The following is a 225,770-nucleotide window of genomic DNA, read 5'->3' on the forward strand; positions in this document are numbered from 1 at the left end:
ATTTTCCCCTAAAAATTGGGGCCCCGGTGTTACCCCCCCAACCCCCGCTTTTTCGGTTATATTTAAAACCACCAAACTGGTCCCTTAACCAACAAAACCCCCCCCCCCGGGCGGCCCCCGCCCCACGTCTCATGCTGCCGAAGGATTCGAACGTGCTAGCGCCTTAGAGCGTAGACATTGTCCATCGAAACGCCACCCAGAGGCAGCGCCATCTCGTCGTCGAGAATCCGAGTGATGCGGGCAAAGCCGACAAAAGCCTTTCTCGCCTCCTCAGCCGACATCTTGCCAGCCATAGCTGCCGAGCAGCAATTCACGGCGCATTGATAAACGGGGCCGCGCCTCCCCGTTGGCCACTTCCGCAGGAACACCATCGCTTCGGAGACGCTGTCGACTTCCTCCAAGGGGTATCCCTGCCCACGCGCGATCCGCACTGGGGTAAAGAAATGCAAGCGATCCATCACTATCCTCCCGGTCGACCGCAAAGCGGCCGAACCCGCATAAACGCATGTCCAGGGGTTTGGTTCCACACAATTTTGGTTGCTGGTCGAAAAAGTTCGGAACCGGACAGGGCGCGATTGGCAAGCCGACTCAAGTAAAGGGGATTCCTGTTTTGGCGCGACGAGAAGCGCGATTCTCATTGAATGACTTTAAGGCCAAAGCCGGCAAATGGATTGCTTGTAGGTTCCCCAGCGTCAGGCTTACCCTCACCAGTTAACGCGGGGACGCCGCGTTTTGCAAAAGGGGACAGTTGCAATGACTATACAAGGCGCTTCGCCGGACCTCTACAACGAGGATCTGGCTCCGGCAACAGTCAGGAACTGGGGGCCGTTTTCAATCTTCAACGTCTGGACTTCCGACGTCCACAGCCTCTGGGGCTATTATCTCGCCGCGAGCCTTTTTCTGTTCTGCGGCGGCTTCGTCAACTTCATCATCGCCATCGGCATCGGCTCGCTGATCATCTACTTCCTGATGAACCTTGTCGGCTATGCCGGCGTGAAGACCGGCGTTCCCTACCCCGTGCTTGCGCGCGCCTCCTTCGGCATCTGGGGTGCCAACATTCCGGCGCTGGTGCGCGCCGTCGTCGCCTGCTTCTGGTATGGCGCCCAGACGGCCGCCGCGTCGGGCGCAATCGTCGCGCTGCTGACGCGGCTGCAGTGGTTCGACGAATTCAACCGGACCTCGCATCTGCTCGGCCATTCCACCCTGGAGGTGATCTGCTTCGTCGTCATATGGGCGCTGCAGCTTTTGATCATCCAGAAGGGTATGGAAACGGTGCGGCGCTTCCAGGACTGGGCCGGACCCGCCGTTTGGGTGATGATGCTGATCCTGGCGATCTATCTCTGCGTCAAGTCGGGCACCTTCGCCTTCACCAGCGATATTCCGATGGACGTGCTGCTCGACAAGACCAAGGATGCCGGCGTGCCAGGCGAGCCGGGTTCGTGGACCGCGCTGTTCGCGGTGGCGGCAATCTGGGTAACCTACTTTTCGGCGCTCTACCTCAACTTCTGCGACTTCGCCCGCTACGCGCCCAACAACGCGGCGCTGCGCAAGGGCAACATCTGGGGCCTGCCGGTCAACCTGATCCTGTTCTCGCTGGTCGCCGGCGTCACCACGATCGCCGCCTACGACGTCTATCACGAGGTGCTGCTCCACCCCGACCAGATCTCGGCCAAATTCGACAGCTGGTTCCTGGCGGCGCTTGCCGCGCTGACCTTCGCGGTGGCGACCCTGGGCATCAACGTCGTGGCGAACTTCGTCTCGCCGGCCTTCGACTTCTCCAACGTCTTCCCGCGTCAGATCGACTTCAAGAAGGGCGGCTATATCGCGGCGCTGATCGCGCTGGTGCTCTATCCGTTTGCGCCGTGGGAAGGCAGCGCTGCCTCCTTCGTCAACATCATCGGCGCGACGATGGGGCCGATCTTCGGCGTGATGATGGTCGACTATTATCTGATCCGTAAGGGCGAGGTCGACGTCAACGCGCTCTACCGCGAAGATGGCGAGTTTCGCTTCCAGGGCGGCTGGCACGTCAACGCCTTCATCGCCGCCGGCATCGGCGCGATCTTCTCCTCGATCCTGCCCAACTTCACCAACTGGCTGCCGTCCTGGTGGGGCGTCTATGGCTGGTTCTTCGGGGTCGCGATCGCGGGCGCCGTCTACTATGTGCTGCGCACAATGGCGCTCGGCGCCGGCGCACGCATGGCCAAGGCTTAACACAGTCGGGGCGGCGAAAGCCGCCCCATTTGCTTCGTCTCACTTGCCTACCATCTCGGGCCAGCCAATGCGGGGTCCTTGCGCTCGAAAAAGTTGCGTCAGGGCAGTTCGACCTCGGGCTCAATGATGTAATGGTAGGATCCATTTCTTCAGGAGAGACAGCGACCACGTCCTTGCCTGTTGAGTCTATATAGCTGTCCGTAACAGCAAAGCCCGCCAGAAGCTGGTCGTCCGTGATATCAGGAACCGAATTCGTGGGAGTAAGACGCGATAGCCAACCTTGCCAAATCCGCGTTGTCATATAGACCGACCTCGTAGTCCCCAGTGCGGGCCAAACAGTCCATCAACATCGGAAGAGTAAAACCCTTTGTCCTCGAGCACGCATTGAAGGAGCGCGACCCTGCGATCAGGAACTTAGCTTTTGGTCAGTTGAAACACCGGATCCTGCGATCCGCCCGCTGCCCGCCGAACACCGGCAAAGGCGACGAGAAACGGCAGGGTTGAGCTTGCGAGCACGTGCCTTCGTGTCACCGGAACGGTGGAAGTCTCCGATACTTTCGGAAGATTCCCGCTTTTCGCTTCGGACCAATATTTTCGAAGTCGAACATCGCCATTCTCCAAGCCGCGGAGCACCATTTTGCTGGCACTAACGCCGGCCAGGCGAGTTCTGCCAAAGCGCTCCACGCCCAGCGACAAACCTTGGCTCCGGACCTTATCTTATCGTATCTTTGCCTCGGAACGGAGCTTACGCGGAGGGCGCAGGTTGGAGAGGCGAGTTCCCGTCCGGGTTGAAAATGTTCGTTTATACGAACTTGCGCTCGCAAATCAACGCCGGCGGTGTGCACTCCCCAAGAGCTCCAAAACGCCCTGCGCTCGACTTTTCGATCCTTGACTGCTCACCATGATGTTCGTTCGACCTTTTTCTAAATGTGGAGAATGGCAATGGAAGAGAATGGGTTTCGTCTGATCGTCCGCTGCATCGGTTCCGTCGCCCTGTTTGCTTTTTCCTCCCAATATGCATTCGCAGCCGATAGCGCGCGATGCGTTGCGAACATCGAAAAAGTGATTGCCGATGGGTCGGTTCCGGCCAAGGCAACGCCGCTGCCCTCGAAGCTCAGCGCGAAGCTTGACGCTGCGGTTCGATCCGCGCTGCCCAAGACGGCGGCACCGGGTGTCATCGTCGGCGTGGTGACACCTTCCGGAATATGGAAGGCGGCGTATGGCAAGGCCGACCCTTCCGCCGGCACACCCATGGCTGTGGGGATGCACACGCGCATCGGTTCAGTTACCAAGACATTCACCGGCACAGCGATCATGCAGCTGGCCGAAGCTGGGAAGCTGTCGCTTGACGACAAGATCCAGAAATACGTACCCGGCATCCCCAATGGCGATCGGATCACGCTCCGCCAGCTCGCCGATATGACCAGCGGCATTGCGAGCTATACCCAAAGTGCAAAATTCCAAGATGTCTTGTTCTCCAAGCCTCAAACGATCTTCACGCCCAAGGAGCTGGTGGCCATCGGCGTGGCTGAATCGCCTCTCTTCGAGCCCGGAGCCTCGTTCAACTATTCGAACACCAACACTATCCTGCTCGGCATGGTCATGGAGCAGGTTACTGGAAAGACCGTCGGCGAGGTTTTCAAGGAGCAGATCTTTGATCCGCTGAAGCTCAAGAACACGTCCTGGCCGGGTGACTCGGTGGATATGCCGGTGCCCTATGCTCAGGGCTTTACCCTGCAGGGGGATTTTGCCAAGCCGGATGCACCAAGCAACGCGACGAACTGGAACCCATCCTGGGGATGGACTGCAGGGGAACTGATTTCCAATATCGACGATTTGCTGGTTTATGCTCGGGCACTGGGCACCGGGAACGGCTTGCTGGGGGCAGCTGCGCAGAAGGAGCGGCTGACCTTCCCGGGCGCGGCCGGCTACGGGATCGGCGTCGGTTGCATCGGCGGCTGGGTGGGCCATACGGGCGAACTGCCAGGCTACAACACGACCTTGTTTTACAAGGCAGGTGCGGACATAGCCGCCGTGGTCCAGACCAACAGCGACATTGCTTCCGGCGATTGCAAGGCGGAGCCGACGCTGACCGACGATCCACGCGACACGGTCTGCTCTTCGCCTGCAACGCGTGTATTTGTTGCGGTTTCAGAGGCTCTTGGCCAGCCGTATACGCCGCCCAACCCCCACTGAATGCCCGATAAGAGACGGCTCGACAATTTTGCAGCGGCTCACCCGTTGTGAGCCGCTCCGTCTCCTCGTTTGAAGCACGGCGGAACTCTGTGTCGGGCTTTCCCGGCATCGCTCTAATATGAACCGATGAGTTGCAACAGGAATCGCGTGCCGGTATGGCCAGCTCTTGGCTGTCTTGGAACGGTATTGCGACTATCGCCCCCGCATTGAGGTGCTGTCCGAAAGAAGCTTGCCATCCCTACCCCGGCCGAGCCCAGTTCTTCTTCGGTGTAATCCACGCCCGTGTCGTGCTAGGCACTTGTAAGCGTGGCTGAGATTTACTTACAAACTCACGATGCCCCCTGACATGTAGACTTGAGCAAACCTTATCAAATCTCCCGTTTTGCGCCAGCTTCTCGAAACGAGAATCATCTCCAGATTGCGTGCAGGTGTTTCTCAGCGGCCTTTCATCGGAACGGTCGCCTGCCTCAGATTTCGGTGAACGATCGAGGAAACGGATTCGCCCTGCTCCGGCGCGGAGGGTTGAGACTTGAGTAGTCGGGGCGGCGAAAGCCACCCTTATTTCAACCTATTTGGCGACCATCTCGGACAGTCTGCGCACCGTGTTCCAGTTGCGCGATGTGCCGATCCCCATGCGCTTGTGGTTTGCTGCGGCGAGCAGCCGCGAGCTTGGCCGCTCGCGCGAAAAGACGACCCAAATATCGCCGTCGACCGTCAGCACCTTCTCGTCCGCGGCGGCATAGGCTGTAAGAGCCGCTGCGGCTTCTTCCGGCGCCGGCCGGCGCATCACCCGCACCGCGACCTGATCGCCGGCTTTTGCCGATTCGTCCGGGAACGGATTGGCGGCAGCAAGCTTCAGCCAGTCTTCTGCGCCGCGCACGATGATGTCAACATGGCGGCCGAAAGTCTCTTCGAAGGCCTTTTCCAGCCGCCGTTCGAGACCGGAAACGCTGGCCGTCCGCGCCTCGAAGACCAGATTACCCGTGGCGACCAGCGTGCGGACGTTTTTCAGCCCGATGGCTTCGGCCATCGCCTTGAGCTCGGACATGACAACGCGCCGCCCCTCGCCCAGGATGATGCTGTAGAGCAGCGCGACGTAAGTTCGCATGGTCGCCGGCCGATCGTTCAGACCAGCCGCGACTGCTCCACCGCCGCTTCGATGAAGCTTGCAAACAGCGGGTGCGGCTCGAGCGGGCGGCTCTTCAGTTCAGGGTGGTACTGCACGCCGATGAACCAGGGATGGTCGGGATATTCCACCGTCTCCGGCAGCACCCCGTCTGGCGACATGCCGGCAAAGACCAGGCCACAATCCTCAAGCCGCTGCTTGTAGTCGATGTTCACCTCGTAGCGGTGCCGGTGGCGCTCGGAGATCTGCGTGTCGCCGTAGATCTCGGCGATCTTCGACCCCTTGGCGAGGTCGGCTTGATAAGCGCCGAGGCGCATGGTGCCGCCGAGATCGCCGGTAGCCCTGCGCTTCTCCAGCATGTTGCCCTTCAGCCATTCCGTCATCAGGCCGACCACCGGCTCCTCGGTCGGGCCGAATTCGGTAGAAGAGGCATGCTCGACGCCGGCGAGCGACCGCGCAGCCTCGATGCAGGCCATCTGCATGCCGAAGCAGATGCCGAAGTAAGGCACCTTGCGCTCGCGCGCGAACTTCGCGGCCAGGATCTTGCCCTCGGAGCCGCGCTCGCCGAAACCGCCGGGAACGAGGATGCCGTGCACCTTCTCCAACCACGGCGTCGGGTCTTCCTTCTCGAAGATCTCGCTCTCGATCCAGTCGAGCTTGACCTTGACGCGGTTGGCAAGCCCGCCATGCGACAGCGCCTCGATCAGCGATTTGTAGGCGTCCTTGAGGCCGGTGTATTTGCCGACGACGGCAATCGTCACCTCGCCTTCCGGATTGTGGATGCGGCTGGAGAGCGCCTGCCAGGGCTCCATCCGCGGCTTCGGCGCCGGATCGATGCCGAAGGCGGCGAGCACTTCGGAATCCAGCCCTTCCTTGTGATACGCCATCGGCACGTCGTAGATGTGCGGCACGTCGAGCGCCTGGATGACGGCGCTCTCGCGCACATTGCAGAACAGCGAAAGCTTGCGGCGCTCTTCCTTGGGGATCGGCCGGTCGGCGCGTACCAGAAGGATGTCGGGCGCGATGCCGATGCCGCGCAATTCCTTGACAGAATGCTGCGTCGGCTTGGTCTTCAATTCGCCGGCGGTAGGGATGTACGGCATCAGGGTGAGATGCACATAGACCGCGTTGTTGCGCGGCAGGTCGTTGCCGAGCTGGCGAATCGCCTCCAGGAACGGCATCGCCTCGATGTCGCCGACAGTGCCGCCGATCTCGCACAGCACAAAATCGTAATCGTCATTGCCTTCAAGGACGAAATGCTTGATCTCGTCGGTGACGTGCGGGATCACCTGCACGGTCGCGCCGAGATAGTCGCCGCGCCGCTCGCGCTCGATGATGTTCTTGTAGATGCGGCCGGTGGTGATGTTGTCCTGCTGGTTGGCCGAGCGGCCGGTAAAACGCTCATAATGGCCGAGATCGAGATCGGTCTCGGCGCCGTCGTCGGTCACGAACACTTCGCCATGCTGATACGGCGACATCGTTCCGGGGTCGACATTGAGGTATGGATCGAGCTTCTTGATCCGCGCCCGATAGCCACGCGCCTGCAGAAGAGCCCCAAGAGCCGCTGCAGCGATGCCTTTTCCGAGTGAGGAAACCACGCCGCCTGTGATGAATACATATCGCGCCATGGGAGTCATCGCTTAACGCGGCCTGATTGATTCCGCCAGAGAAAAAACCGCCGCGAAGGCTTTTTCCCAGATGGCGCTGGTGTCCGGATGGGCATTTCTCTGAAGCATGCCGCCCAAAACTGTGCAGTGGTTTTGGGAGAACGGCAGGCATCAGAACAGAAACTCGAAAGCGCGGCACCAGCGTCTTTTAACGCGACGCGCTTTGATCAAAGAAAAAGGGCCGGTGGTGCCGGCCCTTTCGGCAGTTTGCTTCAACGCGTTAGATAATAACGACCTTGGTGCCGATCTTGACGCGGCTGTAGAGATCCATGACGTGCTCGTTGATCATGCGGAAGCAGCCGTTGGAAGCGCTGGTTCCGATCGACTGCGGTGCAATGGTGCCGTGGATGCGCAGATGCGTGTCCTTCTTGCCGTCATAGAGGTAGATGGCGCGCGCGCCGAGCGGGTTTTCGCCGCCACCGGGCATGCCGTCCTTGTACTGGCCATAGTGCTTCGGCTCGCGCTTCTGCATGTCGAGCGTCGGGATCCAGCGTGGCCATTCCTGCTTGTCGCCGACGGCCACCGTCCCCTTGAACTGCAGGCCTTCACGGCCGACTGCGATGGCGTAGCGGCGCGCGGTGGAAAACGATTCGACGAGGTAGAGGCGGCGAGCAGTCGTGTCGATGACGATCGTCCCGGGCTCATAGCCGGTGAAGGCGACGTCCTGCGGCACGAACTCCGGCTTCACCTTGAACGGCCTCTTGGCATCCTTCTTGGCGAGCGCCGAATCAAGCGCGCGGGTCTCCGGCAGATAGTTGATCGAGGTCACCGAGGAACCGCCGAACAGGCCCGCGAACAGCCCGCCGCTGCTCGCCCGCTTCTGGCCGGGTTGTTCGCTTCGCAACTCACCGTTGTTGCCGGTGGCCGTGATGTTCATCGCCTCGGCCGGGATTGGCTCCTCGGCCTGGAGCGAGGCGATCGGCGCCACGGGCGTGAGCGGTTCGATGATCTTGACGGTCTTCTTCCCGGGCTTCGCATAAGCCACTTCGGCCGGCGCGGCCGAACCCTTTTTGGAGAGCCATTCCTGACGCGCCGCATCCGCCTTGGCCTTGGCCGCCTCACGCATTGCCAGCTTGCGGGCTTCGAGCGCCTTTTGCTTGGCCGCTTCCTTGTCGGCAGCGATCTTGGCCTCGAGCTTTTCGATCTGCGCGAGGTCGTCCGGAGTCGGGTTTTTCTTCTTCTTGAGAAGCCTCAGCTGCGATGCGTCGCTCTTGGCGGCGACGGGAATTGCGTCGGTCTTCTCTACCGACGGCGAAGCGGCCAGGTTTGCCGGTGAGGCAAAGGCCGCGGAGCCCATGCCGAATACGGCACAGAATCCCAAAAGGATGAAGCTGCGAAGCTGCATGGCGAAGATCCGATTTTCTATGCTAGTTGCCCAACGGCGTCGCCCGGCGCCCCCCAAGGACGCCGAAAAGTGCCGCGCGCAATCTATAATCGATTAGCCAGCGCGCCCTCAAGCTGAGCGACGCGTTACATTTGGTTGAATCTTCGTGATCGAGCGGCATTTGCCGCGACTGTGTTCAAAGAACAACAGATCGCGGCAGCAATGCTTGTCCGGCTACTGGTTCGGAACCTGCGGGGTGACCGGCAAGGTAACGCCGTTCGCGGCCGGCGGCGTGGTCGGATTCGCGGGCGCCGGTGTTGCGGGAGCAGTGGCCGGGGCCGTGGTGGTGCCGCCATTCGACAGCGGCGTCGTGGTTGTCGTTCCGCCCGACGGGGCGGCCGGCGCGGTGCCGCCAGCCGGCGCCGCCGGCTGCGAGCTGCCCACCGGACCGGTGGCGCCCGGCAACTGGTTGAGCACGCCCTTGCCGGCATTGCCCGAGGTCGAAGCCGGTGCCCTGTCGAGGATGTCGATCGGCTTCTCACCGTAGCGGGCAAGGATGGAGAGCGCGAGCGAGGTCACGAAGAAAGCCGCGGCCAGGATCGCAGTCGCGCGGGTAAGCGCGTTGGCTGCGCCCCGCGCCGTCATGAAACCGGAACCGCCACCAATGCCGAGACCGCCGCCTTCGGAGCGCTGCAGCAGCACCACGCCGACAAGGGCGAGCACGACCATAAGATGAACGACGATCAGTACCGTTTCCATAATTTATCCTGGCGAGGCCTTGCGCGGCCGCGCATACGACCGGTGATTTGGAGGCGGCTCCTTACAATGCTTTGGCGGCATTTCCAAGCCCGTGGCCGGGAATATGGGGAGCAATGCGGCCATTGCAACGATTTGGGCCGCGCCCCTGCCGCCGTCTGCGGCTATGACATGTGCATATAGGCTTCGGCAATGGCGAGGAAGTCGGCCGCCTTCAGGCTTGCGCCGCCGACCAGCGCGCCATCGACATTCTCGACGCCGAGCAGCTCCACAGCATTGGACGGCTTGACCGAACCGCCATAGAGAATGCGCATTCTGGCCGCGGCATCGCCGAGCAGCGCCGTCAGCTTGCCACGGATATGGGCATGCGCCTCGGCGACGTCGGCCGCGGTCGGCGTCAGGCCGGTGCCGATGGCCCAGACGGGCTCGTAAGCGATGATGGTGTTGGCGGCGGTGGCGCTCGCCGGCACGGAACCGTCGAGCTGCCGCGACAGGACATCGAGCGTCGCGGCGGCTTCACGCTCGGCGCGCGTCTCGCCGATGCAGATGATGGCCACCAGCCCTGCCCGCCAGGCGGCCGAAGCCTTGGCATTGACGATCGCATCGTCATCGCCGCATTGCTCGCGCCGCTCGGAGTGGCCGACGATGACATGGCTTGCGCCGGCATCCTTCAGCATCTCGGCCGAAATCTCACCCGTATAGGCGCCGCTCTCCTTGGGGTGGCAATCCTCGCCGCCGGCGCGAACCGGTGTCCGCGAAAGGATCTCTGCGGCCTGGTGAAGCAAGGTGGCCGGAACGCAGACCAGGGCTTCCGTCTCCGCATCGAGGCCGCTCATGAAGCCGTTGCCGATCATCCTCAACTCGTTGAGCGAGGCGCTGGTGCCGTTCATTTTCCAGTTGCCGGCAACGAGCGGACGGATTCCAGGGGTCATGGCGTCGAGTTCTCCAGGCAACATAAGGCAGCGCCCTCACTACCAAAATCGGGCCACAAAGCAATCGACAGTGGGCCGGAAGGACGCTATTGCGCTTGTTTCAGAGTCGGCGCATGCGAAAATGCGCAAAGATCGGAAGTGGGCATGCTTGGTATTTTGAGAAGCGCGGCGGGCACCTGGGTCGCGAAAGCTTTGCTGTCCTTGCTGGTGGTGAGCTTTGCCGTCTGGGGTATTTCCGGGCGCCTGTCGGGAAGCTTGGCTGGCCATCATTCGGTGATTACCGCCGGCGGCACCACGGTTTCGATCAACGAATACCGCCTCGCCTACGATCGCCAGATCAACCTGCTGTCGCAGCAATATGGCCAGCGCATCACGCATGAACAGGCTAAGCTGCTCGGCCTCGACAACCAGGTCCTGGCGCAGCTCGTCTCCGGCGCCGTTCTCGACGAGCAGGCTCGCAAGCTCGGGCTTGGCCTTTCCAAGGACCGGCTGGCCGAGCTGACGCGCGAGGATCCGGCCTTCAAGGGTCCAGGCGGCCAGTTCGACCGCAGGACCTTCGAATATCTGCTGAGCCAGATCGGCATGCGACCCGAGGACTATCTGAAGAACCGCTCGCAGGTGGCGGTCCGCCAACAGATCGTCGAGGCGATTTCCGACGGCCTCAAGGCGCCGCAGACCTTCCTGAAGGCGGTCGCGCTCTATCGCGGAGAGGACCGCACGATCGACTATCTCGTCCTGCCGAAGACACTCGTCCAGCCGATCGAGGCGCCGTCCGACAGCGCGCTGAAAACCTATTTCGAAGGCAACAAGAAGAACTACGCCGCGCCGGAATACCGCAAATTCTCCTATATCCGGCTTGAGCCGCAGGACATCATGGACCCGACGGCGGTCACCGATCAGCAGGTCGCTGACGACTACAACAAGAACAAGGCGCGCTATACGACGCCCGAAATGCGCACCATCGAACAGCTGGTGTTCAAGACGCCGGACGCGGCCAAGGCGGCATTTGACTCCCTGAAGGCCGGCGCCACCTTCGACAAGATCGTCACCGCAGAGGGCAAGACGCAGGCCGACACCGTGCTCGGCACGCTGGCAAAGGACAAGATCGCCGACAAGGCGGTGGCCGACGCAGCCTTCTCGCTCAACGTCAACGAGGTCAGCCCGGTGGTTCAGGGCGCCTTCGGCCCGGTGCTCTTGCGCGTCACCGAGATCAAGCCGCAGGTGGTGAAGCCGCTTTCGGAAGTGTCCGACCAGATCCGCAAGGATCTTGCGCTCGGCGAGGCAAGCCGCGTCCTGCTCGACGTCCACGACAGCTACGAGGACACCCGCGCTTCCGGTGCCTCGCTTGCCCAGGCGGCCGACAAGCTAAAGCTCAAGGTCGTCACCATCGACGCCATCGACCGCACCGGCCAGCGGCCGGACGGCACGATCGTCAACGACCTGCCGCAATCGGCGGACCTCATCAAGGCCGTCTTCGAGGCCGAGCCGAACACCGAGAATGAAGGCCTGACCACTGCCGCCAACGGCTTCGTTTTCTATGAAGTCCAGTCGATCACGCCGGCGCGCGACCGCACGCTGGACGAGGTTCGCCAGAAGGTGGTGGCCGACTGGACCGCGGCCGAGACCGACAAGCGGCTCACCGCCAAGGCCGGGGAGTTGGAAAAGCGCCTCAAGGCCGGTGCGACGCTCGACGTGATCGCGGGCGAGCTTAAGCTCGAGAAGCAGACCAAGCGCGGCCTGAAGCGCGAAGCCGACGATGCCGATTTCGGCAAGGAGGGCGCGGCGGCCATGTTCGGCGTCGGCGAAGGCAGCACGGGCCTGATCCCCTCGCCCACCGGCGACGGTCAGATCCTGTTCAAGGTTGCCGAAGTCTTCGAACCTGCCGGTGCCGATGGCAGCTCTGTCCCGGAAGACGCGCAGAAATCTTTCAGCGCCGGCATATCCGACGACCTGCTCGATCAGCTGGTGGCGCAGCTGCAGTTGCAATATGACGTTCGTATCGATCCGGCCGCCGTTTCCCAAGCACAGACACGATGAGCGCGCTTAAGACATATATCGCCAAGGTCGCGACCGGCACCGCGCTCTCCTTCGAGGAAGCGCGCGAGGCCTTCGACATCATCATGTCGGGCGACGCGACGCCGGGGCAGATCGGTGGCTTCCTGATGGCGTTGCGCGTGCGCGGCGAAGCCGTGAGCGAGATCTCCGGCGCGGTCGCCACGATGCGCGCCAAGATGCTCCGCGTCGAAGCCCCGCGCGGCGCCATCGACATCGTCGGCACCGGCGGCGACAATTCGCACTCGGTGAACATTTCGACCGGATCGGCATTCGTCATCGCCGCCGCGGGTGTTCCGGTGGCCAAGCACGGCAATCGCGGCCTGTCCTCGCTGACCGGCGCGGCGGATGTGCTGATGGCCCTCGGCGTCAAGGTCGACATCGCACCGGAGACGATCGGCCGCTGCATCCAGGAGGCCGGCGTCGGCTTCATGTTCGCGCCAGCGCATCATCCGGCGATGAAGCATGTCGGTCCTGTCCGGGGCGAGCTCGGCACGCGCACCATCTTCAATCTGCTCGGGCCGCTGTCGAATCCAGCCGGCGTCGGCCGGCAGATGGTTGGCGTCTTCCTGCCCGAATGGATCATGCCGGTGGCTGAGACGCTGAAGGCGCTGGGTACCGATCATGCCTGGATCGTGCACGGCGACGGTTATGACGAGATCACCACCACGGGCGAGACGCAGGTCGCAGAGCTCGCCGGCGGCGAGATCCGCACCTTTACCCTCACTCCGGAAGCGGTCGGACTGAAGCGGCATAACAAAGAGGATCTGCGCGGCGGCGAAGCGGCCTACAATGCCAAGGCATTGCGCGATATGCTGGGCGGCGCTGCCGGCGCTTATCGCGACACCGTGCTGATGAATGCCGGCGCCGGGCTGGTGGTGGCCGGCAAGGCGACGACGCTCGGCGATGGCATCGAGGCAGCAGCGCAGGCCATCGACAGCGGCCGGGCGCTCGCGGTGCTCGACAAGCTCATCGAGATTTCGAACGGTTAGAATTTTGTCCGATATCCTGCGCAAGATAGAAGCCTACAAGCGCGATGAGATCGCCGCCGCAAAGCTCAGCGCGCCGCTTGCCGAGGTCAAGGCGAAGGCCAAGGATGCGGAACCCCCGCGCAGCTTCCTTGCGGCGCTTGAGGCCAAGCGGAAGGCCGGCGGCTTCGCGCTGATTGCGGAGATCAAGAAGGCCAGCCCTTCCAGGGGCTTGATCCGCGCCGACTTCGACCCGCCGGCGCTCGCCAGGGCCTATCAGCAAGGCGGTGCTGCCTGTCTTTCGGTGCTGACCGACGCACCGTCCTTCCAGGGCGCGCCCGGCTTTCTGACCGCAGCGCGCGCCGCCGTTGGCCTGCCCGCCCTGCGCAAGGATTTCCTCTTCGACCCGTATCAGGTTCATGAAGCCCGCGCCTGGGGCGCGGACGCGATCCTCATCATCATGGCGAGCGTCGACGACGCCTTGGCCAGTGAATTGGAAGTCACGGCCTTCGATCTCGGCATGGACGCGCTGGTCGAGGTGCATGACGAACAGGAGATGGAACGCGCGCTTCGCCTCTCGTCGCGGCTGATCGGCATCAACAACCGCGATTTGAGAACCTTCGAAACCAGCCTCGACGTTTCCGAGAGGCTTGCCGCCATGGTCCCGGACGACCGGCTGCTGGTCAGCGAGAGCGGCATCTTCACCCATCAGGACTGCCGCCGGCTGGAAAAGAGCAAGATCGGCACCTTCCTCGTTGGCGAAAGCCTGATGCGGCAGGCCGACGTGGCCGCCGCGACCGCCCTTCTGCTGACGGGCAAGGCGCCGGCCGAGGCCGTTTGAGGATGCCCGCGCTTACGCATCTCGGCGCCAAGGGCGAAGCCAACATGGTCGATGTCGGCGGCAAGGCCGAGACGACGCGCACGGCCATCGCCGAAGGGTATGTCACCATGCAGCCGGAAACGCTGGAGATGATCCTGGCCGGCGACGCCAAGAAAGGCGACGTGCTTGGCACGGCGCGCCTCGCCGGCATCATGGCGGCCAAGAAGACGCATGAGCTCATCCCGCTTTGCCATCCCCTCCTTCTCACCAAGGTTGCCGTCGAGATCGAGCCCGATCGCGCGCTTCCCGGCCTGAGGGTCACCGCGCTTGCCAGGGTTACCGGCAAGACCGGGGTCGAAATGGAGGCGCTGACCGCGGCGTCGGTTGCCTGCCTCACCATCTACGACATGGCCAAGGCAGCGGACCGCGCCATGGCGATTTCCGGCATCAGGCTGGTCGAGAAAACCGGCGGCAAGTCGGGCGACTACAAGGTAGGTCCTTAGCATGGCTTTGCTTCCGGTCGCCGAGGCGCTCCAACGCCTGTTGGACGGCGCGACCGCGCTGCCAGGCGAAAGCGTGCCGCTGGCCGACGCGTCCGGCCGGGTGCTGGCCGACCCCGTGGTGGCTCTGCGCACCCAGCCGCCCTTCAATGCGTCGGCGATGGACGGCTATGCCGTGCGGGCCGCCGACGTAGCCTCGGCGCCGGCGCGGCTCTCCGTGATCGGCATGGCGCCCGCCGGGCGTGGCTTCACCGGCTCTGTCGGCAAGGGCGAGGCCGTGCGCATCTTCACCGGCGCGCCGCTCCCCGAAGGCGCCGATACCATCGTTATCCAGGAGAATGTCCGCGATCTCGGCGGCGGCGGCATCGAAGTGACCGAGCCGACCGTGGAGGGACGAAACGTCCGTCGCCGCGGCCTCGACTTCTGCGAGGGCGACCTGCTCCTCGAAAAAGGCCGCCAGCTCGATCCGGCGGCGCTTTCGCTGGCGGCATCGGCCAACCATCCGAGTCTCAACGTGGTGCGGCAGCCGCTGCTCGCCATCATCGCCACCGGCGATGAATTGCTGCCGCCGGGCAGCGCGCTCGGCCCCGACCAGATCATCTCGTCGAATACCTGTGGCGTCACAGCTACGGCCCAGTCGGTCGGCGCGCGCGCGCTCGACCTCGGCATTGCCGCCGACCGCAAGGACGCGATCGCGGCCCTGGTCAAGAAGGCGGTCAAGGCCGGCGCCGACGTCATCGTCACGCTTGGCGGCGCCTCCGTCGGCGACCACGACTTGATCCATGACGTGCTGACCGGCGAAGGCATGCAGCTCGACTTCTGGAAGATCGCCATGCGTCCCGGCAAGCCGCTGATGTTTGGCCGGCTCGGCGACATTCGCTGCATCGGCCTGCCCGGCAATCCGGTCGCAAGCCTGGTCTGCTCGCAGCTGTTCCTGAAGCCGCTTCTGGCGCGGCTGGGCGGCCGGTCCTGCCGTCAGGAAATCCGCACGGCCCGGTTAGGCGTCGCAATGCACGCCAACGATCTCAGGCAGGACTATGTCCGCGCCGTGGTCCGCGAAGATGCGGGGGGGTTGATCGCAACACCGTTCGGCATCCAGGATTCCTCGATGTTGAGGATGCTCGCCGATGCCAATGGCCTGATCGTGCGCCAACCCTTCGCACCGGCGGCTGAAGCCGGCGAGGAATGCACCGTTCTGATGTTACGCTGAACAAAACGTCAACACATTCACTAAACTTTAAACGGTTGCGGAACACAACTGGAACAGATAGTGTTTGTTCTGGGTTTGTTTTTCTGATTCTGGTTTCAGAACCCATGGGGGCCGCCATGCTGACGCGCAAACAACATGAACTGCTGATGTTCATCCATGAACGGCTCAAGGAAAGCGGCATTCCGCCGTCTTTCGATGAGATGAAGGAAGCGCTCGACCTTGCCTCGAAATCGGGCATCCACCGCCTGATCACGGCGCTGGAGGAGCGCGGTTTCATTCGCCGGCTTCCGAACCGGGCGCGTGCTCTTGAAGTGCTGCGCCTACCTGACTCGATCGCGCCCGGCCTCAATGCGGCGAAGAAATTCTCGCCGAGCGTCATCCAGGGCGGCCAAGGCAATCTCGGCCGCCAGATCAAACCCGCGGCGCCCGCCCGCACGCCGACGCCCAGCAATGACGACGACGCCGTTTCAGCCGTCTCCATCCCGGTGATGGGTCGCATTGCCGCCGGCGTGCCGATCGACGCCATCCAGCACCAGACGCATTCGATCACAGTGCCGCCGGACATGATCGCGGGCGGCGAGCACTACGCGCTCGAGGTCAAAGGCGATTCGATGATCGAGGCCGGCATCTTCGACGGCGACACGGTCATCATCCGCAACGCCAGCACTGCGAGCCCCGGGGAGATCGTCGTGGCGCTGGTCGATGACGAGGAGGCGACGCTGAAGCGCTTCCGCCGCAAGGGCGCCTCCATCGCGCTCGAGGCTGCCAATCCGGCCTATGAGACGCGCATCTTCGGTCCCGATCGCGTCAAGGTTCAGGGCAAGCTCGTCGGGCTCATCCGCCGCTACTGAGGGGCTGCGGCTTGGCTTTCGGCTTCTCGGGCTTCTTGTAAGGCGCCAACCCCCTCGCCTCACGCGAGTAGCGCCGCTGTTCGTGCCAAGGGCGGTACGGTTTTTCGACGGCGTATTGAATGGTTGCTCGCGCCGTCGCCGATTGCGGATCGAAGAAGACGGCGGCACTGCCGTCGCGCGCGAGCTGCCGCTTGGTGACAACGAGGACACGCGGATCGCGGCAGGGATTGTAGGCCGTGGCGTCGTTGATGACGATGAGGTCTGCGAAGTCGCAGGCAGGCCGGGCAGCTTCGCGTTTTTCGGCGAGCGCGACGATCGCGCCTGATGGATGCCGGCCAATGCAGAGATCGCCCGTGCAGTAAAAGGGCGATCCAGGCGGCAGGTCGACGGGATCGGCTATGTCCAGCGTGCCCTTGGCGAATGTCTCCGGCGGCACGATCGTTTCGGCCTTGAGCGCGCGTTTCCAGTTATCGGTGGTGAACTCGTTCGAGCGGGCACGATTGATGGCGAGTTCGCCGCCGCCGATCGGCATCGCCACCAGATGCGCGTCCTCCGAGATCAGCAGGTCGGGCGTGCGCACCTGCGGGATCATCATGACGGCCGCGGCAGCGAAAGGAATCGCGGCCAGCCTGAGCCACGTAGTCGCCATCGTGGCGATGACGAGCGCGATCGTCGCCAGCAGCACCGAATGGATCGAGATCAGGCCCACGGCATCGACCGGCGACCACTCCGAAATCCACGCCGAGATCGCGATCATCGCCGCCAGGCCCTTGCCCATCAAATAGAGGAAGGGCCCGTCGAAGCCGAACGGCATCATGACCGCGCTGGCGACGGCGAGAAACATCACGATCGTGACGATCGGCATGATCGCGAGATTGGCCAGCAGGCTAAGCGGCGAGACGCGCTGGAAATGCCAGATGGCAAACAGCGCCGTGGCACTTCCGGCAATGATCGACGTCATCGCGGCGCCACCTGCTCCGACTGCCAGTTTGTGCGACATGAACCGCAGGAACGAACGCTTTGCCGGCGGCGCTCTCACCTTGCCGGCGCGGTAGTCGGACCAGCCGGCATAGGCGCCGACAAGGGCGGCGGTTGCCGCGAACGACATCTGAAAGCTCGGGCCAACCACTTCATGCGGCGACACCAGGATGACGGCGATGGCCGAGATCGCCAAGTTGCGCATCGTCAGCGCGGCGCGGTCGAAAAGCACGGCGATCAGCATGACGGCCAGCATGATGAAGCTTCGCTCGGCGGCGACCACCACGCCGGAGATGACGAGGTAGGCGGCGATCGACATAAGCGCGATTGCCGCGGCATATTTCTTCACCGGCCGGCGTGACGAAAAATCCGGGAACAGCGCAAAGGCGCCGCGCAGCAGAAGCATGACCGTGCCGGCGACCAGCGCCATGTGCAGGCCCGAAATCGAGATGATGTGATAGATGCCGGTCCGCCGCATCGCCTCGTTGATGTCCTCGGGAATGCCGGCGCGCACGCCGACGATCAGTGCGGCGGCAATCTCGCCTTCGGGTCCGCCGACGGTGCTTCTGATGTGGTCGGCAATATTTTCGCGCGCGTTCTCGATGGCCGAGGCGATGCTCGTCTGGCCGATCGGGTCGGTTGGCGGAATGAGTTTCGGGTCGCCGAGGAAAAATCCGCTGCCGCCGATGCCGGAAAAATAGCTGTCGAAGGAAAAATCATAACTTTCCGGACGGACCGGCCCTGTCGGCGGCAGGAGCCGCGCGTAACCCGTCACCAGCGATCCGGCCTTCATGCCGGCCGGGATCCTGCGTGCCGAGACCCTGACGCGATCCGGTGCGTAGCGCAGCTTTGGATGCGCGGTCGAGACGAGATCGATGGTCAGCCTGACGCGGCCATTGGCCATTTCCTCGGCGATGACGACGCGGCCTGTCAGCCGCGTCTGGATTTCGGAGCCGAGCATCGGTGTAGCGGCGCGCCAGGTCTCGACCTTCGCGGCGACGAAGCCCAGCGCGCAAAACAGCGCCGCCATAAAGACCAGGTGTGTCTTCAGCCAGGGGCGCGAAACCGCCGCGCATAGAGCCATCAGCGCCACCGCCGCCAGCGGTCTGTAAAGATCCGGCTCGGCGCTCAAGGAATAATAGAGTATCACGCCGGCGGCCAGGAACACCGGCACCAGCAGGAAGCCGATGCCGCGGTCGAGCTCGGTTGAGGCTGCCTCGGCCACACCCCGGCGAAACACGGAAAACGAGGCACGGCGGAACCGCCTGCGGATTAAGTCGATGGCCGCCGGCGGAGGAGCTTGTAGCGAAGCATCGCCGTCCGGCGGCAAAATCTCGGTGGCCGGACGCGGTACGGGAACCAAAACCGGTACTGCCTCTGCAGGTATTGTGTCGGCAAACAGCAGGCGCTCGCTCACGCCAGCCGCCGTCTCCTCGCCCTCCTCCGCACCCCGGCCACGTCCAGCCATCGGGTCTGCCCCTTGCGCCCCAGACCTCCTATGCTACATGAACGCCCACCGCGCGAAAGTCCGCGCAATCATGCCCGCTTCAGAGCTTCTTCCGAGAGTTCCATGTCCGACAAGGTCGTCACCCGCTTTGCCCCCTCGCCCACCGGCTATTTGCACATCGGCGGGGCGCGCACGGCGCTGTTCAACTGGCTCTACGCCAGGCACACCGGCGGCACGATGCTGCTGCGCATCGAGGACACCGACCGCGAGCGCTCCACCGAAGCGGCGACGGCCGCTATCCTGGACGGGCTGACCTGGCTCGGCCTCTCATGGGACGGCGAGGCCGTGTCGCAGTTCGAGCGCGCGCCGCGCCACCGTGAGGTGGCAGAGGGGCTCGTACGGCTGGGCAAGGCTTATTACAGCTATGAAACGCCTGCCGAGCTGGAGGCGATGCGCGAGGCGGCGCGGGCCAAGGGGCTGCCGCCGCGCTACAATGGCCAGTGGCGCGACCGCGGGCCCTCCGAGGCGCCTCCCGGCGTCAAGGGCGCCATCCGCATCAAGGCGCCGACCGAAGGAGAGACCGTCGTGCACGACCGCGTGCAGGGCGAGGTGCGATTCCCGAACAAGGACCTCGACGACTTCATCATCCTGCGCTCGGACGGCAACCCGACCTACATGCATGCCGTCGTCGTCGACGATCACGATATGGGCGTCACCCACATCATCCGCGGCGACGATCACCTGACCAACGCCGCGCGCCAGACCGTAATCTACAACGCCATGGGCTGGACCGCGCCGTCGATGTCGCACATCCCGCTGATCCATGGTGCCGACGGCGCCAAGCTGTCGAAGCGCCACGGCGCGCTCGGCGTCGAGGCTTATCGCGCCATGGGCTATCTGCCGGAGGCCCTGCTCAACTATCTGGCCAGGCTCGGCTGGAGCCACGGCGACGACGAGGTGATGTCGATCAAGGATATGATCTCTTGGTTCGACATCGCCGACGTCAACAAGGGCGCCGCCCGGTTCGACTTCGCCAAGCTCGAGGCGCTGAACGGCGTCCATATGCGCAAGATGGACGACAAGGCGCTATTTGATATTCTCGTAGCCACCCTGCCCTATCTCGAGGGTGGCCCGGCGCTTGCGGCCAAGCTCGACGACAGGCGCCAGGCACAGCTGCTTGCTGCCATGCCGGGCCTCAAGGAGCGGGCAAAGACGTTGGTCGAGCTCGTCGATGGAGCCGGCTTCCTGTTCGCCGAGCGGCCCCTGCAGCTCGACGAAAGGGCTGCGGGGTTGCTTGGCAGCGACGCCCGCGCCATTTTGCGCGGTACCCATGCCGCGCTCGCCGCGATCTCCAGCGAATGGAGCGCCGCAACCGCGGAAGCCGCTATTCGCGACTTTGCGCAGGCCGGCGGCCATAAGCTCGGCGCCGTGGCCCAACCGCTGAGAGCCGCGCTCACCGGCCGCAGCACCTCGCCCGGCGTGTTCGATGTACTCGCCGTGCTCGGCCGTGAGGAGAGCCTGGCGCGGGTTGCGGATCAAATCGATTAGGAGCGAACTGGCCCAAGAAGATTGGCATTGAAAGGTGTGTTTCGCAGTGCAACATTAGGCCTTGGCCCAATCTGGCACGCACCTCCTAAAATGCGGTGGCAAGTTCGCGCATTCCGGTGATTTCGACGTGTCGTTTGCAGGAATTGCCTTGCCGGCATGAGAAAACATAAAGGAGTTTGCAATGAGCGAAGCTGCGACAAAACTGGAATCGGGCGGCAAGGCGCGTGAGTCGACCGCAAGGCTCGAGTTCGCCGGCAAGACGCATGAATTCAAGGTGCGAAGCGGCTCGACCGGGCCCGACGTGATCGACATCGGCGCGCTGTACAGCACCACCGGGGCCTTCACCTACGATCCCGGTTTCACCTCGACGGCAAGCTGCGAGTCGGCGATCACCTTCATCGACGGCGACGCCGGCATCCTGCTGCATCGCGGCTACCCGATCGACCAGCTCGCCGAGCACGGCGACTTCCTCGAGGTCTGCTATCTACTGCTCTACGGCGAATTGCCGACCAAGGCGCAGAAGGACGACTTCGACTATCGCGTTACGCGCCACACCATGGTGCATGAGCAGATGTCGCGCTTCTTCACCGGCTTCCGCCGCGACGCCCATCCGATGGCCGTCATGTGCGGCGTGGTCGGCGCGCTGTCGGCCTTCTACCACGACTCTACCGACATCTCGGACCCATACCAGCGCATGGTCGCCTCCATGCGGCTGATCGCCAAGATGCCGACGATCGCGGCGATGGCCTATAAATACCACATCGGCCAGCCCTTCATTTACCCGAAGAACGATCTCGGCTTCGCGGCGAACTTCCTGCATATGTGCTTTGCCGTGCCGTGCGAGGAGTACAAGATCAACCCGGTGCTGGCGCGCGCCATGGAGCGCATTTTCATCCTGCACGCCGATCACGAGCAGAACGCGTCGACCTCGACGGTTCGTCTCGCTGGCTCTTCGGGCGCCAATCCGTTCGCCTGCATCGCGGCCGGCATTGCCTGCCTCTGGGGCCCCGCGCATGGCGGCGCCAACGAGGCGGCTCTCAACATGCTGGGCGAGATCGGCCATGTCGACCACATCCCGGAATTCATCGCCCGCGCCAAGGACAAGAACGATCCGTTCCGCCTGATGGGCTTCGGCCATCGCGTCTACAAGAACTACGATCCGCGCGCCAAGATCATGCAGAAGACAGCGCATGAGGTGCTGGGCGAGCTCGGCATCAAGGATGATCCGCTGCTCGACATCGCCATGGAGCTGGAGAAGATCGCGCTGACCGACGAGTATTTCATCGAGAAGAAGCTCTATCCGAACGTCGACTTCTATTCGGGCATCACGCTGAAGGCGCTGGGCTTCCCCACCACCATGTTCACCGTGCTGTTCGCGGTCGCCCGCACCGTCGGCTGGATCGCGCAGTGGAAGGAAATGATCGAAGACCCGCACCAGAAGATCGGCCGCCCGCGCCAGCTCTACACCGGCGCTACGGAGCGCGATTACGTGCCGATTGCGAAGCGGTGATTGAGCGAATAGCGAAATAGCGAGTAGCGAATAGGGAAAGAACTGGCGGCACTGAGTGGCGCCAGCGTACTCGCTATTCGCTATTCGCTACTCCCTATTCGCTTTCTTGATGCACCCCAGCACCACCTCGGCAGCAATCTCGCCCGACGGTCTGTCGGTCGCCATGCGCCTGGCGATTTCCGCGAAACCTGCCCGCTGCCACGCGCGCATGCCGGTGTCGGCAAACAGGGCTTCCAGCTGACGCGCCAGGTTCTCCGGCCTGACATACTGATCGTAGAACTCCGGCACCAGCGCGCGATCGGCGATCAAATTGGGCAGCAGCGCCGACCAGGTCGTCACCAGATGCTGCAGCAGCTGCCTCGCGATCGAATCGAGCTTGTAGCTGGAGACCATTGGAACACCGCAAAGCGCAAGCTCGAGCGAAACTGTTCCGGAGGCGATCAGAGCCGCGTCGGCCTTGCCGAAAGCCAACCATTTGCGCTCCGGATCGGTGATGATCTCTGGCTTCTCGTCCCACCGCGTGACGGACGCCTTCACCAGGTCGGCGACATGCGGCACCGTCGGCAGCATCAGCCGCAAGCGGTGACCGCGCTGATGCAAGACCGATATCGCCTTGCCGAACGGCTCGATCAGCCGGCGCACCTCGCCGCGGCGCGAGCCGGGCAGCACGAGCAGCGTCTTCACGCGATCCTCCGACAGGTCCCGCGGCAAGCTCTGCGCCTTGGCGGCGCCAAGCACGCCGGGATCCTGGGTCAGCCGGTGGCCGACATAGGTGCCGGGCGGCCCACCAAGTCGGGTGAGCGCCTTCACTTCGAAGGGCAGGATGCAGAGGATGTGATCGACATAGGGCTTCATCGCCGCCGCCCTGTCCGGCCGCCATGCCCACACGCTCGGGCAGACATAATGGACGATCGGGATGGCGGGCGCGGCGGCGCGGACCCTTTTGGCGACCCGCAGCGAAAAATCAGGGCTGTCGATGGTGATCAGGCAATCCGGCCGCTCCGCCGCGATGGTGCCGGCTGTTTGGCTGATCCGGCGCATCAGCCGCGGCAGGTCGCGCAAGACGGCGCTGAAGCCCATCAGCGCGATCTCGCTGCCGTCGAAGAGCGGTGTCAGCCCCAGTTCCTGCAGATGCCGGCCGCCGATGCCGACGAGCCGGATCTTACGGCCGGTGGTCTTCTCGAGCGCACGCACGATGTCGGCGCCGAGCAAGTCGCCCGATTCCTCGCCCGCGACGATGGCGATCTTGAGCGGCCTCTCACTGGCCATCGGTCGGCTCCGTCGCGGTAAATCCGACGATGAACAAGCCAAGCGCATCGGCCCGCGCGAGAGTCACCGGGCTTTCGAGAATGAGCGAGCGGCCGGCTTCGACGGCGATGCCGGCAAGGCCGGCCGCGTGTGCGGCCTCGACCGTCTGCGGGCCTATCGAGGGCAGGTCGGCGCGCAGCTCCTGCCCTGGCTTGGCGCATTTGACGAGTACGCCGCGCGTCTTGCCGGCGAGCCTGCCGTGCCCGCGCAATTCGCGCGTCCTCTCGAGCAGGCCCTTAGTGCCTTCGATGCCTTCCAACGCGATAACCCGCCCCCCAATTGCAATCGCCGCCTGGCCGATGTCGAGCTCGCCGATTGCCTTGGCCGCCGCGCGGCCCGCCTCGATATCGCGCCAGTCCGATTGCTTTGGTCCCGCCTTGGTCAGCATGCCCTCGCCGGCAGCGAGATCTGGAACGATCTCATGCGCTCCGACCACGGTGATACCGCGCCTTTCCAGCCCGCGCGTCAGAACCTTCAGAAGCCCGTCGTCGCCGCGGGCCAGCGCCATTGCCACGGAGGGGATTATCGTCAGCAGACTGAGCGTTGGACGTATCTTCGCAAGCCGCGGCCTGCGCTTGATCTCGCCGGCAAGAACCAGGTGGCTAATGCCTTCGCGCTTCAGCAAGGGAAGCAGGAAGCCGATGTCTTCGAGCGCAAGCGTCGCCTGCTCGTAGGCGGCAAAGTCCGCTTCGCGATCCACCTCGCCCTCGGCTAGGATGATGAAAGGCGAATGTCCCTGTCTGACCAGACCTTCCGCCACTTCGACCGGCAGGCTGCCGCCACCGGCGATGATGCCGACCCTGGAGCCCGGCGCGAGTGCAAGCCCTGACCCGGCGGGCTCAGCCCTCGTCATCGCCATCGTCATCGCCGCCACCGCCCTTCAGCGGCGGGACGGCATAATGCCGCTTGCCGCGACTGGTGATGAAGTCGATCATCTTCATGGCCGTCGGTGACGAGGCGAACTCCGCCTTGGCGATCTCGACATTCTCCCCGACCGTGCGGGAGTGGTCGAAAATCGCCCTGTAAGCCCTTCGCAGCATGTAGATTTCGGCGCGCGGCAGGCCGGAGCGCTTCAGGCCGATGACGTTGAGACCGCGCAGCTTGGCGCGATTGCCGACGGCGATCGCATAGGGAATGACGTCGCCGACGACCGCCGAGCAGCCGCCGATAAAGGCGTTGTCGCCGACGCGGACAAACTGATGCACGGCGGTCAGGCCGCCGATATAGACATTGTCGCCGATCTCGCAATGCCCGCCGAGCGTCGCCCCATTGGCGAAGGTGGCATTCTTGCCGACGACGCAGTCATGGGCAATGTGGGCATAGGCCAGGAAATTGCCATTGTCGCCGATCGCCGTCTCGCCGCGGCTGGAATCGGTGCCGACATGCATGGTGACGCCTTCGCGGATGGTGCAATTTCCGCCGATGACCAGCGTCGTGCGCCCGCCCTTGTGCTTGGTGTTCTGCGGCGGCGCCCCGAGCGTCGACATTGGATAGACCTTGGTCGAGCCGCCGACGGTGGTCGCGCCCATCACCGAGACATGGCTGACCAGCTCGACGCGATCGCCGATGACGGCATCGGCGCCGACATGGCAGAAGGGTCCGATACGCACACCTTCGCCGAGCTGGGCGCCTTCTTCGACGACCGAGGAAGGGTGGATTGATGTCTGAACTTTCATGAGCATTAGAAACCGTCAGCCGGTGACCATCATAGCCGAAACTTCGGCTTCGGCGGCCTTTGCGCCATCCACCATCGCCTCGCAGGCAAATTTCAGCAGGTTGCCGCGCTTCTTGATCTTCTTGACGTGGATCCTGAGCTGATCGCCGGGGACGACCGGCTTGCGGAACTTCGCGTTGTCGATGGTCATGAAATAAACCAGCGACGGCTTTTCCGCATTGAGGCTGCGAATGCAGATCGCGCCGGCGGTCTGGGCCATGGCCTCGATGATGAGCACGCCCGGCATGACCGGCTGCTGCGGGAAATGGCCCTGGAAATGCGGTTCGTTGATAGTCACGTTCTTGATGCCGACCGCGGAGTCGTCGCCGTCGATTTCGACGATGCGGTCGATCAGCAGAAACGGATAACGGTGCGGCAGGAGCTTCATCAGCCCCATTATGTCGACCGCCTCAAGTGTCGTCGCAATCGTGTCAGCCATTTCCGTCGCCCTGCTTGCGCGTCCTGGCCAGCCTGCGCAGCATCGCGATCTCACGCATGGCTTCCGCCATTGGCTGCGCCGGATAGCCTCCCCAGACCTCGCCCGCCGGCACGTTGCTCATGAATCCACTTCTCGCAGCAAGCTTGGCCCCGGGACCGATGGTCAAATGATCGGCGAGGCCGACGCCGCCACCCATGGTGACGTTGTCGCCGACGACGACGGAACCGGAAATACCCGAAAGCCCGGCTATAATGCAATTGCGGCCGATACGAACATTGTGGGCGATCTGCACCAGATTGTCGATCTTGGTACCTTGTCCGATGATCGTGTCGGACATCGCACCGCGATCGACGGTCGAGTTGGAGCCGATCTCGACGTCGTCCTGGATGATGACGCGGCCGATCTGCGGCACGCGCTCAGGTCCCTTGGCGCCGGCCACGAAGCCGAACCCGTCCTGACCGATCCTTGCACCGCCATGAATGATGACGCGGTTGCCGATCAGCGCATACTGGATGCTGGCGCCCGGACCGACATAGCCATCACGACCTATCTTGCATGAGCGGCCAATGACGGCATGGGGCGCAATGACCGTGCCGCTCCCGATGGCAGCGCCGGGACCGATCACGGCACCTGCCTCCACGATCGCACCGGCTTCGACATGCGCGGACGGGTCGATATGCGCTTGCGGCGAAATGCCGGTTTCGCCGGTCATCGGCCCGGGCGTGGCGGCCTGCGGAAAGAGCAGCCGCCCCACCATGGCGAAGGCCTGCTGCGGGCGCGGATGCGCCAGCACCGCAATCCCCTGCGGCGCCCTGTTGGCGAAGTCGGCAGGACAGAGAACGGCAGCCGCCTTGAGCGAATGCATCAAGGCGAAATTGCGCTTGCCGTCGACAAAGACGAGCGCACCGTCGCCACCCTCATTGGCGGGCGCCAGCGCGTCGATGGCGATGTCGGCCTGCGAGGAATCAATAAGATTGGCGCCGGTCAGATTCGCGACCTCGCCAGCCGTATACCGGCGTGAAGGCGCGAAGAACACCGGATCGGTCATTCCACAAACATTATCCAGCTAGGTCGGATCAGTCGATTCCGGGCCATCACACGACCCGGAAACATCGTAACCCGCGGATTAGAAACGGGTCGCTATGCCGAAGTTGAATTCCTGCACGTCGTCGCCCGGCTGCTTCTCGACCGGAATCGCATAATCGATGCGGATCGGGCCGAACGGCGAAGCCCACATCAGGCCGACACCGACCGAAGCGCGCAGATGCATGTCAGCCGATCCCGGCTTGATCAAAGCAGGATCGAGCTTGCTGCCGTAAAGCGTTGCCGCATCGGCAAAGACAGCGCCGCGCAGACCGAAGCTTTCCGGAACAGCCGGCAGCGGGAACTGGGCTTCCGCCGACGCATTGAAATAGGTCGTGCCGCCGAGATGGTCGCCGCTGGTATCGCTGGCAATCGGGCCAATACCGCCATACGCGAAACCGCGGATCATGCGATCGTTGCTCTGGAAGTGGTCGAAGATGCGCAGATCGCCATTGCCGTAGCCCGCGATATAGCCAGCGCCGCCCGACACCAAGCCGACCAGGTCCAACTGCTCGGACAAGGTCTGATAGACGCTTGCTCGCCCGGTCAACTTCACCCATTTGGCGTCACCGCCGAGACCGGCGACTTCGGTTGTGCCTGTGACGTAAAGACCCTCGTGCGGGTTCTTCATGTCGTCGATGGTATTGTAAACCAGACCGAGGCTAACCGACGACTTGGTCCATGGGCTCTCGGCGACGCCGTCGCGGATGGCCTGGGAGATCGTGCACTTGGACGGATCGTAGACGCCGCTGGTCAAGCAGCCATCGGCGATCGAATACTTCTCCTGCGAGATATTATACGCCAGCTGCGTCGAGATGCTGTCGGTGATCGGCAGGCCGAAGCGAATGGTCGCGCCCGTGACGTCCGTATCGTAGTGGTTGTACTCGCGGGTCGACTTGTAGATGTCGAAGCCCGCCGCGATGCGCCGGCCGAGAAAATAAGGCTCGGTGAAGGAGATCGCATAGTCGCGCGAGTTCTTGCCGCCGCCGGCCGACAGCTTGATGTACTGGCCGCGGCCGAGGAAGTTGCGCTCGGTGATCGAGCCTTCGACGGACGGACCCGGCGTGTCGCCGCCGGTCGAATAGCCGGCGCCGACCGAGAACTCACCGGTCGACTTCTCGACCACATCGACCACCAGGACGACTTGGTCCGGAGCGGACCCGGGGACGGTCGAGATGTCGACTTTTTGAAAATAATCGAGAGCTTCCAGGCGCTTCTTCGCGCGCTGGATAAGCACCTGGTTGAAGGCGTCGCCTTCGCTGACATCGAATTCGCGCCGGATGACGTAGTCGCGCGTGCGGTCGTTGCCGCGGATTTCGATACGCTCGATATAAGCCTTGGTGCCTTGGTCGATGGTGTAGACGACCGAGATCGTATGATTCTCGAAATTGCGGTCGCCGCGCGGCGTCACCTGGGCAAACGCATAGCCTGAGCCGGCGACCTTTTCGGTGAGCGCAACAATCGTGTCCTCGACGTCCTTGGCGTTGTAGACATCGCCCTTGTGCGTCTGGACCACCGATTCCAGCGACTTTGAGTCGACCTCGGGAATCGTGCTCTCGACGCTGATGTCGCCGAAGTTGTAGCGCTCGCCCTCCTGCACGGTGATCGTGACCGTGTATTTGTTGGTGGCTTCATCCAACTCGCCGACGGCCGAAACGACCTGGAAGTCGGCGTAGCCGTGATTGTAGTAGAAGCGGCGCAGCAACTCCTGGTCGGCGCGCAGCTTGTCCTCGTCATAGACGTCGTCGCGCAGCACGAATGAAAGCCAGGACGAACGCTTGGTGTTGATGACGTCCGACAGGCGACGGCTGGAAAAAGCGCTGTTGCCGACGAAATTGACCGCCGCGATCTGCGTGCGCGCGCCTTCGTTAATGTTGAAGACCACGTTCACGCGATTGTCGCCGAGGTCCATGATCTGAGTGGTCACGGCGGCGTCGTCGCGGCCGATACGCCGATAGGCAGCCTTGACCGCCTCGACGTCGGCGTCGAGCGCCTGCTGCGAGAAGGTCGCGCGCGGCTTCAGCTGGACAGCGGCCTGGAGCGCGTTGTCCTTGAGCTTCTTGTTGCCCTGGAACAGGACCTGGTTGACGACCTTGTATTCGGAAACCTTGACGACCAGGGTCGAGCCGACCTGATTGATCTGGACGTCCGAGAACAGCCCGGTGCCGAACAGCGCCTTCACGGCGCTATCGATATCGGCACTTGAAAACGCCTTGCCGGGCTTGATCGCGATGTAATTGCGGATGGTTTCGGCATCGACACGCTGGTTGCCGCTGACCTCGACCCTGCTGACCACTGCTGCTTCGGCTACCGATGTGGCAACGAACTGCACTGCGAGCGCGCCTGGCAAAACCAGGGCGGCGGACAAAGCCGCCGCGGACGCGGCGCTCAGAAACTTGGATGCTGCCTTCATCGGGCTTTTGTACCTTTTTCTCGTAGTCCCCACGGCGAGAAAACCGGACGTGCGGTATTTTCCCTTACCGTATTAACCGGATTTCCCCTACACGCAAGGCTCCCGGTTAATTTGTATTTACTTAACCCTGTTGCGTGGCTTTCGTGTCACGCATATCCCCACGCATGGTAAACGGCGTCTCAATATGGATGGGGCCGAAGCCAAATTCCTTCATGATTTCAGCACCCAAACAGATCATTCCAAAAAACGAAGCCCATAAATCCGAGCACCAGAAGGAGACCGGTCCGGTAGGCCATCTCCATCATCCGCTCCGACACGGGCCGCCTTATGACGGCCTCCACGCCGTAGAACAAGAGGTGGCCGCCGTCGAGAGGGGGAATCGGTAGCAGATTGAGAATCCCTATCCCGACTGACAGGAATGCAACAAGCTGCACCAGCCATTCGAAACCGAGTTTGGCCGCCTGACCCGACATTTTCGCGATCTTGATCGGGCCGCCGAGTTGGCATTTGTCCTCGCGCCCGACGACGAAACGTTGCAGAAATTGCCCGGTGCGCTCGATCACATGCCCGGTTTCCTCGACAGCCGCCGCCAGCGCGCCCGCGGGCGTGTAGGAGACCAGTCGCGGCTGCCCGAGCTCCGCATTGTTGGCCACGCCGATGATCGCGACCTTGACCTTGTTGCCCAGCGCATCCTGCTGCTCCATCGGTTCCGGTGTCGCGGTGACGGTGATTTCCTTGCCGTCGCGCAACATGGTGAAGGTGATGGCGTCGCCGGCGCGGCCCGAAACCAGGCGTTGAACGTCGGCGAAGGTCTCCACCTTGTTGCCGTCGACTCTGACGAATCGATCGCCGGGCTGAATGCCCGCCCGCGCCGCCGGGCTGCCGGCGCTGACTTCGGCCACCATCGGCTCCATCACCGGGCGGCCATAGAGCGAAAACAGCACCGCGAACACGGCGATCGTCAGCAGGAAATTGAACAACGGCCCGGCGACGACGGTCGCCGCGCGTTTCCAGATCGGCTGGGTGTGGAAGGCGACCTCGCGCTCGGCCTCGCTCAGCGATTCGAGGTCCTCGGTGCTCGGCTGGCTCGATGTCGCGTTCATGTCGCCGACGAATTTCACGTAGCCGCCAAGCGGAATGGCGCAAAGCTTCCAGCGGGTTCCGTGGCGGTCGTTGAAACCGAAGAGCTCCGGGCCGAAGCCGATGGCAAAAGCCTTGACGCCGATGCCGCACCAGCGGCCGATGAGGTAGTGGCCCATCTCATGCACGAACACCACGACGGTGAGCACGAACAGGAACGGCACAAGGGTGCCGAGGACAAAGCCTTGCGTGCTGAAGAGCGCGTGAAGAATCTCGTTCAAGTCATGCCCTCAAAATTCGCCCAGCGCGACAGTCCGCCGCGACTGTGGCATCAATCCGGGCGAATCCGTGGCACGCGTCGTTTTCGCCCATTGGCGACGCCAGTCAGTTCGGAAACAGCCCCATTGCCGGATGGTCGGCGCCCGCCGCAATCCAACCGATGACGTACAGGGCGAACGCAGCCGCGACAAGCCCGTCCACCCTGTCCATGACGCCGCCATGGCCGGGAATGAGATTGCTCGAATCCTTGCAGCCGTGCCGGCGCTTGACCCAGGATTCGAACAGATCGCCGATCTGCGAGACGATCGAGAGCGCCAAGGCGACGAGGCCAAGCATAGTGAGATTGCCGGCCCCGGCCGCGATTGCCAGCACCAATCCGGCAGCGATGCCGCCGACAGCGCCGCCAAGCGCGCCGCTCTGCGTTTTGCCGGGCGAGATTGATGGCGCAAGCTTCGGGCCGCCGACCCTGCGGCCGACGAAATAGGCCGCTATGTCGGTCGCCCAGACGACCGCGAACAGGAAGAGGATGGCGATCAATCCTGAGTGGCTGTCCCCGCGCAGATAGGCGAGCGACAAGCCGGACAACGACGCGTATGCCAGCCCCGAGGCCTCCCACTGCGCTGCTCCCCGCAGTCGCGCGGCGACAGCGACGACAGCAGTGACGGATGCGACCAGAAGCAGCAGCCACAGTGCCGGCAGACCGGCGATCAGCGCACCAATGAAGACGAGAATCAGCACTTCCGGCAGAAAGCCGAGCGTCGCACCGTTCTCAGCGCGCGACATGCGCGTCCATTCGTAGAAGATCAACGCCGCGATCGCCGCACAGAACAGGCGGAACGGCAGCCCGCCGAGCCAGGTGAGCGCAAGTGTGGCGGCTGCCATCACGATGGCCGAGATGACACGCTGCTGGAGATTGCTCATCGATGCCGCGCTACAAGGCGACGTCGCGGGCGGCGAGCCCGCCGAAACGGCGTTCGCGGCCGGCAAAGTCGCGCAGGGCGTCGGCCAGGTGCTCCCGGCTGAAGTCCGGCCAGTAGCAAGGCAGGAAGACGAGCTCGCTGTAGGCGGCCTGCCACAAGAGGAAGTTCGACAGCCTGAGCTCGCCGCTGGTGCGGATCACGAGGTCTGGATCGGGAATGCCCTCGGTGTCGAGCGAGCCGGCAAAGCTCTCCATCGTGATGGCATCGCCTGTCATTTCGCCGCGAGCCACGGCATCGGCGAGCTTGCGCGCGGCGCGCACGATCTCGTCGCGCCCGCCATAGTTGAAGGCGATGACCAGGGTCAGCGCCTCATTGCCCGCGGTCAGCGATTCGGCCTCCTGCAGCAGGCCTCTGATGTCCGGCTGCAGCCCTTCCCTGTCGCCGATCACCCTCACCCGCACGCCGTTTTGGTGCAGCTCGGCGAGATCCCGGCGGATGAAGAGCTTCAGGAGGCCCATCAGGTCGCTGACCTCGGACTTCGGCCGCGACCAGTTTTCAGAGGAGAAGGCGTAGACCGTCAGATAGGAGATGCCGAGCTCTGGCGCGGCGCGCACCGTCTTGCGCAAGGCTTCGACGCCGGCGCGGTGGCCGGCGAGCCTCGGCATGCCGCGCGCCTTGGCCCAGCGTCCGTTTCCGTCCATGATGATCGCGACATGCGCGGGGGTTGTCATGGTCTCGCTTTCGAGCCGGTGAGAAACCGACCCTAAACCTGCATGATTTCAGCTTCCTTATCGGAAAGCAGGTGATCGATGGTGCTGATCATCTCATCGGTCAGCTTCTGAACCTGGTCGGAGCGCTTGCGATGATCGTCTTCGCTGATCGTGCCGTCCTTTTCCGCCTTTTTGAGGAAATCCATGCCGTCGCGACGGACATGGCGAACCGCGACGCGGGCGTTCTCCGCATAGCCGTGCGAGATCTTGACCAGTTCCTTGCGGCGCTGCTCGTTGAGTTCGGGCAAAGGAATCCTCAGATTGGTGCCGTCGACGATCGGATTGAAGCCAAGATTGGCCTCGCGGATAGCGCGGTCGACGGCGCTCACCATCGATTTGTCCCAAACCGATACCGAAATCATCCGCGGCTCCGGAACCGTGACGTTGGCCACCTGATTGATGGGCATCGTCGTGCCATAGGCATGGACCTGCACGGCGTCGAGCAGGTTGCTGGAAGCGCGGCCGGTGCGCAGCGAAGCGAGATCGTGCTTGAAGGCCGCGATCGCCCCGTCCATGCGCCGCTTGAGATCGTCGTACTCGCCACTCATGATCATCTCCTCGACCCGTTCGCCGGGTTCAATGCTTGTCTTCTAATCTCGACCGGACCGGCGATCATTCAGCCGTCTTCGGCCCCAGTCAATTGTCCGCGACGATCGTGCAACGGCCGCCGCCTCTTAGAATTTCGCCGAAACCACCTTTTTCGTGGATCGAATAGACGATTATCGGAATGTTGTTTTCACGCGCAAGTGCAATCGCGGCCGTATCCATGATCGTAAGCCCGCGTTTGATGACTTCGGCATGACTTATGCGGTCGAAGCGCACCGCATCCGGATCCTTCTTCGGGTCGGCCGAATAGACGCCGTCGACCTGCGTGCCCTTGAACAGCGCGTCGGCGCCGATCTCGGCGGCGCGCAGCGCTGCGGCCGAATCGGTGGTGAAGAACGGATTGCCGGTGCCGCCGGCAAAGATCACCACCTTGCCTTGATTCATATAGGCGGTCGCCTGGCGCTGTGAAAAACTTTCGCAGAGTTCCGGCATGGCAATGGCCGAAAGCACCACGGCGTCGACGCCGATTTTGTTCAGCGAGGTGCGCAGCGCCAGCGAGTTGATGACGGTGGCGAGCATGCCCATGTGATCGCCGGTGACGCGGTCGCCGCCCTTGGAGGCGACGGCCACGCCGCGGAAGATGTTGCCGCCGCCGATCACGACTCCGACTTCGACGCCAAGCGCCCGCGCCTCGGCAATGTCGGCTGCGATACGGTCGACGACCGAGACGTCGATGCCGAAATGCTGTTCCCCCATCAAGGCTTCGCCCGAAGCTTTCAGCAAGACACGTCGATAGAGGGGCTTCACCGTCATCTGGTTCCTCGAAAAATCTCGGCGCGGGCAAATCTGGAGGCGAAGGCGCCCCGCTTCGCCTGGCGGCGCTGGCACGATGGTTCGACCCGATACACGAAGGGCGCGGCGATGTCACGCCGCGCCCTCGCTCAAAATTCCAGGCTTTTCCGATCAGTTGCTGCTGATGCTGACCGCCTCGCCTTCGATCAGGACCGGCAGCGAATAGCCGGACGGCTTGTCGCCGGTCACGACACCGCCGGCCACTCTGACCTGAATCTCGGGTCCAAAAAAGGAATGCGGGAACGGCGCGGGCGCAAGGCTCACCGAATCGAGCCGCTTGCGAAGTTCGGCAGGGATTGAAAAGTCGAGCGCCCGCAGATTGTCCTGCAACTGGGCAAGTTTCGTCGCGCCGAGGATGACGGTGGCCACACCCGGCTGCGCCGCAACCCAGTTCAGCGCCACCTGCGCCATGCTTCGGTCGAGTTCGGAAGCCACCTTCTCGAGTTCCGTAGCGATCGCCCAATTGCGTTCGCTGAATTTCTGGAAACCCGGATGCGTGGTGTTGCGGAACCCGTCGAGCCGGCCGGCATTGCCGGCTTGCGCCGGGCGGTATTTGCCGCTTAGCAGGCCGCTGGCCAGCGGGCTCCACGCCATGATGCCGGCGCCGTGACGCGAGGCGAAAGGCGCGAATTCATGTTCGATCGAGCGCTCGACGAGCGAATATTCGAGCTGCAGGGCCGAGACCGGGTCATAGCCGCGCAGTTCGGCGATCGCCTGCGCCCGCCCGGCATACCAGGCCGGCACGTCAGAAAGACCGATATGGCGTACTTTGCCGGCACGCACCAAATCGTCCAGCGTGCGCAACACCTCCTCGGCCGGCGTGAGCCTGTCCCAGACATGCATGAGGTAAAGATCGATATAGTCGGTTCCGAGCCGCTTCAGCGAAGCGTCCACCGCGCGCATGATGTTCTTTCGGCCATTGCCGCCGGCATTCGGATTGCCGGGTTCCTTGTTCATCGTGAATTTGGTGGCGATCACCGCCTTGTCGCGCAAGCCGCGCTCGGCGACGAATTCGCCGAGCCAGGTCTCTGCCGTCCCGCCGGTGTAGAGGTCGGCCGTGTCGAAGAAATTGCCGCCAGCCTCGACATAGGCGTCGAACATGGCGCGGGAGGTTTCCCTGTCAGCACCCCAGCCCCATTCGGTGCCGAAGGTCATGGTGCCCAGCGCCAGCCGGCTGACGCGCAGGCCGCTATTGCCGAGCGTGTAATAGTTCATGCTCATGACGTGTTCCGATCGTGTTTGGTATGGGCTTATTGGCCAGGGGTCGCTTTCACCCAGGGATTGCCGCGCTCATGCGTCATGCGGAACGTGAAGCCGTCCACCTTCCAGCCTTGACCCGATCGGCTCAGGCGATGCTCATAGGTGCCCCAGACCTCCCAGAGCGGATCGCCGTTGCCTTCCATCCTGTTCCAGGCATAGCCGTTGGAACGGACGGTCGCCGTATCGGCCTCTATTTCGACCTGGTGGTTGGTCCGCAGGTGCAGGCTCGTCTTGCTGCCTTTGAGATTGGCAGCCCAGGCGCCGATCAGATCGTCGGAGGCGACCCTGGCCGCGGGCTGTCCGGAAAGGCTGCTGAAGTCCGCGGTAACCCGGTCAGCGAAGTAGCTGCGGGCGAGCTTCCAATCCTGCGCATCGACGGCGCGGTCAATGGCATCCGCGATGCGGATGACGGCGCGCTCGTCGACGAGCGTTTGCCAGCCCATTGGTTCGGCTCCGCCGGCATCGACGGGCGCCAGTGCCAGTCCTGCCGCGAAGGTCACATGTCTCAAAGCATTCATGTTTTTTCTCCTTGCGCATCGGCCCCACCGCCCGTGTGTTGGCGCCAATGTGGACCAGCTTGGCGGCATCGATAAGATTGCATTGTTCGCAAGGACTATGCGATATTATTCATGAATGGATCGAGATCTGCTGACGCATCTGCCGGTGATCGTCGCCGTGGCTCGGCGCGGCGGCTTCGCGCTTGCCGCGGCCGAACTCGGCATGAGTCCGTCGGCGGTCAGTCATGCGGTGCGGCTGGTGGAAGAGCGCATCGGCCAGCCGCTGTTTGCGCGCACCACGCGCAGCGTTTCGCTGACCGAAGCCGGCAAGGCGCTGGTGGAGACCGCGGCCCCTGCCCTGCAGGACATCTCCGAGCGCATCGACCGCATCCGCGGCGTCAAGGGCAGGCCCTCCGGCCTGCTCAGGATCAATGCGTCCAATATCGCGATCCCCCTGGCGGTCACGCCGGTGATCGCGGCCATGGCCGAACGCTATCCGGAGGTGACGGTCGAGGTCTTCGCCGACCAGGCCCTGGTCGATATCGTCGGCGAGGGTTTCGATGCCGGCATCAGGTTGGGCGAGATGATCGCACAGGATATGATCACCGTGCGGCTTACGCCTCCCGTCAAGGCAGTGGTTGTCGCCTCGCCCGGCTATATCGGAAAGCACGGCCGGCCGCGCGACGTAGCCGACCTGGCGAGGCACAATTGCATCGGCTACCGGCTTGTCCGCTCCGGCGGGCTCTATCGTTGGGATCTGAACGAGAACGGCAAGGATGTCGTGGTCGAGACGCGCGGCACGGCCATCGTCACAGATTCGCTTGCGGCGATCGATCTTGCGCTTGCTGGCGTTGGGCTCGCCTACGTATTCGAGCCGCTGGTGCGCGCCGATCTCGCCGCGGGTCGTCTGGTTCAGATCCTGCCGAAGACGGCGATCGAGGAGCCGGGCCTGTTCCTCTATTTCCCGCGCAGGGCATCGATGGCGCCGAAGCTCAGAGCCTTTATCGATACCGCTCAAGAGATCGGCCGGGCATCCATGCGGACACCCGGCCGAGTTGCCTGAGCTCTGTAGCCTTACTTTTGCTTCGGGCTATTTCTTGACCGCGGCCGCGACTTCCGCCGCGAAATCGGTCGCTTCCTTCTCGATGCCCTCGCCCAGCGCGTAACGCAGATAGGCGGTGATCTTCGCCGGAGCGCCGATCTCCTTCTCGGCATCCTTCAGCGCCTTCTCGACGGTGATGTCGGGATTGAGCACGAAGGCCTGCTTCAGGAGCACGACCTCTTCATAGAACTTACGCAGCCGGCCCTCGACCATCTTCTCGATGATCGCTTCCGGCTTGCCGGACTGGCGGGCCTGGTCGGAGAAGATCGCCTTCTCGCGCTCGATCAGGGCCGGGTCGACTTCCTCGGCAGTCAGCGCAACCGGGTTGGTCGCGGCGACATGCATGGCGACCTGGCGGCCGAAGGCGTTCGCCGCATGCTCATTGCCGGTGGTCTCGATCGCGACCAGCACGCCGAGCTTGCCGAGGCCATCCGCGACGGCATTGTGGACATAGGTCGCCACCGCGCCATGCGGGACAGTGAGCTTGGCCGAGCGGCGGAAGCCCATGTTCTCGCCGATGGTGCCGACCGCGTCCTTGATGGTGTCGGTGACTGACTTGTCGGAGCCCGGATACTTGGCCGCGGCAACTGCTTCGGTCGTGCCATAGGCGAGCGCCACCTTGGCGACGTTGGCGACGATTTCCTGGAAGGCGGAGTTGCGCGCGACGAAGTCGGTCTCGGAGTTCACCTCGACGACCGCGGCTTCGCGAACACCGGAATCGACGCCGATCAGGCCTTCCGCCGCGGTGCGGCCGGCCTTCTTGTCGGCCTTGGAGATGCCCTTCTTGCGCAGCCAGTCGACGGCCGCTTCCATGTCACCGTTGGTTTCGTTCAACGCCGCCTTGCAGTCCATCATGCCCGCGCCGGTCAAGTCGCGGAGTTCTTTGACCTGTGCAGCCGAAATGCTCATTGTCGCCTCTTTGTTTCAAATGCGCCGACGCACCATCGAATCCCGATGATGCGCCCGGCAAAAGCGCTTTAACGCGCCAACTTATTGGAAAGATGAAGGCCGAAGCCGGCCTTCGTTTTTCAAGCTTCCGGAGCTTCAGTGGCCGGCGTGTCGAGCGCCGGCTCGACCGGAGCCTCGGCCGACGCGCCGATGTCCATGCCGAGCGCGCCCTGCTGCCGGGCGATGCCGTCGATGGCAGCCTTGGCGATCAGGTCGCAATAAAGCTGGATGGCGCGGGCCGCGTCGTCATTGCCGGGGATCGGGAAGTCGATCTTGTCCGGGTCGCAGTTGGAATCGATGATGGCAACGACCGGGATGCCGAGGCGCTTGGCCTCGAGGATGGCGATCGCCTCCTTGTTGGTGTCGATGACGAACATCAGGTCCGGCGTCGAACCCATGTCCTTGATGCCGCCCAGCGCCTTGTTGAGCTTCTCGCGCTCACGGTCGAGGTTGAGGCGCTCCTTCTTGGTGAGGCCCTGGGCCTCGCCGGCCAGCGTCTCGTCGAGCTTGCGCAGGCGTTGGATCGAATTCGAGATCGTCTTCCAGTTGGTCAGCATGCCGCCCAGCCAACGCGAGTTGACATAATACTGGGCCGAACGCTGCGCGGCGTCGGCGACGATGTCCGAAGCCTGGCGCTTGGTGCCGACGAACAGCACACGGCCGCCCTTGGCGACGGTGTCGGAAACCTGCTTCAGGGCCTGGTGCAGCAGCGGCACCGTCTGCGACAGGTCGATGATGTGGATGTTGTTGCGGGCGCCATAGATGTAGGGCGCCATCTTCGGGTTCCAGCGGTGGGTCTGGTGGCCGAAGTGAACACCAGCTTCCAGAAGCTGGCGCATGCTGAAATCAGGCAGAGCCATTCCTTAGTTCCTTTCCGGTTGGCCTCCACGGACACAGGCATTTCGGACTTATGTCCTGATGCCACCGGAGGTTTCAGCCGGATTTCTCCCGGGCAGACACCAAAGTCCGTGTGTGGAATGAGCGCGCATATAGAGGGGAAGTCTCGTAAACGCAAGCGAGCTACCGGAAAACGCCCTCACCTGCGGCGATCCGCGCACTTATGCATGTCGCCCAGAAGTGTTCGGCGGTTCTGGGACAACGACATGCATCAAAACTCCGTCAGCGTCGGGTCTTGCCGTTCGGCACTCTGACGCGGCGGAAGACGGCGACAATCTCCTCGCGACTGCATTCGACCGCGCCAAGCCGCACGGCGCGGTCGCGCTCAAAGCCGGTGATATCGTAATGCGGCGCCGAAGTCTTCGGCGGCCCCTGATAGGACGAGCGCTTGAGGCCGAGCTCGGCGGCAAAGCGGTGGAGCTCGTCGGTGTCGTCGGCGAGCAGATGGCACCAGCGATGGCCGGCCCATTTCCAGATCGCCGCATCGACATAGACAGCCATCGAGCTTGCCGCACTCCAACCGACATCGGCGGCCCGCTCACAATCACCCCGGGCCGACGCGAAGTCAGCGATGATAGAAGGGATTCGGATAGGAAATGAAGCCGCCGGCGGCTTCAAGTTCGGTCACGATCCTCGACACCGCTTCCTGCATCCTTGAGCGCAGCACGGCGAGCGCCTCTTCGACCGACCCATCATATGCATGAAGCGCCAACGGCTCGGGCACGCGGATGTGAGCGCAGCGCGGCCCGGCGGGCTGCGGAATGAAGCGGTTGATCGAATCGCGCAAAGCGCCTTTGCAATAGTCGTTGCGGATGCGCTTCAGATGCTCGGCGATCTCCTCCTGGGTTATCGTCTGATTGGCGAAGGCCCAGGAGCCGACGCGCTGGACGCGCTGGATCGTTTCCGCCAGTTTTCGCACGCGTTTTTGCTCATCCGCATCAGCCTTGCCCTCGCGCAGCCAGCGGCGTGAACGCCGCAGCAACTCGGCCAAATCGAGGTCGGGTTCGGCCGCAACGGCATCGGCGAGCCGCAGGCCAAGCTCGGCCAGCACCCTTTGCTGGCGGCTGGCAAAGGAAGCGCCCGCCTCTGCGGTCAGGCCGCAGGCCTGCTCGTCGAGGGAGAGCAGGCCTGAATAGATGCTGTAGACGCGCTCCGGCAGGGAGCCGGCTGCAACACTTTCCATTTTCAGCTTTTTCTCGACATAGGCGCATTCCCTGGCGAGCGGCCGCTCGACATTGCCGATGAAGGCGAGCTTCCAGACAACAGGAGCCACCCAGACCTTGAAATCCTTGTTGGTTTCGCGCCCGCGCTTCAGCGCCGCCAGCCCCATCTCCACCGCGCCGGGAAGCAGCGGCGCGACATGGTTGCCGTGCCAGCCGACGCTGCCTTCCGGATGAAGCAGCACGCCATGGCCTTTCAGCGCCCAATCGACCGAATGCGCCTTGGCGGCTTCGCTGTTGCCGGGAATCTGCGCGATCAGATTGTTGGCCAGCCAGAATTTCTGCATCAGCCGACCGAGCCCGTTCACCACCCCATGTGTTGCCCATGAGGCGGCAAGCGGGCTGACGCGCGAGACGATCTCCTTGTCGATCATCCAGTCGGTGAAGAATTCCGGATGGTTGGGCGTGATGAACGTCGCTTGGCCTTCGCCGCAGCAGGCGTGCAGCTTCTGCTGGTCGGCGACGGGAAAGTCGATGTGACGGATATTGGCGACGCCGCGCAGGCCGGCGAGCCGATTGAACGGCAACAGGTCGCGGAAGCCGGGAACCCCTCGCAACATGACGATGCGGTTGACGATCGTCATCACCTTGATCAGCGCCGGATTGGGTCGCGGCGCCACGAACACGTCGATCCTGCCCAAGCTTTTCCCCCGAAATGCCTACGGGATGCTGGAACGGGATTGCGGCGTCTTCAAGTCAGGCTCGGCGACGGATCGCCGTAGCGGTTAACCCGCCGCTATTTCGAGGCCGGACAGGGCTTGGCCTGATCGAACAGCGACAGGTTCACCAATTTGCCGGTCATTGAGAAGTCGCCATAATCCATGACGAGGTCGCGCGTGATGCCGTTCTCATGCAGTTTGAAGCTGATCCGGTACTCCGGCACCTCTTCGCCGCTCTTGTCGGTGTCGTCGAAATAGGCGATGTCGACCGGCCAGTATTTGTCGGTGGCAAGCTTGGCGAGCGCCGGCGCTTCCGGGTCCGCCTTGTCGGCGTCGGCTCTTTTGCCGACGACGACGGTGGTCGTCATCACCTTATTGGCATCCTCGGAGCCGTCGAACAGATTGGTCTGATAGAAGTTCTCTCCCTTCTCGGCCTTGCCGATCAGCTCCACGAGGTGCTGGGTGGGGAACTGCGTGGCGGCGAGCTCGAGCGTGTTCTTCTCGGGCTTGTCGATGTTGACTTTGAGGCCTTTCGGCTCCCTGGTCGCCATACCCTTGACTTCCTTGTCGAGGTTCTGGTCGACGAAGGATTTCGTCACGAAGGAGAAGGTCTTGCCTTCTGCGTCCTCGAACGTCGTCGTCTGCTGGTCGGTCAGCCTGGTGTTCTCGCTGGTGACGATCTGGGTGACGAAACGGAACTTCACCGTATAGCCCTCGCAGGGAGAGCCATTGAACTCATAGACCATGCGGCCGGAGATGCCCGTGATGCCGGAGCGGTCGGACGCCTTGTTGAGGGTGAGATCATAGACGGCGCGGTGCGCCTGCAGCGCGGGCACGGCAAGGGCCGGAGCCATCGGGATGGCCGCCGACACGAGAGCGGTGGAAAGGAAAAGGCGCGTCAAGCGCATGCAGTGCTCCGATCGTCGCGGCCGATGGCAGGCCGCAGGGAAAGATGGTCCAGCTTAAAAAAAGTCGTGGCGGAAGCGAGGCAAAAATAGCAATTTCGGCCCCGCCAACGCGGCGCCTTCCAGCAATAGGGAAAACCAATGAGCGAAACAATCGAAAAGCGGCTAAGCGATCTCGGCGTTGCCATTCCGGCCGCCGCAGCGCCGGCCGCCAACTACGTGCCCTACTGCCGGACCGGCAACACCCTCTTCACCGCCGGGCAGCTGCCGCTGAAGGACGGCAAGCTGCAGGCAAGCGGGCTGCTTGGCCGCGACATCGATACCGCCGCCGGCAAGGAGGGCGCAAAATTCTGCGCCATCAACATCCTGGCGCAGGCCAAGGCAGCACTTGGCGATCTCGAAAAAATCCGCCGGCTGGTCAAGATCACGGTCTTCGTCGCCTCGGCGCCGGACTTCGTCGAGCAGCATCTGGTCGCCAACGGCGCCTCCGACTTCCTCGTCGCGGTCCTCGGCGAACGTGGCAAGCACGCTCGCTCCGCCGTCGGCACTGCGTCGCTCCCGCTCAATGCCGCGGTCGAGATCGAAGCGATCTTCGAAGTCGAGTGAAACGAGCCTGACATGACCGACCTTTCCTGGTTGATTGCCCGCCCCGTCGCGCATCGCGGCTTCCATGACATGAACAAGACACGCTGGGAGAACACGCTGTCGGCCTTCGCCGCGGCAGCCGACCGCGGTTACGCGATCGAATGCGACGTGCATGTCTCGTCCGACGGCGTTCCCGTCATCATCCACGACTGCGACCTGAAACGCCTGACAGGCGAGAATGGCTTCGTCTGGCAACGCACCGCGGCCGAGCTCACCGCGCTCAAGGTGGGCTGCACGAAAGATCATGTGCCGACGTTGCAGGAGGCGCTCGACCTGATCGACGGACGCGTGCCGCTGGTGGTCGAGCTGAAAGGTGTTCCCGGCCACGACAGCGGATTGGTCGCGAGCGTCGGCAGGCTGCTCAAGCGCTACACTGGCAAGGTGGCGATCATGTCGTTTGACCATTGGCTGATCCGCGACTTCGCCAAGGAGGCGCCGGGCATTCCCGGCGGGCTCACCGCCTACGGCAAGGACGACCAGCTGATCGAGGCGCATTTTGCCATGCTGGCGCACAACCTCGCCTTCACCTCTTACGCCGCCGGCGATCTGCCGAACCCGTTCGTCAGCTTCGTGCGCGAAAAGCTCAAGATGCCGGTCATCACCTGGACCGTGCACGACCAGCCGGCGGTCGACCTCACCTTCAAATATGCCGACCAGATGACCTTCGAGGGCTTTGAGCCGGACCTGGTCAAGGTCGCCTAGAGCTGGATGATTTCAGGTCGAACGACCTGGATCAGATCCGAGCATGATGCCGTCCGAAAACCGCTTCGCACTTTCGGCATCATGCTGTGAGGCAGTGCCTGAAACGTGACTTGTAGCTGCCCTGAGGACGCTTAAATAAGCCGGATGGATCAGGGTGACGACGACGATGGACCGACAGCGAATGCGGACTATTCGGTCCGCGTCGCGGCGACCATCGGCGCATTCACCTGCGATGAATGGAACGGCTTCGCCGCAACCGCGCGCGGCGACAAAGCAAACGGCTACAACCCCCTCGTTTCATTCGGTTTTCTGAGCGCGCTTGAGGATTCTGGCTGTGCCGTGCGGCGCACCGGCTGGCAGGGTCATCACCTCAGGCTCGAGACGGCGCAAGGCAAGCTGCTGGGCGCCGTGCCTTGCTATCTCAAATCGCACAGTCAGGGCGAATATGTCTTCGACCACGGCTGGTCGGACGCGTTCGAGCGCGCAGGTGGGCGCTATTATCCGAAGCTGCAATGCTCGGTGCCGTTCACGCCCGTCACCGGCCCTCGCCTGCTCGTAAGCAGGGGCGAGGACGAAGGCGCGGTGAGGGCCGGCCTCGCCGCCGGCCTGAAATTGGTGACCGACAAGCTCGGCGTGTCTTCCGCGCATGTCACTTTCGCCGCCGAGCCCGACATTGCGACGCTCGAAGCAGCGGGTTTCCTGCACCGGACCGACCAGCAGTTCCATTTCTTCAACGAAGGCTTTTCGAGCTATGATGACTTCCTCGCCACGCTCGCTTCACGCAAGCGTAAGGCGATGAAAAAGGAGCGTCGCGAGGCGCTGGCCGACGGCATCAGCATCGATTGGCTGACCGGCAGGGACATCACCGAACGCGTCTGGGACGATTTCTTCGCTTTCTACATGGATACCGGCGGCAGGAAATGGGGCCGCCCTTATCTCAACCGCCAGTTCTTCTCGCTGATCGGCGAGCGCATGGCCGAGGACATTCTCCTGGTCATGGCCAAGCGAAACGGCCGCTACATTGCGGGCGCCATCAACTTCATCGGGTCCGACGCGCTTTACGGCCGCAACTGGGGCTGCATCGAGGATCACCCCTTCCTGCATTTCGAGGTCTGCTACCATCAGGCGATCGACTTCGCGATCGAGCGCAAGTTGAAGGTGGTGGAGGCCGGCGCGCAAGGCGAGCACAAGTTGGCGCGCGGCTACCAGCCGGTGACCATGCATTCGGCGCACTACATCGCCCATCCTGGCCTGCGCAACGCGGTCGCCGACTACCTTCGCCGCGAGAGGCGCGAGGTGGAGCGGATGGGGGAGTATCTCGAAGAGCACACCCCGTTCCGCAAGGATCTCAAGGAATAGCTCGGGCCTTGCCATCCACAGTCATTGCGGCTTTCGGGCCGCGATCGGAACGAGGAACGAAAAGCAGGCAACCAGGAAGAAAATGCCGCCGCCAAGCGCCAGCAGATCGCCTGCGCGCCACGCGGCGGCGATGAAGAACAGCGCCGACACAATGAACAACAGCCATCCGGCGACGATCCACTTCACAGTCGCTCCATCAGCGATGGCCGACCGCGCTGCCGACAGATCGGCTCAATCGTCTTGCCGCTCGGAAGCGGCTTCGCTACACCGGACGACGACACCTAATCCGGAGTGCCCGCCATGGCCGAAGCCTACGATCCCGGCAACATCTTTGCGAAAATCCTGTGCGGCGAAATCCCCTCGCACCGCATCTATGAGGACGATGCGGTCGTAGCCTTCATGGATGTGATGCCGCAAGGAGTCGGCCACACGCTGGTGGTGCCGAAGGCGCCGTCGCGCAATATCCTCGACGCCGATCCGGCAACATTCGGTCCGCTGTTTGCCGTGGTGCAGAAGGTGGCGGTTGCCGTGAAAAAGGCCTTCAATGCCGACGGCGTCACCTTGATGCAATTCAACGAGCCGGCCTCCGGGCAGACCGTCTACCATCTCCATGTCCACGTCATTCCGCGCTTCGACGGCGTGCCGCTGAAGCCCCATTCCGGGCAGATGGAAAAGCCGGAAGTGCTGGCCGAGAACGCCGGCAAGATCCGCGCGGCACTGGGAAACTAAAGCGCGCGGTCCCGTCGCCGTTGAAGGCCGGCTGACAGCCTCGCACTGACGATCCTATTTCGGTTTGCCGCGACAACCCCGGCGCGTTTTCCCCGGCCGGCCGCGTGCGGCGCCCGGATGCGACCGTTTGCACTCGAATCGTTTGGTTAGGAAATATCGAACCATCTCGCTGTAGAACGCTGGGGCGTGGCGAGCTATTGGGTTTCAAACCATGGACAATTCGGTTGCGGCGTCGACCCCCCTTGCCAGGATGGCTGGCGGACGGGCTTTTCTGATCGCCCTGGCACACGCCTTTCGACGACACAGATTGCTTCACGCCTTGGCCGTCGGCGCTCTGCTTCTGGCAATAGCGATCGGCATGCGCACCGGAAACATGCCGGATTTCGGCATATTGAAAGAATACATTGAGTACCTTTTGATCGCTTTCTGGATCTGCGGTTGCGTCTTTGCACTTGGGGTCTTTCTCCACCTTGCGCTGGTCAAACGGGATCCCGAACCGCTCGGCACCTTCCTGAAATCGCTGGGCAGCTTTTTCGGCGACGCCGAACGCACGGCCAACAGCCTCAACGGCCTGACCGCCAGCATCGCCTTCGTATCCGCCGTCGGCGTTCTGAAAGGAGCCATCGCAATCCTCTCCCCTTTTGCATGGGACAAGGCGCTGGCCCACGCCGATCGGATCCTGCATTTCGGTAGAGCCCCGGACGAATGGCTGTGGTTTGTCGTCCAGTCGCCCTTTGCATTGATGATGCTCAATCTCGCCTACAATTTCTGGTTCATCGTGCTCATCGCCACGGTTTTCACCGCCTGCATCACGCGCACAGATACGAAGCTGCGTCATCAGTTCCTGATGAGCTTCATGCTGATATGGACGCTTGGCGGCTTCTTCCTGGCGATGGGGCTGTCGTCGGCAGGGCCGTGCTTTTACGAGCGACTGGGACTCGGCGGTGACTTCCGTCCCCTCATGCAGGCACTCGCCGCCGCCGATCGCGTTTATCCGATCTGGGCGCTTAGCACGCAGGACATGCTATGGAGCGGCTATACCGGCGCGACCGTCGGCAGCATCGGCATATCCGCTTTCCCGTCCATGCACGTGGCGATGGCGGTGCTTTTCTCCTTGTATGCAACGCAGCGCTCCCGGCCGGCCGGTGTCCTGATGTGGGCATTCGCTGCTGTGATAATGGTCGGCTCAGTCGCGCTTGGCTGGCACTATGCCATCGACGGCTACGCGGGTGCCCTCTTGTCCATCATGATCTGGAAGGCGTGCGGATATTTCCTGACACGCTTCGCGCCGGACGGCGTTGCTTGACTCTGCAGCCAGCAAACATTTCACGGGGCGGCAATGCTCGACTTCCGGAGGGCCGCGCGCCATTCCGTATGGGTGATCTGGCCAGCCGTCACGTGCCGGTTCCTCCCAAGTCAAAAAGCCCCGTTGCCGGGGCTTTTTGACTTCAATGCATGTCGCCCAAAGGCGGGCGGCCGTTTTGGTAACAAGCACCTAGCGCGCGCCGCCTGAATCCGTTTCAGCGGGACGCGCTTCAGGTCGATCAGCCCTTGCGGGGCAGCTGCGGCACCAGGCTTCGCTTGCCGCCGTCCTTGCCCTTCGGCTCCGGCTTCTGCGCCACGGCCTTCTTGGCGGCAGGCTTCTTCGCCGCCGCCTTCCTCGGCTTCGGCGCGTCCTCCGGCTCTTCCTTCTTCGGCTTCACCGGAGCTTCATCGGCCAACGATTCGAGCTTCAGGCCGGTCTCGCCGGTTTCCTTCTTCTCGACGGTGACGCGCACCGTGCCACCCTTCTTCAGCTTGCCGAACAGCACCTCGTCGGCCAGCGGCTTCTTGATGTGCTCCTGAATGACGCGGCCGAGCGGACGCGCGCCCATGCGCTCGTCATAGCCCTTGTCGGCCAGCCAGGCGATCGCGTCCGGCGACAGGTCGAAGGTGACGCCCCGCTCGGAAAGTTGGGCCTCGAGCTGCATGACGAATTTCTGCACCACCTGATGGATCACCGGGATCGGCAGCGAGCCGAACGGAATGATCGCGTCGAGACGGTTGCGGAATTCGGGCGTGAACAGCCGGTTGATAGCCTCGACGTCGTCGCCCTCGCGCTTGGTCGAGCCGAAGCCGATCGCCGCGCGCTGAGCGTCCGATGCGCCCGCATTGGTCGTCATGATCAGGATGACGTTGCGGAAGTCGATCTGCTTGCCGTTGTGGTCGGTCAGCTTGCCATGGTCCATCACCTGCAACAGGATGTTGAACAGATCCGGATGCGCCTTCTCCACCTCGTCGAGCAACAGCACGCAATGGGGATGCTGGTCGACACCGTCGGTCAACAGTCCACCCTGGTCGAAGCCGACATAGCCGGGAGGTGCGCCGATCAGCCGCGAGACGGTGTGGCGTTCCATATATTCCGACATGTCGAAGCGGATCAGCTCGACGCCGAGCGAGGCCGCGAGTTGCTTGGCCACTTCCGTCTTGCCGACGCCGGTCGGCCCCGAGAACAGGTAGGAGCCGATCGGCTTCTCCGGCTCGCGCAGGCCCGCCCGCGCCAGCTTGATCGCCGACGTCAGCGCTGTGATTGCGGTATCCTGACCGTAGACGACGCGCTTCAGCTCGACATCGAGACCCTGCAGCACCTTCTCGTCGTCCGCCGAAACCGTCTTCGGCGGGATGCGCGCCATGGTGGCGATCGTCGCCTCGATTTCCTTGATGCCGATCGTCTTCTTGCGCTTGGCCTCAGGCACCAGCATCTGCGAGGCGCCGGTCTCGTCGATCACGTCGATCGCCTTGTCCGGCAGCTTGCGGTCGCTGATGTAGCGGGCCGACAACTCCACCGAAGCCTTGATCGCTTCGCTCGTGTAGCGGACCTTGTGGAACTCCTCGAAATAGGGCTTCAGGCCCTTCATGATCTCGATGGCGTCCTCGATGGTCGGCTCGTTGACGTCGATCTTCTGGAAGCGCCGCACCAGCGCGCGGTCCTTCTCGAAGAACTGGCGGAACTCCTTGTACGTTGTCGAGCCGATGCAGCGGATCGCGCCGGACGACAGCGCCGGCTTCAACAGGTTCGAGGCATCCATGGCGCCGCCGGACGTGGCCCCTGCCCCGATCACGGTGTGGATCTCGTCGATGAACAGCACCGCGCCCGGATAGTCCTCGAGCTCCTTGACGACCTGCTTCAGCCGCTCCTCGAAGTCGCCGCGATAGCGCGTGCCGGCCAACAGCGTGCCCATGTCGAGCGCGAAGATGGTGGCGTCCTGCAGCACCTCGGGCACGTCGCCTTCGACGATGCGCTTGGCAAGGCCCTCGGCGATCGCCGTCTTGCCGACGCCGGGGTCGCCGACATAGAGCGGATTGTTCTTGGAGCGCCGGCACAGCACCTGGATGGTGCGATTGATCTCGCTTTCGCGACCGATCAGCGGATCGATCTTGCCGGCCTTGGCCTTGTTGTTGAGGTTGATGCAGTAGGCCGTCAGCGCGTCCTGCGGCTTCTTCTTGCCGCCGTCCTCCTGCGGCTCGGCGCCGTTCTGGCCGCCCTGCTCATCGTCGGCGCCGCGCGGCGTGCGCGACTCCGAAGCGCCGGGGCGCTTGGCGATGCCGTGCGAGATGTAGTTGACCGCGTCGTAGCGGGTCATCTGCTGTTCCTGCAGGAAGTAGGCCGCATGGCTTTCGCGCTCGGCAAAGATTGCGACGAGCACATTGGCCCCGGACACCTCCTCGCGGCCGGACGACTGCACATGGATGACGGCGCGCTGGATCACGCGCTGGAACCCGGCGGTCGGTTTCGAATCCTCGTCGTAACCGGTGACGAGATTGTCAAGCTCGGTGTCGATATAGGTCAGAACGGTGTGCTTGAGCTCGTCGAGATCGACATTGCAGGCGCGCATCACCGCGGCCGCCTCGGTGTCGTCGATGAGCGCCAGCAGCAGGTGTTCGAGCGTTGCATATTCATGATGCCGCTCGTTGGCGAATGTCAGCGCCTGATGTAGCGCCTTTTCCAGGCCTTGGGAGAAAGCCGGCATGTTACCTCACTTCTTCTCCATCACGCATTGCAGCGGATGCTGATTCTGTCGGGCGAAATCCATGACCTGAGACACTTTGGTCTCGGCCACCTCGAATGTGTAGACCCCGCACTCGCCCACTCCATGATTATGAACATGCAGCATGATGCGTGTGGCGGCCTCGCGGTCCTTCTGGAAAAAACGCTCCAGGACGTGGACCACGAACTCCATGGGAGTGTAGTCGTCGTTAAGGATGAGGACCCTGTAGAGGCTGGGCTTTTTTGTCTTGGTTTTGGTGCGCGTGATGACCGCCGTGCCGCGACCGGGATCGTTGCGGTCGCCGTCACCTTGCATTCGCACCACGCCTGCCGTGGCAGTCAAACCGATCGTCACGTAGTCCTGCCTTTTCGAATCCTCATGCGAGTTCAACATGTAGGTCTTCGATGGCCGATTTTAAGCCCTTCTGTTTAGCTGACAATATGGCTAGGTACGCAAACTTCAGCGAATTTCTCAATCGTGAATGCGGCAAGGCGCGGGTGGTTGCGGCGGCGCATGAAAAAACCCGGCCGCGCTTCCGCGACCGGGTTGTTTTTGCGGGCCGGCTAGCCTGCCCGATGTGATCAGACGAAATTACTTCGCCTTGGCGACGACCGATTCGAACGGCTTGTAGGTTTCCTTGGCGAGCTCGGCATAGAGATTGCCGATCTTGCTGGCCTCGGCCACGAAGCTCTCGTAGCTCTGCTTGGCGTAGTCGGTCTGGATCTCGATGGCCTTCTCGATCGACTTGGCCGAGAACAGCTTCTCGAAGGCGGCGCTGCCGGCCTCGAAGCTCTTCTTGGTGTATTCGCCGGCTTCGGTCGCGATCGCCTGCGCACCCTTGGTGAGCGAGGCAAAGCTCTTCAGCCCGGTGTCGGCAAACTCCTTGCCGTATTTCGCGAAGTCCTCATAGGTCTGGGTCATTTCATGCCTTCCCTTGGTTGAAACGCCCATTTAGTCCCGGGCGCCCTTGTGCAATGCACCGGAATATATTGTGCGCTGCACAAAAGTCAAGATTGCCTTGGGCCGCAAGGGCTCCGCGCGACAGGCGACCGCTAAAGTTCGAATAAACAGAGGCTCAAATCGCCAGAAAATGGTGAACGCGGCGGTTACCATAAACGGATTGGTAACGCTGACCGCGATAGCTTGGCCGGAAGTGAGGCAGGCACCCCTCTGCCGCCTCCGGGGCAACGAAAATTCAGGGTAAGTAACGGTGCGTCAGGCGTTGTCGGGCTTCGTCTCCAAATCTTCATTCTCCTTCAAGGCGATCATGATTGCCGCGCTCGCGGTGACGATTGTCGCCGCCGATGTCGCCTCCGCGATGGCGGCAAAGTCTGCCGCGATTGTCGTCGACGCCAAGACCGGAAGGGTGCTTTATTCGGCCGACGCCAACGGCCGGCGCTATCCGGCTTCGCTCACCAAGATGATGACGCTCTACCTCACCTTCGAGGCATTGGCGAAGGGCAGGATCGGCAAGAACACGCCGGTGCCGTTCTCGGCCCATGCCGCGTCCGAGCCGCCGACCAAGCTCGGCGTGCGCGCCGGCGGGTCGGTGCCGGTCGAGACCGCGATCCTGTCGATGGTGACGAAGTCGGCGAACGACTCGGCGACCGCGCTGGGCGAGTTGCTCGGCGGCAGCGAAGACAATTTTGCCCGCATGATGACGGCCAAGGCACGCCAGCTTGGCATGAACGGCACTGTCTTCCGCAACGCCAATGGCCTGCCCGACCCGGGCCAGTTCACCACGGCGCACGACATGGCGATGCTCGGCATCGCGCTCCGCGAGCACTTCCCGCAATATTACGGCTATTTCTCGCAGCGCTCGTTCCTCTATGGCCGCCAGCGCATCAACGGCCATAATCGCCTGCTCGGCCGCATCAAGGGTGTCGACGGCATCAAAACCGGCTACACGCGCGCCTCCGGCTACAACCTGGTCTCCTCAGTCGCCGATGGCGATCGCCGCCTCGTCGCAGTGGTGATGGGCGGCGCTTCCGGCCGCAGCCGCGACAACCAGATGGCTTCACTGATCAACACCTATCTGCCGCGCGCCTCGACCCGCGGCGGCGGCAACCTGATCGCCAAGGCGGGCGGCGGCAATCCGATCAAGGCTCTGGCCAAGGTCCTCCTGCCCAAGCATGACGCGCCGACTCCGGACGAAAAACCGGCTGTCGACGACACCGAAGTCGCGTCAGCCGATGACAGCGCGCCGGTCGCTGAGGAAACCAAGCCGGTGATCCAGGTCAGGAAGGTGAAGACGGTTGCGGTGGCCGCCATGGCTCCGGCACCCGCGCCCCAAGAAACCACCTCAGAGACCGAAACCGCATCACAGCCCGAAGCCACGTCGCAGGCGGTTGCCGCTTACGCCGAGCCGGCCGCAGCCGCCGCCCCGGCCATCGATCCGGTCAAGACGGCCTCGCTGCCGTCGGGATGGGTGGTGCAGGTCGCGTCCTCGCCGACGCAATCGGGGGCTCAGGCGCTTCTCGACAAGACGACCAAGCAGGCGCCGAAGGTGCTGGCCGACGCATCGGGCTTCACGGTCGCGTTCGACAAGGGCGGCGTCACCTACTACCGCGCCCGCTTCGGCGGTTTCGGCTCGAAGGACGCAGCCTGGAAAGCTTGCGACGCCCTGAAGCGAAAGAAGATCGAGTGCTACGCCGTCCAGCAATAGGCGGCTTTTGAACCTCCCGGGAAGTTCCGCGTCGAAGGAGACTAGTCGTGATTGGAGAGCAAGACGTACTTGGCTTCATTGATCCGCGCCGCCAGGACAGACGTGCCGCCGACATCGGCGTTCAGGCGCTGCATCAGGCGGCGGTGCGCCTTGCGGATATCCGCCGCGGCAGCCCCCGCTTCAAGACCAAGGATCTTGTAGGCCTCCTCCTTAGTCATGGCGCCCGCACCTGGCGCAACACCCAGCCCTTCGCCACTGTCCGGCTGCGCGTCCTTGCGCCAGACGGGAAAACGGCCGTCAAGATACGTCTCTAGCAGCTGGCGGCTCTCCGGGTCCGGCCGCAGCTCGACATGGAGTTGCTGCAGCTCGGCGATCCCCATGGCGCTCAGCATTCTCCCCTCATAATGGCCGGCGAGAACAAGGCCTTCGAGCTTGCCGCTGTCGTGGTCGAGCTCCATTTCGAGAGCCGCGGTGCGCACGGTTGAGCGTTTGGCCGCGACAAGTTTCGGTGGCGGTCGCCTCGCCCGCATCCAGGCATACCAGCCTGCAGCCGCAATCATCAGCAGGCCGCCAAAGCTGCTGCGGCCGACCACGAGCATCGTCGCGCCGATCAGGCCCAACAGCGCGGGCCCAAGCGTTCTGAGACTGTCCGCCATCCTCGCTGCGTCGGCACGCACAAAGATTGTCGCGGCGCCGAAAAGCACCAGGAGCACGGCTGCCAATGCGATGATCACGCCCATCAGTTTGCACCGCCATCCAAATGATTGTGCATCGAAATCAAGATGTGGCGCAGGGGCGGTGCTTGCAAGCCCCACACCGGGCCGGTCGAAGGGCCAGCAAGCGGAAGATGAGGACCTGCAGTCTTACAGCAGGCCGAGATCCGCAAGCTCCAGGCGCAGTTTCGGCGGCATCTCGGCCAATGCGGCCCTGCCCTTGCCGAGATCGGCCGGCGCATCGGAGGGCTTAAGATAACGCCAGCCCTGGAAGGCGCGGCGCGGCTGCCAGTCGGTGCGCACCACTTCGGGATCAAGCACGAGATGGCAGCGGCCGATGCCTTCGCCGTCGACGAAAGGCCGGATCTCCGTGATCAGCTGCCGGCATTGGACGTTGCCCTTGATCACCCAGTAGAGCGAGCCGCCATCGGTGATCTCCCCACCGCGCGTCGGCACCATGCGCGTGGTGTGCCAGTGCTCGGCCGGCTCGCCGGCGCGGCACCGCTCGTCGAGACGGAAGGCGATCCACTCTTCCAGGTCCTCGACGCTGTCGCAGCCGACGCAGAGTTTGACGAGATTGAGAGACATGCCCGCAATCTAGCGACAGCGCCGGAGCCATTCAACGCCAAGCGGGATTATGCACAGGCCGACTGCAGCCAAATCATGAGGCCAGCGTGGCCGTTTCGATCGCTTCGGCAAACCAAGCCCGCCGGTGGAAAGGGCAAGGTCAGCACTCGACCACGTTGACAGCCAGTCCGCCGAGGCTGGTTTCCTTGTATTTCTCGTTCATGTCGAGACCGGTCTGGCGCATGGTCTCGATCGCAGCATCCAGCGGCACGAAATGCGTCCCGTCGCCCTTGATGGCGAGCGAGGCGGCTGTCACCGCCTTGACCGCGCCCAGCGCATTGCGCTCGATGCAGGGCACCTGCACCAGGCCGCCGACCGGATCGCAGGTCATGCCGAGGTGGTGCTCGAGCGCGATTTCGGCGGCGTTCTCGACCTGCTCCGGAGTGCCTCCCATGACCGCGCAAAGCCCGGCCGCCGCCATTGCCGAAGCGGATCCCACTTCGCCCTGGCAGCCGACCTCGGCGCCCGAGATCGAAGCGTTTGACTTGATGATGCCGCCGACGGCGGCGGCCGTCAGCAGGAAGTCGCGGATGCTCGGCTGGTCGGCTTCGGGATGGAAATGCAGCCAGTAGCGCAGCACCGCCGGCAGCGTGCCGGCGGCACCGTTGGTCGGCGCGGTCACCACGCGCCCGCCGGCGGCGTTCTCCTCGTTCACCGCCATGGCATAGATCGACAGCCAGTCATTGGCGAGCAAGGGGTTGGGCCGGTTCTGCTGCCACTGCTCCTGCAGCTTGTCATGCAATTGGCGTGCGCGGCGCCGCACCTTCAGTCCGCCCGGCATGATGCCGTCCTGCGACAGCCCGCGGTCGATGCAGCCTTTCATGGCGCTCCAGATCGCGTCGAGGCCGGCGTCCAGCTCCTCGCGCGACATATGCGTTTCCTCGTTGGACCGCTTCATCTCGGCGATCGAAAGCCCGCTCTTGGCCGCCATCGCCAACATCTCGACGGCGTTCTTGAACGGATAAGGCACCTTCTTGCCTTCCGTCGTCACCGAGCCCTTGGCCTTCATGCGCTGCAACTCTTCCTCGGAGACGACGAAGCCGCCGCCGATTGAATAATAGATGCGCTTGAGCAGCAGCCGGTCGGACGCATCGTAGGCATAGAAGGCCATGCCGTTGGCGTGGCCGGTCAGCGGCGTCTTGCGGTCGAGCACCAGATCCTTGGCCGGGTCGAAGCGGTAGGCCGGATGCCCAGGCGGTGAAATCCGTTTCTCCGTTCCGATGCGGGCAACGATGCTATCCGCCTCATCCGGATCGACCGTCTGCGGCGTCTCGCCGGCCAAGCCGAGGATGACGGCGCGGTCCGAGCCATGGCCGATCCCGGTATAAGCGAGCGAGCCGTGCAGGCTGGCCCCGATGCGATCGACCTTGACGCCGGCCGGGCGCGGCCAGTCGTCGGCGAGGATTTCGTCGAGGAAACGGCGGGCAGCCGTCATCGGCCCCATCGTATGCGAACTCGATGGACCGATACCGATCTTGAACAGGTCGAAAACCGAAAGGAACACGCGCCGCTGTCTCCTTGAGGCCGCTCAAAACTTACATATAGGAATTCTCGCGATGTTTCCGCTGTTTTGCATGTCGCGGCGCGGCGTCAGCCGACCTTGTTTGCTCCGGCAGCGACATGTATCCGCTTGCTTCCGCGGTCGAAGCGCCCGCCGGGCCTGTGGTAAAAGAACGTATGGGCGATTCCCTTCATCTTTCGGCGGCAGACTTGGCCGCTCTAGGCTTCTTCTTAGCCGTCTGGGTGCTGCATACGCTGGCCTCCGACGGCAAGCTCGTTAGCCGCGTGTCGCTGACCACGGCCATGAACGCTCAGCGCGAAGCCTGGATGCGCAACATGGCCGAGCGCGAGGTGCGCATAGTCGACACCGCCATCATGTCCGGGCTGCAGCAAGGCACCGCCTTCTTTGCCTCGAGCTCGCTGATCGCGCTCGGCGGCTGCTTTGCCCTTCTCGGGGCTTCCGACCGGGTTCTAACCATAATGGCTGACTTGCCGTTGGCCTCCGCATCCTCCCGCGAGGCCTTCCAGACCAAGATGTTCGGCCTGGTGCTGATCCTCGCATTCGCCTTCTTCAAATTCGGCTGGGCCTACCGGCTGTTCAACTACTGCTCGATCCTGGTCGGTGCCGTGCCGGTCCCGCATGGCGAGGCCTCGCGCAATCCGGTCAGCGGGACGGCGGTGTGGCGGGCCACCCGCATGAACGTGCTAGCCGGCAAGCATTTCAATTCCGGCCTGCGCGCCGTCTTCTTCTCGATCGGCTATCTCGGCTCGTTCGTGGGCCCGGCGGTGTTCGTGCTGTCGACGCTCGTGCTGCTTGCCGTGCTTGTGCGGCGCCAGTTCTTCTCGGCCGCGCGCCAGGCAGTGCTCGGTCAGCCGCCCGGCGCCGGGAAAGGTTGATCGATGCGGCCCGACAGCCAATAGGCGGAGAGCCCGATCCATTCGCGGATCGCCATGGTGGTCGCCTGCAGCGAATCGGCCGGATTGTCGCGGAACAGGCCGATGCCTTCCTTGCCTGAGGTGCGGTAATCGACCGGCCAGGGGACGGTTGGAAAACCGGCCTTGTCGAACAGCGCCTTGGCGCGCGGCATATGGAAGGCAGACGTCACCAGCAGCCATGTCTCGCCCGGTTTCGGCTCGACCAGCCTGCGGGTGAAGACTGCATTTTCGTACGTGTTGCGGGACTTGTTCTCAAGAATCAGGCGATCGGGCGCGACCCCCAGCGCGCCGAGCAGGCGCGGCGCGGTGTCGGCATCGCCCTCGCCGTCGAGGAAAAGCTCGCCATTGCCGCCGGAGACGACCACTTTCGCTTGCGGAAAACGCCTGGCGAGGATCGCGGTCTCGACCATGCGATCGCCGCCGCTGTTCAGCTCATAGCCGCCGCGCGCCAGATTGATCGCGCCCTCGAAACCGCCGCCGAGCACGACGATGCCGTCGACCTTGTCCGGCAGCGGCGGCTTGGGAAAGCGTTCCTCCAGCGGATTGAGCATCATTGCGCCAAGCGAGGTCCAGGCCGAAAGCGCGAGGATCAGGAAGGCGAGCACGCTGCCGGTGCCGGCCAGCCGAGGGCGGCGGAAGAGCGCCGCCAGCAGACCGGCGAGCAGCAGGAAGATCGCCAGATTGAGCGGCTGGACGAGAAACCAGAGGATCTTGGAAAGATAATAGAACATCCCTCACCCCATTACGGCGCCGCGCGTCCGTTTGGACGCACAAAGGACGCCACAACGCTAATGGACTAGATGAGGGACAACGCTACCACCACTTGTCCGGCTGGAACCTGCCCGCGGCCTGTTCGATGACGTGGGCGGTCTGGAACAGCGTTTCCTCGTCGAACGGCCTGCCGATGAGCTGCAGGCCGAGCGGCAGGCCTTTGCGGTCAAGGCCGGCGGGCACCGATATCCCCGGCAACCCGGCCATGTTCACCGTCACGGTGAAGATGTCGTTGAGATACATTTTCACCGGATCGGCGTTCATGTCCTCGTCGGCGACGCCGAAGGCAGCCGACGGTGTGGCCGGGGTCAGGATGACGTCGACACCGGCAGCAAAGACGGTCTCGAAATCGCGCTTGATCAGCGTGCGCACTTTCTGCGCCTGCAGGTAGTAGGCGTCGTAGTAACCCGCGGAAAGCACATAGGTGCCGATCATGATGCGGCGCTTAACCTCGCGGCCGAAGCCGGCGGCGCGCGTCTTCTCATACATGTCGACGATGTCCTTGCCGGGCACGCGCAACCCGTAGCGCACGCCGTCATAGCGGGCGAGGTTGGACGAGGCCTCGGCCGGCGCCACGATGTAGTAGGCCGGCAGCGCGTATTTGGTGTGCGGCAGCGAGATATCGACGATCTCCGCCCCGGCATCCTTCAGCCAGGCAATTCCTTTCTGCCAGAGCGCCTCGATATCCTCGGGCATGCCGTCGACGCGGTACTCCTTCGGAATGCCGACCTTCATGCCCTTGATCGGCTTGCCGATCACCGCCTCGTAGTCCGGCACCGGCCGGTCGACCGACGTCGTGTCCTTCGGGTCGGAGGAGGCCATCGACTTCAACAGGATCGCGGCGTCGCGCACATCGCGCCCGATCGGACCGGCCTGGTCGAGCGAGGACGCGAAAGCGACCACGCCCCAGCGCGAGCAGCGGCCATAGGTCGGCTTGATGCCGACGGTGCCGGTGAAGGCTGCCGGCTGGCGGATCGAGCCGCCGGTATCGGTCGCAGTGGCGCCGGCGCAGAGGAAGGCGGCGACCGCGGAAGCCGATCCGCCGGAGGAGCCGCCCGGCACCAGCTGGGCGTTATCCAGCGTCCGCGCGGTCTTCGCGCCGCCGGCCGAGACAAACCCGCCGTCGCCCTGATGCGTCGTCGGCGTCACCACCGTGTCGAGGCGCGAGCGCCGCCAAGGATTGATGACCGGGCCGTAATAGGAGGTCTCGTTGGAGGAGCCCATGGCGAACTCGTCCATGTTGAGCTTGCCGAGCATAACGGCGCCGTCGGCCCACAGATTGGATGTGACGGTCGATTCGTAGCGCGGTTGGAAACCGTCGAGCACATGGCTGCAGGCCTGGGTGTGGACGCCTTCGGTGGCGAACAGATCCTTGATGCCGAGCGGAATTCCTTCGAGCGCCCCGCCCTCGCCCTTGCCGAGCTTCGCGTCGGAAACCTTGGCCATCTCGCGCGCCTTGTCGCCGGTCACCGCGACATAGGCATTGAGCACCGGATTGGCGCGCTCGATCGCCGAGAGATAGGCTTCGGTGATCTCGGCAGCCGAAATCTCCTTGCCGCGCAGCTTGGCGCGGGCCTCGGAAATGGTGAGATGTGTGAGGTCGCTCATCAGGTAAGGCTCTTTTCGTAAAACACCGACCATTCCGAGTCGGGATAATCCAGCACCGGGCCGCAACGCGAAAACCCGGCGCGTTCGTAGACGGCCCAGGCGGCAGGGTGGCGATCGCCGGTCTCCAGAACCAGGCGCTTCAGGCCTTCCTGCCGCGCCAGACCCTCGATCCGCGCAACGATTTGGGCACCGATCTTCTGGCCGCGATGCGTGGGCCGCGTGTACATGCGCTTGACCTCGCCGACCGCGTCCGCATGACGCTTCAGCGCGCCGCAGCCGACCGCAAGGCCAGCGTCGCGGGCGACGAACACGGTCGTGTCGTGGCCAGCCATCTGCTCGACGGTGAGGTGATAGCAATGTTCCGGCGGCGTCAGTTCGAGCAGCGCGGTGTTGAGTTCTGCGACCAGCGCGCGCACGTCGTCCTGCAAGGGCGTCTCGACGCCGATTTCGACGGCCATCCTGCCCTTACTCCACAACCTTGGGAACGAGGAAGAAATTCTCTTCCGTGGCCGGCGCGTTGGCGACGATGTCGACCGCCTTGTTGCCGTCGGTGATCATATCCTGCCGCTTCTTCATCTCCGTCGGCGTGACCGAAGTCATCGGTTCGACGCCGGAGACGTCCACCTCGTTCAACTGCTCGACGAAGCCAAGGATGGCGTTCAGCTCGCCTGTCATGCGCTCGGCATCCTGCTCGCTCACGGCAATGCGGGCAAGGTGCGCGACGCGCTTCACGGTCTGAAGATCAACGGACATGTCTATTTGCCTCGGGAAAACCAGTGCGGGCTATAGCGGCGCCGCGCTTGCGGCGCAACATAGATCATGCCGCCGACCGGGATGCGGTGCTTCGGGCGCCGCTCTAGGTAGTGTACCCTACTACATAGGGCGAACGCCTAGATCGTGATCGCCTTGCCGATCTCGGGCAGCGCCACCTTGACGCCGGATCCCTCCATGCCGGCGACGAATTTGTCGGCGGTCTGGTCGATCATCGGGAAGGTGCCGAAATGGCAGGGAACGACCGTATCGAAGCGGAAAAAGCGGCGGCAGGCTAGGGCAGCCACCGCGCCGCCCATGGTGAAGCGATCGCCGACCGGCACGATGCCGATCTTCGGTTCATGCAATTCGTTGATCAGCCCCATATCGGAAAAGATGTCGGTGTCGCCCATGTGGTAGAGCGTCTTGTCCTCCGGGAAATGCAGCACGAGCCCGCCCGGATTGCCGAGATAGGTGTTGGTACCGTCTTGTCCGCCGAACGAAGAGGAGTGCAAAGCCTGGACGAAAGTGGCGGTGAAGGGACCGCAATCGACCGTACCGCCGATATTGCCGGGATTAATCTTCTTATCGCTGACGCCCTGGCCGACGAGATACATGCAGATCTCGAAATTGGCGACCAGCATGGCGCCGCTCTTGTTCAGTACCTCGGCGGCTCCGCTGATATGATCGCTGTGGCCATGGGTCAGAAGAACATGCGTCACCCCTTCGGCTGGATTTTCCCAGCCGCCCGTCCATGACGGATTGCCGACCAGATACGGGTCTATGAGGATGTTGGCGTCCTTGGTCTCGATGCGGAATGCCGAATGTCCATACCAGGTCAGTTTCATGAAGGGATTCCTCGATTTTCTCGTTGCCAAAGGATAGAACGCCGAAAGCAAATTGAAAGTCCCGCGGCCGATCAAAAAGGCGCGCGGCGACTAACCAGGACGAGCCGTTGGGCATCATAAGCATTGAGGAATTGCCGGCACTTCTCGCGGGCGGCCGCACGCTCGCCGGGCTTGATCTGGGCGACAAGACGATCGGCGTGGCGGTATCGGACCGAAGCCTGTCCTTTGCCCATCCGCGCCCAGTAATCCTGCGCAAGAAGTTTTCGCTCGATGCCGCCCAGTTGCTGGCTCAGCTCGAGAAGGACAATGTCGGCGCGATCGTGCTCGGCCTTCCCGTCAACATGGACGGATCGGAAGGTCCGCGCGCCCAGAAGTCCCGCGCCTTCGCGCGCAACATGGCCGCCTTGTCCGACCTGCCCTTCGTGCTATGGGACGAGCGGCTGTCGACGGTCGCGGCGGAACGGACGCTGATCGAGATGGATTTCTCGCGCAAGAAGCGCGCCGGCAAGATCGATTCGGCGGCGGCGGCCTTTATTCTGCAGGGAGCGTTGGACCGACTCCAGTCGCTCGGCCGAGCTGATCGGGGCTGACAGGGCCTTCCCGGCGCCGCCTGATCCATTCGGCGATTTGGCGCCGGCGGCGGAATGCCACCAGTCCGAGCAGCAGGAAACTGTCGAACACGCAGGCCCGCGCCACCATACCGGGGATGATCCCCGGATCGACGCCGAGCATCTGGCCGTAAAGCTGGAAGACCAGGTCGTGCAATTGGCGGCTGAGCATCACGTAGCCGAAATTGATGTCGTTGAGAGACAGGAAGAACCAGCCCCAGAACAGGACCAGCGGAGCCGCCCAGAATGCGAACAAGGCGCGCATCAGCGGCGACCTCCGGGTCTGGTTTCCGGCCGGCTGGAGATGCGGGACAGGAGCGAGCTGTGCGCGACGCCCGCTGCCATGCGATGGGAAACCAGGGGGGCTTCGCCTTCATGCAAGGTCATCGCGGCGAGAGCCGAGCGTCGCTCGGCGAGCACCGCGACATAAGAGGCGAGCAGCGCCGTCATCTGGATGGCGACGACCATGAACAGCCCGTTGATGCCTTGCGCGGCGCCGCCGACGAGAATCACCGAAAGCAGGAAGGAGGCGCAGATGAAGGCTATCCGCACCACCGTATCGCCCGCATCCGGCCTTGTCGCGATGTTGAGCAGCGTCTCGACGAAGGCCCAGCAGAACAGCAGCGCGACGATCAGCAGAGCGACCGCGAGCGGCGCCACGACGAGAGCATGATCGAGATCCGGGAAACGGCTGCTTTGCAGCGAGACGCCAAGCACGCCGAGCGCCGACGCGATGCCGCGATTGCCATCCATGCAGATGTAGGCCAGCAGGGCGAAGACAACCGCCCAATGCAAGGCCAGAAATGATGTCAAAACGTGCCGCATGCGCTTCCTGCCTGGGAGCACGGGATCGTCATGGTTAACATTTCCCTACTCCGGTGGACAGAGTGGGCTCCGCGAAGCCTCCCCGCAACGGAAACCATTCGTTAAGGTTAACGGCAATCCACAGGCCGGCGATCGAACGCCTTTCAGGCCGCTCAATTCAGCGGCGGGTAAAGCGTGTCGATGATCATGCGCGCGTCATGGCGCGAATCGAGCATGCCGTAGGTGGTGCGCCATTGGCCGCCGAGTCTTGTTTCGACGAAGGCGTCGGCGATCCGCCCTGCCCCCAGCCGGCGCAGCTCCGCCGCCGCCGCCGAAAGCGCCAGCTGTTCGGTCAGCAGGCGAGCAGAGCCCTGGTCGGTCGAAGCCACCTGCATGGCCGCATTGAGCACGCTGATGGTGCCCCGCCCGCCGGCGCCGAGGTCGCGGTCGATGCCGGCCAGCACCTCCTCGAACAGGCCTGGCGCGCGGCCAAGCACACGCAGCACGTCGAGCGCCATGACGTTGCCGGAGCCTTCCCAGATCGCGTTGACCGGAGCCTCACGGTAATAGCGAGCAAGCGGCGCTTCCTCCACATAGCCGTTGCCGCCGAGGCACTCCATCGCCTCGTAAAGCAAGGCCGGTGCGATCTTGCATACCCAGTATTTGACCACCGGCGTCATGGCGCGTGCAAAGGCCGCCTCGCCGCGATCGCTCGCCGCCTCGTCGAAGGAACGCGCCAGCCGGAACGACAGCGCCGTCGCGGCGGCAACGTCGAGCGCCATGTCGGCAAGGACCCGCTGCATCAGCGGTTGATCGACCAGACTGGTGCCGAACACCTGGCGATGGCGCACGTGGTGGACGGCTTCGGCCAGCCCGGCGCGCATGAGCGCTGACGAAGCGACGGCGCAGTCGAGCCTGGTCAGCGTGACCATGTCCATGATCGTCTTGATCCCGGCGCCCGGCTCGCCGACCATCTCGCCGATGGCATTGGCGAACTCGACCTCCGACGAGGCGTTGGAGCGATTGCCGAGCTTGTCCTTCAGGCGCTGGAAACGGAAGCCATTGCCCGAGCCGTCGCCCAGGATGCGCGGAACCAGGAAGCATGAAAGCCCTTCCGGCACCTGGCCGAGCACGAGAAAGGCGTCGGACATCGGCGCCGACATGAACCATTTATGCCCGGTCAGCCGATAGAAGCCGTTTCCCGCGCGCTCGGCCTTTGTGACATTGGCGCGCACGTCGGTGCCGCCCTGTTTCTCGGTCATACCCATGCCGAGGGTAAGCCCGGTCTTTTGCACCGGCGGCTTCTGGCTCTGGTCGTATTTGCGCGTTGTCACGCGCGGCGCCCATTCGCGGAACAGCTTTGGGCTCGCCATCAGCGCCGCCAGCGAAGCGCTGGTCATGGTGATGGGGCAAAGATGTCCGGTCTCGAGCTCCGCGGTCAGGTAGAAGCGCGCCGCCCTCACCTGATGCCGGCGGCCGATCTCGGCATCGCCGTTTTCCCAAACCGAGGAATGCAGGCCGCCGGCAACCGAGCGTCGCATGAGCGCGTGATAAGCGGGATGAAACTCGACCAGATCGACGCGTCGGCCCTGGCGGTCATGCGTCCTGAGCTTCGGTGTGTCGGTGTTGGCGAGCCGGGCAAGTTCCTGTGCTTCCTGCGTCATGACGAACCTGCCGAGCCCGTCCAGATCCTTGCGGACGGAATCGGAAAAACGCTCGGCAAGCTGGATGAGCAACGGATCGCCCCGCCATGCGTTGCCGCCCGTCAGTGGCGGCGGCTGGTTGATCACCTCGTCGGTCACGCCCAATCCTTCAGTTGGCAGAGAGGTCCTTACCATCTCAAGGCCGCGGTCGCGAATCCGAAGCCATCGGGCCTTATAGCCAAGCAATGCAAGGCGCGCGACGAAAATACCGGGGAGAACGCGCGCAATCCAAAGCTGGCGCTTGCGGCTGACCGGACCGCACCCTATAGCAGCGCCTTGAGATGACCGACGCTTCGTCCCTGCCGCTGTTCCCTCACCGCCATCTTCTAGGCATCCGCGATCTTTCCCCCGCTGATATCGAGCTGTTGCTCGATCGCGCCGACCGGGCCGTCTCGATCTCGCGGCAATCTGAAAAGAAGACCTCGACGCTGCGCGGCCGGACACAAATCAACCTCTTCTACGAGGCCTCGACCCGCACGCAATCGTCCTTCGAGCTCGCCGGAAAACGGCTCGGGGCCGACGTCATGAACATGTCGGTGGCGAGCTCTTCGGTGAAGAAGGGCGAGACCCTGATCGACACCGCCATGACGCTCAACGCCATGCGTCCGGATATCCTGATCATCCGCCATCAGTCGGCGGGCGCGGCAGCGCTTCTGGCGCAAAAGGTCGGCTGCTCGGTGGTCAACGCCGGCGACGGCGCGCATGAGCACCCGACGCAGGCGCTGCTCGACGCGCTGACCATACGCCGCGCCAAGGGACCGCTGTCGAAGCTGATCGTGGCGATCTGCGGCGACATTCTGCATTCGCGCGTCGCCCGCTCCAACATCATGCTCTTGAACGCGCTCGGCGCGCAGGTGCGGGTGGTCGCACCCTCCACGCTACTGCCCGCGGGCATCGACAGGATGGGCGTGATCGTGTCGCGCTCGATGGCGGAAGGACTGAAGGACGCCGACGTCGTGATGATGCTGCGCCTGCAGCGCGAGCGCATGGAAGGCGCCTTCGTGCCGTCGATCCGCGAATATTTCCGCTATTTCGGCCTCGACGCCGAGAAGCTGAAAGCGGCCAAGGAGGATGCGCTGGTCATGCATCCCGGGCCGATGAACCGCGGCGTCGAGATCGCCTCGGAGATCGCCGACGGGCCGCAGAGCGTCATCCAGGAACAGGTCGAGATGGGCGTAGCCGTGCGCATGGCGGTTATGCAAGCGCTGTTAGACCCGCGTCGCAACCAGGAGGGACGCGGCGCATGAGCGTGACGGTCTTCAACAAGGCCCGCATCGTCGACCCCTCGCGCGGTGTCGACGAGATCGGTGCGGTAATCGTCGACGGCCGCCGGATCGTCGCCGCCGGCAAGGCGGCGCTGAACCAGGGCGCGCCCGAAGGCGCTGTCGTCATCGACTGCGCCGGCAAGACGATTATTCCGGGTCTCATCGATGCCCGCGTCTTCATCGGCGAACCCGGCGGTGAGCACCGCGAGACCATCGCCTCGGCAAGCGTCGCTGCGGCAGCCGGCGGCGTCACCTCCATCGTCATGATGCCTGACACCAATCCGGTGATCGACAATGTGGCGCTGGTCGAATTCGTGCTGCGCACGGCAAGGGACACCGCAAGCGTCAACATCTTCCCAGCGGCGGCAATCACCAAGGGTCTCGACGGCCGCGAGATGACCGAGTTCGGCCTGCTGCGCGAAGCCGGCGCCGTGGCCTTCACCGATGGTCGACACACGATCGCCAACGCCTTGGTCATGCGCCGCGCGCTGACTTATGCCCGCGATTTCGGTAGCGTGATCGCGCATGAAACCCAGGATGCCGACCTTGCCTCGGCCGGCGTGATGAACGAGGGCCTTTATGCGAGCTGGCTCGGCCTTTCCGGCATCCCGCGCGAGGCCGAGCTCATCCCGCTGGAGCGGGACCTGGCGCTGGCGCGGCTGACCGGCGGCGCCTATCACGCCGCCAAGATCTCGACTGCGATGGCGGTTGGCGCGGTGAGCCGGGCAAAGGCCGACGGCGCCAATGTCACGGCGGGCGTCGCCATCCACAATCTGTCGCTCAATGAGAACGATGTCGGCGAATACCGCACCTTCTTCCGGCTCACCCCGCCCTTGCGCGCCGAGGACGACCGGATGGCGATGGTCGAGGCGATCAAGGACGGCACGATCGATCTCATCGTCTCCTCGCACGACCCGCAGGATGTCGATACCAAGCGACTGCCTTTCGCGGATGCCGCCGCCGGGGCGATCGGGCTGGAGACGCTGCTTGGCGCAGCACTTCGGCTCTACCACAATGGCGATGTGCCGCTGCTCAGGCTGGTTGAGACCCTGTCCACCGCGCCGGCAAGACTGTTCGGCCTGCCCGGCGGCACGCTGAAGCCGGGTGCCGCGGCCGATCTTGCGCTGGTCGATCTTGACGAGCCCTGGATCGTCAGCGAGAGCGGCCTGCACTCGCGGTCGAAGAACACCTGTTTCGAAGGCGCGCGCCTTCAGGGCAAAGTCTTGCAAACCATGGTAGCGGGCCGCACAGTGTTTTCGGCCTGAACATCAATCGACCAAAGCCGGAAGCAGCTGGATCGGCTGAAATAGGTGGGGGACAATGGGTTACGGGCTCGCACTGATCTTCGGATACCTGCTCGGCTCGATCCCGTTCGGGCTTTTGATTACCCGCGCGGCCGGTCTCGGCGATGTCCGCCAGATCGGTTCAGGCAACATCGGCGCGACCAATGTGCTGCGCACCGGCAACAAGGGGCTCGCCGCTGCGACGCTGCTGCTCGATGCGCTGAAGGGCACCGCGGCAGTGCTGATCGCCGGACATTTCTCGCCGGACTTCGGACTGCTCGCCGGCTTCGGCGCTTTCCTCGGCCATCTCTTTCCGGTCTGGCTAGGATTCAAGGGCGGCAAGGGCGTCGCCACCTACCTCGGCGTGCTGCTCGGGCTTGCCTGGCAGGGCATGGTTGTCTTCGCCGTTGTCTGGCTCGCCATGGCCTTCCTGTTCCGCTACTCCTCGCTCGCGGCGCTCGCGGCGACGGTGGTCGTGCCGATCGCGCTTTACTTCATCAGCACGCCTCAGATCGCCGGCCTGTTCGCGCTGATGAGCCTGATCGTCTTCGTCAAGCACCGCGCCAACATCTCGCGGCTGCTCGCCGGCACCGAGGGCAAGATCGGGGCGAAGGGGTGAGTGCTCCGGTCGCCGGTCCACGGCTTAGCGAGCGGCAACGGCTTGCCTGGCTTCGCCTGATCCGCACCCCGAATGTCGGCCCTGCCTCTTTTCGCGAACTGATCAACCGCTTCGGCTCGGCCGAAGCCGCGCTCGAAATGCTGCCCGAGCTGATGATCTCGGGCGGCGCCAACCGCATCGCTCGCATTCCCTCCGCTGGCGAAGCCGAGGCGGAGTTGGAAGCGGCCCGGCGCGCCGGCGCCCGCTTCGTCGGCATCGGCGAAGCAGACTATCCCGCTTTGCTGAAGACCCTGGACAACCCGCCGCCGCTGTTGGCGGTGAAGGGTGAAGGCGCGGTGTTCCGTCTCCCTGCGGTGGCGATCGTCGGCGCCCGCAACGCCTCGCTCGCCGGCATCAAGATGGCGCGCATGCTGGCGAGCGACCTCGGTCGCGAGGGCTACGCCATCGTCTCCGGCCTCGCACGCGGCATCGACACCGCGGCGCATCAGGGGAGCCTTTCGACCGGCACGGTCGGAGTGCTGGCCGGCGGCCTCGATGTGCCTTGACGGCCACTCTACAAACGAGTATCAGGTCCCCATCGAAGCGAACACGGGGACTACACCACCATGCTGCAACCCAGAGACCTCAAGGGCCGCAGGGCCGTCAGCTACGCTCGCTGGTCCTCAGACGGTCAGACATCCGGCGATAGCCTGAGGCGCCAGACCGAGGCAGCTGAAAGGTTCTGCTCCACCCATGGGCTGGTCCTCGATCTCAAGCTAAAGGACGAAGGTGTCTCTGCCTTCAAGGGCGCTAACCTTGAGGCATCCTTTGGCAAACTGGTGGCAGACATCAAGGCTGGTGTGATCCCGTCCGACATGGTGCTATTGGTGGAAAACGTCGACCGAATCTCCCGCGTCAACTACTTGGACGCCCAGGAGTACTTCCTTGCCGTTCTCAAGACCGGCCTCACCATCGTGACCTTGCACGACCAGCGCGTCCACACCATCGACGACTACCGCTCCAACGTCATGCTGTTAGTTATGTCCTTGATGGAGATGCAAGCAGCCAACGCCTATAGCGCCAAGATATCGGAGCGTGTTGGGTCAGAGTGGAACAACCGCGCCAACAGGGCACGACAGGGTAAGGTCAAGATGTCCAAGGTTCCCTTCTGGATTGACCAGCAGACCCAGCAGTTGAACACCAGAGCCGACGATGCCCGGCTGATATTCCAGCTTGCCAAGGACGGCGTGGGCCAGGGGGCCATTACTCAGCAGTTGAACGCCAAGGGCCTCCCGTCTCCCAAAGGGGGTCAATGGGGCAAGAGCGTGGTTCAGGACATCATCAAATCCAAGGCGGCTTATGGGTCCCTTGTGGTCAAGGGTGACGAAGTCCGCGACTACTACCCGCCTCTCATCACCGAGACCGAGTGGCTGTCCATCCAGCATCGTACCCGCCAGAGGGTCCACAATCCCCAGAACGGCAACACTGCCACGCTGTTTCCTCGGCTGGTCCACTGTGGCCACTGTGGGTCCGTCATGAACTTGACATCCTCAAAGTTCGGCGAGTTCCGCTACCTCATCTGCTCTGGCAAGACCACGAAGCGGACGGACTGCAAGGCCCCCAACTGGCGCTATGAGTCCTTCGAGAGTGAGATGCTTTCACGCGTCGGCTTCCTGGCCGTTCCTATACCGGGGCAAGCAGCGGAAGGGTCCGCCGACAGGGCTACCGAACTTGCCGACGCGATAGGTGCCCTTGAGTCCAAGCAGGGCAACATCCTGGCTGGTATGGCTGAGGCCACCGACGCCGCCTCACGTAAGTTCCTGCTCGACCAGTCAGCCGCCCTGACTTCCGAGATCGAGGCCAAGCGCGGTGAACTAATTCGGCTACGCGAGGAGATCGCCCGGGCTGAGGACGCTGAGGCCTGCTTGGCAGACTTCGAGCATGACCAGCAGGAAATGGACCGGCTGGCCAAGGAGGACCGCAAGGAGGCCCAGAGGCTCCTCGGGAACCTTGTGTCTCGCATCGACCTTGAGAGCGACAGCAAGACCCTCAGGCGCGCCATGGTGACCATGCGTAGTGGTCACACCCACGCCATCGTTTTCGACGGCACGGGAGAGCTGGGCTGATTAGGTTGCCATACAGGGAAGGGCAAGAAGAACATTAGCACCTTCTAATTATGTCATCATATGGAGAACGGAGACGCAACATTAGCGTCTTCTAACCAAGTTATGTCGTCATATGGAGACAGGGAAAGTTCCAGGCTTACCTTTGTTTCCTCCCCTGTCTTCCCGATTTTTCTCTTGGTGGTCCCTTCTGATCATCCACGCTCTCGCCACTACATTTGGCGCTTAACTACCACATCAACACAACATGTAGGCCATCATGACCTATACCGCTCCTGTGGATGCGGCTGGCGATGCCGAGTTGCTCGCCCTCCGTGAAGCCATGCGCATTCCCTCGAAAACCCCAAGCCTCGCGAAGACCTTCCCGCATCCCAGCAAACGCCACTGGGCGCGTGAGTCACCCCTGCCCGTCCGCATCACCCGCGCCACCCGCCGCCTCGCCCACGTTGGTGGAATGGTGCCGGAAGGGTGCAGCGTCAAGGACATGGAAAGGGTCCGCTGTAACCACCGCGTCCACGTTGAAGTCATCAAGGAAATCCTTGGAACCCTCTGGGCCTTCCGGCTCCTCGGGTGGCTTCCATCTGACACCGTCTATTTGGAACATGACCAGATAGCCGCTCTTGTCGCCGAAGGCACCCGCCGACCCGACGACACCCGAGACCTCATGGCCGAGTGGTTCACCAGCCGTCACACGGTCGATGAACTCCAGGCCTTCCGACGCGGCAAGGACGCGTAGGGCTGGGCAAATGCCCAATGTAGCGTTGCCCACTCAGCACCAAACGAAAGGTTCCAAATGACGGAACAGATTACCACACCCGAGGCCCTCCGGTTAATCAGACAGGCTCTCGAAACGAACGGCTCCGCGCCACCTTCTCCTCGCCCGACGCATCTCGACCTCAAGGGACCCACCGGCCCCTCCCGCGTCACGTCAATGACGGGTGTCTTCCAGCCTCGGGAACTCGAAGGCCGCAAGCTGGAGGGTGAGCGGCACATTGAAACCCTTATGGCCGCTATCGGCTCCCCGTCCAATCCCACCTACCTCGACCCTCTTGTGGTGTGGTGGGGTGGCGACCGCTGGTATGTGATCGATGGCCACCACCGCAGACACGCTTACCTCCGGTCTGGCGTTCACACAGCCGTGCCCGTCAAGGTCTTCGAGGGGACCCTTGAGGAAGCCCTGGCGTTCGCCGTCGAGGCCAACTCAAAGGACCATCTGCCCATGACCCTTGTTGAGAAGCTTGATCGTGCCTGGTTCCTGACGGTCACCACAGACCTATCCCGCGAACGGATACGGCGCAGTTGTTCAGTAGCGGATGGCACCGTGAAGAATATGCGCAAGGTCCGCGAGGGTCTCCTCGGGGCAGGAGCAAACCAAGAGCATCTCATGTCGCTCACGTGGCAGGACGCCAGAGACGAGTTGCAGGGGTGCGCACCTAAGGCGCCCGTCCCTGACTGGCGTTCCAAGATGGTCTCTGACTATGAGCGGCGCTTACGCAAGACCTTCGGCTCCCAGTTGTTCAAGAATGCGGACATCCTCGCTGAGGCCCTTGTGGTTCTCGATAAACGCTTCCCGGCGTGGCTCCTTGAGGCACCCGCCTTTAGTGAGCATGTCGCGGCCAACCTTGATCGCATGATCGAGGAGCGGGACAACCCAGACTACTAAGCTGACTGGGCATATTGCCCATGTAGCGTTGCCCAGTAGGCCCATCGCTGGGCAAACCGCTGGCACCAAACCCACCATTCATAGCGCCTCTCCGAGGCCTCTCCAGACCCAACCATAGGAGGTCGCCGTGTGCGATTTCGGATTAGTCCTCGGCCTTGCTGCCGGGGCGGCTCAAGCTGCCGGTGAGGCATCCATAGCGAGCGACAAACAAAGGGCTGCAGTTACCAACTACAATCTCCAGCAAGCCGCCAACCAACGCGAGTTCATCGTGAACACAAATGCCGCCCTCAAGGATGGCTATCAGGCCCAGTTGGAGGGCGACCGTGCCAAATCGACGGCAGTCGCCTCAGGCGCTGGCATGACCGGCTCCACCGCTGGTCTCCGCGTTGCCGAACAGTCCCGCCAGACTGCCCTCTCTATCGCCAACGCCAAGGACCAGATGGACGGCGCCAGGGCCAACTACATCATGACTGGCAAGTCCCAACAGATACAGGCCCAGAGTACCGTCAACGCGCTGAAGCCCAACCCCATGTCCACTCTCACGGACATCGCAACCTCTGGTCTCAAGAACTACGGCGCCTTCCAGTAACCCAAGGAACCTTATGGCATCTCCCGTCACTCGGGGTCACCCGCGCGACTGGCGTGTGGGTGTCCAAGCCCCTGACAATGGCGCTCAGTTGCGCCGCCGACAGATCATCAACGAACGCAAACCTTGTTCTTGCCCTGGCTGCGACCGGAGGCGTTCAGGTGTCTCCCGCTACTGTGGCACCCACAGGGACGCCGCGAGTTCTCGGGGTGATCCCCTGGCCCGCCTCCCGTCACGTAACGAACTGGCGATCTTCCGCCACGCCATTGCCGTCTACCTCCAGACCGACGCCAAGCTGGCCGAGCGTATCGAGGTGGACCTCAGGGGCCTTGAGCGGCGCATGGCCCAGCCGCCAGCCTTCTGCCTCACCCCCGCCGACATCCACAAGGGATTGCCACAGATAGCCAAGGCCAAGGGTCTCCTCGCCAACTGGCAGCACTGTGACAAGCGAACCTATACCGAGGCGGTCAGCAATGCCCTGGCGCTGATCGGGTGGATGGAGGTCTACTACGACACAGGTCACGCCAGGGGCCTTTGGGAAAACCGCAAGGGTTTCCTGACAACTCGAGCCGGTGCCCTCCTGGGGGACTTCCGCAAGAGCATTGGTCGAACGAAGCTGATCAAGGAGACCTCTGGGGCAACCCACCGGCTCCTTGGCCGAGACTTCGTCCACCACGCCGCCGCGATCTACGGCAAGGACTTCTGGTCCTCGCCCGTCTCCACCAACGACGGTCGGTCCCTGACCCTCCGCGACTACACCCGCATGGCCCTCAAGGCCGCTGGTCTTCTTTAACGCCAAGGAAACATTCTCATGTCCGATGACGGAATGATGCGCTTACCCAACCCGATGGACCCCAGGTCCGGTTGGTCCCCCAACAGCAACCCGAACTATGCCTCAGGCTCTGCCGCCGGTCCTGCCCCTGAGGGCAAGGTCTTCGTAGCTGGTCTCAACACCTACGTGGATGCCGACATCGCGGCTGAGCTTGGTTTGTCTGGAGGTGTCTCCAGGTCTGAAGTGGAGGTAACCTCAACTCAAGGATACCTCGCTCCCAGCCACCCAGCCCTGAATCCCGAGGCCATCCCTGCCGGTCACGACCCGCTCGAAGACATCGACATCGACGAGTTGTCCGACGCGGACCTTGAGGCCCTCCAGGAACAACTTGAGATCAAGGACGAAGATGCCGCGCCGTCGCTCTCCGAGACCCTCGACGCCATCGCTGAATGCTTCACGCCTGAGGCCTTCGTGGACGGCGTGGAGACCATGGTCGAAACGGGCGACTTCAACGACACGCTTGCCCGTCTCTCCGAGGCCACCGGCGTAGACACCGCGACCGCCTCAGCCCTTGTCGAGACAGCTGTGGTGGAGGCCTCTCCCGTCGCATCCGAGCATGTAGGCGACGAACGCTGGTCATCTCTGGTCTATGCCGCCTCCCGCACGGATGACCCCTTCGCCCGACGCATCGTGTCCGATGTGGTCACTGGTCGCTTGGACCCTGCCCGCCTACCGCAGGCCTATGACTGGTGGTGGCAGTCTCTGCCCGATGCGGACGAGTTCTGATCCATGGCTTTTCTCATGAGACACCTCACCACCCTCTATCTGGTCCTCGCGACCGCCGCCACCATCGCAGCCCTGCTGCCTCACTAAGCAACATCACACAGCCCTCATTCAGAGTGAGGGTCAGAAAGGAAGAACATGGCCAAGAAGCCCATGACACGCGAGGAACTCCTCGCCCAACTCGACGCCCTCGACAACTCCACCGAGGTCGGCAAGCTCAACGCCGAGATCACCCGGCTGACTAATGAAAACTCCACCCTGGTCGCACAGCGCCAGGAGCTTGAGCGTCAGCTAAAACAGGAACGCGAGGCCATGAATCTGGTCCGCGAGGCCATCCGCAAGGTCGACGTTCGGACGCGCTCTCACGGTGGGGACAGGCCCGGATACGCTGAGGCTGCCGCCGCCGCTGATCGCTCTGACCGTATGGCCATGGCCGAGGTCCGTGCGGGTATCCTGCGGGGCACCCATGACCCAGCGACGGGCCTGCCCTATACCGCCGAGACCAAACCGCAGCGCGATTTGACCGCAGGCACTCCTAAGGTGACCCAGAAGGAATTGGCGTCGATCTTCCCGGCCCTGAGTGGTCCTGAGGTCGACGTAACGGACACTGCCGACGCCTTGGCCGAGACCGATCTGGCGGAACATCAGAGCGCGTTAGAGATTGCCACAGCTTGAGTGAATAACACGCGCACCCTCCTGCCCTTTCTTTCGTGTTTCAAATTCGGTTTGGAGATGGCAGGAGGGTGCGCTGTGTACACTCCCCATGGCAGGCATAGGGTAGACATCCCAGCGACTCGGTCACCCCTAAGAAGTGTCCACACACAATTTCGGCCCCGTGATGGAACCCTTTGTCTCCTCGCGAATTGTCCGACAAAAGGAACCATAATGGCCCAGCCAACAATATGGGGGCGAGCCTTCCGAGAGATGATCTGTTCGGAGGATAACCGAAAGCGTCTGCTTCATCACCGGCATTTGCAGGTAGACCCAGTCCTGCCGCCTCGCTTCGTCGTACTGTTGGAAGAACTTGAACGAAAAGAGCAGACGATGGCTGCCGGGAGATCATCCTGTCTAACTCCGTCCACCTCCCAGACTTGAAAGTCGTCAGTGCCCTCAGGCGCACTCTCCCAGCCGAAATCGCAGGCATCCCAATGGGACCGCTGCGAGGTCGTGAGTTCCCCGAGGGTCTCCCCGGCTTCATTGAAATAAGTGATCACGTAACTTGACATTTCTCGGCTTTCCTAAGGCGTGGCGTAGTTGCCGAGTGGCTATGAACCACACACCCGCAGCCGAGAGAAGCAGGGCTGCCCGAGTCAAAGTGACTCACCAGCGGCCAAGCCTTAAGCCCGACGCCTCTTCGAAAGCGCCCGCCACAACTCGACTTCCTCGGAGAAGCCCCCTTGAAAGAGGTCGATCACTTCTCGCGCGAGTTCTTCTCTTTGATCTCTGTCTTTGAGGGCTAAACGGCGCTCGGCGCATAGCCTGTCGAATACCCGCTGGAGCAAGTCCAGATCAGCGGGATCAAACACTCCGCTGTAGCCTGAGAGAGGCATGACACCCGCCCCCGGTAACCCTGCTCATATTATGCCATGCGTAGCGACCCTCGAAAAGGAGATTCGTTTCATCAGTTTGTGCTGAACCGTGGCTTTTCATTAGAAAAATCTGCTTCGGTATTTACGTGCAGATGACGGCCCAGTTTCCCCCCGTGGCCCCTTCGGTAAACTCAGAGTTCTCGTCCTACGATACGCGCCGAAACCGTCGTACACCTCGTACGTTTACTGGAATGACTGTTACGGTGTGCCCTACCCGCCGGAAAATGCCGGTCTGTGCGACGACATCGCCGAGCGCGGCGGCGCCATCGTTTCGGAAATGCCCTTCGGCTGGCAGCCGCGAGCGCAGGATTTCCCGCGTCGCAACCGCCTCGTCGCCGGCATTGCGCTCGGGCTCGTCGTGGTCGAAGCCGCACAGCGCTCGGGTTCGCTGATCAGCGCCAGGTTGGCCGGCGAGATGGGCCGACTGGTCTTCGCGGTTCCAGGCTCGCCGCTCGACCCGCGTGCCGCCGGCAGCAATGCGCTGCTCAAGGACGGCGCCACGCTCGTCACCGAAGCGGCCGACATTCTGGGCGCGCTGGCACCGCTGGCTGGCACTCGCCCGCCAAGGACCATGCCGCTCGCCGAGGCGCCCGACTTGTCGGCAATGCCGCCGCCCGGCGACGACGAACGCGCCGACGTGCTGGAAGCGCTCGGCCCGACGCCGATCGCGGTCGACGAGATCATCCGCCACACAGGCTTGAGCGCCGCGCAGATCGCCATGGTGCTGTTGGAGCTCGACCTCGCCGGACGCCTCGAGCGCCATGCCGGCGGGAACGTGTCGCTGGTGGCGTGAACCCGGCTGCTGCTCCGACCTGCGGCTTCAGCGTTAGCGGAACAAATATTTGGACACTTCAGGATTGCCTCGGCGCCACATCACGTTGTCCAGAAAATAGTGGTGCACGTTGATGAAGATCAGCACGATGAAGAAGAACAGCGAGGACCCGAGGACTTGCTTGTCGTAGGGGATCAAGGCGGTCATCGCCATCGGCATAAGCCAGAAGCCGAGATATCCGAGCGCACCACCCCCGACGATGAATCCCAGAACCCTAAGCCTGTAGAGAGGTCCGAGAAAGGACAGTACCTTCGGTTGCGGATTTTGTGCGGCATCCGCGACGTCGCGCTCGACGTTCGTCTGGTAGCGCCAGACCACGGCCAGATACTGCAGCGAGTGGAGCGCCGGCACCACTAGCAGCCAGAGCGGGTTTATCCTCGCAATCAGGATCCACAGATAGAGCGACGCGACATAGGCTACGATGCCGTTATACGGCAGCGCATGACCATTTCTGTGCCAGCGGTTGATCAGCATCAGAACCGTGGCCGCCGTCGAGGCGACGGCCGCCAGCAGGGCAATGTTGGTTATCCAGGAAGGGACCGCGAATGTGTAATATTCCAGGCCGTAATATTTCCCCTGGGTCACCGCCGTGTTCGTCTGGAGCCATGCCAGGATCCACACGACATAGCTGTTGACCAGCAGCACCTTCTTGTCACGATCGTCGAAGAATTTACGCTTCAGGACGGCGTCGACCATCAGCATGCCGTAGCCTTGCTTGACGTAGTGCCAACCGACGAAGAAGAACATGGCGTTGGCTGCGTATCCCAGCAGCTGAGTGTCCGCCCTTGCCGCGCCATATGCAAAGAACGCGGCCATGATCAGGGGGACGACGATGCCCGCGAAAATGTAGCGAAGCTGCAGGCTCTTCTCGTATCCGCTGCCCCTCACCTTGCGCCCGAAATTGCGATAGAAAATCTGGTACGAGTGGGCGAAGTGGGGGTAGTTGACCAGATATGCCACGACGACCATGGTTGCAGCGACGAGGCCTTCATATTCGAGCGGCACCAGGAACAGGATGGGCAGGATCAGAAACGCGCTGCCGCCGAGCATGAGGAAATCGGCGACCGGGCCAAACAGATATTTGCCAGGCAGCGTCGCCGCTTTAGCGGCTGAAGCATCCACCGAAAGGTCAAGTGCCATGGTCGAGCTCTCCTTCGGGAAGGATCGAGCTTAGCCGCCACCCCGCCTGGCGACAAGGTTGGGGTGCCGCTCCAGCCTTTGCCGACGTGTCGATCCCCAGTTAGATGGAAAACTGAACGCGTTTCGGCGACTGCAGCTCGCGCCCCATCTTTGCCGCCTGAAAGATCGTCAGCAAGACCAGGATCGGCTCACCGTCTGTCGGATTGACGGTCAGGGCCACGCGGCCGAGTTCGTCACTCATGGCGCAAGTCCAGTCTTTGACGGCAATCACCTTCTTCTCGGGCAATTTATCCTCCCCTTGGGCCGCCATCCTGACGCTACCTGCCCGGTTGCACGGAACCAGGCATGGCGCGGCCGGCCCACACCGGATCGATCCTACTCGCCGGGCAACCATGGCCCCGGCGGAATTCGAACACAAGCAATCGCGAATGTAAAAGCAACCGATCAGCCGGCAGAGGGCATCGTCAAGTTGCATGATCCAGCAGCCTGGTTGCGACGGTTTCACGGCGATGCTCTGAATTGGCGCGATCGATGCCGTCTACGGTGATCGCGAACATCCCGTTTTCGATCCTTGCTATCCAGCTCTTTGCCTTCAGATACCAAAGATGAAATTCCAGATGTTCTCGCGGGCAGCCCGACAAGCGTTCGAGCTCTTCATCGCCGATGCCAGGATTGTTGACGTCCTGTCGACGTTTTACATAGAGAAGCGACAGCAGCTTGGCCTGGATGACAACGTCCCGTTCAAGCCCTTTGGCATCGCTGGCTTCTTCGGCGAGCTCGCGGCGAACGCTCAAATGGTCTCTATACTGAACATCGTATTGGGCGCGTTTGACTGGATCCTTGAGCGTATTATGGGCCTCTACGATTTCGCTGAAGCGTGACTCATTGCCGGTATCCCGATTGTCGGGATGGTAGCGCATGGCAAAGTAACGAAATATCCGCTCGATCGTTTCCGAATTCGCGTTCGGGCTGATCTCGAGCAGCTCATAGTAGTCAACGAACATAGTGGTGATTCCACAGAATCGATATTGCGACACCACTCCCCAACGGCAGCATCGCGCAACCGTCCTGCCCGCGCAAGCCGCATGCCGAGCATGAGTGACTCGCCGCAAGCGATCTTGCGGAACCTGGCAGTCAGAATTCACGGAAGGCTGTTGAGCGGCCTAGGCGGGATGCTGCGCCAAGGATGCCTCAATTTATTATCAACGCGAGCTGACATGGAAGCGAGAGAGCAGCAGCGCCGGCAGGGTCACTTTGGGAAGAACTCGCCGGGCGAGGCCCCAACAACGGCCTTCAAGCCCGACGAGCTGCCGGGGATCAAGCCGGCCATGTCTGGGGTGCAAAGCCGATGCCAAGCATTCCCGTCCCAAGACGAGACAGGAAGGCCAAATGCCACCTGGTCGGGTATGGTTAGACTGGCTGCAAGCTTTCGACGGAGTTCTCGTGCATCCTCAACACGAGCAGGCGCGTAGCGGCAAACGGTGCTATGACGATAAACGCCATTGCGACATTCACCAGAACCGACAAGAGACAGAATGCGCCCGGGACGTAACAGACCGCGTCCATGATCTTTACCCATTCAACCACCGCCTAGCTTTGATGGCCTCCTCCGCCCGTTTCATAAGCATGATCCTGCTTTGGCTTGATTGCAAGCAATTGCTAAAACAGCGTTCTCGGAGTGCAGTGGGTAACAATGCGATATCAAGCCTGTTGGCGCAATGTCAATTGGGAGATCTTCGAGGGGCTCTAGCTTAGGCCGATCTCCGAGAGAGCCCTATCCATAATGGTCTGTGCTTTGCCTTCGAATTCTTCCCACGTGATGTTTGTGGCAGTCACTTCAGACCAGCCGGTAGTAGCAAAAAGCTTGCCGTCTATCGGGTTGGTGACGTTCCGAAGGTATTTGGAGTTTAGCGAACTCTCGACGTCGGAGCCCACGGCGCCGGGGAACCGAATTACCTCGGCTCGATCTTCCAACATATCGCCGAGATCGGACATCAGTTGAGCGTCAACCATGGCAAAGCGCGACGAGAGATCGAAGAACTCGCTGCATGTCCTGCGTTCGCCAACAGCCCGAAAAAGTTCATTCTGGCGAAGACCACGGCGCGAGGCCAACGCACCGTTGAGCAGTCTAGAAATTTCGACCGTGCGCCACGCGTCCCGCGTATTAGTCCATGTTTCTTCATCGTTGAGTGCGGACACGAGACTATCATCAAAGTCGAAGGCGCGGAGCAGGGCCGCGAGCACCCCGTCAGTAGCCAGCGCATTATTGTAGGAAACCACCTTCAAGCCACATTCAGCACTGGTGATCGCATTCCCCAAAACATCGTCGAAATGCAGATCCACGTGCCGGAGAGCAGGGTTCGAAGCCGCTGCTACATAGTCAGCGAATGTTTGGGTGTCTCGACGTCGACAGTACTGCGACCATCGGGACGGCATGTAACTGGCCCAGTGACGCAGGCAAAAGATATAGGTCAGATCATGGCCACGAAAGGTGCTGCTCAGTTGGCGAAATTGCCCAGCCGATAAGATAGAGACCCCTTCGGCCGAGAGAATAAGCGAGTGGGCGCCTGCGGCCTCCGCGTTTCGAATTTCGTTCGTGCAAAGCTGAGGAGACCATCCTTTGCGCTTCGTACTGAGCAGGCTGTGATGGTGCAGCGCTCCAATATCCGGATAAAAAATTCCGCGTTCGATCAACAGCGCTCTCTTTTGGTAGAGAAGCCATTGCAGCGATTTTGTCGCAGTCTTATGCATCCCGCCATGGACAAAGATTTTCACAACAGCCCGCCCCCAGACTGACCTAGCGACTGCCTTTCGCGCTTCCCTGCGATGCGGCAGATGGGATCAAAGCCATTGCTATACCCTGCTCGCCGGCGACACTGTAGAGAAGAAATACTTTTCCACCATCCTCAAACAAAGCGGGATCGCGAAGCGCATTCGCCTGCGCAGCTTCCTTGCCGGCGTGCGACGGCTTGACCGGCAGGTTTGCGCCTTCCCATGGCATCTCCGGTTTCAGGACGGTTTCTATATTCGTCAGCGTCCAGTCGAGCCATGGCTTAGTCAGGTCGATCGTGCCACGCATGATTGATTCCGGCGCGTCGCCTTGCCGGCTGAAATAGACTTCAAGCGTATCGCCAACGACGCGGACGGCGGCGTGCCGAATGTTGCCGGGTTCGTTGAACCTCTGCGGGTTCGATCCGGGGGCGCTGTAGATCGCCGGGCCGCCGACGAACGACTTGCCGCCGTCTGTGGAGCGATAGAGGCGAGCCTTGCCTAGCGCGTAGGTCGCGTCGCCATAGTCGAAAACGCGGAAGTAGTAGATGCCGAGCTCGGCGCCTTCGGTCTGGAAATTCAGGCCATCGCGGGACGTCGCCAGGAAGCTCATCTGCTCATGGCCGGAGAAAGCAGACGGCGAGTGAAAATACATCCTGATGGTTTTCGTCGCCTCATCGATGTGAACGTCAGGCGACGCGACATGGTTTTCGCAAGGCCGGCACTGGTCAAGGCGAAGCGTGCCGGGTTCATAGATCTTGTAAGGCCCCTCGATCCGGTCGGCATAGGCCAGTCGGATATAGGTGCCCTTGTGATGCGCGAAGTAGAGATAGTACCTACCTAGCCTGTTCGGCACCCAATCGGGCATCTCGACCAGCGACGGGCCGTCGATATTGTCGCCGATCCCAGCGGGGAGCATCGATGGCGTGATGAGCAGGCCTAGGCGTTCGACCTGACCAGCGCTGGCAGGGAGGGCGAGAAGAAGCAGGAGCAATGTCACGAGACGCATGCGCGCCTCATAGCATTACGCCGCCTGCATGATAACCCAGTTGGCTCCATCAGAAACGAGCGTTGCCCATTTGCCGCCCGTGGCGGCCAAAATAGCCGTCCCGGCAGCGCTACCAGCTAGGGCACTCAGCCGTCACTCTCTGCCATTGTGCTCTCGACAGGATCGCGCCAACCGCGACATGTCGAGGATCCTGCGGATCGCAGCATAGGCGATGGACCCTGTTGACTTTTCCCAATGTCGCACGGGGTCGCGCAAAAATCGCACGTTCCGGCTCTGTTAAGAACAGGATCCCTAAGACATTGATCTTTCGTGAATTTTTGGTGAGCGCGATGGGATTCGAACCCATGACCTACTGATTAAAAGTCAGTTGCTCTACCGGCTGAGCTACGCGCTCCCGCGGGCTCAAAACGCCGCCCTCGAAATTGCGCGGAACATAGGGAGAGTGCCGCGACCGGTCAACCGGAAAAACACCGGCTTCCAAGGCGGATTTTTGAACGGATTCCAAGGGAGCGCTTAAGGTGGCCGGGAGAAGCTTTCGGTGCCTCCACCAATCACCCGGACCCGGGCCGCTTCAGAAAGCCCTACGATAACAACAGGTTGATGGAGATGCGGGAACCATTGCAACCCAGGCTCGTTTCGCAACACAGGGACGATTACCAAACCCTTGAGGAGTACATCGATGAAAAGGATCGCATCAGGCCTGATGGCAGCCGCCCTCTCGGCGTCGTTCATCGCGGCGGAGATGGTGCCGGTCAACGCTCAGCCGGCCTATGTGCCACAATCCCAGGGCCTCTGGTCGGATGTCCAGACCGTGCAGTATCGGGATTGGAGACGACACCGCAGCTTCAACCGCGATTTCTCGCGTCGGGACGGCGTCGTCTACTGGAATGGCCATCGCGGCTACCGTGAATATCGCCGCGGCTATCGCCGGCATGGCGATTATTGGTTCCCGCTCGCTGCCTTCGCCACCGGCGCGCTGATTACCGGCGCCATCATCAACAGCCAGAACCGCGTCTATCGTGGCGGCGATGCGCATGTGCAGTGGTGCTATGACCGTTATCGGTCTTATCGCGCCTCGGACAACACTTTCCAGCCCTACAACGGCCCGCGTCAGCAGTGCGTTTCGCCCTACTGACAGCCTCCAGTCAGTATCCAGGGTCGTTGACCGAGCCCGTGCCGCAAGGCACGGGCTCTCTGTTCGTTCAGCTGGCCCAGTTGACGCTTTTCAATATCAGGTACAGGCCCCCGCCTTCCCCTCGGGGTGAGCGATAGGCTCCGAGCGCGTTGCAAATCCGAACCATGGCACCGGTCAGTCCCCAACCAAGCGCTTCGAGGTCATCGGCCACGTCGAGCACATAAGCCTGCGCCAGTTCGTCTATGCCCTTCTCCTCGCCGAATGACCGAACCAGTTTGGCGTCGCTGAGAAGGTCGCCCGGCAAATTTGAATTTGCCCAAGCCCATAGCCAGTTGTCCGCCTTGGCGCTTGTAGAGCCGGCAATCTGTATGTGAGCGACCACCTTGACGACACCATCTGCCGAAAAAAGCAGTTTTCCGGTGGTTAAGTCATAGTCGTAGCGCTGCCAGCTGCCGAGGCGGAATTCATCCTCCAAACGATGGTTCTTGGCGTTCAGTTGGTCGAAAGCCTCGTCACGCCATGCGGGGTACCAGTCCGGATGCTTCATGCCCCCTCGCCTTGCCGTGTCTCCCGCGCCCCTCATTGCACACTCAGCGTCCTGCGCACTGCGTCGCGCCAGCCACTCAGCTTGGCGGAACGGGTGGCGGCGTCCATATCCGGCTTGAAGCGCTTATCGAGAGCCCAGGTCTTGGCAAACTCCTTCGCCTTCGGCCACACGCCGGCTTTGGATCCGGCAAGCCAGGCGGCACCCAGCGCGGTCGTTTCCAGGATGGTCGGCCGATCGACCGGCGCGTCGAGGATGTCGGCCAACCTCTGCATGGTCCAATCCGATGCGACCATGCCGCCGTCGACCCGCAGCACGGTCTTGGCGGAAGCGCCCTTCCAATCCTTGCGCATGGCGTCGAGCAGGTCGCGCGTCTGGAAGGCGACGGATTCGAGCGCCGCGCGCGCGAACTCGGCCGGGCCTGAATTGCGCGTCAGGCCGAAGATCGCGCCGCGGGCATCCGCGTCCCAGTGCGGCGCGCCCAGGCCGACAAAGGCCGGCACCAGATAGACTTGTTGCGCCGGATCGGCGGTCGCCGCCAGCGCGCCGCTCTGCTCGGCCTTGCCGATCACCTTGATGCCGTCGCGCAGCCATTGCACGGCGGCACCCGCAATGAAGATCGAGCCCTCCAGCGCATAGGTGGTCTTGCCGTTCAACCGATAGGCGATGGTGGTCAAGAGCCGGTTCTTCGAGCGCACCAGATCGGCGCCGGTGTTCAGCAGCGCGAAGCAGCCGGTGCCGTAGGTGGACTTCATCATGCCCGGCTCGAAACAGGCCTGGCCGATGGTCGCTGCGTGCTGGTCGCCGGCGACCCCGAGAATCCTCATCTCGGCGCCGAAAAGGCTCTTTTCTGTGACACCGAAATCATCGGCGCAGTCCTTCACCTGCGGCAGGACCGCGGCCGGTATGTTCAGGATGGACAGCAGCTCGTCGTCCCAGACATTCTTCTCGATGTTGTAGACCAGCGTGCGCGAGGCGTTGGTGGCATCGGTGGCGTGTACCTTGCCGCCGGTCAGGCGCCAGATGAGAAAACTGTCGATCGTGCCGGCGAGCAATTCGCCTTTCTCGGCGCGCTTTCTCGCGCCCTTCACCTTGTCCAGCATCCAGGCGATCTTGGTGCCGGAGAAATAGGGATCGAGCAGCAACCCGGTCTTTTTCGTGAACGTCTTCTCCAGCCCTTGCTTCTTGAGCTTCTGGCAAAGCGGCGCGGTTCGTCTGTCCTGCCACACAATCGCGTTGTGGATCGGTTTTCCCGTCGCCTTGTCCCAGATGACCACCGTCTCGCGCTGGTTGGTGATGCCGATCGCGGCCATATCCGATGCTGCGCAACCGGCAGCCTTCAGCGCCGCCTTCACTGTCGCGAGCACGCTTGCCCAAATGTCTTCCGGATCATGCTCGACCCAGCCGGAAGCCGGATAATGCTGCGTGAATTCCTGCTGGCCCGTGCCGGCGACTTTCATTTCGCTGTCGAAGACGATCGCCCTGGTCGAGGTCGTTCCCTGGTCGATGGCCAGCACAAAACCGCTCATTCCGTCCCTCCACTTCTCATGCAACAGGGGAGACGGCCAAGCCGCCTCCCCTGCATTTCCTACACAGGCTCGCGGGCCTGCGTCATGCAGTTACTGCTGCTGCCAGCTCTTCACCAGCTCGTCGTAGTTGATGGTGATCGGCTTTTCCTTTTCGTTCTCGATCTTCAACTGCGGCGCAAGGTTGCCCTTCGAGACCGCGTCCTTGTTCCAGTATTCGAGATCATGCTCTTCGGCCATCTTCGGGCCGATATCGCCCTGGACGCCCGACTTTTCGATGCGGCTCATGACCTTTTCCTGCTCGGCGCAAAGCGAGTCCATCGCTTCCTGCGCGGTTTTGGCGCCCGACGACGCATCGCCGATCGCCTGCCACCAGAGCTGAGCGAGCTTCGGATAGTCAGGCACGTTGGTGCCGGTCGGCGACCACTGGACGCGGGCCGGCGAGCGGTAGAACTCGATCAGGCCGCCGAGCTTCGGAGCGCGCTCGGTGAAGCTCTTGTCGTGGATCGTGCTCTCGCGGATGAAGGTCAAGCCGACATGGCTCTTCTTCACGTCGACGGTCTTCGAGGTGACGAACTGGGCGTAAAGCCAGGCGGCCTTGGCGCGGTCGGTCGGCGTCGACTTCATCAACGTCCAGGAACCCACGTCCTGGTAGCCGAGCTTCATGCCGTCCTTCCAGTAGACACCATGCGGCGACGGCGCCATGCGCCACTTCGGCGTGCCGTCGTCGTTCAGCACCGCCTTGGCGCTGGCGTCGACCATCGAGGCGGTGAAAGCGGTGTACCAGAAGATCTGCTGGGCCACCCCACCCTGCGCCGGAACCGGGCCGGATTCGGAGAAGGTCATGCCCTGCGCTTCGGCCGGAGCGTAGGCCTTCAGCCAGTCGAGGTATTTCTGGATCGAGTAGACGGCAGCCGGACCATTCGTGTCGCCGCCGCGCGCGGTGCAGGAGCCCACGGGCCGCGAATTCTCGTCGACCTTGATGCCCCATTCGTCGACCGGCAGGCCGTTCGGAATGCCCTTGTCGCCGTTGCCGGCCATGGACAGCCAGGCGTCGGTGAACCGCCAGCCGAGCGATGGGTCCTTCTTGCCGTAGTCCATGTGGCCGTAGACCTTCTTGCCATCGATTTCGCGGCCGGTGAAGAACGCGGCGATGTCCTCATAGGCCGACCAGTTGACGGGAACGCCGAGGTCGTAGCCGTACTTGGCCTTGAAGTCGGCCTTGTTCTTCTCGTCGTTGAACCAGTCGTAGCGGAACCAGTAGAGGTTCGCGAACTGCTGGTCCGGCAGTTGATAGAGCTTCTTGTCGGGCGCCGTCGTGAACGAGGTGCCGATGAAGTCCTTCAGGTCGAGATTCGGATTGGTGACGTCCTTGCCGTCGCCTTCCATCCAGTCGGTCAGGTTGCGCACCTGCTGGTAGCGCCAGTGCGTGCCGATCAGGTCGGAGTCGTTGACCCAGCCGTCATAGAGGTTCTGACCGGTCTGCATCTGGGTCTGGATCTTCTCGACGACGTCACCTTCCTGGATCGTGTCGTGGGTGACCTTGATGCCAGTGATGGCCGAGAAGGCCGGCGCCAGCACCTGCGATTCATAGGAATGGGTGGCGATGGTTTCCGACACGACCTTGATGTCCATGCCGGCAAACGGCTTGGCTGCGTCGATGAACCACTGCATTTCCTTTTCCTGATCGGCGCGCGAAAGCGTCGACAGATCACCTATCTCCTTGTCGAGAAAGGCTTTTGCCTCGTCCATACCGGCATAGGCGTTACCTACGCCCAGCAATAGTGCAATGGCTGTCGTTGATGTAAAAATTTGCCGTCGCATGTGTTTCCTCCAGTCTTAGGTTGCAAGTGCGATCTGGAGCGGCCGCCGGCACGCGGCCGCTCCAACTATTTCCCCCTCTATACGTATCGGAATACGCCGATCGCGTAGACCACGGAGAGAGCGAGAGCCCACCACAGGTTGGGTCCAACAAGACCCAGCCAAGCGAGATGGATAAAGGCGCTGCCGAGCAGCGACAGGAAGAGGCGGTCGCCGCGCGTCGTTTCGAAGCGCAGGATCCCGACGCGCGGATTGCCGCCGGGCGAGGCATATTCCCAGGCCGCCATGCCGACCAGCAGCAGCAATACGGTTCCGAAGAAAGCCGCTGTCGGCAACGTCCACGCCATCCAGGAGAAGTCGAGGTTCATCGATCATACCCTCCCCAGGGCGAAGCCCTTGGCGATATAGTTGCGCACAAACCAGATCACCAGCGCGCCGGGGATCAGCGTCAGCACGCCGGCTGCGGCGAGCAGCCCCCAGTCCATGCCGGCGGCCGAGACGGTGCGGGTCATGGTGGCCGCGATCGGCTTGGCGTCGGTCGTCGTCAGCGTGCGGGCGATCAAAAGCTCCACCCAAGAGAACATGAAGCAGAAGAAGCAGGCGACACCGATGCCACTCGCGATCAGCGGCATGAAGATCTTTATGAAGAAGCGCGGGAAGGAATAGCCGTCGATATAGGCGGTCTCGTCGATCTCCTTCGGCACCCCGGACATGAAGCCTTCCAGGATCCACACCGCAAGCGGCACGTTGAACAGGCAGTGCGCCAGCGCCACGGCGATATGCGTGTCGATCAGGCCGAAGGCCGAATAGAGCTGGAAGAACGGCAGGGCGAACACCGCCGGCGGCGCCATGCGGTTCGTCAACAGCCAGAAGAACAGGTGCTTGTCGCCGAGGAAGCGGTAGCGCGAGAAGGCGTAGGCCGCGGGCAGCGCCACGGCCACCGAGATCACCATGTTCATCACGACATAGGTGATCGAGTTGATGTAGCCCGAATACCAGGACGCATCGGTGAAGATGGTGCGGTAATTTGCCAGCGTCGGATTGTGCGGGAACAGCGTCAGCGACGAGACGATCTCCGCATTGGTCTTGAAGCTCATGTTGATGAGCCAGTAGATCGGCAGCAGCAGCACGACGATGTAGAGTGTCGGCACAATCCACCACCAGCGCGATTCCTCGCCCCGGCGCCGCATCAGCTTCGCCACCTCGTCCTGCGAAAGGGTGCTGCCTACCTCGGTGACCGCCGCTTCGCTTACGCGTGTCGTCTCGTTTGCGCTCGCCATCTCAGCGCTCCGCGTCGTAGTTGGTCATCACGGTGTAGAACACCCACGACAACAACAGGATGATCAGGAAATAGACCAGCGACATGGCCGCCGCCGGACCGAGATCGAACTGACCGAGCGCCATCTTGACGAGGTCGATCGACAGGAACGTGGTCGAATTGCCGGGACCGCCGCCGGTGACGACGAAGGGCTCGGTATAGATCATGAAGGAGTCCATGAAGCGCAGCAGCACCGCGATCAGCAGCACGCGCTGCATCTTCGGCAACTGGATGTAGCGGAACACCGCCCAGCGCGAGGCGCCGTCGATCTTGGCCGCCTGGTAGAAGGCGTCCGGGATCGAAACCAGGCCGGCATAGCAGAGCAGCACGACCAGGCTCGTCCAGTGCCACACGTCCATGATGATGACGGTGACCCACGCGTCGATCGGATCCTGGACATAGTTGTAGTCGATGCCGAATGCGTTGACGTAGTAGCCGAGCAGGCCAATGTCGTTGCGGCCGAACACCTGCCAGATCGTGCCGACAACGTTCCATGGGATGAGCAGCGGCAGCGCCATCAGCACCAGGCAGACCGGCACGCCCCATCCCTTCTTCGGCATGTTGAGCGCGATGAAGATGCCGAGCGGCACCTCGATCGCCAGGATGATGAAGGAGAAGATCAGGTTGCGCGCCATCGCTTCCCAGAAGCGGTCGGACGCCAGCAACTCCTCGAACCACTCGGTGCCGGCCCAGAAGAAGACATTGTTGCCGAACGTGTCCTGCACCGAATAGTTGACGACGGTCATCAGCGGAATGACGGCCGAGAAGGCCACCAGCACCAACACCGGCAGGACGAGGAACCAGGCTTTGTTGTTCCAGGTCTTTTCCATCTACGCCCCCATCTCGACGCGCCATGAATCGGCATAGATGTTGATGCCGGCCGGATCGAAGCGGACCCTGGGTTCGGTCGGCACCTCATCGTCCTCGCCGATGACGGCGGCGATCTCTTTGCCCTCGAGATTGGCGCGAACCACCTTGTGGCGGCCAACATCCTCGACCTTGCTGACGGAAACCGCCATGCCTTCGCGGCCGAGCCGGACATATTCGGGACGGATGCCGAGCTCGACGGGACCGGCTTCGGCCTTGGGTGCGCCCGGCAGTTCGATGCGCTGCGAGCCGAGCAAAGCCGTCCTGCCTTCGAGCGCAACCGGAAGCACATTCATGCCCGGCGAACCGATGAAATAGCCGACGAAGGTGTGGCGCGGCCGCTCGAACAGCTCGGCCGGCGTGCCGATCTGCACGATCTCGCCGTCATACATGACCACGACGCGGTCGGCGAAAGTCAGCGCTTCGGTCTGGTCGTGCGTGACATAGACCATGGTGTAACCAAACCGGCGATGCAGCTGCTTCAGCTGCGAACGCAGCACCCATTTCATATGCGGATCGATGACGGTGAGCGGCTCGTCGAACAGGATGGCGTTGACGTCCGAGCGCACCAGTCCTCGACCGAGCGAGATCTTCTGCTTCTGGTCGGCGGTCAGCCGGCGCGCCTTCCGGTTCGCCATCGAGGCGAGATCGATCATGTCGAGCGTCTCGCGCACCTTGCGGTCGACATCGGCCTCCGGCACGCGGCGGTTGCGCAGCGGAAAGGCCAGATTGTCGTAGACGGTCATGGTGTCGTAGATGACCGGGAATTGGAACACCTGGGCGATATTGCGCTCCTGCGTCGACAGATTGGTCACGTTCCGGCCGTTGAACAGGAGCTGGCCGTGCGAGGGATGGAGCAGCCCCGAGATGATGTTGAGCAAGGTGGTCTTGCCGCAGCCGGACGGCCCGAGCAGCGCATAGGCGCCGCCGTCCTCGAAGGTGTGATGCACTTCCTTCAGCGCGAAATCCGAATCCTTCTTTGGATTGGTCAGGTAGGAGTGGCGGATGTGGTTGACGTCGATGCGTGCCATCGCTCCCTCCTCAAGCCGCCAGCTTCGACGCAGTCACCGCGCGGCCGTTCTGGTCGAAGACCATGATGTGGCGCGGGTCGATGAACACCTCGACCTCGTCGTCGGTCTCGAAATCGAGGATGCCGTGCGCGAGCATCACCCAGCGCGCGTCGGCGAAGTCGAGATGGACGAAGCTTTCCGAGCCGGTGATCTCGGTGATGGTGACCTTGGCCCGCACCGGCACGGCGCCGGGGTTGGGACGCTCCAGCGACAAATGGTGCGGCTGGAAGCCGATCGTGTAGCTGGCATCCGGAATGCCGAGCAGTTCGGGCGGCACCGGCAGCTTCACGCCTCCTTCGAGAAGGAAGTCCGATCCCTTCTTGGCGAGCACAATGGTGTTGAGCGGAGGGTCGGCGAAGGTCCGCGCCGTCACCAGGTCGACCGGCTTGCGGAAAACCTCGACGGTTGGGCCGAACTGCGTGACGCGACCTTCCGAAAGCGTCGCGGTGTTGCCGCCGAGCAAAAGCGCCTCGTGCGGCTCGGTCGTGGCATAGACGAAGATCGTGCCCGCCGCGGCGAAAATCTTCGGCAATTCGGCGCGCAACTCCTCGCGCAGCTTGTAGTCGAGATTGGCGAGCGGCTCGTCGAGCAGCACCAGGCTGGCGTTCTTGACGATGGCGCGGGCAAGCGCCGTGCGCTGCTGCTGGCCGCCCGAGAGGTTGAGCGGCGTGCGGTCGAGATAGGGCGTGAGCTTGAGAAGTGCCGCAGCGTTGCGCACCTCCTTGTCGATCCTGGCCTGTTCGATGCCGGCAACCCGAAGCGGCGAGGCGATGTTCTCGTACACCGTCATCGCCGGGTAGTTGATGAATTGCTGGTAGACCATGGCGACGTTGCGCTTCTGCACCGGCTGTCCGGTGACGTCCTTGCCGTCGAACCAGACCGAGCCGGAAGTTGGCGCGTCGAGCCCGGCCATCAGCCGCATCAGGCTGGTCTTGCCGGAAAGCGTCGGCCCGAGCAGGACATTCAGCGAGCCGTGCTGAAGCGTCAGCGACACGTCGCGGATATGCTCCTGCGCGCCGACCGTCTTCGTCACGTTCCTCAATTCCAGCATCACGCCTCCTCCCAGGCCTTGCGCATCAGCGCTCGATCCTCATTCCGCCGCGGCGACATGGCGGCTGCTTAACCCGCGCATGAATTCTTCCAATGCCGCCGTCTGCTCGCGGCTGAAATGCAGGCCGCGTTTGGTCCTGCGCCACAGCACGTCCTCGGCGGTGATCGCCCACTCGTTCTCGACCAGGTAGCGCACCTCGGCTTCGTAGAGGTCGGCACCGAAATTGCGGCCGAGATCGGCATTCGACTTGGCGAGGCCAAGCAGCTTCTCCGCGCGCGTGCCGTAAAGCCGGGTCAACCTGCGTGCCAGCCGTTGGTCGAGGAACGGATAGGCGTTCTTGAGCCTCGATACCTGCTCGTCGAACCCGGTCGCCGGAAAATCGCCGCCGGGCAGCGGCGCGTTGGCGGTCCATGGCTTGCCGCGCTTGCCGAGAAAGCCTTCGAGCTTCTCCAACATCGATTCCGCCAGCCGGCGGAACGTGGTGATCTTGCCGCCGAAGGCGTTGAGTAAGGGGGCGGCACCCTCCCCGCCATCGGCCTTCAGCACATAGTCGCGCGTCGCCTCCTGCGCCTTCGAGGCGCCGTCGTCATAAAGCGGGCGCACCGCCGAATAGGTCCAGACGATGTCCGAACGCTTGACCGGCTGGGCGAAATATTCGCTCGCGGCGGCGCAAAGATAGTCGATCTCGGTATCGCTGATCTTCACCTCATGCGGATCGCCGGGAAAGTCGCGGTCGGTGGTGCCGATCAGCGTGAACTCTTCTTCGTAAGGAATGGCGAAGATGATGCGTCCGTCCTTGTTCTGAAAGAAATAGGCGCGCGGATCGTCGAACTTCTTGCCGATGACGATGTGGCTGCCCTGCACCAGCCGAACATTGTGCACATCGTTCTGGCCGACGGTTTTTGCCAATACCTGATCGACCCACGGCCCGGCGGCGTTGACGAGAAGACGCGCGCGGACTTCCTCGATCTCGCCGGTCAGCACGTTCTGGATCTTGATCGTCCACAGCCCGCTCTCGCGGCGCGCGCTGACCACCTTGGTGCGAGTGCGGATGACGGCGCCGCGGTCGGCCGCGTCGCGGGCATTGAGCGCCACGAGGCGGGCATCGTTGACCCAGCCGTCCGAATATTCAAACGCCTTGCGGAACAGCGGCTTCAGCGGCTTGCCGGCCGGATCGGTGGCCATGTCCAGCGTCTTGGTCGCCGGCAGCAGCTTGCGCCCGCCGATATGGTCGTAAAGGAAAAGGCCGAGCCGGATCAGCCAGGCCGGACGCAGGCCCTTGGCGTAGGGCAGCACGAAGCGCATCGGCCAGATGATATGCGGCGCGTTCTTCCACAGAACCTCGCGCTCCATCAGCGCTTCGCGCACCAGCCGGAATTCGTAGAACTCGAGATAGCGCAACCCGCCATGGATCAGTTTGGTCGAGCCGGAGGAAGTCCCGCTGGCGAGATCGTTCATCTCGGCGAGGTATACGGAAAATCCGCGGCCAACGGCGTCGCGGGCGATGCCGCAGCCATTGATGCCGCCGCCTATGACAAAAATGTCATGGATCGGAGATGCGTCCACAGGGTTCCTCCACGATTTCGCATTGCACCATTTTTGTGTTTCGCGAAACCGTGGCGGGATTATTTCGAACTCGATCCGAATGTCAAACGAAATATCACAGGTGCGTGAGATGTCCGTGAAGAGACGTTATCCGAGCGCTGTCTCGATCAAACGAACCTCCGTTTCCTCGCAAATCCGGCGCACCGAAGGGATGTCGCAACGGTCGGTGATGAAGGTGTTCACCTGCGACAGGTGACCAATGCGAACCGGCGCCGTGCGCTCGAATTTTGTCCGGTCGGAGACGAGAATCACATGACGCGCATTGGCGATGATGGCCTGCGCCACTTTCACTTCGCGAAAGTCGAAGTCGAGCAGCGCGCCGTCATGGTCGATGGCCGAGGCGCCGATGACGGCGTAGTCGACTTTGAACTGGCGAATGAAATCCACCGCGGCCTCACCCACGACGCCGCCGTCGGAGCCGCGCACAACGCCGCCGGCGATCACCACCTCGATCGAAGGATAGATCCGCATCCTATTGGCAACGTTGATGTTATTGGTGATCACCATAAGCCCGTTATGGTCGAGAAGCGCCTTTGAGACAGCTTCCGTCGTGGTGCCTATATTGATGAACAGCGAGGCGTTGTCGGGAATAAGCCTGGCCGCCGCGCGGCCGATCGCTTCCTTCTCATCGGCAGCGATTTTGCGCCGCGCCTCGTATTCCATGTTCTCGATGCCGGACGGAAACAGCGCCCCGCCATGGATGCGCGTCAGCAGCCGCTGGTCACAGAGGTCGTTGAGGTCCTTGCGGATGGTCTGCGGCGTCACGCTGAAATGTGTCGCCAGGTCGTCGACCAGCACCCGGCCGTTGTCCTTCGCCATCTGGATGATCTCGGCGTGGCGTGGCGAAAGGAACATCCGCTATCCTTCATTTTCGTTTTTTCCGTCTATATCGGAAAACGAAAGTGATGGAAAGGGACAAGCCGGCTAACGAAATTCACCTTCTCGCAAAGACAAACCGGTCCGCAATCAGTTTGCCGCCTCAAGGGTAAGCCGGCGCGCAATCTCTGTGACGACATCGAAGGCCGCATCAATATCGCCGGCCGTGGTCTCGAACTGTCCCGCCTGAAAGCGGATCGCCACCCGGCCATCGACGCGCGTCTGCGTTAGATAGATGCGTCCGTCCGTGTTGATGGCATCGACGAGACGCAAATTGTGCTCGTCTGGATCGGCACCCTGAGGGGCGCGATGGCGGAACGAGAACAGCGACAGCATGGGCTCGGTGACGAGCTCGAAATCCGCTTCCCCGGCCAGCCGTGCGGCAAGGCCCTCGCTCCAGGCTACATGGTTTCGGATCATCTTGCGCAATCCTTCCAGTCCGTGGGCGCGCAGCAGGAACCAGAGTTTCAGCGCACGGAATCGGCGGCCAAGCGGCACCGACCATTCCGAATAGTTGATGATGCCGTCATGACCTCTGGTCTTGAGATAGTCCGGCTTGATGGCCAGCGTGCGCACAAGGTCTTCCGGTTGGCAGACGAACTGGATCGAGCAGTCGAATTGCGCGCCGAGCCACTTGTGCGGATTGAAGACGATGGAATCGGCGCTCTCGACACCGGCCCAGAAATGCCGGTACTCCGGGCAGATCATCGCCGACCCGGCCCAGGCCGCATCGACGTGCAGGTAAAGGCCGTGCCGCTTCGCCACGGCCGCTACGGCAGCGATGTCGTCGGTGCCGCCGGTGCTGGTGCCGCCGACGCAGGCGACAATGCCCGCCGGCAGCAGGCCGGCCTCGCGATCGGCGATAATTGCCGCCTCGAGCGCCGCCGTATCCATCGCGCGAAAACGACCGGTTACCGGGATACGGATGAGATTCTCCTCGCCGATGCCGGCGACCCAGATCGCTCGGTCGATCGAGGTGTGAACCTGGTTGGAGCAATAGACACGCAGCTTCGCCTGGCCGGCGAGACCTTGTCTGTTTCCCTGCCAGTCAAGCGCCCGCTCGCGCATGGTGAGCACCGCGGCAAGCGTCGCCGACGAAGCCGAATCCTGAATGACACCGGAGAATCCTTCGGGCAGGCCCAGCGCCTGGCGCATCCAGTCGACGATACGCGTCTCGAGCTCTGTCGCCGCCGGCGAGGTCTGCCACAGCATGCACTGCGCGGCCATCGCCGAGACGAGATACTCGGCCACCACCGAGACCGGCGCCGCGTTGGCCGGGAAATAGGCGAAGAAGCGCGGATGCTGCCAATGCGTCATCCCGGGCACGATCTTCGTTTCGAAATCGGCGAAGATTTTTTCCATCGGCTCGGCCGTCTCGGGCGGCGACTCTTCGATGCTCCTGAATATGTCGCCGGGCCCGATCGCCGGCCGCACCGGACGATCGCGCAGGCTGGACCGGTAGTCCACGCCCCAATCCGCGGCTCGCCTCGACCAATCGCGGAATTCTTTCTTGTCCATGTATCCTCTCAGCAGCCGCCGGACCTTGATCGGCCCGCCACTTCGGCTTTTGATTAACAAGTTAAATATAATGAGGCAACCGCTTCGTAGGCGAACGCCCTAGCCGGGAAAATCGGGCAGGCTGGCGAAGGCCGCCTTTAGCGCGTTGGACCAGCCATCCGATATGGTTCGGTAATATTGGTCGTCATGACCGATCCGCTTCTTCAGGCCGACCTTGAAAGCATCCAGTTCCAGGAAGAGCAGGTCGAGCGGCAGGCCGACCGACAGGTTCGACTTCAGCGTCGAGTCGAAGGAGACCAACAGCAGCTTCACCGTCTCGGCCAGGCTCATCGTACGGTCATAGGCACGGATGATGATCGGCTTGCCGTATTTGGTCTCGCCGATCTGGAAGAATGGAGTGTCGTCGGTCGACTCGATGAAATTGCCCTCGGGATAGATCATGAACAGCCGGGGTTGGCTGCCCTTGATTTGGCCGCCGAGGATGAAGGAGGCGTTGAAATAGGAATCCGCCTGATCGCCGGCGGGCGAAGAGTGTGCGATCACCTCTTTCACCGTCTCGCCGACCAGCCGCACCGTCTGGTACATTGACGGGGTCTCGAGCAGCTTCTCGTGACGGTCGCCGGCCGCCTTGTTGCGCTCGTCCAGCAGGCTGACCACGGCTTGCGTCGTGGCAAGATTGCCTGCAGACATCAGCACGATGACGCGCTCGCCAGGCTCTTCCCAGACATGCATCTTCCTGAAGGTCGAAATCGAATCCATGCCGGCATTGGTGCGCGTGTCCGACATGAACACGAGTCCACGATCGATCTTGAGGCCGACGCAATAGGTCATGGTCGCTCTTCTGGTGAATCTTGGCAGAGACTACTGCTCTACCGTGACGGTGACGGCAAGCTTCTCTTCCGCTTGCCCCAGCAGTATTCCCGACACAGGCGAGGCATCGCGATAGTCCCGACCCGTCGCCATTCTTACATAGCGTTCGTCGGGCGAGATACCGTTGGCGGGATCAAAGGCAACCCACCCCAGGCCCGGCACATGCGCTTCGGCCCAGGCATGGCTTGCCGCCTGCTCGACCGAGGCATCCATCATCAGATAGCCGCTGATATAGCGCGCGGGGAAGCCCATCACGCGCGCCACGGCGGTGAAGATGTGGCTGTGATCCTGGCAGACACCGGCCTTGAGCGTTAGCGCTTCTTCCGCCGGCGTCACGGCGCTGGTCGTCCCGGGCTTATAGGCGACGCGCTCCCGGATCGCGCCCATCAGCTTGTGCAGCCTGTCGATATCCGTCCCCTCCCCGACCGAAGCGGCCAGGTCGCGAATGCCGTCGCCGACGGTCGTAAGCGGCGTTTGCTGGCTGAAAAGCCAGAGCGGCGCGAAACCATGATGCACACCGGACACACCGGCAGTGTCGCGCGTCGTCACCTCGCCCGCCGCCTCGACTATGATGGTGTGCTGGCCGCCCTCGGCGCTCACCAGCCGCGTGTCATTGCCGAAATGGTCCGTGAAGCGAACCTCCTCTCGCGCGCCGTCGATCTTGATCACCCAGGACGCAACCGTCTGAGTCGATCCGCTGACCGGCGTCAGGCGCAGTCGCTGCAACAGGTACTGCACCGGTGCATCGTAGCGGTACTCGGTTCGGTGTGTGATCTTGAGCCGCATGGCGCCTGTCTCTCCAGCGCTCAGTAGAACCGGTAGTCCAGGGCGATCTCATCCCCCAGCCTAGTGTTGTCACGAATGAATTCCGCCAGGAACTCATGCAGGCCGTGGTCGAAAATATCCTTGATCGACCCCTTCTTCAGCATCGTCTGAATTTTCTCGGCGGTGGCGTGGCAGGCATGGCGCTCGCCATAGTCGTCGGCGAGGAATCTCAAATGCTCGCCGAGGAAGCGATAGCAGAAGGTCAGCGAGCGCGGCATACGGACATTGAGGATCAGATAGTCGGCGATGTTGGTCGGCTTGTAGTCCGCGTCATACACCCACCGGTAGGAGCGGTGCGCCGACACCGAGCGCAAGATCGATTCCCATTGATAATTGTCGAGTGTCGAGCCCACCCAGGAGATCGACGGCAAGAGCACATAGTATTTCACGTCGAGGATGCGGGCCGTGTTGTCGGCGCGCTCCACATAGGTGCCGAGCTGCGAGAAGTCGAAGATCTCGTTGCGCAGCATCGTGCCGTAGAACGAGCCGCGGATCAGCGCCGTCTCGCGCTTGATCGCATCGAGCACCGTCGGCAGATCGCGCTCGTCGATCGGCCGTGCCAGCATCCGCTTCAGCGACATCCAGGCCTCGTTGATGCTCTCCCAGGTCTCGCGCGTCAGCGCCGTGCGCACCATGCGCGCATTGTTGCGCGCCGTCTCGATCGAGGCCATCGTGCTCGACGGGTTCGAAGTGTCGCGCAGCAGGAAATCCGAGACGTTGGCGACAGTGTAGTCCTGGTATTTCTGCGAGAAGGCCAGGTCGGAGCCGGCGCTGAGCAGCACGGAGTTCCATTCCTCCGACGCGTTCTGCGTGCGCGTCAGCGCCATGCGCAGGCCGGCATCGACCAGGCGCGCCATGTTTTCGGCCCGCTCTATGTAGCGGTTCATCCAGTAGAGACCGTTGGCGGTGCGGCCGAGAAGCATGTCAGCTTGCTCCGGTGTCGAGCGAATGGCGAATAGTGAGTAGCGAGTAGCGAAAAAAAGATTTCATGATCTCTGTTGAAGGCTCCTGATCATCGATCGCAGCATTTTTCCGATTTCGTCAGTTTGGCCACCTTCCAAACAATTAGGTCTCTGTAAAAATTGATTGCGTCGGATCCCCTCTTTCCCTATTCGCTATTCGCTATTCGCTATTCGCTACTCTCTATTCGCTCTTTAATCATCCAACACCCACGTATCCTTCGTCCCACCGCCTTGCGAGGAGTTGACCACAAGCGACCCCTCCTTGAGCGCGACGCGAGTCAGGCCGCCCGGGACGATCTGGATACGATCCGAAACCAGCACATAAGGCCTGAGATCGACATGGCGCGGCGACAGCCCCTTCTCGGTCAGGATCGGGCATGTCGACAGCGCGAGCGTCGGCTGGGCGATGTAGTTGCCGGGTTTGGCCTGCAGCTTCTTGGCGAACGCCTCGCATTCCTTCTTGGTCGCCGCGGGGCCGACCAGCATGCCGTAGCCGCCGGAGCCGTGCACTTCCTTGATGACAAGCTCGCCGATGTGCTCCAGCACATATTTCAGGCTGTCGGGTTCCGAGCAGCGCCAGGTCGGGATGTTGCCGAGGATCGCCTTGCGGCCTGTGTAGAACTCGACGATCTCGGGCATGTAGGAATAGATCGCCTTGTCGTCGGCGATGCCGGTGCCCGGCGCGTTAGCGATGGTGATGTTGCCGGCCCGATAGACATCCATGATGCCCGGCACGCCGAGCGCGGAATCCGGCCGGAAGGTCAGCGGATCGAGGAAGGCGTCGTCCACGCGCCGGTAAAGCACGTCGATCTGCTTGTAGCCCTCGGTGGTGCGCATCGTGACATGGCCGTCGACCACGCGCAGATCCTGTCCTTCGACCAGTTGCACGCCCATCTGGTCGGCGAGGAAGGCGTGCTCGAAATAGGCGGAGTTGTAGCTGCCCGGCGTCAGCACCGCGATGGTCGGCGCGCCCTTTGCGCTCTGCGGCCGCACCGCCGCCAGCGACTGGCGCAGCAGTTGCGGATAGTTCTCCACCGGCCGCACCTTGATCTGCTGGAACAGCTCCGGGAAGAGCTGCATCATCGTCTCGCGGTTCTCCAGCATGTAGGAGACGCCCGACGGCGTGCGGGCATTGTCCTCGAGCACGTAGAATTCATTCTCGCTGATGCGCACGATGTCGACGCCGATGATGTGGGTGTAGACGCCGGCCGGCGGTCTCACACCGATCATCTCCGGCAGGAACGCTTCATTCTTCGCCACCAGCTCCTTGGGAACGCGCCCGGCGCGCAGGATTTCCTGGCGGTGGTAGATATCGTCGAGAAAGGCGTTGAGCGCCTGCACGCGCTGCTCGATGCCCTGCGTCAGCCGGCGCCATTCCTGGCCGGAAATGATGCGCGGGACGATGTCGAAGGGGATCAGCCGTTCCGAAGCTTCCTGCTCGCCATAGACGGCGAAGGTGATGCCGGTCTTGCGGAAGACGCGTTCGGCGTCCTCCATTTTCTGGGTGAGCCTGGCCGGGTCCTGTTCCTTCAGCCAGCGATCATAAGCCTGGTATGGTCTTCTCAATCCGGAGACTTCCGGAAGCATTTCGTCGAACGCTGCCAATCGCGTACTCCCCTCTGAAGCCATTTCACTGGCCCGGCTGGAGAAAATCAAGCGCAATCGATGATTTGGGCGGCGCTGGCGGCCGTCCTATGCAAATTGCCTACGATTAGGGCAGCGGGAGCGACGCCGGGTCAGTTCATGCCCGGTGAGCGGGCATCAAACGGCAAATCAGAACGCCCGGAAAGTGACGATGGTGAAGGTGTCCTTGATTCCAGGCAGGATCTGCACCCGTTCATTGATGAAGTGGCCGATGTCTTCCTCGTCGTCGACATAGAATTTTGCGAGCAGGTCGTAATTGCCGGCGGTCGAATAGATTTCGGAGGCGATCTCGGCATCGGCGAGCGCGCTGGCGACCTCATAGGCTTTGCCCAGATCGCACTTTATCTGCACGAAAAATGCCTTCATTTCCCGGTCCTGCCAGTCTTCGCGAATGAGCGGCCCTTGTGGCAGACTGGCGACGGGCTTTCAAGCATCAGGCTGCACGCGCCTTGGCGGCCGCTTGCCGCAACTCCGCGATCGGCATGCCACACCGGCCCGGGGACGCCACCAAGGACAGTTCGGGAACACCTCAGGTCAGGTCCTAGCGGAGGCATCCATGCAGGCAAGAAATCTGCGAAACGGTGAAACCACGGCACGCCGGCAGCGTATGATAGTTGTTCCACGCGAATTCTGGAGACAGGCCATGCGCCGCGTATTGTTCGCACTCGCTCTCGTTCCGATGGTTCTTGCATCCATGGCCTTCGCCGGTGACGCCGAGATCAAAGCGGCGCAAACAGTCATCGACAGCCAGCTCAAGGCCTTTCTCGCCGATGACGGCGCCACCGCCTACAGCTTCGCCGCGCCAAATGTGAAGCGGATCTTCCCGACCGTCGACACCTTCATGAACATGGTGACCAACGGCTATGCGCCGGTGCGCAGGCCGCAGAACTATTCCTTCGGCAAGGTGGAGCAGACCGGGCCGGCCTCGATCGTCCAGCAGGTGCTGATCGTCGGGCCCGATGGCAAGGACTATGAGGCGGTGTACACGCTCGAACAGCAGCCCGACGGCAGCTTTAAGATCACCGGCTGCAGCCTGCGCGCCGCGACTTCGGTGAGCACATAAAAGCGCTCATAGCGCCGGCAGATCGCCCCTCGCCCAGTATTCCGAAATCGCGGCAGCGCGCGTCTCGAAGGCTTTTGCCTCGATCGCGGCGCGGATGTCCTGCATCAGCTTCTGGTAGTAGGACAGGTTGTTCCAGGTGAGCAGCATTGCGCCGAGGGACTCCTGCGAGCGAACGAGATGATGGAGATAGGCGCGCGAATAGTCGCGCGCGGCCGGGCAGTCGCTTTCCTCGTCCAGCGGACGCGGATCGTCGGCATGGCGGGCGTTGCGCAGGTTGATCTTGCCGCGGCGCGTATAGGCCAGACCATGGCGGCCGGCGCGCGTCGGCATCACGCAGTCGAACATGTCGATGCCGCGTGCCACGGATTTCAAGATGTCGTCCGGGGTCCCGACGCCCATCAGGTAGCGCGGCCTGTCGGCCGGCAGTTCCGGGCAGGTTATGTCCAGCATCTCCAGCATCACCGCCTGCGGCTCGCCGACCGCCAGCCCACCGACGGCATAGCCTTTGAGGTCCATCGCCGCCAGCGCCTGCGCCGAACGCACGCGCATCACAGCACTGTCGCCGCCCTGCACGATGCCGAACATCGCCTTGCCCAGCTGATCGCCGAACGCCGCCTTGCAGCGTTCGGCCCAGCGCAGCGACAGTTCCATGGCGCGCTCGATTTCCTTCGGCTTGGCGGGAAGCGCCGTACACTCGTCGAGCTGCATCTGGATATCGGAATCGAGCAGCCCCTGGATTTCGATTGACCGCTCCGGCGACATCTCGTAGCGCGCACCGTCGATATGCGAGCGGAAGGTGACGCCCGTTTCGCTAAGCTTCCTCAGCTTCGACAACGACATTACCTGGAAGCCGCCGCTATCGGTCAGGATCGGGTGCGGCCAGCGCGCGAATTCATGCAGGCCGCCGAGCTTCGCCACACGCTCGGCGCCTGGCCTGAGCATCAAATGATAGGTGTTGCCGAGGATGATGTCGGCGCCGACGCCGCGCACCTGATCCATATACATGGCCTTGACGGTGCCGCCGGTGCCGACCGGCATGAAGGCCGGCGTGCGGATCTCGCCGCGCGGCATGCTGATGAGGCCGCGCCGCGCACTACCGTCGGTGGCGAGCAGCTTGAAAGAGAAAGTCTCAGCCATCGAATTCCTTGTCATGCACCGGGGCGCCGGGTGCCTGCTCGTCGAGCGACTGCCGGTAGCGGATGCAGCCGCGCATGAATTTCGGCCACGGCGGCACGGCGATCGCCGGCTCGGTCTTCTCCGGCAGCAGGTCCCAGAGGTCGGGATGATGCCAGCAGAGATCATGGCCGGTCGCATCGCGATGCGCGCGGATACCGGCGCGCAGCTTCGTCACTTCCGCGATGAGCGCCTCGCGGTCCATTCTCTCTAGATCATCGTCCATCGCTCGTCTCCGCTCGGTAAAGCAGGCTGGAGTCCCCGTAGGAGTAGAACCTGTAGCGGCTCTCGATGGCATGCGCATAGGCCGAACGCATCGCGTCCAGTCCGCTGAAGGCCGAGACCAGCATGAACAGCGTCGAGCGCGGCAGATGGAAATTGGTCATCAGCATGTCAGCTGTCTTGAAGCGGTAGCCGGGGGTGATGAAGATATCGGTCGGCCCGGACCAGGCCTCGATCCTGCCATCCTCACGCGCAGCACTTTCCAGAAGGCGCAGCGAGGTCGTGCCGACGGCGACAAGCCGCCCTCCCCGCGCCCTTGCAGCGTTGAGCGCGTCTGCCGTTTCTTGGCTCACCAAGCCCGTTTCCGCGTGCATCTTATGGTCGGCGGTGTCGTCGGTCTTAACCGGCAAAAAAGTGCCGGCGCCGACATGCAGCGTGACGAAGCGCCGCTCGATGCCCTTGGCTTCCAGCGCTGCAAACAGCTCCGGCGTGAAATGCAGGCCGGCGGTGGGGGCCGCGACCGCGCCCTCTTCCCTGGCATAGATGGTCTGGTAGTCGCTGCGGTCGCGCTCGTCGTCATCTCGCCTCGAGGCGATGTATGGCGGCAATGGGATGTGGCCTACGGCGTGCATTGCCTCGTCGAGAAAGACGCCCGAGAGGTCGAAGCCGAGCAACACCTCGCCCGCCTCGCCTTTCTCGATCACCGTCGCGTCGAGCTGGCCGAGAAAGCAGGAATTCTGGTCGTGGCCGAAATGAATGCGGTCGCCGACGGCGATGCGCTTGCCGGGCCGCATGAAGGCCCGCCAGCGGTCCGGCGCGAGCCGCATATGCAGCGTGGCCTCGACCTGCGCCATCGCTTCGCCGCGCTTGCGGATGCCTTTCAGCTGGGCCGGAATGACCTTGGTATCGTTGAATACCAGCACGTCGCCTTCTCTCAGCAGCGACGGCAGATCGCTGACGGTGCGGTCGCGCAGCGTTTCGCCCGGTTTGACCACCAATAGCTTGGCGCTGTCGCGCGGCTCCGCCGGGCGCAGCGCAATGCACTCCTCCGGCAGGTCGAAGTCGAAAAGATCGACGCGCATCAGTAGAGCCGGATGAGCAGCGCTCCTACGAGCAGCAGCACGGCGCCGGCCACGCGGCCAAGCGAGACCTCGCGCACGGCAACACCAAGGAAGCCGGCACGGTCGACCAGCATGCCGGCGATCAGTTGGCCGGCGACCAGGAAGGCCATCAGCGCCGCCGCGCCGATGCGCGGCGTGAGAATGGTGGAGAGCGTGACGTAGAATCCGCCGAGCATGCCGCCGGCGACGAACAGCCAGGGTGCCGGCGCCTTCCAGTCGAGCGAGAGGCCCTGCAGCTTCACCACGGCGACCGCGATGATACCGAGAACGACGGCGCCCGACAGGAACGAGAAAGCGGCGGCCGCGACCGGAAGGCCGAGGCCGCGCGCCAGTTGCGAGTTGATCGGCGCCTGGATGGCGATGAAGGCGCCGGACAGGATGCCGAGCAGGGACCAGACTGCGCCCATCATCGTTCTATGCCTTACTTGACGTCGGCCGCGACCTTCAGCGACACGATCTTGTCGGGATCCTGCACCGGCTCGCCGCGCTTGATCTTGTCGACATTCTCCATGCCTTCGATGACCTGGCCCCAGACCGTGTACTGGCGATTGAGGAAGGAGGCATCGTCGAAGCAGATGAAGAACTGCGAGTTCGCCGAGTTCGGGTTCTGCGCCCGCGCCATCGAGCAGGTGCCGCGGCCGTGATTGGCGTTGGAGAATTCGGCCTTGAGGTCCGGCTTGTCGGAGCCGCCCATGCCGGCGCGCGACGGAGCGAAGGTCGGCTTCGAGGAGTTGCCGAACTTGACGTCGCCGGTCTGCGCCATGAAGCCGTCGATGACACGGTGGAACACGACGCCGTCATAGGCGCCCTCGCGCGCCAGTTCCTTGATACGCGCGACGTGACCGGGCGCAAGGTCCGGATACATTTCGATGACGACCTCGCCCTTGGTCGTTTCCATGATGAGCGCGTTCTCGCGGTCCTTGATCTCAGCCATGTCAGAAAATCCTTTTGAGAATCGAGCAGTTACTTATTGTCGGCAGCGATGCGAACTTTGATCATGCGGTCCGGGTCCTTGACCGTGCCGTTGTCCGCCTCATCGCCCTTCTTGATCTTGTCCACCAGATCCATGCCGCTCTCCACCTTGCCGACAATGGTGTACTGCCCGTCGAGGTTCGGCGCGGGCGCGAACATGATGAAGAACTGGGAATTGGCCGAGTTCGGGTCCTGTGAGCGGGCCATGCCGACCACGCCACGGGTGAATTGCTCGGTCTGCGAGAACTCGGCAGGCAGATCGGGAAGGTCGGATCCGCCCGTGCCGACAGCCTCGGGATTAAAACCCTTCTTCATGTTGCCGAACTTGACGTCGCCGGTCTGGGCCATGAAGCCGTCGATGACGCGGTGGAAGGCGACATTGTCATAGGCGCCCTCGCGCACCAGCTTCTTGATCTGCGCCACATGCTTCGGCGCCAGATCGGGACGCAGCGCGACGGTCACGTCACCCTCCTTCAGCGTGATGATCATGGTGTTTTCCTTGTCGGCTGCCGAGGCCGGCAAGGACGCCGCCAAAACGCCGGCAAGCACGACAAGCAACGAAGCGAGCTTTTTCAGCTGCATGAGGTTCTCCGAAAGTCTTTGTTTGGGTGCATGTCGTTGCCCCAAAACCGGGATCCACTTTTGGGCGACATGCACTATTTCGCGAATTTGGCAGTGAGGGCGCCTGCGACGGCCGCCGGCACGAACGGGCGGATGTCGCCGCCCATCGACGCAATCTGGCGGACAAGTGTGGCGGTAATGGTGCGCACTGACGGGCTGGCCGGCAGGAAAACCGTCTGCAGCTCCGGCGCCATGGTCTCGTTCATGCCCGCCATCTGCATCTCATAGTCGAGATCGGTGCCGTCGCGCAGGCCGCGGATGATGATCGAGGCGCCATGCTTCCTGGCGGCGTCGATGACCAGCCCATCGAACGAGACGACCTTGATGCGGTCGCTGTCGCGGCCGAATTCCGCCTTGGTCGCGGCCTCGATCAGCTTCACGCGTTCCTCGAAGGAAAACAGCGGCGTCTTGCCGGGATGAATGCCGATTGCAGCGTAGACGGTGTCGGCCACGGCAAGCGAAGCCTTCAACACGTCGAGGTGACCATTGGTCAGCGGGTCGAAGGAGCCGGCGTAAAGGGCGGTGCGTTCGGTCATGGCAGGCTTCTAGCGAGCCTCTCCGACAAAGGCAAATCCCATTGCTACGCCCGGTCGTGAACCTTTTCACGGACGTCAACGACAGACGAATGCGACAATCACGAACGCTTCACACAGCATTCACCAGCTTGCCGCTTCAGGAGATGAAACCAAAGCACCATCTTTATCGTTGTGATCGCAGGAGAACACGCAAATGCTGATCTACATGCTTGCCACTGCAATGACCATCGTGATGCTGATCGCCACCGCATTCGGGTTGCACCAGGAAGCGGCGCGGGTGCGCATCAAGACCAACACCAAGCGGCTCGATGGCTTCGTAGGAGGCCGCAACCTGTACCACCGCCGCTGACTTCCAGCCATGATCGCACCGGCCAAGGGCCGGTGGCGCGCAGTAAGGCTATTCGGGATTTCCCTCGCCCGAATCTTCTGCAGTGTCGGCTTCACCCGAAGGCGCTTCCTCGGCTTCCTCGTCCGACTGCGGCTCCGAAATCCGCTCGACCGACACCACCTTCTCACCTTCGGCGGTGTTGAAGATGGTCACCCCCTTGGTGGCGCGGCTGGCGAAGCGGATGCCATCGACGGGCACGCGGATGACGGTCCCGCCATCCGATACCAGCATGATCTGATCGTCGTTGCCGACCGGGAAGGTCGCGACCAGCCGGCCGATCTCGGCCACTTTCGAGACATCCGTGGCGCGGATGCCCTTGCCGCCGCGACCCGTCAGGCGGAAATCATAGGACGAGGAACGCTTGCCGTAGCCGTATTCGGTCACCGTCAGCACAAGCTGCTCGTGCATCTTGAGGAATTCGTAGCGCTCGTCGGAAAGCTCGGCTTCCTCGCCGATCTCCTCATTGGTCAGCGCGATCTCTTCCTCCTCGGCTGCACCGCCGGCGGCAAGCCGACGCTCGGATGCCGCACGCTTGAGATAGGCCGCGCGCTCAGCCGGTGAAGCATCTACATGTTCGATCACCGACATCGAGATCACGCGGTCGGTTTCGGCCATGGCGATGCCGCGCACGCCGACGGAATTGCGGCTCTGGAAGACGCGCACATCGGAGACCGAGAAGCGGATGCACTGGCCGGAATTCGCCGTCAGCAGCACGTCGTCATTGTCCGTGCAGGTCTCGACGCCGAGGATTTCGTCGCCTTCTTCCTCCAGCTTCATGGCGATCTTGCCGTTGCGGTTGACCTGGACGAAGTCGGACAGCTTGTTGCGTCGCACGGTGCCGCGCGTGGTTGCGAACATCACGTCGAGCTCGCCCCAGCTCGTCTCGTCCTCCGGCAGCGGCATGATGGTGGTGATGCGCTCGCCCTGCTCGAGCGGCAGCATGTTGATCAGCGCCTTGCCGCGCGACTGTGGGTTGCCGACCGGCAGGCGCCAGACCTTTTCCTTGTAGACGATGCCGCGCGAGGAGAAGAACAGCACTGGCGTATGCGTGTTGGCGACGAATAGCCGGGTGACGAAATCTTCTTCCTTGGTCGACATGCCGGAGCGGCCCTTGCCGCCGCGACGCTGCGCCCGGTAGAGCGACAGCGGCACGCGCTTGATGTAGCCGGAATGGCTGACCGTGACGACCATGTCCTCGCGCTGGATCAGGTCTTCGTCTTCCATGTCCGCCCCGCCCTCGGCGAGTTCCGTGCGGCGCGGCGTGCCGAACTCGTCGCGGACGGCGATCAGCTCGTCCTTGACGATCTGCTGGATGCGCGCGCGAGAAGACAGGATGTCAAGGTAATCAAGGATTTCAGCGCCGATCTTGTTCAACTCGTCGGCGATCTCGTCGCGGCCGAGCGCGGTCAGGCGCTGCAGGCGCAGGTCGAGGATGGCGCGGGCCTGCTCCTCGGATAGATTGTAGGTGCCGTCCTCGTTGATGCGGTGGCGCGGATCATCGATCAGCTGGATCAGCGGAGCGACGTCGTGCGATGGCCAGCGCCGTTCCATCAACTGCTCGCGCGCCGTCTGCGGATCTGGCGCGGTGCGGATCAGCTTGATCACCTCATCGATGTTGGCGACGGCGATAGCGAGACCGACCAGCACATGGGCGCGCTCGCGCGCCTTGCGCAGAAGATATTTCGTGCGCCGGCTGATAACCTCCTCGCGGAAGCCGACAAAGGCCTTCAGCATGTCGATCAGCGTCAGCACTTCCGGCTTGCCGCCGTTCAGCGCGACCATATTGGCGCCGAACGAGGTCTGCAGCGGCGTGAAGCGGTAAAGCTGGTTCAAAATGACATCGGCGACCGCCTCGCGCTTGAGCTCGACGACGACACGGTAGCCCTGGCGGTCGCTCTCGTCGCGGATGTCGGAGATGCCCTCGATGCGCTTCTCGCGCACGAGTTCGGCCATCTTCTCGATCATCGCCGCCTTGTTCACCTGATAGGGAATCTCGGTGATGATGATCGATTCACGGTCGTTGCCGCGCGCCTCGATGTTGACGCGGCCGCGCATGACGATCGAGCCGCGGCCCGTCGAATAGGCATTGTAGATGCCGGAGCGGCCAAGCACGATGCCGCCGGTCGGGAAATCCGGACCGGGCACGATCTCCATCAGCGCAGGCAGGTCGATCGCCGGATTGTCGATGATGGCGATGGCGCCGTTGCAGACTTCGGCCAGATTGTGCGGCGGGATGTTGGTGGCCATGCCGACGGCGATGCCGCCCGAGCCGTTGACGAGCAGGTTCGGGAAGCGCGCCGGCAGCACCTTGGGCTCGGTGGCGGAGGCGTCGTAGGTGTCCTGGAAATCGACGGTTTCCTTGTCGATGTCCTCCAGCAGCTCATGCGCAACCTTGGTCAGCCGGGACTCGGTGTAGCGCATCGCCGCCGGCGGGTCGCCGTCGATCGAGCCGAAATTGCCCTGACCGTCGATCAGCGGCACGCGCAGCGACCAATCCTGGGCCATGCGCACCAGCGCGTCATAGATCGAGGCGTCGCCATGCGGATGGTATTTACCCATCACGTCGGCGACCGGGCGCGCCGACTTCACATATTTGCGGTTCCAGTGATAGCCGCTCTCATGCGAGGCATAGAGGATGCGGCGGTGCACCGGCTTCAGGCCGTCGCGCACGTCGGGCAGCGCCCGACTGACGATCACACTCATGGCGTAATCGAGATAGGAGCGCTGCATCTCCTCGATGATCGAAATCGGCTCGATGCCGGTGGGGCCGCCCTCCGGCCCGCGCGGTGTCTTCTGGTCGGTCAAATCAGGTCACAATCCAGTCGGGAATCACTCGCCGCTTATATAGGAAGCCGGGCTGAAACTCCAATGGCTACGGCACTTTTCCAAAGACAATTTCGGCGGCAATTTCAAATGGATACCGCTGATTGCGACGATATGGCCAAAGCCACACTTAGAGCTCGCAGGCCAAGTCGATCTCGAACGGCCTGGCTAATGCCCGCGTCTGCCCGCCCGTTTGCGGCGGTAGGCGCCGGGCGCTTCTCCCATCTCGCGCCGGAACCTCCGGTTGAAGGTCGAAAGGTCGTTGAAGCCGGCATCGAAAGCAATTGTCGAGATCGCTTCGTTCGACGCGCACAGCCGCACCGCGGCCCGATGCAGCCTGGTCCTCAGCAGGAACTGATAGGGCGTCATGCCGGCGACATGACGGAACGTGCGCAGGAAATGATACGGGCTGGTCGCCGTGCCGTCGGCGAGTTCGGTCAGCGAAAGCGGGCGATCGGCGTTGAGCTCGATCAAACGCACCGCCTCGGCTACGCGTTTCTGGTCGCGGGCGCTGGGTGTCCGGGCAACCTCGGACGAATTGGCCGCAGCCCCGACCACCGCGTAGGCAATGCGCAGACCGAGTTCCTCGAACGCCTCGCCGTCGCCCGTTTGCTGCGCCGCCTCCGCTTGCGCCAGCAACGGCGCCAGCACCGGCAAGGGCGGCAGGCGTGGGTCGGCAAAGCCGAGCCGGCTTGCGCCCGGCACATCGGCGACGACGCGCTCCATATAGGCCGGCGAAAAATGGAAGGAGAGGCAGCGGTCGCCCGCGCCGTGCTCGTGGCCGCACTCGTAGCAGGCGCCCGGATTGCCGAGCAGGATGGCGCCTGGAGCAAGCATTGCGGTGCCCTGGCGCGTCCGGTAGCGGAACGTGCCCCTGGTCACGGCGGCGACGCAGAAACCGCGATGCTGTTCCTCAAACGGGCGGTCGCCGGCGCGAGCCGTGCAGATCACGTCGGATACCTGCCAGCCATGCCCTGAGGCCAGGTTTTTCTCAGTCGTCGCCATCGCGAAAAAATAGCAATTTTTCCCAAGCCCAGAACCCCGCCATGCCCCTATTGCTCGCCTCTCCTGACAAACGAGGCAGCAACCATGACCGATCCCTTTGCCGAAGCCCTGCACAGCGACGCTCCCAATCCGGATCTCGCCGAGAAGCTCAAACTCTACGGCCGCTTCATCGGCGCCTGGACCTTCGACGCCACGCGCACGCTGGAGGACGGCACCAGGCTCACTGGGCGCGGCGAGGTGCATTTCGGCTGGGTTCTGGAGGGCAAGGCGGTCCAGGACGTCTGGATCCTGCCGGCGCGGAATGCCGGGGTGCAAGCCTCTCTCGGGCCATGGACCTTCTACGGCTCGACGCTGCGCGTCTACGACCCCGGCGCGGACGCCTGGCATATCTACTGGAGCGATCCGCGCAACCAGTATCACAGCCGCCAGCTCGGCCGCGCCGAAGGCGACATGATCGTTCAGATCGGCGCCGACGGCACCGGCTCCTCGGTGCGCTGGAGCTTTTCGCACATCACCGAGAACGCCTTCCGCTGGCTTGGCGAGCGTTCGCATGACGGCGGCAAAACCTGGCGCACCGAGGTCGAGTTCCTGGCGCGGCGCTCGACTCCAGCCTGACCGATTAACCACCTGTATTTATGGAGAAAACGATGCTTGACCATATCTCGATCGGCGTCCGCGACAGCGGCGCCTCGAAGCGCTTCTACGACGCCGCTTTGGAGCCCCTCGGCTACTCGTGCCTCAGCCAGTCACCCGGCTCGCTCGGCTACGGCGCCAGGACCGTAAAACTCTGGGTCAATGAGGCCGGCCGGCCGGTCCCGGCCGACGCGGACTCCGGCCTGCACTTCTGCTTTGCCGCACCGACACGCGCCGGCGTCGACGCTTTCCATGCGGCGGCCTTGCTTGCGGGTGGCAAGAACAATGGCCGGCCCGGCCCGCGCGCCGCCTATGGCGACAACTACTACGCCGCCTTCGTAATCGACCCTGACGGCTACCGGCTCGAGGCTTACTGCAACAAAGCTGAATAGCCGGCTGAAATCCTCCCGTCCTGTTCCCACCGCTCCCGCTTTGCTCTACGAATGCAGGGCTTGGGCTTCGCCAGGCGGGAGGGGACCAGCGATGCCGAGCTTCGACACCCTGTTCAACGCCTTCGTCACCATCCTGGTGACCATCGATCCGCCCGGGCTGGCACCGCTCTTCCTCGCCGTCACGCGTGGCATGAACCGGGACGAGCGCCAGCAAGTCTCGGTGCGAGCTTCGGTGATCGGCTTTCTGGTGATGGCGTTGTTCGCCGTCGCCGGCGCGTCGATCCTGTCGGTGTTCGGCATCACGCTGCCGGCCTTCCGCGTCGCCGGCGGCTTCCTGCTTTTCTTCATCGCCTTCGAAATGGTGTTCGAGCGCCGTCAGGACCGCAAGGAGAAGATCGGCGACGTCGCCATCACCAAGGACATGATCCACAACATCGCCGCCTTTCCGCTGGCGATCCCGCTGATCGCCGGTCCCGGCGCGATATCGGCGACAGTGCTGCTGTCAGGACACTTCGAGGGCTTTGCCGCGCAAGCGGCGCTGGTCGGCATCATCGCGATCTGTCTTGTGCTCACCTTTCTGGTGTTCGTGCTGGCAGAGCGCATCGACCGCATCCTCGGCCAGACCGGCCGCTCGATCCTGACGAGGCTGCTCGGCGTTATCCTGGCGGCGCTTGCGGTGCAGTTCGTCGCCGACGGCGTCAGGGCGCTGATGGCTGCCTGAGCAGCATCCCTACTGCCTTATTTCACTGCTGTATCGACCACCTCGAAATCATGCGTGACGGCCGCCGTCTTGGCCATCATCGCGGTGGCCGAGCAGTATTTCTCGATCGACAGGTCGATCGCCCTTTTCACCTTGTCGTGCGACATCGCGCGACCCTTGACGATGAAATGCATGTGGATGCGGGTGAAGACGCGCGGTTCCGTCTCGGCACGATCCGCGTCCAGCTCGACCACGCAGTCCTCGACCGCCTCGCGACCTTTTTCGAGGATATGGACCACGTCATAGGCCGAGCAGCCTCCGGTGCCGATCAGCACCAGCTCCATTGGGCTCGGCCCTGGCGTCCGGCCTTCCGGCCCACGCGCCGTGCCCAGCACGACTTTGTGACCGCTGCCGGACTCGCCGACAAAGGTGCGTTCCTCAACCCATTTGACGCGTGCTTTCACGATGATCTTCCTTAGACGCTGCTTTGCAAGCGGACTATCGCCGCAACTATCAACTATAGGCAATTCCGGACGGAAAACCGCGACGCACTTTCGCTCGAAATTGTTTATTGGCCGAATACGACCGTGTGCATGATGCGGCCGGGCACCAACGTGAAGATGCCGGCGCCGATCAGCGCAAATAGGTAGAGCTTGATCATGACGCTGCGATGCGCGGCCACTTTATGGGTGTGCGCATACCAGACCGCCAGCGGGGCGGTGACAACCACCAGGATCGACAGGATGTGGATCGGGCTGAACGGCCCGATCAGGCGTATCTGCTGGATCCAGAAGCTCGAGACGGCGACGATCAGCATCAGCGCTGCCCAGGCATAGCCCAAGACGCGGTGGCGTGTCGTGCCTTTCGGCAATGCCAGTTGCGCCCCGCCTATCGCCAGCGCGGCGAAGGCGGCGAACGCGTGCCATGGAATGGGAGGAGGCGCTGTCAGCAACGGTCCGAGCGACATCGCGCCTTCCCCTCAAACGACGATTGCGAGACCTTCAGAACGGAATCTCGTCATCCAGCTCGCGCGATGAACCACCGCCACCGCCCCTGGAACCGCCACCGCCGCCACGGCTGAAGCCTTCGTTCGGGCCCGACTGGCCGAAATCGGAACCCCGGCTGTTGCCGCCGGCATAACTGCCGACCTGGCCGCCGCCTTCGCCGCGCGCGTCGAGCATCTGCAGCTCGCCACGGAATTTCTGCAGTACGACCTCGGTCGTGTAGCGATCGTTGCCGGTCTGGTCCTGCCATTTGCGCGTCTGCAGCTGGCCCTCGACATAGACCTTCATGCCCTTCTTCAAATACTGCTCCGCCACCTTGGCGAGCTGGTCGTTGAAGATGACGACATTGTGCCACTCCGTCTTTTCCTTGCGCTCCCCGGAATTCTTGTCGCGCCAGCTTTCCGACGTGGCGATGCGGATGTTGACGACCGGGTCGCCCGAATTCAGGCGGCGGATTTCAGGGTCCGCCCCGAGATTGCCGACCAGAATGACCTTGTTGACGCTACCCGCCATCGTACTTCTCCGCGCTCATACGAAACAAATTTTAAGTCGCTCACCTTACAGCCTGCGGTTCGCCCATGCCCGCGAAGGCTGGCTTTTCCCACAAGGTTTTTGTTCTCTCTTCGTTCTAGTCTTGACCGCTGTTTCTGTCAAGGAATGTCAGCAACAGGTAGTATTCCTGGGCAGGAAACAAGGGGATATCGGAATGAACGTTGTTTCGCATGAGGATCAGCCGCGCGAAACGTGGCGCGCCGGAGTCGAAACCCGCATGCATGTTGCCGCCGCCAATGGCGCGGCGGGCCTTTGCATATTCGAGCAGTGGGTCGGACCGGGTAGCGGCGCACCAACGCATGCGCACAAAGTCGAGGAAGTACTGACGGTGATTGCCGGCGAAGCCGAAATGTGGGTCGACGACCGACGGGCCGTGCTTGCCGCCGGGCAGTCCCTGATCATTCCCGCGCACCGCAAGCATGGCTTTCGAAACGTAGCTTCCGGCACGCTTCACATCCATGCCGTGCTCGCATCGCCAATCTTCGAGGCAAGCTTCGACGGAGCCGCGGAGCCGGTGAGACGCTGGACGGCCTAAAACGGCGCTTGCCAAACCAATAAGTATGGACTTATGCTTTGCGCATGATCGAAGCAGAGATTTTCCGGGCCCTGGCCGATCCGACACGCCGCGCCGTCTACGAGCGGCTCGCGGCCGGCGAATTGACGGTGTCCGAGCTGCGCGCCGGCGTGAGCGTGTCGCAGCCGGCCGTCTCGCAGCATCTTGCCGTGCTGCGCGGCGCCGGACTGGTGATCGAGCGGCGCGCCGGCCGCAACGCCTATTACCGCGCCGAACCTCAAGGGCTCGATCCCTTGCTCGGCTGGATCGAACGCTACCGCGCCTTCTGGCCGGAGCGCATCGAGCGTTTGAAGCGGGTTCTGAAGGAAATGGACCAATGACGATTACCAAACACCCGGCAGCGGCCAACGCGCCGCTCAGCTTCAAATGCGAGCTTCCCGATCCGCCGGAAAAGTCTGGCGGGCGCTCACCGAGCCGGAACTGCTCGCCGCTTGGCTGATGCCCAACGACATCAAGCCGGCGATCGGCGAGCGCTTTGCCTTTGCCGGACCAAACGCGCCGATCGAGTGCGAAGTGCTCGAGGCCGAGCCCGGCACGCTGCTGCGCTATTCCTGGCGTGAGCGACCGGGCGTGGACGCTGCCGACCGGCTACCGGCATTCGACGGCCCCATCTTCGACAGCATTGTCACCTTCACGCTCGCGCGCACGGTTTCCGGCGGCACGCATCTCAGCATCGTCCATGATGGTTTCGCGACGGTCGCGCAACCTGTCGTCGCCGTTTCCGGCGCCGGCTGCGGGATTTCGCTCCACGCGCGCAAGAGCCCAGCTGCCGCCAACGCGCCAAGCATGATGCTGCGCGCGGCTTGACCAAAGAACCGAGGAGATCTGCGATGAGCGCCTTTGCCAATCTCGTGCCGATGGTGATCGAGCAGTCGAGCCGCGGCGAACGCGCCTTCGACATTTTCTCGCGGCTGCTGCGCGAACGCATCGTTTTCATCAACGGTGAGATCAATGACGGCGTGTCGGCGCTGGTCTGCGCGCAGCTCCTGTCGCTGGAATCGGACCATCCCGACAAGGAGATATCGATCTACATCAACTCGCCGGGCGGCGTGGTGACCAGCGGCTTCGCCATCTACGACACCATGCAGTACATCTCCTGCCCGGTGTCGACGGTGTGCATGGGCTTTGCCGCCTCGATGGGCTCATTCCTGTTGATGGCGGGCTCGCCCGGTCGGCGCATCGCGCTGCCCAACACCAGGATCGTGCTGCATCAGCCGCTGGGCGGCTTCCAGGGCCAGGCCTCCGACATCCAGCGCCACGCCGAGGACATCCTGCGCACCAAGCGCCACATGACGGAGCTGTACGCCAAGCATTGCGGCCGGACCTATGACGAGGTCGAGCGCACGCTCGACCGCGACTATTTCATGACCGCCGAGGAAGCTAAGGCCTGGGGGCTCGTCGACCATGTCTACGACACGCGCAAGAAGGCGGGCTGACCGCGCGGCAAATTGATTGCGGCGCATCTGGCCTCGCCTTCGGCGCGCCTCTATAGTTCGCGCATGATCCGAGCGCGTTCCTTGACGAATCTGGGTTTTGCCGTTGTCGCAGTCGCCGGCGTGCTTGCGGTCGGCACCGCCGCTTTTGCCGACGACAATTCGACACAAAAACTGCCCGGCGTGAGCAGCGACTACCGTATCGCCAAGCCCGCGCCGCAGCCCGAGCCTGACGACTCACTGCCAGCCGGCAGCAACGGCACGTTCAAGATCGGCGACACCGATGTCAGGATTTCGGGTAGCATAACCATCGACATGGCAACGGGCGCCATCAGGCCTCCCAACCACTGAAGCTTACCCCGCATTGCGGACGCCGGCGACGGACCTTCGACTCGCAAAATGCAAGCCCCGCCACTGCTTCCGCAGGTGGACGGGGCTTTCATGGATCTGAAACCCAATTTTAGCCGGGAGTGGACTGCCGGCGTTCTGTTTCGGATGCAACGCGGCTTTCAGCCGACGATCCGACTATGGTCTCTGATTGTAGGAATCGGCAGGTCACGTTTTTCGGGTGGCGCTCACGCCTACCCTGGCACTATGCCCGCCGCGGCTCCATCGCTTCGTGGAGCCTCAAGGGACTGTCCGGTGGCGTCATGCTCCGCTCCTGGTCCGTTGTGGCAATGTCGTCCGAAGCGCAAATCGCTGAAGCCTGCGGCGTCTCGCAGGCCACCTCTGGGTGACGAGGCCATCGACAGACGGCCGGCTTCGTTGACGCCTTTGAGACTGCCCCCATGGGTCCGGGACGTCAACCGTTGAAGAGCCGGTTACAGAAAAATGTGATCGATCGGAGGTTACGTCCAGGTAAGTCGAATGCCTTCGACTGATCGGTCGCGACGGTTTTTGCAGCCGCTGTTTCCACAGCGCTTTGTCAGGAGGGTGTTCGGCCTTTGTTCTTTCCGCTTGCCCGCTCGCGCGAAAGGCGGTTAAACGCTTTGGTCGAGATTGTGGCGTCTCTCGACGCGGCGACGAGATTACCTACATAGGGGATGGCCGGGACAAACCCGCCAATCCAGCAAATTCCAGACCTGAGGCGGCGACCGGCGATGGCCGACCAAAAATATCTTTCCATTCGCGGCGCGCGCGAACACAATCTCAAGAACGTCGATCTCGACCTGCCGCGCGACAGCCTGATCGTCATGACCGGCCTGTCGGGATCCGGCAAGTCGTCGCTTGCCTTCGACACCATCTATGCCGAGGGTCAGCGTCGCTATGTCGAAAGCCTTTCGGCCTATGCCCGCCAGTTCCTGGAAATGATGCAGAAGCCGGACGTCGACCAGATCGACGGCTTGTCTCCCGCCATCTCGATCGAGCAGAAGACGACGTCGCGCAACCCGCGCTCGACAGTCGGCACCGTCACCGAAATCTACGACTATATGCGCCTGCTCTTCGCCCGCGTCGGCATTCCCTATTCGCCGGCCACCGGCCTGCCGATCGAAAGCCAGACGGTCAGCCAGATGGTTGACCGCGTGCTGGCGCTGGACGAGGGCACGCGTCTCTACCTGCTGGCGCCGATCGTGCGCGGCCGCAAGGGCGAATACCGCAAGGAACTTCTGGAGCTGCAGAAGAAGGGGTTCCAGCGCGTCAAGGTCGACGGCGTCTTCTACGAGATCGCCGACGTGCCGGCGCTGGACAAGAAATACAAGCACGACATCGACGTGGTCGTCGACCGCATCGTAGTTCGCGGCGATCTGGCGACGCGGCTTGCGGATTCGATGGAGACGGCGCTGAAGCTCGCCGACGGGCTTGCGGTGGCCGAGTTCGCCGACAAGCCGCTCGACGCCAGCCGGACGGGCGAGGACTCGGTCAACAAGTCGAAGAACGAGACGCATGAGCGCATCATGTTCTCGGAAAAATTCGCCTGCCCGGTGTCCGGCTTCACCATTCCCGAGATCGAGCCCAGGCTGTTCTCCTTCAACAATCCGTTCGGCGCCTGCCCGACCTGCGACGGCCTCGGCAGCCAGCGCGCCATCGACGCCAACCTCATTGTGCCGGACGAGAATGTCTCGCTGCGCGACGGCGCCATCAGCCCGTGGGCGAAATCGACCTCGCCCTATTACGCGCAGACGCTTGAGGCCTTGGGCAAGGCCTATGGCTTCAAGCTCGGCGACAAGTTCAAGGATCTGAGCGCCGAGGCGCAGCAGGCCGTGCTGCACGGCACGGGCGAGCGCGAGATCACCTTCCAGTATGACGACGGCCTGCGGTCCTACAAAACGACCAAGACCTTCGAGGGCGTCATCCCCAACCTCGACCGGCGCTGGAAAGAAACGGAATCGGCCTGGATGCGCGAGGAGATCGAGCGCTTCATGTCGGCCACCCCCTGCCCCGCCTGCAACGGCTACCGGCTGAAGCCGGAAGCGCTCTCAGTCAAGATCGCCGGCAGGCACATCGGCGAGGTCACGGAGCTGTCGATCCGCAAGGCCGACCGGTGGTTCACCGATCTGCCGGCGCAGCTCAACGAAAAGCAGAATGAGATCGCCGTCCGGGTGCTGAAGGAAATCCGCGAGCGCCTGCGTTTCTTGAACGATGTCGGCCTCGACTATCTGACGTTGTCGCGCAATTCCGGCACGCTGTCGGGCGGCGAGAGCCAGCGCATTCGTTTGGCCTCGCAGATCGGCTCAGGCTTGACGGGCGTGCTCTACGTCCTGGACGAGCCGTCTATCGGTTTGCACCAGCGCGACAATGCCCGCCTGCTCGATACGCTGAAGCACCTGCGCGACATCGGCAACACGGTGATCGTCGTCGAGCATGACGAGGACGCGATCCTGCATGCCGATTATGTCGTCGATATCGGCCCGGCCGCCGGCATCCATGGCGGTGAGATCATCGCGCAAGGCACGCCGCAGCAGATCATGGCGACGCCCGCCTCGATCACCGGCAAGTATTTGTCGGGCGAGCTCGAGGTCGCGACGCAGGCGGTGCGCCGCGAGGCGAAAAAGAACCGGCGTATCAAGGTCATCGGCGCGCGCGGCAACAATTTGAAGAACGTCACGGCGGAGATCCCGCTCGGCACTTTCACCTGCGTCACCGGCGTCTCCGGCGGCGGCAAGTCGACCTTCCTGATCGAGACGCTGTTCAAGGCGGCCTCACGCCGCATCATGGGCTCGCGCGAGCATCCGGCCGAGCATGATCGCATCGAGGGCCTGGAGTTCCTCGACAAGGTCATCGATATCGACCAGTCGCCGATCGGCCGCACGCCGCGCTCCAACCCGGCCACCTATACCGGCGCTTTCACGCCGATCCGCGATTGGTTCGCCGGTCTGCCGGAGGCTAAGGCGCGCGGCTATCAGCCGGGCCGTTTCTCCTTCAACGTCAAGGGCGGCCGCTGCGAGGCGTGCCAGGGCGACGGCGTCATCAAGATCGAGATGCACTTCCTGCCCGACGTCTACGTCACCTGCGACGTCTGCCATGGCAAGCGCTACAACCGCGAGACGCTGGACGTGCTGTTCAAGGGCAAGTCGATCGCCGACGTGCTCGACATGACGGTGGAGGAAGGCGTCGAGTTCTTCTCGGCGGTGCCCGGCGTGCGCGACAAGCTCGAGACGCTGAAGCAGGTCGGGCTCGGCTACATCCATATCGGCCAGCAGGCGACGACGCTCTCAGGCGGCGAGGCGCAGCGCATCAAGCTGGCCAAGGAACTGTCGCGCAAGGCGACCGGGAAGACGCTCTACATCCTGGATGAGCCGACCACCGGCCTGCATTTCCACGACGTCGCCAAGCTTCTCGAAGTGCTGCATGAGCTGGTCGACCAGGGCAACACGGTGGTGGTGATCGAGCACAACCTCGAAGTCATCAAGACCGCCGACTGGGTGCTCGACCTCGGCCCCGAGGGCGGCGACGGCGGTGGCGAGCTGGTAGCCTCCGGCACGCCGGAAGCGATCGTGCGCGAAAAGCGCAGCTACACCGGCCAGTTCCTGAAGGAGCTTCTGGAGCGGCGCCCCGGGGGCAAGCGCGAAGCGGCCGAGTGAGGCGAGTGGGTCGGCAAGCGTTTGGAACAGTCTCAAATGAAGATCAGGCAAGCGCTTGCAGGTGATCTCCAAGCTGTCGTCGCGATAACCACGGACGCCTACCGCCCCCTACACCGCCCTGTTCGGCGCGCCGCCGATCCCGGTGACCGAGGACTATGCGCCCCGTATTACGCGCGGCGAGGTCTGGCTGCTGGAGGATGGTTCCGATCTGGCCGGGCTGCTTGTCCTCGAGCGGCACGACGATCATGCCATGATCTTCAGCGTTGCCGTTTCGCCGGCCTTCCAGGGCAGGAGACTCGGCATCGCGCTGCTCGACTTCGCCGACGAGCAGGCGCGGTCATGGGGCGTGCCGGAGGTGCGCCTCTACACCAATTCGCGCATGGAGCGGAACATCGCGCTCTATTCGGCTTACGGCTATCGGGAAACGGGTCGCCGCGCCAACCCATACCGGCCAGGATGGATATTGGTCGACATGGCCAAGCCGGTCGACAAAGCAGCCTGAGCCGCATTCAAAACTCGGAGGAGGAAGACGATGAGCCAAGGAAAGATCCGCTCCGGCATGGGCGGCTGGACCTTCGAGCCCTGGGACACCTCCTTCTATCCGGAGAAGCTCGCCAAGGCCAAGCAGTTGCACTATGCCAGCCGCCAGGTGCCGAGCATCGAGGTCAACGGCACCTATTATTCCAGCTTCAAGGAGCCGACCTTCGTCAAGTGGGCGAACGATACGCCGGACGGCTTCGTCTTTTCGCTCAAGGGCAACCGCTTCGTCACCAACCGCCGCGTGCTCGGCGAGGCCGGGGAATCGATAATACGCTTCCTCGGCTCGGGCATTGTCGCGCTCGGCGACAAGCTGGGACCGATCCTGTGGCAGTTCGCGCCGACGAAGAAGTTCGATGCGGACGATCTCGAGGCCTTCCTGAAGCTGCTGCCCGACAAGCAGGACGGCGTGCCGCTGCGCCATGCGCTCGAAGTGCGGCATGACAGCTTCATTGTCCCGAAATTTCCGGCTCTGGCGCGCAAATACAATGCCGCCATCGTCTATGCCGACCACGCCAAATATCCGGCGATCGCCGACGTCACCGGCGATTTCGTCTATGCCCGCCTGCAAACCGGCAGCGACGACAATCCCGATTGCTACACTCCGAAAGGGCTCGACGAATGGGCGGGCCGCATCAAGACCTGGGCGGAAGGCGGGCAGCCGGCCGACCTGCCGCGCGCCGATCCCAAGACCGACGCGCCGGTCAAGCCGCGCGACGTGTTCGCCTATTTCATAAGCGAGGGCAAGGTGCGCGCGCCCTTCGGTGCAATGGCGCTGATGAAGCGGGTGGCGGCCTAAACTGGCGCGGCTCTTTGTTGGAACGCCGGAAGTTTGCCCGGCGCGGAACGCCGTCGGCAGTTGGCTTGTCGGAACCTGCCGGCCATCTTGACCGTTCTGTCCCAGCCGATCGCGAGGTCGGCGGAGGGTTATCTCGCCGAAAGATCGGTACGGCGACCTCGCGAAACGCTCGCCAAACCCGCAGCGTCGGAAAGGAGCGAGGGAAGATGACCGTCATCCTCGGTGCGTTGCTTACCATCGCAGGCGTCGTCTACATGGCAGGCGCCACTTTGAGGCGCGGACGCCTGAGTGACCCGGCATCTACAGCCCCGGATCGTCCGGCGCCGAACCTGGCAACACCCGGCCCCACGCTGGAGCCGCGGCGACGCGGACTCCGTTTCCTCGGCCTGTCTCAGAATTGGCCAGGTCTGGTGATGATGGCGCTCGGCATCATACTGCTGTTGTCGGTGTTCGTCCTCTGACCTTACGGAATGTCGGAGAGTCGTCACTCGCAGCCGCGTGCTTGACATCCGCCGCTGCGCTTGAAGCTCAGAGCAATTCCGGAACGGTTGAAGTCTTGCTGCTCAGGCCGTCAGTGGTGCCCGATTACTTCGTTATAGGCGTCGAGGTCGACGTAAAAGACCTTGGTTATTTCGCCGAGCAGATCATCCTCGTCGTAGCCCTGCGACATCAGGATGTTGATCGCCGTCATGATATCGACGCGCTCGGTCAGCCGCCGCTTCTGATAGTCCTCGACAAAACGTTCCATCGCCTTCCCCTGGCAAGCTTTTGTTGGACGCATCGACCGACAATCACTGCGGGGAAAGCTAGGCGAGCTTGCTTGCGCGGACCTTGCGGGCGGAGCCCGCGCCATCCCCCTTCATCTCGACTGATACGGAAAGAGCCCGACTCACCAAGGCCATGGAAAGACTAGCATGCGCCAATTGCCACACCAGAGCCGTCGAACACTTCATCATCCTTCCGCCTAAGGACGCGAACCGGAGCGAAGACCCAAGGATCCATTCCGTTACTTGGAAGCGTCATTAACGGCGCATAATCCGCAATGATCTAGGCGTCCGCATGAGGAATCTATTCTGCATCGCGAGACCGGCGACGGCGTGCGTAGCTTCGGCCGCATCACCAGCGCCCGCCCGATGGCGAGCTGCCGCTGGTCGCCGCACAGGTCGCCGCCGCGCCGCGAAGGCATCTGCTTCAGCACCGCAAACACCTCGAAGACATGCGAAGGAATGTTGCGGACGCCGCGCCGAAGCGGCGCGAAGCCGGACTTCAGATTTCGCGCACCGTGAGCAGCGGAGAAATCTCCCTGCCCTGCGGCACGATGCGATGCCCGACCGGGCGCGGTCATACGCCGCGCTCCGGTCGAGCGCCTTCCCCTCGAAGGCAACCCTTCCGCTCGTCAACCCGTGATGGTTGACGATCCGATCTCATCAAACTTGGTTGCAAGCGACGTGCCAAACGCGGACGCATGCGGGGCTCAGGAGAAATAGTTATTAAATACAAACACTTAGCGCTTGATAAGCGAATAAAACGACGCCGATCAAGCACCCTGGGTTTGAGAAAACGTTGCGCAGCTCTGCCTAGATTTTGCCCAAATCATGAAATTGCCCAATGCTTAATCTCGTCTCCGTGCCGGCACTCGCCGGCCAGTTGCGGGGCAGCGGCAAAATGGGGCAAGGTCGCCGCCGAAATGAGCGACCGCATGGCCTTCCCGATTCGCATTCTTCTGAGCTTGCTGCTTCTTGCGTCGGCCGTGGGCAAGGCCGGCGCGGACTTCGCCGAAGGCAAGCTTCCGGACGGCGTCTATCATTGCGAGGTCTATCTGCTCGGCCTCTTCATCAATCTCGGCGACATCACCATCAAGGGCAATGTCTATAGCGGCCCAGTGACCTTCGGCACGTCGGGAACCTACAACTACCAGATGGACGCCAATGGCGAGATCAGCTGGCTCGGCCCGCTCGGCGGCTATACGAGCGGCGGCAACTCGATCTCGCTGACACAGGCGACGCTCGACGATCCAGGCGCTCCCTCCTTCGACATCATCATGAAGCAGCAGGACGGCGCCTTTACCGCCTCCACCTGCACGAAACATTGATCGAACAAGGAACTTCGCTTCGATGCTGCGCACAACCTGCCGCTTTATCTGCGGGTCGCCGGCCGACAGCCGAGGGGCAGTTGAAGCGGAAACCGCCTAAGCAGTGACCGCGACTTCCAGTGCCAGGCGGGTCATGTCGGTGAACAGCGCCTGGCGTTCGGAATACTCGGTCTGCTCGTCGGCGGCGACGTGGTCGACCACGGTCAGCAGCGATAGGGCGCGCGCGCCGAACTGCGCCGAGATGCGGTAGAGCGCGCTGGTTTCCATGTCGACTGCCAGCGCGCCGAGCGCCCTGGGCTCGTCGAAGCGGGCGCGGCCATCGGGATGATGGAAGATGTCGCTGCAGACGGTCAGGCCGGCGCTGCAGGCAATGCCGAGATCGGCGGCCCGCTGCAGCGCCAGCGCATGGAGCGCCTCATCGGGGCCGGCCGGCTGGTAAAGTCCGAACACCTGCCCGCTGATCGGGCCCTCGGCGCGCACGGCGCTTGAAACGACCAAGCCCCGCAGCGGAACGTCATCCGACAATGCGCCGCATGTTCCTGTGCGGATCAGCGTCTTCACGCCATGATAGTCCAGCAACTCATGGGCATAGATCAGGAAAGAAGAGACGCCGATGCCGGTTGCCTGGATGCTGACCGGCTTACCGCGGAAACGGCCAGTGAAGCCGAGGGCGCCCCGACGGAGATTGATGCAGCGCGGCGCCTCCAGAAAAGTTTGCGCCATCCACTGCGCGCGCTCGGGGTCGCCCGGCAGCAGCACCGTTTCGGCATAATCTCCCCTGCCCGCCTCGATGTGCGGCGTCACGCGCTATCACCCCCATGACAGGACCCATCCGATCGCCATCATGGCAGGCTCGCTGCAATGTGCAAGCGGTAGCTGTTTAAGACATATCGCCTAAAAGGGCGCAGCGCTTTGGGGAGAATGACCTGCGTCAAACAAAGAACTAAAGCGCGTCGCCGGATCTGCTTCAGCGATGCGCTTTAAGATTCCAGCACGTCTTTGACGATCGTCGCCAGTTGCTTGAGCGAGAAGGGTTTGGGCAGGAAGCCGAAATGCGCATCGGCCGGCAGGTTTTTGGCAAAGGCGTCCTCGGCGTAGCCGGAAACGAAGACGAATTTTATGTCCGGCTGGCGCTTGCGCAGTTCGCCGAGCAGCGTCGGCCCGTCCATTTCCGGCATCACCACATCGGACACCACGATGTCGACCTTGCCGCCGAGCGCCTCGAAGACCTCCAGCGCCTCGACGCCGGAGGAAGCCTCGTGAACGGTGTAGCCGCGCGAAGTCAGCGCCCTCACGCCGCCCATGCGAACGGCGTCCTCGTCCTCGACCAGAAGCACGGTCGCCGAACCTGAGAGGTCCTTCGCCGTGTCGGCCGGCTTGGCTGGAGCTGCCGCCGCCGCAGTGTCGGCAGGCTCGCTCGCCTTCTTCACCTCCGTCACGTGACGCGGCAGGAAGATGCGGAACACCGTGCCTTTGCCGACTTCGGAATCGCAGTAGATGAAGCCGCCGGTCTGCTTGATGATGCCATAGACCATCGAGAGGCCAAGGCCCGTTCCCTTGCCGACCTCCTTTGTGGTGAAGAACGGCTCGAATATCTTCTTCAGCACCTCCGGCGCGATGCCGCTGCCCGTGTCCTCGACCTCGACCAGCACATAATCTGCCGGGATAAGCTCGCGATACGGGAAGGATTTGCACTCCTCGGCCATGACGTTGCGGGTGCGCACGGTAAGATCGCCGCCGGTGGGCATCGCATCGCGCGCGTTGACGGCGAGATTAACCACCACCTGCTCGAATTGGCCGATGTCGACCTTGACCGGCCACAGATCCCGCCCGTGGTCGATCTTCAGCCTGATATCGTTGCCCACCAGGCGGGCAAGCAGCATGCGCAGATCGGCAAGCACATCGGTCAGGTTGAGAACTTCCGGCCGCAAGGTCTGCTTGCGCGAGAAGGCCAGCAACTGCCTAACAAGCGACGCCGCCCGGTTGGCGTTCTGCTTGATGTTCATAATGTCGGGGAAGGACGGGTCCGACGGCCGGTGGTTGGTGAGCAGGAGGTCCGACGCCATGATGATGGCGGTGAGCACGTTGTTGAAGTCGTGCGCGATGCCGCCGGCAAGCTGGCCGACCGCCTGCATCTTCTGGCTCTGCGCCATCTGGCCCTCGAGCGCCTTCTGCTCGGTAGTCTCGACGGCGTAGACGATGGCCGATTCCTCCGCACCCTCGCTACCGGCGCCGTCGGCGACGGCATTCACGTAGAAGCGGATGTGGCGCTCCTCATGCCCGGGCAGCAACGAGTCGATCGGCTCGATATTGGCCTGCCGCTGCCGCGCCTTCTCGAAGGCGGCGGCGAAGGCCGGCCGGTCGCGTTCATGCACCACGCTCTCGAAACGCACGCGCCGGTCGACAGCGTCTCGGTCGACGACGGACGAAAACAGCGACAGGAACGGCGCATTGGTGCGCAGGATGCGCCCGCCGGCATCGACGCCGGCTATCGCCATCGGCGTCGAGTTGAAGAAACGCGTGAAGCGCACCTCCGAGGCGCGCAGGTCGGCGGACGCGTCCTCTCCCTGGGTGCGGTTGAGCACGATGGTGCGCGTCGGCCCGTTCACTCCTTCGCGGCTTGCCGAAACGCGGTGCATGAAGCGGACGGGCAGTGCCTGGCCGCTCATTGTCGTCAGATCAAGGTCGATGACGGCGTTGCGCGTGGCGCCGGGATCAGCCTTGACCGAGCGGACGAGCGCCATGCCGTCGCCGGCGACGATCTCCGGCAGCGTGACCGCGCCCGGGGTGAAGCTGGCAAGGTCGATGCCCAGCCATTCGGCAAGCGTCGCATTGATATAGGTGACGCGGCCTTCCTGGTCGGCCGAGAAGAAGCCTGCGGGCGCGTGGTCGAGATGGTCTATCGCCTTTTGCAGGTCGAGGAAGAAACGCTCCTGTTCCGCCCGCTCCTGCGAGATGTCTGCGATCTGCCAGGCAAGCATCGGCAGCCGCTGGCCCGGCACATTGAAGGCGCGGGCACGGACGCGGTACCAGCGCGCGCCCGGCTCGGCCCCAGGCTTGATCGACTGCGCCAGGCGAAATTCACCGTCGCCAGCCTGGCCGTCGCGCAGGCCGGACGCCAGCCGGTAGATGGTCATTGAAGCCTCGGGGACGTCCGAAAGCAGCCCCTCGACCGTCTTGAGGTCCGCCGCCGAAGCGGCCCCCGTCATCTCGGCATAGGCCCGGTTGGCGTAGATTACGCGACCCTTGGTGTCGGTGACCAGGAGGCCTTGCGACATTGAATCGACGAACGCTTTGGACAGCTCGTCGCCGGTTGAACGCGGGGCGATCTGCACGAAGCCGATCGCCGTCGCGAACAGAAAGCCGACGCCGATCATGGCGAGCACGCCAAGCATGCCGAGCAGGAACGGATCGCCGAGGCGCTCGCGGAACAACCCGAAAACGACCGCCGCGCCGGTCAAAACGACGATGAAGATGATGAGCCTGGCGATGGCGCCCGGACGCGTGTTTTGGTCGACGATCGGTACCGGATAGAAATCGCCGCGCGTTTCCTTGGCCATGTGCCCCCTGCTCGTGATTCCGATGCCCCGACACCCGCGAACGGCCGGTTGAATCACATTCTCCTGTAGCGGAAAAGGCCCGGACGGCAAATGTCCGATAAAATCAACGATTCATGTTTCAAACTGTTCACGATGGGTGATGTCGCCTTGCGGAGGCTAGTCCCTAAGGTCTAGTGTCGCGTCACTTCAAAGGCGATTGGGTGCACCGATGCTGCAGTGGCTGGATAGCGTAGCGGGGCCGGGTTATGTCGCTGCAATTCTATGGACGTTCGCGGCCCTTGTTCTGCTGGTCGTGGTCCTGCTCGTCATCAAGGTAGTCCGCAACCTGACTTTCGGCACCTTCGTTGCCGGAGGCCGGAATCGCAAGACACGGCTCGCCGTCATGGACGCCACCGCTGTCGACAGCCACCGCCGGCTGGTGCTGGTGCGGCGCGACGATATCGAACACCTCATCCTGATCGGCGGCCCGACTGATGTCGTGGTCGAACGAGACATAAGGCTGGCAGCACCTCGCCGTCCGGCGCTGACCGGAGACAGCGGCCAGCAGCAGGCCGCCGCGCCGCGCCCGCGGGCGCCTCAGCCCGCACCCGCCCCGGCCAGGCAGCCGACCGCACCGGCGCCGGCTCCCGTGAGCGAGCCCGTGTCGCGCCCGCGCGCGGCGCCCCCTCCGGCAAAGCCGCTGGTACCGCCTCCCCCGGCCGCGAAAGTCATGCCGCTCCCTGCGTATGGGACGAATGGTACCAGCCGGCAGGCCCCGCCGCAGCCCTCCAACGACTCGATCGACGACACACTGATGCACGAGCTCGAGGCATCGTTGGAGGAGTCCCATCCCAAACCGGCAAGCAAGCCGGCGGCGAAGCCCTCGCTCGATGACGAGATGACCAAGCTTCTCGGCGAGCTGGCCAGCCACAAACGCTGATCCGGAAAGGATCGGCCGCTCAAAAAGAAAATGGCCGGAAAGATCCGGCCATTTTCGCAAAACCTGCGTCTGTCCCAACCCGCGTCAGTCGTCGCGGTAGACCTTCTCGCGGCGTTCGTGGCGCTCCTGCGCCTCGATCGACAGCGTCGCGATCGGGCGGGCGTCGAGCCGCTTCAGCGCGATCGGCTCGCCGGTCTCCTCGCAATAGCCATAGGTGCCTTCGTCGATCCGCTGCAGCGCGGAGTCGATTTTCGAGATCAGCTTGCGCTGGCGATCGCGGGCGCGCAGTTCGATGGCTCGGTCGGTTTCGGAAGAGGCGCGGTCGGCTAGGTCGGGATGGTTGGCGTTTTCTTGCTGGAGGATTTCGAGTGTTTCACGCGCTTCGCGAAGGATGTCATTCTTCCATGTGATAAGCTTCTGGCGGAAGTATGATTTCTGCCGTTCGTTCATGAACGGCTCGTCTTCGGAGGGTACGTAATCGGCGGTAACGATGTCGTTCATTCGACTCACCCAACAACCCCAAATTTGGCGCCTATATATTCGCGGACAAGGGGCTGCACAAGCGGAAACAATAACAGTTTCACGCATTTGTTAGTCTTCGCAGCAGCAGGCATTCGCGGCAGCCATTTCTCAACGGTCGGGATCGAAATCATCAGCGATTCGGCGCGGTTGCGCGTCCTATGCCATTGTGCACGACACCGTTCTGGTGACTAATCGCCAAAACGCTCAGCGTATTCAACATAAAGGGGGAGCCGGTTGAGCAGACTTTATCTGTTGAGGCATGCCAAAGCCGGATGGGCGCTGCCCGGTGTTCGTGACTTCGATCGTCCGCTCGACGAATCGGGCATGGCCGACGCTGAGGCGATGGGTGACGCCATGCGGGCCCGGGACTACGTGCCGGATGTCACGCTCTGCTCCAACGCCAAGCGAGCACGGCAGACCCTGGAAGGCCTTGCGGGCCGCACCGACACCGGCCGGGTGCTGTTCTTCGACACACTCTACAGCGAAGATGCCGCCGGTTATCTCGAAATCATTCGTAAGAACAGCGGGGCCGGCTCATTGCTGGTGATCGGCCACAATCCGATGACCGAGGACCTGGCCATGGCGGTGTCGGGCGACGGCGATGAGACCGCGCGAGGCATGCTCAACCACGGCTTTCCCACTTCCGGACTCGCCGTCGTGCGTTTTCCCGGCAATCTCGGTGAAGCAGGCCAAGGCCGTGGTTATCTCGAGGCCTTTCTCAGTCCCGCCGATCTCTGACACCATTTCAAACGCCTTGCCCAAGGCCTATATCGGCCCTGACGGGCGACCCAGAGGCAGATTTGGCATCATCGCTGACCACTTTCACCGACGAGGCGAGGATTGCGCTCGACACGTTGTCGGGCCGGGCCGCCGGGCTCTTCTCCCCATCCCTGCGACTGGGCGTCACCGGCCTCTCCCGCGCCGGCAAGACGGTGTTCATTTCCGCTCTCGTCCATAACCTTATCCATGGCGGGCGGCTGCCGCTGTTCGAAGCGCAAAAATCGGGCCGCATCGCCCGCGCCTTGCTCGAGGAGCAGCCGGACGACGCCGTCCCGCGCTTCCAGTACGAGGACCATGTCGCGGCCCTGGTCGACGACCGTGTCTGGCCGGATTCGACGCGCGCCATTTCAGAGCTGAGGCTGACCATCGAATACGAGTCGGCCTCCGGCTGGAACCGGCTGTTTTCGGCCGGAAAGCTGTCGATCGACATCGTCGATTATCCCGGCGAATGGCTGCTTGACCTGCCGCTGCTCGGTAAATCTTTCGCCGATTTTTCGCGCGAGGCGGTGGAGCTGGCCGCCCTGCCGGTCCGCTCCGACCTGTCACAGGCGTGGCAGGAGCTGGCCTCCTCGGTCGATCCGGACGCCGACGCGGACGAGATGACGGCGCGCCGTCTCGCCGAAAGCTTCGCCGCCTATCTCAAGGCTTGCAAGCTCGACGAACGTGCGCTGTCGACGCTGCCGCCGGGTCGTTTCCTGATGCCGGGCGATCTCGAAGGCTCGCCGGCGCTGACCTTCGCGCCGCTGATGAAATTGTCCGAACGGCGCCGCCCCGGATCGCTGCAGGCGATGATGGAGCGCCGCTACGAGGCCTACAAGACGCATGTCGTAAAACCGTTCTTTCGCGAGCACATCACCCGTCTCGACCGCCAGATCGTGCTGATCGACGCCATGCAGGCGCTCAACGCCGGCCCGGCCGCCATGGCCGACCTCGAACGGGCCGTCACCGAAATCCTCTCCTGCTTCCGACCCGGGCGGGGCAATTTCGTCACCGACCTGTTTTCGAGGCGCATTGACCGCATCCTGGTGGCGGCGACCAAAGCTGACCAGTTGCACCACGAAAGCCATGACCGGCTGCAGGCGATCGTGCGCCGCCTGGCCGACCGGGCGGTGGCGCGGGCCAATTTCAGCGGCGCCGATGTCGATGTGGTCGCCATGGCGGCGGTGCGCTCGACCCGCCAGGGCACCGTGAAGCAAGGCCGCGAGACATTGCCGGTGATCATCGGCACGCCCTTGAGAGGCGAGAAGATCAACGGCGAGACATTCGACGGCAAAGCCGAAACAGCCATATTTCCCGGTGACTTGCCGGAAAAGGTCGATCCCGTGTTCGACGCTTCCGGGCAGCAGGCGGAAAACAATGAACCGGCGATCCGTTTCGTGCGCTTTCGTCCGCCGAAGCTCGAGCGGACGGCCGAAGGCGTCACGCTGTCTTTGCCGCATATTCGCCTCGACCGCGCGCTTCAGTTCCTGATCGGAGATCGTCTGGCATGAATCCGCCCCGCAAACCGGCGGCCTTCCGCATCGAGCCCGAGTCCGCGCCAAGGCACGAGGCGCCGCAGAAGCGTGGCGCCGAACAGCCCGTGCGCAGGCCACGCGCCGCCAGGGCCGATGTCGCCGTCGTCATTCCCTCGGAGATCGACGTTTTCGACCAGCCGGATATTGAGCAGGCCCCGCCGCCACCGGCGACCGCTCCAAGGAGGCGCTCGCTGCTGGCACGCCTGTTTTTCGGAGCTTTCGGCGTGCTTGTCTCGCTCGCGGTGGGCCTGTGGACGGATCAGCTCATCCGTGATCTTTTCGCGCGCGCCGAATGGCTGGGCTGGCTGGCGGCCGGCATGGCGGCCATCGCGCTTTTGTCGCTGCTGATCGTCCTGATCCGCGAGTTCCTCGCCATCGCACGCCTCGCTGAGGTCGAGAAACTACAGCGACGGGCCGTGGATGCGGTGGCGCGCGACGACCCCAAGGCCGCGCGCGCTCTGGTCGACGAGCTTTCCGCCTTCGTCGCGGCAAAACCGGAGACCGCGGCCGGCCGCCGCTCGCTCGCCGAATTGCGAGGCGAGATCATCGATGGCGCCAATCTGGTGCGGCTCGCCGAGACCGAGATTCTGTCGCCGCTCGATGCCCGCGCCAAGATGATGATCCTGGAGGCCGCGAAGCGCGTCTCGCTGGTGACGGCGGTCAGCCCGCGCGCGTTGGTCGACGTCGCCTATGTCGTGTTCGAAGCCGGCAGGTTGATCCGGCGCCTGTCGGAACTTTATGGCGGCCGTCCCGGCACGCTGGGCTTCTTCCGCCTGGCGCGCGGTGTGCTCGCCCATCTCGCGGTGACCGGCTCGATCGCCGTCGGCGACAGTTTCGTGCAGCAGATCGTCGGCCACGGCCTTGCCGCGAAGCTCTCGGCAAAGCTTGGTGAAGGCGTCGTCAACGGCATGATGACGGCGCGCATCGGCATCGCGGCGATGGAAACGACGCGCCCGCTGCCGTTCATTGCGGTAAAGCGACCGGGGCTAGGCGATTTCCTCTCGGCATTGACCTCGTTCGCGACGCGAAAGGATGGCCGAAGCGAGCAGTAAGGTAAATGCAGAAACGGTCGCCAGTGACGAAGCATTAACCAATCTTCTTCATGGTCACTCTGGTTCCAACAGCAGACTCGTTCGTGCCGGGTGTTGTCAATGAGAAGCGTAATCTTGTCCTGCGTCATGACCGCAACGGTTGCGGCCGCCGTACCGCTCGGCCTCGTCGAAAGGGCCTTTGGAGCAGAGGCTGACAAGCAGTTTTTCCGCTCGGTCGAAGGCAAATGGGTCGGCCCTGGCGAAATCATCGCCGGCAAATACAAGGGCACGAAATTCACCTGCAATTTCAACGGTTCCACGCCGGACGGCAAGGTCGGCATGACGCTAGACGGCGACTGCCGGGTCGGCGTCTTCACCCAGAAGATGTCGGCGACGGTCGAACGCCGGGGCCGGGATGGTTACAAAGGCACTTTCATGGGCGGCTCGACCGGCAACGGCATGGACATTGTCGGCGGCAATGTCGTCGATCCCCAAAAGGTCGTCTTCACCATTAACCGCAATCAGTTGAACGGCGTCATGCAGGCGCGCGTTCCCGACGACAATTCGATGACCGTGACGGTCGCCGTGCGCGTCGACAAGCAGCTGGTGCCGGTCATCGGCATGAGCCTAAAGCGGGTCGACACGGTCGAAGTCGGCTCGATCGCGAAGAACTGAGCAAAGGGCGATCGAGGAAGACAAAAGGCGGCAGCCAATGGCCACCGCCTTCTTTCGTTTTGACTTGGCTCAACCCTTGATGGCGGCAGTCACTTCGTCATATGCCTTGCAGGCTTCGTCCAGCGTCGTGGCATTCTGATATTTCGTCGTCACGGCCTGCACCTTGGCCGTCAGATCAGCCGCCTTGCTCGGATCCTTGGTGATTGCTTCCTGAAGCGCGGCAGCCATGTCCTGCGCCTTCTTGGCGGCGATCTCCTGTGTGCACTCCGGTCCCTTCGAACAGGCCGAAACGGCCAGCGCCGCAACGCCAACGGCAACGAGCAAAAACTTCTTCATGTCAGTCATCTCCTCAAAAAAAGGCAGCGGCCCATCGCCGCTGCCCTCCAAAGGCTGAAGCTCCATAGCCAAAGCCTACCGGCCTTAACCTTTGATTGTGGCGGCGCGCAACGACCGGGCTCCGTAAACTTGTGTACGAAGCTGCAGCGGGAGTTTGCCTGACGGCACACGCTCGTTTTCGGGCCGACACCCCTGCTCTTCCTGCCAGGCCCCCTGCCCTTGCCTCGCACTCCCGCTGCATGCAAGGAGTGCTGAAACGAAAGGACGGTAGTCATGGCGGCTGAAGCATCGGGCAGCGATCTCGTACAGGTAGTGGCGCTGCTCGCTGCCGGCGTGATCGCCGTGCCGATCTTCAGGCGCATCGGGCTGGGCTCCATCCTCGGCTATCTCGCTGCCGGTGTGGTCATCGGGCCGTTCGGCCTCCGCATTTTTTCCGAATCGGAAGCCATCCTTCACGTCGCCGAGCTTGGCGTCGTCATGTTCCTGTTCATCATCGGCCTGGAAATGCAGCCGTCGCGACTCTGGGGCCTGCGCCGGGAAATCTTTGGTCTCGGCGCGCTGCAGGTTGGCGTCTGCGCCGTTCTGTTGACGCTTGTCGGCCTGGCCGGAGGCTTTCCGATCGCGCAATCCTTCGTCGCCGGCGCCGGCTTCGTGCTGACCTCGACCGCGATCGTCATGCAACTGCTCGAGGAGCGCGGCGAGATCGCCGCGCCCAAAGGGCAGCGCATCGTCTCGATCCTTCTGCTCGAAGACCTGATGATCGTGCCACTTCTGGCGCTGGTGGCGTTCCTGGCGCCGGGGGGCGCGGAGACCAGCCTGTCTGAGCGCTTGACCGAAGTGGGGATCGGGATCGCGGCGATCGTCGGCCTCGTCGTGGCCGGTCGCTATCTGCTCAACCCGCTCTTCCGCATCCTGGCCGATGCCCGCGCCCGCGAAGTGATGACGGCCGCCGCCCTGCTGGTGGTGCTTGGGTCGGCGCTAGCCATGCAGCTTTCCGGTTTGTCGATGGCGATGGGTGCGTTCCTCGCCGGCGTGCTGCTCTCCGAATCGACCTTCCGCCACCAGCTCGAAGCCGATATCGAGCCGTTTCGCGGCATCCTGCTCGGCCTGTTCTTTCTTGCCGTCGGCATGTCGCTCGACCTTGGCGTCGTCGCCCAGAACTGGCGCCTAGTCGCCATTTATGTCGTCGCCTATATGGTCATGAAGGGGCTCGGCATCTATCTGGTCGCGCGTATGCTCAAGAGCGGCCATCGCGAGGCGCTCGAGCGCGCCGTCGTCATGGCGCAGGGCGGCGAATTCGCCTTTGTGCTCTATTCCTCGGCCGCCGTCGTCGGCATCATCGACGGCCAGGCCAATTCCACGCTGACCGCAATCGTCATCATCTCCATGGTGCTGACGCCCGTGGCTATCTTGGCACTGCGCTACCTCACCCCGCGCGACGAGCAATCGCTGGAAGGCGTCGACATCGCCGACGGGCTAACCGGAAGCGTGCTGATCATCGGCTTCGGCCGCTTCGGCCAGATCGCCAGCCAGCCGCTGCTTCTGCGCGGCCTCGACGTCTCGATCATCGACAATGAGGTCGAGATGATCCAGGCGGCGGCCGATTTCGGCTTCAAGGTCTATTACGGCGACGGCACGCGGCTCGACATCCTGCGTGCGGCGGGCGCTGGCCGCGCGCGCGCCGTGCTGATCTGCGTCGACAAACCGGACGTGGCCGTGCGCATCGCGCAATTGATCAAGGCCGAATTCCCGCTGGTTACTATCCTGGCGCGCGCCTTCGACCGCGGCACCGCGCTGCAACTCATCCGCGCCGGCGTCGACTATCAGTTGCGCGAGACCTTTGAATCGGCGCTGGTCTTCGGCGGCTCGGCCCTGGAAGCGCTGGGCATCGATCCGGAGGAGGTAGCCGAGGTGATCGAGGACGTTCGCCGCCGCGACACAGCTCGCATCGAGACACAGCTCGCCGAAGGTATCCGCGCCGGCCAGCGCTTTCTCAAAGGCAATATCGGCACGCCGATCCCGACCCCGCTCGCGCAGCCGCGCCGCGCCGGCCGGGCGCTGAACGAAGAGACGGCCGGCGTGCTGAACAAGGCAGAGACGAAGAGCTGAGGAGCAGCGCATGGCAGAACTCGACCCGCGGGCGCTTGCCGTCACCAAATTCTGGCGCGATGCCGGCGAGGACGCCTGGTTCGAGAAGAACGACGCGTTCGACTCGGGTTTCCGCGACTGCTTCCTCGAGCTGCACCACGCCGCCGCCCGGCGCGAATGCGACGCCTGGAGCGAGCATGCCGAAGGATCGCTGGCGCTGATGATCCTGCTCGACCAGTTTCCGCGCAACTGCTTCCGCGGCACCGGACATATGTACGCGACCGATCCGCTGGCCAGGCATTTCGCCGACCTGGCGATCGCCGCCGGTCAGGATCTTGAGCTCGAAGAAGCGCTTCGTGTCTTCCTCTATCTCCCCTTCGAGCATTCGGAGTCGCTCGCGGATCAGGAACGCTCGCTCGAACTCACAGCGGCGAGGGCGCCGGATTATGTTAAATACGCCAAGGAGCACCTGGAGATCATCCAGCGCTTCGGGCGCTTTCCGCACCGCAACAAAATGCTCGGCCGCGAGACGACGCCAGAGGAAAAGACGTTTCTCGAGGGCGGCGGTTTCTCCGGCTGAACAGCAAACTGCGGATAGAAAACACAATCGAGCTTAGCAGGGCGGACCTACGAAGCCACGATCGGAAGCGACGTCCAACGCGATGGCATGTATCTGGAACTCGCCGACCAACACGGGCACATTGTGGGCCAGATTTTCTTTTCGGATTTCGATAGGAAGATGACCGTGACCCTGTTTGAGTATGAAGTGTCCGTGGAAGTGGTTGAATGGATGATCGCCACGGCCAAGATCCGTCTTCCTCCAACCAATCCCACCCTCGGCTAATCTAAGCGAGCCACCACTCCCGGCCGGACGGCAGCCGCTCGATCCCCGAAATATCGACGGCGCCGAGCCGCTCCGACACGCTTTTGTTGCCGACCACAAGGTCGGGCGCGATCTCGGCCAGCGGCGCCAGCACGAAGGCCCGCTCCAGCATGCGCGGATGGGGAACCTCAAGACCCGTCTCGTGGATCACCCGGTCACCGAACACCAGAATGTCGATGTCGATCAGGCGCGGCCCCCAACGTTCCTCGCGCACCCGCTTCAGGCGCCTCTCGACGTCCAGGCAGAGATCGAGCAGGTCGCGAGGCGAGCGCGCCGTTTCGATCCCGGCGGAGGCATTGAGAAAATCCGGCTGGTCGAGCTTGCCCCACGGCGGCGTCCGGTAGAGCGAGGAAACAGCGGTGACGCGCGTCTTGTCGTCGCCGTCCAGCATGCGCAGCGCCGCGGCCATGGATTTCGCCGGATCGCCGAGATTGCCGCCGAGGCTAAGGTAGACGGCGCTATTGAGGCCAGACAACTGTCACCTCGACATGATCGAGCACGCCCGGAACCGGGGCGTTCGGCTTGCGCACGGTAATTTCCGCTTTCCTGATCTGTGGAAAGCGCGCCGCCAGCGCTTTCGCCACTTCCAGCGCCAGCGCCTCGATCAGGAAACGCCGGTGCCCGGTGACGATCTTCTCGATGACCGCGAAGGCGATGCCGTAATTGACGGTATCCTCGATCGAATCGTCCTCCAGCGGCCGGCTGGGCTCGACGGTGAGTTCGGCGTCGACATAAAAACGCTGACCGAGCGTCTCCTCCTCGTCCAGCACGCCGTGCCGGGCAAAGAAGGCGCAGTTCTTCATGCGGATGACATACATCGTCAGCGTCCGGGAGAAAGTTTTTCTCGCGCCAGCATAGCATCGGCCATCGCCAGCGCATCCACGTTGATTGCGACATCGTGGACGCGAAAAAGATCGGCTCCCTTGAGCCGCAGAATGACGCTCGTGGCCGCCGTGCCGACAGCGCGCTCAGCGGGCTCGCGCCCGGTGACGCCGCCAATAAAACGCTTTCGCGACGTTCCCGCCATCAGCGGAAAGCCGAGCGCCTGAAGCTCGGAGAACCGCGCCATCAGATCGAGATTTTCCTCCGTCGTTTCCTTGGCAAAGCCGAAACCGGCGTCGAGCACGATCTGGTCCTCGGCAACATTGCTGGCGCGCGCGATCTCCAGCGATTTGCTGAGGAACAGAAGCTGGTCCTCGATCACGTCCGGCAGCTTCTGGCGTTCACGGCCGGTATGCATAATGATGAGGCCGGCGCCGGTCTCGGCCGCGACTCTCGCGATGCCGGGCTCGCGCTGCAGTCCCCAGACATCGTTGACGATATGCGCCCCCGCAGCGACGGCCCGCCGCGCGGTGTCCTCGCGATAGGTGTCGACCGAAATCAGCGCCTCGCCCGATGCCGCGAGCGCCTCGATGACCGGCAGCACCCGCGTCTGCTCTTCTTCGGCGCTGATCGGGGCAAAACCGGGCCGCGTCGATTCCCCGCCGATGTCGATGATGGCCGCGCCCTCTTCCGCCATGCGGCGCGCCTGGGCTATCGCCTTCTCCGGCGCGATGAACAATCCCCCGTCGGAAAAACTATCCGGCGTGACGTTGAGGATGCCGACCACAACCGACTTGGGGCCGAGGTCGAGATGGCGTCCATGCGCGAGCTGCCACCGCCTTGTCGTCATTGTCCATCAACCATGCGTGATCCGCGCGAAATCAATTTCGTTGCGCCGGCAACGGCCGTAAAGCAAGGTGCGTGAAGAGGCAACATGATGAACCGTTCCCTGCTCTGCGCCCTGATGCTCACGCTGGCCGCCACGCCGGCCGCCGCGGCGAATCTGGTGAAGACCTACAGCTATTTCAGCGTCGGCGGCCGCACGCTGGACGACATCGAAAAACAGCTGACGAAAAACGGACCGGAAGTGAAGAGCACCGGCTCCCGGCATCCGGGCGCAACGCAGATGGCCTTCACCACCCGCGTCAGCTACGCGCAGACCGCGAATTCCTGCCGGATCGCGAACGCGCAGGTGACCGTGAAGGTCAAGGTGATCCTCCCGGAATGGCGGCGCCCGCGCAAGGCGGATCCGCAGGTCAGGCTGTTCTGGGATACGCTGTCGGCCGACATCAAGCGCCATGAAGAGCGCCATGTCGAGATCGCCAAGAACCACGCGCGCGAACTCGAGGACGCGCTGAAGGCGACTTATCCGCAGAGGACCTGCGAAGCCGCGAAGGCCCAGGCCGCCCAAATCTCGGCCGCCATCCTCGCCAAGCACGATCGCGCCCAGGTGCAGTTCGACCGCGTCGAAAGCGTCAATTTCGAGAGCCGAATCATCCGGCTCCTGCGCTACCGGATGCAGTGCACCCAAAGCGGGCGGTTGCCACCGGCTTGACCATTGGAGCGGTGGTGCCGGCGAAAGCCAATACTGCCGAAACAATGGTGCCAGATTCCAAAAAACTTTCGAGCACCGGTCGAAAACGGCCTATATCGACCGACATATATCGGGTTCGCCGTCCGGCGGACTTTGGAAACCGAGATACGAATGACGGGCGCAGGACGCCCCGCACCGGCTGCTTCTTGCCGACGGCGCACCGACCTTGAAAGAGTGACGCATGGACCAGACCGTCGACAATCGCACGACGATGAGGACAATGGCCTCGCCGTCGATCAGCGAGAGCGAGAAAAACGCCATCATCGGCGGCGTGCTCTTGTCGATGCTTCTGGCGGCGCTTGACCAGACCATTGTGTCGCCTGCCTTGCCGACCATCGCGCGCGCGCTCGGCCATGCCGAATACCTGCCCTGGATCGTGACCGCCTATCTGCTGACGGCCACCGCGATGGCGCCGCTCTACGGCAAGATTTCCGACGTCTACGGTCGCCGGCCGGTCATCTACGCCGCCATCCTGATCTTTCTTTTGGGATCGCTGGTCAGCGCCCTGGCCCCCAACATGCTGGTGCTGGTCATCGGCCGGGCGATCCAGGGGGCCGGCGGCGGCGGCCTTTTCGCGCTGACGCAAACCGTCATCGGCGATCTGGTGCCGCCACGCGAGCGGGCCCGCTACGCCGCCTGGATCTCCGGCACCTGGGCGGTCGCCAGCATCGCCGGCCCGCTGCTTGGCGGTGTCTTCGCAGAGCATCTCCACTGGTCGTTGATCTTCTGGATCAACCTGCCGATCGGCTTCCTGGCGATGGCCATCATCAACAATCCGCTGAAGAAGTTGCCGATCGCGGCCAAACATCACCGCATCGACGGGCTGGGCGCAGTGCTCTTGGTGATCGCCACGGCGCTGCTGCTTCTGGCGCTCAACTGGGGTGGCAGCACCTATCCGTGGTTCTCGCCGGAAATCCTTGGGCTGGTGGCCTGCTCGGCCGTGTTCTGGGCATTGTTCGCGCTGCGGCTGCTGAGGGCCAGTGAGCCTTTGATCTCGCTCGAGGTGCTGAGCAACCGGATCGTGCTCGCCGGCACGTTGTCGATGTTCCTGCTGCAGGCGGCAAATATCGGGGCGTCGGTTTACCTGCCGGTCTATCTGCAATCGGTCGTCGGGCTCTCGGTCAGTGAATCCGGCATCGCCATGCTGGGTCTCCTGCTCGGCACCGTTGCCGGTGCCACTTTCAGCGGCCGCATGATCCCGCGCTTCGTCCACTACAAGCGCATTGCCATGGTCGGCGTCAGTTTGGCGATCGCGTGCATCGGGGTGCTGAGTGCCATTGCGACACACGCGTCGCTGCTCGAAGTCGAAATCCTGACGACCCTCATTGGCCTCGGCAGTGGCACGACCTTCCCGGTCAGCACCGTCTCGGTACAGAATGCGGTCGATCGCGCCCATCTCGGTGTCGCGACTGGCGTCCTGACCTTCCTGCGCACACTGGGCGGCGCGCTTGGCGTCGCCCTGCTCGGCGCCGTCGCGCTCGGCTACGGCCTGCCGCTCGCCGCCGAGGGCTCGCAGACGCATATCGAGCTGACATCGGCAATGCCGTTCGTGATGATCTTCCTCACCGCCGGCATCACTCTTGTTCTTGCATTGATCGCGCTGGCGCTGATGCCGGAAAAGCCGCTGCGCGGCAAGGACGAGCACGCAGCGCCCGTGCTCGCCGAATGATCACGTCAATCGTGGACGCCGAGCTTCTTTTGCAGGCTGGTCGACGAGGTCGTGTACTGGAAGACGATGCGCTCGCCCGGGCTGACGATGCGTTTTGCGGCCTGCGCCATCAGGGCGACCTCATGGAAACCTGAGAGGATCAGCTTCAGCTTGCCCGGATACCAGTTGATGTCGCCGATGGCGAAGATGCCGGGAACCGACGTCTGGAATTTCTCGGTGTCGACCGGGATGAGGTTCTCATGCAGGTTCAGCCCCCATTCGGCGATCGGCCCGAGTTTCATGGTGAGGCCGAAGAACGGCAGCATGCGCGTACATGGCACCTCGATGTCGCCATCCGGGCCACCCTTAATGGTGGCGGACGAGAGCTGGCCGTCGGCGCCTGCGAGCCCGCTCACCTGACCGACCAGGAATTCCAGCTCTTTCATCTCCTGCATGGCGTACATCTTGTTGACGCTGTCGGGCGCAGCCCGGAATTCCGGACGCCGGTGGACAAGTGTCACGCTTTTGGCGATCGGCTGCAGGTTGAGCGTCCAGTCGAGCGCCGAATCGCCGCCTCCGACGATGACGAGATCGTGGCCGCGGAAATCTTCCATGCGCCGGACCGAATAGAACACGCTCTTGCCTTCGTAGCTCTCGATGCCCGGGATGGGCGGTCGCTTGGGCTGGAATGAGCCGCCGCCGGCGGCGATCACCACCACCTTGGCTTCGAACACCTCAGCCTCGTCCGTGGTGACGCGGAAGCTGCCGTCCTCGAGCTTTTCGAGGCTTGAGACCATCCGGTTGAAAGTGAAGTCCGGCTTGAAGGGATGGATCTGTTCGAGCAGCTTGTCGACCAGACCCTGCGCAGTGATCATCGGCCAGCCGGGAATGTCGTAGATCGGCTTTTCCGGATAGAGTTCGGCGCATTGCCCGCCGGGACGGTCGAGGATGTCGATGAGATGGCACTTCATGTCGAAGAGCCCGAGTTCGAACACGGCGAATAGGCCGACCGGCCCTGCCCCGACAATGAGTACGTCCGTCTTGATCGTGTCCGTCATCAGCTCCGCCCCATTTTGGGAATGCTGGCGACAGTGCATGAGCATTGGCCCGCTGCCAAGCAGCTACGGCAAAATTGGAAATGGAGACTTGGTTCAGCCCTGCCGTTCGGGAACGCGCACGACCAGCCCGTCGAGCGCGTCGCGCACCTTGATCTGGCAGGACAGGCGCGAGTTGGGCCGGACGTCGTAGGCGAAGTCCAGCATGTCCTCCTCCATCGCTTCCGGCTCGCCGACCTCACCCGTCCAGGCCTCGTCGACATAGACATGACAGGTCGCGCAGGCGCAGGCGCCGCCGCATTCGGCCTCGATGCCGGGCACCGCGTTGCGGATCGCGTTTTCCATGACGGTCGAGCCGTTCTCGGCCTCCACGTCGAATTGAGTACCGTCATTGGCGATGTAAGTCAGCTTGGCCATTTGTCACCTGAGGAGTCGCAGCCGAGATAATCACTCCGCCGGACAAGTCAACTGCGGCGCGAAAGCGCCACCGCATGACGTTTTTTCTGGATGTGCTCCCTGGAGGACTACCGGCTGATGGCGGCGATGAAGTCCCGCACTTCATCGATCAGCACGCCCAGCTTCCTCAGGATGCGACCATCCTCAGGCTGCTTTTCAATGGCTGCAGCGCATTCGGCGACGGCAAAGGCGCCGATGCCGCGGGCCGAGCCTTTCAGGCCGTGTGCAAGGAGCACCCGTTCCTTGGCATCGGCATCGACGATCTTGTCGCGCACCGAAAGCGCCTGCTGCACGAACAGCGCCAGCACCTCCTGTTCGAGCGCGCGATCATCCATCGTCTGCCGCGCAAGGTGGGCCATATCCACAGGTCGCGAACCTGCCGTCCCCGACACGTCCCCGCCGGGCATGGAAAACGCAATACCAATCTCGCCACGCATACGCACTGCTACTCCAAGAAAAGGCGGCCGGCGGCCCGAAAATAGGCGGATTCCCGTCGCCAACGGGTTAACGATTGCCGGGGAAAAATGTTGTCACGGAGGCAGCCAAATCACGCTCTCGTTAACCTTATATTTAAAGTTTTACGTATCGCCGGGAATGCATGTTTTCTTTACCCGTGTGTGTCATTACGATACGAACGTCCATTTTCAGCCTCCTGTCTGGGACCAGACAAGCCAGAATCAGGCCAAAATCATAAGTCCCGCGGCAGCTAGTACAGGGTAGCGAAGGCATGGCTAAGAAACCGACGACGACCAAATCTCTCGAGAGCGACGTGGCCGCGGAACTGGAAAAGGCGCTTGACCTTGACCTGAACGGCGACGAAGGCGGGCTCGACATGGCGGCGTCGATGGAAGATCTCGAGGCCCAGATTTCGGCGGCCGCGGATGAACTGGCGCGCGAAGGCCGCAGCCATAGAATCGAGCCGGCAAATGAGCCTCAGGCCGCGAAGGCGGCGCCCCAGCCGAAGCCGGCGGAACTGCGCCCGCTCGAATCGCGCGCCTCGCAACCGAACGGTTTTACGCCGGCTCCTGCCGGTTTCACGCCGGCCAATGACGATCGCCAAAAGGATTACCGGACGCTTCTGCATGGCCTCAACCGGCGCGCTTCGAGCACCGTTTACTGGGTGATCGCGTTCATTTCACTCGCCTGGATCGCGGGCGCCGGCGGCCTCGCCAACCTGCTGTTCGGGCCGAGCATCTGGCAGATCCGCACTCTCGACCAGTTCTTCGCCCGCCCCGAGCTGATCGGCCTGGCGGTCGCGGCGATCATCCCAGTCATCCTGTTCTGGGCCTTCGCCGCCATGATCCGGCGCGCGCAGGAAATGCGCATCGCCGCGCAATCCATGACCGAAGTGGCCTTCCGCCTCGCCGAGCCGGAAAACCTTGCCCAAGACCGCGTCATGATGATCGGTCAGGCCGTTCGCCGCGAGGTCGCCGCCATGGGTGAAGGCATCGAACGCACTTTGGCCCGCGCCGTCGAGCTCGAAACCCTCGTCCACAGCGAAGTCAACCAGATCGAGCGCTCCTATTCCGAGAACGAAGCGCGTATCCGCTCGCTGGTCGACGGGCTGGGCAGCGAGCGCGAAGCTGTCGTTAGCCATGCCGAGCGCGTGCGCGCTTCGATCCACGGCGCGCACGAGACGCTGCGCGACGAGATCGGTGCCGCCAGCGATATCATCCGCGATTCGATCCTCAATGCCTCGACCAAGCTGTCGATGACGATCAACAATTCGGGCGACACGCTGATCGATCGCATCAACGAGAGCTCGCTGTCGATCTTCGATTCGGTGGAAACCCGGCTCGACACGATCACCGACCGCCTGTCGACCTCGGGCGAGGCCTTTGCCAGCCTGCTCGACACCCGCATCGCCAAGCTGACCGACACCACGGACGGCCTTACCCGTTCGCTGACCGATCTTCTTGACGATCGCACCAACGGCATGGTTTCGCTGCTCGGCGGCGCCGCCCGCACACTGAACTCCGAGTTCGAAGCAAGCCTCAGCGGCATCGAGCGGACGCTGGCCGAGCGCGGCCAGGCGCTGATCAGCGAGTTCCAGACCCGCGCCGAAGCACTCGACACCGGCACCCAGAAGCTCAATGCCGCGCTCGAAGCGCGTGCCCGCCAGATCAACGAAACTCTGGTCGAACGTGCGCGCGAGATCGCCAACACCTTCGCCGAGAGCAAGGACCAGCTGTCGTCGATGATCGATCAGGGCAAGACCCAGATCGGTGCCGACATGGCCGACATCATCTCGTCGACCTCTTCCATGCTCGAAGCCCGCGCCACGGATTTCGCCGGACGCATGGAGGCGGCCCGCCATGTCGTGTCGCGCGCCTTCGACTCCGACATCCAGCGCCTCGCCGATGCTCGCGCCGGCATTGACGAAGCCATCGAAGACCACAGCCGGAAGCTCTCCGACAGCAGCAACCGTATGGCCGCCGCCATGCAGGAGGACCTCGCGAAATTCGCCGAGAGTCGCGCCGGCATCGATGAGGCCGTGGCCAGTCAGGTCCAAAAACTGGCCGAGGGCCGCAGCCTTATCTCTCGCGCGCTGGAAGAGGACCTGCGCAAGGTCAACGAGTCCCACGCGGCCATCGACGCCTCGCTCGGCGCCCATCTCGAGCAGCTCCAAGAGAGTCGCAACCGCCTCTCCCAGGCGCTGAACGAAGACTCCGGCAAACTCGTGCAAGCCCGCACCATAATTGACGAAATGGTCGCTGGACATGTCGGCAAGCTGGCCGAGGGCCGCAACATTCTGGCGCGCGCGCTGGAGGCCGATCTCGGCAAACTGGCGGACAGCCGCGCCTCGATCGACGGCCTGGTCGCCGGCCAGGTCGAGAAGATCGCCGAGGGCCGCGCCGTGCTCGCCAAGGCGCTGGAGACCGACATCGCCGGGATAAGGGACCTGATCGAGACCCATTCGGCCAAGCTCGCGGAGGACAGGGGTGAACTCAGCCGCGCGCTGGAGGGCGACCTGAGCGGAATCCGAAGCCTGATCGACAGCCACGCCGGCAGGCTTGTCGAGGACCGCAGCCTGCTGTCCCAGACGCTCGAATCCGATCTCGCCAAGTTGGCCGAGAGCCGCGCCTCGATCGACGGCCTGGTCGCCGGCCAGGTCGAGAAGCTCGCCGAAGGCCGCGATATCTTGAAGCGTGCCCTGGAAGCCGACATCAACACCATCAGGGGTGCCATTGCGGGACACTCCGAGAAGGTGCAGGAGGAACGCGCTCACCTGTCGCAGGCCCTGGAGGCCGACCTGCAGACCGTCGGCGGCGCAATCTCCGATCACCAGAACAGGCTCGTCCAGGACCGCGCCGTGCTGTCGAAGTCGCTCGAGGACGATCTGGCCAAGCTGGCCGAGAGCCGTTCCAGCATCGATGGCTTGGTGGCCGGCCAGGTCGAGAAGCTTGCCGAGGGCCGCGATATCCTCAAACGCGCGCTGGAAGCGGACCTCAACACCATCCAGAGCGCCATCGTCGATCATTCGCAGAAGATCGCCGACCATCGCGCCGAGCTGTCGCGCGTCCTGGATGCCGACATGGCCAATGCCAGCGGCCTCATGCAGACCCACGCCGACAGGCTGGTCCAGGACCGCTCGACCCTGTCCAAGGCCTTGGAGGACGATCTCGCCAAGCTGGCCGAAAGCCGGTCCTCGATCGATGGTCTGGTCGCTGGCCAGGTGGAGAAGCTGGCCGAAGGCCGCGATATCCTCAAGCGTGCGCTCGAAGCGGACCTCGCCAAGCTCGCCGAAAGCCGCGCCTCGATCGACGGCCTCGTTGCCGCCCAGGTGGACAAGCTCGCGGAAGGCCGCGATGTCCTCACGCGCGCCCTCGAGGCCGACCTGGCCAAGCTCGCCGAGAGCCGCGCCGGCATCGACGGGCTGGTCTCCGGCCAGGTGGAAAAGCTCGCCGAAGGTCGCGACATCCTCAAGCGAGCGCTTGAATCCGATCTGCAGAAGCTGGCGGAAAGCCGCTCGGAGATCGACGGCGTCATCGCCGGTCACATCGGCAAGCTGTCCGAAGGCCGCGACATGCTGGCCCGCGCGCTGGAAGATGACCTCGTCAAGCTCGCCGAAGCGCGCAAGGAGGTCGACCGTTCGGTGTCCGGCCATATCGACCAGATCGCGGCCAAGAGCAGCGACATCTCGGCGGCGATCGCTGCCGATGTCGAGAAGATCGAGCAGGCCTTCAGCCGCCAGACCGGCGTCATCGAAGAACGGGCCGGCACCATGGAGCGTGCGCTTTCGGCCGGCGTCGACAATGTCCGCGGCGTCCTCGAAAAGACCGCAGTCTTCGTTGCCGGCGCGCTGCGCGACAAGGTGATGGAAATCACCAGCACGCTGCACGAGCAGGCGGGCGCTGCCTTCAGCGACGCCGATCGCAAGATCGCCGAACGCGCCGAACAGACTTCGGCTGCGCTGCTCGCCAGGGCCGAAGAGATTGCCAACGCCTTCGAGCAGGCCGACCGCCGCCTGCACGAGCGCGCGCAGGACACCTCGAGTATGCTGATGGCCCGCGCCGATGACGCGTCCAACGCGCTCATGGCCCGTGCCGAGGAAACCGCCAACAAGCTCGCCGCCCGCGCCGGCGAGATCGCCGGCACCTTCGACGCCGCCGACCAGAAACTGGTCGCCCGCGCGGTCGAAACGGCGCAGTCGCTCGCAGCCCGCGCCGGCGACATCCTGCGCAACTTCGAGGGCGCGGACGAGCGCCTCAGCATGCGCATCACCGAATCGGCCGAAGCGCTGGCCGCCCGCGCTTCGGATCTCGGCCGCATCTTCGACGCCGCCGACCAGCATCTGATCTCGCGCATTGCCGAAGGTGCGGAGGCGCTGTCGTCGCGGGCGTCTGAAATTGCCCGCATCTTCGACGACGCCGACAACCGTTTGGTGTCGCGCATCGCCAGCAGCACCTCGACCATCGGCGAACATGCCGACACCATTGTCGGCGCATTCGCCGCCACCGAGCAGCGCGTCGCCGACCGTGCCCGCCAGACCGGCCAGGAACTCGCCGTCCACGCCCGTGAGATCGAGCAGGCGCTCGCCGGTGCCGACGAACGCCTGGCCTCGAGCGCCGCTGCGGCCGCGGCCCGTGTCGAGGAGCAGGTTGCGAGCGTCGAGAACCGGCTCGCCTATGGCGCCGAAACGATGGGTCAGAAGCTCAACGAGCAGGTCTCCAGCGCCGAGGCGCAGCTCATCTCGCGCGCCAACGTCATTGCCGAAACCTTCACCGCGGTCGGCCAGCATATCGGCCAGAGCACCAACGAGGCGGCAAAGACCATCGGCGCCAACACCCGCGAGCTCAACACCATGCTTGCGGCGCGCTCCGCCGAAATGTCGAAGATTCTCGACGAGACGGCGCGTCCGCTGGTCGAGCGCTTCGCCCAGGGCGGCTCCGAGCTGCAAAAGAGGATGGAAGAGGTCACCGAACAGGCGACCGAGAAGCTGCGCAGCGAAAACGCGGCCCTCGTCAATGCGCTCGCCAACCGTACCGCGGAGACGCTCTCGGCGGTCGAGGGCGCCCGCTCGACGCTGGCCGACAGCGTTGCCGACCTTATCGGCCGCATGACCACCTCCAGCGCGCAGCTCAGTCAGCTGATCGACCAGGCGGCCGTCAATCTCGGCCAGGTCGAGGAGCGCCTGAGCGGCAGCACGCAGAGCTTCGCGGCGACCACCGAGAAGGCGGCCCAGACCTTTGCCAGCTCGGCGCGCCTCGTTGATTCCAACACGACGCGGCTCACCGATCTGTCGTCGGCGACGTTGCGCGAGGTCGCCTCGATCGCGACCAAGTTCGACGAGCACAGCCGCCTGCTGTCGAGCGCCTCGGACCTGCTGAGCTCCGCGCAGAGCAATCTCGAGCACACGCTGGAGCGGCAGTCGTCGCTGGAAGACCTCGCCGTCGGTCTGGTCAAGAAGTCGGAAGACCTCGAGAAAGTCATGCGCTCCTTCGAGACTCTTGTGGGCCAGACGATGCAGAATGCCGAGGGCCGGACGATGGAATCGGCGGAGAAGATTCGCACCGCCATCGCCGAGGTCGTCGATTCGGCGACGCGCCGCTTCGCCGACGCGACCGAGGAGATGCGGCGCACTGCGGGCTCCATCAAGAGCGAGCTGGACCTCACCCGCGCCGAGCTCAAGAAAGGCGTCATCGAGATGCCGGAGGAGGCCAAGGAATCGACCTCGGCCATCCGCCGCGCCGTCGCCGAGCAGATTAACGCGCTCAAGGAACTGTCGGATATCGTTGCGAAATCCGGCCGCAGCGGCAGCAGCGAGACCGGTGAGCCGCGCGCCCTGCGCCCCGCGCCGCAGTCGCCCGCCCGCCCCGCCGAGCAGCCGCTGCGCCGCCCGCCGGCGCCGCAGCAGCCTCAGCCGGAGCGCCCGGCGCCGCAGGCACCGCTCGGCGAGACGACGCTGCGCGGCACCCTCGATCTCGAGCGCCCGGCGGAAGCGCCGCGCCGCGATCCGAACGGCCGCACGCAGCAGGGCGGCTGGGTGCGCGATCTCCTGACCAACGCCTCGCGCGAGGAAGAGCTGAAGCCGGCGACGCCCGCGGAAGCACCGCGCGCGACCCCTGCCCAGCGTTCGCCGCTGCATGTCATGGAATCGCTCAATTCGCTGTCCGTCGACATCGCCCGCGCCATCGACCATGACGCCTCGATCGAGCTGTGGAACCGCTACCGCCGCGGCGAGCGCGACGTGTTCACGCGCCGGCTCTACACGCTGAAGGGCCAGCAGACCTTCGACGAGATCCGCCGCAAGTATCAGGCCGAGGCCGAGTTCCGCGCCGCCGTCGACCGCTACTGCGACGATTTCGAGAAGCTGCTCAAGGATGTGTCGCGCAACGACCGCGACAACATCATGGCGCAAACCTATCTCACGTCGGACACCGGCAAGGTCTACACGATGCTGGCCCACGCCAGCGGCCGCCTGCACTGAGCGGGGCACATATCAGACACTGAAGCGGGGCCATTGCTCCGCTTCTTCATTTTAGAATCCACTTCCAGTTTGACGCAGGTCCCATCTTCGAATTGGCGGGAAGGCCTTGAAGACAGCGATAATCTTCGACTGCGAATTTCTTTGCCTCCAAGGCTCGCAACGCAGATTTTGGTGCGCGGCTCATGATCCCGATCCGGTCATAGCCCAGGTCGGCGCAGTAAAGCTCGGACTTGAGGGGGAGTTTCCCCTATTAGGCACGCACCGCGCCTATGTGCAACCGATTGACCGATTCGGCCGGGGATACGCGCTTGATCCGTTTTTCACCCAGCTCACCGGCATCACTGAAGAAACCCTGGAGACCGAGGGAGTCGGATTGGCAGAAGCTCTTGCCGACATCGACCGCTTCTCCGACGGTGCGCGCTTTTGGTCCTGGGGCAAGGACGAGCTGAACATGGTCGCGATCAGTTGTTATGTCGCCGGCATTCCCGTTTCCATACCAGCCAACCGGTTCGACAATGCAGTCAAGCTGCTGCTAGCGGCGGGGATGCCGATCGAAGATTTGGCGAGGACACCCAGCAACAAGCTGGCGGACTATTATGGCGTCGACCACGCTCCGTTGCGGGCACACGACGCGCTCGACGATGCGCTATCGCTGACCTACACCCTGCAACATCTGTTGAAATCCGAAAAATTGCAGGCAGACGTCTTCGAGTGTTTGTAGCCTGCGTGGCACCGCACCGGCACGCGCATTCGTTCAGATCACCGAATCGGTCCAGCGGACGATGTCCTTCGCCGCTTGGCCGAACGCGTTGTCCAGGGCACCGACATAAGCGGCATTTCCGCCGCCCGAGACCGGTGCGCTGGCCGTGAAGTCCTTCGAGGCGCGCACCTCGCCATTGCGATCGTTGAGGATGCGCACGAACAGCTCGACATCGGCATGTTCGCCGCCATTGACCCGGACTTCGAAGGACCGCACCTCGACGATGATCTGGTAGTCGATCGCCAAACCCTCGCCCGGCTTGCCGACACCGGCAAAGCTGCCGGAGCGCTGAAAAGTCTCGGCGAGCCTTGCCTGCACGATCAGCGGCAGGCGGTCCGCCCATTGCGCGCCCTTGAGGAACTGGATCGACTGGTCGGACGGCCTGATCACGATGTTCTGGCTGTCCAGCGCCTTCAGCGCCGAGGGTTGGGCGATCAGGATCTGGCGGCGGCTGTGGCCTCGCATGTCGAGCGAAGGCGCGGAAAGCTCGAACGTGTCGAGCGGCGCCGGCCTGCCCCCCAGTACCGCGCAGCCTGCAAGCGTGAACACGAGCGTCGCGGCAGCAACGGACTTCAACCCTCTCACTAACTTCACGCGCGATCCCCACTGTCCCCGGATCTGACGATCAACTTACAGCTGCAATCCATGTTCTTGGCGTTCGCAGCAGCGGAAGTCAACGCCGTGCCCTGCCGTCAAACTGACGGACCTCCCCCTCGCCGCCCGTCAGTATGCGCTGCGGGTTTCGGCTGAGATCTGTCACCGCTTCCTCGATTCGGCTGATCGAGCGCCGGCTGGCCTGGACCAGCGCCTCGACATCCTGCAGGCCCTGGCCGGAGAAGCGCGACAGATTGTCGACGATGGTGCCCAGCCGAGAGTTCAGCGTATCGGCAACCTGCTTGAAGGACTTCAGCGTCGCCCGAGCATCGGCCATTACGCCATTGGCTTCACCGGACCCGAGAAGCTTGTCGACCTTCTCGAGAATCCCGTCGACGCGCACGGAGGCGTCGTTGAGGCGTTGCGCAAGCTGGCGGGCATTCTTGATCGTATCGTTGATGTCGTCGGAGCGGTTGGCGATCTTGTCGGTGACCTTGGCGATGTCGGCGGCCGCCTTGTTGGCGCTGTCGCTCGCCTTCTGGATGTTGGCGAGCGCCGTACGGACATCCGCCGGATCTATCCCATCGAGAACGCCGTTGACCTTGGCGAGCGTACCTTGCGTCTGCTTGGCGAAGTCGTTGACCGACCCCACCGCGGCATCGACGTTCTTCAGCATGCCGTCCAACTGCCCGCTGGTTTCCTTGAGGTTCGCGGTGACAGTGTCGACATTGGCGACGATGCTCTTGATCCGGTCCTTGTCGACCGAATTGAGCAGGCCCTCGGCCGCCTTCAGCGTGCTGTCGAGTCGGCCCGACACATTTTGCAATTGCTCCGAAAGCGAGCTCACGGCGGACAGGAATTTATCGATGCCGTCCGAATTCTTGGCCAGCGCGTTGGAGAAGGTCTCGACGTTCTTGACTGTCTGCGTCAGCGGTCCGCGAACATCCTTGGTGAAGCCTTCCAACTCGGAAAGCACCTTGTCGGCACGCGTGAAGATGTTCTGCGCGGTCTGCAGCAGGTTGGTCACGGCCGACGGATTGGCGACGATCTCCGGAACCCTGCCTTCTTTCTCGGCCTGGTCGAGCAGCTTCACTTCCTTTGGATCGGCGCCTTTCAGCTCGATATTGGCCTGGCCGGTGAGGCCGGCGAGCCCGATATCGGCCTGCGTCGACTTGGTGATCGGCGTCATGCGGTCGATCTCGGTATCGGCGATGGCGACCGTCGGGTTGTCGACATCGATATAGACCCGTTTGACGTCGCCCACCTTGACGCCGTTGAACAGCACGAAGCTGCCGCGGCCAAGGCCCGAAGCCGAGCCCGGGATGCGCACGCGCAACAGCGTCGTCTCGCCACGCTCGCCGATCGCGGCCGTCCAGTAGACGAAGGCGAAGGCCGCGAGGATCGCGGCCAGCGTGAAAATGCCGACAATGACGTAGTTGGCTCTGGTTTCCATTACCTCACTTATGGCTGTGCGCGAGCCGCAAGATCAAGTTGCCGGGCGCGTTTTCCGCGGAAATAGGATTTTACCCACGGCTCCTCGCTTTTCAGCATGTCGTCGATCGTGCCTTCGACCAGCACCCTCTTCTTACCGAGCACCGCCACGTGGTCGCAGGCGGTGAACAGCGTGTCGAGGTCGTGCGTGACCATGTAGACAGTCAAATCCATCGTATCGCGCAGCTTGACGACCAATTCGTCGAATTCGGCCGCGCTGATCGGATCGAGGCCCGAGGTCGGCTCGTCGAGGAAGACGATGTCCGGATCGAGCGCCAGCGCGCGAGCCAACGCCGCGCGCTTGATCATGCCGCCCGACAGCTCGGAAGGGAATTTCTGCGCTGCGTCCGGCGGCAGCCCGACCAGCTCGACCTTGAGCATGGCGAGCTCGTCCATCAGCTTCTTCGGCAGGTCGAGATACTCGCGCATCGGCACCTGCACGTTTTCCAGCACTGTCAGCGCCGAAAACAGCGCGCCGTGCTGGAACAGGACGCCGAGCCGCATGTCGATGCGCAGGCGCTCGATGTGGCTGGCCTGGGCGCCGGCGACGCCTACCGCCCTTTTGTTCCCCTTTGGTTGCCCCATACCCCCGTGGGTGGGCCCCACCCCCCCCCCCCGCTCGCCCCCCCCCCCCCCCACGAAGCCCAGGATCTCGCCGCGCTCGATATCGAGCGAAAGCTTATCGAGGATCAGCTTGTCTTCGATGGCAACGGTGACGTCACGGACCGAAAGCACGATCTCGCTCTGGTCCGCGTTCTGCGCCGTCTTGACCCCGTTGCCGCTTGCAACCGCCATCTCAAAACCCGATCGATGCGTAAAACATGGCGAAAAGCCCGTCGAGGATGATGACGACGAAGATCGACTTCACCACCGACGCGGTCACGTGCTGGCCGAGCGATTCGGCGCTGCCGCCGACCTTCATGCCCTCGACCGAAGCGATGGTGCCGATGATCATGGCCATGAACGGCGCCTTGATCAGCCCGGCAAAAATGGTGCTGAGGTCGATGGCGACCCGCAGCCGATCGATGAATGCCGCCGGTGGAATGTCGGAATAGAGCCAGGCGGCGATGATGCCGCCGCCGAGCGCGGCGAAATTCGCGATGATCGTCAAGCACGGCAGCGCAATCACCAAGGCGACGAGCCGCGGAAACACCAGCACGCCGATCGGGTTCAACCCGATCACCTTCAGCGCGTCGACCTCCTCGCGCATCTTCATCGAGCCGATCTCGGCGGTGATGGCGCTGCCCGAGCGGCCGGCCAGCATGATCGCGGTCATCAGCACGCCAAGTTCGCGCAGGATCAGCACGCCGACGAGGTCGACGACGAAAATGTCGGCACCGAAATAGCTGAGCTGATAAGCGCCTTGCTGGGCGACGATGGCGCCGACGATGGCCGACATCAGCACCACCACGGGAATGGCGCCGACGCCCATGCGGTCGATCTGGTTGAAGATTGCTGCCGGATTGACGGCATGGCCGCGGCCGAGCTTCATCTGCGCGCCGCGGATGGTGGCGCCGAGGATGTTCATCGAGGCCAGAAAATCGTCGCGCATCTCGTAGACGCGGCGGCCGACCAGCTCCAGCGCGCGCAGGATGATGTTGGGCGGTCCGGCCGGCCCCGATTCGGGTTCGCGACGCACCGCGTCGCCCACCGCGCCGAGCAGGATTGAGGCGATCTCGCTCTGCCCCTGCACATGGACTTCGACGCCTTTCTTCTCGAAAGCGCTCGCCAGCCGATCGATCAGCCAGGCGCCGGCCGTGTCCATCTTCTCGATCTGGGAAAGGTCGAGCATCAGCTTCTTGGCGCTGTTGCGGTTTTCGATCTTGCGCATCTCCGCATCGACCGATGCCACGGTCCGCGTCGTCCAGACACCCGAGAAAGCGCAGCCGATTACGTCGCCTTCCTCGCCGACGATAATGCGCGGCTGGTGATTGGCATCACCGGCGGGCGTGCGGCTTGCGTCGCGTTTGCGGATGGTCAACATGGCGTCCTGTTTAGCGTGACGGGACTGGCGTGTCGATTTGCCGGGAGACCGGGTCGCACAGCCGGAGAAGAAAAATATGGCGCGTGTCATTTCGGTCGAGGCGGAGCGATTCCCCATCGCGGGCACCTTCACCATATCGCGCGGATCGAAAACCGAGGCCGAAGTCATCACCGTGACGATCGCCGACAACGGACATGTCGGGCGCGGCGAATGCGTGCCCTACAGGCGCTACGGCGAGACGATGGAAGGCGTGCGCGCCGCAATCGAGGCGATGCGCGGCCAGATCATCGACGGCATCGGCCGCACCGCCTTGCTCGCGGCCATGCCGGCCGGAGCGGCCCGCAATGCCATCGACTGCGCCTTGTGGGATCTCGAAGCCAAGCTGGGCGCCAGGCCGGTGGCGGACGCGATCGGGGTCGTTTCGCCTAAGGCGCTCGAAACCGCCTACACGCTGTCGCTCGCCGAACCTGAGGCGATGGCGGCACAGGCCCGCGCCGCTGCCTCGCGGCCGCTGCTCAAGGTCAAGATCGGCGGCGACAACGACGCGGCAAGGATTCGCGCCGTGACGCAAGCCGCCCCGCAAAGCCGCATCATACTCGATGCCAACGAGGGCTGGACCGATAACAACATCGTCGAGAATCTCGCATTCGCAGCCGAGCACGGCATAGTGCTGATCGAGCAGCCGCTGCCGGCCGGCCGTGATGGCATCTTGCGCGAAATCGCGCATCCCGTGCCGATCTGCGCCGACGAAAGCGTGCACGAGGCGAAGAACCTCGAAGCGCTGGTCGGCCTTTATGACGTCGTCAACATCAAGCTCGACAAAACTGGTGGAATGACCGAAGCGCTGATCCTTCGCGACCGTGCCCGCGAGTTGGGTTTCGGCATCATGGTCGGCTGCATGGTCGGCACGTCGCTCGCCATGGCGCCGGCAGTGCTCTTGGCTCAAGGCGCCGATTTCGTCGACCTCGACGGGCCGCTGCTCTTGGCGCACGACCGCGAACCGGGTCTCGTCTACCAGGGCTCGCTGGTCTCACCGCCTCAGCCGGCGCTGTGGGGCTGACCGCGCGGCAAGCCCGATCAGCGCGAGGCCGATGATCGCGATCGGGATCATCGCCAGGAACCCGTCGACGCCAAGATGATCGTAGAGCGGGCCGGAGACCAGCGTGACCGCGGCCATGAAGAAGCCGTTGAAGAAATAGGCGATGCCTTGCGCGGCGCCCGTGCGCTCTTCGGAAACCGTTTCGCCGATCATCTTCTGCAGGCCGATCAGCACCATCGCCACCGAAACCGCATGCAGCGTCTGGACGCCGAAGAAGCCGACGACGCCGAGGCCCAGCGGCCAGACCAGCGGAAAGGCGACCCATCGCAGGATCGAGCCGATGCCGGCGATCACCATCACCCTGACGACGGAAACGGAGGCGAAAATGCGGTTGAAGAACAAGAACATGCAGACCTCGGCAACCACGCCCCAGGCCCACAGCAGGCCCACGACGGAATCGCTGATGCCGATCGACTTCCAGTAGATCGACACGAAGCCGTAAAGAAAGGCGTGGCTGGCGGTGATGATGCCGACACCCAGCGTGAAATAGAGGAAATAGGCGTTGAAGAGGCTTGGCGCCGAATGCTGAATGTCGGTCGCCGATAATGGCGACGCCTTGCGAGGCTTGCCCATCCGCGGCGCCCACAAACCCGCGACAAGCGCTGCGGCAAGGGCCACAAAGATGATCGCCGGAACAGTTTGCGGGCCGGTGGCCGCCAGGATGAAGCCGCCGACTATATTGGCGCAGAAATAGGAGATCGAACCCCATTTGCGCATGGCGGTGTAGTTGGAGCCGAAGCGGCGGACGCCCGACAGAGCCAGCGAATCGGCCATCGGCGAATGCGGCGTCCAGGGGATCGAAAGCAACAGCGAGATGGCCAGCACGCCCGCATAGGTGGCCGGCAGGAAATAGCCGGCCGAAATGATCATCGTCGCCGCGACCAGCGCGATATAGACATTGGCGCGGTCCTTCGCCCGGTCGGCAAACGCGGTGAGCATCGGGGTCGTCACGACGCGCAGGAACATCGGCGCCGCCAGGATGACGGCGATCTGTTCGGCGTGGAAGCCTTTCGCCTCCAGCCAGAGCGGGAAATAGGGCAGATGGGTCCCCTGCGACACGAACAATGTCGCGAAGATCAGGCTCATGCGCAGTTCGAAATGGGCGGGCTTGACGAGTTGCTCAGGCGAAAGTGGCGGCAGCGACATGAATCGATCCAATTACGCTGCATTCCACGACCGCAACGCGTTTCGATCCCTATCACGCGGCAAGGAGCGGCGGAACCGCCTGGACCAGTCGATCTGGCCAAAGCTGTTGAAAGACAAGCAACCTCGGAGCCGGAAAGGCGCTCAGGCAGCCTTGACAGCCCTGCCCTTGAGATCGACAAGATCGACGCGCACCGGCGCGTCCTTGCCGGCCGGAACTTCGGGCAGCACATGCGCCCAGGTCAGGATCTCCATGCGGCCGTCGAAATGCTCGACCACCGCGGTGCAGCTTTCCACCCAGTCGCCGGTGTTGATGTATTGCACGTCGCCATAGCGTTCGATCGCGGCGTGATGGATGTGGCCGCAGATCACGCCGTCGACATGCGAGCGCCGCGCTTCCTCGGAGAGCACCATCTGGAACGATCCGATGAAGTTCACCGCCTTCTTCACCTTGACCTTCGCCCAGGAAGAGAACGACCAGTAAGGCAGGCTGAGCAGGTGGCGCAGTCTCGTCACGAGGCGATTGACCAGCATTGCCGTGTCATAGGCGTAGTCGCCGAGGTAAGCGAGCCAGCGCTGATTGTGCACCACAGTGTCGAACTGGTCGCCATGGATGACGAGAAGCCGCCTGCCGTCGGCGGTCTCATGAATGGCGCGGTCGGCAACGACGATGCCGCCGAAATGCACGCCCTGGAACTGGCGGGCGAACTCGTCGTGGTTGCCGGCGATGTAGGTGATCGAGGCGCCCTTGCGCGCCTTGCGCAGCAATTTCTGCACCACGTCGTTATGGCTCTGCGGCCAATGCCAGCTGCGCCGCAGGCGCCAGCCGTCGACGATGTCGCCGACCAGGTAGATGGTATCGGCGTCATGGTGGCGCAGGAAATCGATCAGGAAATCGGCCTTGGCCGCTTTCGAGCCGAGATGCACGTCGGAAATGAACATGGTGCGAAAAGTGCGGGGCTCTGGACCGGACATTGCGATTTCCACCTTTCTTTGGCGTGCTATGCCTCGATTCATGCAACAACCGTATGACGGTTGCGGTTGGTCCAGCCCAGGCGCTAGCTTGCCGCCCTCGAAAAAGGAGAAATCACCATGGATCTCGGCATTCGCGGCAAGAAGGCCATCGTCTGCGCCTCGAGCAAGGGACTGGGGCGCGGCTGCGCGATTGCGCTGGCCGAAGCCGGCGTCGACCTTGTCGTCAACGGCCGCAACGCCGAGCTGTTGGCGAAGACGGCGCAGGAAATCCGCGAAAAATTCGGCGTCGAGGTGATCGAGATCGCGGGCGACGTCTCGAAGCCGGAAGTGCAGAAGGCATTGCTTGCCGCCTGCCCCGCCCCCGACATCCTGGTCAACAACAATGGCGGCCCGCCGCTTCGCGATTTCCGCGAGCTCGACCGCGCGAAAATCCTCGAAGGCGTGACGCAGAACATGGTGACGCCGATCGAGCTGATTCAGGCGGTCATCGACGGTATGGCCAAGCGCGGCTTCGGCCGCATCGTCAACATCACATCGCTGTCGGTCTATGTGCCGCTACCGGGCCTCGACCTGTCGTCGGGCGCCCGCGCCGGCCTGACCTCGTTCCTTGCCGGCGTGGCCCGCACGGTGATCGACCGAAACGTCACCATCAACAGCCTGTTGCCCGGCAAGCTCGACACCGACCGGTTGCGTGGCCCGCACGAAGCCGGCACGCCGGAAGACCCCGCAGCGGCCGCCGCGCGCAAGGCCCGCATCAGCGCCGACGTACCGGCAAAGCGCCTCGGCACGCCGGAAGAGTTCGGCCAGATCTGCGCCTTCCTGTGCTCGGTTCATGCCGGCTATCTCACTGGACAGAACATCCCGGTCGACGGCGGCCTCTACGTCAGTGCGTTCTGACGAGCTTCGTCGATCCGCCGCAAGTTTCCCAGCCAACAGGCTGAAATGGATTGATTATCTTCGCCTCGGCATCGTGAATGCCAGGGCCGACATTTGGCGTCGCGAAGAATCGCCGCTGCATGCTAAAAGGCTCGAAAGCAAGAAGCGCAGGAGGGCCGCGAATGGACGGCGAGAGCAAGAAAACGGCCCGATCGGACCTCGATGAGGCCGCGCTCTTCTTCCACAAGCACCCCACCCCGGGAAAGCTCGAGATCCAGGCGACCAAGCCGCTGGGCAACCAGCGCGACCTCGCGCTTGCCTATTCGCCGGGCGTTGCCGCTCCTTGTCTCGAGATCCGGGACGATCCCGCGGCCGCCGCCGACTACACGGCGCGCGCCAACCTCGTCGGCGTTGTCTCCAACGGCTCGGCGGTGCTTGGGCTGGGCAATATCGGCCCGCTCGCCTCCAAGCCGGTGATGGAAGGCAAGGCGGTGCTGTTCAAGAAATTCGCCGGCATCGACGTCTTCGACATCGAGATCGATGCTCCCGAGATCGAGCGCATGGTCGAGACGGTGGCCGCGCTCGAGCCGACCTTCGGCGGCATCAATCTCGAGGACATCAAGGCGCCTGAATGCTTCGAGGTCGAGGAGCGGCTGAAGGCCCGCATGGGCATTCCGGTTTTCCATGACGACCAGCATGGCACGGCAATCATCGTCGCCGCCGCGGTGCTCAACGGGCTGGAATTCGCCGGCAAATCGATCTCCGACATCAAGATCGTCACGTCCGGCGCGGGCGCTGCGGCGCTCGCCTGCCTCAACCTTTTGGTCTCGCTCGGGGCCAAGGTCGAAAACATCTGGGTCACCGATCGTTTCGGCGTCGCCTACAAAGGCCGAGTCGAGGAGATGGACCGCTGGAAAGACCCTTATGTGAAGGACACCCAGGCGCGCACGCTGACCGATGTCATCCCCGGCGCCGACGTCTTTCTCGGCCTCTCCGCCGCCGGCGTGCTGAAGCCAGAACTCCTGCAGCACATGGCGCCGAAGCCGCTGATCCTGGCGCTCGCCAATCCGACGCCGGAGATCATGCCTGAGGTGGCGCGCGCGGCACGGCCCGACGCCATGATCTGCACCGGGCGCTCCGATTTTCCCAATCAAGTCAATAACGTGCTCTGCTTTCCTTACATCTTCCGCGGCGCGCTGGATTGCGGGGCGAGCGCCATCAACGAGGAGATGAAGATGGCCGCGGTCAGAGCGATCGCGGCGCTGGCCCGCGAGGAGCCATCGGACGTCGCCGCCCGCGCCTATTCCGGCGAGACGCCGGTCTTCGGCCCGGACTTCCTGATCCCCTCGCCCTTCGATCCGCGTCTCATCCTGCGCATCGCGCCGGCGGTGGCGAAAGCCGCCTGCGACACCGGTGTGGCGACGCGGCCGATCTCCGATTTCGCGGCCTATGTCGACAAGCTCAACCGCTTCGTCTTCCGCTCTGGCCTGGTGATGAAACCGGTGTTCTCCTCGGCCAAGGCCGCCAGCGCCAAGCGCGTCATCTACGCCGACGGCGAGGACGAGCGCGTGCTGCGGGCGGCACAGGTGGTCCTGGAGGAAGGCATCGCCGAGCCGATCCTGATCGGCCGTCCGCATGTCGTGGAAGTCAGGCTGAAGCGCTACGGCCTGCGCATCCGGCCGGGGGTCGATTTCGGGTTGATCAACCCGGAGGACGATCCGCGCTACCGGCACTATGTCGATCTGCTGATCGAGCTCGCCGGGCGCCGGGGTATAACGACGGAAGCCGCCCGCACCATGGTGCGCACCAACAACACGGTGATCGCCGCGCTTGCGTTGAAGCGCGGCGATGCGGATGCGATGATTTGCGGGCTTGAAGGCCGCTTCGAGCGACATCTGCGCAATGTCACGCTGATCATCGGGCCGCGTCCCGGCATCAAGGACCGCGATCTCTCGACATTGTCGATGCTGATCTCGCAGCGCGGCATCATCTTCCTCACCGACACCCATGTCTCCGTCGATCCGACGGCGGAGGAGATCGCCGAGATGACGGTGCTGGCGGCGGAAGAAATCCAGCGCTTCGGCATCGAGCCGAAGGCTGCGCTGCTGTCGCATTCGGATTTCGGCTCGCGCGATTCGCCCGGCGCGCTCAAGATGCGCGAGGCCGCCGCCATCCTCGCCCGCATCGCGCCGGAACTGCAGTGCGACGGCGAGATGCATGCCGACTCGGCTCTTTCCGAACATCTGCGCCAGCGCGTCTACCCGCATTCGCGGCTGAAAGGGGAAGCCAATCTGCTGGTGTTCCCGAACCTCGATTCGGCCAACATCACGCTGACGGCGCTGCGTGCCATGATGGACGCGCTGCATGTCGGGCCGATCCTGCTCGGCACCGACAAGCCCGCGCACATCCTGACCCCTTCGGTGACGTCGCGCGGCGTGGTCAACATGACGGCACTGGCGGTGGTCGAGGCGGCGCACAAGGCGCAGGCGCTCGCCCCGATCTGAGTTCAGGGTGAGCTCTGGGTTGTGCGAGCTCGCGCCAGCGGAATTGTGTTTGGCTAGTAAGCTAGGGAACAGTTAAGCACGAACGCGGTAGCCTTCCACAGGCAATCGGGATTCCAGGCGGATGAAGGGGTTGAAGCTGACGCACCTTGCTGCGCTGCTTGCAGTGTTGGCGGCGTCGGCTGTCGCTGTGACGGAGCCGCAGGCCGCTTCTCGCACCTGCCGCCAGCTCGAAGCGGAGCTTGCAGCCACGCGCGGCGGTGGCGGCGGTCCGGGACTGATCCGCAAATATGACGACGCGATCGCCCGCCAGCGCGAGCAGCTGGCCAAGGCGCGCGGCCGCGCCGGTGATGCCAATTGCGGCTTCGCGCTGTTTTCGCGCAATGCCGGCCAATGCGCGGCGATCAATGCCTCGATAGAGCGTATGAACGCCAATCTCGACATCTTGCAGGCCAAGCGCCAGCGGCTGGCCGGCGGCGGCACGCGGCGCGACCGCAGCCGCATTCTTGCGGCGCTCGACGCCAATGGCTGCCGCGATGATGAAGTCGAGCCGCCTCGCGCCCCGATCCAGGACGCCGCCCGCAACAATGGTGGCGGCAATCTGTTCGAGCAGCTCTTCGGCCGTGGCGACGAGGAGATCGATACGCTCGACACGCCTGAAGCGCTTCCGCCAGACGATCCCAGCGCGCGCAACATCCGCCGGGTGATCAACCAACCCGACGGCATGGACCTGCCGAGGGTGAACGGCGAGTTCCGCACCGTCTGCGTGCGCACCTGCGACGGCTATTTCTTCCCGACGTCGAACGCCGCCTCTGTTGGCGATTTCGAGCGCGATCAGAAGAATTGCGAATCGAGCTGCCCCGGCACCGAGATGCAGGTCTTCTACACGCGCGGCATGGACGATGACGCCGGCAACATGACATCCTCGGCGACCGGCCGTCCTTACAGCGAGCTGCCGACGGCCTATCTCTACAAGCAGGCCAACTACTCGCGGCCGCCGCAATGCGGCTGCAACGCCCAGGCCGAAAACTTCTCGATCATAGGCGGCAATCCGCCCAATCCGGAACAGCCGCAGCCGGACAGCGGGGCGACGACCCTCGTGCCGGCGCCGGCGGCCAAGCTCGATGCTGGCGCCGATCCCGAAACGCTCGCCAACGCTGCAGGCGGGCTCGACCGCGCGGCTATCAAGCAGCTGACCGCCAAGGTGCCGGCGTCACCGGTTTCGGCCCTGCCGCCGGAACAGCGCAAGGTCAGGGTCGTCGGGCCAGCGTTCCTTCCCGACCCATCAGCGGCAATAGATCTGCAAGCTCCGGCCCCGAAGACCGCCCGGTAAGGGCAAGCCGCAGCGGCATGAACAGCGGCTTGCCCTTGCGGCCCGTCGCTTCCCTGATCTTGCCGGTCCAATCCTTCCAGACCGTGCCGTTCCAAGGCTCTTCCGGCAACAGGTCGAACGCCTGGTGGAGGAAGTCACGGTCCTCGCCGGAAAATTCCGCCGGCTCCTGCGGCCCGTCGCTCAGGATTCGCCACCAGGCGACAGCGTCGGACAAACGGTCGATGTTGCCGCGCACGGCGAGCCAGAAGGGCTCGGCCCTGTCGCCGGAAATGCCAAGCACAATCAGCCGGTCGCGCGCCTCCTCGAACGGCATTTGGTGCATCAGCGTGCGATTGAGCACGAAAAGCTCGTCGGGATCGAACTTGGCGGCAGACTTGGATGTCGCGGCCGGGTCGAAATGGCTGGCGAGCTCGTTGAGATCGTGCGCTGCCGTGACATTTTCCGATGTGCCAACGAGCACGGCCAGCGAGGCGACAGCCATCGGCTCGATGCCGTCCTCGCGCAGGCTTTCTATCGACAGCGCGCCGGTGCGCTTCGACAGCCCCTCACCCGACACGGTGGTCAAGAGATTGTGATGACCGAACACCGGCGGCTCAGCGCCCAGCGCCTGGAACAAGGCGATCTGCACGCCGGTGTTGGTGACGTGGTCGTCGCCGCGTATGACATGGGTGACGCCCATCTCGATGTCGTCGACCACCGAAGGCAGTGTGTAGAGATAAGTGCCGTCCTCACGCACCAGGACTGGGTCCGACAGTGAGGCGAGATCGACGGTCTCCTCGCCGCGCACAAGGTCGTTCCAGTGCACCTCGGTCCGTTCCGGCTGCAGCGGGTCGCCGGTGAAGTTCGGCAGAAGAAAGCGCCAGTGCGGCCGGCGCCCGTCGGATTCGTATTCGGCCACCTGCTCCGGCGTCAGCGTCAATGCCTCGCGGCCATAGACCGGCGGCAGGCCGCGCGTGCGGCGCACCTTGCGGCGCAGGTCGAGCTCCTCCGGCGTTTCGTAGCAGGCATAAAGCACGCGCGCCGCCTTCAGCCGCTCCACCGCGGCGTCATAGACTTCAAAGCGACGCGACTGATATTCGGTAACGTCGGGAAAAATGCCGAGCCAATGCAGGTCATAGAGAATTGAATCGGCGAATTCCTGCGTCGAACGGGCAACGTCTGTATCGTCGAAGCGCTGGATGAAGCGGCCCTTGTTGTTCATAGCGAAGAGCCAGTTGAACAGCGCGGTGCGGGCATTGCCGATGTGGATGCGGCCGGTCGGCGACGGGGCGAAACGAACTGTAACTGTCATGAGCGGGGCGTAGCGAATGCTTCCAGGCTTGACAAGACACGCCCCCGCGCAGGGCAACAGATAGTGCAAGCCAGCTAAAATGAAAAGCCGCTCGCCGGGCCCGGCTCCGGGCAACCCGGCGAACCGTCCGCAAGGACCGTCAAATAAACGCTTTTCGAAGCGCCTTTCTGTCCCCGTTATCCACATATGTGACACACAACATGTTGGGGTCACAAAACCTATAAAAACGAATCCTTGACGGGTCAGAACGAGTCGCTTTTTATAGGCCATGCGCTCCTGTTGCGGGCGTGACCGGAGAGTTCAGAGGCCGGTCTTTTTTCCCGGATTTTGTGCGTTTTGCCCACATTTCCGCCCGTTCACGAGGCCGGCGGAAGCGTTGGGAATGATGGGGCTTGGGTGGGCGAAAGGGAGAATTGTCGGGCTGGAAAAAATGATCTGTTAACACTATATTTAGTGTTTGCAGGCAGGCTCGACCCTAGATAGTGTGAACCTCCCTCTTCCGAGGGAATCGACAAAGTTTCAGTTTTGAGGGACCCGCGGGTCGGCCTGCAGCCTGGGTGAGCGCCTGGAAGGGCGTTTGCTTGTCTGCACGGTGCTGCCCGCGACGAGGAGAATGCCGGCGTCGCCTGCGATGCCGGCAAACGGCGGACCGTGCTTTTCGCCTGGCGGGGCAGCAATCCCTGGGGAAAAGCGCTATATGTAGACAAAAGGGACCGGACCAATGCGCATCGAGCGTCGCTTCACCAAGCCAGACCAAGCAGGTCAAGAAGGGGCAGCTTACGCGGAGATCGAATTCCGCAAGGCCCTGTCGGAGATCAAGAATCCCGACGGCTCGGTGGTGTTTCGCCTCGATAACATCGATGTGCCGGCGCAGTTCAGTCAGGTCGCGGCCGACATCCTGGCCCAAAAATATTTCCGCAAGGCCGGCGTCCCGGCGCGCCTGAAGAAGGTCGAGGAGAACGACGTCCCCTCCTTCCTGTGGCGTTCGGTTGCCGACGAGGCCGAACTCGCCAAGCTCCCCGAGGCCGAGCGCTATGGTTCGGAAACCGATGCTCGCCAGGTCTTCGACCGGCTGTCCGGCACCTGGACCTATTGGGGCTGGAAGGGCGGCTACTTCAAGTCCGAAGAAGATGCCCGCGCTTTCCGCGACGAGCTTGCCTATATGCTGGCCACTCAGCGCGTGGCGCCGAACTCGCCGCAATGGTTCAACACCGGCCTGCACTGGGCCTATGGCATCGACGGGCCGAGCCAGGGTCACTTCTATGTCGACCCCTTCACCGGCAAGCTGACCAAGTCGAAGTCGGCTTACGAGCATCCGCAGCCGCATGCCTGCTTCATCCAGAGCGTTCAGGACGACCTCGTCAACGAGGGCGGCATCATGGACCTGTGGGTGCGTGAGGCGCGCCTGTTCAAATACGGCTCCGGCACCGGCTCGAACTTCTCGATGCTGCGCGGCGAAGGCGAGAAGCTGTCCGGCGGCGGCCGCTCGTCCGGCCTGATGAGCTTCCTCAAGATCGGCGATCGCGCGGCGGGCGCCATCAAGTCGGGCGGCACCACGCGCCGCGCCGCCAAGATGGTCATCGTCGACGCCGACCATCCCGACATCGAGGACTTCATCGACTGGAAGGTCAATGAGGAGCAGAAGGTCGCCTCGCTGGTGACCGGCTCGAAGATCGTCAAGAAGCACCTCGAAGCGATCATGAAGGCCTGCGTCAATTGCGAAGGCAATGGCGACGACTGCTTCGACCCGGCCCTCAACACCGCGCTGAAGCGCGAGATCAAGGCGGCCAAGAAGGACGCCGTGCCGGAGAACTACATCTATCGCGTCATCCAGTTCGCCCGCCAGGGCTACACCTCGATGTCGTTCAAGACCTACGACACCGACTGGGACTCTGACGCCTATCTCACCGTTTCCGGCCAGAACTCCAACAACTCGGTGTCGCTGAAGGACAATTTCCTGCGCGCCGTCGAGGCCGACGGCGACTGGCAGCTCACCGCCCGCAAGGATGGCAAGGTGCTGAAGACGCTGAAGGCGCGGGATCTGTGGGAAAAGATCGGTTATGCCGCGTGGGCGTCCGCCGATCCCGGCCTGCATTTCAACACGACGATGAACGACTGGCACACCTGCGCCTCCGCCGGTGCGATCCGGGCCTCCAACCCATGCTCGGAATACATGTTCCTCGACGACACGGCCTGCAATCTCGCCTCGATCAACCTCCTGCCCTACCGCAAGGAAGACGGCACGATCGACATCGCCGCTTACGAGCACACCGTTCGGCTGTGGACCGTCGTGCTCGAGATCTCCGTGATGATGGCGCAGTTCCCGTCCAAGGAGATCGCCAAGCTCTCCTACGACTACCGCACGCTCGGCCTCGGCTACGCCAACATCGGCGGCCTGTTGATGACGTCCGGCATTCCCTACGACTCCGACGAGGGCCGCGCGATCTGCGCCGCGCTCACCGCCATCATGACCGGAACCGCCTATGCGACCTCGGCCGAAATGGCTTCCGAGCTCGGCGCCTTCCCGGACTATGACCGCAACGCCCAGAACATGCTGCGCGTCATGCGCAACCACCGCCGTGCCGCCTATGGCGACAAGGATGGCTACGAGAAGCTCGCCGTCAATCCGGTGCCGCTGGTCGCCTCCGACCTGAAGCAGCAGGCGCTGGCCGAGCATGCCCGCGCCGCCTGGGATCGCGCCATCGAGCTCGGCGAGGAGCATGGCTATCGCAACGCGCAGGCGACCGTCATCGCGCCGACCGGCACGATCGGCTTGGTCATGGACTGTGACACCACCGGCATCGAACCCGACTTCGCGCTGGTGAAGTTCAAGAAGCTCGCCGGCGGCGGCTACTTCAAGATCATCAACCGCGCGGTGCCGGAAGCACTGCGCACGCTCGGCTATTCCGAAAGCCAGATCGCCGAGATCGAGGCCTATGCCGTCGGCCATGGCAACCTCAACCAGGCGCCCGGCATCAACCCGTCTTCGCTGAAGGCCAAGGGCTTCACCGATGAGAAGATCGCGGCGCTGAATGCGGCGCTGAAGTCGGCCTTCGACATCAAGTTCGTGTTCAACCAGTGGACGCTCGGCGCCGATTGGGTGAAAGAGACGCTCGGCTTCACCGACGAGCAGCTTTCCGACTTTTCCTTCGAGATGCTGCCGGCGCTGGGCTTCTCCAAGAAGGACATCGACGCGGCCAACATCCATGTCTGCGGTGCGATGACGCTCGAAGGGGCGCCGTTCCTCAAGGCCGAGCACCTGCCAGTGTTCGACTGCGCCAGCCCCTGCGGCAAGATCGGCAAGCGCTCGCTGTCGATCCAGAGCCACATCCTGATGATGGCCGCGGCGCAGCCCTTCATCTCGGGCGCCATCTCCAAGACCATCAACATGCCGAACGAGGCGACGGTCGAGGACGCCAAGAACGCCTACATGCTGTCCTGGAAGCTGGCGCTGAAGGCCAACGCGCTCTATCGCGACGGCTCGAAGCTGTCGCAGCCGCTCAATGCCTCGCTGCTCGCCGACGGCGAGGAGGACGAGGACGAGGCGGTCGAGCAGCTGATTGCGGCGCCCGCCGCGCAGCGCGCCGTGCAGGTGACGGAAAAGATCGTCGAGCGCGTCATCGAGCGTCTCTACCGCGACCGCGAGAAGCTGCCGAACCGCCGCAAGGGCTACACGCAGAAGGCGGTCGTCGGCGGCCACAAGGTGTATCTCAGGACCGGCGAGTTCGACGACGGCCGCCTCGGCGAGATCTTCATCGACATGCACAAGGAAGGCGCCGCATTCCGCGCCATGATGAACAACTTCGCCATCGCCATCTCGCTCGGCCTGCAATATGGCGTGCCGCTCGACGAATATGTCGAGGCCTTCACCTTCACCAAGTTCGAGCCGGCCGGCATGGTGCAGGGCAATGACGCGATCAAGAACGCGACGTCGATCCTCGACTACGTGTTCCGCGAGCTTGCCGTGTCCTATCTCGGCCGCCACGACCTCGCCCATGTCGACCAGTCGGACTTCGACAAGACGGCGCTCGGCCGCGGCATCACCGAAGGCAAGGCGACGCCCTTCTCCAAGGGCCTCTATCGCGGTGCCTCGCCGGTGAAGCTGGTGTCGGCTGCCGGTTCGGACCCCAAGGGCTTTGGCGGCTCAGCCCCGACGACCGCCCCTGCCCGCGCGGCGCCCACCGCCTTTGCCGGCTCCAACGTGCTGGCATTGAAGCCGGCAAGCGACGAGGCCCTTGCCTACAAGCGCGACTATGAGGAGCGCGCCAGGGAACTGGCCGAGGAGATGGTGGAAGAGGAAGCCGAGGCCGCCGGCGGCGCCGAGGCGTTCTTCACCGACGCCGCCGCCAACGAGGCCGCCGAGGCCAAGAAGCTAGCCGCCACCCGTCGCCAGCAGTCCTTGCTCCAGGGTTACACCGGCAACGAATGTTCGGAGTGCCACAACTTCACCATGGTGCGGAACGGCACCTGCGAGAAGTGCGACACGTGTGGTTCGACGAGCGGGTGCAGCTGAGGCCCGATGCCGCCAAGGCTGACAGTCAGCGAAGTTATTCGCAAGCTGGAGGCCGATGGCTGGTATCTGGTTGCAACCAAATGCAGCCATCGCCAATATAGATCAAAGCCGGCCGCGTCATCGTGGCCGGCCGCACTGGCCTGATTGTCCAAGGCCTTCCATGATCGATCACATCACTCTCGAAGTGAGCGACCTCGAACAGAGCAAGCTCTTCTACGAAAAGGCTTTTGCGCCGTTGGGGTATCGCCTCGCTTTCGGCAAGGAAGGCGTGTTCTGGGCCTTCGATGTCGGCAATGGCTGCCTGTTCGAGATCCAGAGCACCGGCGAGAAGCCGCCGCTCACCCATCTTCATGTCGCTTTCCGGGTGAAGGGCAAGGCGGAGGTCGATGCGTTCTATAGGGCGGCGCTGGAGGCAGGTGCCGCGGACAATGGCGCGCCCGGGCCGCGTCCGGACTACGCGGCGAACTACTACGCCTGCTTCGTGCTTGATCCCGACGGTTACAACATCGAGGCGGTGATCAACGAGGCGTGACGGGCGATGCCCTTCGGCTTCGTCATTCTAGGGCGGAGCAAGGAGCGAAGCGACGCAGCGCAGACCCTAGAATCCATGCCGTTACATCAAGGCGCTGCGGCGTTTCAGAATTCTGCACGCTGCGCCCTACGGCAATGGTCACGGCATGGGTCCTCGGGTCAAGCCCGAGGACGACGAAAGCGCGATGGACGGCCTCTCCTCAGCTCTTGTGGGGAGAAGGGAGCGCCGCCTTCAATCCTTGAACGTGATCCCGTATTTCGCGGCCTGTTCCTTCGGCATGTCGGCCAGCGCCTGGCGTACCGTGTAGCCACCATAGACGTCGCTGCCGTTGCGGATCATCCAGTCTTCGACATCGGCCTCGGCAACCGTCATGCGGTCGCCCATCTTGTACTGGTTGCCGTTGACGGGCTTGTCGGCCAGCAATCCGACGAAGCGGCCGTCGCTGAAAGCCACAAGCTGCATCCAGATATGCTCGGTGGCGCCGTTCTGGGTCAGCGGGAACTTGACCGTATAGGCGCCAGGCGTGCGGGCGGCCATCAACTCATGGAAGCGGGGTAGCGTCGAGTGGCCCTTGCCCTTAGCGCCCTGCATCGCCTCGTCGGTGGTTGAATAGGCGACCACATTGGCGTTGGGCGTATTGCTGCGCAGGTGCGAATTGAAAAATCCGTAGCCGACGGCGGCCACCACAGCGGCAGTGACAATCAGTTTGCGCATAGACCCCTCCAAGACGCGATCACGAACACGTTACCGGAAAGCCGTTGCCGCGCCGCTAAGGGAGACGGTGAGTCGATGGTTAGAGAAATCCTGAAATTGCCGTCGATCGCCGCCCCGCGCCGGGTGAAGCATACGGCCTCAATTCGCGTCGGCCACCACCTCGCCGCCGCCCAGCCACCTGCGCCACTGCCGCTCGTCGCCGTGGAAGACATTGAGGTCGATGCGGCCGCTCACGCCATGCGACAGGCCGGAGCCCGAATATTGCCAGAACAGCCAGTTGCGGCCCGGATAGACCTTTGACGGATGGGCGGCCACCGCGCGCAGCCAGAACGGATAGTCGAGAAATGCACCACGCAGATTGTCGCGATAAAAATCCGGCGACGTGTAGATGATGGGCCGCTGGCCGTAGTGGCGCTCCAGCTTGTCCATGAACACCTGCATCTTCTCCAGCACCTTCTGGCGCGAAGGCCGGCGCTTGCAGGAGGACTCGCCGTTCCACTCGACATCGATGACCGGCGGCAGCGCGCCCTGGACTCGCGGCACGTTGCGGATGAACCAGTCGGCCTGCTCGCCGGCGGTGCGGCACCAGTAGAAGAAATGATAGGCGCCGCGCTTCAGCCCGGCGGCATCGGCGCCGCGCCAGTTTTTCATGAACATCGGATCGAGATGGTCGCCGCCGTCGGTCGCCTTGATGTAGGCGAAGTTGGCGCCCTGGGCGCGCAGCTTTTGCCAGTTGATATTGCCCTGCCAGCGCGACACGTCGACGCCATGGACGGCAAGGTGCCTGGGCGAGGCGCGGCCGAAATTGATCGGCTTGGCATCGCGAAAGGCATAGCGGGTAACAGGGCCAGCCAGCATCGCGGGCGCTGCGCGGGACAGCCGCTTCGGCGGCGAGACGAGTGCTGCGGCCTCGACCGGAGGCTCGACCGTATCCGGCAGGTCCGGCGCCGGGAATGCCACCGTCTCTTCCTCGGCCAAGCCAAAGGGACGCGAATTCTCGACGTCAAGACGCGAGTTCTCGCCCCCTGGACGCGCGTTGTCCTCGTCAACACGAGCATTCTGGTCGCCAGGCAGGGACGCCGGCGGCCTGATGCGCGCGGCGCCCGCCATGGAAACGGTCTCCACCGTCATCGCAGCGTCGGCGGTCTTCACTGCCTTCGTTACCGGCGCGCTCGGCCGCACGACCGAACTGGTCGTCTCGTTCGACGGCATCTGCAAGGCATCAACGCCCGAGGTAGACGAGCAGCCGGCAAGGCAAAGCCCTGCAAGCACGAAACTGACGACGCCAAAAATCCGCATCTTGACCTGTACGCAAAACAAAACAGACCGAGGGCCGAAACAGCGCCGCCGGAAGCCCCATTCCTAATGAGAAATTACCAACAAAGTTTGAATCAAAATTTACCTTTGGTTCGGCGGGGCGATTCGCCAGGCAAGCCGACAATAAAAGCTCCGCCTTTGTTTCCACGCAATTTCCGAACGGCACACCGCTTCTCGGTTTTCCTCGAATTGCTCAGCGCCTGAACACGCCGATCATCGGCCCGAGATTCCAGAAATCGTCGTTGCGGCCAATAGCCGGCGCATAGAGGCTGGAGATCGACCCGTCGAGGAAGAGCGCGTTGGGACAGTCGAGCTCGTCGCGGAACAGGCGCGCGAATTCGTGGAAAGTCACCACGTCGTTCGAGATGGCGAAGACGACGACGCCGTCGCCACGCACGCCGACGCCATCGCGGATTTTTCGCGAAGGGCTGTCGGCCTGGAATTTCGGATGCAGCTTTCCGTCGATCACCAGCATCGGCCCGGACTGGGTGGCATAGTCCACCTTCGGGGAACGCTTCAGATAATCCTTCGTCGCGCGAACGCCGGCCTTGCCGTCGCTAAGATAGAAGACGCCGTTGGGCTGCATCGAGAAATTGCCGGAGCCGGCCCCGGTCTTCGCCGACGCGATCTGCTGCCCGCGCTCGACATAGAGACCGACAGGCGCGAGATTGGGATGGTACATGCCGGCATTGATGCCGAAGAGCATGGTGCGTCCGGCCGCCTGCTGCGCGCTTCGAAGATTGTGCAGCGACTGGTAGAGCTTGCCGTCGGGATCCTTCCAGAACAGCTCGATCGAGTAATGCTTCGGGTCCGTCTCGCAGACGAGATAGGTCGCGGTCTCGAAGGTGTGATTGCGGCACGGCGGCAGCGCTGCGACCCATTGGCTGAGCCCCAGGCCCGCACCGACTACTGCCGGCACCGCCGATTTCACCAGCGCTGCCAGCAACGGCAGCGATTGCAGCAGCGTTGCAATGTCCATAGCGCACCCGAAGCAAGGTTCAGGTGCCGGTATAGCGGATTCGGTGAAAGCCTCTAGCTCAGCCAGCCGACGGCGACGCCGATCAGCAGCACGACGCCGAGCAGGCCGCGATAGATGACGAAGGGCCAGGCGGAAAAGCGCTCGAGCACGCGCATCAGTCCCCATATGGCGAAGAAGGCGGAAATCGAAGCGACGACGAGGCCGACCGCCAGGACCGACCAGCCATAAGCGCCGAGGTGAATCTTGTGCAGTTCCCAAAGCTCCTTCAGGCCTGCCAACGCGATGGCCGGCAGGCCGAGCAGGAAGGAAAGCCGCGCCGCCTCCGGGCGGGCATAGCCAAGACCCAGCGCCGCCGTCAGCGTCGATCCCGAGCGCGACACGCCGGGAATGAGCGCGCCGACCTGGGCCACGCCGACGAGCAAGGCGTCGAGCACGGACACCTTGTCCAGGGTCAGCCTGTGGCGGGCATAGATTTCCGACAGCGCAAGCAGCACGGCCATGGCGATGCAGGCCCAGCCGATCACGGCCAGCCCGCGCAACGGCGAGTTGCAGGCATTGAGCACGCTGGATAGCGCGAGGCCGGCGATGACGATCGGAACGGTGGCAAGCACGATGCCGATCGCCAGGCGGAAATAGCGGTTGGCATAGTCGCGGCGCGTGAGCGCCGCCAGCGACCCCACCGCGACTTCCCTGACGTCGCTCCAGAAATAGCTGATCACCGCGGCAAGGGCCGCGAGTTGCATAGCCGCAGAAAAGGCCGAGCCCGGGTCCTGCCAGCCAAGCACGGCGGGCACGACGCGCATATGCGCCGTCGAAGAGATCGGCAGCAGTTCGGTGATGCCTTGCACGATGCCGAGAAACGCCACCTTGGCGTAGCCCAGGCTGACAAAGCCGGTGTCCAATCCCTGCGTGCAGACGTCCGTCATCCCTGTCCTTTCCCCGGCGAAAATGAATTGTTATGCGCAAACCCCCTCAAGGGCAGGCTTAGCCTCATGGTACGGCGAAGCCAATTCACGGATTTGTAAGGTGCCGCTTATCCTGCTTGACAACAGGCGCTTCCATATTATCATGCGCTAATCTTACACTGTAAGGCAGATCGGAGGAGGACTAGCATGTCGACTGCCGCCCTCTCGGAACTGCAGCCGGTCGTCCCGCCGGTGTCGCACCATCCGGAAATCGGGATCGAGGAGGTCTCGCGTGATTTGAGCCGCGCCATCGAGCGCGCAGAGGTCAATGCCTGGCTCGATCTCTACGATGCCGCGCCCACGGAATTCGCCGCGCGGCACGGCTTGTCGCTCGCCCGCGACGGCGACCTCGTCTGGACCACCTGCACGACGATCCCGTTCATCCATTTCAACTGCGTGAAGAACATCGGCGTCGACGGCCCGGCCACGGAAGATCAGCTCGATTCGCTGCTGGCGCATTACCGCGCTGCCGGCATCTTGCGGCCGTGGTTCTGCACAAGCCCGCACACCGAGCCTTCCCGGCTGCGCTGCTGGCTGGAAGCGCGCGGGCTCCAGCATCAGAGCGGCTGGGAACGAATTTTTCGCGTCGCAACGCCGCTGCCTGCCGAGCCGCTGTTCCCGGCAGACGATCTGTCGGTCGAAGAGGTTACGTCCAAGACCGCTCCCGAATGGGCCTCCTTCATCGATGCGAAGTACAGGCTGCCCACCTCGCCCTGGCTCATCGCGCTGGTCGGCCGCGAGGGTTGGCGTCACTACATGCTGAAACGCGATGGCGCCGTGGCTGCCGTGCGTTCAATGTTCATCTCGGATGGCGCCGCCTGGAGCGGGATCGACGCCCCGGTGCCTGGCATCATGGCGCCGAGCTTCGACCTCGACGCCATGCTTGGCGAAAGGCTGGTCCGCGACGGCATAGCCGCCGGCGCAAGACTGTTCGTCGCCGACATCGAGGCGCCGCGCCCCGAACGCCACGGTCCGGCCTACCGCAACTACGCCCGGCTCGGCTTCAAAATTGCCTATCTCCGCAGTCATTACAGCTATTTGCCGGCGCATTCGAGCTGATCGGAAAGACCTAAAGCGCGTCAGTTCGGCGCGACGCGCTTTAGCGGTACAGCCATTGCTTCAGGCAGCTTCTGGCCACGATATGCGCCGGCGGCAGCACCGGCTGGTCGAAGCGGGAATCGTCGGCAGCCCTGTCGCGAGCCTTTTCCAAGAGCAGGCGAAGCTCGGCCGGGCGCACGCGGTCTCGCTCCATCACGAGTTGGATCATCGGGTCGTTCAAAAGCTCGTCCAGGGGGTTGCTGCTCTCGCTCATCCGTCGCCTCCTCGATGCCTTCCCGCGTGGCGCTTTAGATAGGCAGCCAATGATGGCCCGCCAATGACGCTTTGCCGGCTATCTCGTGAATCGAAGATGAAATTTTTGTGCAGGCATTCTTCCTTCTCCCATTGTTGTGGGAGATCGGAAAACTCTATGCCGGCGGTGCCCCCTCATATTGCGGCAGGCCGTCATCCAGCCGCACCCAAGGCTGCTTCGAAGCGGTCCAGAAATGCATATCGGGCTTGAACGCGGACGGATCGTCGAGCGAGCCGGATGTGACGCCGAGAATGCCCCTGGAGTCACGTCGCGAAAAGATCGTCGTGCCGCAAGCCGGGCAGAAGCCACGCTTGAGGTCCGGCGAGGAATTGACCGTCGCCACCGGCCCCTCGATCGTGACATCATCGATGCGAAACAGGAGCCGCGCATTGAAGGCGGCGCCGATCGCCTTCTGGCACAGCCGGCAATGGCAGACGCGCTCGTTGATTGGTTCGGCCTCGGCGCGATAGCGCACTGCGCCGCACAGGCATCCGCCCTGGTATTTCGCCATGTCCAAGTACCCGATTGACAGGAAGGCCGGCACGGTAGCGGCGAACATCGCAGCGTCAATTAAAAAGCATTGATAGGACGCGATCGCTCACGGTGATGCAGGGGCCGACACGGCAACCGATAGGGAATGGCGTCAGTGGCGGCGCGCCTGGACGAGATAGGCGTCGATCTCGGTTTCGCCGAGCCATTTGGCGGCTTCCAGCCGGTGCAGCCCCTCGATCAGGACATGGCGCTTGCCGTCGTGGCGCACCTGGATCGGGGTCTTCATGCCGTTCTCGAGGATATCCTCGGCAAGATGGCGCACCGTCTCCGGATGCAGCGTCTTGCGCCTCGCCATCGGCACATAGATGTCGTCGACCTTGACCCTTTGCACGCGCAGCATCTTGGCTCCCGGCGTTCAAACATCGCCTGAAGATCAAATAAGCCGTTTGCCGGATAAGGCCAAGCGCCTGCTGGCCCGATCGTTTCCGTTTGACGCTTGGCCGTCCTACGGTCTCAATGGCGACCTCTTGGTTTCGGTTTTTCCATGACGCAACGGCCCGCCGACTTTCCCGATTTCGGACTGACGCCCGAGCAGCGCCGGGAGGCGGTGCGCGGGCATTATTACGAGTGGCCCGGCATGGATGGCTCGAGCGGCGAGATCTGGTGCTACAGCGACCGCTTTTCCTATCGTCCGGGCGAGACGGTGACGCTTTTCGTCAGCTCGACGGCCCCGCAATTCAGGATTGTCATCGTCCGCGACGGCGGCGATGAAACCAAGGTCTTCGATGGGTCGGGACTGTCGGCGCGCTGGCAGGAAACGCCCGAGCAATGTTCGGTCGACGGCTGCGGCTGGGAAGCCTCGTTCGAATTCCGCATCGGCGATGACTGGCCGTCGGGAGCTTACCGTGTCAGGCTTTCGGCTGAAGGGCCGGACGGCACGCCGATCGAGAGCCACCACCTCTTCATCGTCGCGCCCCTGCCCGGCCGCAAGCCTGGTCGCCTGCTGCAGATCGCCGCGACCGGCACCTGGCTCGCCTATAACACCTGGGGCGGCTCCAACCACTATCAGGGCATCACCGGCCCGAACCGCGACCGATATGCCACGATGGTCTCCACGCAGCGCCCTTGGTGCCGCGGCTTCGTCGTGCTGCCCAAGGATGCACCGCGCGTGCCCCTGGAAGTCGCTGTGCCGCCGAAGACCGTGCCGCGTTATCCGCATATGGAATGGGCCTTTGCCACGGGACATTCGAAGAAATACGCGTCTTCCGGCTGGGCAAGCTACGACAGCCATTTCTTCCGCTTTGCCGAACGCGCCGGATATCAGGTCGACCTCGCCAGCCAGCACGAGCTGCACTTCTCGCCGGAAATCCTCGACGGCTATGATTGCGTCGTCTTCGTCGGCCACGACGAATACTGGACCTGGGAGATGCGCGACGCGGTGGACGCTTATGTCGAGCGCGGTGGCCACGCGGCGCGCTTCGCCGGCAATTTCATGTGGCAGACCAGGCTGGAGGACGAGGGCCGACGCCAGGTTTGCTACAAATACCGGGCGCGGGCCGAAGACCCGGCCTATCGCGGCGGCGACATCACCCGCGCCACCAATTCCTGGGAAGCGCCGGAGATCGGCCGTCCGGGCAGCGCTACCTTCGGCCTCAACGCGACGCGTGGCGTCTATGCCGGCTGGGGCGGCTGCGCGCCGCGCGGTGTGCGCGGCTTCCCGGTCTACCGCCCCGAGCACTGGGCCTTCGCCGGCACCGGCATCTATTATGGCGACCTGCTTGGCGCCGATAGCCATGTCTATGGCTATGAGGTCGACGGGCTCGATTTCGAAATACGCGGCGGCCTGCCCTACCCGACTGAAGAGAGCGGCGCGCCGGACGGCTTGCAGGTGCTGGCCGTCGGCCTGGCGAGTCAGGTCGAGGAAAGCGCCGACATTCCGATCGAAGACCAGTTCCTCACCGACGAGGACGGCCGCTTCACCGCCGAGACTTTGTTCGGCGAGGCCAGCGACGCCAATCTCGATAAGGTCAAGCGCGGCAACGGCATGATCGTCAATTTCCCGCGCCGCAAGGGCGAAGTCTTCCACGCCGGAAGCTGCGAATGGGTCGCCGGCCTGCTAAGGCAGGACGCGATGGTCGAACGCGTCACCAAGAATGTTCTCGACCGCTATCTCGGAAAGTCCTGACATGCCGACACCGGAAGTGCAGCCCTCGCCTGAAGCCGAAGCGCGGCCGCCGTCGCATTTGTTCTATCTCTCCAGCCTGCGCCGGCCACTCGTCGACCGCGCCGAGGGCATCTATTTCTGGACCAAGGACGGCCGCCGCTTCATCGACGGTTCAAGCGGACCGATGGTCGCCAATATCGGCCATTCCAACCGCAACGTGCTCGACGCCATGAAGCGGCAGATGGACAAGACCACCTTCGCCTATCGGCTTCATTTCGAGAACGAACCGGCGGAAGAACTGGCGCGGGCACTGGCTCACAAGCTGCCCGAAGGCATGGACCGCATCTTCTTCGTCTCGGGCGGCTCGGAAGCGACCGAATCCTGCATCAAACTCGCCCGGCAATGGGCGGTCGCCACCGGGCAGCCGAAGCGCTGGAAGGTGATCACCCGCTTCCCGTCCTATCACGGTGGCACGCTGGGTTCGCTCGCCATCACCGGCGACGACGCGCTTGCCGAGACTTTTACGCCGTTGATGCGGGTGATGCCGACGGTGCCGGCGCCTGCCGCCTGGCGCGATCGCGACAACCTCTCGATGGAGCAGCGCGGCATCCGTTATGCCGACATGCTCGAAGACAAGATACAGGCCGAGGGCCCGGAAAGCGTGCTCGCCTTCATCATGGAACCCGTCGGCGGCGCGGCAACGGCAGCCCTTGTCGCGCCCGACAGCTACTATGCGCGCATCCGCGAGATCTGCGACCGCTACGGCATCCTGCTCATCCATGACGAGGTGATGAGCGGTGCCGGCCGCACCGGTAAATTTTTGGGCGGCGACCATTGGAACTGCAAGCCGGACATCGTCGCGCTGTCAAAAGGGCTGGGCTCCGGCTATGCGCCGCTCGGCGCGCTGGCGGCTCCCATGCGACTGGTCGAGCCGCTGCTCGCCTCCGGCGGCTTCCAGCACGGCCACACCTACGCCGGCAATCCGCTTGCCTGTGCGGCCGGCCTTGCGGTGCTGAGCGAAATGGACCGGCTCGATCTCATCGCCAACGCCGCCACCATGGGGGATGTGCTGATCGCAGAATTGAAGGCGTTGCAGAAGCGTTTCCCTTTCATCGCCGACGTGCGCGGCAAGGGCTTGCTGCTCGGCGCCGAGATGGTCGCCGATCCGGAGACGCTGACGCCGATCGCGCCGGCGAAAAAGGCAACGCAGCGCCTGCTCGACCACGCCTATGCGCGCGGCCTGATCATCTATGGCCGCAAGGTCAAGGGCGGCGTCGACGGCGACAATTTCATGGTGGCGCCGCCGATGATCATCACGCGCGAGCAGATCGGCGAGATGATCGCCATCATCGGCGACTCGCTCGAGGCGCTGGCGGAGGAACTCGATCTGCCGGCTGCAGGCTGAGGGTGAAATGGCGCTGTGAGACGTCCTGAGATGTTCGCGATCCTTCGCTCCCCCCTCTGGCCGGCCGGCCATCTCCCCCACGAGGGGGGAGATCCGATGTCGCTGTCGCTTTCGCCAATCGCCGACGTTGCAGGAACCGCGCCGTCGGTGCACCTGCTGATCTCCCCCGTTGCGGGGGAGATGTCCGGCGGGACAGAGGGGGGTGCCCAGGCGCCATACTTGTCGTGAGCACAATTATCCTCCGCCCCGGCCAAATCGAGGATGCCGAAACCATCCATGCCGCCTTGCTGCGCCTCGGTACCCACATCGGCGCGCATCAAGAGATCACCTCGACACCGGATGACCTCCGCCGCTACGGCTTCGGCGCAAAGCCCGCCTTTTCGACCTTGATCGCCGAGGTCGACGGCGAGTTTGCCGGGCTCTGCCTGCACTTTCCGATCTTTTCGACCTGGATGGGCCGGCCCGGGGTCTTTGTGCAGGACCTCTATGTCGAGGACCGCTTTCGCGGCCGCCGCATCGGTGAGAAGCTGTTGCGGCGCGTGGCCAAGGAGTGTCGCGCTGCAGGCGGCGTCTATCTCAGGCTCTCCGTCGACACCGATAACGAAACCGCGAAGACCTTCTATGAAAAGCTCGGCATCGGCTGGTCGAGCTACGAGCAGGTGCACAAGATTGTCGGCGAGGCCTTTTTTGCCTTTGCCGACGCGCCGGAGGACGAACGATGAAAGCCTTCTATGCCGATGAACAGAAGCGCCATGACCCGAAGGCCTTCCTTTCCAGCGGCGCGCCGCAACCCAATCCGGAAAAGCCGGAACGGGTCGAGAGATTGCTAGCCGGCGCAAGATCGGCCGGTGTGACGATCGAACGGCCCAACGACCATGGCCTTGGGCCGATCGCCGCCGTGCATACGCCCGAATATCTCGACTTTCTCGAGCACATCTTCGCGCGCTGGCAACGCATCGATGGCGCCTCGGCGGAGGTCATCCCGAACATCCATCCAATCGGCCGCGGCGGCTCCTACCCGGCCTCGGCGGTCGGCCAGGCCGGCTATCATATGGCCGACACCGCCTGCCCGATCTCGGTAGAGACCTGGAACAGTGCGCTCTGGAGCGCCTGGAGCGCAGTGGAAGCCGCCGAAGCCGTGATGGCCGGCGCGACGGCGGCTTACGCGCTCTGCCGCCCGCCTGGCCATCACGCCTTTGCCGACGTGGCGGGCGGCTTCTGCTTCATCAACAATTCGGCGGTCGCCGCGCAGGTGCTGAGAAAGGACGCGGGACGCGTCGCCATACTCGATGTCGACCTGCATCACGGCAACGGCACGCAGGGAATCTTTTACGCCCGGCCGGATGTTCTGACCGTCTCGCTGCATGCCGATCCGGTGCGCTTCTACCCCTTCTTCTGGGGCCATGCCGACGAGCGCGGCGAAGGGGCGGGCCTCGGCTACAACCTCAACCTGCCGCTGCCGCGCAAATCCGGCGACGCGGCCTTTCTGGAAGGGCTGAAAACAGCCTTCCGGCGCATCCGTGCCTTCGCGCCGGAAGCGCTGGTTGTCGCGCTCGGCCTCGACGCATTCGAAGGCGATCCGTTCGGAGGCCTTTCGGTGACGACGCCCGGCTTCGCGCGCATCGGCGAGGCGATCGCCGGCCTTGGCCTGCCGACGGTCATCATCCAGGAGGGCGGCTACCTCTGCGATGCGCTCGGCGACAACCTCACCGCTTTCCTGACCGGCTTTGGCGGGAAGAAAGGATAGTTCAGGCGCGCTGCTGCCTCAGCATTGCAATGACGCGATGTACGCTTTCCAGCGTCTCGTCGATCTCTGCGGCCGTGTTGTAATGCGCGATGCCGATGCGCACGACGCCCTGCTCCGGCGGAATGCCGAGTTGGTGGACGATCTCCCATGCATAGTTGTGGCCGGACCACAGGAAGATGTTCTCGGCATTCATCTGTCGCACGATCGTTTCCGGCGCGATGCCCTCTACCGTGAAGGAAATTGTCGGCACGCGATCGCCGAAGCGTTCCGGGTCGGTAATGCCGCGGATAGTCAGCCCCTCGATGTCCGACAAGCCCTCGATCAACTGCCGGGCGAGCGCGTTCTCGTAAGCGATCGACACTTCGAAGGCTCTCGCTATCCGCTGCCGCCGCGAACCGCCCTCGCCGGCTGCGGCGCCGAGATCGGCGAAGTAGTCGACCGCTGCGGTCAACCCAGCCATCAGCTCGATCTGCGGCGTGCCGAGCTCGAATCTTTCCGGCAGGTGGTTGGACGAGCAGCGGCATTTGTAGGGTTTCAGCGCATCGATGACGTCGCGGCGGCCCCACAATATACCCATATGCGGCCCGAAGAATTTATAGGCCGAGCAGACCAGGAAATCGCAGCCCAGCGCCTGAACGTCGATCAGCCCGTGCGGCGCGAATTGCACCGCGTCGACATAGACCAGCGCCCCGGCCTGCTTGGCGAGTGCCGTCAGCTCGCTCACGCGGTTGATCGAGCCGGTGAGGTTCGAGGCATAGTTCAGCGCCACAAGCCGCGTCCTTTCCGAAAGCAGCGCCTTCAGCCGCGCTTCCTCGACCTGCCAGCTCTTGTCGTCGAAGGGCAGGAAACGCACGACAAGGCCGAGATCCTCTGCAAGCTGCAGCCAGGGCGAGACATTGCCCTCGTGGTCCATGCGCGTGAGGATGATCTCGTCGCCCGGCTTCATCGTCCGGCCGAGTGTGCGCGACATGTGGTAGGTCAGCGTCGTCATATTGGCGCCGATGATGATTTCCTCGACGCTTGCCGCACCGAGAAAATCGGCCATCGCCGCATGCGCATCATCGACCACCTGCTGCGCCGCGACCGTCGTTTCGAAGAAGCCGCCGAGGTTGGCGTTTGTCGTTAGCAGGCAGCGCGAGACCGCATCCGCCACCGCCTGCGGCACCTGGGTTCCGGCGGGATTGTCGAGATAGATGCGACGGCGGCCCTTATCGGTCAGCGAAAGTGCTGGAAACCGTCCGCGCACGAGCTCGATCGGAAAATCTGCCATCGCCTCCATCCCTTCGTCCTTCTCAATGATTTCCAGTCACGGGCAAGGGTTGCCGACGCGCTGGTGGATGGCATCGACCGCCTTCTGCATCTCCTCCGTCCAGCGGACCTCGACCGAAGACAGCGCCATGTCGAGCTGCGCGACGCTGGTGGCGCCGACGATATTCGCGGTCACAAAAGGCCGGCTCGTCACATAGGCGTTGGCGAAGAGCGCCGGCTCCATGCCGAAAGAGCGCGCCAGCTCGCTGTATTGGAGCAGCACTTCCGCCGCATTCGGCGTCTCGTAGCGCTGGCCGCGATTGAAGAGCTGCGTGCGAGAGCCTTGCGGCCGCGCGCCGTGATCATATTTGCCGGTGAGGTAGCCCTGCGCCAGCGGAGAATAAGGTAGAAACGCGATCTCTTCGCGTTGGCAGACTTCGGCCAGGTTCACCTCGAAGGTGCGGTTGACGAGATTGTAGGCGTTCTGCAGCGAGGCGACGCGCGGGCCGACGCCCTTGTCGGACTCGGCCAGGAAACGCATGACGCCCCACGAGCTTTCGTTCGACAGGCCTAAATGGCGGATTTTTCCCGCCTTCACCAGTTCCTCGAAGACAGCTAGCGTCTCGGCGATCGGCGTCTCGTCCGCCGGCGCTCCGACAGCATCGGCCCGCCGCGCTACCGCCCCGACCCGCGTCGGGTTCGAACCCCAGGGAATGTCCCGGTCCGGCCAATGAATCTGGTAGAGATCGATGTAATCGGTGCGGAGCTTGGCGAGCGACTTCTCGACCGCATCGAAAATGTCGGCGCGCACAAGCTTCGATGGCCGGCCGCCGCGAAACCAGGCGTTGGCCGTGCGGCCGACCACTTTCGAGGCGATGATGACCTTGTCGCGGTTGCCCCTGGTCTTCATCCAACTGCCGATGATCCTCTCGGTCCACCCTTGCGTCTCGGCTTTGGGCGGGATCGGGTAAAGCTCGGCGGTGTCGATGAAATTCACGCCGCGCGAGAAGGCCAGATCCATCTGGGCATGGCCTTCGGCCTCTGTGTTCTGCTGGCCCCAGGTCATCGAACCGAGGCAGATTTGCGAAACAAGGAGGTCTGTCCGACCGAGGCGGCGTTTTTGCATGAAATGTCTCCGGCGGGAGGTGGCGCGCGGCTGCGCGGGGAGGAATTCAAGCATAAGGCATAGGCCGGATTTTCTCCAAGCCGGTCCTGGCGACTTTTGCGTGAATTCGGAAACCGGTTAGCGTCGTGCCGCGGCCAGCGCGCGCCGCTTGGCCTCGTCGATCAGCATGTTGGCCACTTGCATGCGGATCATGGCGCGCTGACGCAGATGCGGGGCGACACGGTCCGGATGGTTGGCGAAGGCGAAGTTGCGTCGAATGCGCCCGAAATCGGTATCCTTCGCAGGGCGATCGAGGCCGAGCTCGCCGGCAATCGATTCAGGGTCGATCGGCGCCAGCTCTTCCTCAGGGCGATGCTCTTCCTCAGCGAGAGCCAGCTTGGCCTGGTCGAGAAGCGCGGCGAACTCGGCGGCAAGGTCGGCGCCCGCTTCGCGGTACTCGGCGGCGACGCTTTCGCCGGCGACCTTGATGCGGCCGGAGTGAAGCTCGTCCGCCACCGACAGATAGTCGAATGGAATCGAGGGCCGGGCGCCCCCGTCTTCGCCCTTCTCGGAAGCGATGATGAGGTCGTCGAGCAACGAAGCGAAATCCAGCTTGTTCCCGGTCCCGATCTCAGCCTCCTCCTGTCGCAACGGCGTTCATTGTTGCCGTCGACCATAGATCGCTGTCGTTAAAAATGAATGCCGACGACATTAACGATTGTGTTGCAGCCGCAGACGCCGGCCGGAAAGATCAAAGCCGCGCTGCATTTGATACCGACCGGCAGGTCGCCAGAGTGGCGAGGAAAAAGCCCACCCGCCAGGACCGTGCCGTTTCCGCAAAAGTTTCAGAAGAGAAGCGATTTTGGCGGAAAAAATTCACCAGGCATGGCTGCCATGCGCTTGCTGCACTGCACAATTGTAACAAATCCCCTATATTCTCGGCGTGTGGAGGACAAACAAGGGGCTGGAATATGGGGTTCTTCACCGAAATGTTCGCGCGGCCGCGGCCGCAGGAACAACAGCGTTACCGATCGGCGCTCGCGCTGCTGAACGCGATGAGCAACGCCGACCGCGCCGATATCGGCATCAAGCCGGCCGACTTTCCGCGTATCGCCCGCGAGATGTCGATACGCTGATTCAACGATGAAAAAGAGGGTTCTCGGCCGCGCCGGGAAACCTCTCCGTGTTCAGCGTCCCAGGAAAATCGACTTGCCCAGCGGCACGCCATTGTGCCGCAGGATGTCGTATGCCGTGGTGATGTGGAAGTAGAAGTTCGGCATGGCTGCGTCGAGCAGATATTGCAGTCCGGCCATCGAGACCTCGCGTCCGGCAAGCCTCAATTCGATCGTCCGCTCCTCCGACCCGTCCAGATCGGCGGCCGAGAATGTCGCCAGATGATCGAGCGTCTTGGCGATTCGGGCGTGCAGCTCTGCGAAACTGGACTCGTTGTCCTCGTATTTCGGCACTTCGCGGCCGGCGAGCCGCGACGGCGCGCCCTTGGCATGATCGGTGGCGATCTGCACCTGCCGGGTCAGCGCGAACATGTCGGGCGCCAGCCTCGCGCTCAGAAACACCTGCGGGTCAATCTTGCGATCGGCGGCGTTCTGTTCGGCCAGTGACAGCACGCTGGCCAGCGCCTTCAGCCGGGCCGAAAAGACGGCCACGGAAATATCGTACATGGATATGGTCACGTGAGTTATCTCCCCAGGCGGCGTCAGCGCCGCGGGCCGTGAGCTAGCGCTTCCCGGCTCGATTCTTCAAGCAGCCCGTGCGCCCCCGTCACCGCCTCGCCGCAATCGCGGTGGTAGTATTTTCGTTATCGAGCGGAGATTCCCGATGAGACCTGCCCTTATCGCAGCGACTGCCTTGTTCTCCCTTGCGGCCATCGGCCGGTCGGCGCTTGCAGCCGAAGCTCCTTATATCGACGACCGGTCCAGTGCCGAGGCCGTTGTCCGCTCGCTCTACAGCGCGATCAACCGGCATGAATTCGCCCGCGCCTGGGGTTATTTCGGCGACACCAAGCCGGCAAAAGATTTCGACGCCTTCGTTAAAGGCTACGACAGCACCGACACGGTCGAGGTCAAGACCGGCGCGGTATCGGACGAAGGTGCTGCCGGTAGCATCTACTACAGCGTCCCTGTCGCCATCCAGGCCACCGACAAGAAGGGCGAAGCCAAGATCTTTGCCGGCTGCTACACGCTTCGCCAGGTCAACGCGCAGATCCAGGAACCGCCGTTCCAGCCGATCTTTATCGACAAGGGCGCCCTGAAGCCGTCGACTTCGGATTTCCAGGATGCCGTGCCGACAAGCTGCGGCGACGGCCCGCCGCCGCCCAAGAAGGACGAGGCGCTGGAACAGGCCAGGAAGGCGTTCCTCGCCGCCTATGGCGAGCAGTGCGACAAGGAGAACCCGGAAGGCAAGCCGGCCGGCGAGCCGGACGCCTACTCGATCCATTACGAGGACAAGGACGCCGGAGCCGACGAGCCGGAGCGCGAGACGCGGCTCTTCCGCTTCTTCTGCTCGATGGCCGCCTACAATGAAAGCGCGGTCTATTACATCTATGACGACGTGTCCGGCGTCCGGCAGTTGCAGTTCGCCGCGCCGGAACTCGACATCCGTTACGAGAACAACAACAGCGAAGGCAAGGTCGAGGGCATCCACATCATCGGCTTCCTGACCGACGACCAGCTGGTCAATTCCGAATATGACGACAAGACCCAGACGATCACCTCGATGAACAAATGGCGCGGCGTCGGCGACGCTTCATCGACCGGCACCTATCTGTTCCGCCACGGCAATTTCTCGCTGGTGCAGTATGATGTCGATGCGTCCTACGACGGCGAGATCAATCCCGAGACCGTCCTGGACTACAACACGCCGCCTTGATCAGGGCGCTTTCGTCAGCATCCAGTTCAGTGTGCCGCGCCAATCGACCATGCGGATCGGCGTCCCATGCGTGCCGGTCTCGAACCGCACGAAGCGGGCCGGATAGGTCTTCGATTTGGCGAGAATCGAGCGGAAGAAGGCTTCCTGCTTCTCAACCTGGAAAACCACGTCACGGCTGCCCTGGCCGAAGAACACCGGCACGCGGCGCTTGAACGCCGGGCTGGTCAAGAAGCTTTCGTCCCAGAGCGAGCCGAGCAGCAGGAGCCCACTGACGCGGGCGCCAATATCCTTGCGGTCGGCCAGCTTCCAGCAGAGAATGCCGCCCATCGAGCCGCAGGCGACGAAGATTTTCGCGCCGGGCGATGTCTCTGCATAGTGGTCGATCAAAGCCGCGACTTGGGCGGCGCCCTTGTCGCCGAAATCGGGAAAGTCCGGCGAAAGATAAAGACCGCCATTTTCGGCCATCAGATTCTTCAGGCGGTTGAAATTGCCGCCAAAGGTGAAGTCGTCGACGCCCTGCTTGCGGCTGCCGCCCTGCCCGTGCAGGTAAAGGACGATGATGGCGGCACCTTGCGTCTTGCCGACTGCGACATGCCGGACATCGCCGACATCGGTCTTCAGCATCAAGTCCTGCTGCATCTTGCGCACGCCGGGGTCGATATATTGGGCATGCACACGCCTTTCAGGCACCTCGTCGCGCTGATTGATGTCGCGCATCTCGCGATAGTCGAGCACCGTATAGGCACCGTTGTCGCCGCTCGACAGCGTCGCCGGGTAAGCGAAAAGCTCGTCCTTGAAGGGTTTCAGCGACAACGTCTGGCCCTCGGCGGCAGAGAGCGAAAAAGCTGTTGCGGCGAGCAAAGTGAGGAAAGTTCGGCAGCGCAAAGACATTCCGAAGCCATGCGAAATTCGGCTTCGGTTTGTCAATCCTGCAGCACGCCGCCCGCGCCTTCCATCGCCTCGCGCGTATCGACGTCGATCGAAGCGCCCTGCCCGATTTCGACATCGATGACGTCGAGCCCTTCGGCCTCGACCAGATGGCGCGCGCCTGTATCGCCTTCGAGCTGCGCGACGGCGGCAAAGAGCGACCGCGGCAGCAGCACCGGGTTGCCGCGTTTGCCGTGATGCGCCGCGCGCACCACCGCGCGGCCCCCGGATCGGCGGAACGCATCGATCAGGCTATCGAGATCCTTAGACGAGATACCAGGCATGTCGCCGAGCACGATGATGGCGCCGGCCGCGTCGGGCGCGACCCGCGCGATGCCCGCCTTAAGCGACGAGGCCAACCCGTCGGCGAAGTCCGGATTGTGGGCAAGCGTGATATCGAGACCTGAGAGCGCCGAGCGCACCCGCTCGCGCTGATGGCCGGTGACGACGATGGCGTTGGCCGCCTTCGATCCCAGCGCCCGCTCGGCGGTGCGCCGCACCAGCGGCTTGCCGTCGAACAGCGCCAGCAGTTTGTTCGGCCCGCCCATGCGGCTGGAGCGCCCGGCGGCGAGAAGCACGATGTCGACCCTCGGCTCCGCTTTTGCCGACCGCGACGGCAGCGGCTCGCGCGGCTGCGGCCTGGACGGGATTTCCATCAACAGGCCTCCGACGCCCATGCCGGCAATGTCGCCCGCCGTCACGTCAAGCCCGGCGATCAGCCGGTCCAGCACCCAGTCGAAACCGTTTTCCTTCGGGCTGCGGGCACAGCCGGGCGCGCCGATGACGCGCTTGCCGTCGAGCGTTCCGAGCACCAGCAGATTGCCGGGATCGACCGGCATGCCGGCTCGAATGACTTTGCCGCCCGCCTTCTCGATCGCGGCAGGGATGACATCGGCGAAATCGGCCAGCGCCGAGGCGCCGAAGATCACCACCATGTCGTTGTCGCGCGCCAGCGCGCTTGCTGCTTCCGCAACAAGCGTCACGTCATGCGGCGTGCGCCGCTCCGCAGTCAGCCGGCCGCCGGAGCGCGCCAGCCGCGCCTCGGTGACCCGCAGCGTCTTGTCGAGCACGCTCGGCTTCAAGCCGGGCAGCGTCGTCTGGATGACGCCGACGTTGACCGGGCGATAGGCGTTGACGGCGAAGATTTCGCCGCCGGCGCAAATCTTGGCCACCGCATCGACCAGGCTCGCAGCGACGGCAAACGGAATGATCTTCACCGTCGCCACCATCTGGCCCGCCTCGACAGGCGCGTGCTGCGCCAGGGTGGCGATGGTGATCGCCGGGTCGATGGCATTGATGGCGTCGATCATCTGGGCGTCGACGGTGAAGACGCCTGCAGTTTCGGCATGCAAGTTCACGCGTCCCGTTGCAGCGGGCTTCGTCTCGACGTTGCGATGGGACATGTTCAACGCGATCTTTTCGGCCGCGGCATCCTCGCCGAGGTCATCGGAAGAGAGAACGGCCACGACGACTTCGCTGATGCCGGCCGCCTTCAGCGCAGCAACGTCCTCGCCGTTCAGCCGATGCGCCTTGCGGAACCGCCGCTCGCCGGCAGTGGTCGCATGCGCCAGCACCGCGCCTTCGGCCTCATCGATCGCGATCGGGCCGAACTTCACGCCACCGCGCCTTTGCTTTCCAGGCCGCGCGAGCGGAAGGCGTGGATGGTCTGTGCCAGCACCGCGACGGCGATCTCGGCCGGGCTCGCGGCGCCGATGTCCAGCCCGATCGGTGCATGGATGCGGGCGATCTGGTCGGCGCTGGCGCCGAGCGCCAGCAGACGCTCGACCCGCTTGGCGTGAGTCTTCCTGCTGCCAAGCGCCCCAACATAGAAGCACCTGGCGTCGAGCGCCGCCTTCAGCGCGAAATCGTCGATCTTGGGATCGTGAGTGACGGCGGCAAGCGCGGTGTAGCTGTCGAGCGGCTGGCGCTTCAGCACATCTTCCGGCCATTCGGCATGCAGCGCCACATCGTGGAAGCGCTCCGGCGTGGCGAAGGCGGTGCGCGGATCGATGATCTCGACCGGATAGCCGGCGATTCTGGCCATCGGCGCCAGCGCCTGGCTGATATGCACCGCTCCGACCACCACCAGGCGCGGGCGCGGCAGATGCGCATTGAGAAAGAAAGTCCGCCCTTCCGCTTCCACCGATCGAGAGATGCCGGTGCGGAACGCACTGGCGATCGCCGCGCCGAGCTCGCCCGCGACGCGGTCGCCTTCACGCACGATGCGGTCGCGGCCGTCACCGAGGTCGGTGACCAGCACCGCGGCGCGCCTGGCGCGGCGCTCTTCGTTCAATGTTTTGAGAACATACGGATCCATCCGCAGTCAACCCAGCCGCTCGACATAGACCTTGATGCGGCCGCCGCAGGACAGCCCCACCTGCCAGGCGGTTTCGTCGGCGACGCCGAACTCCAGCATCCTCGGCTTGCCCGAGCCGATCACGTCGATCGCCTCGGTTACCACCGCGCCCTCGACACAGCCGCCGGAAACCGAACCGTGGAAATTCCCTTCGGCGTCGATAACCAGATGGCTGCCGGCCGGGCGCGGCGCCGAACCCCAGGTTCCGACCACGGTCGCGATGGCGACATTCTTACCGTTCTTCATCCAGCCTTCCGCGATGATCAGGGGATCGCGGAGCTCATCGAGATAAATGCTCTCGTCCATCGTCGCTTCTCACAAAGTCTGTTTTCTCGGGGAACGTCCCAGAGGAATATATCGCTGCGAAACATATGGCTACGCGGCCCGCCTGTCGCCAGTTCGCAGCCAGCGCCGCAGGTCCACAGCTGCGGCCGGCCGCTGGGCGAGCGGGGCGCAAGGATCGGCCAGCGAGTCCGACATTGTGCACGGCGCGGAACTCGTCGACACGCGGCAGCATCGCCTTCACGCCACGGGGGCGCGCCTCGAACCATCAAAGCGCAAGAGCGGTTTTCACAGAACGTGGTAGTCGCGGTTGTGGTAGATCAGCGGCCGCAAATTATCGCCGATGCGCAGGCCTGTCACCTTGCCAAAAAGCACACGGTGGGTGGCCAAATCCTTGGTATCGATGATCTGACAATCGAAGACGGCGAGCGCGCCTTTCAGCGTCGGCGCGCCGGTCGAGATCACGTCCCATTCGCCGAGCGCGAAGCGCTCCTCGGACGGCAGGCCGGTGATGCCGGAAAAGCCGACCGACAGCGCCTCCTGGTCCGAGGCGAGTGTGTTCAGCGCGAAATTGCCGTTCCGGATGAAGGCTTCGTTCTTGGGATTTTCGCGGTTGAGGCAGACAAGCACGGCGGGCGGCGTATCCGAGACCGAGCAGGCGGCAATCACCGTTGCGCCCCGTCTCCCGGCCGGGCCGTCCGTGGTCACCACATGCACATGGCCGGCAAAATGCGCCATCGCATCGCGATAGGCTTGCGGCCCGATGTCATTAATCTTCAGCACCCGATGATCCACCTGCCAAAACGGAAGCTCGTTATATATGGCTGCATATTGTATGACACAAGCGAAGTGCTTGAGCGCAATCCTGAATTCGCGCGTTGCACCGGGATTAGGCAGCCTTTAGGTCTTTGCTGGAATAGTGCCGGAACAATACTCCCGGCACGGAGGACCTCTTCGCCCGAATGCGCCTTCTCACGACGACTTTAGCCGCGCTGCTTTGGCTGGGCGCGAGCGTCCATGCCGAGACGCTGGTTGGCGTCGCCGCACCGCTGTCCGGGCCGTCGGCGATCCTCGGCAAGCAGATCGAGGCGGGGACCGCGCTGGCGGCGGACGCCGAAGGCGTCGCGGTCCGAACCGTTGACGACGCCTGCACGGCCGACGGCGGTGCAGCGGCTGCCAGGCAGTTCGTGGATGCCAAGGTCAACATCGTTGTCGGTTTTCTGTGCACCGAGGCGATCGAGGCGGCGCTGCCGATCCTGAAGGATGCCAACATTCCGGTCATCGCGATCGGCGTGCGCACCGAGAGTCTGACCGACCGCCGCGCCAAGACCGGCTGGCCGGTCTACCGGCTTGGGCCGCGCGGCGACGACGAACGCAATGCGGTGGCCACGATCCTCACTCGGCTCTGGCAGAACGAATTGTTCGCCGTTATCGATGACGGCACCATCTATGGCCGAGAGATCGCAGAGACTTTCCGCGCGGCCGCCGAGCAGGCGGCGCTGAAACCGGTCTTCGTCGACACGTTCCGGCCGCAGCTCGACAACCAGATCGGGCTGATCGGCCGCCTGAAAAAAGCGGGGGCTACGAAAGTGTTTGCCGGCGGCGACGGCGACGACATCGCCATCATGGGGCGCGACGCTGCCTCGCTCAATGCCGGCATCACCTTCGCCGGCGGCGAGACGCTGCGCACGCCACCCGGCGATGTGCCCTATGCGGCCGGCACACTGATGATCGCGCTGCCGGAGTGGGCAGAAGTCGCGGACCCCAAGGTCGTGCAGGCCTTTGGCGAAAGGAAGATCGTGACCGACGGCTACACGCTGCCGGCTTATGCCGCGGTGGAGGTCGCCAAGGCGGCAGCGGTCGACGCAGAAAGCTCCGGCAAGCCGCTCGCCAAGACGCTGACCGACCATGATTTCGCGACCGTTATCGGGACCGTCCGCTTCGACGAAAAGGGCGATCTCAGCCAAAACCCATTCCGCGCCTTCCGCTTCGACGGCTCCCATTTCGTGCCGCTGGAGGAAAACTGATGTTCCGCACCGGTCCACGCAACCTGATCACCGACGTCGCCGGACTCACCGTCGGCAATGCTGCTGACGCCAGGCTGAAGTCCGGCGTCACGGTAGTGCTTTGCGAGGAGCCGGCGGTGGCCGGAGTCCAGGTGTTGGGTGGCGCACCAGGCACACGTGAGACCGACCTGCTCGAGCCGCAAAACTCGATCGCGACCATTCACGCAGTCGTGCTGTCCGGCGGCTCGGCCTTCGGCCTCGATGCCGCTTCCGGCGTCCAGGCGGCGCTGCGGGAGAAAAACATCGGCGTCGAGGTGGGTGGTTTTCGCGTACCGATCGTGCCGGCCGCGATCCTCTTCGACCTGCGCAATGGCGGCGACAAGGATTGGGGCCGCTATCCGCCCTATCGCGAGCTTGGCTACGAGGCGGCTCAGGCGACAACGACCGATTTCCCGCTCGGTACGGTCGGCGCCGGTACCGGCGCTCTGACTTCCGGTCTGAAGGGCGGGCTGGGTTCGGCCTCGACGATGCTCGACAGCGGCGTCACCATCGGCGCGCTCGCCGCCGTCAACCCGACCGGTTCGGTGACGGTCGGACGCAGCCGCCATTTCTGGGCCGCTCCCTTCGAGATCGGCGATGAATTCGGCGGCTTGGGTTATCCCGACCCGATACCGGAAGACGCCAGGAAGATACTCTTGAAGTACCGCGACAGGCGCGCAGGGGAACCGCCAGAGGGCGCCAGCACGACGATTGCCGTCATTGCCACCGATGCCGTGCTTTCCAAGTCGGCCGCCAAACGGCTGGCGATTTCGGCGCATGACGGATTTGCCCGCGCCATCTGGCCGACGCACACACCGGCCGACGGCGATCTCGTCTTTGCGCTCGCGACCGGCAGGAGCGGCATCGAACTCAGCGCCGATGCAGCGATCGATCTCTATGCCGCAGCGGGGTCTACGATGGCCCGCGCCATCAGCCGCGGCGTCCACGCGGCGACGCCGGCCGACGGCGATCTCTTTCCGGTCTGGTCGTCCCGCTAGAGTTCTGGACGCCGGTCAGGTCGGGTCGGACTTCTCTTCCTCGAACGTCACCGCGACTTCCGAATTCGCCGAGAGCCAGACCTTCTTTCCTTCGATCTCCGCGACCAGAGCCAGCGGAACATAATGGTGGTGGCCTTTGTGCGAGCCCATGCCGCTGTCGGCCTTGGTTAGCTTGATGCGCTGCCCCTCGACCTTGTCGACGGTACCGACATGGACGCCATCGGCGCCGACTACTTCCATATGCTCGCGTATCTTACTAAGATCGACGGTCATGCTGGTCCCTCCGGTGGGTGGCCGCGCGTCCCTGTCGGCCGCCCACAATAACAAACGGCCGCCGGATTGGATGCATCGAGCGGCATGTCTTGTTCACCATGGCGTGATAGCCATGATGCCAATGAGACATGGAGCATTGCCAACACCACGCAAGGCGAACCGCTTTTCGCCGCGGAACGTGGCCCAGTGACCGTAACGTCGCTGCAGCCGGCCTTCTTGCGTATGCGCCTGGCAAACCGCCTGCGCGACGCTCTGCCCTCGGCAAGCACGGCAATTGTCGGCGCCCTGCTGTGGGGGCTTGCGATGGCGGCGAGCATTTTCTCAATCTGTATTATTGGGAGACGCCGGACAGCGCCCGCTTCGTCGTGCTGCTTTATGCGCTCGGCGGCGCGCTTGCTTTTTCGGTCGGGCTGACGTTCGCCGCACTGGTATCGCGCGGCCGCCACTGGGAAACCGCGCTCGCCGCAGCTTTCGTATGCCTGCTTGGCGCGACGCTCGCTTTCACCGGCGGGCTGTTTGCCCTGCAATACCGTTCTTACTACGCCGAGTGGCACGCACCGGCCTTCACGCGGACCTGGGCGTCTGAGTTCGTGTTCACGGTCCTCGCGCTCTACCAGTTCGTCGTCCTGGGCATCCGGCTCTATTTTCCGTTCGGCCTTGCCGTACTTGCCGCCGCCAGCATCTGGTTTGCACGCCGGCGGCGTTGAGCATTGAGCCGGCCTCTGTTAGGACGCGGCCAAAGCTTCTGCCAGCAGGACTCAGAAACCATGATCCCTCGCTATTCCCGGCCGGAAATGGTCGCCATCTGGTCGCCCGAAACCCGGTTCCGCATCTGGTTCGAAATCGAGGCTTATGCCTGCGATGCGCTGGCCGAGCTCGGCGTCATCCCGAAGGAAGCCGCGAAGACGATTTGGGAGAAGGGCGGCGCGGCCAAATTCGACGTTGGCAAAATTGACGAGATCGAGCGCGTCACCAAGCATGACGTGATTGCATTCCTGACCCATCTCGCCGAATTCGTCGGACCGGACGCCCGCTTCATTCACCAGGGCATGACCTCGTCGGACGTTCTCGACACGTGTCTTGCGGTGCAATTGACACGCGCCAGCGACATCCTGCTTGCCGACATTGACGCGCTGCTTGTGGCCCTGAAGCGCCGCGCCTTCGAGCACAAGGATACCATCACCATCGGCCGCAGCCACGGTATCCACGCCGAGCCGACCACCTTCGGCGTCAAGCTGGCGCTGGCCTATGCCGAATTTTCGCGTTGCCGCGAGCGGTTGCTGCACGCGCGCGAAGACATCGCCACCTGCGCCATCTCGGGCGCGGTCGGCACCTTCGCCAACATCGATCCCTATGTCGAAGAGCATGTGGCGAAGAAACTCGGCCTGAAGCCGGAACCGGTCTCGACTCAGGTCATCCCGCGAGACCGCCATGCGATGTTCTTCGCTACGCTCGGCGTGATCGCCTCGTCGGTCGAGCGCCTGGCCGTCGAGATCCGGCATCTGCAGCGCACCGAGGTGCTGGAAGCGGAAGAATATTTCTCGCCGGGACAAAAGGGCTCGTCGGCGATGCCGCACAAGCGCAACCCGGTGTTGACCGAGAATCTCACCGGCCTTGCCCGCATGGTCCGCTCCTACGCCATGCCGGCCATGGAGGATGTGGCGCTGTGGCACGAGCGCGATATCTCGCACTCCTCGGTGGAGCGCATGATCGGACCGGACGCGACGGTGACGCTCGACTTCGCCTTGGCACGCCTGACCGGTGTCGTCGATAAGCTGCTCGTTTACCCCGAGAACATGGAGAAGAACCTCAACAAGTTCCGCGGCCTGGTGCATTCGCAGCGCGTGCTGCTGGCGTTGACCCAGGCTGGCGTGTCACGCGAGGATGCCTATCGCCTGGTGCAGCGCAACGCCATGAAGGTATGGGAGCAAGGTGCTGATTTCCTTGAGGAACTGCTTGCCGACAAGGACGTGACAGCGGCACTGCCCGAGGCCGAGATCCGCGAGAAGTTCGACCTCGGCTATCACACCAAGCATGTCGACACGATCTTCAAGCGGGTGTTTGGACAGGCCTGAGTCCGGGGGAAGGCCCGCTAGCGTGGCGCAGCCTAATCAGGCCTTGCCAGGCACCGTCCTGATCACCGTGCCCCAGGGATCTTCACGCGTCGTCTCGGCCTTCACGTTATCCGAGCGCATTTCGACCCAGGCGAGGCCCGAGCGGGAGGGATCGCGGCGGCCGGCGCCGGCGCTGCGCCAGGAATTGGCACCGATATGGTGGTGGTAGTGGCCGGAGGACAGGAACACCGCCTGACCGCCATATTTGGCGACCGTGTCGAAGCCGAATTCGTCATGCCACCACGCTTCGGCGTCTTCCGGACGCCCGACGCGCAGGTGGACATGGCCGACAATGGTGTTTTCCGGCGCTCCCTGCCAGCCGGCGTCACCGACGGGCACGCTGGCGACGACCGCGGGGAGATTCAGCCGCTCGGTCGACATTGCGATCTTGTCGCCGTTCCATTTCCAATCCTGCGGACGGCGATCGGCGTAGATCTCGATGCCGTTGCCTTCAGGGTCGGTGAGGTAGAGCGCCTCGCTGACCAGATGGTCCGAGGCGCCTTCGATGCCGATCCGGTTGGCGGCGGCATGGCTGATCCACCGGCCGAGATCGGCGCGCGATGGCAGCAGGAACGCAGTATGGAACAGGCCGGCGCTGCGCGGGTCGTCAGGCTTGGCCGAGGCATCCTGCTCCAGCACCAGCAGCGGGCGGCCCGCGGCGCCGAGGGTGATCGCGCCATCGGCGCGGCTCAACTCCTGCAGGCCGACGACGGCGCGATAATAGGCGGCAAGGTTTTCGGCATCGCGCGCCTTCAACCCGACACGCGCGACGCTGACCGGGGTGGTCGCGGCAAAAGGCAGTTCGCTCATCACACTCTCCGTTCAGGCGCCGATCTCACGATGGGCAGTCGCTCCGACGTTTATTAGTCATTCCTGTTCCCTCTCCAGATCGTTCATCACCATCGTTCACACAAGGTTGAAAGAATCGAACACGTTGTTCACCTTTGTGATGCCACTGCATTCCACCGGCCGGTTGCATCAGACAGGGGCGCTCGCTACATCGGCGCCATGAAAGTCAAGGACGCCGATATCCTCATCATACCCGGCTACACCAACTCCGGTCCCGAGCATTGGCAGACCCGCTGGCAGTCGAAATTGTCGACGGCACGCAGGGTCGAACAGGCCGAGTGGACGAAACCCGTGCGCGAGGACTGGACGGCAAGTGTAGCGAAAGCTGTCAACGAGGCCGAGCGGCCGGTGGTCATCGTCGCGCATTCGCTGGGTGTGGCGGCGGCGGTGCAGGCGATCCCGCAATTCCAGAAGCCGGTCGCGGGCGCCTTCTTCGTGGCGCCCCCTGATGTCGCCAATCCGGAGATCAGGCCGAGGCACCTGATGACCTTCGGGCCCTATTCGCGCGATCCCCTGCCCTTTCCGTCGATCGTGATCGCCAGCCGCAACGACCCGTTCTGCGCCTTTGAGGTTGCCGAGGACATCGCCGCCGCCTGGGGTTCGCTGTTCATCGACGCCGGCGACGCCGGCCATCTCAACCAGGACGCGGGCTTCGGCCCCTGGCCGGAGGGATCGATGACCTTCGCCAAGTTCCTCACGGAACTGAAGGAGCCTTGAAACGCCTCAGGCGCCGATCGAATCCCGCATGCTCTTGAGCAGCGTCCTGGCTCCGAGCGAGATCAGCGTGTGGTCAGAACCCATGGCGAGCAGCCGATAGCCCATCGACACGACGCGGCCGGCAATGGCCGGCTCGATGACATAGATCGCGGCGTGCTTGCCTGCCTTGCGCGTCCGCTCGGCGATCGAGGCGACCGTCTCCATCATGCTTTCCAGCGTCGAATTGACGGTGGTGCCCTTCGACCAAGCGATCGAGAAATCCGACGGCCCGACGAAGATGCCATCGATGCCGGGCGTCTCGAGGATGCCGTCCAGCGCCTCGAACGCCGCACGCGTCTCGACCATGGCAAAGGCCATGGTGCGCTGGTTCGAGTCGCGCAGCCACTCGGCATGGTCGCCCTTCCCATGGCGCGGGAAGGCATAGGTCGGGCCCCAAGAACGCTCGCCCATCGGCGGATACTTCATCGCTGCGGCGAACTGCCTGGCGTCGTCCACGGAATTGACCATCGGCGCGATCACCGCCTCTGCGCCGAAATCGAGCGCCCGGCTCGCCATGTCGAAGCGCCCGACCGGGATGCGCACCAGCGCCGGCTTGTTGGCGGCAAGCACCGGCACCAGGCCGCGCAGAACGCTGTCCTCGTGGTGGCCGCCATGCTGCATGTCGAGGGTAACGGCATCAAAGCCCTGCTTGGCGATGATCTCTACCGTCAGCGCGTCCGGCACGCCGGACCAGGCGGTGAACAGCGTTTCGTCGGCGGCCAGGCGGGACTTGAGCGACATCGGAACTTCCTTGGTAACGATCCGCAGTCTCAGCCGGAAACGGCGGCAAGGCTAAGAAAACCGCCCGGCTGAGCCGGGCGGTCGATTGGTCCAACGATTTTTACGTGTTCTTGACCTGCTCGATCGCCTGCGCCATCAGCTCGTCCATGGTGCGGCGGATCTGATGGTCGGACTGGTTGACGCCCGCGGCGTCGAAGTCCTCGCGGATTTTGCGGAAGACGTCATGGTCGCCAGCCTCCTCGATGTCGGAGACGACTACCGCTTTGGCATAGGCCTCGGCATCGGCTCCGCTCTTGCCCAGCTTTTCGGCGGCCCACAGGCCGAGCGCTCTGTTGCGGCGCGCCGAGGCTTTGAAGCGGAGCTCCTCGTCGAAGACGAATTTGCGCTCGAAGCCCTCTTCGCGGTCTTTCATGCTGCTCATGCGTCCCTCCGATCAAATCGATTCGCTTGGCTATGAATATGTGTGCTTACCCAGCACAAACCAAAAGGTCGCGGGCCGGTCAATATGCAACGTCCCATGCTGCGCTGCGGCATTTCGGTTCCGAAAGCGGTTGATCGGCTGGATTTGCCGATTGAGCAAACATTACGATTGCTATAGACACCGGCATTGAACGCACCCGTCGCCACAACTAATTTAGGCAGACGGACAGGAACTGGTCGCTTGCCGCCTGCCCACCAATCCAGAGAAAAAATCAGATGAAAAATCGCCGCCGCATTTACGAAGGCAAGGCCAAGATCCTCTATGAAGGACCTGAGCCCGGGACGCTGATCCAGTTCTTCAAGGATGACGCCACCGCCTTCAACAAGAAGAAACATGAGGTGGTCGACGGCAAGGGCGTGCTCAACAACCGCATCTCCGAGCACATTTTCAATCACCTCAATCGTATGGGCATCCCGACCCATTTCATCCGCCGGCTGAACATGCGCGAGCAGCTGATCAAGGAAGTCGAGATCATCCCGCTCGAGGTGGTGGTGCGCAACGTCGCCGCCGGCTCGCTGGCAAAGCGCCTGGGCATCGAGGAAGGCACGGTTCTGCCGCGCTCGATCATCGAATTCTACTACAAGGCCGATGCGCTGGACGACCCGATGGTGTCGGAAGAGCACATCACCGCCTTCGGCTGGGCCAGCCCGCAGGAGATCGATGACATCATGGCGCTGGCTATCCGCGTCAATGACTTCCTCTCCGGCCTGTTCCTGGGCGTCGGCATCCAGCTTGTCGACTTCAAGATCGAGTGCGGCCGCCTGTTCGAGGGCGACTTGATGCGCATCGTTGTCGCCGACGAGATCTCGCCGGATTCCTGCCGGCTGTGGGACGTCGCCACTCAGGACAAGCTCGACAAGGACCGCTTTCGCCGCGACATGGGCGGGCTGGTCGAGGCCTACCAGGAAGTGGCCCGCCGCCTCGGCATCATGAACGAGAACGAGCCGCCGCGCCCGACAGGCCCGGTGCTCGTTGCCTCTTCCGAGCCCTCGAAGAGCACGAAGCACTGACTTCCAGCGCGGGCCTGCCGGAAACGGCGTGCCCGCCCTCCGCACTACCGATCACTCAGGAGTATCGATGAAAGCCCGCGTCACCGTCACCCTCAAGAACGGAGTTCTCGACCCGCAGGGCAAGGCGATCGAGCACGCGCTCTCAGGACTGGGCTTCGACGGCGTCGGCCAGGTGCGGCAGGGCAAGGTCTTCGACATCGAGCTCACCGGAACCGACAAAGCCAAGGCCGAAGCCGACCTCAAGGCGATGTGCGACAAGCTTCTGGCGAACACGGTGATTGAGAATTATAGTGTGGCTATTACCTGAAGTTGTGCCGGAGGCATTATGCCGGAAGCCACGAATGAGCTGATGTTCGGGCTCTTGAAGTGTGTGCACCATGAACTGGTGAGCTTCGCCAGGATGTCTCCGAGACGAAGCGCGAGTTGAATGTGATACGGGGTCATTTGGTGGCTACGCAAAGCGACATCCATAATATTTATGGGATTTTGGCGCGCCAGGATGATCGGCTCGATCGTATAGAAAAGCTTGGAACTTCGCGAACTCGCCGAAGCTCAAAGGCCTTTTGAACTTTGGTGGCATGTGGGACTATCTTCAGCATGCCGAACGATATCCAAATCTCGAAGTTCATGAGCCTCGTTCTGCGGCATGCGCCGCAGGAGGCAGGGCTCGCCCTCGATGACAGCGGCTGGGCCGATCTCGCCGCGCTCTGCGCGGTCATTGCGCAGAAGTTCGGCGCCTCGGCGGCCGATGTCGAGCGCATCGTTACGGAAAATCCGAAGAAGCGGTTCGCAATCGACGGTAATCGCATTCGCGCCGTCCAGGGTCACAGCGTCGACATCGATCTCGGACTTGCGCCCAGCGCTCCGCCCGCGCTGCTCTATCATGGCACCAAGGAAGAGTATCTTCGCGCGATCCTGCGCGAAGGCCTGACCAGCCAATCGCGCCAGCATGTGCATCTATCGAAGGATATCGGAACGGCCCGGATCGTGGCGCGCCGCCGCAAGGGAAAGGATGCTATCCTGCGCATCGACTCGGCAGCCATGACTGGGGATGGAATGACTTTCTTTTTATCCGACAATGGCGTCTGGTTGACCAATCACGTCCCACCCCGGTATCTGCATCAGATCAGCGAACGGGAACTGCAATGAAATCAGCCGTCGTACTCCTCCCCGGTCTCAACCGTGACCGCGACATGATCGCGGCTCTGACCAAGATTTCCGGTCAGGCGCCGGCGACCGTCTGGCAGACCGATACCGAAATCCCGGATGTCGACCTGATCGCCATTCCCGGCGGCTTTTCCTTCGGCGACTATCTGCGCTGCGGGGCGATCGCCGCGCGCATGCCGGTGATGCGGGCAGTGGCCGAAAAGGCGGCCAAGGGTGTCATGGTCATCGGCGTCTGCAACGGCTTCCAGATCCTGGTCGAGGCGGGGCTGCTCCCCGGCGCCCTGATGCGCAACGCCTCGCTGAAATTCGTCTGCCGACACGTGAAGCTCGAGATCGCTAACGCGAACACGATGTTCACCCGCGGCTATCAGCCCGGCCAGATCATTCGCTCACCGGTCGCGCATCACGACGGCAACTATTTCGCCGACGCCGAAACGCTGGCCCGCCTCGAAGGCGAAGGCCAGGTGGTGTTCCGCTATGCCGAAGGCACCAATCCCAACGGCTCGATCAACGACATCGCCGGCATCGTCAGCGAGAAGGGCAATGTGCTCGGTCTGATGCCGCACCCGGAGAACCTGATCGAGGCGGCACACGGCGGCAGCGACGGCCGGGCGCTGTTCGAAGGCGCGCTTGGCATCGCCGCTTGATCCTTTCAGACGATTCCTTCAGACCATTCTTTCAGACGAACGGGGCGGCCTGACCATGAGACTGACGATTACTCGCCTTGCTCTCCTGGCCGCCGCCGGATTTGCGCTCGCCTCTTGCCAGTCCGGCTCGAAGACCACGCCGCCCTCCTCTGGCAAGAGCGCTTCCCTGCTTGCCATGGAGCAGGTCGCCATCGCCGCTCACAAGTGCTGGATCGCCAGCAAGGACCCGGCCTTCAGGCCCTATCAGATGGCCAACGAGCTCAACTCCTACAGCGGCACGCCGCGCTTCCTGCTGGTGCCCGCCAAGCACTATGGCGGCAAGCCGCTGCTGGTCGTGCAAGCACAAGGCAATTCCCGCAAAGTGGACGTGTTCGGGCCGTTGATGGCCGAACCGCTGGGCGCGCGCATAGGCTCCGACATCGCGCGCTGGCAGGCCGGCAATTCATCCTGCGCCGCTGCCGCGTGACTCGGCCGTAGCCCACTTCCTGCAAATGCAGGATTGACGGTCGGCTTTTCGCGCTCGTCAATCAACATACCATCGAAGCTCTGTTCGCGGTCGGTGTATGCCCAAACCGCGCAGCGATTTGACATGCATCGCAACAATCAAGGGCGTCGCGACGCGCTTAGTCCCAGAACGGCCTGATACCTTCGCGATGGGCGTCGCAGCGCGAAATGCCGATGTCCTTGAGCTGCTCGTCGGTCATCTCCAAGAGCGCAAGGCGTCCGCGACGGCGTTCCAGCATTCGGTCGATTTGCCTGGCGATGGCACGAAGCACGAATACGACCCGGTCAACGAACCCGCGGCGCCCCGACGGGCGGCCGTGCAACCCGGCGCTGTCATAACGGAATGTATCAATTGTATTCATCTTGCGATCAACCAATTCTATCAATTGTACTCTAGTTACCTGCGTTCTCATATCGATTGACTCGTCTCGCGATGCAATATAAAAAATTGTCACCATGACAAATTGGCTCCCAGACCTCGCTTCCGGTTCCGGCCCTCTCTATCAGCGCCTTGCTGACAGCATTGAGTCAGATATCGACAAGGGCGTCATCGATGCGGGTGCAAAACTGCCGCCGCAGCGCGACCTCGCCTACGACATTGGCACTACGGTCGGCACGGTCGGCCGGGCCTATCAGTTGCTGCGCGAGCGCGGGCTGGTTAGTGGGGAGGTCGGGCGCGGCACCTATGTGCTCGCGCAACGCGCGGAGAGCCCCAAGCCCGAGCTGCAGCCCGCCGCGCTCGGAACGCGGCTCATCGATGCGCCGAGCGGCAAGCTGCGCTTCGACAGCACCGCCGCCCCCGATGTCGGACAAGGCGCATTGATTGCCGAACTGCTGGCGCGGACGGCGGAGGAGCACCCCCACGACATTTCAAGCTATACCAGGGATTTCCCGGATCGCTGGTTCGAGGCCGGCGGCCTTTGGCTCAAGCGCAATTCCTTTCACCCCTCGCCCGATTCGATCGTGCCGACGCTTGGCACCCATGCGGCGGTGATGGCGGCGATCGCGGCGCTCACCACGCCTGGCGACACGATCGTCTTCGAGCATCTCACCTATTCGCAGATCTCGCGCAGCGCCGGTCTGATCGGGCGCCGTACCGCGCTGGTCTCGGCGGGCGATGAAGGTCTCGATCCCGACGATTTCGAACGCGTCTGCGCGCAGAAACACCCGAAGATGATGTTCGTGATGCCGACGGCGAAGAACCCGACGCTGGTTACGCTGTCGGCGGAGCGGCGCCAGGCGATCGCGCGTATAGCGCGCGAGTACAATGTCGTCCTGATCGAGGATGATCTTTATGGCGAATTGACCGACGATCCGACGCCACTGCTCGCCGAATACGCCCCTGAGCGCACGATCGTAGCCGGCGGCCTGTCGAAGTCGGTCGCGGCCGGCGTGCGCGGCGGCTGGCTGTCCTGCCCGCCCGCCTACCGCCACCGCATCCGCGTGGCGCACAAGATGATGACCGGCGGGCTGCCCTTTCTGCTGGCGGAGGTCGGAACAAGGCTGGTGATGTCGGGCCAGGCCAGCGATATCCGCAAGCGCTGCATTGCCGAGATCCAAGCTCGTCTCCATGTCGTGCGCGAGACGCTGGCTGGCTTTGACTTCAAGGCGCGGGACAATGTGCCCTTCGTCTGGCTCACCTTGCCGGATCCTTGGCTCTCAGGCACCTTCAAGAATGCCTGCCTGGCGCAGGGCTTGCTCATCGACGACGAGGACGAGTTCAAGGCCGGTCGTTCCGAGCAAGTCTTCCACGGCGTCCGCTTCGGTGTTTCGCAACCCCGGCAAAGTAAGGACGTCGCCGGTGGCGTCGCGGTCATCCGCCGCCTGCTCGACGAGGGCCGCGCCGGCTACGACAGTTTTTCCTGACCAGTCCTTTCCCAAGCGCCTCGCGCTACCGGCCGGTGCCGGCGCAGCGGTTTTGCGGCGTTTTCGTCGTGCTTTGGGGGTGTATCGCTCGAAAGCTTGCGATAAGAGGAGACTCAGAAAAGCCCCCTCTCCCACGGACACCAATCGCCGCTCATGACCATATCCAATTCCGTGCCGATCACCCCCGAGCTCGTCGCCGCGCATGGGCTGAAGCCCGACGAATACCAGCGCATCCTCGATCTGGTTGGCCGCGAGCCGAGCTTCACCGAGCTCGGCATCTTCTCGGCGATGTGGAACGAGCACTGCTCCTACAAGTCTTCCAAGAAATGGCTGCGCACGCTGCCCACCAGCGGCCCGCGGGTTATCCAGGGGCCGGGCGAGAATGCCGGCGTGGTCGACATTGGCGACGGCGACTGCGTCGTCTTCAAGATGGAGAGCCACAACCACCCCTCCTATATCGAGCCCTATCAGGGAGCCGCGACCGGCGTCGGCGGCATCCTGCGCGATGTCTTCACCATGGGCGCGCGACCGGTTGCGGCGATGAACGCATTGCGCTTCGGCGCGCCTGACCATCCCAAGACCCGGCACCTGGTTGCTGGAGTCGTTTCCGGTGTCGGCGGCTACGGCAATTCGTTCGGCGTGCCGACCGTCGGCGGCGAGGTCAATTTCGACGCCCGCTACAACGGCAACATCTTGGTCAACGCCTTCGCGGCCGGCCTCGCCAAAACCAACGCCATCTTTCTGTCGCAGGCCAAGGGCGTCGGCCTGCCGGTCGTCTATCTCGGCGCCAAGACCGGGCGCGACGGCGTCGGCGGCGCCACCATGGCCTCGGCCGAGTTCGACGACAAGATCGAGGAGAAGCGGCCGACCGTACAGGTTGGCGACCCCTTCACCGAAAAGTGCCTGCTGGAGGCCTGCCTCGAGCTGATGGCGTCGGGCGCGGTCATCGCCATCCAGGACATGGGCGCCGCCGGCCTGACCTGCTCGGCGGTCGAGATGGGCGCCAAGGGCGATCTCGGCATCGAGCTCGACCTCGACAAGGTGCCGGTGCGCGAGGAGCGCATGAGCGCCTACGAGATGATGCTGTCGGAAAGCCAGGAGCGCATGTTGATGGTGCTGCGCCCCGAGAAAGAGGAGGAAGCCGAGGCGATCTTCCGCAAATGGGGCCTCGACTTCGCCATCGTCGGCAAGACCACCGACGACCTGCGCTTCCGCGTGCTGCACCATGGCGACGAGGTCGCCAACCTGCCGATCAAGGAACTGGGCGACCAGGCGCCGGAATATGATCGCCCCTGGGTCGAAACGAAGAAGCCGGCGTCGCTTGCAGCGAACGACGCGCCCAAGGCCGACGTCGCCGACGCGTTGCTTACGATGCTGGGCGGACCGGACCTCTCTTCGCGCCGCTGGGTGTGGGAGCAGTACGACACGCTGATCCAGGGCAATTCGCTGCAGCTCCCAGGCGGCGATGCCGGCGTGGTGCGCGTCGAAGGCCATCCAACCAAGGCGCTCGCCTTCTCTTCCGACGTCACGCCGCGCTATTGCGAGGCCGACCCGTATGAGGGCGGCAAGCAGGCCGTCGCCGAATGCTGGCGCAACCTGACGGCAACGGGCGCCCTGCCGCTTGCCGCCACCGACAATCTTAATTTCGGCAATCCGGAGCGGCCGGAGATCATGGGCCAGTTTGTCGGAGCGGTTAAGGGTATCGGCGACGCCTGTCGCGCGCTCGGCTTCCCGATCGTCTCCGGCAATGTCTCGCTCTACAACGAAACCAATGGCCGCGGCATCCTGCCGACGCCGACCATCGGCGGCGTCGGGCTGATCGCCGATTGGTCGAAGATGGCCCGCGTCGGCTTTGCCGCCGAGGGCCAGATGATCGTGCTGGTCGGCGCGCCGCCGACATGGGGCAGCCATCTCGGCCAGTCCGTCTATATGCGCGACATCCACGGCCGCGCCGACGGTTCGCCGCCGCCCGTCGACCTCGAACATGAAAAGCGCGTCGGCGACCACGTGCGCGCGCTGATCGCTTCCGGCATCGTGACTGCCGCGCACGATGTCTCCGACGGCGGCCTTGCCGTGGCGCTGGCCGAAATGGCGATGGCATCCGGCATCGGCGCCACCATTCCCGGTCTCACCGGCACCGATCCGATCCCGGTCTGGTTCGGCGAGGACCAAGGCCGTTATCTCCTGACCTTGTCGATCGACCCGCAAAGCGGCGAATGGGACAGGATCCGCGCGGAGCAGGGCAAGCTCGGCATCTTCGCGCCGTGGATCGGCACGACCGGTGGCGACACGCTGAAGCTCGGCGAGGCGCGTGCCGTTCCGGTCAGCGAATTGACCGCCGCCCATGAGGGCTGGTTCCCGCGCTTCATGGATCAGGCCATTTGACCAGGCTGGCGGTCCGGGCGCTGCTTGCAGCGGTCTTCTGGCCGTCGCTGTTCTTTTTCTGGTTCCTCGGCCAGTTCGTCTTTCTGCTGCTGTCGACGACCTCGAGCGAGGTCTGTCCAAGGCTCGAAACGCGAGCCGAGTTCCTTGCTGCGGCGAACGGCGCAATTCCGTTGCTGGCCGCTCAGGACCTCGTCTACGCCATTCCTGTTTTGTGCCTGGTGCTGTGGCAGCGCCTTTTGCCGGAGCCGGCTCGGGCAAGGCATATCGTCACTTGCGTCAAGCTCTTCGCCATTGCAACCGCCATCGGAGCGCTTTGGGCGTATGGTTCTTCGCTTATGTGCGATGGCTACGGCCGGCCGTTTTTCTCCCCGGTCTGGCAGTGGACGAGCTACTTGCCGATGGTCGGCATCGCGATAAGCGTGCCGCTCTACGTGCTGACCTTCAGCCTCGGTCGCGCCTACTCGACGCGCGAGGATGTGTCCGCCGGCGACGCGGCTCAGCCGGGTCGGAATATCCCGTGAAGCCTCGGTCACGGATGGAACGGCTTCAATCCGGACCGGAAAGGCTCTACGCTTATCCCCGACTCTCATCGCACGGGCTGCGCCCGCTCGAAAACAGGATTTCTGCCATGGCAATGGATGCGCACGACATCGAACGGCTGATCAAGGAAGGCATTCCGGACGCCAAGGTGACGATTCGCGATCTGGCTGGTGACGGCGACCACTACGCTGCCGAAGTGGTGGCGGAGAGCTTCCGCGGCAAAAGCCGCGTCCAGCAGCACCAGATGGTCTATGACGCGCTGAAAGGCAATATGGGCGGCGTGCTGCATGCGCTCGCCCTGCAGACCAGCGTTCCGGACTGAGTGTTGACGCCGCGGTTGTTCAGATCTTTACCAGCATCGCCGTGAGGTACATGAAGCCGACCCCGGCTGTCAGCCCGGCCATCGCAGCCGGTGCGAGCAAGGCGCGCGAGCCATCGGGGCGCTGGCGAAGCTGCAGCGAAACCATCTCGACGATCACTTGCAGGATCGCTCCGGCGCCGATCGCCAGCGCCAGCGCCGACCATTGTGGCGCATAGGCGAGGCTGCCGATCCATAGGCCGACGACGGCGGGACCTCCCGCGAGCAGCGTCAACATGACGAAGGTCCTGAGCGGCGGTCGCTGCTTCAGGATCGGGGCTGCGATGCCGATGCCTTCGGTGATGTTGTGCAAGGTGAAGCCAAGCACCAGGAACGTGCCGAGCCCGGCTGCGCCCGAGACGAAGGCGGCGCCGATCGCCAGCCCCTCGCCGAGATTGTGCAGGCCGATGCCGAGTGCGATGAAGGTGGCAAGCGCCAGCCCGGTCGGTGTCCCGCTGCGCCGGCCTGCCGCCATGAGCAGAAGGAAACTGGCGGTGGCTGCGAGTACGATCATGGTCGACCCCTGGAACAGGGCGGCTGCTTCGCCGGCCAGTTCGAACGCGTCCTCGAGCGTGTCGACGAAAAGGAAGGCGAGCAGACCGACGGTCATCGACAGGAGAAAGTCCATGCCGTTCCGCCCGACCCCGCGTAGTGCCGGATAGAACATCAGGCCGATCGCCACGGGCAGGATGCCGACAAAGCCGCCGAGCACCGCTTGCGCGGCAAAGCTAGGTGAACTGCGCGTCGGTGTGGGTACGGCGACGGCGATATCGTGCCCGAATGTTGTCCCGGTACTGGTTACGACATTGATCGCATGCGCCTCCCCCAGCACCCAGGGGTATGGCAGGCTGATCCATGCCGTTGCGCCGCGCGCGATCGGCCCCGGCGGATCCTGCGTGAACTGCCAGTAAGCGTCGTCGACCTGGACCTGTGCGATCGTCATCGGTTCCGACCCGCCGGCCCGCACGAGAATTCGAATGCCGTCGTTTCCGATAATTGTCCGCTCGAAGGTCAGGTTCTCGACCGGCGGCGCGCCGTTGCGAAAGCTGGCCAACGGGTCGGAAGAGACCATCCACGCAACCGCGAGTCCGAGCACGGCGAGCGGCAGTACTATCCAGAGCAGAGAGAGCCAGCGCGGCCGACCGGCCTGTGTATCCCGGGAGGTGCTACTGACATCGGTCACGACAAGGCCTCCACGACGTCGAACATGCCCGACCAGCCGAGTTCGGTAAACTCCGACTGGTGGGGATGGAACATGTAGAGGCCTGGCTCGTGCTCCCTGAAATGGAACTCGAGGATACCGCGCTCGGCCTGGCACTGGGTGATCAGATCGACGGTCCTGAGTGTCGGCGTCAGCGTCGTGCCCTGATTGTAGTAGTCGAAGAAATTGGCATGCAGATGGAAGGAGTTGATCGGGTCGAACTCGACCACGTTGACGAGATAGATCCGGACAGGCTTGTCCTTCAGCACCCGTATCGGCTTCTTCGCGTAGGCATGGGCGACGGTGTTGACGGCATAGACCTCGTTCTCGTTGTCGAAATTGGTGTCGAAGGCGTTCATCACCATTACGAATTCCTGCCAGCCGGCATTCTCCGGCGTGCCGAGCAGGCGCGAGCGGGCGACCGCCTCGTGCTCCGGATGCCTGGCGGGATCGGGATCGATGATGAAGGCGCCGTACATACCTTTCTGGATGTGCCGCTTCAGCGGCAGGGCATGGCAATGATAGAGGTGGCAGCCGAACGGCCTGGCGTCGAACTCGTACACGAACTCCTCGCCCGGCCCGATCAAACCGGCGCCGGGAACGCCGTCCATCCGTGCTGCGTGAATGCCGTGGAAATGCATGGAATGCGGATGCGAGCCGTTGTTGCGGAAGACGATCTTCAAGCGATCGCCTTCGGTGGCCCGCAGCGTCGGCCCCGGCACGCGGCCATTGTAGGTCCAGGCGGGGAACAGGATGCCGGGCGCGATCTCGATCTCCTTGTCCTCGGCCGTGACCTCGAAGCTGCGCAGTGTCCGCCCGTCCGGCAGCGTCGACACCGTCCCGGTCTCCCAGTCGCTCAGCAGCTTCACTGGATCGAATCCGTTGCGGCTATCCTCGACCTCACCGACGGTGATCATCGCCCCATGCGCGGACAGGTGCGCCGGCTGCGGTTCGGCCGCCCCTGGCGTTCCGTGACCGGCGTGGTCGGTCTGCCCGCGCGCCGCGGTCGCCATCACCGCCGTACCGCCGGCCGCCAGGCCACCGGCCAGAAGCAGCCTTCGATCGAGCTTTTGTTCCAGCAGCGATTTCGTTTCGCGCATATCCGCGTTCCTCCAAGGCACTGGCAAGGATAGCGCATGCTTCAAGATTTAGCTATAGCTATAATTCTGGCGCGTGCGCACCTGGGAAACCGTCAGCGGCACCGGGACAAGAGAACCGGCCTGCCGGCCCGCTTGTGGGAAGAGTTCCGGCTGGCGGATTTGGCCCAATGGCGGACCAAAGCTTTGCGCCATTTCGGGTGCGTCGCGGCTAACGTCTTGTTTCAGCCAACCTATGGGTTTATTTGATGGACATGCTTCGAGCCTGACTCCCACAGGCGTGAAAGGATTCCCCATGAGCGGCATCAACGACTACATCGACAGCGAAGTGAAGAGCAACGACGTCGTGCTCTTCATGAAGGGCACCCCCGGCTTCCCGCAGTGCGGGTTCTCCGGCCAGGTGGTGCAGATCCTCGACTATGTCGGGGTCGACTACAAAGGCGTGAACGTGCTGACCTCGGCCGAGCTGCGCCAGGGCATCAAGGACTATTCCAACTGGCCGACCATTCCGCAGCTCTACGTCAAGGGCGAGTTCGTCGGCGGTTGCGACATCGTGCGCGAGATGTTCCAGGCCGGCGAGCTGCAGGATTTCCTGGTCGAAAAAGGCGTCAGCGTCAAAGGCGCCGCCTGATTTGAGCTCGCGCTGGCCGGCCCAGCCGGCTGCGCGATGACATCCGGGGCCGCCCCACCTCGGCACTTTGGCTTTCGAACTCGAGAACGAGACGAATTGATGCGCCGGTCGACCGGCGCGTATTCGTTTGATTGATCGGATTTTGCCGTGGACAATCAGGCACTAGCGCAGCAGTCGGCAAAAAGCTTGCCCATTCCGCGCTGGGAATTCATTGCGCTCTGCGCGGCGCTGATGGCGCTCAATTCGCTCGCCATCGACATCATGCTGCCGGCACTGCAGCAGATCGGCGCCTCGCTCGGCGTCGAGAATGAAAACCACCGCCAGTATGTGATCACAGCCTACATCCTTGGCTTCGGCACCGGTCAGCTCTTCTTCGGTCCGGTTTCCGATCGTTTCGGCCGCCGTGCGCCGCTGGTCGCCGGCCTGATCATCTACGTGGCGGCGGTAGCGGCCGCTGCTGTTGCTCCGACCTTTGCCACCCTTCTCGCCTGCCGTGTCGTGCAAGGCATCGGCGCGGCGGCCACCCGCGTCATCGCCGTCTCCATCGTGCGCGACACCTTCGAGGGCCGCCGCATGGCCGAGGTCATGTCGCTGATCTTCATGGTGTTCATGGCGATACCGGTCGTCGCGCCCGGCATCGGCCAGTTCATCATGCTCTTCGCCACCTGGCACTGGATCTTCGTCACCATGGCCGTCGGCGCGCTCATCGTGTCGGCATGGTCGCTGTTGCGCTTGCCGGAGACGCTGCATCCGGAATACCGGCGGCCCTTAACCGTCAACGCCGTCGTCGGCGGTTTCCGCATCGTGCTCACCAACCGCATCGCGCTTTGCTATGCCTTTGCCAGCACCTTCATCTTCGGCGCCATGTTCGGCTTCATCAACTCCGCGCAGCAGATCTATCTCGAAGTCTTCCATGTCGGCGAGCTGTTTCCGCTGATCTTCGCCGGCGTCGCGGGCGTGCTCGCCTTCTCGAACTTCCTCAACGCGCGGCTCGTCGGCAAGGTCGGCATGCGGCGCCTGTCGCAGAGCGCGCTGCTGCTCTTCCTCGCCATCAGCCTGGTCTGGCTCGTCTTCTCGCTCGAGATCGAGATGCCGCTCTGGCTGTTCATCGCCTTCTTTGCCGGCGCGATGGTTCCATTTGGCTGTCTCGGCGCGAATTTCAACGCGCTCGCGATGGAGCCGCTCGGCGAGCTTGCCGGCACGGCGTCCTCCATCCTCGGCTTCATGCAGACCTTTCTCGGCGGCCTGCTCGGAACGCTGATAGGCCAGGCCTATAACGGCACGGTCACGCCATTGGCCGCCGGCTTCTGCAGCGTTTCCCTCGCCGCCCTGCTGATGATCCTGATCGCCGAGCGCGGAAGGCTGTTCCAGCCCCACAATCCGCCGGTGTGAGACCCTCGCCTACGGCCACCCGCTCAGGATTTTCGTTCAAGCGCAACCGTGAAGCGGGGCGAAAGTATGCGCCCTGCGATCGCCTCGCCCATGCTCTCGGTAAAGGGTAACGGCAGGGCCTTATCGAGAGCCTCGAGGACTGAGGCAACGAAGGCTCTGTTCAATGCATCGTTCGATCCGAGTACGGAGAAGGTCGCGCGCGGCTTGCCAATGAGCGTTCCGTCTCGGCGGAGCGAGAACCGCAGGGTCAAGGACAGGCCGGCAGTTCCGCGGGGCGGCCGCCAGCAGGCGTAAATGGCAGCCGACATTTCCGCTATGGAGTTTACGGGATCGCGACTGCCGCAGGCGCGCTCCCGTGCCGCTGCTTCGTCAGCACCGGTGATCGTCACGGCGAGGGCGAGAGCCAGAGCGACCATCGCGGACCGGGTGCTCATTCACATCTCCGGATTTGCGTGAGGGTGTAGATCGACACCTTCCAGCCGACGGGCTGGCCCTCGTCAGCGCAATCGATCCTATTCCGCCCAGAGCTCGCGCCGCAGTTCGTTCCAGCTATCCTTGTCTGGCGCAACCAACAACCCGCCGTCGACATGCGACGGCAGATAGGCATCGCCGTCGATCCGCGCCGCATAACCACCGGCCTCCTGATGGATCAGCACGCCGGCCAGATGGTCCCACGGCATCAGCTTGTTGTAGACGACGAAATGCGCATGGCCGCTCGCCAGCAGCCGGTATTCGTGCGCGGCGCAACGATAGCCGAACTGCGACAGCGCCTTTGTGTGGTTGCGAGCGAGCCGCGAGCGCTCCGGTTCCTTCAGATACTGCCACGAGATCGCGCCGGTCATCTCGGAGATCGGCACCGGCTCGGCGACCCGCACCCTGTCCAGCGCGCCATGTGCGTGGCGGATATGGCTGCCCGCCCCCCTGGCGCCGATCAGCCAGTCCTTCCCGATCGGGTCGTGGATGATGCCGGCAACCGTCTCGCCGTTGACCACGACGCCGAGCATGACGCCGAACAGCGGCACGCCGGAGGCGAAGTTGAAGGTGCCGTCGACCGGATCGATGACGAAGGCCAGCGCGGCATCGCCGAGCCCTTTGAGCAAGGCCGGATTGTCGGAGCAGGTCTCCTCGCCGACGATCATCGCTGTAGGGTAACGCTCGCGCAGCCTGGCAGTGATCAGCCTTTCGGCGTTGACGTCCGCCTCCGTAACCAGATCGGCGGCGGACGTCTTCTGGCGAATATCGCCCTCGCCCAACCGGCGAAAGCGCGGCATGATTTCGGCCCTGGCTGCGTCAGCTAGAAGCTCGGCCAGCCAGTCGATCGCTTGCATGTCAAACGTCATCGGAAATGTCTTTTCCCATGGTAAGGCGCGCATCGAGCGCGGCGAAGTCGAACAGTTTTCGGTCGAGCAGATGCGAGGGTCGCACATTGGTCATCGCGCGGATCATCGTGTCCTTGCGGCCAGGCATACGCTTCTCGATATCGTCGAGCATCGCCTTCATGGCGTTGCGCTGCAGCCCTTCCTGGCTGCCGCAGAGATCGCACGGGATGATTGGGAACTTCATTGCACTGGCGAATTTCTCGAGATCCGCCTCGGCGCAATAGGCGAGCGGGCGCAGAACCATGACGTCGCCCTCGTCATTGAGAAGCTTCGGCGGCATGGCGGCGAGACGCCCGCCATGGAACAGGTTCATGAAGAAGGTTTCGAGGATGTCCTCACGGTGGTGGCCGAGCACCAGCGCGGTGCAACCCTCCTCGCGCGCGATGCGATAGAGATGGCCGCGCCTCAGCCGCGAGCAGAGCGAACAATAGGTGCTGCCGTCGGGCAGCTTGTCGGTGACCACCGAATAGGTGTCCTGGTATTCGATGCGATGCGCAATGCCGTTGCCGCCGAGATAGTCCGGCAGGATATGCTTCGGGAAATTCGGCTGACCTTGGTCGAGATTGCAGGCAAGCAGCTCGACCGGCAGCAGCCCGCGCCATTTGAGATCGAGCAGCAAGGCAAGCAGGCCATAAGAATCCTTGCCCCCGGAGAGCGCCACCAGCCAGCGCTCGCCGGGTTTCACCATGGCGAAGTCTTCGATCGCCTGGCGCGTGAGCCGCAGCAGCCGCTTGCGCAGCTTGTTGAACTCGACCGAGGATGGCACGTCGCGGAACAGCGGATGGAATCCGCCGTCCGGCTCGTCGGCGATCGGCTCAAGCGATTTGACGTTTGGCAGCATATTCATGGCGCAGGTGCCCACGGTTCTGTTGCCGCTTCGCTTAGAGCATTTTGCAGCCAAGTGGAATCACTAGCCGTCGCGGAATTGCGGCTAAAAAAATGACCAGGGTGGAATTGCCGCCCTGGCCGACGCGACAGACAAAGAAAAGGCCGCCTCGAGGGCGGCCTTGGATGGGTGTCGCCGATTGGTCGGATCAGCGCGAATAGAATTCGACGACCAGGTTCGGTTCCATCTGGACGGCGAACGGAACATCCGCCAGGCCGGGAACGCGGTTGTAGGTCGCGGTCATCTTGTTGTGATCGGCCTCGATATAGTCCGGCACGTCACGCTCGGCCAAGCCTACCGATTCCAGCACGATGACGAGCTGCTTCGACTTCTCGCGCACCTCGATGACGTCGCCCGGCTTGCAGCGGTACGAACCGATATTGGTGCGCTTGCCGTTGACGTTGACGTGGCCGTGGTTGACGAACTGGCGGGCCGCGAAGATGGTCGGCACGAACTTGGCGCGATAGACGATCGCGTCGAGACGCGACTCGAGCAGGCCGATCAGGTTCTCGGAGGTGTCGCCCTTGCGGCGGTTGGCCTCCTCATAGACCTTACGGAACTGCTTTTCCGAAACATCGCCATAGTGGCCCTTGAGCTTCTGCTTGGCGCGCAACTGCAGGCCGAAGTCGGAAAGCTTGCCCTTGCGGCGCTGGCCATGCTGGCCGGGACCGTATTCGCGCTTGTTGACCGGGGACTTCGGACGGCCCCAGATATTTTCGCCGAGACGGCGGTCGATCTTGTATTTCGCGGATTCGCGCTTGCTCATCGCATTCCCTTTCAAAACGATATACCCGGAACCCCTTGGCTCCGGGTGAAGGAAACGCGCCCTCCTCTGGCCTCCGTTTTCGAGGCCTGACAGGGTTTCCCACGCAACGCGACGGAAAACCCACGGGACACGTCAGTTCAACAAGACCGCCGACAGAGTGGCTTCCGGTGAGGTCTTGCCCATGCAAAAGAAACCACCGGACGTCGCCGCCCGGTGTTGGTGGCCCTGTTAAACAGAGATTTAACCGGTGTCAAGCTCGTGTCGGCGACGCACCCTCAACCATTCTGCCGTCATGACGCCGGAGCCGGCGATGGCAGGCATTGGCATGGCCGCAAGCAGATCCGCCACGTCGTGGCATGCCGCGGGTTTCTATCCAGGCACCAACTTGAGAGCCAGGCAGCCACAAAGTCAGGACTTCTTGCTAGGCAGTCCCTTGCGTTTGGCCTCGGCGAACTCCTCGAGTTGCTTCTCGCTCATGGACTCGTACATCTCGCGCGAAGCACCCTTAAGCTCGGTTTTCTTGGTCTCGCCGCGCTTGGCCGAAAGGGCTGCGCCGGCTGCCTTCTGTTGGGCTTGCGATTTGGCTGGCATGCGATTTCTCCCTGTGCGGTAGTGGGAAGAGAAACGCTGCGGCGCTATCGCAGTTCCAGCTAGCGCGAGGTCAGCCCAAAGCCCTGGATGAGCCTGCGCGTGGCGAAATCCACCTTACCAGAGGTGAAGAGGGCGATATCGGGCTCGGTCTCGCCCGACGGTTCGCCGATAGGCTGCAGCAGCGACATGGCGCGCCGGGCAATGGCTTCCGCCGGATCGATCCAGTCGACCGGCCAGGGAGCGGTCTTGCGCATGCGGTTGGCCAGGAACGGATAATGCGTGCAGGCGAGCACGACGATGTCGGTGCGCTGCCCGTCGTGCTCGATGAAGCAGGGCGCGATCTCGGCGCGCACGGCTTCCTCGTCGACAAAACCTTCGCGCATATAGATCTCGGCCAATGCGGCAAGCCTGTCGCTGCCGACGAGCCGGACATGGCATTTCTGCGCCCATTTGCTGATCAGGTCACGCGTGTACTGGCGCTTCACCGTGCCCGGGGTCGCCAGCACCGAAACCAGGCCGGACCGCGTGCGCTCGGCCGCCGGCTTGATCGCGGGCACCGTTCCGACAAAAAGATGACCGGGAAATTTTTCCCGCAGCGCATCGATCACCAGGGTCGAGGCGGTGTTGCAGGCGATCACTGAGATCGCCGGCTGCAGACGGTCGAGCAATTTGCCGAACAGGGCGAGTATGTGCTCCTTGAGCGCCGGCTCTTCCCATGCGCCGTAAGGAAAAGCCGCGTCGTCGGCGACATAGACGAAGCGCCGATCCGGCATCAGGACGCGCGCCTCCCGCAGCACCGTCAGTCCGCCGACACCGGAATCGAACATCAGGATCGGACGCTGGTTTGATCGATCGTTCATTGTCATCCGACTACAGGAAGAAGCTGACCCGAGATTTGGCCAACCGCGCTTCTATCCTGAACGATCATGGTCTTGAAGTGGCAGATGCCAGCAGCTTTTGCGCAACTCAGAGCCCCCGCTTGCCGAAGCCGGCGGGTCGCGCCCGGCCAAACGGCTGCGGCACCGGCGCCGGCGCCGGACGCGCGGGTTGCGCAGCAGTCCGTGGCGCAGCTGGAGCGACGCTCGCTGTCGCCCTCGCGGGGCGCGCCTCCGCCGGCAACGAGCCTTCAAAGTCGAAAGCCTCGGTCAGCTCATCGATGTTGCTGCCGGCCACAGGCTTTGCCCACAGGATCGTGCACCAGAGGCCGAATATGGCAAGGCCGAGCAGGTTCAGGCCACCGGGCGCGCTCTCAGGATTGCCGAAATCGATGACCAGAAGCGTTCCGGCCTGCAGCAATCCATAGATGCCGGAAAAGGCGATATAGGACCAGAGGATCCAGCCTGAACCATCGGCATCGCGGCTGCGGCGCCATGCGATGTTGCCGCGCAGCGCGACGAAGGCGAGCGACACAACAAGCGCGGCGCCGGCCAGGCTTTGCCGCGACGGACCCGGCATCGAATTGATCAATCCCGCGAAGCCGGTCGTTGCGGCAATGCAGAGCACGATCGCTACCGCTTCCGCTATGAACAGACCTAGCGAATAGAAGAAGAAACGCAGGCGACCAATATTGGATGTGAACATCTTCTGCCCCATCGTTCCAAGAACGATGAATCAAACCGCATAATATTCGGTTACCTTGAAGGTTCGGAGCTTACGGATTTTAACTTTCTTTGTCCGTTGTTCGTTTGCGCGTAGCCGGCGCCCGCCTCGGATCATCCCCCGGTGAGCCGTCGCCGCGCGGCATTGCCGGCGAAAACCTGTGGAGCGACGAGATGATGCCGCGCAGCACCTTCAACTCGGGCTCGGCGAATCCCGCCCGCGTCAGCACGGCGCGCAGATTGTCGACCATCTTAGGCCTCTTCTCTTCCGGGCGGAAATAGCCGCGCGCCTCGAGAGCGCCTTCGAGATAGGTGAACAGGCTGTGCAGCTGTTCCTTGGTCGCCGGAACGAGCTCCGGTCCGGCGAAGTTGGTCGCGGTCTCTTCGGCAAGGCCGGATTTCATCCATTCATAGGACATCAAAAGCACGGCCTGTGCGATGTTGAGCGAGGAGAAGCCGGGATCGACGGGAAAGGTGACGATCTCGTCAGCCAGACCAACCTCTTCATTGTAGAGGCCAAAACGTTCACGGCCGAACAGAATTCCGGTGCGCAGCCCCGCCTGCTCGCAGGCCCGGAGCGCCCTGCCCGCATCCACCGGACCGCGCACCGGCTTGAAGCCGTCACGCTCGCGGGCGGTGGTGGCGAAGACGAAGTTGAGGTCGGCCACTGCCGAGGCAAGGTCGTCGAACACCGTTGTCGCATCGATGACGTGGTCGGCGCGGCTGGCAGCGGCGCGCGCCTTCTCGCTCGGCCAGCCGTCGCGCGGATTGACCAGGCGCAGCTCAGAAAGGCCGAAATTCGCCATGGCGCGCGCGACCATGCCGATATTCTCGCCGAGCTGCGGCTCGACAAGGATGATCGCCGGTCCGGCGGTCCTGGCGGTGTCGTTTGCGGCTGGCATGGCTCTCCGTACATGAGGTTTGCGGCGTTTCGGCGTCCCCTGCCACATCCGGGCCTGAAAATGAAGCATTCACAAGCGCGACACCGGTCTGCGATCGGCTGATCGCGGTTTGCGCGCTCAAAAAGGCTTTGATATACGCTGCCCAACCTCGGCCGAAGCCACGGGCAAGGCCGTTCAGATCCCCAGCAACGAGGCATTTTTCCATGGCGAAGATCAAGGTGGCGAACCCGGTCGTCGAGCTCGACGGCGACGAGATGACCCGCATCATCTGGCAGTTCATCAAGGACAAGCTGATCCACCCCTATCTCGACATCAAGCTGGACTATTTCGATCTAGGGATCGAGAACCGGGACGCCACCAATGACCAGGTGACCGTCGACTCGGCCAACGCCATCAAGAAATACGGCGTCGGCGTGAAATGCGCGACGATCACGCCCGACGAGCAGCGCGTCGAGGAGTTCAAGCTGAAGAAAATGTGGAAGTCGCCCAACGGCACCATCCGCAACATCCTCGGCGGCACCATCTTTCGCGAGCCGATCATCATGAAGAACGTGCCGCGCCTGGTGCCCGGCTGGACCAAGCCGATCGTCGTCGGCCGTCACGCCTTCGGCGACCAATACCGCGCCACCGACTTCCGCTTCCCGGGCAAGGGGAAGCTGACAATCAAATTCGTCGGCGAGGACGGCCAGGTGATCGAGCATGACGTCTTCGATGCGCCGGGCGCCGGCGTCGCCATGGCCATGTACAATCTCGACGAGTCGATCCGCGAATTCGCTCGCGCCTCGCTGAACTATGGCCTGCTGCGCAACTTCCCGGTCTATCTCTCGACCAAGAATACCATTCTCAAAGCCTATGACGGGCGCTTCAAGGACATCTTCCAGGAAGTCTACGAGAAGGAATTCGAGGCCGAGTTCAAGGCGAGAAAACTCTGGTACGAGCACCGCCTGATTGACGACATGGTCGCCTCCAGCCTGAAATGGTCGGGCGGCTATGTCTGGGCCTGCAAGAATTATGACGGCGATGTGCAATCCGACACGGTGGCGCAAGGCTTCGGCTCGCTCGGCCTGATGACCTCGGTGCTGATGACGCCGGACGGCAAGACCGTGGAAGCGGAAGCCGCCCACGGCACCGTCACCCGCCACTACCGCCAGCATCAGAAGGGCGAGGAAACCTCGACCAACTCGATCGCCTCGATCTTCGCCTGGACGCGTGGCTTGGCCCACCGCGCCAAGCTCGACGGCAATGCCGAGCTCAAGCGCTTTGCCGAGACGCTGGAAAAGGTCTGCATCCAGACCGTCGAGGGCGGCTTCATGACCAAGGACCTGTCGCTGCTGATCGGCCCCGACCAGCCCTGGCTGTCGACCACCGGCTTTCTCGACAAGATCGACGAGAACCTGCAGAAGGCGATGGGGTAAGAAGTGCCGAGCCTTGTTGCCAGCGAAAGGGTCCGCCTTTGCGCTGGCAACAATGCCGACCTCTGCCAGGCTATTTTCAAGGTGCACGGGCTAAGCGGCCGGAGGAGCCGCTCCGTCTGGTCCAGCGATGAGCAAGCACCTCCTTACTACCCCAATGCCGCCACTTTGGATGCCGATGCCATACCGATCCAACTTGCAGAAATAGCCAGACTGACATCTGTTCTTGCCACCAGCTTTTCGGTCAAGGATTGCTTCTGCCGTCTGGATCTCCGACCGCTCGGGTTCAGCCAACTCTTCGAAGCAAGCTGGATCTGGATGGACCTAAGGCGTCCAACGACGACCCCCTCCGGTTGGGAACGTGTTGGGGACGCAGCCAGCTTGGAGATGTGGGAACTTGCCTGGACGGATGGCGCAGGTTCCTCCAGCGGCCGTGTCTTTCCGACCGCAGTTCTGGCCGACCCTGCCATCGCCATCCTTGGCCGACGGACGGCCGACGGCTTCACCACCGGCTGCATAGCCAATAGATCCGAGCTCGTGATCGGGTTGTCAAATGTCTTTGCCACGGATGGCAATTCGACCTATCGAGATGCTGTGCAAGCCGCAGCCAATACGTTTGCTGAAAGTCGCGCGCTGGTCGGGTATGAACGCGGCGGCGGGCTGGATGACGCACTGGACTGCGGCTTTCAGACCACCGGCACGCTGCGCGTCTGGATACGGGACAGCCAAGCCAAAGAGGAATGAAGTGGCAAAGCCTCTTCTCTACGGCGCCCACTACAGCGTCTATGTCCGCATCGCGCGAATGGCGCTCAATCAAAAGGGCGTCGACTACGAGCTCGTCCCTCTCGACATCTTCACGGCCGAAAGGGCGTCAATTATCGGCTATTTCCTCAAGGTCGCCGAAGGGCGAAAGCTGCTTGCCCGCTTTCCAGACTTGCAGGACCGGTGGGATCGCATCGTCAGGCGGGCAAGCTTCTCCAATGCATGAGCTTTCCGGTCGCGAAGCGCTGACCACAGCCAGGATAGTCCGGGTCAACCACGCAGGCGAGTTTGGAGCGATCAGGATCTATTCAGCGCAAATCTTTGTCGCCCGGCACTTTTGGCGCGATTGCGTGCCGTCTTTGTCGGAGATGCTTGGACACGAGCGCCAGCATTGCGCCGCCTTCCGTGCCGCCATGCCAATGCGAAACTCGCGTCCATGTCGCGTCATGCAGTTCTGGAGCTGGGGCGGCTGGCTGTTGGGCTTTCTCACCGCCCTGCTCGACCCACAAGGCATCTGGGCATGCACCGCCGCTGTCGAAGCGACCGTGCACCGCCATCTTGACGACCAGCTCTACTATCTAGCCGGGCGCGATCCCGGACTGCACGCCATCATCCTGTCGATCCGCGAGGAAGAGCTGGCCCATCTGCGTCACGCCGAGGAGCATCTGCTGGCACCAGGCCCGCTGCTTCTCCTCCTGCGCGCGGCGATCGCCGTCGCCACGGATTGCCTCATCTGGCTGTCCACCTGGGGCGACTCTGTCAGAATGGCGCGCGCCCTGAAAGCGGCAAAGCCTTCCTGACACAGGAACACTAAGCGGCTTCGAGCGCCGCCTTTACCGCCGCGATGGCGTCGTCCGCCTTGGAGGCGTCGGGGCCGCCGGCTTGCGCCATATCGGGACGCCCGCCGCCGCCCTGCCCGCCAAGCGCGGCGGACGCAACACGGACGAGATCGACAGCGCTGAAGCGGCCGGTCAAGTCGTCGGTGACGCCGACCACCACGCTCGCCTTGTTGTCCTCGCCGGCGCCGATAAAGACGACCACGCCGGAGCCCAGCGTCTTCTTGCCGGCATCCGCAAGCGGCTTCAGGTCCTTCGGCGCGACACCGCTGACCGCTTTGCCGAGGAAGCCGACACCCGCAACCGTCTCGTTGGTGGCCGGAGCATCGGCAACGGCCGCGCCGCCGCCAAGGGCCAGTTTCTTGCGCGCCTCGGTGAGCTCTTTCTCGAGTTTCTTGCGCTCCTCGAGCAAAGTCTCGACACGCGCCGGAACGTCGGCCGGCGAGATCCTCAAGGTCGCCGCGGCTGCCTTCAGGCGCTTGTCCTGCTCGTCGAGATGCCTGCGCGCCGCCTCGCCGGTCAGCGCCTCGATGCGGCGCACGCCGGCGGCGACCGCGCTGTCCGACAGGATGCGCACAAGGCCGATATCGCCGGTCGACCTGACATGCGTGCCGCCGCAGAGCTCGACCGAATAGGGACGGTTGGCCTTGGCGCCGTGCAGGCCGGTGCCCATCGAAACGACGCGCACCTCGTCGCCGTATTTCTCGCCGAACAGCGCCATCGCGCCCTCGGCAATAGCATCGTCCACCGACATCAGCCGCGTCGTCACCGGACTGTTCTGCACAACGATCTCGTTGGCCATGCGCTCGACATCCTCGATCTCCTCGGCCGAGATCGGCTTGTTGTGCGAGATGTCGAAGCGGAGGCGATCAGGCGCGACCAGCGAACCCTTCTGTGCGACATGGGTGCCCAGCACCTCACGCAGCGCCTCGTGGATGAGATGCGTCGCGGAGTGATTGGCGCGCAGCTTCGAACGGCGCGCGTGATCGACCTTTAGCTCCACGGCAGCGCCGGTCTTGATCGTACCGCCCGTCACCTTGCCCAAATGCACGAAGAGCCCGTCGGCCTTCTTTTGCGTGTCGGTGACCTCGATCGAGAAGCCGTCGCCGGACATCATGCCGGTATCGCCCATCTGGCCACCGGATTCGCCATAGAACGGCGTCTGGTTGACGACGACGGCAACCGCGTCGCCCTGCCCGGCGCTGTCGACGATCTTGCCATCCTTGACCAAGGCCTGAATCAGGCCTTCCGCCTCTTCCGTCTCGTAACCGAGGAAATCGGTGGCGCCGGTCTGCTCGCGCACCGGGAACCAGACCGTCTCGGTCGCCGCTTCGCCCGACCCCGCCCAGTGCGCGCGCGCTTCCGCCTTCTGCCGCTCCATCGCAGCGGTGAAGCCGGCAAGATCGACCGAGATGTCGCGTTGGCGCAGCGCATCCTGCGTCAGGTCGAGCGGGAAGCCATAGGTGTCGTAGAGCTTGAAGGCCGTCTCGCCATCCAGCATGTCGCCGGCGTGCAGCTGTTCCGTCGCCTCCGAAAGCAGGCCGAGACCGCGGACCAGCGTCTTGCGGAAGCGCGTCTCCTCGAGCTTCAGCGTCTCGGTGATCAGCGCTTCGCCACGCACCAGTTCCGGATAGGCCTGGCCCATCTCGCGCACCAGCGCCGACACCAGCTTCCACATCAGCGGCTCCTTGGCACCGAGCAGTTGCGCATGGCGCATGGCACGACGCATGATGCGACGCAGCACATAGCCGCGGCCTTCATTGGAGGGCAGCACGCCGTCGGCCACCAGGAAGGATGACGAGCGCAAATGATCCGCGATCACGCGGAAGGATGCTGCGTTCTCCTGGTTGTGACCGTGCCCCAGCGCCGAGCATGCCGCATCGATCAAATGCCGGAACAGGTCGGTCTCAAAGACGCTCTCCACTCCCTGAAGGATCGAAGCCATGCGCTCCAGGCCCATGCCGGTGTCGATCGACGGGCGCGGCAGGTCGATGCGCTCGTCTTTCGTCACCTGCTCATATTGCATGAACACCAGGTTCCAGAATTCGAGGAACCGGTCGCCGTCCTCCTCCGGGCTGCCGGGCGGACCGCCCCAGATATGCTCGCCGCGATCGATGAATATCTCCGAGCACGGACCGCAGGGACCGGTGTCGCCCATCGCCCAGAAATTGTCAGAGGTCGGAATGCGGATGATGTGATCGTCTGAGAAGCCGGCGATCTTCTTCCAGTAGCCGGCCGCCTCGTCATCGGTGTGATAGACGGTGACCAGAAGCCTGTCCTTCGGCAGGCCGAATTCCTTGGTGATCAGGTTCCAGGCAAGCTCGATCGCGTGCTCCTTGAAATAATCGCCGAACGAGAAATTGCCGAGCATCTCGAAGAAGGTGAGATGGCGCGCGGTGTAGCCGACATTGTCGAGATCGTTGTGCTTGCCGCCGGCGCGCACGCTCTTCTGCGCGGTCGCGGCGCGCGAATAGGACCGCTTCTCCAGGCCGGTGAACACGTTCTTGAATTGCACCATGCCGGCGTTGGTGAACATCAGCGTCGGATCGTTGCGCGGCACCAGCGGGCTGGAGGCAACGATCTCATGACCCTCCTTGCGGAAGTAGTCGAGGAATGTCGACCGGATCTCGTTCACGCCACTCATGGATACTGCCTTTTCGCGAAAACCGCCGGCCAGGCCGGCGGCAAATGGGCTTTCGTGTGTCAGAAGATAGATTGGCCTTTTAGCCGTAGCTCTTGACCCTGTCCAGAAACACGGAACCAAGGCCAATCCTCCGGCTGGGCGCCCTGTGCCCTCGCCCCCAAACGTAAACCGCCGGCACGAAGGCCGGCGGTTCGAACGCAGTACTAGGGAACTCGATTACATCAGCTTTAGATAATGGATCCGGATTATGGCCGAACTCCGGCAGTGCCTACATCGCGCCAGCCTCGTCCTCGAAGCTGTCGTCACCACCGCCTTCGGAGCCGCCGTTCTCGAGGAATTTTTCGGCGATCAGCCCGGCATTCTGCCTCAGCGCCAGCTCGATCTCGCGCGCCGTGTCCGGATTGTCGCGCAGGAAAAGCTTGGCGTTCTCACGGCCCTGACCGAGACGCTGCGAATTGTAGGAGAACCAGGCGCCCGACTTCTCGACCACGCCGGCCTTGACCCCGAGATCGACGAGCTCGCCGGTCTTCGACACGCCCTCGCCATACATGATGTCGAACTCGACCACCTTGAAGGGCGGAGCCAGCTTGTTCTTCACCACCTTGACGCGGGTCTGGTTGCCGACCACTTCGTCGCGATCCTTGACCGAGCCGATGCGGCGGATGTCGAGGCGCACCGAGGCATAGAATTTCAGCGCGTTGCCTCCGGTCGTGGTTTCCGGCGAGCCGAACATGACGCCGATCTTCATACGGATCTGGTTGATGAAGATGACCATGGTGTTGGAGCGCGAGATCGATGCGGTCAGCTTGCGCAGCGCCTGGCTCATCAGACGGGCCTGCAGGCCGGGCAGCGCATCGCCCATCTCGCCCTCGATTTCGGCGCGCGGCGTCAGTGCCGCCACCGAATCGACCACCAGAACGTCGATGGCGCCGGAGCGCACCAGCGTGTCGCAGATCTCCAGCGCCTGCTCACCCGTGTCGGGCTGCGAGATCAGGAGGTTTTCGAGGTCTACGCCGAGCTTGCGGGCATAGACCGGATCGAGCGCGTGCTCGGCATCGACGAAGGCGCAGATACCGCCCTTCTTCTGGGCTTCCGCAACCGTGTGCAGCGCCAGCGTCGTCTTGCCCGAGCTTTCCGGCCCGTAGATTTCGATGATGCGGCCGCGCGGCAACCCGCCGACGCCGAGCGCGATGTCGAGCCCGAGCGATCCCGTCGGCACGGTTTCGATCTCGACCACCTGCTCATTGGCGCCGAGCCGCATGATCGAGCCCTTGCCGAAAGCGCGCTCGATTTGCGACAGCGCCGCATCCAGAGCCTTTGATTTGTCCACTGCCTTATCCTCTACAAGCCGCAAAGTATTCTGAGCCATGATACATCACCCCTTGGTCGTCAATGAAGGCCGGACAATCCGTGATCCCTGCCAGTTTGTACCTTTTTTGTTCTCATCTGGCAAGAGGCAGCAAATGGCTGGAAAACAAATAATATCTGGATTTGTTCTATTTTTGTCTCACTAGAGATGGCGTGAGCCAGTGCTGCTGATCCAAGCGAGATCTCGTTATCCGGGCGGCCCGAATCGAGACCCGATTGCGGGGCGATGCGCGGAAACCTAGTGTGCCCACGCAAACAATCAACGAGGTCACCCCCGCGGCATGCCGACATCCCCAAATATCCTGGCGCTGGGCGGCGCCCATATCGACCGGCGCGGCCAGGTCTCGGGCCCTTACGTGCCCGCCGCATCCAATCCCGGCATCATGCGCGAGGATGTCGGCGGCGGCGTCTTCAACGCGCTGCGCAGCATTGTGAAGCGCGGCGTCTCGGCCTCGCTGCTTTCGGTGCGCGGCGGCGATGCGGCGGGTGAGACCGTCGCATCGGCGATCGACGAGGCCGGCATCGCCGACCTTTCGGCGGTGTTCCTCGACCGCACGACGCCGAGCTACACTGCGCTGATCGACAGCGAGGGGGAGCTGATCGTCGGCTTTGCCGATATGGGCCTTTACGACCTCGCCTTCCCCAAGCAGATCCGCCGCGCCAAGGTGCGCGAGGCGATCGCCGAGGCAGACGCGATCCTCTGCGACGCGAACCTGCCAACGGCGGCCCTCGAGCGTCTGGTTGCGCAAGCCGGCGACAGGCCGATTTTCGCCATCGCCATCTCGCCGGCCAAGGTGGTGCGGCTAGCGCCGCTGCTCGGCAATCTTTCGCTGCTGTTCATGAACCGCCGAGAGGCGGCGGCGCTGGCTGGTGCGGATATTTCCGGCCGCGATCTTGTCGGGGAACTCAGGCGGCTGAGCTTGACGGCAGGCGTGATCACGGCCGGCAGTGCTCCGGTGCTCGGCTTCGACCAATCGGGCGTCTTCGCCATCGACCCACCCGCCCCGCGACGAGTTGCCGACGTAACCGGCGCCGGCGACGCCCTGACCGGAGCAACGGTTGCCGCGCTGCTGCGCGGGCTGCCTTTGCGGAAGGCACTGCGCGAAGGTGTTGCCGCGGCGATGCTCGCCATCGAGAGCGCCGAGGCGGTACCGTCTTTCACCGCCGGCAGTTTTGGCCAGGCGCTTGCCCTTGTGCCCGAGGCACGGGTGGTGGCATAGGGCCACAAACTATCTTGCCGGAGTGTTTTCTCCGGAGTGGAGAACGGACATGACGCCCGAAACCGCCCGCCCCTTCATCGACATTCATCCGCCAGTGGCGGAGGCGCTTGCCGCCGGGCGGCCTGTGGTGGCGCTGGAAAGCACCATCATTACCCACGGTATGCCATACCCCGACAATGGCGCGATGGCCGCCAAGGTCGAGCAGATCATCGCCGAGAGCGGCGCCGTGCCGGCGACGATCGCCGTGGTCGATGGAGGCATCAAGATTGGCCTTTCCGATGGCGAGCGCGAATCGCTTGCCATGACCGGCGACGCCATGAAGCTGTCGCGTGCCGATATCGGCTTTGCCGTCGCCCAAAAGCGCACCGGCGGCACCACCGTGGCCGCCACCATGATCGCCGCGCACATGGCCGGCATAAAGGTCTTCGCCACCGGCGGCATCGGCGGCGTCCACAAGGGCGCCGAAAAGAGTTTTGACATCTCGGCCGATCTCGACGAGTTGGCGCGCACGCCGGTCATCGTCGTGTCGGCCGGCGCCAAGGCGATCCTCGACATCGAAAAGACGCTGGAAGTGCTGGAGACGCGCGGCGTGCCGGTCATCGGCCATGGCTGCGAGACCATGCCGGCGTTCTGGTCCAGGCAATCGCCCTTCCGCGCGCCGCTGACGTTGCATGCGCCTGAAGATATCGCGCATTTCTACCGCACGCGGCAGGCGCTGGGCTTGGGCGGCGGCATACTGGTCGCCAACCCGGTGCCGCAGAACGACGAGATCCCGGCAGCCGAGATGGACGGCTACATCCAGGCCGCGCAGAAGGCGGCCGAAGCGCAGAACATCACCGGCAAAGCCGTGACGCCGTTCCTCCTGTCGAAGATTTTGGAGCTCACCGGCGGCCGCAGCCTCAAGACCAACATCGCGCTGGTCGAGAACAATGCGCGGCTGGCGGCGGAGATCGCGAAGGCGCTATAGGCCTTATCTGCCCGCGCGCCGCCCCGCCTCATAAGCGCGCCGCGCCCAGATCGCCATTTCGTCGGGATCTTCGAAGGCACTGTCGGGAACGCTCCAATAAGGCATCGCCACCTCCTTGCCGTGCCGCGAGCCGGTATAGGTCCATTGGCTACAGCCGGCGGCCTCGAATTCGGGGATCGTCTCCTCGTCGGCCTTCAGCATCAGTTCGCCGCGCACGACCACCGCGACGATGACGCCGTCGCAATAGATGCCCTTGCCGCCGAACAGTTTTCGGATGCTGATCGGCCCCAGGCTCTCGAACAATTCTTCGAGGCGGTCATTGTCCATGCCGCAATCATCTCATCCGGCATGGGCCTTGTCATCGCAGCAACCAACAGCATGCTGACAGGTTGAGACATGAAATGGAGTTTCGCGCCATGCCTGTCCTGCTCAAAGGCTCCTGCCGCTGCGGCGCCGTCCGCTTCGAGGTGGAAAGTCACACGCCCGTGCCGTTCATGCTCTGCTACTGCTCGATCTGCCGCAAGCAGCAGGGCGGCGGCGGTTTTGCCATCAATCTCGGCGCCGACAACGAAACGCTCAAGGTCACCGGCAAGCCCAATCTCGGCGTCTACCGCGCTGAGATCGAGGACGACGAGCATCCGCACTGCGAGGTCTCGACCGGCGAGCGCAATTTCTGCAAGACATGCGGCGCCGCGCTCTGGCTCTACGACCCGACTTGGCCGGACCTCGTCCATCCCTTCGCATCGGCGATCGACAGCGACCTGCCGAAGCCGCCGGAAAAGGTGCACCTGATGCTGAAATACAAGGCGAGTTGGGTCGAGCCGGCGATCGGCGAGAACGACAAGGTGTTCGAGGTCTATCCCGAAGAATCGATCGCCGACTGGCACAAGCGCACCGGCTTGTGGATGGACTAAGCCTGAATCTAAGAGCGATGGGTTAGCGCAACCCAGCGCTCGATCTGCCTCACATCTACCCCTTCGCGCTGCGCGGCGACCAAGGGGCGGTCTGCATCATGCAGAAAAACCCTGGGACGCAGATTGCCGGGCTGAAACACAACATTGGCATGCAGGCGCATCGAGCTCGGATACTCAGGAATGTCGTGCATCAAATACCCGAAGCAGAGCTCGTCCTCATATTGGCCGCTATCATACATGGCTCGATAGACATTCCAGCTTCTTTCCGAGACCGACATCCAAACACCGAAACAGAACTCTTCGGACAACTGAGGTACCGGCAAGGGCAGCAGGCAACGAATGAAGCGGTCTGTTTGCCCCGTGGCGTAACTCACCACGCAAAAATCGTCGTTCTTGCGGAAAGTCGACCGAGCTACCTCGTCAAGCGCGTCTGGATTCCCCGGTGCGCCAAAGGCTATATCGGTGGGAAGTCCGGTGAACTCCTGGTCACAGCAGGCACATCGCCAGCGATATGCCTCGGCGCTCACCTAAGCAGCGCTTGAAGCGCGCACCTCCGCCAGCGCCTTGAGATCGGCCGGCTTCAGCTCGACGGATTCGCCGCAGCCGCAGGCCGAGCTCTGGTTCGGGTTCCTGAAGGTGAAGCCGGTTCGCAGCGTCGTCTGCTCGAAATCCATCTCGGTTCCGAGCAGGAAAAGCGCCGCTTCCGGCGCGACATAGACGTGCGCGCCGTCGCGCTCGATATGATCGTCCTTGGGGTTCGGCTCGGTGACCAGATCGACCGTGTATTCCATCCCGGCGCAGCCGCCCTTCTTGATGCCAAGACGGATCCCATGCGCGTTGTCGCGCGTAGCGACGATTTCACGCACGCGGTCCGCGGCCTTGACGGTCATCGTGATGACGGCGAAGCGTCCCATGTCATTCTCCACGTTCGCGCGGGTTCAAGGCCCGCGGAATGAGTCTGCCTTTAAGATGGTGAAGTTTCACCTTTGCTGCAAGCCAGCCAACCTTAGTAGGGACGCTGGCTAGTACCACCCGACCGCGACCTGCGCCTCTTCCGACATTCGGTCGGGTGTCCACGGCGGGTCGAACACCATGTTGACCTCGACGCCAGAAATTCCCTCCACGGCGCCGACGGCGTTCTCGACCCAGCCCGGCATCTCGCCGGCCACCGGGCAGCCCGGCGCGGTCAGCGTCATGTCGATCTTGACCGTCCGGTCGTCCTCGATGTCGATCCTGTAGACGAGGCCGAGCTCGTAGATGTCCGCCGGGATTTCCGGATCGTAGACCGTCTTCAGCGCCGAGACGATATCGTCGGTCAGCCTCGCCAGCTCGTCGGCGGGGATCGCCGAGGCTGAGACGAGCCCGTTACCGGCCGTTTCCGGCGCGGTCTCTGCGGTGGTGGTCACATCGTCCATCATCGTCATCCGAAGAACTTTCGCGCCTTTTCCAGCGCATCGGCCAAAGCGTCGACTTCGGCCCTGGTGTTATACATGCCGAACGATGCCCTGCATGTGGAGGTCACGCCGAAGCGTTTCAACAGCGGCTGGGCGCAATGCGTGCCGGCGCGGACCGCGACGCCTTGCCTGTCGATAAGCATCGACACGTCATGGGCGTGGATGCCCTGCAATTCGAACGAGATGATGGCGCCCTTGCCGGGCGCGTCGCCGAAGATGCGCAGCGAATTGATGGCGCGCAGCCGCTCGTGCGCGTAATTCTTGAGGTCCGCCTCATGCGCCGCGATGCGCTCGCGGCCGACCTTTTCCATATATTCGAGCGCGGCGCCCAGCCCGATCGCCTGCACGATCGGCGGCGTGCCGGCCTCGAAACGGTGCGGCGGCTCGTTGTAGGTGACGATGTCTTCCGTCACCTCCTCGATCATTTCGCCGCCACCCATGAAGGGCCGCATCGCTTCCAGCATGTACTTCTTGCCGAAGAGCACGCCGATGCCGGACGGACCGTAAACCTTGTGGCCGGTGAAGACGAAGAAGTCGCAATCGAGGTCCTGCACGTCGATCGGCATATGCACGGCGCTCTGGCTGCCGTCGACGAGCACGGGAATGCCACGCGAATGCGCGATGCGCACGATCTCCTTGATCGGCGTCACCGTGCCCAGCGCGTTCGACATATGGGTGATGGCGACGAGTTTTGTGCGGTTCGTCAGCCGCTTCTCGAATTCCTCGATATGGAAGGCGCCGAGATCGTCGACCGGCACCCAGACAAGCTTCGCGCCCTGCCGCTCGCGGATGAAATGCCAGGGCACGATGTTGGAGTGGTGCTCCATGATCGAGAGCACGATCTCGTCGCCCTCGCCGATCCTCGGCATGCCGTAGCCATAGGCGACCGTGTTGATCGCCGAGGTGGTGTTGGAGGTGAAGACGACGTTGTCGGTGCTCGGCGCATTGAGGAAGCGGCGTACCGTCTCGCGTGCTTTCTCATAAGCATCGGTCGCGGCATTCGACAGAAAATGCAGGCCGCGATGGACATTGGCGTAGTCCTGGGAATAGGCGTGCTGGATCGTGTCGAGCACCACCTGCGGCTTCTGCGCCGAGGCGCCGTTGTCGAGATAGACCAGCGGCCTACCGTAGACCTGCCGCGACAGGATCGGGAAGTCGCGGCGGATCGCCTCGACGTCGTAGGGAGCGGTTTCGATCTTCTGGTCCATCACAAGGTCTTTCGAGGCTTCGCCTCACTCCGTCCAGCACCCCTCATCCGTCTTGGCGCTCCGCGCCAATTCACCTTCTCCCAAGTAGGAGAAGGTGAAAGCGCTATCCGTGCGTCGAAAACCAGGCGTCGAGCCGCGCTTCGAGCGCATCGACTAGCTCCTCGTCGTCCAGTTCCTCGATCACTTCGGCGACGAAAGCCTTCACCAGAAGGCCGCGAGCCGCTTTCTCGTCAATGCCGCGCGCCATCAAATAGAACAGATGGTTGTGGTCGATCTCGGTGACCGTCGCGCCGTGACCGCAGACGACGTCGTCGGCGAAGATTTCCAGTTCCGGCTTGGTCGAGAACTCACCCTCGTCCGACAGGAGCAGCGTGTTGCACGCCATCTTAGCGTTGGTCTTCTGCGCGTATTGGTGGACGTTGATGCGACCCTGGAAGACACCCCGCGCCTTGCCGGTCACAACGTTGCGGATCACTTCGGTCGAAGCGGTGTGCGGCACGGCATGGTCGAGCACCATGGTGGTGTCGGTATGCGTGTCGCCGGCCAGAAGGTTGATGCCGCGCAGCTTGAAATCGGCGCCCTCACCAGTCGTCCTGACCACGACTTCCTGGCGCACCAGCTTGCCGCCGGCGTTCATCACGAACAGCGTCAGCTTCGCGTCCTTCCCAATATGCGCCTTGAACTGAGCAAGGTGCGTCGCCGTGTCCGGCTGCTCCTGCACGATCAGCCAGGTCACCTCGGCACCGTCGCCGACCACGAGCTGGCTGACCGAACTGACGAGCGCGGCTTCGCCGCCCTCGCCCGTCTGGCGCTCGACGATGATTGCCTTGGCGCCGGCACCGACACGTGCCAGGAGCCGCACATGCGTCTGGCCGCCGCCCTGCAGGTTCTGCAGCTCGATCGGCTTTTCCAGCTCGGTGCCGTCGGCGATGTCGACGAAATAGCCGTCGGCGACGAAGGCCGTGTTCAGCGCGCCGATTGCGTCATCGGCGCCATAGCGATCGAGCCCCGGCGCGACACTGCCGTCGGTGAGCTTCTCCGACAGGCGCTGCACCGTGACGCCTTCGATCGCAGGCGCCTTGGCGCTCGAAACACCGTTCAGCATGGGCAGAGCGGCCGAACCATCGAGGACCGGATCGAGCGCCTTTGCATTGCCGTTGGCCTCGAAGGCCGGCACCGAGGTCAGCAGCCGGCGCAGGTCCGTATAGTGCCAGGATTCGACGCGGCGCGTCGGCAGGCCGTGCTTGATCGCCTCGATCGCGTCGTCGCGCTTGACCATCACTGCGCCGTCGCCGGGCAGCAGCGACAGCCGCTCGCCGAAGGCGTCGATCAGCGCCGTTTCGGCCAACGTCCGCTGGGGCTGTGCGTGCATGTTCATTGCTCTTGCCTCACTTGGCCCCATCTCACGCGGCTTGCCCGATCACGCCGGCATAGCCGTTGGTTTCGAGATCGAGCGCCAGCGACTTGTCGCCAGACTTGATGACCTGGCCCTTGTAGAGCACGTGCACGCTGTCCGGCACGATGTGCTCGAGCAGGCGCTGGTAGTGGGTGATGACGACGATCGCGCGCTCCGGCGAGCGTAGCGCGTTGACGCCGTCGGCGACGATCTTGAGGGCGTCGATGTCGAGGCCTGAATCGGTCTCGTCGAGCACGCAGAGCTTCGGCTCGAGCAGTTTCATCTGCAGGATTTCGGCGCGCTTCTTCTCGCCGCCGGAGAAGCCGACATTGAGCGGCCGCTTCAGCATGTTCATGTCCATGTTGAGCGAAGCGGCGGCGTCCTTCACGCGCTTCAGGAATTCCGGAACCTTCAGGGGCTCCTCGCCGCGCGCTTTGCGCTGCTCGTTCATCGCGACTTTCAGGAATTCCATGGTCGCGACGCCCGGTATCTCCATCGGATACTGGAAGGCGAGGAAGATGCCGGCGGTGGCACGTTCGGCCGGATCCATTTCGAGGATCGACTGGCCGTTGTAGAGGATGTCGCCTTCGGTGACCTCGTAGTCCTCGCGGCCGGCAAGGATGTAGGACAGCGTCGACTTGCCCGAACCGTTCGGGCCCATGATGGCGGCGACCTCGCCGGCTTTGACCGTCAGGTTCAGGCCGCGGATGATCTCCGTGCCGTCCTCGACGATGCGGGCATGCAAATTCTTGATCTCAAGCATTATCTTCTACTTTCGTGTTCTTGTTGTCCTCGACGCCGGGTCCTTGACGAGATTTCCCCAGAAGAGCGCCCGCAAGATCGCCAGTAACGATCATCCAGCCAAAAAAACCTACCGCGCCTAGGGTCGCAATCGAACCACCAACATTCCTTACCGAACTCAAGCCAAATATCGCGCCTATTAAAGCCACCACGGCACCTCCAATAGCCAGCGTCAACAAGAGCATCAGAACGATGACTATCAAACTCTGGATACGCTCGAAGAATTTCCAGGAGCGCCGTTCCATTTAGTCAGCCCACGCTGCCTTCCAGCGAGATCCCGATCAGCTTCTGCGCCTCTACGGCGAACTCCATCGGCAGCTGTTGGATGACGTCCTTGACGAAGCCGTTGACGATCAGTGCGATCGCCTCTTCCTCGGGAATCCCGCGCTGCATCACGTAGAACTTCTGGTCCTCGGATATCTTCGACGTCGTCGCCTCGTGCTCGAACTTCGCCGTCGCGTTCTTGGCTTCCATGTAGGGCACGGTGTGCGCGCCGCACTGGTCGCCGATCAGCAGCGAATCGCAGTTGGTGAAGTTGCGGGCGTTGGTCGCCTTGCGGTGCGCCGAGACTTGGCCGCGATAGGTGTTCTGCGAGAAGCCGGCGGCAATACCCTTGGAGATGATGCGGCTCGACGTGTTCTTGCCGAGATGGATCATCTTGGTGCCGCTGTCGACCTGCTGATAGCCGTTCGACACCGCGATCGAATAGAACTCGCCGCTGGAATCGTCGCCGCGAAGGATGCAGCTCGGATATTTCCAGGTGATCGCCGAGCCGGTCTCGACCTGCGTCCACGAAATCTTCGAACGATGGCCGCGGCAATCGCCGCGCTTGGTGACGAAATTATAGATGCCGCCCTTGCCCTCGGCGTCGCCCGGATACCAGTTCTGCACCGTCGAATATTTGATCTCGGCATCGTCGAGCGCAATCAGCTCGACCACCGCGGCATGCAGCTGGTTCTCGTCGCGCTGCGGCGCCGTGCAGCCTTCGAGATAGGACACATAGGCCCCCTCCTCGGCGATGATCAGCGTGCGCTCGAACTGGCCGGTATTCTTCTCGTTGATGCGGAAATAGGTCGA

At 63.3% G+C, this 225,770-nt stretch carries 225 protein-coding genes, 1 tRNA gene and 7 pseudogenes (1 of these 233 only partly in view); 96 read left to right on the top strand and 137 right to left on the bottom strand.

Going from position 1 to position 225,770, the window contains the following annotated elements; genetic code table 11:
• Positions 1-155: 155 nt before the first annotated feature.
• Positions 156-458 carry a DUF982 domain-containing protein gene (locus P9230_RS00325; RefSeq protein WP_067319945.1) on the bottom strand — a complete coding sequence of 101 codons (303 nt, stop codon included), beginning with the start codon at positions 456-458 and terminating at the stop codon, positions 156-158.
• A 295-nt stretch (positions 459-753) separates the two neighbouring features.
• Between P9230_RS00325 and P9230_RS00330 the strand changes: the two genes are divergently transcribed.
• Positions 754-2,211 (top strand): NCS1 family nucleobase:cation symporter-1, encoded by a 1,458-nt coding sequence (locus P9230_RS00330; RefSeq protein ID WP_067319942.1) that lies wholly within the window; start codon positions 754-756, stop codon positions 2,209-2,211.
• Positions 2,212-2,625: 414 nt separating this feature from the next.
• Here the strand turns inward: P9230_RS00330 and P9230_RS00335 are convergent, their stop codons facing one another.
• Complete coding sequence (locus P9230_RS00335) at positions 2,626-2,907, bottom strand: hypothetical protein (RefSeq protein WP_127217328.1); 282 nt, start codon at positions 2,905-2,907, stop codon at positions 2,626-2,628.
• Positions 2,908-3,153: 246 nt separating this feature from the next.
• On the opposite strand from P9230_RS00335, the gene P9230_RS00340 reads away from it, so the two are divergent.
• Entirely contained in the window at positions 3,154-4,407 is a 1,254-nt protein-coding gene (locus P9230_RS00340; protein ID WP_095825380.1) for a serine hydrolase domain-containing protein, read from the top strand.
• A 568-nt stretch (positions 4,408-4,975) separates the two neighbouring features.
• Here the strand turns inward: P9230_RS00340 and P9230_RS00345 are convergent.
• The 5 genes from P9230_RS00345 to tpiA all read right to left on the bottom strand — a co-directional run bounded on the left by P9230_RS00345 (position 4,976) and on the right by tpiA (position 10,212).
• Positions 4,976-5,515: a DUF1697 domain-containing protein gene (locus P9230_RS00345; protein WP_067319938.1), complete on the bottom strand. Its 540-nt coding sequence runs from the start codon at positions 5,513-5,515 to the stop codon at positions 4,976-4,978.
• A gap of 17 nt (positions 5,516-5,532) precedes the next feature.
• Positions 5,533-7,170, bottom strand: a complete 1,638-nt coding sequence (locus tag P9230_RS00350; RefSeq protein ID WP_082953678.1) for a CTP synthase — start codon at positions 7,168-7,170, stop codon at positions 5,533-5,535.
• 250 nt (positions 7,171-7,420) lie between these two features.
• Entirely contained in the window at positions 7,421-8,545 is a 1,125-nt protein-coding gene (locus P9230_RS00355; RefSeq protein ID WP_278116933.1) for a L,D-transpeptidase, read from the bottom strand.
• A 213-nt stretch (positions 8,546-8,758) separates the two neighbouring features.
• Positions 8,759-9,283, bottom strand: a complete 525-nt coding sequence (gene secG / locus P9230_RS00360) for a preprotein translocase subunit SecG (protein ID WP_095825378.1) — start codon at positions 9,281-9,283, stop codon at positions 8,759-8,761.
• 161 nt (positions 9,284-9,444) lie between these two features.
• A complete protein-coding gene (tpiA, locus tag P9230_RS00365; RefSeq protein ID WP_278116935.1) occupies positions 9,445-10,212 on the bottom strand; it encodes a triose-phosphate isomerase in 768 nt (255 codons plus the stop codon).
• 144 nt (positions 10,213-10,356) lie between these two features.
• Here tpiA and P9230_RS00370 point away from each other — a divergent pair, with 144 nt between their 5' ends.
• The 6 genes from P9230_RS00370 to lexA all read left to right on the top strand — a co-directional run bounded on the left by P9230_RS00370 (position 10,357) and on the right by lexA (position 16,613).
• Complete coding sequence (locus P9230_RS00370; protein WP_278116937.1) at positions 10,357-12,249, top strand: SurA N-terminal domain-containing protein; 1,893 nt, start codon at positions 10,357-10,359, stop codon at positions 12,247-12,249.
• Entirely contained in the window at positions 12,246-13,256 is a 1,011-nt protein-coding gene (trpD, locus tag P9230_RS00375; RefSeq protein ID WP_067319924.1) for an anthranilate phosphoribosyltransferase, read from the top strand. The genes P9230_RS00370 and trpD overlap by 4 nt, the downstream gene beginning before the upstream one ends.
• A 1-nt stretch (position 13,257) precedes the next feature.
• Positions 13,258-14,073, top strand: a complete 816-nt coding sequence (trpC, locus tag P9230_RS00380) for an indole-3-glycerol phosphate synthase TrpC (RefSeq protein WP_067320163.1) — start codon at positions 13,258-13,260, stop codon at positions 14,071-14,073.
• A gap of 2 nt (positions 14,074-14,075) precedes the next feature.
• The gene (gene moaC / locus P9230_RS00385; RefSeq protein WP_095825377.1) at positions 14,076-14,555 is read left to right on the top strand and encodes a cyclic pyranopterin monophosphate synthase MoaC; all 480 of its coding nucleotides are present in this window, start codon (positions 14,076-14,078) and stop codon (positions 14,553-14,555) included.
• A 1-nt stretch (position 14,556) separates the two neighbouring features.
• Complete coding sequence (gene glp, locus P9230_RS00390) at positions 14,557-15,762, top strand: gephyrin-like molybdotransferase Glp (protein ID WP_127216130.1); 1,206 nt, start codon at positions 14,557-14,559, stop codon at positions 15,760-15,762.
• Between the two features lie 116 nt (positions 15,763-15,878).
• Positions 15,879-16,613 carry a transcriptional repressor LexA gene (lexA, locus tag P9230_RS00395; protein ID WP_066992799.1) on the top strand — a complete coding sequence of 245 codons (735 nt, stop codon included), beginning with the start codon at positions 15,879-15,881 and terminating at the stop codon, positions 16,611-16,613.
• Here the strand turns inward: lexA and P9230_RS00400 are convergent.
• A complete protein-coding gene (locus P9230_RS00400; protein WP_278116940.1) occupies positions 16,597-19,059 on the bottom strand; it encodes a ComEC/Rec2 family competence protein in 2,463 nt (820 codons plus the stop codon). The two genes, lexA and P9230_RS00400, sit on opposite strands and share 17 nt — an antisense overlap.
• Before the next feature lie 102 nt (positions 19,060-19,161).
• On the opposite strand from P9230_RS00400, the gene gltX (P9230_RS00405) reads away from it, so the two are divergent.
• Both gltX (P9230_RS00405) and gltA read left to right on the top strand, forming a co-directional pair.
• Positions 19,162-20,586, top strand: coding sequence for a glutamate--tRNA ligase (gene gltX / locus P9230_RS00405; protein ID WP_278116943.1), 1,425 nt, complete (start codon positions 19,162-19,164; stop codon positions 20,584-20,586).
• 181 nt (positions 20,587-20,767) lie between these two features.
• Positions 20,768-22,096, top strand: coding sequence for a citrate synthase (gene gltA / locus P9230_RS00410; RefSeq protein ID WP_278054171.1), 1,329 nt, complete (start codon positions 20,768-20,770; stop codon positions 22,094-22,096).
• Between the two features lie 87 nt (positions 22,097-22,183).
• Here the strand turns inward: gltA and lpxB are convergent, their stop codons facing one another.
• The 13 genes and pseudogenes from lpxB to P9230_RS00475 all read right to left on the bottom strand — a co-directional run bounded on the left by lpxB (position 22,184) and on the right by P9230_RS00475 (position 35,278).
• Positions 22,184-23,365, bottom strand: a complete 1,182-nt coding sequence (lpxB, locus tag P9230_RS00415; protein WP_278116945.1) for a lipid-A-disaccharide synthase — start codon at positions 23,363-23,365, stop codon at positions 22,184-22,186.
• Positions 23,355-24,257, bottom strand: a complete 903-nt coding sequence (lpxI, locus tag P9230_RS00420; RefSeq protein ID WP_095825457.1) for a UDP-2,3-diacylglucosamine diphosphatase LpxI — start codon at positions 24,255-24,257, stop codon at positions 23,355-23,357. Before lpxI ends, lpxB begins: the two co-directional genes overlap by 11 nt.
• Complete coding sequence (lpxA, locus tag P9230_RS00425; RefSeq protein WP_067320155.1) at positions 24,244-25,080, bottom strand: acyl-ACP--UDP-N-acetylglucosamine O-acyltransferase; 837 nt, start codon at positions 25,078-25,080, stop codon at positions 24,244-24,246. The genes lpxI and lpxA overlap by 14 nt, the downstream gene beginning before the upstream one ends.
• A 15-nt stretch (positions 25,081-25,095) precedes the next feature.
• Positions 25,096-25,557, bottom strand: coding sequence for a 3-hydroxyacyl-ACP dehydratase FabZ (fabZ, locus tag P9230_RS00430; RefSeq protein ID WP_278116946.1), 462 nt, complete (start codon positions 25,555-25,557; stop codon positions 25,096-25,098).
• The gene (gene lpxD, locus P9230_RS00435) at positions 25,550-26,605 is read right to left on the bottom strand and encodes a UDP-3-O-(3-hydroxymyristoyl)glucosamine N-acyltransferase (protein WP_095830055.1); all 1,056 of its coding nucleotides are present in this window, start codon (positions 26,603-26,605) and stop codon (positions 25,550-25,552) included. The genes fabZ and lpxD overlap by 8 nt, the downstream gene beginning before the upstream one ends.
• Before the next feature lie 78 nt (positions 26,606-26,683).
• Entirely contained in the window at positions 26,684-29,053 is a 2,370-nt protein-coding gene (gene bamA, locus P9230_RS00440; protein WP_278110832.1) for an outer membrane protein assembly factor BamA, read from the bottom strand.
• A gap of 218 nt (positions 29,054-29,271) precedes the next feature.
• Positions 29,272-30,414 (bottom strand): RIP metalloprotease RseP, encoded by a 1,143-nt coding sequence (gene rseP, locus P9230_RS00445; RefSeq protein WP_066992647.1) that lies wholly within the window; start codon positions 30,412-30,414, stop codon positions 29,272-29,274.
• Between the two features lie 103 nt (positions 30,415-30,517).
• On the bottom strand, positions 30,518-31,333 hold the full coding sequence (locus P9230_RS00450) for a phosphatidate cytidylyltransferase (RefSeq protein ID WP_095800762.1): 816 nt from the start codon (positions 31,331-31,333) through the stop codon (positions 30,518-30,520).
• Between the two features lie 10 nt (positions 31,334-31,343).
• Positions 31,344-32,075 (bottom strand): annotated as a pseudogene (locus P9230_RS00455) (isoprenyl transferase); the annotation flags it as partial.
• 20 nt (positions 32,076-32,095) lie between these two features.
• Positions 32,096-32,650, bottom strand: coding sequence for a ribosome recycling factor (gene frr, locus P9230_RS00460; RefSeq protein ID WP_082953689.1), 555 nt, complete (start codon positions 32,648-32,650; stop codon positions 32,096-32,098).
• A gap of 88 nt (positions 32,651-32,738) precedes the next feature.
• Positions 32,739-33,461 carry a UMP kinase gene (pyrH, locus tag P9230_RS00465; RefSeq protein WP_067319888.1) on the bottom strand — a complete coding sequence of 241 codons (723 nt, stop codon included), beginning with the start codon at positions 33,459-33,461 and terminating at the stop codon, positions 32,739-32,741.
• 150 nt (positions 33,462-33,611) lie between these two features.
• Positions 33,612-34,721, bottom strand: coding sequence for an aldo/keto reductase (locus tag P9230_RS00470; protein WP_278116950.1), 1,110 nt, complete (start codon positions 34,719-34,721; stop codon positions 33,612-33,614).
• Between the two features lie 29 nt (positions 34,722-34,750).
• Positions 34,751-35,278: a nuclear transport factor 2 family protein gene (locus tag P9230_RS00475; RefSeq protein ID WP_127325873.1), complete on the bottom strand. Its 528-nt coding sequence runs from the start codon at positions 35,276-35,278 to the stop codon at positions 34,751-34,753.
• Positions 35,279-35,393: 115 nt separating this feature from the next.
• Here P9230_RS00475 and P9230_RS00480 point away from each other — a divergent pair, with 115 nt between their 5' ends.
• Complete coding sequence (locus P9230_RS00480; RefSeq protein ID WP_095800765.1) at positions 35,394-36,320, top strand: LysR family transcriptional regulator; 927 nt, start codon at positions 35,394-35,396, stop codon at positions 36,318-36,320.
• Between the two features lie 27 nt (positions 36,321-36,347).
• Here the strand turns inward: P9230_RS00480 and tsf are convergent, their stop codons facing one another.
• From tsf to P9230_RS00505, 5 genes are all read right to left on the bottom strand, one after another.
• A complete protein-coding gene (tsf, locus tag P9230_RS00485; RefSeq protein WP_127216993.1) occupies positions 36,348-37,268 on the bottom strand; it encodes a translation elongation factor Ts in 921 nt (306 codons plus the stop codon).
• 119 nt (positions 37,269-37,387) lie between these two features.
• Entirely contained in the window at positions 37,388-38,167 is a 780-nt protein-coding gene (gene rpsB, locus P9230_RS00490; protein WP_059188654.1) for a 30S ribosomal protein S2, read from the bottom strand.
• Between the two features lie 259 nt (positions 38,168-38,426).
• A complete protein-coding gene (locus tag P9230_RS00495; RefSeq protein ID WP_067319872.1) occupies positions 38,427-38,705 on the bottom strand; it encodes a DUF4031 domain-containing protein in 279 nt (92 codons plus the stop codon).
• Positions 38,706-38,769: 64 nt separating this feature from the next.
• The gene (locus P9230_RS00500) at positions 38,770-40,065 is read right to left on the bottom strand and encodes a hypothetical protein (protein WP_095800768.1); all 1,296 of its coding nucleotides are present in this window, start codon (positions 40,063-40,065) and stop codon (positions 38,770-38,772) included.
• Positions 40,066-40,160: 95 nt separating this feature from the next.
• Positions 40,161-40,991 carry a cell envelope integrity EipB family protein gene (locus tag P9230_RS00505; RefSeq protein ID WP_095800769.1) on the bottom strand — a complete coding sequence of 277 codons (831 nt, stop codon included), beginning with the start codon at positions 40,989-40,991 and terminating at the stop codon, positions 40,161-40,163.
• Positions 40,992-41,129: 138 nt separating this feature from the next.
• On the opposite strand from P9230_RS00505, the gene P9230_RS00510 reads away from it, so the two are divergent.
• The 3 genes from P9230_RS00510 (at position 41,130) to P9230_RS00520 (ending at position 43,694) form a co-directional block, all read left to right on the top strand.
• A complete protein-coding gene (locus P9230_RS00510; protein WP_066992618.1) occupies positions 41,130-41,594 on the top strand; it encodes a RidA family protein in 465 nt (154 codons plus the stop codon).
• 12 nt (positions 41,595-41,606) lie between these two features.
• Entirely contained in the window at positions 41,607-42,335 is a 729-nt protein-coding gene (locus P9230_RS00515; RefSeq protein ID WP_067319862.1) for a glycerophosphodiester phosphodiesterase, read from the top strand.
• Positions 42,336-42,479: 144 nt separating this feature from the next.
• Complete coding sequence (locus P9230_RS00520) at positions 42,480-43,694, top strand: GNAT family N-acetyltransferase (protein WP_127216024.1); 1,215 nt, start codon at positions 42,480-42,482, stop codon at positions 43,692-43,694.
• Between the two features lie 21 nt (positions 43,695-43,715).
• Here the strand turns inward: P9230_RS00520 and P9230_RS00525 are convergent, their stop codons facing one another.
• Complete coding sequence (locus tag P9230_RS00525; RefSeq protein ID WP_095780537.1) at positions 43,716-43,880, bottom strand: cytochrome oxidase subunit III; 165 nt, start codon at positions 43,878-43,880, stop codon at positions 43,716-43,718.
• A 114-nt stretch (positions 43,881-43,994) separates the two neighbouring features.
• On the opposite strand from P9230_RS00525, the gene P9230_RS00530 reads away from it, so the two are divergent.
• Positions 43,995-44,423 carry an HIT family protein gene (locus tag P9230_RS00530; protein ID WP_278116957.1) on the top strand — a complete coding sequence of 143 codons (429 nt, stop codon included), beginning with the start codon at positions 43,995-43,997 and terminating at the stop codon, positions 44,421-44,423.
• A 373-nt stretch (positions 44,424-44,796) separates the two neighbouring features.
• Positions 44,797-45,729: a phosphatase PAP2 family protein gene (locus tag P9230_RS00535; RefSeq protein ID WP_278116959.1), complete on the top strand. Its 933-nt coding sequence runs from the start codon at positions 44,797-44,799 to the stop codon at positions 45,727-45,729.
• Between the two features lie 238 nt (positions 45,730-45,967).
• On the opposite strand, the gene clpA is transcribed toward P9230_RS00535, so the two are convergent.
• Both clpA and clpS read right to left on the bottom strand, forming a co-directional pair.
• The gene (gene clpA / locus P9230_RS00540) at positions 45,968-48,433 is read right to left on the bottom strand and encodes an ATP-dependent Clp protease ATP-binding subunit ClpA (protein WP_066992605.1); all 2,466 of its coding nucleotides are present in this window, start codon (positions 48,431-48,433) and stop codon (positions 45,968-45,970) included.
• A 6-nt stretch (positions 48,434-48,439) separates the two neighbouring features.
• Complete coding sequence (clpS, locus tag P9230_RS00545) at positions 48,440-48,766, bottom strand: ATP-dependent Clp protease adapter ClpS (protein WP_041000825.1); 327 nt, start codon at positions 48,764-48,766, stop codon at positions 48,440-48,442.
• 89 nt (positions 48,767-48,855) lie between these two features.
• Between clpS and P9230_RS00550 the strand changes: the two genes are divergently transcribed.
• Positions 48,856-49,032 (top strand): hypothetical protein, encoded by a 177-nt coding sequence (locus P9230_RS00550; protein WP_156751000.1) that lies wholly within the window; start codon positions 48,856-48,858, stop codon positions 49,030-49,032.
• Positions 49,033-49,042: 10 nt separating this feature from the next.
• On the opposite strand, the gene P9230_RS00555 is transcribed toward P9230_RS00550, so the two are convergent.
• Positions 49,043-49,372 (bottom strand): phasin family protein, encoded by a 330-nt coding sequence (locus tag P9230_RS00555; RefSeq protein ID WP_067320145.1) that lies wholly within the window; start codon positions 49,370-49,372, stop codon positions 49,043-49,045.
• Between the two features lie 289 nt (positions 49,373-49,661).
• On the opposite strand from P9230_RS00555, the gene P9230_RS00560 reads away from it, so the two are divergent.
• Positions 49,662-51,116, top strand: coding sequence for a D-alanyl-D-alanine carboxypeptidase (locus P9230_RS00560; protein WP_067319855.1), 1,455 nt, complete (start codon positions 49,662-49,664; stop codon positions 51,114-51,116).
• Between the two features lie 41 nt (positions 51,117-51,157).
• Here the strand turns inward: P9230_RS00560 and P9230_RS00565 are convergent, their stop codons facing one another.
• The 3 genes from P9230_RS00565 to P9230_RS00575 form a co-directional block, all read right to left on the bottom strand.
• Positions 51,158-51,856 (bottom strand): molecular chaperone DnaJ, encoded by a 699-nt coding sequence (locus P9230_RS00565; protein WP_278116962.1) that lies wholly within the window; start codon positions 51,854-51,856, stop codon positions 51,158-51,160.
• Positions 51,857-51,979: 123 nt separating this feature from the next.
• Entirely contained in the window at positions 51,980-52,417 is a 438-nt protein-coding gene (locus tag P9230_RS00570; protein ID WP_127247950.1) for a DUF1489 family protein, read from the bottom strand.
• 139 nt (positions 52,418-52,556) lie between these two features.
• Positions 52,557-53,960, bottom strand: coding sequence for an L-serine ammonia-lyase (locus tag P9230_RS00575; RefSeq protein ID WP_095800775.1), 1,404 nt, complete (start codon positions 53,958-53,960; stop codon positions 52,557-52,559).
• Positions 53,961-54,133: 173 nt separating this feature from the next.
• On the opposite strand from P9230_RS00575, the gene P9230_RS00580 reads away from it, so the two are divergent.
• A complete protein-coding gene (locus P9230_RS00580; protein ID WP_278116965.1) occupies positions 54,134-54,853 on the top strand; it encodes a DUF599 domain-containing protein in 720 nt (239 codons plus the stop codon).
• Here P9230_RS00580 and P9230_RS00585 read toward each other — a convergent pair.
• The 5 genes from P9230_RS00585 to P9230_RS00605 form a co-directional block, all read right to left on the bottom strand.
• Entirely contained in the window at positions 54,826-55,623 is a 798-nt protein-coding gene (locus P9230_RS00585) for a YdcF family protein (RefSeq protein WP_278116967.1), read from the bottom strand. The two genes, P9230_RS00580 and P9230_RS00585, sit on opposite strands and share 28 nt — an antisense overlap.
• An 82-nt stretch (positions 55,624-55,705) precedes the next feature.
• Positions 55,706-57,271: an amidase family protein gene (locus P9230_RS00590; RefSeq protein WP_067319835.1), complete on the bottom strand. Its 1,566-nt coding sequence runs from the start codon at positions 57,269-57,271 to the stop codon at positions 55,706-55,708.
• On the bottom strand, positions 57,271-57,729 hold the full coding sequence (locus P9230_RS00595) for a GNAT family N-acetyltransferase (RefSeq protein ID WP_067319833.1): 459 nt from the start codon (positions 57,727-57,729) through the stop codon (positions 57,271-57,273). The genes P9230_RS00590 and P9230_RS00595 overlap by 1 nt, the downstream gene beginning before the upstream one ends.
• A 7-nt stretch (positions 57,730-57,736) precedes the next feature.
• Positions 57,737-58,024: an Asp-tRNA(Asn)/Glu-tRNA(Gln) amidotransferase subunit GatC gene (gene gatC / locus P9230_RS00600; protein ID WP_278116970.1), complete on the bottom strand. Its 288-nt coding sequence runs from the start codon at positions 58,022-58,024 to the stop codon at positions 57,737-57,739.
• A 137-nt stretch (positions 58,025-58,161) separates the two neighbouring features.
• Positions 58,162-58,869 carry a metal-dependent hydrolase gene (locus P9230_RS00605; RefSeq protein WP_127404106.1) on the bottom strand — a complete coding sequence of 236 codons (708 nt, stop codon included), beginning with the start codon at positions 58,867-58,869 and terminating at the stop codon, positions 58,162-58,164.
• A gap of 107 nt (positions 58,870-58,976) precedes the next feature.
• Between P9230_RS00605 and ruvX the strand changes: the two genes are divergently transcribed.
• Positions 58,977-59,459, top strand: a complete 483-nt coding sequence (ruvX, locus tag P9230_RS00610) for a Holliday junction resolvase RuvX (protein WP_095780546.1) — start codon at positions 58,977-58,979, stop codon at positions 59,457-59,459.
• On the opposite strand, the gene P9230_RS00615 is transcribed toward ruvX, so the two are convergent.
• The 3 genes from P9230_RS00615 to P9230_RS00625 form a co-directional block, all read right to left on the bottom strand.
• Positions 59,401-59,742 carry a DUF6105 family protein gene (locus P9230_RS00615; RefSeq protein WP_066992578.1) on the bottom strand — a complete coding sequence of 114 codons (342 nt, stop codon included), beginning with the start codon at positions 59,740-59,742 and terminating at the stop codon, positions 59,401-59,403. The genes ruvX and P9230_RS00615 overlap by 59 nt on opposite strands.
• Positions 59,742-60,302 (bottom strand): hypothetical protein, encoded by a 561-nt coding sequence (locus P9230_RS00620; RefSeq protein WP_127240657.1) that lies wholly within the window; start codon positions 60,300-60,302, stop codon positions 59,742-59,744. The genes P9230_RS00615 and P9230_RS00620 overlap by 1 nt, the downstream gene beginning before the upstream one ends.
• A gap of 152 nt (positions 60,303-60,454) precedes the next feature.
• The gene (locus P9230_RS00625; RefSeq protein ID WP_127240658.1) at positions 60,455-62,083 is read right to left on the bottom strand and encodes a DNA alkylation response protein; all 1,629 of its coding nucleotides are present in this window, start codon (positions 62,081-62,083) and stop codon (positions 60,455-60,457) included.
• Between the two features lie 182 nt (positions 62,084-62,265).
• Between P9230_RS00625 and P9230_RS00630 the strand changes: the two genes are divergently transcribed.
• The 12 genes and pseudogenes from P9230_RS00630 to P9230_RS00685 all read left to right on the top strand — a co-directional run.
• A complete protein-coding gene (locus tag P9230_RS00630) occupies positions 62,266-63,231 on the top strand; it encodes an aspartate carbamoyltransferase catalytic subunit (RefSeq protein ID WP_095777744.1) in 966 nt (321 codons plus the stop codon).
• Entirely contained in the window at positions 63,228-64,514 is a 1,287-nt protein-coding gene (locus P9230_RS00635) for a dihydroorotase (RefSeq protein ID WP_095800782.1), read from the top strand. The genes P9230_RS00630 and P9230_RS00635 overlap by 4 nt, the downstream gene beginning before the upstream one ends.
• Before the next feature lie 55 nt (positions 64,515-64,569).
• Entirely contained in the window at positions 64,570-65,151 is a 582-nt protein-coding gene (plsY, locus tag P9230_RS00640; protein ID WP_067319814.1) for a glycerol-3-phosphate 1-O-acyltransferase PlsY, read from the top strand.
• A pseudogene (locus P9230_RS00645) lies at positions 65,148-65,693 on the top strand (DNA-processing protein DprA); the annotation flags it as partial. The gene plsY and the pseudogene P9230_RS00645, both read left to right, overlap by 4 nt.
• 63 nt (positions 65,694-65,756) lie before the next feature.
• Positions 65,757-67,256, top strand: a complete 1,500-nt coding sequence (locus P9230_RS00650) for a recombinase family protein (RefSeq protein WP_278116973.1) — start codon at positions 65,757-65,759, stop codon at positions 67,254-67,256.
• A 256-nt stretch (positions 67,257-67,512) separates the two neighbouring features.
• Positions 67,513-67,989, top strand: a complete 477-nt coding sequence (locus P9230_RS00655; RefSeq protein WP_278116975.1) for a hypothetical protein — start codon at positions 67,513-67,515, stop codon at positions 67,987-67,989.
• A gap of 57 nt (positions 67,990-68,046) precedes the next feature.
• Positions 68,047-68,916 carry a ParB N-terminal domain-containing protein gene (locus tag P9230_RS00660; RefSeq protein WP_278116976.1) on the top strand — a complete coding sequence of 290 codons (870 nt, stop codon included), beginning with the start codon at positions 68,047-68,049 and terminating at the stop codon, positions 68,914-68,916.
• Between the two features lie 127 nt (positions 68,917-69,043).
• Positions 69,044-69,505 carry a hypothetical protein gene (locus P9230_RS00665; RefSeq protein WP_278116978.1) on the top strand — a complete coding sequence of 154 codons (462 nt, stop codon included), beginning with the start codon at positions 69,044-69,046 and terminating at the stop codon, positions 69,503-69,505.
• Between the two features lie 13 nt (positions 69,506-69,518).
• Positions 69,519-70,295, top strand: a complete 777-nt coding sequence (locus P9230_RS00670) for a hypothetical protein (protein ID WP_278116980.1) — start codon at positions 69,519-69,521, stop codon at positions 70,293-70,295.
• An 18-nt stretch (positions 70,296-70,313) separates the two neighbouring features.
• Complete coding sequence (locus tag P9230_RS00675; RefSeq protein WP_278116982.1) at positions 70,314-71,060, top strand: hypothetical protein; 747 nt, start codon at positions 70,314-70,316, stop codon at positions 71,058-71,060.
• 135 nt (positions 71,061-71,195) lie between these two features.
• Positions 71,196-71,732, top strand: coding sequence for a hypothetical protein (locus tag P9230_RS00680; protein ID WP_278116984.1), 537 nt, complete (start codon positions 71,196-71,198; stop codon positions 71,730-71,732).
• Positions 71,733-72,851: 1,119 nt separating this feature from the next.
• Positions 72,852-73,439: pseudogene (locus tag P9230_RS00685) on the top strand (DNA-processing protein DprA); the annotation flags it as partial.
• A 33-nt stretch (positions 73,440-73,472) separates the two neighbouring features.
• Here P9230_RS00685 and P9230_RS00690 read toward each other — a convergent pair.
• The 6 genes from P9230_RS00690 to P9230_RS00715 all read right to left on the bottom strand — a co-directional run bounded on the left by P9230_RS00690 (position 73,473) and on the right by P9230_RS00715 (position 78,790).
• On the bottom strand, positions 73,473-74,618 hold the full coding sequence (locus P9230_RS00690; RefSeq protein ID WP_278116986.1) for a hypothetical protein: 1,146 nt from the start codon (positions 74,616-74,618) through the stop codon (positions 73,473-73,475).
• A gap of 100 nt (positions 74,619-74,718) precedes the next feature.
• Positions 74,719-74,904 carry a hypothetical protein gene (locus P9230_RS00695; RefSeq protein WP_066992556.1) on the bottom strand — a complete coding sequence of 62 codons (186 nt, stop codon included), beginning with the start codon at positions 74,902-74,904 and terminating at the stop codon, positions 74,719-74,721.
• 178 nt (positions 74,905-75,082) lie between these two features.
• On the bottom strand, positions 75,083-75,622 hold the full coding sequence (locus P9230_RS00700) for a J domain-containing protein (protein ID WP_067319800.1): 540 nt from the start codon (positions 75,620-75,622) through the stop codon (positions 75,083-75,085).
• 742 nt (positions 75,623-76,364) lie between these two features.
• A complete protein-coding gene (locus tag P9230_RS00705; RefSeq protein ID WP_156750999.1) occupies positions 76,365-77,393 on the bottom strand; it encodes a hypothetical protein in 1,029 nt (342 codons plus the stop codon).
• A 22-nt stretch (positions 77,394-77,415) separates the two neighbouring features.
• Positions 77,416-78,396 carry a hypothetical protein gene (locus tag P9230_RS00710; RefSeq protein ID WP_278116989.1) on the bottom strand — a complete coding sequence of 327 codons (981 nt, stop codon included), beginning with the start codon at positions 78,394-78,396 and terminating at the stop codon, positions 77,416-77,418.
• A gap of 318 nt (positions 78,397-78,714) precedes the next feature.
• Positions 78,715-78,790: transfer RNA gene (locus tag P9230_RS00715), tRNA-Lys, on the bottom strand.
• A gap of 285 nt (positions 78,791-79,075) precedes the next feature.
• Between P9230_RS00715 and P9230_RS00720 the strand changes: the two genes are divergently transcribed.
• Complete coding sequence (locus P9230_RS00720) at positions 79,076-79,531, top strand: BA14K family protein (protein ID WP_066992550.1); 456 nt, start codon at positions 79,076-79,078, stop codon at positions 79,529-79,531.
• 67 nt (positions 79,532-79,598) lie between these two features.
• On the opposite strand, the gene P9230_RS00725 is transcribed toward P9230_RS00720, so the two are convergent.
• The 16 genes from P9230_RS00725 to P9230_RS00800 all read right to left on the bottom strand — a co-directional run bounded on the left by P9230_RS00725 (position 79,599) and on the right by P9230_RS00800 (position 96,394).
• Positions 79,599-80,078 (bottom strand): DUF6882 domain-containing protein, encoded by a 480-nt coding sequence (locus P9230_RS00725; protein WP_067319793.1) that lies wholly within the window; start codon positions 80,076-80,078, stop codon positions 79,599-79,601.
• A gap of 32 nt (positions 80,079-80,110) precedes the next feature.
• Positions 80,111-81,604 carry a glycerol kinase GlpK gene (glpK, locus tag P9230_RS00730; RefSeq protein ID WP_067319790.1) on the bottom strand — a complete coding sequence of 498 codons (1,494 nt, stop codon included), beginning with the start codon at positions 81,602-81,604 and terminating at the stop codon, positions 80,111-80,113.
• A gap of 90 nt (positions 81,605-81,694) precedes the next feature.
• Entirely contained in the window at positions 81,695-83,425 is a 1,731-nt protein-coding gene (locus P9230_RS00735; RefSeq protein ID WP_066992542.1) for an ABC transporter substrate-binding protein, read from the bottom strand.
• 77 nt (positions 83,426-83,502) lie between these two features.
• A complete protein-coding gene (locus tag P9230_RS00740) occupies positions 83,503-83,790 on the bottom strand; it encodes a DUF2160 domain-containing protein (protein WP_067319787.1) in 288 nt (95 codons plus the stop codon).
• Between the two features lie 3 nt (positions 83,791-83,793).
• Entirely contained in the window at positions 83,794-84,702 is a 909-nt protein-coding gene (locus tag P9230_RS00745) for a carbohydrate ABC transporter permease (RefSeq protein WP_278116992.1), read from the bottom strand.
• 1 nt (position 84,703) lies between these two features.
• Positions 84,704-85,570, bottom strand: coding sequence for a sugar ABC transporter permease (locus P9230_RS00750; RefSeq protein WP_066992534.1), 867 nt, complete (start codon positions 85,568-85,570; stop codon positions 84,704-84,706).
• Positions 85,571-86,638 (bottom strand): ABC transporter ATP-binding protein, encoded by a 1,068-nt coding sequence (locus P9230_RS00755; protein WP_067319784.1) that lies wholly within the window; start codon positions 86,636-86,638, stop codon positions 85,571-85,573.
• Positions 86,639-86,648: 10 nt separating this feature from the next.
• Positions 86,649-87,728, bottom strand: coding sequence for an ABC transporter ATP-binding protein (locus P9230_RS00760; RefSeq protein WP_095825324.1), 1,080 nt, complete (start codon positions 87,726-87,728; stop codon positions 86,649-86,651).
• A 39-nt stretch (positions 87,729-87,767) separates the two neighbouring features.
• Positions 87,768-89,294 (bottom strand): glycerol-3-phosphate dehydrogenase, encoded by a 1,527-nt coding sequence (gene glpD, locus P9230_RS00765; protein WP_278116994.1) that lies wholly within the window; start codon positions 89,292-89,294, stop codon positions 87,768-87,770.
• A 126-nt stretch (positions 89,295-89,420) separates the two neighbouring features.
• Positions 89,421-90,188: a DeoR/GlpR family DNA-binding transcription regulator gene (locus tag P9230_RS00770; RefSeq protein ID WP_066992523.1), complete on the bottom strand. Its 768-nt coding sequence runs from the start codon at positions 90,186-90,188 to the stop codon at positions 89,421-89,423.
• A gap of 111 nt (positions 90,189-90,299) precedes the next feature.
• Entirely contained in the window at positions 90,300-91,727 is a 1,428-nt protein-coding gene (locus P9230_RS00775; RefSeq protein WP_278116996.1) for a pyridoxal-dependent decarboxylase, read from the bottom strand.
• 99 nt (positions 91,728-91,826) lie between these two features.
• Positions 91,827-92,558, bottom strand: coding sequence for a peptidase (locus P9230_RS00780; RefSeq protein WP_066992517.1), 732 nt, complete (start codon positions 92,556-92,558; stop codon positions 91,827-91,829).
• A 30-nt stretch (positions 92,559-92,588) separates the two neighbouring features.
• Positions 92,589-93,383, bottom strand: coding sequence for a transglutaminase family protein (locus P9230_RS00785; RefSeq protein WP_278116998.1), 795 nt, complete (start codon positions 93,381-93,383; stop codon positions 92,589-92,591).
• A 20-nt stretch (positions 93,384-93,403) separates the two neighbouring features.
• A complete protein-coding gene (locus tag P9230_RS00790; protein ID WP_066992511.1) occupies positions 93,404-94,345 on the bottom strand; it encodes an alpha-E domain-containing protein in 942 nt (313 codons plus the stop codon).
• 231 nt (positions 94,346-94,576) lie between these two features.
• Positions 94,577-95,989, bottom strand: a complete 1,413-nt coding sequence (locus P9230_RS00795) for a circularly permuted type 2 ATP-grasp protein (protein WP_066992507.1) — start codon at positions 95,987-95,989, stop codon at positions 94,577-94,579.
• A 168-nt stretch (positions 95,990-96,157) separates the two neighbouring features.
• A complete protein-coding gene (locus P9230_RS00800) occupies positions 96,158-96,394 on the bottom strand; it encodes an Lrp/AsnC ligand binding domain-containing protein (protein WP_066992504.1) in 237 nt (78 codons plus the stop codon).
• 277 nt (positions 96,395-96,671) lie between these two features.
• Here P9230_RS00800 and P9230_RS00805 point away from each other — a divergent pair, with 277 nt between their 5' ends.
• Positions 96,672-97,091, top strand: a complete 420-nt coding sequence (locus P9230_RS00805) for a DUF4864 domain-containing protein (protein ID WP_066992501.1) — start codon at positions 96,672-96,674, stop codon at positions 97,089-97,091.
• Between the two features lie 6 nt (positions 97,092-97,097).
• On the opposite strand, the gene tgt is transcribed toward P9230_RS00805, so the two are convergent.
• The 7 genes from tgt to coaD all read right to left on the bottom strand — a co-directional run bounded on the left by tgt (position 97,098) and on the right by coaD (position 101,736).
• Positions 97,098-98,228 (bottom strand): tRNA guanosine(34) transglycosylase Tgt, encoded by a 1,131-nt coding sequence (gene tgt / locus P9230_RS00810; RefSeq protein WP_278117000.1) that lies wholly within the window; start codon positions 98,226-98,228, stop codon positions 97,098-97,100.
• The gene (locus P9230_RS00815) at positions 98,221-98,490 is read right to left on the bottom strand and encodes a hypothetical protein (protein WP_095780556.1); all 270 of its coding nucleotides are present in this window, start codon (positions 98,488-98,490) and stop codon (positions 98,221-98,223) included. The genes tgt and P9230_RS00815 overlap by 8 nt, the downstream gene beginning before the upstream one ends.
• A complete protein-coding gene (gene queA, locus P9230_RS00820; protein ID WP_278117002.1) occupies positions 98,480-99,568 on the bottom strand; it encodes a tRNA preQ1(34) S-adenosylmethionine ribosyltransferase-isomerase QueA in 1,089 nt (362 codons plus the stop codon). The genes P9230_RS00815 and queA overlap by 11 nt, the downstream gene beginning before the upstream one ends.
• The gene (locus tag P9230_RS00825) at positions 99,568-100,017 is read right to left on the bottom strand and encodes a DMT family transporter (RefSeq protein WP_095780558.1); all 450 of its coding nucleotides are present in this window, start codon (positions 100,015-100,017) and stop codon (positions 99,568-99,570) included. The genes queA and P9230_RS00825 overlap by 1 nt, the downstream gene beginning before the upstream one ends.
• A gap of 11 nt (positions 100,018-100,028) precedes the next feature.
• Positions 100,029-100,541: a peptidylprolyl isomerase gene (locus tag P9230_RS00830; RefSeq protein ID WP_066992487.1), complete on the bottom strand. Its 513-nt coding sequence runs from the start codon at positions 100,539-100,541 to the stop codon at positions 100,029-100,031.
• A 29-nt stretch (positions 100,542-100,570) separates the two neighbouring features.
• The gene (locus P9230_RS00835) at positions 100,571-101,068 is read right to left on the bottom strand and encodes a peptidylprolyl isomerase (protein ID WP_245322426.1); all 498 of its coding nucleotides are present in this window, start codon (positions 101,066-101,068) and stop codon (positions 100,571-100,573) included.
• Positions 101,069-101,235: 167 nt separating this feature from the next.
• Positions 101,236-101,736, bottom strand: a complete 501-nt coding sequence (coaD, locus tag P9230_RS00840; protein ID WP_095780560.1) for a pantetheine-phosphate adenylyltransferase — start codon at positions 101,734-101,736, stop codon at positions 101,236-101,238.
• A 193-nt stretch (positions 101,737-101,929) separates the two neighbouring features.
• Here coaD and P9230_RS00845 point away from each other — a divergent pair, with 193 nt between their 5' ends.
• Positions 101,930-102,085 carry a hypothetical protein gene (locus tag P9230_RS00845; RefSeq protein WP_278117004.1) on the top strand — a complete coding sequence of 52 codons (156 nt, stop codon included), beginning with the start codon at positions 101,930-101,932 and terminating at the stop codon, positions 102,083-102,085.
• 48 nt (positions 102,086-102,133) lie between these two features.
• Here the strand turns inward: P9230_RS00845 and gyrA are convergent, their stop codons facing one another.
• Complete coding sequence (gene gyrA, locus P9230_RS00850; RefSeq protein WP_067319763.1) at positions 102,134-104,929, bottom strand: DNA gyrase subunit A; 2,796 nt, start codon at positions 104,927-104,929, stop codon at positions 102,134-102,136.
• 186 nt (positions 104,930-105,115) lie between these two features.
• On the bottom strand, positions 105,116-105,952 hold the full coding sequence (locus P9230_RS00855; protein ID WP_278117007.1) for an AraC family transcriptional regulator: 837 nt from the start codon (positions 105,950-105,952) through the stop codon (positions 105,116-105,118).
• A gap of 84 nt (positions 105,953-106,036) precedes the next feature.
• On the opposite strand from P9230_RS00855, the gene P9230_RS00860 reads away from it, so the two are divergent.
• The 3 genes from P9230_RS00860 to P9230_RS00870 all read left to right on the top strand — a co-directional run bounded on the left by P9230_RS00860 (position 106,037) and on the right by P9230_RS00870 (position 107,698).
• Positions 106,037-106,567: a hypothetical protein gene (locus P9230_RS00860; RefSeq protein ID WP_278117009.1), complete on the top strand. Its 531-nt coding sequence runs from the start codon at positions 106,037-106,039 to the stop codon at positions 106,565-106,567.
• Between the two features lie 32 nt (positions 106,568-106,599).
• Complete coding sequence (locus tag P9230_RS00865; protein WP_278117011.1) at positions 106,600-106,977, top strand: VOC family protein; 378 nt, start codon at positions 106,600-106,602, stop codon at positions 106,975-106,977.
• A gap of 91 nt (positions 106,978-107,068) precedes the next feature.
• Positions 107,069-107,698, top strand: coding sequence for a MarC family protein (locus P9230_RS00870; protein ID WP_066992466.1), 630 nt, complete (start codon positions 107,069-107,071; stop codon positions 107,696-107,698).
• 17 nt (positions 107,699-107,715) lie between these two features.
• Here the strand turns inward: P9230_RS00870 and P9230_RS00875 are convergent, their stop codons facing one another.
• From P9230_RS00875 to P9230_RS00885, 3 genes are all read right to left on the bottom strand, one after another.
• Positions 107,716-108,141 (bottom strand): OsmC family protein, encoded by a 426-nt coding sequence (locus P9230_RS00875; protein WP_067319759.1) that lies wholly within the window; start codon positions 108,139-108,141, stop codon positions 107,716-107,718.
• A gap of 104 nt (positions 108,142-108,245) precedes the next feature.
• Positions 108,246-108,644 carry a DUF2306 domain-containing protein gene (locus P9230_RS00880; protein WP_278117013.1) on the bottom strand — a complete coding sequence of 133 codons (399 nt, stop codon included), beginning with the start codon at positions 108,642-108,644 and terminating at the stop codon, positions 108,246-108,248.
• A gap of 34 nt (positions 108,645-108,678) precedes the next feature.
• The gene (locus P9230_RS00885) at positions 108,679-109,194 is read right to left on the bottom strand and encodes a single-stranded DNA-binding protein (RefSeq protein WP_127324940.1); all 516 of its coding nucleotides are present in this window, start codon (positions 109,192-109,194) and stop codon (positions 108,679-108,681) included.
• Positions 109,195-109,450: 256 nt separating this feature from the next.
• On the opposite strand from P9230_RS00885, the gene P9230_RS00890 reads away from it, so the two are divergent.
• The 9 genes and pseudogenes from P9230_RS00890 to P9230_RS00930 all read left to right on the top strand — a co-directional run bounded on the left by P9230_RS00890 (position 109,451) and on the right by P9230_RS00930 (position 117,059).
• On the top strand, positions 109,451-109,768 hold the full coding sequence (locus P9230_RS00890) for a cupin domain-containing protein (RefSeq protein ID WP_082953686.1): 318 nt from the start codon (positions 109,451-109,453) through the stop codon (positions 109,766-109,768).
• A 44-nt stretch (positions 109,769-109,812) separates the two neighbouring features.
• On the top strand, positions 109,813-110,127 hold the full coding sequence (locus P9230_RS00895) for a metalloregulator ArsR/SmtB family transcription factor (protein WP_127242267.1): 315 nt from the start codon (positions 109,813-109,815) through the stop codon (positions 110,125-110,127).
• 46 nt (positions 110,128-110,173) lie between these two features.
• Positions 110,174-110,614 (top strand): SRPBCC domain-containing protein, encoded by a 441-nt coding sequence (locus P9230_RS00900; protein ID WP_347403953.1) that lies wholly within the window; start codon positions 110,174-110,176, stop codon positions 110,612-110,614.
• Between the two features lie 23 nt (positions 110,615-110,637).
• Positions 110,638-111,243, top strand: a complete 606-nt coding sequence (locus P9230_RS00905; RefSeq protein WP_278117016.1) for an ATP-dependent Clp protease proteolytic subunit — start codon at positions 110,638-110,640, stop codon at positions 111,241-111,243.
• An 81-nt stretch (positions 111,244-111,324) separates the two neighbouring features.
• On the top strand, positions 111,325-111,591 hold the full coding sequence (locus P9230_RS00910; RefSeq protein WP_245466679.1) for a hypothetical protein: 267 nt from the start codon (positions 111,325-111,327) through the stop codon (positions 111,589-111,591).
• Between the two features lie 749 nt (positions 111,592-112,340).
• On the top strand, positions 112,341-115,262 hold the full coding sequence (uvrA, locus tag P9230_RS00915; protein ID WP_278117018.1) for an excinuclease ABC subunit UvrA: 2,922 nt from the start codon (positions 112,341-112,343) through the stop codon (positions 115,260-115,262).
• Between the two features lie 36 nt (positions 115,263-115,298).
• Positions 115,299-115,764, top strand: a pseudogene (locus P9230_RS00920) (GNAT family N-acetyltransferase).
• A 30-nt stretch (positions 115,765-115,794) separates the two neighbouring features.
• Positions 115,795-116,598, top strand: coding sequence for a DUF72 domain-containing protein (locus tag P9230_RS00925; protein ID WP_278117020.1), 804 nt, complete (start codon positions 115,795-115,797; stop codon positions 116,596-116,598).
• Positions 116,599-116,804: 206 nt separating this feature from the next.
• A complete protein-coding gene (locus P9230_RS00930; protein WP_095777769.1) occupies positions 116,805-117,059 on the top strand; it encodes a hypothetical protein in 255 nt (84 codons plus the stop codon).
• A gap of 110 nt (positions 117,060-117,169) precedes the next feature.
• Here P9230_RS00930 and P9230_RS00935 read toward each other — a convergent pair whose 3' ends face one another.
• Positions 117,170-117,346 (bottom strand): hypothetical protein, encoded by a 177-nt coding sequence (locus P9230_RS00935; RefSeq protein ID WP_082953673.1) that lies wholly within the window; start codon positions 117,344-117,346, stop codon positions 117,170-117,172.
• A 354-nt stretch (positions 117,347-117,700) separates the two neighbouring features.
• A pseudogene (locus P9230_RS00940) lies at positions 117,701-118,038 on the bottom strand (ATP-binding cassette domain-containing protein); the annotation flags it as partial.
• A 259-nt stretch (positions 118,039-118,297) separates the two neighbouring features.
• Between P9230_RS00940 and P9230_RS00945 the strand changes: the two are divergent.
• On the top strand, positions 118,298-118,690 hold the full coding sequence (locus P9230_RS00945) for a hypothetical protein (RefSeq protein WP_095825347.1): 393 nt from the start codon (positions 118,298-118,300) through the stop codon (positions 118,688-118,690).
• A 96-nt stretch (positions 118,691-118,786) separates the two neighbouring features.
• Here P9230_RS00945 and P9230_RS00950 read toward each other — a convergent pair whose 3' ends face one another.
• Positions 118,787-119,494 carry a purine-nucleoside phosphorylase gene (locus P9230_RS00950; RefSeq protein ID WP_066992426.1) on the bottom strand — a complete coding sequence of 236 codons (708 nt, stop codon included), beginning with the start codon at positions 119,492-119,494 and terminating at the stop codon, positions 118,787-118,789.
• A 176-nt stretch (positions 119,495-119,670) separates the two neighbouring features.
• Positions 119,671-122,250: a PAS domain-containing sensor histidine kinase gene (locus P9230_RS00955; protein WP_067319741.1), complete on the bottom strand. Its 2,580-nt coding sequence runs from the start codon at positions 122,248-122,250 to the stop codon at positions 119,671-119,673.
• A gap of 208 nt (positions 122,251-122,458) precedes the next feature.
• Here P9230_RS00955 and P9230_RS00960 point away from each other — a divergent pair, with 208 nt between their 5' ends.
• Positions 122,459-123,169, top strand: coding sequence for a flagellar biosynthetic protein FliO (locus tag P9230_RS00960; protein WP_278117024.1), 711 nt, complete (start codon positions 122,459-122,461; stop codon positions 123,167-123,169).
• 84 nt (positions 123,170-123,253) lie between these two features.
• On the opposite strand, the gene dksA is transcribed toward P9230_RS00960, so the two are convergent.
• On the bottom strand, positions 123,254-123,670 hold the full coding sequence (dksA, locus tag P9230_RS00965; RefSeq protein ID WP_040972254.1) for an RNA polymerase-binding protein DksA: 417 nt from the start codon (positions 123,668-123,670) through the stop codon (positions 123,254-123,256).
• Positions 123,671-123,925: 255 nt separating this feature from the next.
• On the opposite strand from dksA, the gene P9230_RS00970 reads away from it, so the two are divergent.
• The 4 genes from P9230_RS00970 to P9230_RS00985 all read left to right on the top strand — a co-directional run bounded on the left by P9230_RS00970 (position 123,926) and on the right by P9230_RS00985 (position 127,691).
• Positions 123,926-124,429, top strand: a complete 504-nt coding sequence (locus P9230_RS00970) for a histidine phosphatase family protein (protein ID WP_066992417.1) — start codon at positions 123,926-123,928, stop codon at positions 124,427-124,429.
• A gap of 62 nt (positions 124,430-124,491) precedes the next feature.
• Complete coding sequence (locus P9230_RS00975; RefSeq protein WP_278117027.1) at positions 124,492-125,961, top strand: YcjX family protein; 1,470 nt, start codon at positions 124,492-124,494, stop codon at positions 125,959-125,961.
• A complete protein-coding gene (locus P9230_RS00980; RefSeq protein WP_278117030.1) occupies positions 125,958-127,037 on the top strand; it encodes a TIGR01620 family protein in 1,080 nt (359 codons plus the stop codon). Before P9230_RS00975 ends, P9230_RS00980 begins: the two co-directional genes overlap by 4 nt.
• Positions 127,038-127,163: 126 nt before the next feature.
• Complete coding sequence (locus P9230_RS00985; protein ID WP_245299552.1) at positions 127,164-127,691, top strand: hypothetical protein; 528 nt, start codon at positions 127,164-127,166, stop codon at positions 127,689-127,691.
• A gap of 69 nt (positions 127,692-127,760) precedes the next feature.
• On the opposite strand, the gene P9230_RS00990 is transcribed toward P9230_RS00985, so the two are convergent.
• Complete coding sequence (locus P9230_RS00990; RefSeq protein WP_067320126.1) at positions 127,761-128,027, bottom strand: hypothetical protein; 267 nt, start codon at positions 128,025-128,027, stop codon at positions 127,761-127,763.
• Positions 128,028-128,300: 273 nt separating this feature from the next.
• Here P9230_RS00990 and P9230_RS00995 point away from each other — a divergent pair, with 273 nt between their 5' ends.
• The 3 genes from P9230_RS00995 (at position 128,301) to P9230_RS01005 (ending at position 130,959) form a co-directional block, all read left to right on the top strand.
• Positions 128,301-130,136: a monovalent cation:proton antiporter-2 (CPA2) family protein gene (locus P9230_RS00995; protein WP_278117032.1), complete on the top strand. Its 1,836-nt coding sequence runs from the start codon at positions 128,301-128,303 to the stop codon at positions 130,134-130,136.
• Between the two features lie 10 nt (positions 130,137-130,146).
• Positions 130,147-130,695, top strand: coding sequence for a DUF924 family protein (locus tag P9230_RS01000; RefSeq protein WP_278117034.1), 549 nt, complete (start codon positions 130,147-130,149; stop codon positions 130,693-130,695).
• A gap of 87 nt (positions 130,696-130,782) precedes the next feature.
• Positions 130,783-130,959, top strand: coding sequence for a hypothetical protein (locus P9230_RS01005; RefSeq protein ID WP_278117036.1), 177 nt, complete (start codon positions 130,783-130,785; stop codon positions 130,957-130,959).
• Position 130,960: 1 nt separating this feature from the next.
• Here P9230_RS01005 and folK read toward each other — a convergent pair whose 3' ends face one another.
• From folK to folP, 3 genes are read right to left on the bottom strand one after another with little or no spacing between them, the layout of a single operon-like run.
• On the bottom strand, positions 130,961-131,473 hold the full coding sequence (gene folK / locus P9230_RS01010) for a 2-amino-4-hydroxy-6-hydroxymethyldihydropteridine diphosphokinase (protein ID WP_095800807.1): 513 nt from the start codon (positions 131,471-131,473) through the stop codon (positions 130,961-130,963).
• Complete coding sequence (gene folB, locus P9230_RS01015; RefSeq protein WP_066992392.1) at positions 131,457-131,816, bottom strand: dihydroneopterin aldolase; 360 nt, start codon at positions 131,814-131,816, stop codon at positions 131,457-131,459. The genes folK and folB overlap by 17 nt, the downstream gene beginning before the upstream one ends.
• A gap of 2 nt (positions 131,817-131,818) precedes the next feature.
• Positions 131,819-132,670, bottom strand: coding sequence for a dihydropteroate synthase (gene folP / locus P9230_RS01020; RefSeq protein WP_095825308.1), 852 nt, complete (start codon positions 132,668-132,670; stop codon positions 131,819-131,821).
• Between the two features lie 84 nt (positions 132,671-132,754).
• Between folP and P9230_RS01025 the strand changes: the two genes are divergently transcribed.
• Both P9230_RS01025 and P9230_RS01030 read left to right on the top strand, forming a co-directional pair.
• Entirely contained in the window at positions 132,755-133,375 is a 621-nt protein-coding gene (locus tag P9230_RS01025; protein ID WP_278117039.1) for a DUF922 domain-containing protein, read from the top strand.
• A 220-nt stretch (positions 133,376-133,595) separates the two neighbouring features.
• The gene (locus P9230_RS01030; protein WP_278117041.1) at positions 133,596-135,083 is read left to right on the top strand and encodes an MDR family MFS transporter; all 1,488 of its coding nucleotides are present in this window, start codon (positions 133,596-133,598) and stop codon (positions 135,081-135,083) included.
• Between the two features lie 5 nt (positions 135,084-135,088).
• On the opposite strand, the gene P9230_RS01035 is transcribed toward P9230_RS01030, so the two are convergent.
• The 3 genes from P9230_RS01035 to P9230_RS01045 all read right to left on the bottom strand — a co-directional run bounded on the left by P9230_RS01035 (position 135,089) and on the right by P9230_RS01045 (position 137,010).
• Positions 135,089-136,120, bottom strand: a complete 1,032-nt coding sequence (locus tag P9230_RS01035; RefSeq protein WP_067319714.1) for an NAD(P)/FAD-dependent oxidoreductase — start codon at positions 136,118-136,120, stop codon at positions 135,089-135,091.
• A gap of 93 nt (positions 136,121-136,213) precedes the next feature.
• Entirely contained in the window at positions 136,214-136,534 is a 321-nt protein-coding gene (locus tag P9230_RS01040; RefSeq protein WP_066992377.1) for a 2Fe-2S iron-sulfur cluster-binding protein, read from the bottom strand.
• 107 nt (positions 136,535-136,641) lie between these two features.
• Positions 136,642-137,010 carry an Hpt domain-containing protein gene (locus tag P9230_RS01045; protein ID WP_066992375.1) on the bottom strand — a complete coding sequence of 123 codons (369 nt, stop codon included), beginning with the start codon at positions 137,008-137,010 and terminating at the stop codon, positions 136,642-136,644.
• A 290-nt stretch (positions 137,011-137,300) separates the two neighbouring features.
• On the opposite strand from P9230_RS01045, the gene P9230_RS01050 reads away from it, so the two are divergent.
• Both P9230_RS01050 and P9230_RS01055 read left to right on the top strand, forming a co-directional pair.
• Complete coding sequence (locus tag P9230_RS01050; RefSeq protein WP_278117043.1) at positions 137,301-143,504, top strand: kinesin; 6,204 nt, start codon at positions 137,301-137,303, stop codon at positions 143,502-143,504.
• A gap of 106 nt (positions 143,505-143,610) precedes the next feature.
• A complete protein-coding gene (locus P9230_RS01055; protein WP_067328411.1) occupies positions 143,611-144,225 on the top strand; it encodes a 3'-5' exonuclease in 615 nt (204 codons plus the stop codon).
• 33 nt (positions 144,226-144,258) lie between these two features.
• Here the strand turns inward: P9230_RS01055 and P9230_RS01060 are convergent, their stop codons facing one another.
• The 4 genes from P9230_RS01060 to P9230_RS01075 form a co-directional block, all read right to left on the bottom strand.
• Positions 144,259-144,849, bottom strand: coding sequence for an ABC-type transport auxiliary lipoprotein family protein (locus P9230_RS01060; protein ID WP_095800812.1), 591 nt, complete (start codon positions 144,847-144,849; stop codon positions 144,259-144,261).
• Positions 144,850-144,937: 88 nt separating this feature from the next.
• A complete protein-coding gene (locus P9230_RS01065) occupies positions 144,938-146,311 on the bottom strand; it encodes an MlaD family protein (protein ID WP_278117045.1) in 1,374 nt (457 codons plus the stop codon).
• An 8-nt stretch (positions 146,312-146,319) separates the two neighbouring features.
• Positions 146,320-147,144, bottom strand: coding sequence for an ATP-binding cassette domain-containing protein (locus P9230_RS01070; RefSeq protein ID WP_278117047.1), 825 nt, complete (start codon positions 147,142-147,144; stop codon positions 146,320-146,322).
• A 1-nt stretch (position 147,145) separates the two neighbouring features.
• The gene (locus P9230_RS01075; RefSeq protein ID WP_067328401.1) at positions 147,146-148,333 is read right to left on the bottom strand and encodes an ABC transporter permease; all 1,188 of its coding nucleotides are present in this window, start codon (positions 148,331-148,333) and stop codon (positions 147,146-147,148) included.
• A gap of 76 nt (positions 148,334-148,409) precedes the next feature.
• Here P9230_RS01075 and dgcA point away from each other — a divergent pair, with 76 nt between their 5' ends.
• Entirely contained in the window at positions 148,410-149,393 is a 984-nt protein-coding gene (gene dgcA / locus P9230_RS01080; RefSeq protein WP_127217190.1) for an N-acetyl-D-Glu racemase DgcA, read from the top strand.
• On the opposite strand, the gene P9230_RS01085 is transcribed toward dgcA, so the two are convergent.
• Entirely contained in the window at positions 149,364-150,578 is a 1,215-nt protein-coding gene (locus P9230_RS01085; protein ID WP_278117050.1) for an MFS transporter, read from the bottom strand. The two genes, dgcA and P9230_RS01085, sit on opposite strands and share 30 nt — an antisense overlap.
• A gap of 141 nt (positions 150,579-150,719) precedes the next feature.
• On the bottom strand, positions 150,720-151,550 hold the full coding sequence (locus P9230_RS01090) for a UDP-2,3-diacylglucosamine diphosphatase (RefSeq protein WP_278117052.1): 831 nt from the start codon (positions 151,548-151,550) through the stop codon (positions 150,720-150,722).
• 117 nt (positions 151,551-151,667) lie between these two features.
• Here P9230_RS01090 and P9230_RS01095 point away from each other — a divergent pair, with 117 nt between their 5' ends.
• From P9230_RS01095 to P9230_RS01105, 3 genes are all read left to right on the top strand, one after another.
• Complete coding sequence (locus P9230_RS01095; protein ID WP_095825300.1) at positions 151,668-152,447, top strand: SDR family oxidoreductase; 780 nt, start codon at positions 151,668-151,670, stop codon at positions 152,445-152,447.
• A 161-nt stretch (positions 152,448-152,608) separates the two neighbouring features.
• Positions 152,609-154,930 (top strand): NADP-dependent malic enzyme, encoded by a 2,322-nt coding sequence (locus P9230_RS01100; RefSeq protein ID WP_127248014.1) that lies wholly within the window; start codon positions 152,609-152,611, stop codon positions 154,928-154,930.
• Between the two features lie 121 nt (positions 154,931-155,051).
• The gene (locus P9230_RS01105) at positions 155,052-156,260 is read left to right on the top strand and encodes a DUF2865 domain-containing protein (RefSeq protein WP_278117054.1); all 1,209 of its coding nucleotides are present in this window, start codon (positions 155,052-155,054) and stop codon (positions 156,258-156,260) included.
• Here P9230_RS01105 and gltX (P9230_RS01110) read toward each other — a convergent pair.
• Positions 156,178-157,551: a glutamate--tRNA ligase gene (gltX, locus tag P9230_RS01110; RefSeq protein WP_095800819.1), complete on the bottom strand. Its 1,374-nt coding sequence runs from the start codon at positions 157,549-157,551 to the stop codon at positions 156,178-156,180. The genes P9230_RS01105 and gltX (P9230_RS01110) overlap by 83 nt on opposite strands.
• Positions 157,552-158,272: 721 nt before the next feature.
• Between gltX (P9230_RS01110) and P9230_RS01115 the strand changes: the two genes are divergently transcribed.
• Together P9230_RS01115 and P9230_RS01120 are read left to right on the top strand one after the other, a co-directional pair.
• Positions 158,273-162,064, top strand: coding sequence for a vitamin B12-dependent ribonucleotide reductase (locus tag P9230_RS01115; protein WP_278117057.1), 3,792 nt, complete (start codon positions 158,273-158,275; stop codon positions 162,062-162,064).
• Positions 162,065-162,224: 160 nt separating this feature from the next.
• Complete coding sequence (locus tag P9230_RS01120) at positions 162,225-162,596, top strand: VOC family protein (RefSeq protein WP_278117059.1); 372 nt, start codon at positions 162,225-162,227, stop codon at positions 162,594-162,596.
• 231 nt (positions 162,597-162,827) lie between these two features.
• On the opposite strand, the gene P9230_RS01125 is transcribed toward P9230_RS01120, so the two are convergent.
• From P9230_RS01125 to P9230_RS01140, 4 genes are all read right to left on the bottom strand, one after another.
• Positions 162,828-163,310 carry a DUF2314 domain-containing protein gene (locus tag P9230_RS01125; RefSeq protein ID WP_278117061.1) on the bottom strand — a complete coding sequence of 161 codons (483 nt, stop codon included), beginning with the start codon at positions 163,308-163,310 and terminating at the stop codon, positions 162,828-162,830.
• Positions 163,311-163,448: 138 nt separating this feature from the next.
• Positions 163,449-164,609, bottom strand: a complete 1,161-nt coding sequence (locus P9230_RS01130) for a GH25 family lysozyme (RefSeq protein ID WP_127217051.1) — start codon at positions 164,607-164,609, stop codon at positions 163,449-163,451.
• A 211-nt stretch (positions 164,610-164,820) separates the two neighbouring features.
• The gene (locus P9230_RS01135) at positions 164,821-165,606 is read right to left on the bottom strand and encodes a phosphodiester glycosidase family protein (protein ID WP_095800824.1); all 786 of its coding nucleotides are present in this window, start codon (positions 165,604-165,606) and stop codon (positions 164,821-164,823) included.
• A gap of 53 nt (positions 165,607-165,659) precedes the next feature.
• Positions 165,660-166,532, bottom strand: a complete 873-nt coding sequence (locus P9230_RS01140) for an undecaprenyl-diphosphate phosphatase (RefSeq protein ID WP_066995237.1) — start codon at positions 166,530-166,532, stop codon at positions 165,660-165,662.
• 186 nt (positions 166,533-166,718) lie between these two features.
• Here P9230_RS01140 and P9230_RS01145 point away from each other — a divergent pair, with 186 nt between their 5' ends.
• A complete protein-coding gene (locus tag P9230_RS01145; RefSeq protein ID WP_095800825.1) occupies positions 166,719-167,630 on the top strand; it encodes a hypothetical protein in 912 nt (303 codons plus the stop codon).
• 40 nt (positions 167,631-167,670) lie between these two features.
• On the opposite strand, the gene P9230_RS01150 is transcribed toward P9230_RS01145, so the two are convergent.
• The 3 genes from P9230_RS01150 to P9230_RS01160 form a co-directional block, all read right to left on the bottom strand.
• The gene (locus tag P9230_RS01150) at positions 167,671-167,883 is read right to left on the bottom strand and encodes a hypothetical protein (protein WP_067328366.1); all 213 of its coding nucleotides are present in this window, start codon (positions 167,881-167,883) and stop codon (positions 167,671-167,673) included.
• 154 nt (positions 167,884-168,037) lie between these two features.
• Entirely contained in the window at positions 168,038-168,433 is a 396-nt protein-coding gene (locus P9230_RS01155) for a GFA family protein (RefSeq protein WP_095779642.1), read from the bottom strand.
• Positions 168,434-168,565: 132 nt separating this feature from the next.
• Positions 168,566-168,814 (bottom strand): ParB N-terminal domain-containing protein, encoded by a 249-nt coding sequence (locus tag P9230_RS01160; RefSeq protein WP_095800826.1) that lies wholly within the window; start codon positions 168,812-168,814, stop codon positions 168,566-168,568.
• 144 nt (positions 168,815-168,958) lie between these two features.
• Here P9230_RS01160 and P9230_RS01165 point away from each other — a divergent pair, with 144 nt between their 5' ends.
• From P9230_RS01165 to P9230_RS01180, 4 genes are all read left to right on the top strand, one after another.
• The gene (locus tag P9230_RS01165) at positions 168,959-170,599 is read left to right on the top strand and encodes a N,N-dimethylformamidase beta subunit family domain-containing protein (RefSeq protein WP_278117065.1); all 1,641 of its coding nucleotides are present in this window, start codon (positions 168,959-168,961) and stop codon (positions 170,597-170,599) included.
• 1 nt (position 170,600) lies between these two features.
• Positions 170,601-171,983, top strand: a complete 1,383-nt coding sequence (locus P9230_RS01170) for an aspartate aminotransferase family protein (RefSeq protein ID WP_278117067.1) — start codon at positions 170,601-170,603, stop codon at positions 171,981-171,983.
• A gap of 224 nt (positions 171,984-172,207) precedes the next feature.
• Positions 172,208-172,705, top strand: a complete 498-nt coding sequence (locus P9230_RS01175) for a GNAT family N-acetyltransferase (protein WP_278054259.1) — start codon at positions 172,208-172,210, stop codon at positions 172,703-172,705.
• Positions 172,702-173,730: a histone deacetylase family protein gene (locus P9230_RS01180; RefSeq protein ID WP_278117069.1), complete on the top strand. Its 1,029-nt coding sequence runs from the start codon at positions 172,702-172,704 to the stop codon at positions 173,728-173,730. Before P9230_RS01175 ends, P9230_RS01180 begins: the two co-directional genes overlap by 4 nt.
• 1 nt (position 173,731) lies before the next feature.
• On the opposite strand, the gene P9230_RS01185 is transcribed toward P9230_RS01180, so the two are convergent.
• The 3 genes from P9230_RS01185 to P9230_RS01195 form a co-directional block, all read right to left on the bottom strand.
• A complete protein-coding gene (locus P9230_RS01185) occupies positions 173,732-175,000 on the bottom strand; it encodes a cysteine desulfurase-like protein (protein WP_127243386.1) in 1,269 nt (422 codons plus the stop codon).
• Between the two features lie 36 nt (positions 175,001-175,036).
• Positions 175,037-176,104 carry an aldo/keto reductase gene (locus P9230_RS01190; protein ID WP_067328473.1) on the bottom strand — a complete coding sequence of 356 codons (1,068 nt, stop codon included), beginning with the start codon at positions 176,102-176,104 and terminating at the stop codon, positions 175,037-175,039.
• Positions 176,105-176,221: 117 nt separating this feature from the next.
• Complete coding sequence (locus tag P9230_RS01195; RefSeq protein WP_095779640.1) at positions 176,222-176,680, bottom strand: hypothetical protein; 459 nt, start codon at positions 176,678-176,680, stop codon at positions 176,222-176,224.
• 374 nt (positions 176,681-177,054) lie between these two features.
• Between P9230_RS01195 and P9230_RS32400 the strand changes: the two genes are divergently transcribed.
• Positions 177,055-177,219, top strand: a complete 165-nt coding sequence (locus tag P9230_RS32400) for a DUF1127 domain-containing protein (protein ID WP_082954041.1) — start codon at positions 177,055-177,057, stop codon at positions 177,217-177,219.
• 51 nt (positions 177,220-177,270) lie between these two features.
• Here the strand turns inward: P9230_RS32400 and P9230_RS01205 are convergent, their stop codons facing one another.
• Positions 177,271-177,774 carry a DUF1993 family protein gene (locus P9230_RS01205; RefSeq protein ID WP_067328353.1) on the bottom strand — a complete coding sequence of 168 codons (504 nt, stop codon included), beginning with the start codon at positions 177,772-177,774 and terminating at the stop codon, positions 177,271-177,273.
• Positions 177,775-177,919: 145 nt separating this feature from the next.
• Here P9230_RS01205 and P9230_RS01210 point away from each other — a divergent pair, with 145 nt between their 5' ends.
• On the top strand, positions 177,920-178,969 hold the full coding sequence (locus P9230_RS01210; protein WP_278117073.1) for a DUF1176 domain-containing protein: 1,050 nt from the start codon (positions 177,920-177,922) through the stop codon (positions 178,967-178,969).
• Here P9230_RS01210 and P9230_RS01215 read toward each other — a convergent pair whose 3' ends face one another.
• The 6 genes and pseudogenes from P9230_RS01215 to P9230_RS01240 form a co-directional block, all read right to left on the bottom strand.
• Positions 178,970-179,860: an alpha/beta fold hydrolase gene (locus tag P9230_RS01215; protein ID WP_127248025.1), complete on the bottom strand. Its 891-nt coding sequence runs from the start codon at positions 179,858-179,860 to the stop codon at positions 178,970-178,972.
• Between the two features lie 32 nt (positions 179,861-179,892).
• Positions 179,893-181,512, bottom strand: coding sequence for a molybdopterin-binding/glycosyltransferase family 2 protein (locus P9230_RS01220; protein ID WP_278117075.1), 1,620 nt, complete (start codon positions 181,510-181,512; stop codon positions 179,893-179,895).
• Positions 181,509-182,213 (bottom strand): XdhC family protein, encoded by a 705-nt coding sequence (locus P9230_RS01225; protein WP_127216062.1) that lies wholly within the window; start codon positions 182,211-182,213, stop codon positions 181,509-181,511. Before P9230_RS01225 ends, P9230_RS01220 begins: the two co-directional genes overlap by 4 nt.
• 6 nt (positions 182,214-182,219) lie before the next feature.
• Positions 182,220-182,558, bottom strand: coding sequence for an XdhC family protein (locus P9230_RS01230; RefSeq protein ID WP_278117077.1), 339 nt, complete (start codon positions 182,556-182,558; stop codon positions 182,220-182,222).
• Between the two features lie 69 nt (positions 182,559-182,627).
• A pseudogene (locus P9230_RS01235) lies at positions 182,628-182,819 on the bottom strand (VWA domain-containing protein); the annotation flags it as partial.
• Between the two features lie 3 nt (positions 182,820-182,822).
• Positions 182,823-183,317, bottom strand: coding sequence for a flavin reductase (locus tag P9230_RS01240; protein WP_067328468.1), 495 nt, complete (start codon positions 183,315-183,317; stop codon positions 182,823-182,825).
• Positions 183,318-183,496: 179 nt separating this feature from the next.
• On the opposite strand from P9230_RS01240, the gene P9230_RS01245 reads away from it, so the two are divergent.
• On the top strand, positions 183,497-184,561 hold the full coding sequence (locus tag P9230_RS01245; RefSeq protein WP_278117079.1) for a branched-chain amino acid ABC transporter substrate-binding protein: 1,065 nt from the start codon (positions 183,497-183,499) through the stop codon (positions 184,559-184,561).
• Positions 184,561-185,577, top strand: a complete 1,017-nt coding sequence (locus P9230_RS01250) for a P1 family peptidase (protein WP_278117081.1) — start codon at positions 184,561-184,563, stop codon at positions 185,575-185,577. Before P9230_RS01245 ends, P9230_RS01250 begins: the two co-directional genes overlap by 1 nt.
• Positions 185,578-185,592: 15 nt before the next feature.
• On the opposite strand, the gene P9230_RS01255 is transcribed toward P9230_RS01250, so the two are convergent.
• On the bottom strand, positions 185,593-185,850 hold the full coding sequence (locus P9230_RS01255; protein ID WP_095800838.1) for a DUF2171 domain-containing protein: 258 nt from the start codon (positions 185,848-185,850) through the stop codon (positions 185,593-185,595).
• 290 nt (positions 185,851-186,140) lie between these two features.
• Here P9230_RS01255 and P9230_RS01260 point away from each other — a divergent pair, with 290 nt between their 5' ends.
• Together P9230_RS01260 and purB are read left to right on the top strand one after the other, a co-directional pair.
• Positions 186,141-186,557, top strand: a complete 417-nt coding sequence (locus P9230_RS01260) for a hypothetical protein (RefSeq protein ID WP_347403954.1) — start codon at positions 186,141-186,143, stop codon at positions 186,555-186,557.
• Positions 186,558-186,617: 60 nt separating this feature from the next.
• Positions 186,618-187,925 carry an adenylosuccinate lyase gene (purB, locus tag P9230_RS01265; protein WP_278117083.1) on the top strand — a complete coding sequence of 436 codons (1,308 nt, stop codon included), beginning with the start codon at positions 186,618-186,620 and terminating at the stop codon, positions 187,923-187,925.
• Between the two features lie 36 nt (positions 187,926-187,961).
• On the opposite strand, the gene P9230_RS01270 is transcribed toward purB, so the two are convergent.
• Positions 187,962-188,774 carry a VOC family protein gene (locus tag P9230_RS01270; RefSeq protein WP_095780610.1) on the bottom strand — a complete coding sequence of 271 codons (813 nt, stop codon included), beginning with the start codon at positions 188,772-188,774 and terminating at the stop codon, positions 187,962-187,964.
• Between the two features lie 198 nt (positions 188,775-188,972).
• Between P9230_RS01270 and P9230_RS01275 the strand changes: the two genes are divergently transcribed.
• Positions 188,973-189,530, top strand: a complete 558-nt coding sequence (locus P9230_RS01275) for an alpha/beta hydrolase (RefSeq protein WP_067328331.1) — start codon at positions 188,973-188,975, stop codon at positions 189,528-189,530.
• A 6-nt stretch (positions 189,531-189,536) separates the two neighbouring features.
• On the opposite strand, the gene P9230_RS01280 is transcribed toward P9230_RS01275, so the two are convergent.
• Positions 189,537-190,310, bottom strand: a complete 774-nt coding sequence (locus tag P9230_RS01280) for an HpcH/HpaI aldolase/citrate lyase family protein (protein WP_095800840.1) — start codon at positions 190,308-190,310, stop codon at positions 189,537-189,539.
• A 100-nt stretch (positions 190,311-190,410) separates the two neighbouring features.
• Positions 190,411-190,731: a DUF1476 domain-containing protein gene (locus P9230_RS01285; RefSeq protein WP_066995175.1), complete on the bottom strand. Its 321-nt coding sequence runs from the start codon at positions 190,729-190,731 to the stop codon at positions 190,411-190,413.
• 275 nt (positions 190,732-191,006) lie between these two features.
• Here P9230_RS01285 and purC point away from each other — a divergent pair, with 275 nt between their 5' ends.
• The 5 genes from purC (at position 191,007) to P9230_RS01310 (ending at position 194,081) form a co-directional block, all read left to right on the top strand.
• Positions 191,007-191,801, top strand: a complete 795-nt coding sequence (gene purC / locus P9230_RS01290) for a phosphoribosylaminoimidazolesuccinocarboxamide synthase (RefSeq protein WP_278117085.1) — start codon at positions 191,007-191,009, stop codon at positions 191,799-191,801.
• A 67-nt stretch (positions 191,802-191,868) separates the two neighbouring features.
• Positions 191,869-192,108 carry a phosphoribosylformylglycinamidine synthase subunit PurS gene (gene purS / locus P9230_RS01295; RefSeq protein ID WP_066995172.1) on the top strand — a complete coding sequence of 80 codons (240 nt, stop codon included), beginning with the start codon at positions 191,869-191,871 and terminating at the stop codon, positions 192,106-192,108.
• 290 nt (positions 192,109-192,398) lie between these two features.
• Positions 192,399-192,950, top strand: a complete 552-nt coding sequence (locus tag P9230_RS01300) for an RNA 2'-phosphotransferase (protein WP_127248032.1) — start codon at positions 192,399-192,401, stop codon at positions 192,948-192,950.
• Positions 192,947-193,615, top strand: coding sequence for a phosphoribosylformylglycinamidine synthase subunit PurQ (gene purQ / locus P9230_RS01305; RefSeq protein WP_067328327.1), 669 nt, complete (start codon positions 192,947-192,949; stop codon positions 193,613-193,615). The genes P9230_RS01300 and purQ overlap by 4 nt, the downstream gene beginning before the upstream one ends.
• A 55-nt stretch (positions 193,616-193,670) precedes the next feature.
• Positions 193,671-194,081 carry a hypothetical protein gene (locus P9230_RS01310; RefSeq protein WP_127248034.1) on the top strand — a complete coding sequence of 137 codons (411 nt, stop codon included), beginning with the start codon at positions 193,671-193,673 and terminating at the stop codon, positions 194,079-194,081.
• Positions 194,082-194,238: 157 nt separating this feature from the next.
• Here P9230_RS01310 and P9230_RS01315 read toward each other — a convergent pair whose 3' ends face one another.
• Positions 194,239-194,481 (bottom strand): DUF1127 domain-containing protein, encoded by a 243-nt coding sequence (locus tag P9230_RS01315; protein ID WP_127248047.1) that lies wholly within the window; start codon positions 194,479-194,481, stop codon positions 194,239-194,241.
• A 94-nt stretch (positions 194,482-194,575) separates the two neighbouring features.
• On the opposite strand from P9230_RS01315, the gene P9230_RS01320 reads away from it, so the two are divergent.
• From P9230_RS01320 to P9230_RS01335, 4 genes are all read left to right on the top strand, one after another.
• A complete protein-coding gene (locus P9230_RS01320; protein ID WP_278117089.1) occupies positions 194,576-195,985 on the top strand; it encodes a PLP-dependent aminotransferase family protein in 1,410 nt (469 codons plus the stop codon).
• A 153-nt stretch (positions 195,986-196,138) separates the two neighbouring features.
• Positions 196,139-198,370 (top strand): phosphoribosylformylglycinamidine synthase subunit PurL, encoded by a 2,232-nt coding sequence (gene purL / locus P9230_RS01325; RefSeq protein WP_278117091.1) that lies wholly within the window; start codon positions 196,139-196,141, stop codon positions 198,368-198,370.
• Positions 198,367-198,891, top strand: a complete 525-nt coding sequence (locus tag P9230_RS01330) for a hypothetical protein (protein WP_278117093.1) — start codon at positions 198,367-198,369, stop codon at positions 198,889-198,891. The genes purL and P9230_RS01330 overlap by 4 nt, the downstream gene beginning before the upstream one ends.
• Before the next feature lie 107 nt (positions 198,892-198,998).
• Positions 198,999-199,232, top strand: coding sequence for a BolA family transcriptional regulator (locus tag P9230_RS01335; protein ID WP_023674714.1), 234 nt, complete (start codon positions 198,999-199,001; stop codon positions 199,230-199,232).
• Between the two features lie 19 nt (positions 199,233-199,251).
• Here the strand turns inward: P9230_RS01335 and P9230_RS01340 are convergent, their stop codons facing one another.
• Both P9230_RS01340 and P9230_RS01345 read right to left on the bottom strand, forming a co-directional pair.
• Entirely contained in the window at positions 199,252-200,451 is a 1,200-nt protein-coding gene (locus tag P9230_RS01340) for a ZIP family metal transporter (protein ID WP_278117095.1), read from the bottom strand.
• Positions 200,448-201,569: a multicopper oxidase domain-containing protein gene (locus P9230_RS01345; RefSeq protein WP_066995151.1), complete on the bottom strand. Its 1,122-nt coding sequence runs from the start codon at positions 201,567-201,569 to the stop codon at positions 200,448-200,450. The genes P9230_RS01340 and P9230_RS01345 overlap by 4 nt, the downstream gene beginning before the upstream one ends.
• Positions 201,570-201,861: 292 nt before the next feature.
• Between P9230_RS01345 and grxD the strand changes: the two genes are divergently transcribed.
• Both grxD and P9230_RS01355 read left to right on the top strand, forming a co-directional pair.
• Positions 201,862-202,197: a Grx4 family monothiol glutaredoxin gene (gene grxD, locus P9230_RS01350; protein WP_066995148.1), complete on the top strand. Its 336-nt coding sequence runs from the start codon at positions 201,862-201,864 to the stop codon at positions 202,195-202,197.
• 192 nt (positions 202,198-202,389) lie between these two features.
• On the top strand, positions 202,390-203,589 hold the full coding sequence (locus P9230_RS01355) for a multidrug effflux MFS transporter (protein ID WP_278118310.1): 1,200 nt from the start codon (positions 202,390-202,392) through the stop codon (positions 203,587-203,589).
• Between the two features lie 23 nt (positions 203,590-203,612).
• Here P9230_RS01355 and P9230_RS01360 read toward each other — a convergent pair whose 3' ends face one another.
• The 8 genes from P9230_RS01360 to P9230_RS01395 form a co-directional block, all read right to left on the bottom strand.
• Positions 203,613-204,023 carry a hypothetical protein gene (locus P9230_RS01360; protein WP_127241473.1) on the bottom strand — a complete coding sequence of 137 codons (411 nt, stop codon included), beginning with the start codon at positions 204,021-204,023 and terminating at the stop codon, positions 203,613-203,615.
• Between the two features lie 78 nt (positions 204,024-204,101).
• Positions 204,102-204,929, bottom strand: coding sequence for an inositol monophosphatase family protein (locus P9230_RS01365; RefSeq protein WP_095829969.1), 828 nt, complete (start codon positions 204,927-204,929; stop codon positions 204,102-204,104).
• Positions 204,919-205,815 carry a tRNA 2-thiocytidine(32) synthetase TtcA gene (gene ttcA, locus P9230_RS01370; protein ID WP_095825341.1) on the bottom strand — a complete coding sequence of 299 codons (897 nt, stop codon included), beginning with the start codon at positions 205,813-205,815 and terminating at the stop codon, positions 204,919-204,921. Before ttcA ends, P9230_RS01365 begins: the two co-directional genes overlap by 11 nt.
• A gap of 187 nt (positions 205,816-206,002) precedes the next feature.
• The gene (gene rpsD, locus P9230_RS01375) at positions 206,003-206,620 is read right to left on the bottom strand and encodes a 30S ribosomal protein S4 (RefSeq protein WP_066995136.1); all 618 of its coding nucleotides are present in this window, start codon (positions 206,618-206,620) and stop codon (positions 206,003-206,005) included.
• Between the two features lie 408 nt (positions 206,621-207,028).
• On the bottom strand, positions 207,029-207,211 hold the full coding sequence (locus tag P9230_RS01380; protein WP_278117099.1) for a DUF3008 family protein: 183 nt from the start codon (positions 207,209-207,211) through the stop codon (positions 207,029-207,031).
• A 59-nt stretch (positions 207,212-207,270) separates the two neighbouring features.
• On the bottom strand, positions 207,271-208,071 hold the full coding sequence (gene murI, locus P9230_RS01385) for a glutamate racemase (protein ID WP_067328310.1): 801 nt from the start codon (positions 208,069-208,071) through the stop codon (positions 207,271-207,273).
• 106 nt (positions 208,072-208,177) lie between these two features.
• A complete protein-coding gene (locus P9230_RS01390) occupies positions 208,178-208,792 on the bottom strand; it encodes a hypothetical protein (RefSeq protein ID WP_278117101.1) in 615 nt (204 codons plus the stop codon).
• A gap of 79 nt (positions 208,793-208,871) precedes the next feature.
• Positions 208,872-209,711 (bottom strand): RNA methyltransferase, encoded by an 840-nt coding sequence (locus P9230_RS01395; RefSeq protein ID WP_278117103.1) that lies wholly within the window; start codon positions 209,709-209,711, stop codon positions 208,872-208,874.
• 203 nt (positions 209,712-209,914) lie between these two features.
• Here P9230_RS01395 and P9230_RS01400 point away from each other — a divergent pair, with 203 nt between their 5' ends.
• The 4 genes and pseudogenes from P9230_RS01400 to P9230_RS01415 all read left to right on the top strand — a co-directional run bounded on the left by P9230_RS01400 (position 209,915) and on the right by P9230_RS01415 (position 212,685).
• On the top strand, positions 209,915-211,126 hold the full coding sequence (locus tag P9230_RS01400; protein WP_095800849.1) for an NADP-dependent isocitrate dehydrogenase: 1,212 nt from the start codon (positions 209,915-209,917) through the stop codon (positions 211,124-211,126).
• A 3-nt stretch (positions 211,127-211,129) separates the two neighbouring features.
• Positions 211,130-211,867 carry a hypothetical protein gene (locus tag P9230_RS01405; protein ID WP_278117105.1) on the top strand — a complete coding sequence of 246 codons (738 nt, stop codon included), beginning with the start codon at positions 211,130-211,132 and terminating at the stop codon, positions 211,865-211,867.
• Position 211,868: 1 nt separating this feature from the next.
• A pseudogene (locus P9230_RS32405) lies at positions 211,869-211,985 on the top strand (glutathione S-transferase N-terminal domain-containing protein); the annotation flags it as partial.
• A gap of 118 nt (positions 211,986-212,103) precedes the next feature.
• Positions 212,104-212,685 carry a demethoxyubiquinone hydroxylase family protein gene (locus P9230_RS01415; protein ID WP_278117107.1) on the top strand — a complete coding sequence of 194 codons (582 nt, stop codon included), beginning with the start codon at positions 212,104-212,106 and terminating at the stop codon, positions 212,683-212,685.
• A 10-nt stretch (positions 212,686-212,695) separates the two neighbouring features.
• Here P9230_RS01415 and alaS read toward each other — a convergent pair whose 3' ends face one another.
• Both alaS and recA read right to left on the bottom strand, forming a co-directional pair.
• Positions 212,696-215,365: an alanine--tRNA ligase gene (gene alaS / locus P9230_RS01420; RefSeq protein ID WP_278117109.1), complete on the bottom strand. Its 2,670-nt coding sequence runs from the start codon at positions 215,363-215,365 to the stop codon at positions 212,696-212,698.
• A 268-nt stretch (positions 215,366-215,633) separates the two neighbouring features.
• Positions 215,634-216,734, bottom strand: coding sequence for a recombinase RecA (gene recA / locus P9230_RS01425; protein WP_127248391.1), 1,101 nt, complete (start codon positions 216,732-216,734; stop codon positions 215,634-215,636).
• 280 nt (positions 216,735-217,014) lie between these two features.
• Between recA and P9230_RS01430 the strand changes: the two genes are divergently transcribed.
• Both P9230_RS01430 and P9230_RS01435 read left to right on the top strand, forming a co-directional pair.
• Complete coding sequence (locus P9230_RS01430; protein WP_127248392.1) at positions 217,015-217,953, top strand: carbohydrate kinase family protein; 939 nt, start codon at positions 217,015-217,017, stop codon at positions 217,951-217,953.
• Between the two features lie 49 nt (positions 217,954-218,002).
• Positions 218,003-218,920: a pseudouridine-5'-phosphate glycosidase gene (locus P9230_RS01435; protein WP_127248393.1), complete on the top strand. Its 918-nt coding sequence runs from the start codon at positions 218,003-218,005 to the stop codon at positions 218,918-218,920.
• Positions 218,921-218,923: 3 nt separating this feature from the next.
• Here P9230_RS01435 and P9230_RS01440 read toward each other — a convergent pair whose 3' ends face one another.
• Entirely contained in the window at positions 218,924-219,247 is a 324-nt protein-coding gene (locus P9230_RS01440) for a TfoX/Sxy family protein (RefSeq protein WP_127248394.1), read from the bottom strand.
• 89 nt (positions 219,248-219,336) lie between these two features.
• Between P9230_RS01440 and P9230_RS01445 the strand changes: the two genes are divergently transcribed.
• Entirely contained in the window at positions 219,337-219,834 is a 498-nt protein-coding gene (locus tag P9230_RS01445) for a GFA family protein (RefSeq protein ID WP_095800892.1), read from the top strand.
• A gap of 8 nt (positions 219,835-219,842) precedes the next feature.
• Here P9230_RS01445 and P9230_RS01450 read toward each other — a convergent pair whose 3' ends face one another.
• The 8 genes from P9230_RS01450 to sufB all read right to left on the bottom strand — a co-directional run.
• Entirely contained in the window at positions 219,843-220,361 is a 519-nt protein-coding gene (locus tag P9230_RS01450; RefSeq protein ID WP_127248395.1) for a DUF2199 domain-containing protein, read from the bottom strand.
• Positions 220,362-220,748, bottom strand: a complete 387-nt coding sequence (gene sufA, locus P9230_RS01455) for a Fe-S cluster assembly scaffold SufA (RefSeq protein ID WP_127248396.1) — start codon at positions 220,746-220,748, stop codon at positions 220,362-220,364. It abuts the gene before it with no gap.
• Between the two features lie 108 nt (positions 220,749-220,856).
• Positions 220,857-221,249: an SUF system Fe-S cluster assembly protein gene (locus P9230_RS01460; RefSeq protein ID WP_127248397.1), complete on the bottom strand. Its 393-nt coding sequence runs from the start codon at positions 221,247-221,249 to the stop codon at positions 220,857-220,859.
• Between the two features lie 5 nt (positions 221,250-221,254).
• Positions 221,255-222,496, bottom strand: a complete 1,242-nt coding sequence (locus tag P9230_RS01465) for a cysteine desulfurase (protein WP_127248398.1) — start codon at positions 222,494-222,496, stop codon at positions 221,255-221,257.
• A 103-nt stretch (positions 222,497-222,599) separates the two neighbouring features.
• A complete protein-coding gene (sufD, locus tag P9230_RS01470; protein ID WP_127248399.1) occupies positions 222,600-223,874 on the bottom strand; it encodes a Fe-S cluster assembly protein SufD in 1,275 nt (424 codons plus the stop codon).
• Positions 223,875-223,899: 25 nt separating this feature from the next.
• A complete protein-coding gene (gene sufC, locus P9230_RS01475; RefSeq protein WP_066995090.1) occupies positions 223,900-224,655 on the bottom strand; it encodes a Fe-S cluster assembly ATPase SufC in 756 nt (251 codons plus the stop codon).
• On the bottom strand, positions 224,648-224,938 hold the full coding sequence (locus tag P9230_RS01480; protein WP_095829960.1) for a hypothetical protein: 291 nt from the start codon (positions 224,936-224,938) through the stop codon (positions 224,648-224,650). Before P9230_RS01480 ends, sufC begins: the two co-directional genes overlap by 8 nt.
• A gap of 4 nt (positions 224,939-224,942) precedes the next feature.
• Positions 224,943-225,770: the 3' portion of a Fe-S cluster assembly protein SufB gene (gene sufB / locus P9230_RS01485; RefSeq protein WP_278117114.1), read on the bottom strand. It continues 690 nt past the right edge of the window; only the last 828 of its 1,518 coding nucleotides appear in the window; the start codon falls outside the window, past its right edge; the stop codon is at positions 224,943-224,945.

Origin of the sequence: Mesorhizobium sp. WSM4887 (assembly GCF_029625865.1) — a bacterium.
In the GTDB taxonomy this organism is placed as follows: Bacteria; Pseudomonadota; Alphaproteobacteria; order Rhizobiales; family Rhizobiaceae; genus Mesorhizobium.

Coding starts and splice junctions, on each gene's coding strand:
- P9230_RS00325 (WP_067319945.1), bottom strand. CDS start 458: ATGGATCGCTTGCATTTCTTTACCCCAGTGCGGATCGCGCGTGGGCAG.
- P9230_RS00330 (WP_067319942.1), top strand. CDS start 754: ATGACTATACAAGGCGCTTCGCCGGACCTCTACAACGAGGATCTGGCT.
- P9230_RS00340 (WP_095825380.1), top strand. CDS start 3,154: ATGGAAGAGAATGGGTTTCGTCTGATCGTCCGCTGCATCGGTTCCGTC.
- P9230_RS00345 (WP_067319938.1), bottom strand. CDS start 5,515: ATGCGAACTTACGTCGCGCTGCTCTACAGCATCATCCTGGGCGAGGGG.
- P9230_RS00350 (WP_082953678.1), bottom strand. CDS start 7,170: ATGACTCCCATGGCGCGATATGTATTCATCACAGGCGGCGTGGTTTCC.
- P9230_RS00355 (WP_278116933.1), bottom strand. CDS start 8,545: ATGCAGCTTCGCAGCTTCATCCTTTTGGGATTCTGTGCCGTATTCGGC.
- secG (WP_095825378.1), bottom strand. CDS start 9,283: ATGGAAACGGTACTGATCGTCGTTCATCTTATGGTCGTGCTCGCCCTT.
- tpiA (WP_278116935.1), bottom strand. CDS start 10,212: ATGACCCCTGGAATCCGTCCGCTCGTTGCCGGCAACTGGAAAATGAAC.
- P9230_RS00370 (WP_278116937.1), top strand. CDS start 10,357: ATGCTTGGTATTTTGAGAAGCGCGGCGGGCACCTGGGTCGCGAAAGCT.
- trpD (WP_067319924.1), top strand. CDS start 12,246: ATGAGCGCGCTTAAGACATATATCGCCAAGGTCGCGACCGGCACCGCG.
- moaC (WP_095825377.1), top strand. CDS start 14,076: ATGCCCGCGCTTACGCATCTCGGCGCCAAGGGCGAAGCCAACATGGTC.
- glp (WP_127216130.1), top strand. CDS start 14,557: ATGGCTTTGCTTCCGGTCGCCGAGGCGCTCCAACGCCTGTTGGACGGC.
- lexA (WP_066992799.1), top strand. CDS start 15,879: ATGCTGACGCGCAAACAACATGAACTGCTGATGTTCATCCATGAACGG.
- P9230_RS00400 (WP_278116940.1), bottom strand. CDS start 19,059: ATGGCTGGACGTGGCCGGGGTGCGGAGGAGGGCGAGGAGACGGCGGCT.
- gltX (WP_278116943.1), top strand. CDS start 19,162: ATGTCCGACAAGGTCGTCACCCGCTTTGCCCCCTCGCCCACCGGCTAT.
- gltA (WP_278054171.1), top strand. CDS start 20,768: ATGAGCGAAGCTGCGACAAAACTGGAATCGGGCGGCAAGGCGCGTGAG.
- lpxB (WP_278116945.1), bottom strand. CDS start 23,365: ATGGCCAGTGAGAGGCCGCTCAAGATCGCCATCGTCGCGGGCGAGGAA.
- lpxI (WP_095825457.1), bottom strand. CDS start 24,257: ATGACGAGGGCTGAGCCCGCCGGGTCAGGGCTTGCACTCGCGCCGGGC.
- lpxA (WP_067320155.1), bottom strand. CDS start 25,080: ATGAAAGTTCAGACATCAATCCACCCTTCCTCGGTCGTCGAAGAAGGC.
- fabZ (WP_278116946.1), bottom strand. CDS start 25,557: ATGGCTGACACGATTGCGACGACACTTGAGGCGGTCGACATAATGGGG.
- lpxD (WP_095830055.1), bottom strand. CDS start 26,605: ATGACCGATCCGGTGTTCTTCGCGCCTTCACGCCGGTATACGGCTGGC.
- bamA (WP_278110832.1), bottom strand. CDS start 29,053: ATGAAGGCAGCATCCAAGTTTCTGAGCGCCGCGTCCGCGGCGGCTTTG.
- P9230_RS00450 (WP_095800762.1), bottom strand. CDS start 31,333: ATGAGCAATCTCCAGCAGCGTGTCATCTCGGCCATCGTGATGGCAGCC.
- frr (WP_082953689.1), bottom strand. CDS start 32,650: ATGAGTGGCGAGTACGACGATCTCAAGCGGCGCATGGACGGGGCGATC.
- pyrH (WP_067319888.1), bottom strand. CDS start 33,461: ATGACGGTGAAGCCCCTCTATCGACGTGTCTTGCTGAAAGCTTCGGGC.
- P9230_RS00470 (WP_278116950.1), bottom strand. CDS start 34,721: ATGAGCATGAACTATTACACGCTCGGCAATAGCGGCCTGCGCGTCAGC.
- P9230_RS00475 (WP_127325873.1), bottom strand. CDS start 35,278: ATGAATGCTTTGAGACATGTGACCTTCGCGGCAGGACTGGCACTGGCG.
- P9230_RS00480 (WP_095800765.1), top strand. CDS start 35,394: ATGGATCGAGATCTGCTGACGCATCTGCCGGTGATCGTCGCCGTGGCT.
- tsf (WP_127216993.1), bottom strand. CDS start 37,268: ATGAGCATTTCGGCTGCACAGGTCAAAGAACTCCGCGACTTGACCGGC.
- rpsB (WP_059188654.1), bottom strand. CDS start 38,167: ATGGCTCTGCCTGATTTCAGCATGCGCCAGCTTCTGGAAGCTGGTGTT.
- P9230_RS00495 (WP_067319872.1), bottom strand. CDS start 38,705: ATGGCTGTCTATGTCGATGCGGCGATCTGGAAATGGGCCGGCCATCGC.
- P9230_RS00505 (WP_095800769.1), bottom strand. CDS start 40,991: ATGCGCTTGACGCGCCTTTTCCTTTCCACCGCTCTCGTGTCGGCGGCC.
- P9230_RS00510 (WP_066992618.1), top strand. CDS start 41,130: ATGAGCGAAACAATCGAAAAGCGGCTAAGCGATCTCGGCGTTGCCATT.
- P9230_RS00515 (WP_067319862.1), top strand. CDS start 41,607: ATGACCGACCTTTCCTGGTTGATTGCCCGCCCCGTCGCGCATCGCGGC.
- P9230_RS00520 (WP_127216024.1), top strand. CDS start 42,480: ATGGATCAGGGTGACGACGACGATGGACCGACAGCGAATGCGGACTAT.
- P9230_RS00530 (WP_278116957.1), top strand. CDS start 43,995: ATGGCCGAAGCCTACGATCCCGGCAACATCTTTGCGAAAATCCTGTGC.
- P9230_RS00535 (WP_278116959.1), top strand. CDS start 44,797: ATGCCGGATTTCGGCATATTGAAAGAATACATTGAGTACCTTTTGATC.
- clpA (WP_066992605.1), bottom strand. CDS start 48,433: ATGCCGGCTTTCTCCCAAGGCCTGGAAAAGGCGCTACATCAGGCGCTG.
- clpS (WP_041000825.1), bottom strand. CDS start 48,766: ATGCAAGGTGACGGCGACCGCAACGATCCCGGTCGCGGCACGGCGGTC.
- P9230_RS00550 (WP_156751000.1), top strand. CDS start 48,856: ATGGCCGATTTTAAGCCCTTCTGTTTAGCTGACAATATGGCTAGGTAC.
- P9230_RS00555 (WP_067320145.1), bottom strand. CDS start 49,372: ATGACCCAGACCTATGAGGACTTCGCGAAATACGGCAAGGAGTTTGCC.
- P9230_RS00565 (WP_278116962.1), bottom strand. CDS start 51,856: ATGGGCGTGATCATCGCATTGGCAGCCGTGCTCCTGGTGCTTTTCGGC.
- P9230_RS00570 (WP_127247950.1), bottom strand. CDS start 52,417: ATGTCTCTCAATCTCGTCAAACTCTGCGTCGGCTGCGACAGCGTCGAG.
- P9230_RS00580 (WP_278116965.1), top strand. CDS start 54,134: ATGGGCGATTCCCTTCATCTTTCGGCGGCAGACTTGGCCGCTCTAGGC.
- P9230_RS00585 (WP_278116967.1), bottom strand. CDS start 55,623: ATGTTCTATTATCTTTCCAAGATCCTCTGGTTTCTCGTCCAGCCGCTC.
- P9230_RS00590 (WP_067319835.1), bottom strand. CDS start 57,271: ATGAGCGACCTCACACATCTCACCATTTCCGAGGCCCGCGCCAAGCTG.
- P9230_RS00595 (WP_067319833.1), bottom strand. CDS start 57,729: ATGGCCGTCGAAATCGGCGTCGAGACGCCCTTGCAGGACGACGTGCGC.
- gatC (WP_278116970.1), bottom strand. CDS start 58,024: ATGTCCGTTGATCTTCAGACCGTGAAGCGCGTCGCGCACCTTGCCCGC.
- P9230_RS00605 (WP_127404106.1), bottom strand. CDS start 58,869: ATGAAACTGACCTGGTATGGACATTCGGCATTCCGCATCGAGACCAAG.
- P9230_RS00615 (WP_066992578.1), bottom strand. CDS start 59,742: ATGCGCGCCTTGTTCGCATTCTGGGCGGCTCCGCTGGTCCTGTTCTGG.
- P9230_RS00620 (WP_127240657.1), bottom strand. CDS start 60,302: ATGCGGCACGTTTTGACATCATTTCTGGCCTTGCATTGGGCGGTTGTC.
- P9230_RS00630 (WP_095777744.1), top strand. CDS start 62,266: ATGACCGACGCTTCGTCCCTGCCGCTGTTCCCTCACCGCCATCTTCTA.
- P9230_RS00635 (WP_095800782.1), top strand. CDS start 63,228: ATGAGCGTGACGGTCTTCAACAAGGCCCGCATCGTCGACCCCTCGCGC.
- plsY (WP_067319814.1), top strand. CDS start 64,570: ATGGGTTACGGGCTCGCACTGATCTTCGGATACCTGCTCGGCTCGATC.
- P9230_RS00650 (WP_278116973.1), top strand. CDS start 65,757: ATGCTGCAACCCAGAGACCTCAAGGGCCGCAGGGCCGTCAGCTACGCT.
- P9230_RS00655 (WP_278116975.1), top strand. CDS start 67,513: ATGACCTATACCGCTCCTGTGGATGCGGCTGGCGATGCCGAGTTGCTC.
- P9230_RS00660 (WP_278116976.1), top strand. CDS start 68,047: ATGACGGAACAGATTACCACACCCGAGGCCCTCCGGTTAATCAGACAG.
- P9230_RS00670 (WP_278116980.1), top strand. CDS start 69,519: ATGGCATCTCCCGTCACTCGGGGTCACCCGCGCGACTGGCGTGTGGGT.
- P9230_RS00675 (WP_278116982.1), top strand. CDS start 70,314: ATGTCCGATGACGGAATGATGCGCTTACCCAACCCGATGGACCCCAGG.
- P9230_RS00680 (WP_278116984.1), top strand. CDS start 71,196: ATGGCCAAGAAGCCCATGACACGCGAGGAACTCCTCGCCCAACTCGAC.
- P9230_RS00690 (WP_278116986.1), bottom strand. CDS start 74,618: ATGGCACTTGACCTTTCGGTGGATGCTTCAGCCGCTAAAGCGGCGACG.
- P9230_RS00700 (WP_067319800.1), bottom strand. CDS start 75,622: ATGTTCGTTGACTACTATGAGCTGCTCGAGATCAGCCCGAACGCGAAT.
- P9230_RS00710 (WP_278116989.1), bottom strand. CDS start 78,396: ATGCGTCTCGTGACATTGCTCCTGCTTCTTCTCGCCCTCCCTGCCAGC.
- P9230_RS00720 (WP_066992550.1), top strand. CDS start 79,076: ATGAAAAGGATCGCATCAGGCCTGATGGCAGCCGCCCTCTCGGCGTCG.
- P9230_RS00725 (WP_067319793.1), bottom strand. CDS start 80,078: ATGAAGCATCCGGACTGGTACCCCGCATGGCGTGACGAGGCTTTCGAC.
- glpK (WP_067319790.1), bottom strand. CDS start 81,604: ATGAGCGGTTTTGTGCTGGCCATCGACCAGGGAACGACCTCGACCAGG.
- P9230_RS00735 (WP_066992542.1), bottom strand. CDS start 83,425: ATGCGACGGCAAATTTTTACATCAACGACAGCCATTGCACTATTGCTG.
- P9230_RS00740 (WP_067319787.1), bottom strand. CDS start 83,790: ATGAACCTCGACTTCTCCTGGATGGCGTGGACGTTGCCGACAGCGGCT.
- P9230_RS00745 (WP_278116992.1), bottom strand. CDS start 84,702: ATGGCGAGCGCAAACGAGACGACACGCGTAAGCGAAGCGGCGGTCACC.
- P9230_RS00750 (WP_066992534.1), bottom strand. CDS start 85,570: ATGGAAAAGACCTGGAACAACAAAGCCTGGTTCCTCGTCCTGCCGGTG.
- P9230_RS00755 (WP_067319784.1), bottom strand. CDS start 86,638: ATGGCACGCATCGACGTCAACCACATCCGCCACTCCTACCTGACCAAT.
- P9230_RS00760 (WP_095825324.1), bottom strand. CDS start 87,728: ATGCTGGAATTGAGGAACGTGACGAAGACGGTCGGCGCGCAGGAGCAT.
- P9230_RS00770 (WP_066992523.1), bottom strand. CDS start 90,188: ATGTTCCTTTCGCCACGCCACGCCGAGATCATCCAGATGGCGAAGGAC.
- P9230_RS00775 (WP_278116996.1), bottom strand. CDS start 91,727: ATGGACAAGAAAGAATTCCGCGATTGGTCGAGGCGAGCCGCGGATTGG.
- P9230_RS00780 (WP_066992517.1), bottom strand. CDS start 92,558: ATGACCTATTGCGTCGGCCTCAAGATCGATCGTGGACTCGTGTTCATG.
- P9230_RS00785 (WP_278116998.1), bottom strand. CDS start 93,383: ATGCGGCTCAAGATCACACACCGAACCGAGTACCGCTACGATGCACCG.
- P9230_RS00790 (WP_066992511.1), bottom strand. CDS start 94,345: ATGCTTCTCGGCCGCACCGCCAACGGTCTCTACTGGATGAACCGCTAC.
- P9230_RS00800 (WP_066992504.1), bottom strand. CDS start 96,394: ATGAAGGCATTTTTCGTGCAGATAAAGTGCGATCTGGGCAAAGCCTAT.
- P9230_RS00805 (WP_066992501.1), top strand. CDS start 96,672: ATGCGCCGCGTATTGTTCGCACTCGCTCTCGTTCCGATGGTTCTTGCA.
- tgt (WP_278117000.1), bottom strand. CDS start 98,228: ATGGCTGAGACTTTCTCTTTCAAGCTGCTCGCCACCGACGGTAGTGCG.
- P9230_RS00815 (WP_095780556.1), bottom strand. CDS start 98,490: ATGGACGATGATCTAGAGAGAATGGACCGCGAGGCGCTCATCGCGGAA.
- queA (WP_278117002.1), bottom strand. CDS start 99,568: ATGCGCGTCGATCTTTTCGACTTCGACCTGCCGGAGGAGTGCATTGCG.
- P9230_RS00825 (WP_095780558.1), bottom strand. CDS start 100,017: ATGATGGGCGCAGTCTGGTCCCTGCTCGGCATCCTGTCCGGCGCCTTC.
- P9230_RS00830 (WP_066992487.1), bottom strand. CDS start 100,541: ATGGCTGAGATCAAGGACCGCGAGAACGCGCTCATCATGGAAACGACC.
- P9230_RS00835 (WP_245322426.1), bottom strand. CDS start 101,068: ATGATCATCACGCTGAAGGAGGGTGACGTGACCGTCGCGCTGCGTCCC.
- coaD (WP_095780560.1), bottom strand. CDS start 101,736: ATGACCGAACGCACCGCCCTTTACGCCGGCTCCTTCGACCCGCTGACC.
- P9230_RS00845 (WP_278117004.1), top strand. CDS start 101,930: ATGCTGATCTACATGCTTGCCACTGCAATGACCATCGTGATGCTGATC.
- P9230_RS00855 (WP_278117007.1), bottom strand. CDS start 105,952: ATGGCGACGACTGAGAAAAACCTGGCCTCAGGGCATGGCTGGCAGGTA.
- P9230_RS00860 (WP_278117009.1), top strand. CDS start 106,037: ATGACCGATCCCTTTGCCGAAGCCCTGCACAGCGACGCTCCCAATCCG.
- P9230_RS00865 (WP_278117011.1), top strand. CDS start 106,600: ATGCTTGACCATATCTCGATCGGCGTCCGCGACAGCGGCGCCTCGAAG.
- P9230_RS00870 (WP_066992466.1), top strand. CDS start 107,069: ATGCCGAGCTTCGACACCCTGTTCAACGCCTTCGTCACCATCCTGGTG.
- P9230_RS00880 (WP_278117013.1), bottom strand. CDS start 108,644: ATGTCGCTCGGACCGTTGCTGACAGCGCCTCCTCCCATTCCATGGCAC.
- P9230_RS00885 (WP_127324940.1), bottom strand. CDS start 109,194: ATGGCGGGTAGCGTCAACAAGGTCATTCTGGTCGGCAATCTCGGGGCG.
- P9230_RS00890 (WP_082953686.1), top strand. CDS start 109,451: ATGCATGTTGCCGCCGCCAATGGCGCGGCGGGCCTTTGCATATTCGAG.
- P9230_RS00895 (WP_127242267.1), top strand. CDS start 109,813: ATGATCGAAGCAGAGATTTTCCGGGCCCTGGCCGATCCGACACGCCGC.
- P9230_RS00900 (WP_347403953.1), top strand. CDS start 110,174: ATGCGAGCTTCCCGATCCGCCGGAAAAGTCTGGCGGGCGCTCACCGAG.
- P9230_RS00905 (WP_278117016.1), top strand. CDS start 110,638: ATGAGCGCCTTTGCCAATCTCGTGCCGATGGTGATCGAGCAGTCGAGC.
- uvrA (WP_278117018.1), top strand. CDS start 112,341: ATGGCCGACCAAAAATATCTTTCCATTCGCGGCGCGCGCGAACACAAT.
- P9230_RS00925 (WP_278117020.1), top strand. CDS start 115,795: ATGAGCCAAGGAAAGATCCGCTCCGGCATGGGCGGCTGGACCTTCGAG.
- P9230_RS00930 (WP_095777769.1), top strand. CDS start 116,805: ATGACCGTCATCCTCGGTGCGTTGCTTACCATCGCAGGCGTCGTCTAC.
- P9230_RS00935 (WP_082953673.1), bottom strand. CDS start 117,346: ATGGAACGTTTTGTCGAGGACTATCAGAAGCGGCGGCTGACCGAGCGC.
- P9230_RS00945 (WP_095825347.1), top strand. CDS start 118,298: ATGGCCTTCCCGATTCGCATTCTTCTGAGCTTGCTGCTTCTTGCGTCG.
- P9230_RS00955 (WP_067319741.1), bottom strand. CDS start 122,250: ATGGCCAAGGAAACGCGCGGCGATTTCTATCCGGTACCGATCGTCGAC.
- P9230_RS00960 (WP_278117024.1), top strand. CDS start 122,459: ATGCTGCAGTGGCTGGATAGCGTAGCGGGGCCGGGTTATGTCGCTGCA.
- dksA (WP_040972254.1), bottom strand. CDS start 123,670: ATGAACGACATCGTTACCGCCGATTACGTACCCTCCGAAGACGAGCCG.
- P9230_RS00980 (WP_278117030.1), top strand. CDS start 125,958: ATGAATCCGCCCCGCAAACCGGCGGCCTTCCGCATCGAGCCCGAGTCC.
- P9230_RS00985 (WP_245299552.1), top strand. CDS start 127,164: ATGACCGCAACGGTTGCGGCCGCCGTACCGCTCGGCCTCGTCGAAAGG.
- P9230_RS00990 (WP_067320126.1), bottom strand. CDS start 128,027: ATGAAGAAGTTTTTGCTCGTTGCCGTTGGCGTTGCGGCGCTGGCCGTT.
- P9230_RS00995 (WP_278117032.1), top strand. CDS start 128,301: ATGGCGGCTGAAGCATCGGGCAGCGATCTCGTACAGGTAGTGGCGCTG.
- P9230_RS01000 (WP_278117034.1), top strand. CDS start 130,147: ATGGCAGAACTCGACCCGCGGGCGCTTGCCGTCACCAAATTCTGGCGC.
- P9230_RS01005 (WP_278117036.1), top strand. CDS start 130,783: ATGTATCTGGAACTCGCCGACCAACACGGGCACATTGTGGGCCAGATT.
- folB (WP_066992392.1), bottom strand. CDS start 131,816: ATGTATGTCATCCGCATGAAGAACTGCGCCTTCTTTGCCCGGCACGGC.
- folP (WP_095825308.1), bottom strand. CDS start 132,670: ATGACGACAAGGCGGTGGCAGCTCGCGCATGGACGCCATCTCGACCTC.
- P9230_RS01025 (WP_278117039.1), top strand. CDS start 132,755: ATGATGAACCGTTCCCTGCTCTGCGCCCTGATGCTCACGCTGGCCGCC.
- P9230_RS01030 (WP_278117041.1), top strand. CDS start 133,596: ATGGACCAGACCGTCGACAATCGCACGACGATGAGGACAATGGCCTCG.
- P9230_RS01035 (WP_067319714.1), bottom strand. CDS start 136,120: ATGACGGACACGATCAAGACGGACGTACTCATTGTCGGGGCAGGGCCG.
- P9230_RS01040 (WP_066992377.1), bottom strand. CDS start 136,534: ATGGCCAAGCTGACTTACATCGCCAATGACGGTACTCAATTCGACGTG.
- P9230_RS01045 (WP_066992375.1), bottom strand. CDS start 137,010: ATGCGTGGCGAGATTGGTATTGCGTTTTCCATGCCCGGCGGGGACGTG.
- P9230_RS01050 (WP_278117043.1), top strand. CDS start 137,301: ATGGCTAAGAAACCGACGACGACCAAATCTCTCGAGAGCGACGTGGCC.
- P9230_RS01065 (WP_278117045.1), bottom strand. CDS start 146,311: ATGGAAACCAGAGCCAACTACGTCATTGTCGGCATTTTCACGCTGGCC.
- P9230_RS01070 (WP_278117047.1), bottom strand. CDS start 147,144: ATGGCGGTTGCAAGCGGCAACGGGGTCAAGACGGCGCAGAACGCGGAC.
- P9230_RS01075 (WP_067328401.1), bottom strand. CDS start 148,333: ATGTTGACCATCCGCAAACGCGACGCAAGCCGCACGCCCGCCGGTGAT.
- dgcA (WP_127217190.1), top strand. CDS start 148,410: ATGGCGCGTGTCATTTCGGTCGAGGCGGAGCGATTCCCCATCGCGGGC.
- P9230_RS01085 (WP_278117050.1), bottom strand. CDS start 150,578: ATGTCGCTGCCGCCACTTTCGCCTGAGCAACTCGTCAAGCCCGCCCAT.
- P9230_RS01090 (WP_278117052.1), bottom strand. CDS start 151,550: ATGTCCGGTCCAGAGCCCCGCACTTTTCGCACCATGTTCATTTCCGAC.
- P9230_RS01095 (WP_095825300.1), top strand. CDS start 151,668: ATGGATCTCGGCATTCGCGGCAAGAAGGCCATCGTCTGCGCCTCGAGC.
- P9230_RS01100 (WP_127248014.1), top strand. CDS start 152,609: ATGGACGGCGAGAGCAAGAAAACGGCCCGATCGGACCTCGATGAGGCC.
- P9230_RS01105 (WP_278117054.1), top strand. CDS start 155,052: ATGAAGGGGTTGAAGCTGACGCACCTTGCTGCGCTGCTTGCAGTGTTG.
- gltX (WP_095800819.1), bottom strand. CDS start 157,551: ATGACAGTTACAGTTCGTTTCGCCCCGTCGCCGACCGGCCGCATCCAC.
- P9230_RS01115 (WP_278117057.1), top strand. CDS start 158,273: ATGCGCATCGAGCGTCGCTTCACCAAGCCAGACCAAGCAGGTCAAGAA.
- P9230_RS01120 (WP_278117059.1), top strand. CDS start 162,225: ATGATCGATCACATCACTCTCGAAGTGAGCGACCTCGAACAGAGCAAG.
- P9230_RS01125 (WP_278117061.1), bottom strand. CDS start 163,310: ATGCGCAAACTGATTGTCACTGCCGCTGTGGTGGCCGCCGTCGGCTAC.
- P9230_RS01130 (WP_127217051.1), bottom strand. CDS start 164,609: ATGCGGATTTTTGGCGTCGTCAGTTTCGTGCTTGCAGGGCTTTGCCTT.
- P9230_RS01135 (WP_095800824.1), bottom strand. CDS start 165,606: ATGGACATTGCAACGCTGCTGCAATCGCTGCCGTTGCTGGCAGCGCTG.
- P9230_RS01140 (WP_066995237.1), bottom strand. CDS start 166,532: ATGACGGACGTCTGCACGCAGGGATTGGACACCGGCTTTGTCAGCCTG.
- P9230_RS01145 (WP_095800825.1), top strand. CDS start 166,719: ATGTCGACTGCCGCCCTCTCGGAACTGCAGCCGGTCGTCCCGCCGGTG.
- P9230_RS01150 (WP_067328366.1), bottom strand. CDS start 167,883: ATGAGCGAGAGCAGCAACCCCCTGGACGAGCTTTTGAACGACCCGATG.
- P9230_RS01155 (WP_095779642.1), bottom strand. CDS start 168,433: ATGGCGAAATACCAGGGCGGATGCCTGTGCGGCGCAGTGCGCTATCGC.
- P9230_RS01160 (WP_095800826.1), bottom strand. CDS start 168,814: ATGCTGCGCGTGCAAAGGGTCAAGGTCGACGACATCTATGTGCCGATG.
- P9230_RS01165 (WP_278117065.1), top strand. CDS start 168,959: ATGACGCAACGGCCCGCCGACTTTCCCGATTTCGGACTGACGCCCGAG.
- P9230_RS01170 (WP_278117067.1), top strand. CDS start 170,601: ATGCCGACACCGGAAGTGCAGCCCTCGCCTGAAGCCGAAGCGCGGCCG.
- P9230_RS01180 (WP_278117069.1), top strand. CDS start 172,702: ATGAAAGCCTTCTATGCCGATGAACAGAAGCGCCATGACCCGAAGGCC.
- P9230_RS01185 (WP_127243386.1), bottom strand. CDS start 175,000: ATGGCAGATTTTCCGATCGAGCTCGTGCGCGGACGGTTTCCAGCACTT.
- P9230_RS01190 (WP_067328473.1), bottom strand. CDS start 176,104: ATGCAAAAACGCCGCCTCGGTCGGACAGACCTCCTTGTTTCGCAAATC.
- P9230_RS32400 (WP_082954041.1), top strand. CDS start 177,055: ATGGGGTTCTTCACCGAAATGTTCGCGCGGCCGCGGCCGCAGGAACAA.
- P9230_RS01210 (WP_278117073.1), top strand. CDS start 177,920: ATGAGACCTGCCCTTATCGCAGCGACTGCCTTGTTCTCCCTTGCGGCC.
- P9230_RS01215 (WP_127248025.1), bottom strand. CDS start 179,860: ATGTCTTTGCGCTGCCGAACTTTCCTCACTTTGCTCGCCGCAACAGCT.
- P9230_RS01225 (WP_127216062.1), bottom strand. CDS start 182,213: ATGGATCCGTATGTTCTCAAAACATTGAACGAAGAGCGCCGCGCCAGG.
- P9230_RS01230 (WP_278117077.1), bottom strand. CDS start 182,558: ATGGACGAGAGCATTTATCTCGATGAGCTCCGCGATCCCCTGATCATC.
- P9230_RS01245 (WP_278117079.1), top strand. CDS start 183,497: ATGCGCCTTCTCACGACGACTTTAGCCGCGCTGCTTTGGCTGGGCGCG.
- P9230_RS01250 (WP_278117081.1), top strand. CDS start 184,561: ATGTTCCGCACCGGTCCACGCAACCTGATCACCGACGTCGCCGGACTC.
- P9230_RS01255 (WP_095800838.1), bottom strand. CDS start 185,850: ATGACCGTCGATCTTAGTAAGATACGCGAGCATATGGAAGTAGTCGGC.
- purB (WP_278117083.1), top strand. CDS start 186,618: ATGATCCCTCGCTATTCCCGGCCGGAAATGGTCGCCATCTGGTCGCCC.
- P9230_RS01270 (WP_095780610.1), bottom strand. CDS start 188,774: ATGAGCGAACTGCCTTTTGCCGCGACCACCCCGGTCAGCGTCGCGCGT.
- P9230_RS01275 (WP_067328331.1), top strand. CDS start 188,973: ATGAAAGTCAAGGACGCCGATATCCTCATCATACCCGGCTACACCAAC.
- P9230_RS01280 (WP_095800840.1), bottom strand. CDS start 190,310: ATGTCGCTCAAGTCCCGCCTGGCCGCCGACGAAACGCTGTTCACCGCC.
- P9230_RS01285 (WP_066995175.1), bottom strand. CDS start 190,731: ATGAGCAGCATGAAAGACCGCGAAGAGGGCTTCGAGCGCAAATTCGTC.
- purC (WP_278117085.1), top strand. CDS start 191,007: ATGAAAAATCGCCGCCGCATTTACGAAGGCAAGGCCAAGATCCTCTAT.
- purS (WP_066995172.1), top strand. CDS start 191,869: ATGAAAGCCCGCGTCACCGTCACCCTCAAGAACGGAGTTCTCGACCCG.
- P9230_RS01300 (WP_127248032.1), top strand. CDS start 192,399: ATGCCGAACGATATCCAAATCTCGAAGTTCATGAGCCTCGTTCTGCGG.
- purQ (WP_067328327.1), top strand. CDS start 192,947: ATGAAATCAGCCGTCGTACTCCTCCCCGGTCTCAACCGTGACCGCGAC.
- P9230_RS01310 (WP_127248034.1), top strand. CDS start 193,671: ATGAGACTGACGATTACTCGCCTTGCTCTCCTGGCCGCCGCCGGATTT.
- P9230_RS01315 (WP_127248047.1), bottom strand. CDS start 194,481: ATGAATACAATTGATACATTCCGTTATGACAGCGCCGGGTTGCACGGC.
- P9230_RS01320 (WP_278117089.1), top strand. CDS start 194,576: ATGACAAATTGGCTCCCAGACCTCGCTTCCGGTTCCGGCCCTCTCTAT.
- purL (WP_278117091.1), top strand. CDS start 196,139: ATGACCATATCCAATTCCGTGCCGATCACCCCCGAGCTCGTCGCCGCG.
- P9230_RS01335 (WP_023674714.1), top strand. CDS start 198,999: ATGGCAATGGATGCGCACGACATCGAACGGCTGATCAAGGAAGGCATT.
- P9230_RS01345 (WP_066995151.1), bottom strand. CDS start 201,569: ATGCGCGAAACGAAATCGCTGCTGGAACAAAAGCTCGATCGAAGGCTG.
- grxD (WP_066995148.1), top strand. CDS start 201,862: ATGAGCGGCATCAACGACTACATCGACAGCGAAGTGAAGAGCAACGAC.
- P9230_RS01360 (WP_127241473.1), bottom strand. CDS start 204,023: ATGAGCACCCGGTCCGCGATGGTCGCTCTGGCTCTCGCCCTCGCCGTG.
- P9230_RS01365 (WP_095829969.1), bottom strand. CDS start 204,929: ATGACGTTTGACATGCAAGCGATCGACTGGCTGGCCGAGCTTCTAGCT.
- ttcA (WP_095825341.1), bottom strand. CDS start 205,815: ATGAATATGCTGCCAAACGTCAAATCGCTTGAGCCGATCGCCGACGAG.
- rpsD (WP_066995136.1), bottom strand. CDS start 206,620: ATGAGCAAGCGCGAATCCGCGAAATACAAGATCGACCGCCGTCTCGGC.
- P9230_RS01380 (WP_278117099.1), bottom strand. CDS start 207,211: ATGCCAGCCAAATCGCAAGCCCAACAGAAGGCAGCCGGCGCAGCCCTT.
- murI (WP_067328310.1), bottom strand. CDS start 208,071: ATGAACGATCGATCAAACCAGCGTCCGATCCTGATGTTCGATTCCGGT.
- P9230_RS01390 (WP_278117101.1), bottom strand. CDS start 208,792: ATGTTCACATCCAATATTGGTCGCCTGCGTTTCTTCTTCTATTCGCTA.
- P9230_RS01395 (WP_278117103.1), bottom strand. CDS start 209,711: ATGCCAGCCGCAAACGACACCGCCAGGACCGCCGGACCGGCGATCATC.
- P9230_RS01400 (WP_095800849.1), top strand. CDS start 209,915: ATGGCGAAGATCAAGGTGGCGAACCCGGTCGTCGAGCTCGACGGCGAC.
- P9230_RS01415 (WP_278117107.1), top strand. CDS start 212,104: ATGCATGAGCTTTCCGGTCGCGAAGCGCTGACCACAGCCAGGATAGTC.
- alaS (WP_278117109.1), bottom strand. CDS start 215,365: ATGAGTGGCGTGAACGAGATCCGGTCGACATTCCTCGACTACTTCCGC.
- recA (WP_127248391.1), bottom strand. CDS start 216,734: ATGGCTCAGAATACTTTGCGGCTTGTAGAGGATAAGGCAGTGGACAAA.
- P9230_RS01430 (WP_127248392.1), top strand. CDS start 217,015: ATGCCGACATCCCCAAATATCCTGGCGCTGGGCGGCGCCCATATCGAC.
- P9230_RS01435 (WP_127248393.1), top strand. CDS start 218,003: ATGACGCCCGAAACCGCCCGCCCCTTCATCGACATTCATCCGCCAGTG.
- P9230_RS01440 (WP_127248394.1), bottom strand. CDS start 219,247: ATGGACAATGACCGCCTCGAAGAATTGTTCGAGAGCCTGGGGCCGATC.
- P9230_RS01445 (WP_095800892.1), top strand. CDS start 219,337: ATGCCTGTCCTGCTCAAAGGCTCCTGCCGCTGCGGCGCCGTCCGCTTC.
- sufA (WP_127248396.1), bottom strand. CDS start 220,748: ATGGGACGCTTCGCCGTCATCACGATGACCGTCAAGGCCGCGGACCGC.
- P9230_RS01460 (WP_127248397.1), bottom strand. CDS start 221,249: ATGGACGATGTGACCACCACCGCAGAGACCGCGCCGGAAACGGCCGGT.
- P9230_RS01465 (WP_127248398.1), bottom strand. CDS start 222,496: ATGGACCAGAAGATCGAAACCGCTCCCTACGACGTCGAGGCGATCCGC.
- sufD (WP_127248399.1), bottom strand. CDS start 223,874: ATGAACATGCACGCACAGCCCCAGCGGACGTTGGCCGAAACGGCGCTG.
- sufC (WP_066995090.1), bottom strand. CDS start 224,655: ATGCTTGAGATCAAGAATTTGCATGCCCGCATCGTCGAGGACGGCACG.
- P9230_RS01480 (WP_095829960.1), bottom strand. CDS start 224,938: ATGGAACGGCGCTCCTGGAAATTCTTCGAGCGTATCCAGAGTTTGATA.